Source organism: Henriciella sp., from assembly GCF_029937755.1.
Taxonomy (GTDB): Bacteria; Pseudomonadota; Alphaproteobacteria; order Caulobacterales; family Hyphomonadaceae; genus Henriciella.
On record NZ_JAPYPG010000001.1, the window covers coordinates 1 to 223610 of the forward strand.

The window sequence follows — 223610 nt, forward strand, 5'->3', positions numbered from 1 at the left end:
TCTTCGTGTCGAGGACTCTGCAAATTCATGGCCGGAAATCACGGGGCTGGGTCACAAGCGATGATTACGCAACCTTCCAACACAAGAAAAAATTTATAGCTGCCCGCCTTCTTTCTTTGTTCAATGAACACCCATTACTTATCTGCGGTTATAGCGCACAAGACCCGAATGTTGCATCCATTCTTGCTGATATTGACGAAGCCCTTGGCTTGCCCGGATCACTAATTGAAAATATTTACTTTGTTCAGTATAATCCAGACGCAGCAAATCAGAAGAATTTGCCAACAGAAACACTGATCCAGATCGAAGAGCACCGAAGTGTTCGTGTAAAGACGATCGTTACTTCCGACTTCGGTTGGGTGTTTAGAGCATTTCGATCGCCCGAGAATCTCAATGCTGTTCCCGCCAAAACGCTAAGAGCCATTTTGAGTCGATCTTACGATTTGGTCCGAAGTGACATTCCGAGGAAAACCCTTCAGGTCGATTTTGATCTATTAGAACGAAAATTGGAAAACGCAGACGAGTTTGCCGATCTCTTCGGGATAACCACGATTGACTCTGCTGCATTTGAAACAGCCACCTACAAATATTCGCTGACGGAAGTCGGCAAGAAGCTTGGCGGAAATGGTTGGCACGAAGCCCACAAATATATCCAGCAAATTGCTGAAGACACGGGGAGGGATATTAAGTCAACGGACAACAAGTATCATAAACAAACGCGAATAAACAAAACACTTTTTAGAAAGTACTCGGAAGCTGCAATTGAATTGTTATCGAAGGTAAAGACTGCTGGAGAATGTGATCCAGATTGGCTCGATTTGCCTGACGACGAGGAGGCGAAAGAACCAACGCTTTTTCCCGCTGAATAGCCAACGTCGTTATCTGATCGATTGAATTCCCTCCCCCTCCCCCTGAGCGCGCCCTCTCCGTCCCGCAAGGCTCGATGTGCGGATGATCTTCAGATGCCATCGGGTGATGCCGGTCTGGTCCTGGGCGGGGCTGTGGATTTATCTCCGCCCATCTTGAGGCGACCGCCGCGCCCTGCAAGGCGGAAGGCCGCAAGGGCTTCCTGTGGCAGCTCGAGAAGACCGGCGCCATCCGGGTCTCCCACATGGAGGCGAGCGCGGCCGACCACGCTGCGGGCGAGGAACTGTCGCGCGGCCCCATTTGCACACCTGGCCCTGACACCCGGCCGGCGCGCCTGCGCGCGAAACCGCCTGGCAGCCGGACTGTTTCCGGACTAAAACCGGACTGTTTTCGGTACGGGTCCGGAGGGCCTTCAGGCCCTGTCTGTCCCCGCCCTGTCCCCGGCCCGTGTCCCCCTGAAGCCGGCCTCAAACCGCCCCCTGCCGGGCCGGTCGGTCCGCCATGCGGGAACGCGGATCGGGGCGGGGCATTCAGTATGAAAGACCTTTCATCTCAGGAGCCCGCCCGCCCATGGACCCGATCTTTCTCGACCAGCCCAGCGATCTGCTCAGGGTCATCCTGACCGCGCCGGTCATCTATGTCAGCATCGTCGTGATGATCCGCCTGTCGGGCAAACGCTCCACCTCCCAGATGAACAATTTCGACTGGATCGTGACTGTGGCCATTGGTTCACTGGCGGCGTCGGGCATCGTGTCGAAAAGCGTGACGGCGCTGGAATCGGTGGGCGGCATCGCCGCGCTGCTGCTGCTGCAATGGCTGCTGACCAAGAGCATGCTTTACAGTCGGCTGGTCTCACGGCTGGTCAAGGCGCGGCCCGTCGTGCTGGTCGAGGATGGCGTGTTCCAGGAGGATGCGATGAAGCAGGAGCGGCTGACGAAGCGCGAAGTCATGGCGGCGCTGCGCGAAAACGGGCTGGTCGATCCCGATCAGGCGAAATGGGTGATCCTGGAAACCGACGCGACGCTGAGCGTGATCCCGAAACAGGCCGGTGAGGGCCCGGCCCGCGCGATGGAGGATGTCCACGGGATCAGCCAGATGCCCCAGGCCAGGCGGTCCACCGTGTCATGAGGCCGGCTTCGTCCGGATCAGCCAGCGATATATCCCGACAACATTCACGACCGTGAGCACCGCATTCTGAATAACCAGCGGTGGCTCCTCATCCAGAAGGCCGACCGCCACCCATGTGATGGAGGATACGGTAAAGATGACAAAGGCCCAGCCGGTTATCCGGCGGCCGAAATCCCCTGAAATCGTGATCGCTGCGATGATGCCGGACACCATCGCCACATAACCGAGAATCTCGGAACTCATGACGCCCCCTGACGATGCGTGTTGTTAAGAGAGGCCGAGACTACTCAGCCGTGCGAACAGTGTCGACGGCATCAAGGAGTTCGGCGGCGAAGTCATCCACGCTGGCGCTTTCGAGGTCAGAGAGGAAGCTACTGCTCCACCAGCTGGAATCGCGCTCGGCCAGCACTTTCCGGTTTTCCCGGTAGCGCTCCACCCGCTCATCGCGCGACATGACCAGCGCCTTCGAGATGGCGCGGGCCTGCTCTTCCGGATTGTGTGGATTGATGACGAGCGCACCGGTCAGTTGCTCGGCCGCACCTGCGAATTCCGAGAGGATCAGCACGCCTGGATCGTCCGGGTCCTGCGCGGCGACATACTCCTTGGCCACGAGGTTCATGCCGTCGCGTAGTGGCGTCACCAGGGCGAGGCTCGCGACCCGCATCATGGCTGCCACTTCTTCGCGCGGCACGGCGTTGGCAACGAAGCGGATCGGCGTCCAGTCGATGGTGGAGAACTCGCCGTTCACATGGCCGACGGCCGTTTCCAGCCGCTCGCGGAGATTGGCATAGGCTTCGACGCCACCCCGGCTGACCGGTGCGACCTGGATCAGCTGGCACTGGCCGACGAGTTCGGGATACCGGCGGAACAGGGTCTCGATCGCATCGACCCGCTCAGGAAGACCCTTGGAATAATCCATTCGGTCGACACCCAGCATGATCTTTCGCCCGGCTGCAGCGCGAACAAGCGCGTCAGCTTTCTCGGCAACCTCGGGCGCCAGCGCTTTCTGACGGAAGTCCTCCGCGTCGATACCAATGGGATAGGCTTTCGACCGCACGAGGCGGCCATCCACGCTGATCCGCCCGTCCGCCCGCCAGAAGCCATGCGCGTGTGCGCAGACATAGCGCTCGAAGTTGGAGCGGTCGCGCGCCGACTGGAAGCCGACAAGGTTACAGCAGGCCAGCCCCTCGATCAGCCGGTCCTTGTGCGGGATGGCGTGGAAGATCTCCGGAGAGGGAAACGGTATGTGGCTGAAGAACCCAATCCGGTTGGAAACGCCGCGCGCACGCAGTTCGGCGGCGAGCGGGATCAAGTGATAATCATGAATCCAGATCAGGTCGTCAGGTTCGATGAAGGGCGCGACGCGTTCGGCGAATTGTTCATTTACGCGCGCATAGGCTTCAAAGTCTGATTCCGTGTAGCGGCTGAGATCGAGCCGGTAGTGGAAGGCCGGCCACAACATGCGGTTGGCGAACCCCTCATAATAGCCAGCATAATCATCGGCAGAGATATCGGTAACCGCGAAAGTCGTCTGTCCGCGCTGTTCTGTGAGGACATCATCGGAGGCCTCAGGCGGGCTCTCTCCGCTCCAGCCGAACCAGAGGCTGTCGCGGTTCTTGAGGGCATCCTTCATCGCCACGGCGAGTCCGCCGGGCGGACCATCGCCGCGCGGCACACGGTTTGAAATCACGACGAGCCGCCGGCTGCCCCCACTGAAGATCGCCGCTTCGGGCCGCTCGGTCTGGCTCCGTGTTTCAGGTGTTGTCTGTGCGTCGCTGCCCATCATGGGTTGCTCTGTCCTGCATTGGCTCGCGTTACAAAGCGAACTTGCTTTTACGCCTGAGGGTTCCCACCCCCAGGCCGTTCAGACATTAAATTGCTGCATAGCGTTAAACAGGGTTATGGCGCCCGCCCCTCATGGCGCGGTGACCAGCCCTTCCAGGGCAGAGGCATCACCGGCAAGGTCGCTCACCATGATGCGCGACTGGTCCTGCGGCCCCGGAAAACTGAGGCGTCCGCGGGGGGGCACGACAAAACCGATCTCGGTAAAATAGACGGGCGCCCCGATCAGGATTGCGGCCGGCCAGCCTGCCTCGCGGCCAGCCTCCATCGCCGCTTGCGTGACCCTAAGACCCAACCGGTCGCCGCGATGCGACGGTGCGACGGCCACCGGGCCATAAAACAGGGCGCGGTCTCGGCGTTCTCCTACCACTAGCGGCCAGACACGGCAGACACCCACGACCTCGCCGTCAAGGATCGCAACGCGGTTTACGTCCGGCACGGATGCGGAATATTCGCGCAGCCGTTCGGCGGTCTTGGCGAAGTGGCCAGGGCCGAAGGTACGGTCAAAAAGGTCTTCGATCGCTGCGGCATGGATAGCCGGCGTCTCGGGGAGGATCTCGATCATGGGGCGGGTGTGTAGGGCGCGCGGCGCCTGCATGCAAACGCGATTTCACTAACGCTCCGGCCAGGCGGCCAGCAGTCCTCGCACCGCAGCAATAAAAGCAAGCGGCTGGTCGAGCATGACATGGTGGTACGCGTCGGGAATAGTGATCATCGGCACAGGCGGATCCTGCAGCGATTGCATGTAGGCGGAAACGTCGGGGCCGACGAGTTCGGACTTTTCTCCCCGCATGAAGACGATCGGGCACTTCGTATCGAGACGCGTCAGGTCGAGCTCATCCCATTCCGCGCGCAGTTTGGAAAAGAGGAAAGGGTCGAACTTCCAGCTGATCCCCTGCTCTCCGTTCTCGCCGGTCATCTCGCGAATGCTGTGGCGAGCGATATGATCGACAGCGAAGTGGTTCTCGCAAGGTTGCAGAGGCGCCAGACGGAAACGGGCGAGCGCGGCGGTCAGATCTTCATAGATGCGGTTCGGACGCTGACGCTTCGGCGGCCGCGGCCGGTCCTTGCCGGGCGGCTCAATGTGGCTGTCGACGATCACCGCACCGGAGAAATGGTCGCCATGCTGGAGGGCCGTCACGAGCGAGATGATCCCGCCAAAGCTGTGCGCAACAATGATTGGCTTCTGCTGGTGCGCAAACAGGCCGGCGGCTTCGCAGACAGCCACCTGCTCCTTTGCGAAAGCCGAAAATCCGTAGCTGTCGCGCCAGTCACTATCCCCCATGCCGGAGAAATCCGGCGCCACCACATTCCAGTCCTCAGCGAAGAACGGGGCGATGAAGTCCCACCAATGCGAATGCGCGCCATTGCCATGCGCGAGCAGCATGCCGGGCTTGGCCGGGTCACCCCACTGGCGCCAGTTGATGGAAGCGCCGTCTACCTCGACGCGGCCTGTGCGGGCCTGCTTGCCGATGGCCAGGTCAAACCACTCCGGTGCCGGAGGGCGCTTGCCCTTATAGGGCTTCAGAAGAAAGTCTGCCTCGGCCGGCTCAGCGCGGCTATCAACGCGATCCTTTTCCTTGTCTGCCGCACTCATCAGGCGGCTCCCTGACGGCGCTCGATCACCTTGAAGACGCCAGTGCCGGTCAGCAGCGTGCGCTCGCCTGCCCAGATGCGTCCCTCGACCGTGAATATGCCGTCGACATGACTCACCACCTTGCCGTTGCCCTCAACCCAATCACCGAGCTTGGCGCCAGAGAGAAAGTCGCACAACAGTCGTACGGTAACCCACCACGTGTCCTCGCCCTTCTCGACAGCCGAGCCCCAGGCCATGTCGGCAAAGGTCATCAACATGCCGCCATGGGCGTTCTGCATACCATTTGTGTGGTGCTCCTCGACACGGAAGCCGCGGGTCAGGCCGGTTTCGTCCCGCTTTTCGAACAGCGGACCAACCTGACGGCCGAAGCCGCGATGCCAGGGGAGGAGTTCGAAGCCTTCCGGCACATCAAAACTCTGGGATTGGGTGAAATCATCAGTCATGAGGCGAACGCATTTGCCGGAGGATGAGGTGAGCGGCAAGCCCTCACCCGGCGGGAGGCGGAGCGAGGCTGGCAATGAAAGTGATGAGACCGTTTGCAGACATGTGCGCGAGGATCGGGACAAGGATCGTCCCGCTTTTCAGGCGCAGCCAGGCAAAGCCCATGGCCGCGAGGAAGACCACGATCAGCGCAGGAATGGAGTATTGCAGGTGGACGAAGGTAAAGGCCGCACTTGAGACAACCATCGCCATCACTGGCGGGACCCCACGTACCAGCAGCGCGCCCATGGCGACCCCGCGATAGGTCACTTCCTCAACCAGCGGCGCTAGGACCAGCGCGTAAATAAGGTAAGACGCGCCCCAGTTCTGTGGCGAGAAGAGCGCAGTATTCACGTCGCCGGAATATTGCCAGCCTTCCTCACCGCCGAAGAGGCTGCTCATGATGAGGTTTGGCGCAAGCAGGATCACTGGGCCCAGCAGGATTGCGGCGATAATCCAGTTCTGCGAAGCGCGCATGTCGCCGGCGAAGGCACCTGCGCCGACGCGCTCTGCCCAGAGGGTCAACAGGCCGAAATAGACGAGCTGCACCATGGCGAGCAGCATCCAGACCTGACCAATCGCCTCGCGACTGGCGCCAGGATCCTGAATGATGTCGTAATAGCCAGGCCACAGGACAGTTATGATGGCCGATCCGACAACGGGAATGAGAAACGGCGCCAGGATCACCCAGAAGATGGCGCTGAACGGTTCGCGGTGGAGCGCCATGGGCGTATTGTAGGGGCCGGACTGCATGGTTTCCGGCTTACTCGTTCAATCCAGCCTTGGAAAGCGCATTGGTCTGGCGTTCTGCAACAGCGGCTTCAGAAAAGCCCTCAAGGCTTTCCTCGAAGAGCTGGTGGTAATTGAGTTCAGCACCCAAGCGCAGATAAGCCGCACCAAGGCCGACAGCTGCGCGGTCCATGAAAACGAACTCACGCGGGATGGTGACCGGGCCTTTTTCCTTGAGTTTCTTGCGCACCTCGAAGGCCTGCTTGCGGCCATACTCGCCCGGCGCGACGCCATCGGCCACAGTGCGCACGCGGTCTTCCAGAAGCGGGCCATAGATGAAGCGCGCCCAGATATTGAGGATCTCGACCAGTTCCTTGTTGAGGTTCCTGAAGCCCCATTTCTCATAGGCCGCATAGGCGGCGTCGAAATCATCGGCCCGCATGGCACGGTAGAGGTCGACAACGCCGCCGACAAAGTTCGGCGGAAAGATGCGGATGCAACCGAAATCGAGCAGGTTCAGGCCTTCGCCACCGTCGCGCACCTGATAATTGCCGAGATGCGGGTCGCCATGGATGACGGCATAGCGTGTCACCGGCAGCCACCACGTCCAGAAAAGCCGCATGGCGATGCCGTTGCGGGTCTCCTGCGGGGCGTCCTGCCAGGCCGTCAGTGGATCGCCGGTGACCCATTCCATGGTCAGCAGCCGGTCTGTGGAGAGTGCATCGACAGGTTCGGGCACGTGGACGAAATCCTTCGGCTCCAGCATTTCCCGGTAGAGATACATGGCCTTACGCTCGCGCTCATAGTCAAGCTCCTCACGCAGCCTGTCGGCGACTTCCTCGACGATCTCGTCGGGGTCGATCGAGCCGTCCATGCGCTTGAACAGGCCGAGCAGGCTTTTGAGCTGGCCGACATCGCTTTCCACCGCGCTCGACATGTCAGGATATTGCAGCTTGCAGGCCACCTCGCGGCCATCCGGCATCATGGCGCGGTGCACCTGACCGAGGGATGCGGCGTGGGCGGCTTCCTTGCCGAAGGTCTGGAACCTGTCCTGCCAGTCAGGGCCGAGTTCGGCCCGCATCCGGCGCTTGACGAAGGGCCAGCCCATGGCGGGCGCCTGCGCCTGAAGCTGGCCCAGCTCCTCGGCATATTCGGCCGGCAGGAAATCCGGAATGGTCGACAGGATCTGCGCGACCTTCATCAGCGGGCCCTTGGTCTTGCCTAGCGCCGAGGCAAGCGCCCTGGCTGTGCGTTCCTCGCTTTCATCGCCGCCAAAGAAGCGGTTCGCGGCAAAGGCAATACCCGCGCCGGAGAGGTTGCCGCCAACCTGCGCGGTCCGTCTCAGCCGGGCGGAAAAGCGATTGCGTTCGGGGTCTCGTTGGTCAGCCATGCCACCTAATTAAGCGCGCAGGACCGGGCGGCAACTGCGGTGATTACCACGTCCCAATATTTTCCGCGCTGGCCCAGGGCTCTTTCGGGGGCAGCGGGTCGCCTTTCTGGAGGAGCTCGACGGAGATGCCGTCGGGCGAGCGGACGAAACACATGCGCCCGTCGCGCGGGGGGCGGTTGATGGTCACACCAAGCCTCTGGAAACGCTCGGTCGCTTCGTAGATATCGTCCACCTTGTAGGCGAGGTGACCGAAATTGCGGCCACCTTCGAGCTCTTCCGGGTCCCAATTGTGGGTCAGTTCGATCATCGGCAGGCCGGGCGGCAGGCCTTGCTCTTCCTTGCGAGCGTCCGGATAGCGGGCGATGTCTTCAGGCGAGGCGAGAAAGACAAGGGTGAAGCGCCCCTGCTCATTATCGACCCGGCGCAGCTCCTGAAGGCCGAGCCCGTTGCAGAAGAAATTCAGCGCCGCATCAACGTCGCTAATGCGGATCATGGTGTGGAGATATTCGACGCTCATTCGGATTTTCCTTCCAGACGGCGGATTTCGGATTTCAGGGTCGGTGGCGGATTACGGTAATAGTACGAGGTGACAAGGTAGAGCACACCGACGATCACGCCCATGACGAAAAGAAACGTCATGAAGATGTTGAACATGTAGCCCCGCTCCAGCGGACCCGGCACCGATCCGCCCAGCCGCCACATCCAGTCCCAGAGCCAGTTGAAGCCGGAGACGAGAAGCGGCAGCGCGACAAGGCAGAACAGAGCCGCGCCCCAGCGGTATGTCGCCGCCAGCGGGGCCTCGGCGCGAATGAAGCTTTCGCGGAAATCGTCGCGCTCAATCTTGTCGGACAGCAGCCCCTTCTCGCGCATGGAATTGTAGACGGCGTTCGAGAAGTCCGGCAGTTCGCGCCACTTCATGAACAGCCAGAGCCCCCATATCCCCAGCGCTACGAACATCAGCGCATAGAAGCCAAGTATCATCGTGCGGGTCCTTCGGATGTGTCAGGCGCGGAGTGCACCCGACAGCCTGTCAGACCTCAGGCAGCATGCGCGCGCTCATATGTCAGCATGGCACGCTTGCGCGCCACACCCCAATGGTAATTATGTAACCTTCCGTCCGAAGCAAGGGCGCGATGGCAGGGGATGAGCCACGAGATATTGTTCGCGCCGATCGCCGTGCCGGCGGCCCGTGCGGCCTTTGGTTGGCCGGCTGCGGCAGCAACTTCGCCGTAAGTACGGGTCTCGCCAGCGGGGATGTCCAGCAAGGCCCGCCAGATCTGGCGGCGGAAAGGCGTGCCGTATAGCGCGACCGGAATCGGGTCGGTGCCCTGGAAGATGCGCTGCGACCAGCGCCGAGCTTCAGCATCGTCACGTCGCGGCTCAGCGTTCGGATAGCGGCTGGCAAGGTCGGCGAACACCGCGCCTTTCGCATAGCCTGGATGCTCAAACCCGGTTTTCGCGCTGACGCCGTCATCTGCGAAACCGAGACCGCAAAGCCCGCGTGAGGAAATCAGGAAGATGCCGGTGCCAAAAGGTGTCGGCGCTTCACCGATAACAAGGCTCGCGCCATCACCGCCGGATTTCGCTTCGCCGGGCGTGAGGCCTTCATGCGCAATGAAAAGATCGTGCAAGCGGGACGGGCCTGAGAGCCCGGCCTCAAACGAGGCGTCCAGCACACTCGCGCCCTGCCTCAGCAGGTCGCCGGCTTCTGCGTGCGCGAGCGCGGCCTGGAACTGTTTCGGGCTCACGCCTGCCCAGCGGGTAAACTCGCGCTGGAAATGATGCGGCGAAAGCCCCATCGCATGAGCGCATTGCGAAAGATCGGGCCAGTCTCGCCACGTCTCACCAAGATGCGACAGCGCATCGGCCATGCGCTCATAAGCAACCGAGCGTTCGGATAGGGATGAAAGCGTCGTCGTCATGGGGCAAATGTGGCCCTAACAGGCCGACGCTTCCACCCGTTTCTTGCGGCTTCCCTCAGCCCACTTTTTTCTCTTCCGGATCAAGCTCGTACTCGCGAAGCTTGCGGTAGAGGGTCGAGCGGCCGATGCCGAGGCGTCGGCTGACTTCGGACATGTGGCCCTGATAGAAGTCGATCGCATATTCGATGATTTCCCGCTCGATATCGGAAAGCGGGCGCATCTCACCATCTTCATCCATGATCGAGACCGGACTGTCGCCCCCCTCGCTATGCTCGGAAGCGTCATTAGCCGGCTGGGAAGATTGCGGCACAGGTGGCAGGTCCGCCATTTCCGGCATGATACCCGAGATTTGCGGGAAATCATGCGGCTGGAGTTCGCCACCTTCGCTGAGGATCATGGCGCGGAAAACCGCGTTTTCGAGCTGGCGGACATTGCCCGGCCAGTCATAGGCGCAGAGCATCTGCAGCGTTTCCTCGCTTGCGCCCGGGATATCGAGACCTTCCGAAGCGTTGAAGCGGGAGACGAAGTGATCGACGAGCGCCGGGACATCGTCCTTGCGTTCGCGCAGGGACGGCATGTCGACCGGGAAAACATTGAGACGGTAGTAGAGATCCTCGCGGAAGACCCCGGCCTTTACCTGCTCGGCGAGGTCCTTGTTGGTCGCGGAGATGATGCGGACATCGACTTTGGTCGGCCGGCGCGAGCCGACAGCATCGACCTCACTTTCCTGAAGGACGCGAAGCAATTTCACCTGCATGTCGAGGGGAAGTTCGCCCACCTCATCCAGGAACAGCGTACCACCATCGGCCTCGACAAACTTGCCGAGCGATTTGGAGACCGCGCCCGTAAACGCGCCCTTCTCGTGGCCGAACAGGATGCTCTCGACCAGGTTTTCCGGAATGGCCCCGCAGTTGACAGTGACGAACGGCTTGCCGGCGCGATCAGAGGCGCCCTGGATACAACGGGCGACGACTTCCTTGCCGACGCCGCTTTCGCCGAGAATGAGGACCGGGATGTCAGAACTTGCGGCGCGCTGGCCGAGCCGGATGACCTGGCGCATGGTTGGGGCTGAACCGATCATGTCGTCGAAGCTCATGCCGCCTTCCGTCTTGCGGGTCAGGCGCTTCACCTCGCCGGTCAGCGAAGACATCTTGAGGGCATTACGGATGGAAACGACGACGCGTTCGGGATTGGCCGGCTTGACGATGAAGTCGACGGCACCGGCGCGCATGGTGGTGACGATGGTGTCGATGCCGGACGTTGCCGTCAGCATGATGACCGGGACATCCGGGATGCGTTCGGAGAGACGCTCCAGCGTTTCCATCCCGGACATTCCGGGCATTGTCAGGTCCAGCAGGATGACATCGGCGCCAGCCTCGGTCGCGGTCGTGAAACCGCTTTCGCCATCAGGCGCCGTTCGACAGGCAAAGCCCGCCTTTTCGACCGCCGCCTGGATCAGCCTGCGTTGTGTCGGATCGTCATCAATTACCAGAACCGTCTTGGCCATCATCATCACCCGTTTGCCACCCCGTTTGGGTCATTTCGTTACGACCCGATATGGCACACAGGTGTGGAGTTATGGTTCAGCCGGACGTTTGAATTTTCATGGAATTTCCCGTACCCATTCGGGCACATCCGTAATGATTACCGGGTTGCGTTGAGCTCCCGGCCGCTCATCGGATCAAAAAAGCGGTCATTGGTGACAACAAAACTTCCATCATCCATCTGGAAAGCACGGTCATAGCCAAGCGGCAATTCGACCTGCCCGGTCGGGGTGTCGGCATTGTAGGTTTCCACGCCGCGGATCCACTCGCTGGTTTCGCGCTGGCTCGTATCGGTCATGCCGTTACGTTTGCGCCAGCTTTCCATCGACATGTCTGAAATCTCGTCATACGTATCAGAGACGATCGAGCTTGTGTCAGGCTGGCGTGGCCTGTTCGGCGGACGAATGCTTTCCAGGTACGCGTTGATCCTCTTCTGCCATTGTGGATCAGTCTGGTAGTTCTTCATGAAAAGCAGAAAGGCGGGCACGTGCTCGGCAAACGTGTCTTTCGGAGCCGCCATGAGAATCTGGCTCGCCGCGACGCCGTAGCCCATTTCCAATGGCTGGCCCATGCCGAAACTATGACCGCTCAGCGTGTAGTTATGCATCGTGAAAAGGATCATCGACGCTGTATAGGCCTTACCCTCATGCTCGTAATCGAACGTAACACTCGCCGCGTCCCACCAGTTCTTTGAATATGGATCTCCCTGAAATTCGTAGCTGAAAGGCGGCTGGGACAGCAGCCTGGAAGTTGCGGGATCGCGCTCTACGCTGATGATCTGCGGATTGTCGAGCTGCGTCACGAACCCGCGCACATAGTCCTCGGCTGAATTGAAGGCGCCTGGGATACACCCCTGTCCGTTGGGCATGCCCTGATTGTTGTATCGCCAGCTTGCAGTCGGCAGCATGCGGATCATCGCCTCGCCATCGGGCGAAGTGGCCGTCCAGTCCATGGTGTAGCCCATATTGCAGTCCATACCCGTTCGCCAGATAACCCCGCCCTTGGTGGTCCAGTCGCCCGGAATAACGCTGGTTGCAGACGTCATGGGCTTTTCGAATCCGGTCGGATCCATGATCCTGGTCAGCTGCAGACGCATATTCTCTGGCGACTGCGCGCGGGCGGTGAAGGCCAGGCCGAAAAGGCCCACAAGCATGAATATGAGTGAGGTGGAACGGGCCATGAGCGATCTCCTTCAGGAAAAACTGTTCATCTGAAGTAAGAGGCGTGGCGCGCCAGGAATTCGGGTCAGGAATACCTTTCGGGCAAAGAGAAAGCCCGGCGGCCTGATCAGGTCGCCGGGCTCGGATTTCCCTAAGTGTGACTTATCAGGCGTCCATACGCTCAATGATAATGGCCGGGGCCATGCCACCCGCAGCACACATCGTGATCAGGCCATACTTGCCACCCGAGCGCTCAAGCTCGTCCAGGGCCGTACCGATCAGGATCGAACCTGTCGCGCCGATCGGATGGCCAAGCGCCATGGCGCCGCCATTGATGTTCACTTTCTCACGGTCGAGCTTCAGGTCGCGAATGAACTTTTCCGCCACGACCGAGAACGCCTCGTTGATCTCGTAAACGTCGATGTCGTCAGTCGTCATGCCGGCCTTTTCGAGGACCTTCTTCGCCGCCGGAACTGGCGCATTCAGCATCAGCGTGGGATCGTCGCCCATGTTCGCCGTCGCGACGATACGGGCACGCGGCTTCAGACCATGCTTGTCGGCATATTCCTTCGAGGTCACGAGGATCGCGGCCGCACCGTCGACAACGCCTGACGAGTTACCAGCGTGGTGAACGTGCTGAACACTGCCTTTCAGCTGCGGGTATTTCTGCTCGATCATGTTGCCATAGGTCATGCCCTTTTCATCGACCGGCACGTCCCAGAACATGTTGAAGACGGTCTTCAGGCCCGACAGACTTTCCATCGTCGTGCCCGGACGCGGAAACTCATCCTTGTCGAGGGCGAGCGAGCCGTCACGGTTGTGGACCGGAATGACTGATTTGTCGAAACGGCCCTCGTCCATGGCCCGCTTGGCGCGTACCTGCGATGTTACGGCAAGCTGGTCGACCGCTTCACGGTCAATGCCTTCTAGCGTCGCAATGGCGTCGGCGCAGCAGCCCTGCTGGGACTGGGGATGCATTTCGCGAAGGTGCAGGTTGCCCGCATCCATCATGGGTGGGTTCTTGGGGTCGGCTGTCGACGAGGTGTAGCTCATCATTTCGCAGCCACCGGCGACGACGCAGTCTTCCATGCCGGACATGATTTGCGCTGCCGCGAGCGAAACCGAAGTAATGCCAGAGCCGCAGAAACGGTCGAGCGTCACACCCGACGCTTTCACGTCATAGCCGGCATCAAGCGCGGCCATACGGCCCATGTCGGCGCCCTGTGCGCCGCGCTGGGAACTCGTGCCCCAGATGATGTCGTCGACAGTTGCCGTGTCGAGATTGTTGCGGTCGCGGATCGCGCCGAGCACCGTTGCCCCCAGATGCTGCGGATGCAGGTGGGCGAGCGAGCCCTTGCCGACCTTGCCGATGCCACGCGGCGTACGAACCGCGTCGATGATATAAGCCTCTGCCATGATGTCCTCCCGAAGATACTCAGATGTTTGGCTGATAATGGAGACCTAGCCCCCTTCCCTTCGGGAATTGCAATCTCTGCCGTTGCGTCAAAGCCTGTTACAGGCCGAGCACATCATCCATGTCGTAGAGGCCAGGCGCCTGCCGGACCGCCCAGCGTGCGGCCGCCAGCGCCCCGTTGGCGAACACGGCACGGTCGAGCGCCGTATGGGCGAGCGAAAGGATTTCCATGTCGGAGCCGAAGGTCACTTCATGCTCGCCTATGACACCGCCGGAGCGGCGCACCGCAAAGCCAATCCTGCCCGTTTCCCGCTTCGCATCCGGACCGTCATAAGGCGCGCTGCGCAACGCTTTCAGGTCAGAGCCCCGCCCCTGAGCCGCCGCATCGCCCAACATCAGCGCGGTCCCGGAGGGCGCGTCCACCTTTCGGCGGTGATGGGTTTCCAGCACCTCGATATCCCAGTCTTCGCCGAGGCTTTCGGCGGCGCGCCTGGTGAGCGCGCAGAGCAGGTTCACGCCGAGCGAAAAATTGCCCGCCTTCACAATGGCGATCTCGTCGGCGACTTCAGCAATGTCAGCTTCATCTGCGCCGTCGAAGCCTGTCGTTCCGATGATCGCCGCCTTCACGCCCTGGGCCTTCAGGCCATGCAGTGCGGCCAGCGTGGCCTTCGGAGCAGTGAAGTCGATCCAGACGTCGGCGCCTTTCGCGGCCTCGGCCGGGTCTTCGACCGGAACGACCCCAATATCGGACCGGTCCAGTATGGCCCCGATGTCCTGGCCGAGCTTCGGTGATCCCGATGCCTCTGTTGCACCGGTGATCGTATGTCCGGCGTCCAGGGCTGCTTGAGCGATCTGCTGGCCCATCCGGCCGGCAACCCCGGCAATCGCGATTTTCAGATTAGTCTTCATGGACTGTCTCATAGCCGCTTTTCCTGACCGTCGCATAGGCCCTGGCCGTGCGAATTTTTCCGGCTCGTGATTGGAACATCTGCCCGTCCAGCGGCTTTCGTGTTAACGATTGGTTAGCCCTGTAGAGTAGCACAAGGAGGGATACCCCATGCGGAAAGCCATCATGTTGAGCGCAGGCCTGATCGTGATGTCAGCGCTGCCGGCATTCGCGGATGGCTACAAGGATGCGCCCCCGCCGAACCGGGGTCCGTCAGCCCTCGCTCCCCATGCGCAGGAGGCCCGCACTGCTCATGAAAATGTCCGGGTGGTCTATGTCGAGCGCGATACAGCCCCCGTCCGTTACACGAGTTCTGCTTGCGGCTGCTGCTGCGCGCCGGTGAGCTATACCCGCACTTACACGACAGAACCGGTGGTCGTGCGTCATTATAGACGCAGCTACACGCGGATGGCCGCACCCGATTGCAACCCAGCCGCAACCCATCACGGCGATGTCCATCACAGTCATTATCGCAAGCATCACGAAGAGCGCTATTATCGCGAGGGCCGTTACAATGAAGGCCGGCGCGAGCATGATGAGTGGCGCCGCGAAACCCGTTATGACGGGTATGATGGGCCCTATTCCGACGGCCCAGTCTATCGAGAGAACACGGTCATCTGGTCAAGCGACGGCCGCTATCGCGATCGCACGGACTATACTGCTCGCCGTGACGAGTACTCCTACTATCAGGCACGCCACGACTAAGCCTGGCTATTCTCCACCGGCCTTTCGCACAGGAGCGGTGAAGCTGCATATGTCGAGCACTTTTGGCGGCTTGCGATAGAAGAAATCCTCATTGCGCACACGCTTCGACGTCTTGACGTCCTCGAAGGCCTCGCTGCCGGTCTCCATTTTTTCCCAGACCGGCTGCTCGTCTTCAGGCAGCTCGGCAGCTATGCGGAAGCGAGTGATCAGGTCTCCCTGCTCGGGCGCCTGGATGACACCGCTCTCGATTTCCCGCTTGCCACGTTTCAGTGCCTGAACGTGCTCCATGCCGTCTATCACGCGTCCGAAGACGGTGAGGTTCCGGTCCAGATAGCGCTGCGCATCGAGAACAATGTAGAATTCCGTCGAACCAGAATCCGGGTCCACATCGCGCGCCATCGCCATGGCCCCGGGACAATGTAGCAGCCACTCCTGATCAAGGGCCTCGTCCCGGCCGACCGCGAAGCCGTCTATGTGGCCCACCTCGGACGCGAAGAGATCCTCATTGCCGAGCGACACAAAGCCCTCGCCGCCATAGGGCCTGTCATTCTCGTTCTCCAATGTCGGCCAATCGGCAATCGCTTCTTCGTCCTGCAGCCCTCCTTGCGCGACGAATCCCTCAATCACGCGGTAGAAGCGCTCTCCATCCAGAGCACCCTTGGCTGAAAGCGCCCGCATGCGCGCCACGTGCTGAGGCGCGAACTCAGGATTGAGCTCAACCGTTACGGGCCCCTTTTCAGTTTCGATGAGCAGGAGATTGTCGACTGGTATCGACTGCCAGTCTGCGGCCTCCGCGTTCTGCGCGCTCATGACAGGTGCCGTCATGCAGGACGCGATCACCAGCGCAACCATTCCGCTTGCCCAACCCATTCGGAGTCCCATCACGCCATCCCTTCCTGACTGTTCGATGCTTGAGACCCTATCCGGCTTTTGGCGGCTCTGCTATGGGCCTTCCCCCATGTACCAGATCTCTGCCAAAGGCCCGCGCGAGGCCATCGAACCTGCCTGGGACGCACTTGCCTGGGCCGATCCGTCCCCGGCCGGGGCCGTCGATGCGAAGGAGGACGGTCGCCATGCCTGGCGCCTCGATGCCTATGCTGAAACCCAGGAAGATGCCGATGCCTGCAAGGCGATGATCCTGGAGACCTCGCCGACACTCAATCCAGTCGTCGAGGCGCTGGAGGACCGCGACTGGGTGACCCTGTCGCTCGAAGGCCTGCCGCCCGTAGAAGCCGGCCGCTTTATCGTCGCGGGTAGCCATGCATTGGCCAAGTCAGCGCCGGGCAAGACCCCGATCCTGATCGAGGCCGGCCCTGCTTTCGGGACCGGACACCACGGCACGACGCTCGGATGTCTGATGGGCTTCGAGGAAGTGCTTAAGCGGACCCGCCCCCAAAAAGTGCTCGATGTCGGGACCGGCTCCGGCGTGCTTGCGATTGCCGCCATCAAGGCGGGCGCGATCAGGGCGTGGGGCACGGAGATCGATAAAGACAGCGTGCGCGTCGCAAATGAAAACGCGGCCAAGAACCATGTGGCCAATGCCTTCCAGACCTTCGAAACCGGCGGCGGCATGAACACCACCATCCGCCGTGACGGACCGTATGATCTCGTCTTTGCGAACATCCTGTTCCGTCCACTGGTGGGACTTGCGCCGGATATCGCTCCGCTGACGGCGCCCGGCGGTCATGTCATCCTGTCCGGCCTGCTCGAAGCGCAGGAGCCGCTGGTGCGCAAGGCCTATGGCTCGCGCGGCCTGTCGCTCGTCCACCGCGTCCGCAAGGATGGATGGGTGAGCCTTGTGTTCCGCAAATCTTCCTGAAGCCTGCGCCTTCCGCTTCTGGTGCTTTCGCACTACGTTTGGAGCATGAGACAGAATTTCGATGTGAAGGGCGGCCCGCAGCTCGGGCGCCAGAACCTTCCCCGCCTTCGCGACGCCATGAAGGCCCAGGGTCTTGATGGTTTCTATGTCCCCCATGAGGACGAGTACCAGAACGAATACCTGCCGGCCTGCAATGATCGTCTCGCCTGGGCGACCGGCTTTACCGGCTCTGCCGGGGCCGCCATGGTCTTCCAGGACAAGGCCGTCATCTTCGCGGATGGCCGCTATACCCTGCAGGTACGTGACCAGACCGATCCCGACCTCATCGAGGTGCAGGGCCTGCCGGATCCGGGCCCATTCGGCTGGCTCGCCAGGCAATCACTGAAGGACAAGACGGTCGGCTATGACCCAAAGCTGATGACGCCGAATGATCTCGCCACGCTCGAAGAGAGCGCGAAGAAGGCCGGCGTGGCGTTGAAGGCGGTCGAGACCAATCCGATCGATGCCGCCTGGGACGACCGCCCGGCCGAGCCGATGGCGAAGGTTGTGCCGCAGGCTGTTCAATATGCCGGCGAGGATGCGGGCAAAAAACGCGCGAAGATCGCCGATGCCCTGAAGGAAGACGGCGCTGAAGCCGCGGTCATTACCTCGCCCGCTTCGGTGGCTTGGGCGTTCAACATTCGCGGTGGCGATGTCGCCTGCTCGCCGCTTCCTCTCTCGCGCGCTATCCTGAAAGATGACGGCTCGGCCGACCTCTTCCTCGATCCGCAGAAATCTTCCGACGCCCTGCGTGAGCATCTTGGCAACCAGGTTCGCCTGCGCCCAATGGAAGACCTCGAACCCGCCCTGGGCGAGCTGAAGGGCAAAACGGTGAGCCTCGATCCTGCCCTTGCCTCGGCCTGGTTCTTCCGGGAGCTGGAAGCGGCCGGGGCCGAGATTACGCGCAAGCGCGATCCGGTCCTTCTGCCCAAGGCCTGCAAGAACGACACGGAGATTGCGGGCACTGAAGCCGCCCATGTCCGGGATGGCGCCGCGCTTACCCGCTTCCTGCACTGGCTCGCCACCGAAGCCCAGTCCGGCACGGTGACCGAGATTGATGCCGCCCTGAAGCTCGAAAGCTTCCGCGAGGATCTGGGCGACCTGAACGATCTCTCCTTCGAGACGATTTCCGGCGCCGGCCCACATGGCGCCCTGCCACACTATCGTGTCTCGTCCGCCTCGAACCTCAAGCTTGAGCGCGGTACGCTCTATCTTGTCGACAGTGGCGGGCAGTATCTCGACGGTACGACGGACGTGACCCGGACTGTGCCCATCGGTGAACCGTCTGCCGACATGAAGCGTCACTATACGCTTGTCCTGAAAGGCCACATCGCACTCGCGGATGTGCGCTTCCCGGAAGGCACGACCGGCACGCATCTCGACACACTGGCGCGCCACCCGCTGTGGCAGGCCGGTCTCGATTACGACCATGGCACCGGCCATGGCGTCGGCGTCTATCTCGGTGTTCATGAGGGCCCGCAGCGGATTGCCAAACCATGGAACAGCGTGCCGCTCTCGCCCGGCATGATCGTCTCGAACGAGCCGGGCTTCTATCGCGAAGGCCAGTACGGGATCCGAATCGAAAACCTGCAGTACGTCACACCGCCGGAATCGATCCCGGGCGGAGAGCGCAAGATGCTGGGCTTCCGGAACCTCACCTGGGCGCCGCTGTCTCGCGACCTGATCGACCTCGATCTGCTCTCGCCTGCCGAGCATGAGTGGGTGAACTGCTATCATGCCGAAGTGCTGGAAAAGATCGGCCCGCTGGTTGATGGTGAGGCGGGAGACTGGCTGAAAGAACAGTGCCAGCCGCTCTAAACGGACGGGCGGGACTGTTCTCTAAAGTCCCGCCAGCTCCAGCCAGTCATCCTCGCTCATGACCTGAACGCCGAGTTCCTCAGCCTTTTTGAGCTTGGAGCCCGCACCCGGACCGGCAACGACAATATCGGTCTTCTTCGACACCGAACCCGACACCTTTGCGCCGAGCGCGGTCGCCCGCGACTTGGCCTCGTCCCGGGTCATCTTTTCGAGCGTGCCGGTGAACACGATGGTCTTGCCGGCGACCGGGCTGTCGCTGGCGGCCGCTTCAGCGTCCTCAACATCGACCTCATCCAGCAGCGCGGTCAGCATGTCCTGATTGTGGGGCTCTGCGGCAAAGTCCTTGAGACTTGTTACTGCTGTCTGACCCACACCGTCGATGGACAGCAGGTCGGCCTCGGCGCCTTCCTCGCCTTGCGACGCCTTCTTCACTGTGTCCCAGAAGTTTTCCCATTTCAGGTAACTGCGCGCGAACAGGCCTGATGTCGTCTCGCCGACATGGCGGATGCCGAGGCCATTAAGAAATCGCTGGAACGGCGGCGAGCGGCGCGCATCGATGGCGGCAAACAGGTTGCGCGCCGAGGTCTCGCCGAAGCCTTCCCACTCGCTGAGCGGCGGCAGGCCGGCCGCCTCGATCCGGTCGGCAAGGCGGAAGATATCCTGCGGGCCTTTCACCACCCCGTGGCCGTAGAATAGCTCGATCTGTTTCGCGCCAAGTCCATCGATGTCGAGCGCCTTGCGGGAGACGAAATGTTTCAGGCGTTCAACAGCCTGGGCCGGACAGGTCAGCCCGCCGGTGCAGCGACGGCGGACATCTTCTTCGCCCTTGTCGTCGACTTCCCGGACAGCCGCAGAGCCGCACTCGGGGCATTCACCGGGCATCTCGAAGGGCGGTGCGCGATTGTCGTCCGGATCGACTACGCCGAGCACCTGCGGGATGACATCGCCGGCGCGCTGTATCTCGACCATGTCGCCGGGGCGCACATCGAGACGGGCGATCTCATCTTCATTGTGCAACGTCGCATTCGAAACGACGACGCCGCCGACGGTCACCGGCGTCAGGCGCGCCACGGGTGTCAGCGTGCCTGTACGCCCAACCTGGATCTCGATGGACTCCAGCTTCGTGACAGCGCGTTCGGCGGGGAATTTGTGGGCGATGGCCCAGCGCGGAAAGCGGCTGACAAAACCAAGCCGTTCCTGCCAGTCCAGCCGGTCGACCTTGTAGACGACGCCGTCGATATCGTAGCCGAGCATGGCGCGGCGTTCGGCAAGGTCGCGATAGGCCTCCAGCAGACCGTCGACTGTTTCATGCGGCTTGAAGAGATCGTTGGTGACAAAGCCCCACTTTTCGATTGTCTCGACGGCCTCGGTCTGGGTGGCGGCGAAAGGTTCGGAGACCTCGCCCCAAGCATAGGCAAAAAAGCGCAGCGGGCGTGACCGCGTGATCGCAACATCGAGCTGGCGAAGGCTGCCGGCAGCGGCGTTGCGCGGATTGGCGAACACCTTCTTGCCAGCCTCTTCCTGGCTGGCATTCAACGCCTTGAAGGCTGCGCCCGTCATATAGACTTCGCCGCGGACCTCGATTTTGTCGGGCCAGGTCTTGCCGCCAAGTTTTTCCGGAATGTCCTCTATAGTACGGGCATTTACGGTGACGTCCTCACCCACCTGCCCGTTGCCCCGCGTCGCGGCGCGAACAAGGACGCCGGCCTCGTAAGTGAGGTTCAGCGACAGGCCATCAATCTTCGGTTCGGACGTGATGGTAAGTGATTCACTATCGTCGAGCCCGAGAAACCGGCGGATGCGGGCCACGAACTCCGCGACGTCCTCATCTGCAAACGCATTGTCGAGCGACAGCATCGGCACGCCATGGGCAACCTTGCTGAACGCTTCGGAAACCTCATGGCCGACGCGTTCGCTCGGGCTGTCTTTACGTTTGAGGTGAGGAAAGCGCGCCTCGATGGCGCTGTTGCGATCACGCAGCGCATCATATTCGGCATCGCTCAGATGAGGGTCATCTTCCCTGTAATAAGCGGCATCTGCCAGCCTGATCTCGGCCGAGAGCCTTGCCAGTTCCCGCCGGGCCTCTTCTTCGGTGAGGGACTCGACGGGGCCGGGCTTGCTCATACATCTTCCAAGAGCCTCGTTGCTGCGGCTCTTGCCTCTTCCGTCACGGTTGCACCAGACAGCATGCGGGCGATTTCCTCATGCCTCTCGCGCTGATCTAGCCCTTTCAGCAAGGTCTCGCCAAGCCCGTTCGAAGCCGCCCCGGACTTGGAAACGAGCCATTGGTCGCTGGCGGCTGCGGCAACCTGTGGACTATGGGTGATGGCAAAGACCTGCCGGCTGCCCGCCAGACGCGACAAGCGCTCGCCGATCGCCGCGGCGACTGCCCCGCCAACCCCCTGGTCAGCCTCGTCGAAGACCATGACGGGCACATTGGTCGTCTCGGCCAGCGCGCACTGGAGGGCCAGCGAAAACCGCGCAAGCTCACCACCGGACGCGATCTGTCGCAGCGGACCGAAACCTGCGCCGGGATTGGTCTCGACCTCGAATTCCACCTTCTCATGCCCGTTTGCACCGGAGGCCTCCTCAGCCACTGGGTCAAAGCGAACCTGAACGCGCGTCCGCTCGAGTTTGAGAGGCTTCAATTCTTCCTCAATGGCAGATTCCAGCCGCTTGGCGGCCGTCTGGCGGGCCTCAGTCAGCCGGTCTGCCTCAGTACGCCAGCGTGCCGCCGCGGCCTTCTCTTCGGAACGGGCCTTGTCGATTGCGCCTTGTGGCGCTTCGCTCAGCGCAAGTTTTTCCGCCGTCTCTTCCAGAAGGGTCGGCAGACCATCGGGCTCTACATCATACTTTCGGGCGGCGGACTTCAGTGCGTGGAGCCGCTGGTCAGCTTTCTCCAGGCGATCGGGGTCATGCTCGGCTTCGGCACTCAGCGCATCAAGCGCCGCACGCGCCTCGCCTGCCTCGATCAAGGCGCGCTCCAATGCTTCCGCCGCGCTTCGCGCAGCCTTTGCCAAAGCGCCATCGCTTTCCGCGACACCGTCCACAGTCAAAATCCGTTCGCTCGCCCGGCTGGCACGTGCAAGGCCTGATTCGATCCCCCCATCGTCGAACGCCTCTGCGGCTTCCCCTGCAGCTGCGGCAATCTTCTCCGACTGCATCAGGATTGACCGCTCAGAGACGAGCGCCTCTACCTCCCCTGGCTGCGGATCCAGCGCTACAAGCGCTTCCTTTGTCTCAACCAGCCAGGCGTGGCGAGCCTCGGCTTCCTTGAGATCGGTCTCGATTTGCTCACGCGCGGATCGCGCAGCCTGATAGGTTTTCCAGCTTTCGCGGCAAGCCTGCTGCAGAGCCTCATTGCCCGCATAGGTGTCGAGCAGGTCACGGTGTCTTGAGACTTTCATCAAGCCAGACGCCGAATGCTGTCCGTGAATCTCGACAATCATCTCGCCAAGCGAATCAAGCAGGCCGGCATTGACCGGCTGGTCGTTTACAAACGCGCGAGCCGGACCGTTGGCAGGAATGACCCGCTTCAGCGTCAGCGTCTCGAAGGGGGAGGCCTCTATCCCGCGCTCATCCAGCAAGGCCCAGGCCTCATGGTCGGGCGGTAGCGACAGTTCAGCAAGCACGCTTGCCTGATCAGCCCCCTTGCGGACGAATTTCCGGTTCGCCGGGGCGCCGAGCACCAAGCCCAACGCATCAAGAATGATGGATTTACCCGCACCGGTTTCGCCGGTGAGGGCGGTGAAGCCGCTGGCGGCCTCGATATCGAGCCGCTCGATCAGCAGAAAGGATCGTATGGAGAGCGCAATGATCATGCGCCCTGATTACCATCAGAACAAAATGAGAACAAGCCTGTTCTTGAGGTGGCCTAACCTGCCCTAGTCGAGCGAGGCCTGTTCATTGGTACGCGCAGCCGCCTGTTCGGCAATTCCATACCGGTCGAGCAGCTTGTAGCCATCCGAATACCATCGGGTGTTGGGATAGTTGTAGCCGAGCACAGACGCCGCGGCAACGGCCTGGTCGTTCAGCCCCAGCGACACATAACTCTCGATCAGCCGGTAGAGCGCCTCAGGCACGTGGCTGGTCGTCTCATACTCGTCGACCACCGTCTTGAAGCGATTCACAGCCGCGAGGTGCTGATTGCGACGCAGATACCAGCGGCCGATTTCCATATCCTTGCCTGCAAGCTGGTCTCTGACCATGTCGATCTTGATCTCTGCATCGCGAGCATAGTCGGTGCCGGGATACCGGCGAACAACATCATTCAAAGCGTCGCGCGCAAGCTCGGTGGTTTTCTGGTCGCGGCCGACGTCAACGATCTGCTGGAAATAGCTGAGCGCGATCAGATAGTGCGCGTAAGGGGCGCCCTGACCGGCCGGGTTGAGCGACAGATAACGCTGCGACGTGGAGATCGCGTCGTCATAGCGCCGCGCGCGGAAAGAGGCATAAGCCGACATCATTGTCGAGCGGCGCGCCCACTCCGAATAGGGATGCTGGCGCTCGACCTCGTTAAACAACTCGATCGCGCTGATATAGTCGCGCTGATCAAGTTCGTCTGCGGCAGCGTTATAGAGCGCCTCGACCGGACGTTCGACATAGGCGAGGTCGCGAGCCTGCCGATTCCCCCCACAGGCCGTCACGATCAGGGCCGCACAGGCAAGGGCAAGACTGGTTCTCGTTGAAAGCATCGTCACTCTACCGGCTCCCGGTTTGCATTGCTCGCGCACTTTGACTTTCGGGGGCGCGATGTAAAGGGCACGATACAGGAAGTTCAGCCAGTCTTGCTTGTTTTTAAGCAGTGACTCCCCTAGGTTCATCGACCAGAAACACGCCGAAACCGGGGATTTTGAGGCGCCCCGCCCAGAAGGCTAATAGCCATGGACGAGAAGGGAAGCGCCGGTTTTTCGGCATCTGATGTCGATGCCATCGTCGGCGAACGTATTCGCCGCCGCCGAATTCTGACCGGGCAAACGCAGGACCAGCTGGGCGACGCGCTCGGCGTGTCCTATCAGCAGATCCAGAAGTATGAGACGGGTGCGAACCGCGTCAGTGCTGGCCGCCTCTATCTGCTGGCCGAGCAACTCGATGTTTCCCCATCCTGGTTCTTTGATGGCCTGAGCAGTACCGAAAGCAGTGTTGACGAAGACATGCTGTCATCATCGCGCATGGCGATCGAGTGCGTACGCAATCTTTCCCGCATCAAGGATGAGAAGGTCCGCAGCTCGATCCTGACGATGATCCGCACGCTTGCCGAATCTGAAGAAGAAACGGACGCAGATGGTGCAATCCTGACGACAAGCCATCTTCATAAAGAAATGCGCTCGCAGCCGGATAGCTAAGCGCATTCAGGTCGCCCTGTTCCAAATTTTGACAAGCACTTAAGCTTTAGCGGCGTGCGGCCATACTTGCGACCTGTTCGGCTTCGGCCTCGTCAGTTTCCCAGCACCAGGCTGTCGGCGTATCCAGCAACGCACGGACAAGCTTGTTATTGAGAGCATGGCCTGGCTGGCGAGCCTCATAAACACCGGCAATGGGGGCGCCGGCGAGCATCAGATCCCCTACGGCGTCCAGAATCTTGTGGCGCACAAACTCGTCATTGATCCGCAAGCCTTCGGGATTCATGATCGTATCACCGTCAAGGACAACCGCATTATCGAGCGACCCACCACGGGCGAGCCCCATGGATTTCAGCATCTCGACCTCGTGCGCAAAGCCGAAGGTGCGCGCAAAGGCGATGTCACGAGCAAACATGCCCGGCAGGAGGCGCAAAGACATCTGCTGTGTGCCGATGGCACGGCTTTCAAACTCGATCTTCGCATGAATGGAGAGGTAATCGTCAGCCGAGGGGCTGAGCCGGGCAACCTTCACACCGTCGCGGACTTCCACATCCTCTAGAATGCGGATGCGGCGGCGCATGGCGCCCTGACGGCGCAGGCCAGCGGAAAGAAGCAGTTCGCAATAGACCGCCGACGAGCCGTCCATGATCGGCACTTCCGGGCCGTCGATCTCGATGATGAGATTATCGACGCCGACACCGGCGCATGCAGCAAGCAGATGCTCGACCGTGGCAATGGTCACACCGTCCTCATTGCGCAGCGTGGTGCCGAGCTGGACTTCGCTCACCTGGTCACCGATCGCATCGATCATGTTGTCGCGATCGGTAATGTCTGTGCGGCAGAAGCGAATGCCTGTTCCAGCAGGTGCAGGCTTCATGACCATACGCGCGCGCGCACCAGTGTGAACACCAACACCGGCGCACACGACTGGACAATTGACGGTCTGCTGAAACTGAACGCTACTCATGGCGAAGTGACCCTTTTGCCTGACCTGCACATGAAGGAACTCCCCCGTGGGTTCAAAACAAGGAATGTTTCGCAATATGACAAACAGGGCCCCAACGCGCGTTAGAACCCTGTTTTCATTTTACATTCTTTGCAAAGAACGTCGCTACGATCAGTGGTTCGCCGAGCGTCTCAGGAAGGCTGGAATCTCGAGATCGGCATCGTCAAACGGCGCGGCATTCGGATGATCGTCCGGTGAGGAGACGATCTTCTCGTCGAGATCGACGTCATCCTGGTCATTATCGCCCTGCGCGGGGCCCTTGCGCCATCCAAACAGGTTGGCAAAGCCGGCACCGGCATCATCCTCTTCGCGCTTCGCCTTGCGGGCCTGCGGCTGGGGACGGTTGAACACTTCGTCCGCGGACACCTGGTCGGCCCCCTCTGCCCGTTTCATATGCGCGGGCGGCAGCTGACGGCCCTGGAAATCCGGACGCGGATCAGTCTCGAACATGTCGTCCTGTGGGCCACTCACGACAACTTTGGGACGCTCTTCAGCACCCTCACTGAGGACGGGAGCCTCTTCTTCAGCGACAGCTTCAGCCGGCGCTTCGGCCTGGTCGACGGCAGCAATACCAGTTGCACCTTCGATACCGGCAGCAACAACGGAGACCCGCAGCCGGCCTTCGAGTTCGGGATCGAAGGTGGAGCCGAGAATGATATTGGCGTCCGGATCGACTTCGCGACGGATTTCGTTGGCCGCTTCGTCGAGTTCGAACAGCGTCATGTCATAGCCACCGGTGATGTTGATCAGCACGCCCTTGGCGCCCTGCATCGAGACATCGTCCAGAAGCGGGTTATCGATCGCAGCGCGGGCGGCTTCGAGCGCGCGGCCCTCGCCTTCGCCTTCGCCCATACCCATCATCGCAGAGCCCATGCCCTTCATGATCGTCCGCACGTCGGCAAAGTCGAGATTGATCAGACCCGGCATGACCATGAGGTCGGTGATGCCGCGAACGCCGGAATAGAGCACATCGTCGGCCATGCGGAAGGCTTCGGCGAAGGTCGTGCGTTCATTGGCGACGCGAAAAAGATTCTGGTTCGGCACGACGATCATTGTATCGACAGCCGACTTCATCTTTTCGAGGCCGCCTTCCGCGATATTCATCCGGCGAGCGCCTTCAAAGCTGAACGGCTTGGTGACGACACCGACGGTCAGGATCCCCTTGTCATGGGCTGCCCGAGCAATAACCGGCGCAGCACCCGTCCCGGTCCCGCCGCCAAGGCCTGCGGCGATGAAGACCATATGGGCGCCTTCAAGGTATTCGTTGATATCGTGTACGGATTCTTCGGCAGCCGCAGCGCCAACTTCAGGGCGCGCACCAGCACCAAGGCCGGAGGTCGTTTCCAGGCCGAGTTGAATGCGGTTTTCCGTCTTGGATCGGTCAAGCGCCTGGGCATCAGTATTCGCGACAACAAACTCGACACCCTGCAGGTTGGCATCGATCATGTTGTCTACGGCGTTACCACCAGCACCACCGACACCGAATACGACTATCCTGGGCTTGAGTTCCTGAGTCATTCTATGCGCCTTTACCAATCTACCGAGGGGGTCTCTGAAACTAAAACTGCCCGTCTCAAGCTAAAAGACAGTTAAGTGCCGGCTTCACGAGTCAAAAATTTTCACTCAGCCACCGAAACACTTTGTTGAGCAGTCCGCTTCTTCCCGACCCTCCTGATGCCTCGGACGCGTTGCCAGCCCTCGCAACGTCCGTGAATCCCCTGAACTCGTAGGATAACAGACCTGCGGCTGTGGAAAAGACCGGATTGGCATGGGTTTCACCTAAAATGTCGGCCTCCACGGGTTTTCCGAGCCGAACAGGCTGTTGCAGGACACGTCCGGCAATCTCTCGTACGCCCGGAAGCAGGCTTCCTCCCCCTGTCAGTACGGTCCGTCTCGGCATGATTTTCTTGAGCTCACTGCCCGCAAGCTTCTCGGCGACGTATTCAAACGTCTCCTCGATGCGCGGCGAGATGATCGCGGCGAGGTCACCGCGGGCCATCTTGCTGCCGTTGAGACGGCCATCATCGCCGAGACGGGCAACCTCGATGCGTTCAGCGAGACCAGGGCTTTTTGTATCTGCCGTGCCGTAGACCGTCTTCATTCGTTCCGCCGCCGCGAAGGTAGTGCCAATGCCCTGGGCAATATCTCCGGTGACATTCGATCCACCCGCAGGCACAAGGCCAAGCCAGGCGGGCGAGCCGTTGATGAAAGCACACGCCGCCGTAACGCCGGACCCCATATCGATGCAGAGCGCGCCATTCTCGATCTCGTCATCAATGAGCGAGCCTGCTCCGCTCGCAATTGCAGACGGAATGATGCGGTCAACATGCAGGTGCGCGCGCCCAACACATTCAACGAGATTACGTACAAGCGACTTCGGCGCAGCAATCACAGACAGGAGAACGCTCAGTTTTTCGCCGATCATGCCGGCGGGGTCCTTGATGCCTTCCTGGTCGTCCAGCTTGTAGAGAACAGGATGCGCCGACAGGATTTCAGTCTGCTTCGGATTGACCTTGTTGAGTGCATTCGCATGCAACTTCTTCATGTCCTTGCGGGTGACCTCGCGCCCGCCAATGTCGATAACGGCAGCGACGAAATCGCAAGTAACCTTCGGACCGGTAATGCCAAGTACGACCTGTTCTATACGCTCGCCAGCCTGGCGTTCGGCATCTTCGACCGCCAGCCTTATCGAGCGTTCAAGCGCTTCCATGTCCTTGATCGAGCCGCCACTGAAGCCACGGCTCTGCTGGCGCCCACCACCCAGGAAGGCGAATCCGGCCTTGGACGCCGGATCATAACGCCCAATCAGGCAGGTGATCTTCGACGAACCGATATCGAGCGACGCGATCGCCTGGCCGATGCGGGCGGCTTTCGCCGGTTTCAGTTTAGCGTCTGCTCTAGCCATGGTGCCTTCAGCTTTCTGCGGGCGCGCTTCCCGGCCCGGCACTACGAGTGGGTTTGAGATAAGCCCGCCCGGCGACACGGAGATCGATGCGGGAAATGTCCCGGGCGGTAAGCTCTGCGGTCTGCTCAAGCGTGGCCAGGCGTGCGGCGGCACGGTCGATTTTTGCATCGGCCGGAAGCTGGATGGTGATGCCTGACTTGAGCTTGATATCCCAGCGGCGTTTGGAGACGCGCTCAGCATAGGACATTTCCGAAATGATCGACTTGTTGCGCGAAAGGGCCTTGATAAGCGCAGGCATCCCCTCAGGCGCTTCTGCGCCGGAGAGGCGAAGCAGAGATGTGTGCTCTTTCGGATCCAATCCTTCCATGATGTGCCCGAAGGTATCGACGACCTTCCAGCTCTCGCCATTATGCCAGAGCGCAACGGCCTCTGCCGGCGAGGCATGGATCAGGATCTGGTTTGGCCACAGGCGATAGACACGGGCATTGGTCACCTGGCCGGTCGAGACGACACGGCGGCGAATGGCATGGGGGTCGGCCCGAAACATGTTTTCGCCAGGGTCGACTTCTGACATGCGCGCCACCAGGCTCTCAAGCGTTGGATCAGTTTCAAGACCGACCACTTGCACATCGTCGACAGCAAAGCCTGCCGCGCCAGCAACACCATCCATAGCCGTCGCGAACCGGTCACCAACCTTGGCAAGCGACCCCCCCATCAAGGCCGCACCGGCAACGATGACAGCGAGGACCATGACCAGGCCAAAAACCACCGACGAGGCATCAACGCGATCATAATCGGTCTCAGGCGGTGGCGGCGGGGCCTTCTTGCGGCTGCGTCCAGTCCCCTTCTGGGTCTGTCTGCCTTTTACCTGTGGCATGAAGCATCCTCGATCATCCAGCTGACGAGATCCTCGAAGGTCGTGCCTGCATAGGCTGCCTGCTCCGGGACGAGGGAGGTCGGTGTCATGCCTGGCTGAGTATTGGTTTCCAGAATCACGAGCCGGTCCTTGTCTTCGTCAAATCGAAAATCGGACCGCGTCACGCCTCGGCACCCGAGCGCCTGATGTGCCTTCAGAGCGGCTTCCAGAGCTTTGTTCGTTATGGGCTCCGGAACGTCTGCCGGCACGACATGACGCGATCCACCAGCTGCATATTTTGCATCAAAATCGTAAAACTCCCTTAACGTTGTGATTTCGGTGACAGCCAGGGGTTTATCGCCAAGAACAGCGACCGTCAGTTCACGTCCGGGGATGTATTCCTCGGCCATGAGATTGTCGCCATACTTCCACTCTTCAGAAAGAACGAGTTGCGAGGGGCCGTTATTAGTTTCGCGAACGAAAACAACGCCAAAGCTGGACCCTTCATTGACCGGCTTGATGACATAGGGCGGATCGATCGGATGGGCGCGGGCGGCTTCCTCGCGGGTCACGGCGACGTCTTTCGCAACGTCGAGACCAGCCTGCATGTAGACAGCCTTCGACTTGCGCTTGTCCATGGCGATGGCAGACGCAGTCACGCCAGAGTGGGTGTAGGGAATGTCGAGAATCTCGAAGAGGCCCTGAACGCAGCCATCCTCTCCCCATGGGCCGTGCAGGCCGTTGAGAATGACATCCGGCTGGACGTCAGCAATCTGGCGGGCAAGGTCTCGCGTTGCGTCGATGCCGACCGCATCATAGCCGGCGGCCTTGGCTGCCCGCAGCATTTGCGTGCCTGACGAAACCGATACCTCCCGCTCCGATGACCAGCCCCCATAAACAACCGCAACACGCTTCATGCCTGCCTCCGAACAATCAAACCGGCCCGATTGGCCTGTTGCTGAGACAATCATGGTGACGGCGAGAAATTAAGGCAGTCCTTCCAGCCGCAGCAACGGCGCAGTAGGTTTGAACATTGCGTAACACCAGACGTTTAGCCTCCATGTCAGACACCGCGCCGCAGAAATCGCCTGATCACGTTGAAGAAGATCAGATTACCGAGGAGGAGCGGGTCGAAGCCGCGACACTCACAAAACTCAAACCCCGGATGGTTTACGAGATCATCCGTCAGGAAGGCCGGGCAGAAATTTCACGGCCGCAAGCCTCGATCTGGTGGTCAGGGATTGCGGCCGGCATCTGTATCTCAATGTCGCTAGCGATGGAGGCGATGCTGAGAACCGGCTTGCCGGACACGGATTGGCGGCCCCTGATCGAGAATTTCGGCTATTCCGCCGGCTTTCTCATTGTCATGCTCGGCCGCATGCAGCTTTTCACCGAGAATACGGTGACAGCCGTCCTTCCAACGCTTGCCGACCCTTGCCGGAAGACCATTCTTGGCACGGCGCGACTCTGGTCTACCGTCTTTATTGCCAACATGGTGGGCACCCTGTTCGCCGCGGCCTTCATTGCCTATGGCGGAACGCTTGAGCCGGACGTCAAGAAAGCTGCCGTTGAGATCGGGGCCCATGTTGCTGAGTGGGGGGCCCTTGAGACATTTCTGAAGGCCATTCCTGCGGGCTTTCTCGTGGCTGCGCTGGTGTGGATGCGCCCGGGCTCGGAGGGCAATGAGTTCTGGGTCATCCTCTTCTTCACCTATCTGATCGCGCTTGGCGACTTCGCCCACGTCGTGGTGGGGTCGGCGGAGCTGTTTCTTGTCGGGCTCGAAGGGGAAGCGGGCTTTGCGAAACTGATCTTTGTGAACCTCCTGCCAGCCCTCTTTGGTAACATCCTCGGCGGCGCGGGCCTGTTTGCCATGCTCGCCTGGGGACAGGTCCACGAAGAGATTGAAGATGCGGACTAGTCAGGCAGGCGTCTGTATCCGTCCGATGCGGCGGATTTCCCAGCGCAGCTGGACACCTGTCACATCGAGAACGCGGGCGCGCACGAGTTCTCCCAGGGCTTCGAGATCGGCGGCTGTGGCTTCATCCGCGTTGATGAGGAAATTGCAGTGCTTCGCACTGACTTGCGCCCCGCCGACACGCAGCCCCCGGCAGCCTGCCTCGTCGATCAGCTTCCAGCTTGAGCGCTGGTTCGGCGTGCCGGGTGGATCGGGGTTGGCAAAGGTGGAGCCGCCCGTCTTTTCACGGATCGGTTGGGTCTCGGCGCGCCGGGCCTGATGGTCCTTGATCTCCCGCTCAAGCGCAGCCGGGTCGTCCTCGCCCGAGCCCGTCAGCAGGATGCCCGTGACGATGATATCGTCGGGGAGGTTGGAGTGGCGGTAGGAAAAGTCGATTTTGGGGTCGCCATATTGCGCGATCTCAGCCTCGAAACGGACTTTCTCGCCCGAACGAGTCACCGCTTCGATCTGGTTGGCGACATCCTTGAGTTCGCGGCCATAACAACCGGCATTGGTGCGCACCGCTCCGCCGACCGAACCCGGTATGCCAGAAAAGAAGGACAGACCCGCAATGCCTTCACGCGCCGCCGTCCTGGCCACCGCCAGATCGAGTGCGCCTGCGCGGGCGAAGAGCGAATGCGGTCCACCCGGGCGCACCTCGCCCCAATACTTGCCCATCAACCGTACTGTGACACCCTCGACCCCACCGTCGCGAATAATCGAATTGGACCCCACGCCCATAAAGTGAACGGGCACTTCTTCAGGCAGGGCTTTCAGGACATCTGCCAGATCGTCTTCATCGGCCGGCAGGAACAGGACATCGGCCGGACCCCCCACACGGAACCAGGTATAAGGCGCCAGTGGCTGGTCATGCAGCAGCTTGCCGCGAACCTCGGGGAGACTGGCTCGCCAATCCGCCAAATCAGGCCCCTAGCTTTCCTGCCAGCGCGTTGGCGTGCGTAGTGATATCGCCAGCGCCGAGACAGACGACCAGGTCGCCCGGCTTCGCTATGCTGCTAATAACCTCAGGCAGCTGATCGAGCGAATCCAGCGCGCGGACATCCTTGTGTCCATGGGCGCGGATGCTGGAGACAAGCTCCTCACTCGTCGCCCCCTCGATCGGATCTTCGCCCGCGGCATAGACCGGCGCGATCAAGGCCGTGTCGGCCTCCCGGAAGCAGGTGGAGAAGTCGTTGAACAGGTCGTGCAGGCGCGAATAGCGGTGCGGCTGTGCAACCGCGATGACGCGGTTCTGCCCCTGCATGGCGCGGGCAGCTTTGAGGACAGCCGCAATCTCTACCGGGTGGTGGCCGTAATCATCGATAACCCGGATGCCGTTCCACTCACCGGCAGGCGTAAAGCGTCGCTTGACCCCGCCAAAGGTCTCGAAGCTGTGCTTGATCTGCTCAACGCTGGCGCCGAGTTCCAGCGCGACCGTGATCGAGGCCAGCGCATTCGCGACATTGTGTTCGCCAGCCATCGGCAAGCGAACGCTTTCCAGCGTCGTCTCGCCCGGCCCAAGCCGGTCACGCACGATGACATCGAAAGTCACCCCATCGGGGTCCGAGTTCATGTTGACGGCGCGGATGTCCGCCTGACGGTTGAAGCCGTAGGTGATGATGCGCCGGTCGGAAACGCGCGAGACCATCGCCGCGACTTCCGGATGGTCGGTGCAGAGGACACCAAAGCCGTAGAATGGGATGTTGCCGACATAGGTGTCGAACGCCTTCCGCAGCGCCTCCATCGAGCCGTAATGCTCCATGTGCTCCGGATCCATATTGGTGACGATAGCGATCGTCGGGCGCAACTTGGTGAAGGTGCCGTCACTCTCATCGGCTTCCAGCACGATCCAGTCGCCCGTGCCCGCCTTCGCATTGGACCCATAGGCGTTGATTATTCCGCCATTGATGACGGTCGGGTCGATCCCGGCCCCGTCAAGCAGTGCCGCGACCATGGTGGTGGTCGTCGTCTTGCCGTGCGTGCCCGCACAGGCGACCGTCCATTTCATGCGGATGATCTCGGCCAGCATATCGGCGCGGCGGACGACCGGGATACCCTGGGCGCGGGCGGCCTGGACCTCGACATTGTCACCCTTGATGGCGGAGGAAATGATGACGGCCCCGGCCCCGTCCACATTCTCCGGCGCGTGGCCGATATGGACGGTCGCGCCCTTCTCGCGAAGGCGCTCGACATTGGCGCTCTCCTTTACGTCCGAGCCCTGCACCTTGTAGCCGAGATTGATCATGATCTCGGCGATGCCGGACATGCCTATGCCGCCAATCCCGACAAGGTGAGCGGGGCCGATATCGAAGGGGGAAGGTTTGAGTGTCATTTGCGCCGTGTCTTCAAAGGGCATGAGTGCAGCTCCGCGATAACGTGTGCTGGCCTGACTAGGCAAGGATCAGGATGCTTAGCATGGCAGCCACAAGGCATTTTCCGGGCAATCGGCCTTGCCGCAACAGCCTAGGTCTTCGCTGCCTGCTCAGCCAGATCCGCCAGGTCGCTGGCGGCGGTGATGCTGCCCTTGGCTTTCGCCAGGTCGGCGCGCTTCTTCAGGTCCGCGCCGTCTTCCATTCGCACCTTGATCAGTTCGCCAAGCAGGTTGGGAAAGAGGTTTTCCTCTACCACCATGTCGGCTGCGCCCGCCTCGACAAGCGCCTCGGCATTGGCTGACTGGTGGTCATCCATGGCGATCTTGAGTGGGATGAGGATGGAAGGCCGCCCCACCGCCGCGATCTCGCTGACCGTACCGGCACCAGAGCGGGCAATGATAAGATGAGCGGCAGCGAGGCGATCCGGCATGTCGGAGAAGAAGGGCTTCAACTCGTGGTGCAGCTCGACATTGTCATAGACAGCCTTCACCGCCTCCATCTGTTCCTCGCGCACCTGCTGGACAACTTTCAGTCTCGCGCGCAGTGTCGGCGGGGTGTGATTGGCAATGGCGAGCGGAATGATGTCGCCGAGGATCTTCGCACCCTGGCTGCCACCGGTGATGAAGATCGTCAGCTCGCCATCCGTCTGCGGATACGGCACATCTCGCTTGGCAGCGATGGCTGCACGGACCGGGTTTCCGACCGGATGATGCGCTGCTCCACCGGGTAGCTTGTCCAGTCGTTCGAAGCCTGAGGCTACGACAGATGCCTTGCTGGCAAAGCGCCGGTTCACCCGGCCAAGGACAGCATTCTGTTCATGGATCAGGATCGGCACTTTCGCACGCCGGGCTGCCATCAATGCCGGAAAGGCCGGATAGCCGCCAAAACCTGCGACAAGCGCCGGTTTGACCCGTTTCATATACTTCGACGCAGAACTGATGCCGCCCCAGATCTTCAACGCAGCAGCCGGCAGCGTCCACGGCTTCTTCAGCTGCGGGCTGGCGGCGCGCACTTCCTCTTTCCAATCAGCGGGAAAATTCTCCGCATAGCGAAGGCCGCGCGCATCGCTCATAAGACCAACCGCCCAGCCGCGTGCGCGCATCTCGTCTGCAAAAGCGGCAGCCGGGAACATATGCCCACCGGTTCCGCCAGCGCCGATGATCACAAGAGGTTTACCGGTTCCGATCTCAGCCATGTTCTCTCCAGGCCGCTGCACTCTGACGCCGGATTAGCGCCAGTGCGAGGCCCAGAGTCAACGCGATTCCCAGCATTGATGAACCTCCATAGGAAACGAAGGGCAGTGTCATGCCCTTCGGCGGGATGAGGCTCACATTCACCGCGATATTGATGGCGGCCTGAAGGCCGAAAAGTGCAAATAGTCCGGCAGCTGCAGCCCGCGGATAGGGGTCACGCACGCGAGAAGCAGCCCGAAGGCCGCGCCAGCAGATGAAGACATACAGCCCAATCAGCGCAATCGCAGCCACATAGCCAAACTCCTCTCCGAGAACGGCATAGATAAAATCGGTATGCGCATCCGGAAGGTAGGACTTCACCGTCCCCTCCCCCGGCCCCGCGCCAAGAAGTCCGCCACGAGCAATGGCTTCAGACGCCTTGTCGATCTGGTAGGTGTCATAGTCGGACGGGTTGATGAAACTGTTCACCCGGTGGCGAACATGCGGCAGCAACGCATAGAGCACGACCGAAAGGCTGACCCCGCCGCCAAAGAACATCGCCGCCCATTTCCATGGCAGTCCGGAAACGAAAAAGGTGACGATGAAGGCCGCCGTCAGCAAAGCTGACTGGCCCACGTCCGGTTGCAACAGGAGCAAGCCGAGCGTCACGACATAAAAAACCAGCGCCACGACAGCCCACGGCCCACCGGGAAAGAGCTGGCGCTGTGCCAGAAGCCAGCCGGAAAGCACAATCAGCGCGGGCTTGGCGAACTCGGAAGGCTGCAGCGTATAGCCGCCAAACTCGATCCAGCGCTGCGCTCCCTTTGCCTCATGACCAATAATCAGGATGGCCGCGAGCAGGACGAAGGACCCGCAGAAGACAAAGGCAGAGATGCGCCGCGCCCATGTCTGGTCGAGCATGCTGAACCCGACAAGGCCGCACGCCGAGATCACGACGAAGACAACATGGCGCTTCACAAAGTAGAAGGCATCGTCGAGCCCGAGCCGCTCGGCAGCGGGTGGACCGGCGGCCAGCGATAGCATGAGACCAAGACCAAGCAGTGTCAGCGCGGCGATCAGAATCTGCCAGTCGAGACTGCGGCGCCATTCCGTGATCGGGGACTCGTCGGATCGCGGCAGGATCAGCGGGTCACCGAACTGCACGCTCATGCCGACTCTCTCACACTGACAAGCGCATTGCCCCCAAGGTCCTGTACGATATGGCGGAAGGCTTCTCCACGCGCCTCGAAGTCCTTGTACTGGTCAAAGCTGGCGCAGGCGGGCGAGAGGAGCACGATCGGGTTGTCCTCTCCGGAAGTCCTTGCGTCTTCATAGGCATCGGAGACGGCTTGCTCGAGCGTGCCAGACAGTTCGTAAGGCGCCTTGCCTTCCAGGGTTCGCGAGAAGGCTTCAGCGGCATCACCAATGAGATAGGCCTTGGCAATCCGGTTAAAGTGCGGGCTGAGCGGGCCGATGCCTTCGGCCTTCGGCACGCCGCCGGCAATCCAGTAGACCTTGGAATAGGCTTTCAGCGCCTGCTCGGCAGCCTGCGCATTGGTCGCCTTGGAATCGTTCACGAAACGCACGCCGTCGATCTCGCCGAGCTGTTCCATACGATGGGCAAGTCCCGGGAAGGTCTGGATCGCGGCGAAGATGCGTCCGGGCTCCAAACCAAGCGCCCGGCAGGCGGCATAGGCAGCTGCCGCGTTCTGGAAATTGTGGCGGCCCGGCAGCGTTGGCGCATCGGTAAGGTCACCGACACGCACGGCATTACCGGCCAGGCTGTCATAGAGCTTGCCATCGACAGCACTGATACCGCGGCCCAGCGCGAATTCGGACGAGACCTGACTCACTCTCACGCCTCCGCGCGTGGCGAGGTCCATGGCAAGCGTCTGCGTGATCGTGTCATCAACGGCAATGACAGCTGTATCGCCAGGCTGCTGGTTCAGGAAGATACGGCGCTTTGCGTCGATGTAGCCTTTCATCCCGCCATGCCGATCGAGATGGTCGGGCGAGATATTCAGCATCACAGAGACATCGCAGTGCAGGCTCTTTACCAGATCCAGCTGGTAGGAAGAGAGCTCCAGAACATAGACAGCATTGGCATGCAGCGACGCCATGTCGAGCACGCCCGTCCCGATATTTCCGCCGACGCGGGCGTCCATGCCGCATTCTTTAAGGATATGGCCGACAAGTGCGGTCGTCGTGGACTTCCCATTCGTGCCGGTTATGCCGACAATTTTCGGGCGCGCCCGCTCCGGCAGGGACTGCACGGCGCGTGCAAAGAGCTCCATGTCGCCGACGACCGGGACATTGGTCATTTGCGCGAGGCGGACCAGCCTGTGCGGTTGAGGAAAGCGATACGGAATCCCCGGTGAGAGGACCAGCGCGGCGAAGCTCTGCCAGTCGCGCTTGTTCAGATCAGACAGCGGGATCCCGGCCGCTTCCGCCCTGGCGCGGGTGTCTTCATTATCATCCCAGGCATGCACGCGTGCCTTGCCGGCCCTGAGCGCCTTTGCGGCGGCCAGACCGGTGCGGCCCAGTCCGAAGACCGCCACATCACGTCCTGCATACTCGGTAATCGGAATCATGCGGCCTGCCTCACCTCAGCTTCAGTGTTGCAAGGCCCGCAAGGGCGAAGAGGACAGACAGAATCCAGAAGCGCACGACGACCCGGGTTTCCGGCCAGTTCTTTTTCTGGAAGTGGTGATGCAGCGGCGCCATCAGGAAGATGCGCTTGCCTTCGCCAGTGAGTTTCCGGGTGATCTTGAACCACGACACCTGCATCATCACGGACAGGGCTTCCAAAACGAACAGGCCGCCAATGATAGCCAGCGCGAACTCGTGCTTTACCGCAACGGCGACAACGCCGATCAGGCCGCCGAGGCCAAGCGAACCGGTATCGCCCATGAAGACGCGTGCCGGATAGGCGTTGAACCAGAGGAAGCCCATGCCCGCACCGATCATGGCACCCAGCAGCACGCCCATCTCTCCGGCACCCGGCGTAAACTGGATGCCGAGATAGTCGGCGAAAATGAAGTTGCCCGTCAGATAGGCGATCAGCGCATAGGACGCGCCGGCAAACATCATGGGCACGATGGCGAGACCATCGAGACCGTCGGTGAAATTCACCGCATTCGCGGCTCCGACAATGACGATCATCGCAAACAGGATGAAGAAGCCGCCAAGCGGAACGAAGAACTCGTTGACGAACGGCACAGCGATACCGCCCGAAAAGGACTGGTCGTTGGGCTCGACTGTGGTCTCGGGGGCGAGCGAAGCGATGTATTGCGCCACATCGTTGAGCGGTCCCCACTCGGCATGGCCAAGCGGCGTGTGCGCGCCATGAATCCCCATGATGAAAGCGCCAGCGAGCGCCGCGACAAAGAACTCGATCAGCAGCCGCACCCTGGCTGAAACGCCGGCATCCGTCTGCTTGGTGACCTTGGCGTAGTCATCGAGAAAGCCGAGCACGGCATAGGAAACCGTCACAAAGAGAACGGTCCAGATATACGGGTTGCCAAGATCGCCCCACAGGACTGTCGCGATGAGCAGGCCGATCCAGATGAGGAAGCCGCCCATGGTCGGCGTGCCGCGCTTTGCAAGTTGTGCTTCGAGTGACAGGTCCCGTATAGGCTGGCCCTTGCCCTGACGGGCGCGCAGCTGGTCGATCACCCAATCGCCGGTGAGCACCGAAAACAGGAATGCGGTGACGATCGCACCTCCGGTGCGGAACGTTGTGTAGTTGAACAGGCGGAAGAGTCCGTCATCAGCCGCCAGCAGCTCATACAGCATCAGCACCCCCTGCAGCCCCTTCTGGGCCGCGATCCATCACTTGCTCATCAGCGGCCTTGCTCCATTGGCGCAACCTGTCTGCGAGCTGTCCCATCCCGGATGCATTCGACCCTTTGATCAAGAGGAGATCACCGTTCGTTAAGGAGTTTTTAACAACCGTTTCCAGCTCTTTTGCCTTGACGGCCCAGTGAGTCTCAATTCTCCCCTTGAGCGAATCCGCAAGCGGCTTCATCCCCTCTCCGGCGAGAAACGCAAGCGTTGCACCAGACTCCAGAACCGGATCGGCGAGTGAACAGTGCTCTGTCTCGGAGGCTGAACCAACCTCCAGCATTTCACCAAGCGCGACGATATGGCGATTGCCGGGCCGCGCCGCAAAACTGGAAAGAGCCGCCCGCATCGATTCAGGATTGGCGTTGTAGGCGTCATCAACAAGAATCATGCTTCCGCCGCGGGGAAGCGGGAGCTCCTCCGAAGTACCCCTGCCGGGGGGCGGGGCGTACCCCCAGAGGGCTTCTTCAGCGATGTGAAAACTGATGCCAGATCCAACGCAGGCGGCGAGGATGGCGGCCGCAACATTCTCCGCCCAATGCTCGCCGACCGTATTGATGCGCGCCTCCCAGAACGTCGCGAGCGCCTTCACACCAATGACGCTGCGATCACCGTCCGTCCTGTAGAGTTCGACGCGCGCGGAGGCATCCTCGCTGCGCCCGAATGTGTAGACTTCCGCGCCCGGCTGGTGGCGAAGCGCGATCTCTTTCATCAGCGCGCAGAACGCATCTTCATGCGGAAGGATGATTGCGCCGCCAGGTTGTAGACCGGCGAAGATATCTGCCTTTTCGCGCGCAACGCCTTCGATACTGCCCATGCCTTCGAGATGGGCGGGTGCGATCTTCGTGACGAGCGCGGTGTGCGGCTGGACCATCTGCGAGCGGGGGGCAATCTCACCCGGCGTCGACATGCCGATCTCGAAGACGGCGTATTCAGTCTCGGCTGGCATACGCGCAAGGGTCAGCGGCACGCCCCAGTGATTGTTGAAACTCTTGACCGACCAGTGCGCATGGCCGCCCGCACGGAACATGCGGGCGATCATTTCCTTGACGCTGGTCTTGCCGACTGAGCCGGTGACAGCAACACGATGGCAGCCCGTCGCGCGGTCGCGGGCAAACACGCCCATCGCCTCGATGGCATCCATGACATCGTCGACAATAATGAGCGGTCCCTCGACGCCTTCTATCTCGCGGCTGACGAGCGCTGCGCCGGCGCCTGCTTCGAAGGCATTGGCAACGAAATCATGCCCGTCGCGCTGGTCTTTCAGCGCCACGAAGAGATCGCCCGGCTCCATCGTGCGCGTGTCGATGGACACACCGGTCACCTCGAAGGGTGCGGTCACCTTGCCGCCGGTCGCCTCCCGGATCTCGTCGGATGTCCAGAGCGGCCGCGTCATGCGTTGATGCCCTCCAGCGCCTCTTTTGCCGCCTCCTGATCAGAGAAGGGAATGACGGTCGATCCGACGATCTGCCCAGTCTCGTGGCCTTTCCCGGCGATGAGAAGCGTGTCGCCCTTTTTCAGATCAGCCACTGCTTTCCGGATCGCTTCGCCGCGATCGGCGATTTCGATGCCGTTCGGTACGGCTTCGAGGATGGCCTTGCGGATCGTGGCAGCATCCTCGGAGCGGGGATTGTCATCGGTCACGATCACCACGTCGGCATGTTTCGCTGCGATCTCCCCCATGAGCGGGCGCTTCTTGCGATCACGGTCCCCACCGCATCCGAAGATGACGACCAGCTTGCCGGCTGTATGCGGGCGCGCTGCGCGGATCAGCACGTCGAGACCGTCCGGCGTGTGAGCGTAATCCACAAAAACGCCTGCGCCGTCCCTGGTTTCGCCGACGAATTCCAGGCGCCCCTTTACCGGTTCAAGTTGCTCCATGCCCTTGCAGACATCAGCCAGCGGAGCGCCGAGGGACAGCGCGAGGCCCGCGGCCGTGAGCGCGTTCAACGCCTGGAATTCGCCGATCAGGGGCAACTCGACCTCAAAGGCCTCACCGCGCCACTTCAGGAACAACTTCTGGCCCGTGGCGCGCGGCATCAGCTCCTCGATCTTGAGATCATCGCCGCGCCAGCCAACCGATACCGGCTGAAGCCCCTTGGCCCTGGCAGTGCTCTCAAAGGCGTCGCGCTCATTGCTGTCAGCATTGACAACCGCCGGTGCGCCTGACGGCATGAGATCGGAGAAGAGCCGCATCTTGGCGGCGCGGTACTCGTCCATGTCGGCATGGTAGTCGAGATGGTCCTGCGTCAGATTGGTGAAGGCGCAGGCGGCCAACTTTACCGCATCGAGGCGGTATTGCGCGAGGCCGTGCGAGGAGGCCTCCATCGCACAGTGGGTCACGCCCTGCCCGGCGAGCGTGGCAAGGGTTTCGTGGATGGCGACTGGATCTGGCGTCGTATGGCCGAGATCGATATGGCCGGACGGACCGATTGCGCCGAGTGTCCCCATCGAGGCCGAAGACAATCCGGCAGCAGTCCAGATCTGGCGCAGGAAATCGACGGTCGAACTCTTGCCGTTGGTGCCCGTTACCGCGACCACGGTTTCCGGCTGGCGTGCATAAAAGGCGGCCGAGGCGACAGCGAGGGCGAGGCGCGGTTCATCAACTTCGATGCCGGCCGCACTCCCTGTGTCCGGCAGGTCCTTCCCGATGATCGCGACTGCGCCATTCTCGATGGCTTGCGGGATAAAAGCCCGCCCGTCAGCAGCAACGCCTTGCAATGCAGCGAAGACGAAGCCCGGTTTCACCTTCCGGCTATCGGCGGTCAGGCCGGTGACTTCGACTGTGGCATCGGCCTCATGGCCAGGGAACAGGGCGGCAAGATTCATAGCGAACTCCTTCTCTCGGAGACGGAGCGAACCATTGGACCTTCGACCGGATCCACCTGTTCGAATTTCGGCTCGACACCCAGCATTGGCGCGATACGTTCGATCACCCGGCCGACTGTCGGCGCTGCATTCCAGGCAGCCGTGCGTCCGCGGGCCGCTCCATCTTTTGGGTCATCGAGCACGATCAATACGACATAATCAGGGCTGTCAGCCGGAAAGATCGCAGCAAAGGAAGCCATGTTGGCATCGTCGGAATAGCCGCCCGGGACAGGCTTCTCGGCCGTACCAGTCTTGCCCGCGACACGGTAGCCGGCGACGGCGGCATGCTCGCCCGTTCCGTTCAGCACAGCGTCACGCAGCATGGCCGTTACCAAGGCCGCGGTCGGCGCCGAAATTACCCGGCGCGACCGGCGGCGCTTGCCGTCGGCAATGATGGTCGGATCGACCAGCTCACCGCCATTCGCGAAGATGGAGAAAGCGCTCGCAAAAGCGATTGGCGAGACGGCAATGCCGTGGCCATAGGCGATCGTTGCGGCATGGATGTCGTCAAACTGCGCCGGCAGGATCGGTGAGGCACTTCCCGCAAGCTCGATCGGCGAGCGCTCAAACAGCCCGAGATTGGCGAGGATCTCCTGCTGGCGGCGCGCACCTAGCATGACGGCGATCTTCACGGTGCCGATATTCGAACTTTCCGAGACAATCTCCATCGGCGTCGCGTGCCGACCAATCGGGTGTGTGTCGTGAATCGTCCGGCCTGAAATGACGACCGGCTCCCGGACATCAAAGGTATCGCTCGGATGGATCGCGCCGGTATCGAGCCCAGCGGCAACTGTAATCGGCTTGAAGACAGACCCCAGTTCGAACACGGCACCAGAGGCGCGGTTCAGGCGGGCCGGATCATCCAAGGAGAGCTCATGCGCGCGGTTCGGGTCGATGGGCGGCCAGCTCGCCAGCGCCATCACCTCACCGTTGCGGGCATTCAGCACGATCCCGGCGCCGCCTTCGACATCATACTCCCCGGCAGCGGCAGACAATTCAGCCTCAAGCGCGAACTGGACATTGGAATCGATGGTTAGCTTGAGCGGAGCGCCGCCGTCGGCAAGCTCGGCATCGCGAGCATATTCCACGCCCGCAAGCCCCTGCCCGTCCGTCCCGGCATAGCCCAGTACGTGGCCGGCCAGTGTCCCGCGCGGATAGGCGCGGCGGCTTTCTTCACGGAAGCCAAGCCCCTCCAGGCCCAGGTCGTAAACAGCCTGGCGCTGTCGCGGGGTGAGGCCCCGGCGCACCCAGATGAAGGCCCGGTCGCGATTGCCGAGATCGGCTGTCAGCTCGTCGACATCGAGATCAGGAAACACGCTCGCGAGACTTGTCGCCACATCGGCGGGATCCCAGATGGCGCGCGGATCGGCAAAGAGCGAGTAGACCGCGATCGAGGTGGCCAGAAGCTCGCCATTGCGGTCGACAATATCGGCGCGCTGAACGGGCTCTGCGAAGGCGCGCGCAACGCCTGCTTCACCTTTTGGGCCGTTCACCGCGACCATGCCCGCCTTCGTCGCGATGACGCCAAAGCCGAGACACATGGCGAGGGAAACGAGCTTGGTGCGCAGGGAGCTGCCGTCAGCGGGGCCGGAAAAGAGGTTACTCATTGCTGGCCACCTCCCTGTCGCGGCCGGCAACGCCGGTTTCCTCGGAGATTGTCGGCGGTCCAATCACGCGATCGAGATCGTCCGTACGGATGAACTGTTCGGCGCGCGCGGGCACCATGCCCAGCTCGTTGCGGGCAAACTCCTCGATCCACTCCTGGCGGGAGAGATGACTGAGCTCGCCCAGCAAAACCTTGCGTTCCTCGATCGCGTCAGCGATCTGCACCTCGACTTCGGCAATCTCCTCGGCGCTCTCGCGAGCCCCATATTTTGCCCGGTAAAGGCTAAAGATGAGAAGGCCGATGACAGCCAGACCAATCAGGAAGGCGCGCCGGCTCATGAGCTTGCCTCCACCAGATCAAGAGAGGGAAGGTCGACACCCGTCGAAACAGGCCTGTTCATTGGAGGCGCATCTGTGCGCACCGCAACGCGCAGCTTTGACGAGCGTGACCGCGGATTTTCCTCAAGTTCGGCTTCGGATGGCTCAATAGCCTTCTTCGATGGCATGTCGAAGCTTGGCCGCGCCACGTCATCCTTTTTCGGCAGATGACGAGAGCCGCCCCCTTGCAGGCCCGCGCGCTCACGCATGAAGAGTTTCACCATCCTGTCCTCCAGTGAATGGAAGGTCACGATGACGAGCCGCCCACCTTCATTCAGAAGCCTTTCGGATGCTTCAAGCGCCCGTGCGAGCTCGCCAAGTTCGTCATTCACGAACATCCTGATTGCCTGGAAGGACCGGGTGGCCGGGTGGGTGCGGGACCCGCGGCGGCCTCCAAGGACTTCCTCGATCAGGTCTGCAAGATCGAGCGTTGTGGTGAAGGGAGCCTTAAGCCTGCGCTGGATGATGGCACGCGCGATGCGGCGCGACTGCTTTTCCTCGCCAAGCCGGAAGAAGATGGTGGCGAGATCACGCTCTTCCATCTGGTTCACGACATCGGCCGCACTCGGCCCTGACCGGCCCATCCTCATGTCGAGCGGCCCGTCGCGCATGAAAGAAAATCCGCGTTCAGCCTGGTCGAGCTGAAAGGAAGACACGCCGAGATCGAGCGTTATGGCATCGACCTGGCTGAAACCGGCCTCCTCGACAAGTGCAAGCATCTCTCCGAAGCGGCCGAGAACCGGAACCAGGCGCGGCTCCTTTTCGGCAGCGACCGTTGCCCGTTCGATGGCGTCGAGATCGCGATCTATGCCAATCACGCGGCACTTCGCAGCGGCGAGCAGCGCACGGGCATACCCGCCACCGCCATAGGTGCCGTCAACCAGCGTCTCGCCATCCTTCGGCGCCATGGCCGAGACGACTTCATCGAGGAGGACAGGCTTGTGACCCATCACTCACCTCCTACCTTGCCCAGACCGGGCAGGCCGCCAGCCGCCATGGCCTGCTGGAAGGGCTCAGCCAGCGCATCCTGGTTGTCGCGTGCGGTTTCGGACATCTGCGCATCGAACTCGTCGAAGCGCGACGGCTCCCAGACATGGAAGCGGTCAAAGGCACCCGCAAAGACGAGTTTCTTCTCGATACCCGCGGCATCCAGCAAGGGCTGCGGGATCGAGATGCGGCCGGTATCGTCCATCTTTAGATCCGCTGAACGCGTAAAGATCGTATGCATGAAGGCACGCCGATTGGGGTCGTTCGGCGCCATGCGGGCGAGTGTCTGTCGGTAGAGAGCCATCAGTTCGTCACCGCCCCCTTCCAGACAGCCGGATCCATCAATCGCAGGCCAAAGGAAAATGCGGTTGCCGCCAGCAAGCGCCGCGCGGAAGGGCGCAGGTACGGAGACCCGGCCCTTTGCATCGAGCGACGTTTCATAGGTGGAAACAAACACCAACCGCTTCCCTTGTGCCCCATTGCCCCACTTCTTGGGACAATCTCATCAAGTTTTGGGATAGCATGGGCAGACTTGGGAACCAATGGGGAGCCGCTGCGATTCGCTTCGTCCACAAGGGATCATTTTGTGAACAAACATAGAAAAAACCGGAACGGCCCCTATGCCTATTGGCAATCGGCGCCGTTAACTTATTGAAAACTCTTTATTTACAGAGCGTTAAGGAAGAGAAAGAAAAGCACAGATTTTTTTGCATCCGGAACGAGTTCTCGCGTTACGAATCTGCGCCTGCCTCCGTGTCTCGCACAAATGAAGAAATTGACGGCTTCTCAGGACTTTCGGTGTTAAGGGGCTCGCCGACATGCAAATTCGCGCCGTCATATTTGCCATCGGTCTCATGGTCGCCCTGCTGGGCGTAGCCATGCTGCCATCGGCCCTGCTCGACATTGCAGACGGCTCGGACCAGTGGCCGATCTTCCTGGTCTCCTCGGCCATCAGCATTCTGATCGGCGCCGGCCTGGCTGTTCTGTCCGGTGGCGCACCGCCGTCGACGACGACGCGTGAGGCCTTCCTGCTGACCGTCCTCATCTGGATCGTCCTGCCGGTGATCGCGACCATCCCGTTCATCAGCTATGGCCAGTCCTTCACCGACGCCCTGTTCGAGGCCGTCTCCGGCCTGACGACAACGGGCGCAACCGTGATGACCGGCCTGGACTCCACACCAAGAGGCATCCTTCTCTGGCGGGCCATCCTGCAATGGATCGGCGGAATTGGCATCATCGTGACCGCGATTGCCATCCTGCCCATGCTGCGGGTGGGCGGTATGCAGCTCTTCCAGATCGAAAGCTCGGACATGTCGGGCAAGGTATTGCCGCGCATCACCGAAATCACGGCGCAGACCGGCATTGTGTATGTGATCATTTCGGCCGCCTGCGCGCTGACCTATGCAGCCAGCGGGATGACACCTTTCGATGCCATCGCCCACTCAATGACGACCATGTCGGCCGGCGGTTACTCCACCCACGACACCTCTTTCGGCTATTTCGCAGACACGCCTGCCGCCTATGCAGCCACTTTCTTCATGTTCGTCGCCGGCCTGCCCTTCAGCCTGCTGACCCTGATGATCCTGCACGGGCGCTGGCGCCCGATGTTCACCGACCCGCAACCACGCCTCTATGTCTCTCTCGCCGTGGGCTTTGCCGTGGTGATCGTGATCTGGCACGAGGCCGTCGTGGATCCACCGATCTTCAACCACATCTTCCACGGCTTCCGGGAGGCACTGTTCAACATCATCTCGATCATGACGGGGACGGGCTATGCGTCGGCGCCCTATGACACCTGGGGCGAACCCGCCGTCGTGGTCTTCCTGATCGCCACCTTCCTTGGCGGCTGCGCCGGTTCGGCGGCGTGCGGCATCAAGATGTTCCGGCTGGAAATCAGCTTCAAGGCGGTCCTCGCCTATGCCGCACAGATCGTACGTCCCAACCGGGTGGTGCGCATCCGCTATGCCGGGCGCACCGTTCCGTCCGATACGCTTCAGTCTGTCATGGTCTTTGTCTTTCTCTACATGGCGACCTTCATTGTCGCAGCCATCCTGCTCTCCATGACGGGCGAGGACCTGCTCACCTCGATCTCCGGCGCGGCGACCTCGGTCTCGAATGTCGGACCGGGGCTTGGTCCGGTCATCGGCCCATCCGGCACGTTCCAGCCCCTGAGCGATGCTGGCAAATGGATCTGCCTGACGGCAATGCTGCTCGGCCGCCTGGAATTCGTCGCTGTTTTCACGCTGCTGACCGCGCGCTTCTGGCGCGGCTGAAGGGGTCGCTGGAGAAAAGCTGCCCCTTGGGTATAGTTGCGGCGACCGGCACTTTATTACAGAAGACTGCGTATGAGCCAGATATCGAAATCCCATGAGATGACACTTGAAGAGTCCATGCTAGACATGGGCCGTCACGCCCGCGCGGCTTCAGTCCGGCTGGCGGCGATGACACCGGCTCAGCGCACCAGCGGCCTCAAGGCGATGGCCGATGCGCTCGAAAGCGCCGAAAGCCTGATTCTGGACGCCAACAAGCGTGACATGGAGCGCGCCCGCAAAAAAGGACTCGACGATGCGATGCTGGACCGGCTGGCGCTGAATCCGGGGCGTATTCACGCGATTGCCAAGGCCGTGCGCGACATTGCCGCCCTGCCGGATCCGGTCGGTCAGGAGATTGCGCGCTGGCAAGTCCCCTCAGGCCTCGACATTGCGCGCGTGCGCACGCCACTCGGTGTAATCGGCATCATCTATGAATCCCGTCCCAATGTGACAGCGGATGCCGCGGCGCTCTGCCTGCGGTCTGGCAATGCCGCGATCCTGCGTGCCGGCAGCGAAAGCCTGCAATCGGCGCTGGCGATCGCGACGACGCTGCGCTCAGGCCTGAAGGGCGCGGGCCTTCCCCAGGATGCAATCCAGCTGGTCAACACGACGGACCGCGACGCTGTCGGTCACATGCTGTCGGGCCTGCAGGGGCAGATCGACGTGATTGTGCCGCGTGGCGGCAAGGGGCTTGTGGCGCGTGTCCAGAAAGATGCGCGTGTGCCGGTCATCGGGCATCTGGAAGGCCTCTGCCACGCCTATGTCGACGTCGATGCCGAGGCGGACAAGGCCGTCAGTATCGTGCTCAATGCGAAGATGCGCAGGACCGGCATCTGCGGCGCGCTGGAAACCCTGCTGATCAACCGCTCGGTCGCAGAAAGCCTCCTGCCGGCGCTCGCAGCCCCGCTTCGCGAAGCAGGTTGCGAATTGCGCGGCGATGAGGCGGCAAGGGCGATCCTGCCGGACATCAAGGCCGCGACCGAGGAAGACTGGCACACCGAATACCTTGCGCCCATCCTGGCCATCCGCATCGTTGATGACCTCGATGCCGCGCTTGACCATATCGCTCATTTCGGGACGGGTCACACCGAGCTTATCATAACCGAAAATGCTTCAACGGCCGAACGCTTCCTCGCACAGGTCGATGCCGGGATCGTACTGCATAATGCCTCGACCCAGTTCGCTGATGGCGGCGAGTTCGGCATGGGCGCAGAGATCGGGATCGCCACGGGCCGGATCCATGCCCGGGGGCCTGTTGGCGCCGAGCAGCTCACCATCTTCAAATATGTCGTTCGCGGCACCGGCCAGATCCGTCCGTGACAAGGCCCACCTTCTTTTGAGTTCAGCCCTTCTGCCACCTGTCCGCACGCTGCCACCTCCCGGCACGCACCAGCGCATCGGCCTTTTCGGCGGCAGCTTCAATCCGGCCCATTCCGGCCACCTCCATGTGGCAGAAACAGCCTTGAAGCGGCTGGAGCTTGACTGGATCTACTGGCTGCCCGCACGCGGCAATCCGTTGAAACAGGCGCCCGCCAAATTCTACGACCGCGTTCATCAGGTACGCGAGCTGATCGGCCACCATCCGAAAATGTTCGTCAGCGACTTCGAACACTGGGCAGGCCTTCGCTATACAGTCGATGTGCTGTCACACTTCACACGCCATTGCCCGCATGCCCGCTTTGTCTGGCTCATGGGCGCTGACAGCCTGCAGAATTTTGACGACTGGAAGAACTGGCATCAGGTAGCGGAAACGCTGCCAATCTGCGTGGTGTCGCGGCCGAATGCGGGGCCACGCGCCCTTCGCTCCACCTTCGCCCACCGCTATGCCACCACCCGCCTGCGGGAGCGCGATGCGGCGCGCCTGCCAGACATGCCGGCGCCATCCTGGGTCTATCTGAAGGCGCCCTTCGACTGGACCTCTTCCACACAACTGCGCTCAGGCGCCCAAAAACGCTAGAGACGAGAGGCCGTGCGTGATATGGTTTCCGGAATCGAGATGAAAGGAACTGAAGCCCTGCCTGCTACCCGTTCGCAGCCTCTGAAGGCCGCCACTGCCAGCGTTGACGATATCCGCGCGCTTGCCGATACCGTCACCAATGCGCTCGAGGATGACAAGGCCGAAGACATCATTGTCATCGATCTCGAAGGTAAATCTTCCCTCGCAGACATCATGGTTATCGCATCGGGCCGCTCGGCGCGTCACGTCGCCTCGATTGCCGATCATCTTGCGCAGACCGTCAAGGATGCAACCGGCCGGTCTGTAAGGCTGGAAGGCATGCCGAATGCAGACTGGGTCCTGCTCGACATGGGTGACATCATTGTCCACCTCTTCCGTCCGGAAGTGCGCGCCTTCTACAATCTCGAGAAGATCTGGTCAGACGACAGCGCCCACGGCCACGCCTGAGCGGCGGCTGAAAACGTCCCGTGCGCATCACCATTCTCGCCGTCGGCCGGCTGAAATCCGGCCCCGAGCTTGACCTCTTCGATGACTATCTCGACCGTTTCCGCAAGGCGGGCCGCGCGCTCGGCTTCCGCTCGCTCGACCTTGTCGAGGTCGAAAGCGGCGGCGGCATGGAGGCTGAAGCCGAGCGCCTGATGGCGAAACTTCCCCAGGGGGGCCACGCCATCCGGCTCGATGAGCATGGCAGGGAGCATCGCTCCACGGCCTTCTCCCGGTACATCGCCCAGCTGCGGGATCGCGGCGTGCCGGATCTCTGCTTCCTTATCGGGGGTGCGGAAGGCTATGGTAGCGCCGTCCAGGCCGCCGTGCCGGAGACGATGGCCTTCGGTAAGCAGACCTGGCCGCACCGGCTGGTTCGCGCCATGCTGGCCGAACAGCTTTACCGGGCCGTCAGCATCGAAGCCGGCCTGCCCTATCACAAGGCCTGATCCCGATGCCAAGTCTCGCCAAAAGCAATCTCTCCGCCATCAAGGCCCAAGCCGAACTGCACCACCAATACCTCCTCGGCCTCGAACTCATGGTCGCAACCCGCGAAGGCGCAGACATGGTCGGCGACTGGATGTTCCGGCTGTTTCGGGCCCAGCACGAGGAGAAGTTTCTCTCCAGCTTTCAGAAGCTCGGCCTCGATGGCCTGCCCGATGCCGTCGCTTGTGCCCGCTATCACGTGCTCTCGAACAATTTGGGCGGAGTGGGCGTCGAATATATGGAAGAAAGCGATACCAAGGCCTGGGTACGCTTTCGCTATCCGCGATGGATGTATGCCGGCCCGGCGATCTGCGGGGTGCCCGTCGAGGCGAGCCGGGGCTTCCTCAAGGGCTGGTATGCACAGAACGGCGTCAGCCTTGGCAACCCGCGGCTTGGCTTTGTCTGCGTCTCGGAAGACATGACAGGCCAGTACGGCCTTTGCGGTTACTTCCGCGAGTTCGATCATGATCTCTCGGACGATGAGCGCCTGCAATTCCAGCCTGACGAAACCCCGCCGCCTTACGACCCATCCGCGCAGCCGGCCCCGCCGCCGGGAGAGTGGAACGAAGAACGTCTCGCCAAGGCAAACCGCAACTATGCGATGGAATATATCCGCAATGGCGTGCACGAACTTAGCGTCGTACTTGGCCGGGAGCGCACGCTGGAGCTCGGATGCCTTGCTGCGCGGCTGACCGGACTACAACAATACCGGGCCATGGCGGAGGCTGTTGGCGCGGTGGATGGCGGACCAGCCGAAGCGGCGAACTTCCTCTCGGCCATGTTTTCCGGCATGGGCGATAGCTGCGATCTCGATCGAACCGATGCCGGCGTGCACCTCACACAATCCGGCCTGCGGATCGCACGCGGGTTATCCGGTGCCGAACGCGAAACACTGTTGACCTGCTGGATCGAACTCTGGCGTGGAGCCATCCACTCGCACCGCGCCTTCATGGAGGCCGAAGCCGACATTCAGAACGATGCCATCCAGTGGTCTATCCGGCCGCAGTAAGTGAGGTTCTGTTTGACGCCGCGTGCTGTGGCCGCCAAAGCAGAGTAAAAGTAATGCTAGCTGGAGGAAAACAGAGATGGCAGAGAAGCATCTTGCAGGGCGCAAGGCTCTGGTTACGGGCTCGGCGACGGGGCTTGGCCGCTCAATCGCACTGAAGCTGGCAGAGCGCGGCGCCGATCTCATCATCAACTGCACGCGCAGCCTGTCGGAGGCGGAAGAGGCCGTTGCCGAGTGCAACAAACTCGGCGCGCAGACCCAGCTGGTCGCCGCCGATGTGTCAACCGAAGAGGGGTGCCGCAAGCTCGCTGACGCCGCCTCCGGCTGGGGCCGGCTCGACATATTAGTCAACAATGCCGGCATCACGCGCCACGCGCAGGACCATTCCGACCTCGACGCGCTCACACGGCAGGACTTTCTCGATACCTATGCCGTCAATGTCGCCGGACCGTTTCTTCTGATGCAGGCATGCAAGCCGCTGCTGGAGAAAGCCTATGAAGAGAGCGGACGCGCTTCAGCTGTCCTGAATGTTTCCTCGATTGCTGGTGTGACAGGCATTGGCTCATCTGTCGCCTACGCCGCGACGAAGGGTGCACTCAACACCATGACCCTGTCCCTGGCCCGCGCCCTGGCGCCAGCGATTCGAATCAACGCGGTCTGCCCGGGTTTCATCGGCACGCGCTGGTTCAAGGACCGCCTGAATTCTGACCAGTATGAACGCATGGAAGCCGGGGTTGCGAAGGCCACACCGCTCGGCGTCGCAAGCGGCCCAGACGACATCGCTGATTCTGCAGTGTTTTTTCTGACTGATGCTTCACGCCACGTCACCGGAGAGACTTTGCTCGTGGATGCGGGGATGCACCTGGGATATGCGCCGCTCAGCGCACGCTAAGCGCGCCACCAGCACTTTTTGCAGGCTGATTTTGCGCACATTGCCCGAAATCCGTGCTGCAACGCAAAAATTATCGCTTACCGCCGCTCCACAATGGATATTGAGCGGGGCTCGCCTCCAATCTTGCACCGTGATGAGGATGCAAAGGAGGTAATTTATGAGCAAATCATTCACACGCCTTGCCGTTCTGGCTGCTGCAGCGAGTATCGCGGCGGCGCCTGCACTCGCCGAAGGCGAATGGAGCGGCAACGTTACCCTGACGAGCGATTATGTCTTCCGCGGTATTACGCAGACAGACGGCGCCCCGATGGTGCAAGGCGGCTTCGATTACGCGTCCGACTCCTTCTATGTCGGCACCTGGGCATCAGGCGTGGACTTCGGAGACGGCACGTCGACCGAGATTGACTTCTACGGCGGCTGGACCCCCACCGTCGGCGTCTTCGATCTCGATATCGGCGCGATCTACTACTATTATCCGGATGCTCCGGACGATCCGTCCCAGAACTTCGTTGAAGTCTATGCCGGTGGCAGCACGACGCTCGGCGATTTCGTCGAAGTCGGTGCGTCTGTCGCGTATTCGCCGGACTTCTATCTCGAAACGGGCGACGCTTTCTATTACTCGGCCAGCGCGGGTATTCCGCTTGGCGAGCAATTCGGGCTCGACGCGAGCATCGGCTACTCGGCCGGTGACGAGGATGAAGGCTTCGTCGATTACTCCGACTGGTCGATCGGCCTGACCACCTCGGTCGAGGGCTTTGACCTCGACTTCCGTTACATCGATACCGACCTTGAAGGCGTCGACGAGTCCTTCGTCGTCTCCGTCAGCCGCGCGATGTAAGCCGGGATTTCCATTCGGCCCGTCCGGCATTGCCCTCCTGTAATTGCCGGACAGGTCAAACGGCCGCTGCCCTTGCTTCAGGGGGCAGCGGTCTTTCTTTTGCCTAGAAACCCCTCCATATGCCAGAAGAGGAGGCTGGAATGGCGGACGCTGTAAGTACCCCTGTTGATGCGCTGATACCGGCGATGACGCTTCTGGCGGCCGGTGGTGCAGCTGCGCTTGTCTCCAAGGCGCTGAAACTGTCTCCCATCGTGGGTTATCTGGCTGTGGGCATACTGATTGGTCCGCACGCTTTCGGGCTTATCGATGAAAGTCCGACCACTCATCTTCTGGCAGAACTCGGTGTCGTTTTCCTGTTGTTCGACATCGGCTTGCACGTTTCCCTTCGTGAGCTACGGGAAAGCGGACGCGACCTGGTCGGACTGGCACCGGCGCATCTGGTACTAACGAGCTTTCCCTTCACGATTGCCCTCATGATGTTCGGGCTGGACTGGCCAATCGCCCTCGCGCTCGGCCTGTCCTTCGGCCTGTCTTCGACAGCCGTCGTATCCCGCGTGATGGCTGAGCGCGGGCTTGGTTCATGTCCGCTCGGCCGGTCATCGACCCATGTCCTGATCTTCCAGGACATTGTCGCCATCTTCCTGCTGATCTTCGCGAACTCGCTCACCAATGGTGGGGCCGGCATGGCGCTGGCGCTCGATCTCGCTATCGCGGCTGGCTACGCCATCGTTGCTTTCGTGATCGCCTTTGCCGCCGGGCACTTCCTGATGGGGCCGATCTTTCGCGGCCTCGCCCAGACGCGCAATCACGAAGCCTTCACCGCTGTGACCTTGCTGCTTGTGCTCGGTGCGGCCTCAGCCACGGCCCAGATCGGGCTATCGCTCACACTGGGGGCATTCCTGGCGGGGCTTGCCGTTTCGGGCACGGCGTTCCGCCACCAGATCCAGATGGAAACGGGCCCGTTTCGTGGCCTGCTGCTCTCCTTCTTCTTCATGTCGGTCGGCCTGTCGGTCGACCTGGGCGTGCTGGCTACCCGCTGGCCGCTTGTCATTGCCATTGCCGCGGCCATCCTCCTGATCAAGACGGTGTTCGGGTTTGTAGCCGCCCGGCTCAACAAGTGGAGCAATCCCGGCAGCGTACAGCTGACCTTCCTGCTCGCCCAGGGCTCTGAATTCACGCTGGTTGTGCTCTCCATCCTCACCGCCTCCACCGGCGCAGTGCCAGACGAAATTGCGACGATCGCTGTTGCCGCAATCGCCCTGTCGCTTGCGGTCGCGCCTTTCTGGGCAGCGGCCGGCATGCGGCTTTCAAGGAAGGTCGCCTCGGTCTTCAAGGGTCAGACCCGGCCGGTGAACGAGATTACGCCCACTGCGCCAGACCGTCCCGTCATCATCTTCGGCATGACACCCGCCGGACGCCTGGCCGCCGATGCGCTGGCCGACTTCTCCATCCCTCATGTCTGCCTCGATGCCGAGCCGGACCGCTTCGTGTCCGCCATTGCCGACGGCTACAAGGTCTCTTTCGGGAACGCGGCGAACCTTCGTCTCGTCGAAGCCGTGGCCGGCCCCAATCCACGCGCTGTCGTCATCGGCGCACCGCGCTATGAGACCTCACGTGACCTGACCCCGGCGGCCCAGCGGGAGTTTCCTGAAACACCCCGCTTTGTTGCTGTCGATAATGAAGCCGACCGCCAGCGCTTTTCCGCGCTCGGCATGCGTGCCTGGCTCTCGATGGGCCAGCCAACGGGGATCGAGATGGCGACCGACGTGCTGCGCAAGATGGGGGTCGATGAGCAGAAGGTCGCCGAATGGATGTCGCGCGAAGCTGACCGGTTTGACGTGGACAGCCCACCTGAGCCCGCCGCCGAAACGGTCGAGACCGAGGCCGCCTGATCAGTTACACGCCCAGAAAAGAAGAAAGCCGGCCCAACGGGACCGGCTCTCTCACTGTCACAAGTGTCTAACTTCTTGGCCTAGCCGGCGATACGGCGGGCATAGGCTTCATCATCGTTGCGCTTACGCTCACGCTTGCGCTGCGGCTGGAACGCGACCTTGGCATGTTCAGAGCAGTACGGGCCGCAATCGGACTTGCGTCCGCAGAAGGCAAATTTCGGATCGGCCGGATCGCCGATCGGCCATTTGCACATGGAGTCGCGCAGCGTGAGGATCGTCGCGGCTTCACCATCGGCTACGGGTGCCGGCTGCAGGGCGGAGACGATGGCATCCTGATCGGACCGTCGGATGCGGGTCTCTTCCGACGAGGTCCCGGTGGTCGAAACGTTGCCATCGGTTCTCAGACGTGGTTTCGGACGGGCCAGACGCGGCGGACGCTTGACCGGACGCGATGGTGTTGCCCGGCCCGACAGACCAAGCCTGTGTACCTTGCCGATCACAGCATTGCGGGTTACGCCGCCGAGCTGTTTGGCGATCTGACTGGCTGAATGACCCTCGGCCCAGAGTTTCTTCAGAACCTCGACGCGTTCTTCCGTCCAAGACATGACTTGCCTCCTGGCGCTTAGCACCCCTAGATATTGTAGCAGCTGATTTCAGCCGCCCCCGTTAACACCTAGATATCGTATCAACGACGAAATGAAACACAATATCCTGATGAATGTTCTCCACAACCTTTCAATATCTAGTATCCGCCTGTGGACAGATATGAAAAATCCTTGCTGAAGCGCGACTTACCTATCGTCATCGGGGGCAATCGCTCCTAAATAGCGGCGATGACCGATGAAATTTCTGCAGCTACCCGCCCGCTTCCCGAACCGCCTAGAACCTATGGAGCGATCAACTGGATTGGCCTCTGGACGCTATACCAGCGTGAGGTCGGCCGCTTCCTGAAGGTGTGGATGCAGACGCTGTTTGCTCCGGTCATCACCACGCTTCTCTTCATGACGGTCTTCAAGCTCGCCTTCGGCAGCCGCGGCCAGCTGACCGGTGACTTCGAGGGGCTGGACTACAATAACTTCCTGGCGCCGGGTCTCGTCATCATGTCGATGCTGCAGAACGCCTTCCAGAACACGTCCTCATCGCTGACAATTTCAAAGGTCCAGGGCAGTCAGGTCGACTTCCTCATGCCGCCGCTGTCACCGCTCGAACTGACGCTGGGCTTTATCTTCGGTGCAGTCACGCGCGGTCTGATGGTCGGCATTATCGGAGGGCTCGCCATCCATCTGAGCGGACTGGCAAACCTGAACATCGTCAACATCTGGCCAGCCATCTGGTTTGCATTGATGGCGACGATCTTCCTTGGCGCGCTTGGTGCCGTCGGCGGCATTTGGGCGGAGAAGTTCGATCACCTTGCCGCCGTCACCAACTTCGTGATCGTACCACTGACCTTCCTGTCGGGGACCTTCTACGACATCAAGGTACTGGTGGAGCCGTTCCAGTCAGCCGCTCATTTCGACCCGATCTTCTATCTGATCGATGGCTTCCGGGCCGGCTTTATCGGTGTGTCGAACTCCGACCTCATGATCGGAATGATCGCCTCCGGCATCTTCACCTTCCTCGCCTGTCTCTGGGTCTGGTGGCTGTTCCGCATTGGGTACAAGCTGAAGGCCTGAGCGGGATACCTTGACGGGGCGCGCCTGACGCGCACACGACGACAACCATGGCAGAGCTTCCCATCCTGCGCCTCGCCGATGTCGAGCTGACATTCGGCGGGACGCCAATCTTTACCGGTGTGACATTCACCCTCGCCAAGGGCGAGCGCGCTGCGCTTGTCGGGCGCAACGGAGCCGGCAAGTCGACGCTCATGCGGCTCGTTACGGGTAGGCATGAGCCGGATGCCGGTGACCTCTGGCGCCAGCCGGGTACCGAAGTCGCCGTTGTCGAACAGGAACCGGACCTGTCTTCCTTCGAGTCCGTACTCCAGTATGCGAGTGAGGGCGCAGAAGAGACATGGATGGCGGAAGCCGAGCTCGGCCTCTTCGGGATCGATCCCACAGCCGATCCGAAAACACTCTCGGGCGGTCAGGTCCGTCGCGCCGCTCTCGCACGAGCCTTCGCACAGGATCCCGACGTGCTCCTTCTGGACGAGCCGACCAACCATCTTGATGTGCCGATGATCGAGACACTGGAAGAGCGCCTCAAATCCTTTCCCGGTGCCGTCCTGCTGGTCAGCCACGACCGGCGCTTCCTCGAAAATGTTACCACGACCACACTCTGGCTTCGTCAGGGCAAGGTGTGGAAGTCGCCGCGCGGCTATGCCGATTTCGATGACTGGGCTGCCAGCATCGAGGCAGAAGAGGAAAAGCAACTTCAGCGGATGAAGACGCAGCTCAAGGAAGAACACCACTGGCTCGCACGCGGCGTTACAGCCCGGCGCAAGCGGAATATGGGCCGGCTCGCCAAGCTGCATGATCTGCGCGCCCAGCATGCAAAGCAGAAGGCGCTCATCAACGACGCCAAGTCCACCGCCGGCCTGTCGGCCGAAAGCGGCGGCAGCCAGAGCCGGAAAGTGCTGGAAGCGTTCGGCCTCTCAAAGGCATTCGGCGAGACGATCATCGCAAACGACTTGTCGCTGCGCATCCTCAAGGGCGACCGTATCGGCATCGTTGGTCCAAACGGCGTCGGCAAGACCACGCTCCTGAAGATGCTGCTTGGCGAGTTGGAGCCTGACAGCGGCTCGGTGAAGGTCTCCCAGGCATTGACCGTGACCTATCTCGACCAGACGCGCGAAACACTCAAACCCAGCGACACGCTCTGGGAAGCGCTGGCGCCGGCCGGCGGTGACGCCATCATGGTGCAGGGCAGGTCGAAACATGTTGCCGCCTATGCCAAGGACTTCCTCTTCTCCCCGGAACAGCTACGCCAACCCGTCTCGGCGCTCTCCGGGGGCGAACGTAACCGGCTGACGCTTGCCATTGCACTGGCAAAGCCAGCCGACGTTCTCGTGCTCGACGAGCCGACCAATGATCTCGACATGCAGACGCTCGACCTGCTGGAGGAGATGTTGAGCGAGTTCGACGGCACGCTGATCCTGGTCAGTCACGACCGGGCATTTCTCGACGCCATCGTGACCTCATGCCTCGTGCCCATGGGGAATGGAAAATGGGTTGAAACGGCTGGTGGCTGGACAGATGCAGCGCGGCAGGTGCCGTCGCTGACCTCCCGCAGAGCGGCCGCGCCGCCAACGCAGGAAAAGGACAAGCCGAAAGCCTCAACACCCTCGCATTCACCGAAGCGCGAAGCCAAACTCTCCTTCAAGGACCAGCACCGTCTGAAAGAGGTCGAAGCCGCCCTGCCCCGTCTGGAAAAGGAAATCGCGGACCTCGAAGCCCAGCTCGGCAACCCGGACCTTTTCGGCAGCGACCCCGCCAAGTTCGACCGACTTACCAAACGCCTTGGTGACGCGCGCACAGAGCTGGAAAAAGCCGAGGAAGATTGGCTGGAGATCGAAGCGCTGAAGGAAGAGATCGCGAAACCTTGAGCCCTAACGGCTCCTTAAAATGTTCCGTGATAGGCGGCAGGATCAAAAGTCGCTCAGGCGCAAGGACCCGCTTCCCATGCTCCGCACCGGTGCATCACTGCTCGCTCTGATCCTGTTTGTCCCGTCCGTCATGGCAGACCGGGCGAGCGATGCCAGTGGTACCTGGCAAGCCGACACCTACCGCCCCGCCGGGACCTACCGCACCCTGCGCGGCTCCACGCCCGACGCCTGCGCGGCCACTTGTCTTGAGGATGACCGCTGCCGCGCATGGTCCCTCAAACCCCCAACCTTCCGGACCGGCCCCAAATGCGAACTGAAATCGGTTGAGGGTACCGCCGTCTCACAAACAGCCTCTTTGTCCGGCGTCGTGCGGCTGGAAGAGGCTGAAGCGCCCGATGCCCCAGCAGATGTACCCAAGGCTGAGATCACGCCTTCACTGCCAGAACCGGTGATAGCCCCCAAACCAACTCCAAAGCCGGAGCGAGAGCCGGAACCAGTACCGGCACCACCCATTCCAGCGCCATCCGCGCCACCCCCTGCTGCCGTGGAATCTCCGGCTCCTGCACGTTCGCCAGAGTCCACCATTTCAGAACCGGCACCCGCGGCCACCGTCAAACCGGATATGACTGCTCCGACCGTCACCCCCGTCCGGGCCTTTCCGCCTGAGAGCACCTATGAGGTGTTGCCAGAGCCGCAACCAGCCCCCCAGCCGCGCCCTGCGCCTGCCCACCAACAGCAGCCGCCTGCTCCGGCCACCGTCCCAGCCGATCCCGACCGTCCCTGGCCGGGCCTTCGAGGCAGTGACGATACACGTATGCCGCTGTCGGCCCAGACGGGCGGCAAGCCTCTACCTGGACTGAGACGCAGCGAGCGTGACTATTCCATTCAGGAGTTCGGGAACCTGCCCGGTGACTTCGAGGACAGCGCTGGCATTCATGGCCGCCTGCCAATCGGTCATATCGATGAAGTGCCGGAAGACGACAAAGAAGAGAGCGACGAAGACTAGGCGGGCGCGCTGGTCTTCAGCGCGAGCGCATGAAGCTCACCGCCCATCTTTCCCTTGAGCGCAGCATAGACCATCTGATGCTGTTTCACGCGCGAGACGCCCTTAAATTGCGGTGAGACGATTTCTGCCTGCCAGTGATCATTGTCGCCAGCGAGATCGGTCAGCGTAATCGTGGCATCCGGGAATGCCTCTTTGAGATGGGTCTCAAGCGTATCGCGGTCCATTGCCATAGGGTGTCTCCTTCGGCTGGCACATGGCGTTCAATCTCACTAGGGTCAAGCCGAACCCTGCGGAGACCCTTGAATGATCAGATTTTTACTGAGCTCATTGATGCTGGTTGCAGCCTGTTCGAACCAGCCCGTCGCGCCGGGAGACGAAGCAGCAGCCCCCGTCAGCGTACCTTACGAGGCCCAGTATCATGATGCCGCAAGAGCCCTCACCGCTCTGGAGACGCTGTCATCGGATGACTATGAAGGTCGGCGCACGGGAGAGCCAGGCAATCTCAAGGCGCAGGCCTGGATCGTAGACCGGCTGCAGCAGCTGCTTGTCTTTCCCTACTATTCCAGCGGGTTTCAGGCGCCGTTCGCCGCCGGCAAGTTCGACAAGCCGGACATGGAAGTCCGCGGCACCAACATCATCGCAGAGATTGAAGGTGCCAATGGCCGACGCTCACCGGTGATCGTGATGTCGGCCCATTATGACCATCTCGGAGTGTTCGAGGGGGAGGTTTACAACGGGGCCGATGACAATGCCTCAGGCGTAGCCGCCATGCTGGAAGCGATCGCCTGGTTTCAGGAAAACCCTCCCGAGAACACCATCATCTTTGCCTTCTTCGATGCTGAAGAGCAGGGCTTTGCCGGGTCTGCCTTCTTTGTGCGGGCCATGCCCGAGTCGCTGCGAGAGCGAATGGCCCTCAATCTCAACCTCGACATGGTCGCCCGCGCCGACAAGGGCGAACTCTACGCTGTCGGCGGTTATCATAATCCTGAACTGATCCCGTTGATCGATAGCGTCGCAGAAGATGCGCCAATTACGCTGAATCGCGGTCATGACAGTCCTGAATGGGGCAATCAGGACTGGACGCTCCAATCCGATCATGCCCCTTTCCTTCGGGCTGGCTTCCCGATCATCTATCTCGGGGTCGAGGACCATCCGGACTATCATCGCTCAAGCGACACCTTCGAAGAGGTGGATCCGGACACTTTTGCGCGCATCACCGACACGATCATCATGATGGCTGAAGCGGCGGATGATTGGGTGGCTGAGCAGCCAAAGGAATAAACTGGAAAGGTTTTCGTAACCTTTTGGAAAGATTTTCGCAGGGTCTCGTCAGGGAGCCTGCATCATGGTCCGCCTCATCCGGTCCTTCTTCTTCGGTCGCTGGCTGCGTGTGCAGGGCGGTGAAGTTTCCTTACTGCCACTCCTCATCCTTCTGGCCGCGGCGCTTGCCATCTCCTGGTTCAACCAGCCGGAGAAGGACATTACACGCCTGCCCGGCCCGATCAGCTTCAACGCCTGCACCGGGGATGAACGAACCAATTGCGTGGTCGACGGGGATACGATCTGGGCGGCCGGCGAGAAAATCCGTCTGGCCGACATCGACGCACCGGAAGTGTTTTCTCCGGAATGTGACTGGGAGCGACTGTTGGGCGAACGGGCGTCCGCCCGCCTTGCCGTGCTTCTGAATGAAGGCGATGTGGCGCTCGAAAAGCCGTCTTCTCGCGATCGCGACAAGTATGGCCGCCTCTTGCGGGTCGCGACCGTAGATGGCCGCTCTGTTGGAGACCAGCTGATCGCCGAGGGCCTTGCCTATCAATGGGGCCGGCATCAGCGCGGCTGGTGTTCCTGACAAAAAAGAGCCCCGGGCACTGGTGCGGGCCCGGGCAGTTGGAAACGTTCAGACGCCGTAGCGTCTTAACGTTGAGGGCGGCCTGCGCGGTGCTCGCTCATGTCATATGAGCTGTCCGCACTTACCAGGCGTTCACCCAGCGTCGGGTAACGGTCCGAAAGCTGGCGAACCGTGTCGTTGATAACCGCCTGTCGGCAGCGGCGCTCCTGGCGCAGAGCAAAGTTAGTGCGCATGGTACGGCGGCAGAAATTGCGGGCCTCGAGGTGGAGGTCACGACGGATATCAGCGCGGCCATCCATGCTGGCGAGCAGCGAGGGATTGTAGTTGAAGCTGAAATCCTCAGCCGGAAGGGCCGCGTCAGCGGTAATAGCCACAGCGAATGCGCTCGTGCAAAGGACGGCAGCAAGGGCAAGCGATTTGATGATTTTCATGTCTCTCTCCAAATGTGTTTGACGCCAGCCGGGGTTCAGGGTCAGGGCTTGGCCGGCGCCGAAGCGGACATTCTCCGGAGATCGTGTACAGCAGCGTTTTAGAGAGCGTTGGTTTGGGCGAAGAGCATCGTTGTAAAACTGTTATAAATGCAACAAAGCCCCGAACCGTCAGGCCGGGGCTTTGCACTTCACAGTCTGAAGAAGACTATTCCCAGCCGCAGGAACGGCCCTGGTTTTCCTCTTCGAGCCAGGTCATCAGCGGATCGAAATATTCGATGATCGCCGAGCCATCCATCTCGCGTGTGCCTGTGAATGTTTCCAGAACATCCGGCCATGGCTCTGATGCGCCCATTTCAAGCATCGCCTTGAACCGCGAACCGACTTCCTCATTCCCGTAGATCGAACACCGGTGCAGCGGGCCTTCCCATCCGGCCTGTTCGCAGGCCGCCTTATGGAACTGGAACTGCATAATGTAGCTCAGGAAGTAGCGCAGGTACGGCGTGTTGCCCGGAATGTGATACTTCGCGCCCGGATCAAACGCATTGGCAGGGCGCGGTCCCGGCGGGACAATGCCCTGATACTTCGTGCGCTTCTCCCACCAGGATGCGTTGTAATCTTCCGGTGGGGTGGTTCCCTCCAGCACGTCCCAGCGCCAGCTGTCGACCGTCAGCGCAAATGGCAGGAAGGCGATCTTGTCCAGTGAGGTGTTGAACAGCAGCGCAATATCCGCCTCCTCGCCCGGGATCTGGTCTTCCGTGATCAGGCCGATCTCTTCGAGATAGACCGGCGTGATCGACAGCGAGACAAAGTCCCCGATAGCCTCATGGAAACCATCATGGGCGCCGTCCTTGTAGAGGTAATCAACATCCCTGTAGGCACGCTGATAGAAGTTGTGACCGAGTTCGTGATGGACGGTGTAGAAGTCCTCGGCATTCACCTCGGTGCACATCTTGATGCGCACATCTTCCTCGTCATCGACATCCCAAGCCGAGGCGTGGCAGACGACTTCACGGTCATCCGGGCGCACGATCATGGACCGCTCCCAGAAGGTCTCCGGTAGCGGCTCAAATCCGAGAGAGGTGAAGAAGGCTTCGCCGGTTTCCACCATCTTGATGGCGTCGTAGTTGGCGTCCTGAAGCTCTTCGGTCAGATCATAGCCTTGTCCCGACAGGTCTTCCGGCGCGACAACCGGATAGATGTTCGCCCAGCTCTGCGACCACATGTTTCCCAGCAAGTCCGCCCGGATCGGCCCGGTCGCCGGTTGGACCTCATCGCCATACGCCTCATTGAGTTCGGCGCGGACATAGCAGTGCAGCTCTTCATAGAGCGGCGAGACCTGCTCCCAGAGGCGGTCGACTTCAGAGGCCATCTCTTCCGGCGGCATGTCGTATTTCGACAACCACATGGTCTTGAGGTTGTCATAGCCAAGCTCGTTGGCCCCCTCATTGGCGATTTCCACCATCCGAACGTAATCGTCCTTCATCGGCGGCGAGATGGTGCGCCAGCCTTCCCATACGGTTTTCAGCTCTTCCGGGTCACGGCTCGTCTCGATAATCGTGGAAAGCTGGTCGAGATTCAGCTCTTCACCCTCATAGGCGAAGGTGCCGGTGCCATAGGTGGCTTCTAGACCGGTTGTGATTTCAGACAGTTCCTCGGCCGCGCCTTCCGTCGAGGGGGCCGGGATCGTCACGCCCGACTGCAGGCGCTGCATCTTGCGTGCAAGATCGGGTGGCAGGTCGACATCCTTGAACTGTTTCGACTCATTGGCGAGCGAAACAGCGAGTTTGGTCGCGCGCGCACCCGCGTCGGCGGCAGCCTTATTGGTTTCGTCGGTGATATTGGTGGCCTGCTCCCAGAAAACCGGGGCGACCTCCTTGGACATCTGGCCAAGCTCTTCATCGGCGCGCTTCAGGAAAGCGCGGGCCTCGGCGACGGTCGGGCCGGCTTCGACGACGTCGCTCATATCTGCATCGGCAGCGGGCGGCGGCGGAGCCTCGGCGGGCGGCAGGTTCTCGTTCTTGTTGGCACAACCGGCCAGCAGTGCCAGGCCAAGAGCAGTTGCACTTGCGGTGATCAGTCTTTTTTTCATCTGGGGACCTCCATGGTGGCCGCAGCCAAGCGCCAAGACGCCTGAAGGTCAATGCCGGAACGGCCAAATCCGTGCGCAGTGCCGCGATTGTACGCAATCCTGTTTCAACTGAAGCCAAAGAAGAAGGATGAAATCGCGCTGGCGGCGGCCAGATGAACTGAGAGTTACGGCCGCCAGACCAGCGCGATACCACGAGAGATCGGAGGGCGCACATCGACGTTGTGCGCTGGGGATAATCTCTCTATTCACACCTATACCGTGTGGTTGAAGAATTTCACACCCCAGAAACGAGCGGAATACTTGCTTGAGATTAAGTTAAGGCCGTTTAGCTGCGCCGGCCTTGCTGTCCGGGAGGGAGGGTGCGGGCCAGCAAGTCCGGCGAGCCGGTGAGAGAAGACGGGGCGCGGGGGACGTTGCGCGCGTGAGGGCCGTCCGCTCTCATGGCTCAATACGCCACGCACCGTGAACTGGATCGCCTTGCTACAAAATTTTTGGGATGAGCTTCTACTCGCCCGTCATATAACGTGGCAGCCAGCCTTCGTGCGCGTCGCGGAGAGTAGCGAGACTGATCGATTGCGGCGCTGAGCCGACAAGAACGAAATCGATCGTATCTGACTTGAGTGTACCTACCTGCGTGTATTGCAGACCCGTAGACGAGAGCGTCTTGTGGATGCCGTCTGCGTTGGATGGCGGCACCGCGACCACATAGCGATTTTGGTCCTCACCGAAAAGGTATCCTGCCCGTCCATCTTCCGGACCAAAGACTTCAGCGCCGAGACCCGCAGCCATAGCGATCTCGGCCACGGTACACGCCACACCGCCATCGCTGACATCATGTACAGCCTGTAGAAGGCCGCTTTCGACTAGCTTACGTATACCCTCGCCAGTGTGCTTGGCCTCATCAAGATCGACACCTGGGGGCGGGCCGAGCGCTTCTTCCTTCAGACCCAGCCATTCGCGAGCATAGAGCGAAGCGCCCAGATGCCCGCCATCAGCGCCAATCAAGAATAGAAGGTCGCCCTCCTGCGCCCCCTTCAGCGTGGCGACCTTCGAGACATCCTCGATCAGGCCCACACCGCCGACCACAGGCGTCGGCGGGATCGCCTTGCCGTCGGTCTCATTGTAGAGGCTGACATTGCCGGAAACGACCGGGAAGTCGAGCGCGCGGCAGGCCTCGGCCATGCCCTCGATGGCCTTGACGATATAGCCCATTGTGGCGGGCTTTTCGGGATTGCCGAAATTGAGGTTGTCCGTGATCGCGATGGGCGTGGCACCGACGGCTGACAGGTTGCGATAGGCTTCCGCCACCACGGCCTTGCCGCCCTCATAGGGGTCGGCGGCGACATAGTGCGGGTTGCAGTCGGAACAGATGGCCAGCGCCTTGTTGGTGCCGTGAATGCGGACAATGGCCGCGTCACCCATGGACTGCGAGCTGTCGATCGTGTCACCCATCACATGGCGGTCATACTGCTCCCAGATCCAGCGCTTTGATGCCATATCAGGTGAGGACATGAGCTTCAGCAGCACTTCGCCATAGTCTTCCGGCTCTGGATATTTCGAAACATCGAAAGGCTGGCGTACCTTCGGCTCGATCCATGGCCGGTCATAATTCGGGGCATCTTCAGCCAGCGGTGCGACCGGGATGTCGCATACGACCTCGCCAAACTGTTTGAGCACCATATGGCCGCTATCAGTCGTCATGCCGATCACTTCGGCATCAAGGTCGTATTTCTCGAATATCGCCTTCGCCGTTTCGATCTTGTCGGGATAGAGCACCATGAGCATCCGCTCCTGGCTTTCCGACAGCATGATCTCGTAGGCGGTCATGCCGGTTTCACGCTGGGGCACCTTGTCGAGGTCCATCTCCACGCCGATGCCTTCGCCATTCTCGCCGCCGCTATCGGCCATCTCGACGGAGGAAGAGGTCAGGCCCGCTGCACCCATGTCCTGGATCGCCTGGATCGCATCGGTCGCCATCAGTTCGAGGCAGGCTTCAATCAGCAGCTTCTCGGTGAACGGATCGCCCACCTGGACTGTCGGGCGCTTTTCCTCGTCGCCTTCGGAGAATTCCGCAGACGCCATGGTCGCGCCATGAATGCCGTCGCGCCCGGTCTTTGAGCCGACATAGAAGATCGGGTTGCCCGGCGTTGCGCCGCGCGCATAGAAAATCTTGTCCTGATCGGCGAGGCCGACGGCCATCGCATTGACGAGGATATTGCCATTATAGCCCTCATCGAACTGCGTTTCTCCCGCCACCGTCGGTACGCCGACGCAGTTGCCATAGCCGCCAATACCGGAGACCACACCCGCCACGAGGCTGCGGGTCTTCGGATGGTCCGGGCTACCAAAACGCAGCGCATTCACCAGCGCGATCGGACGCGCGCCCATGGTGAAAACATCGCGCAGGATGCCGCCGACGCCTGTCGCCGCGCCCTGATATGGCTCAATGTATGATGGGTGGTTGTGACTCTCCATCTTGAAGATGGCCGCCTGTCCGTCACCAATATCGATAACACCTGCATTCTCACCCGGCCCCTGAATGACCCGGTCATTCTTGGTCGGGAACTTCGAGAGATGCCGGCGCGAGGACTTGTAGGAACAGTGCTCCGACCACATCACGGAATAGATACCAAGTTCCACGAGATTGGGCTGACGCTCGAGCCTTGTAACGAGGCGATTCCATTCTTCGGCATTGATGCCGTGGCCGGCAGCATCGGTTTCGGTCTGCTCGGCCTTCAGATGGGTGAGGATGGCGGATGTGTCTGTCATGCCCGCTCCATAACCGCATGCGCTGCGAGTCGCCAGATTAGATGGTGGAAATTCCTGCTCGGACTGCTTAAACCGAAACTTGTGAGAGTTTTCGAGTCACACTCCCGGAACGGATTTGGAGGAATTTCCATGCGCCATATTTCATTGAGCCTCGCCGCGCTGGCGCTGGCGGCCTGCGGCAGCGGCAGCGTCGACCCTGACGCGCGGATGCCCACGCCATACCCCGAAGACAGCGACGGGCCGACCACCTCGATTGAATCATCGCAGTGGTCAAACCCGGTCACATCGACCGAAGTGTCTGAAGACGCCATGGACGGCGAATGGACCTCGACCACGATCAGCGGCGACTCCGCTGTCCAGTTCGCAGACGCTGAAGGCAACAACCAGGTCGCCGTGATCTGTCGTGAAGGCGACGAGGACCAGGCCAACTCCCTTACCCTGCGCCGCTATGTGGCAGAGGATATGGATTTCGGTGAAGACTCCTCGATCACGGTCTACACGTCAGCAGGCTCGAAGCAGTATGTGGCATCGTCCGCGCCGGTCGATGTGACGACGTCGCTTGGTGACTATTTCGCTTCGATGATCGGTTCGGCGCGCGGTGACATCCGCATTATTGTCGACGACGAAATGGTGATCATTCCGTCCGACGAAGCCGTCCGCGAGCTGGTCGCCAGCTGCCGTCCTGAAATGGAATATCAGGGCCCGCAAACTGACGATGAGAGCGAAGAAGAGTCTGAATAAGGACCGCTTCGACCACGCATTCGGAAGGGCCGGCCTTGATGAGGACCGGCCCTTTTTCATGCCTCCGCTTGCCTTGCCAGTGCACCTTGAGCACACAGGAAAAGGGCGCAGCCTACGGAGGCTCATCTGATGCGACGACGCGATGTCCTTACCGGTCTCGGCCTCACGACCTTGAGTGCCTGCACGACGGCAGCGCCCTCTGCACCAGTGCTGCAAGGCTATCAGCCACGCCGGACCTATGCGCCGGTTCAATCCTCGATCAGTCGTGTGACCCGAACCGTGGTGGGTCTTCGCCCCTACCGGCCGCAAGGATACCGGCTGGAAGCAGAAACGCTGGGCGACAAGACCGTCATCCACAATTACGGGCATGGCGGCTGCGGCGTGACCATGAGCTGGGGTACGAGCCAGGTCGCCGCAGACCTCGCCACCTCATCCGGCGCCTCCTCCGTCGCGGTACTTGGGGCCGGCGTCATGGGGCTGACGACTGCGCTTATCCTTGCCCGACGGGGACATGACGTCACGGTCTATGCCGAGCACCTTCCCCCGCACACAACGTCGAACATTGCTGGTGTCCTGTGGCTTCCCACAGGCTATTTCGACCGGGACGTCGCCACACCAGAATTCCTGCGGCGCAACCGCATCCTCATCCGGGCCGCACATCGCGGCTTCCTACCTTACGTCAACCGGCCTGGCTATGGCGTTTACTGGTCGGATCATCACGCCCTCTCACGCTGGTCACCGAAGACCTACAACACCCTGCCGGGTGGCGATGACCTTTACCCGGAACTGCAGCGCGCGCATGAGAACACTCTCTTCGGATATGCCTTCATGGAGCGGTTCCGGGCGTTGATCATCGACCCTGACTATTATCTCGATCAGATCATGAAGGATGCGCAGCTCGCCGGTGCGCAATTCATCGGCGCGACGCTCGGCCCCGAAGATGTCGCCGCCCTTCCCCAGTCCGTCATCGTGAATTGCACAGGGCTGGGCGCACGTGATCTTTTCGGAGACGAGGACCTGGTGCCCATTCGCGGGCAACTCTCCCACCTTCTGCCACAGCCGGAGATCGACTATTCCTACGTCGCGCCGACCTCGCAGGGCGTGCTCTACATGTTTCCCCGCCGCACCGGCATCGTGCTCGGCGGCACACATGAAATGGGCGAGGCCAGCCTGGAAGCCGACCCCGCCCAGATCAAACGCATTGTGGAAGGCCATGCCGACCTGGCCGGCCGGCTCGACACGACGGCCTGAAGCCGTCGACCTATTCGGCCTCGTTGGCAGCCTGGGCTGCGGTCCATGTCTCGGCCTGCTCGCTAACAATGGTCACGAGATTGCCCATGGCAACGTTCATGTCGATCAGGTGAAGCCCCCAGTCGCCAAGCACCTCTCCCTCGACGACCACATCCCCGACAATATCATCGGCGCGAGGGTCGGCGGTATCGCCATCCACCTGCACAGCAAGATAGGTGTGGGCATCGGTCTCGACGCACTCTGCCGAAAGCATGCCGGGCAAGGCGGCATAATCCGTCTCGATGGTTTCCCCTTCGATGAAGGATGTATTGTCGAGCCCGAAGAAGCCCGCTCGCGACAGGCGGGCGTCGAGTTCACCGTCATCGCCTGAAAGCTCGGCCGGGTTGATACAAAGCGCGCGGCGGCCATCTGGATCGTTAACGCCAAAACGGCTCTCGGCCGGCGGCGGGCTGTCTGCTCTGAAGGAGACATAGGAAATCACGCAGCCGGTCTGTCCCGCCGTCGTGCACGGCTCCAGCGAACCGAGATTGCCCGTCTCTGCATCGCCATAAACCGTGTAGCCAATAGGCATGGCTGAAACGACAAGGTCTTCTTCCGTGCTGCCGAGGACATCCTGGCGCAACAGCTGTTCGATCATCCTGGCGCCCTGCGAGTGGCCGATCAGGACGACGCCACGACCATTGTTTTCTTTATCCAGATAGGTGTCCCAGGCCGCTTTCACATCGCCATAGGCCAGTTCGGCATCGGCGGTGTACTCGCCGCCCCGCATGAGCGACTGCAGATGGGTGAGCGTCACCTGCCGGTACACCGGCGCAAACAGGCGACAGGTCTCGGCAAAAGCACCGAACTGTGTTGCAGCCACACGGTTTTCTTCGCCACCAGCCTCAAGATCGCTATTCGGCGTCGTGTCGAACGAAATGGTGGGATAGACGTAGAAACAGTCAATGGGCGGGTTCTCCGCAGGCTCGAAGCTTTTCACTTCCGTCGATCCGTCAGCCTGCACAACCGTGTAAGAAAGATCCTTCTCACAGGCATCGCCCTCCTTGCCGGGATGGCAGAGCCAGTTGGCCATATCGTTATAATCGGCTGGCTGTGTGGCAGTCTGGTCGGCTGCAGCTTCGCCATCGGCGCCGGACGTCTCATCAGCCTCAGCCGGTGGCGGTGATGCTGCCTCGACATCACCTGTCTCGTCAGCCGGTTCACCGCAGGCCCCTATGAGCAGGGCGCTCACAAGCGCAGTGACAGAAAGCAATCTCATTTCTTTTCCTCCCCCGTTTTCTGATCGTTGCGTCAGTTAATATCGTTCGCTGCCCGCGTCCAAGTCCTTTTGAAAACCGTGAAATTCAACAGACCGCTTTCAGCAGACTTGAGCCAAATCCTGATACGAACAGGGCTTGGGAGGAGCTGGTGTCATGATCTCGATACGGACCATAAGGCGCGAAGACGTGAAGGCCGTTAGCCGCCTGGCCGCAGAGGTCGGGTTCCCGGATCGCAGCGCTGAAGGCTGGCACTGGGCGTTGTTCGGAAATCCGGATCAGTTCGACATTCCGCCCGGCCTGGTCGCCGAGCGCAAGGGGCACATTGTTTCCATGATCGGCCTGCAGGCGCGCCACTTCCTTGTCCATGGCAAGCCTGCAAATGCCGTATGCGGCCATACTTTCATTTCCGGGCCTGACGGACGGGGGGCTGGATTCGCCCTGTCACGCCGGGCCCTGCAGTCCTTTGGCGGCGGCATTGCCATCTACACGCTAAACAACAATGAGCTCGCCGGCGACTTTCATAAGCGGATCGGACTGACAGCCTGGCTCGGCCGGGCCGGTCGCAAGAGGATCGAATGGCCAGTCCACTCAGTTACCATGGCCGCAGGCCATGCGCTCACCCGTCTGACCCGAAACGAAGATGTCCATGACTGGCTATCAAAGCGGGAACTGTTCGCCAGGGCCCCGCGCAACCTGACGCCCTTCTTGCCGAAAGGCGGCTCTGTCATGACGCTCGACCCGAATGACACGGACGATGCCTGGCTGATCGAGGATTTCAGTACAGCCGCGAGCCTCGGCCGCCGCGCCGTGCCCGCCCGTTCGGCACGAACCTATGCATATCAGATGGCCGACCCGGACGCGCCCGGTCGCATTGCCCTGCTCGGACTGAAAGACGGGGACAGCCTCAACGGCCTGATCCAGCTTGCCATCACCAAACCCAACGCCTTTGAGCCAGCCCACCTTGAAGTCATCGATATGGAGGTTCGTCCGGACACCGATTCCGCGCTGATCGTGCCGGTGCTTGTGCGTGCAGCCAAGAACGTGGCCCGCCGGGCACGACTGTCGCGGTTACGGCTACCCTTTTCGGCCCGTTTTGACGAGGCCTGCTATGTCGGTACTGGCCTGCGCTTCACCCGGACCGCCAACTATGACCCGGCCCATGCCGCCTTCGGCGAAGGCGCCGAAGCGCTGGAAGAATACTGGCAACCCTCCGGCTATGAGGGCGACATGTTCTTCGCCCTGCGCAACCCACCCGCCTCAACGCGCGCCAAGATACGTCCAACGGCGAAGGAGAAACTCCATGGGTCCGCGTGGAAACACCAGGCGCCATAGGCTTGAAAGGGCGATCGAGCCGAAGCCGACAATCAGCGCAAGGATGATGGTGCCCACAGCGCTCATCTCGTCGAAGTATCCCAGGCCGTAATTGTTGAAGGCCAGCGAGAAGATAAGGCTCTGCAACAGATAGGCTGTCAGTGAAGCGGTGCCGCCACGCGCCAGGAATATCTTGAGCGCGCCGTCCGGCGTTTCTGCCCACTTCGCGATCAGCCCGAGATAGCCAGCCGTCGAGAATGGGCTGAAAGCGGTGATGAAGATCATGCCCAGCATGGCACCGCTGGACATCATTCCGCCGTCGGCATCGACAATGAACCACGCACCGATCGCGCTTCCAAAGATGCCAATCGGCAGGAAGACATGTCGGCATCGCTTCCAGAATGGCCGCGAGGGATCGGAAATGGACCCCATGCGCACCGCCGCGAGGCCGAACACAAAGAAAGCCATCGCGCCAATGCCCTGCATCAGCATTCCGAAGGTGATGACGGAACTCCACTCAGTGAAGCGCTGGGCAATGGACTGAACGAAGGTTCCGGCTCCGAATACCTCGCGCGAGGTAACGATCAGCTCGTCATTCGCTGCGATCTGCTTGCCCATCACCTCAGGCGCCATCGTCATGCCCAGGATGAAGGAACCGGATGCTAAGAGCACAACCAGGATTTGGATCACGTAGAGCCAGACGGCCCATCGGATCAGCGCCGAGGGCTCCTTGTTACGGAAGACGTAAAGCAGGCAGCCGAGAATGGCGTAGATCACCAGGATGTCGCCCTGAAACAGAAGCGCGACGTGGAGCAGGCCCAGCACGAGCAAGCCGGTGATACGCCGCCAGTAGCGCCCGGCAAAGCCGACGCCACGCCGCTCGGCGGCCTTCATCTGATAGGCAAAGCCGACCCCGAACATGAAAGAAAACAGCGTGTACGACTTCATCAGGAAGAAGGCGTTCACGAGGAAGTACGACCATTTGTCCGCACCGCTCAGCGCCCCTTCGGCCGAGTAGCCGCCCATCATGGGGTGCGAGAACACCGCGACGTTCACGAGCGCTATACCGATCAGCGCAAAAGCCCGAGCGAGATCGGGAAAGACTTCCCGGCCCGCTTCGCGGGTTTCCGACAGATATGACATGTGCTCCCTCCCCGAGTCAGGGATGGAAACGTAACCGAGCTTCGGGAATTGGCCTAGTGAAACGCGTTCAGATCGCGGCGAGCAGGCTTTCGAACATGCCGCGGCCATCATCGCCGCCTTCATGGCCGCCAATGGCGCGTTCCGGGTGCGGCATCAGGCCGAGCACGCGGCCGTTCTCCGACAGGATACCGGCAATGTCGCGGGCCGATCCATTCGGATTGCCCGCATAGCGGAAGGCCACACGGCCCTCACCTTCCAGCCTGTCGAGCGTATCCTCATCGGCGACGTAATTCCCGTCATGATGTGCGATTGGAACGGTGATCTCACCTTTGCCGGCATAGGCGCTGGTGAATGCGGAGTTGGAATGCTCGACCTTGAGCGGCTGCGGCTTGCAGACGAAATCCAGGCCTGCATTGCGCAAAAGCGCCCCCGGTAGCAGGCGCGTCTCGGTCAGGACCTGGAAACCGTTGCATACCCCAAGCACATAGCCGCCCCGCTCGGCATGCTGCTTGAGTGCGCCAATGACCGGAGAGTTCGCCGCCATGGCACCACAGCGCAAATAATCGCCATAGGAAAAACCGCCCGGCACCATGACGAGATCGGTCCCCTCGGGGATCTCCCCATCCTTGTGCCATACCATGGCTGGCGCCTGACCCGTTATGGCTGCGAGGGCCGTCTGGGCGTCGCGATCACAATTCGAACCGGGAAAGACGATGACTGCGCTTTTCATGGCGCTCCATTAGCAGGGAGTCGGGGCGTTTGGGAACACGCGATGTTCGCGCAAGCTGACCAATTTTTTTGATTGCCAAATCGTACAGTGAGCAGAATATGCGAGCTATCCGAGGAGGAGTTTGGATATGAAGAGACTGGTTCTTGTACTGGCGGCCCTGGTCGCCCTTCCGGCGCTCAGCGCCTGCAACACGATTTCCGGCATGGGCAAGGATGTGTCCGCCGCTGGCGATGTCGTCAGCGACACCGCCGATGAAACGAAGGACGAAATGTCCGACTAGAAAACGGCCCGGGCAGTGGCAGACGCCCTGCCCGGCCAATCTGGCCTCATGCGTCCCGCTCTGGCATAAGGAGCGGCCATGAGCTTTCGCGTATCTGCCTTCTATAAATTCACGCCATTCGAACACCCGGCGGGCATTCGGCACCGGGTGGAGTCAGCCCTGCGAGCAGCAGGCGCCAAAGGAACAGTCCTCGTCGCTAGCGAGGGCCTCAATGGCACAATCGCCGCCGAAGGCACCGCCCTCGACGAGGCGATGGCGGCGTTAACCGCCCTGCCCGGCTGCGCTGACCTCGAGTGGAAGGAAAGTCATGCCGACACCATGCCATTCTGGCGTCTCAAGGTTCGCCTCAAGCGCGAAATCGTCACCATGGGCATACCGGATACCGATCCGAACCAGCTCGTCGGCACCTATGTCGCCCCGGAAGAGTGGAACACGCTGATCAGCGATCCCGATACGGTTCTGATCGATACGCGCAACGATTATGAGTACGCGATTGGCACGTTCGAAGGCGCCATCGATCCGGAGACCGAATCCTTCCGCGAATTTCCGGACTGGTTCCGTGACTTTCGTGACCGCCTCGAAGAGCAGGGGCGCAAGCCGAAGATCGCCATGTTCTGCACCGGCGGCATCCGCTGCGAAAAAGCGACCAGCTTCGTGAAGTCCGAAGGCGTGAACGATGTCTATCACCTCAAGGGCGGCATCCTGAAATACCTCGAAAACGTGCCTGAACCCGAAAGCAAGTGGCGTGGCGAATGCTTCGTCTTCGACCAGCGTGTCTCTGTGGGCCATGGCCTCGAAATCGGCGAATACGAGCTCTGCCATGGCTGCAAGCGCCCCGTAAGCGAAGCCGATCGTGCGGATCCGCGTTATGAGGAAGGCATTTCCTGCCCGGCCTGCCATGGTACGCTCACCGAAGAACAGCGGGCCCGCTTTGCCGAACGCCAGAAACAGGTCGAGCTCGCCCGGCAACGGGGCGTCGCGCATATCGGACGGACCCCGGCCAAGACGGGCAAATGAGCCGGCCTGTCCTCTACTCCTTCAGGCGCTGTCCCTATGCCATGCGCGCCCGGCTCGCCATCGCTTCAGCGGGGCTGGAGTGCCATCTGCGCGAGGTTGTCCTGCGCGACAAACCGGTCGCCATGCTGGAAGCATCACCGAAGGGGACGGTACCGGTGCTGGTACTTGAGGATGGTCCAGTCATTGACGAAAGCCTCGACGTCATGCTGCACGCCTTGCGCAATCACGATCCGGAAAACTGGCTTTCACCAGAAGAAGGGTCTCAAGAAGAAATGCTGGCGCTGATCGCGGACTGCGATGGCGGGTTCAAGCACCATCTCGACCGCTACAAGTATGCGACACGCTATGAGGACGCCGATTTCGAGCATCACCGGCGCGAAGGCGCTGCCTTTCTCAAAAAGCTGGACGAGCGGCTGGCGACGCGCGATCAGCTCTTCGGCACACGCATATCCTTGGCAGATATGGCGATCATGCCCTTCGTGAGGCAATTCGCGAATACCGATCGGGACTGGTTCGATGCCCAGCCCTTGCCGAACCTGCACCGCTGGCTGCGCGGGCATCTCGAAAGCGTCCGCTTCAAGAGCGTTATGCCGAAATTCCCTCAATGGAAGCCGGGCGATGAGGAGCCGGTCTTTCCGGCTGCCGCTTAACCCGCAAGCGCCTTGCGAACGGCTTCGAGCGCGGCTTCGGCCTTGCTGCCATCCGGACCGCCCGCCTGCGCCATGTCCGGCCGGCCACCGCCGCCCTTACCACCGACTTCAGCAGCCGCAACGCGAACGAGGTCGACCGCCGATACCTTGTCGATGAGGTCCTCGGTGACACCAACGGCAACCGCAGCCTTTCCTTCATTGACGCCAATGAACACGGCAATGCCTGAGCCCAGCTTCGCTTTCGCTTCATCCACCAGGCCGCGAAGATCCTTGCCGCCGACACCGTCAGCGACGCGCGCGATGAGCTTGTAGCCGCCAATCTCTTCTGGTCCGCTTGGGGCAGACGTTCCGCCGCCGCCCATGGCCAGCTTTCGCTTGGCATCAGTAAGGTCACGTTCCAGCGTGCGGCGCTCATCATTGAGCTGGGCAACCTTCCGGCCGACATCCTTGAGCGGCACCTTGAGCTGGTCTGCCAGGTCGAGCGCAACCTGCGCACGCGCCTTCAGGAAGTCGAGTGCTTCAGCGCCTGTTGCTGCCTCGATCCGGCGAACGCCCGCCGAGACACCGCCTTCCGAGGTGATCACGAAAGCTGCAATGTCGCCTGTGCGGGCCACGTGCGTTCCGCCGCAGAGCTCGACTGAATAAGGCCGGGCCTCGTCTTCGAGCGGCTGGCCCATGGAAAGAACGCGGACCTCGTCGCCATACTTCTCGCCAAAGAGCGCGAGGGCTCCGGCTTCGATGGCCTTGTCGGGCGCCATCACTTCGATGCGCGCCTCGTCATTCTGGCGGATGACCTCGTTGACCTGGTCCTCAATCGCCTCAAGTTCCGCCGCCGTAACAGGGGCGCCGTGAGAGAAATCGAAGCGCAGCCGGTCTTCCTCGACGAGCGAGCCTTTCTGTGTGACGTGCGGCCCCAGAACACTCCGGAGGGCAGCGTGCAGGAGATGCGTGGCCGAATGGTTGGCGCGGATGCGCTGGCGGCGCTGATAGGAGGCCTGCAGTGTGGCCTTGTCACCGAGCGACACCGCACCATCAGTCAGTTCACCAATATGGACATGCAGGTCCCCGGCACGTTTCTGGACGTCACGAACGATGAAGCGCGCGCCGTTCTCAAAGTGGATTTCACCATGATCCCCGGCCTGGCCGCCGCTTTCGGCGTAAAACGGCGTGCGATCAAAGACGAGTTCGCACTCGCCGCCTTCGCAGCGCTCTGTCATTTCACCGTCAGCGATGATCGCCTTCAGGATGCCCCGGTCTTCGGTGCCTGCATAGCCAAGGAACTCGGTCGCCCCGGACATGTCTCGCACGCGGAACCAGACGGCTTCGGATGCCTTGTCGCCGGAACCGGACCAGGCCTGACGCGCGGTTTTCTTCTGTTCGGCCATGGCATCATCAAAGCCCTTCTGGTCGACGCCCATGCCACGGCCGCGCAGGATGTCCTGCGTGAGGTCCAGCGGGAACCCATAGGTGTCGTAGAGCTTGAAGGCTGTTTCGCCCGGCAATTCGGCGCCTTTGCCCATGCCATCAGTGGCATCCTCCAGCAGGGCGAGGCCGCGTCCAAGTGTCCGCTGGAAGCGGGCCTCTTCCTGCTCAAGCGAGGCCTCAATGGCCGGCCGCGCGCGATTAAGCTCCGGGTAGGCTTCGCCCATTTCATCCGCCAGCGTCCCGACCAACTTGTACATGGCCGGTTCACGCGCGCCGAGAAGATGGCCATGGCGCATTGCCCGGCGCATGATCCGGCGAAGCACATAACCGCGGCCTTCGTTTGAAGGCGTCACGCCATCGGCGATCAGGAAGGCAGAGGTACGAAGATGGTCTGCGATCACGCGGAAGGAGGCGAGATGATCGCCCTTCGCTTTCACCTTGTAGACGTCCTCCTCTGCCGCAATCAGATTGAGGAAGAGATCGGTCTCGTAATTGTTATGCTTACCCTGGAGGACGGCAGCCATACGCTCGAGGCCCATACCCGTATCGATGGATGGTTTGGGCAGGTTGCTACGCGTTCCGTCGGCATGCTGCTCATACTGCATGAAGACGAGGTTCCAGATCTCGATGAAGCGGTCACCATCCTCGTCCGGAGATCCGGGTGGGCCGCCCGGCACATCCGGGCCATGATCAAAGAAGATTTCAGAACACGGGCCGCACGGGCCGGTGTCACCCATGGACCAGAAATTATCCGACGTCGAAATGCGGATGATGCGGTCATCGGGAAGACCGGCCACCTTTTTCCAGATTGAAGCGGCTTCTTCATCCTCGGAATAGACGGTCACCAGGAGACGATCCTTCGCCAGGCCGAAATCCTTCGTGATCAACTGCCAGGCAAAATCGATGGCGTCGTTCTTGAAATAGTCGCCGAACGAAAAATTGCCGAGCATCTCGAAGAAGGTGTGGTGGCGTGCCGTATAGCCGACATTGTCGAGGTCATTGTGCTTGCCGCCGGCCCGCACGCATTTCTGCGAGCTGGTCGCACGGGGCGCGAACGGTGTCTCGGCCCCGGTGAAGATATTCTTGAACGGCACCATGCCGGCGTTGACGAAGAGCAGGGTCGGATCATTGTCCGGCACCAGCGGCGCGGAGGCCTTGCGCGCATGGCCCTTGCCTTCAAAGAAGGAGAGGAAGGTTTCGCGAAGGTCGTTGACGCTTGTCATCTTTATACCGTCTCTGGCAGTTGCCTGATCATAACGGGCGCTGCCGGAAAGCCAGCAAACGCCCGATCCTGCATGCGATATAAAGAGTCACCTGCGGCACGCCAAGCGTCTGGCCCGCCGCAGGCCGTGTTCAACTGCAATTGGGCGACGAACTCAGCCGGTTTCGGCTTCACCGGCTTCGCCGGCCTCCCCGTCACCATCGTCGCCTTCTTCATTCAGCAGGACATCGGAAAGAAGGCCCGACTGCTTGCGGATGGCGGCTTCGATCTCGTTGGCGATATCGGGATTGTCCTTCAGGAACTGGCGGGTCTTCTCGCGGCCCTGCCCAATCCGGTCTTCCTTGTAGGAGTACCAGGACCCGGACTTCTCGACGACTTCACATTTCACGCCGAGGTCAATGAGCTCACCGGTCTTGGAGATACCTTCGCCATAGATGATGTCGAACTCAACCTGCCGGAAAGGCGGGGCCACCTTGTTCTTGACAACCTTCACCCGGGTCTGGTTGCCGATCACCTCGTCGCGGTCCTTGATCGCGCCGATACGGCGAATGTCGAGACGGACCGAAGAATAGAATTTCAGGGCATTGCCGCCGGTGGTCGTTTCCGGGCTGCCAAACATCACGCCGATCTTCATGCGGATCTGGTTGATGAAGATCACCATGCATTTCGACTTGGAGATCGAGCCTGTCAGCTTGCGCAGGGCCTGGCTCATCAGGCGGGCCTGGAGGCCTGGCAGCTGGTCGCCCATCTCGCCTTCGATCTCGGCACGCGGCGTCAGGGCGGCGACAGAATCGATAACCAGGAGATCAACAGCGCCCGACCGAACAAGCGTATCGGCGATCTCCAGCGCCTGTTCGCCGGTATCGGGCTGCGAGACCAGAAGGTCATCCAGATCCACACCGAGCTTGTGCGCATAGCTTGGATCGAGAGCATGTTCGGCATCCACGAAAGCGCAGACACCGCCATTCTTCTGGGCTTCGGCCACCGCATGAAGCGACAGCGTCGTCTTGCCCGAGCTTTCCGGACCGAAGATTTCGATGATCCGCCCCTTGGGCAGGCCGCCAATGCCAAGCGCGATGTCGAGCCCGAGCGAGCCGGTCGAGACCGCCTCAATGTCGGAGACCTTCTTGTCGCCGAGCCGCATCACGGACCCCTTGCCGAAGGACCGTTCGATATTCGAGAGCGCCGTTTCGAGTGCTTTCTGCTTGTCCACGCCGGATTCCTTGTCCACGAGTTGCAATGCGGGTTTGGCCATGAGTCGTCTCCTTAGGTCCATATCTGACCCTGCAATGCAAGGCCGGCGTTTCGTCTGAAGGAGGCGGTGTACCACAAATGTTCTGCAGAACAAAACAAAAACTTCGGGTCTCAGACCACAGCTTGCGGCGGAGCCTGCAACCGGCCTAGACTCGCTGCTGGGCCGAAGGCAAGGATCAGGCATGAAAGCGCTCGCCATCATACCGATTGTCACCCTTGCAGCTGGCATGATTACCATTTTGCCGGTCCAGGCCCAGGATGCCTCACAGACCGAAACCCCACCGACCACGCTTCCCTTCGAACCGACCGTGGAGTCGGCGCCGCCGGCGCGGCCGAGTTATCCGGACCGGACGCCGCAGCCTGAGCCTGAACCGCCCGACACGCTCTGCACGGCGATCGGCCCGATCGTTCGCGCAGGTGTCGTTGCGAGCCGCTTCGCCATGCTATCGCCCTCGACCGCGCAAGGCGGTGTTATAGGCATGTTCGAAGCCGGTGAGGGGCTGGGTGAAGTCGGTGCCGAAACCTGTACTGTCGTGATCCCTGCCGCCAACGAAGCGACCGCCGATTCGCCCTACAATCAGGTCACCTGCCCGCTCGAAATGGTGCATGGCGACGTCCCCTTCCTCAATGATCTCCGTCAGAGACGCGAGGAAGTGGCCACACGGATCGGAGAATGTCCGCCCATCTCGCGATGGACGGGCGAAGCGCCACCGGAATCGCCGTTCACAGAAGCCGAGATTGTCGAGGATCATGTGTTCAGCCACCCTGATGTAGCCGTCGAGATCGTACTGCGTGCGAAACACCGGAAACGTGTGGGCGACTGGCCCCTCGACTATGTCCGCTCGCTTGCGCTGATCTTCCGCACGCCCAATCCCGACAGACCCGAACCGGAAGCGGAGCCGGACCCGGGACCGGATGCCTCAGGCGGAACACTTCCCTGATCAGGCCCTCTTCCATTAGCGGGAAATTGCCCCCAGTATAAGCGGATGCTGACACGTACCGGAAAGCCCTCAGGCGAGGCAAAGCTTCGCTATCTTGATGCCGATCTCGATGTGATCGAGCCCGGAGACTATGTGACCTGCGCGGTCACCGGCCGGAAGATACCGGTTCAGGCCCTGCGCTACTGGAGCGTTGACCTGCAGGAACCCTATTTCGATGCAGCCGCGGCTGCCAGCCGGATGGTGCCCGGGAAACAGGGATGATCCTCATGCGCGCGCTGCTCCTGGCGGTCGCTTTCCTTCCGCCTGCCGCACTGCAGACGGCCGCCGACAATCACACGCCACAAAGCCTCTCCTGCGCCGGCATCGCCAAGCAGAGCGGCCTGCTGCGCTGCCATGCTGCGCCCGACATGGAGATCGAAGTCTCGGGCCCGGACGGCGAAACACGTCGCACCGTGAAGACAAACCAGTTCGGTCGCGTGCTGATCGGGCTGCAGCAGAAAGAGCCCTCAAAGTTGCAGCTCACGCCTGTCGACAGCGTGATCCGACCGATCACCATGACGATTGCGCCGCGACATGACGATTTCCGGCTGATCAAGGGCTTCAATTGCGACAAGGTCGATGCGCGCACCGAGTCCCAGAAACAGCATGCCGCCGAAAGCTGGGTGAAGAAACAGGAGGCCTTTGCGAGCTTTCATGCCGGCCCCGGCGTGACGCAAGGCTTCATCCGTCCGGTCGAAGGCCCCGCTTCTTCGCCGTTCGGGCCGACGCGGAAATATGTTGGCACGGGTGCCAATGGCGAGCCCTGCGAGAAGATCTCGGTCCATGAGGGCTACGACTTTGCCGTCCCCACCGGGACACCGGTCACCGCACCGGCAGGCGGCATGGTGATCCTGGCCGACGAGGATCTCTACTATGAAGGCGGGACCGTCTTCCTCGACCATGGCGACGGGCTGGTTTCAGTCTTCCTGCATCTCTCCGACGTCAGCGTGAAAGAGGGCCATGTCATCCCGCAGGGCGAGAAGCTGGGCGAGACCGGCAATACTGGCCGAACGACAGGCCCGCACCTGCACTGGGCGGTGAAGTGGCGCAATCCGGCCGATGAGGAACGCGAGGGCGACTTCTATATCGACCCTGCCTTGTTGCTCGATCTCGAACCGCGCTAGGGACGCTGACCGTTTCGCGGCTTGCGCTATCTGCAGGCTGCGGCAAACTCCCCGCAGGCCGGAATGACCGGTCGAGGGAGGATACCAACAATGAAAACCACTTTTCTGGGGCTGGCTGCCCTGGGCCTTTGTGCATGTGTTGCAGCGCCGGAGGCAGCGACTCCACCGCCTGGCTCAAACGAAATGCTGCGCTCACCGATCGCGAGCATGCAGGGCCACGAAGTCATCATATCCGACGTCGTCATTCCACCGGGTGCGACAGTGCCCCGCCATTACCATCCCGGAGAAGAGTTCCTCTATGTCATCTCCGGCTCAGCCATTCACGTCGAACAGGGCAAGCCGGATCTGGAGCTGGTGGCTGGCGACTCCTATGTCATCGCGCCGGAAGCCATTCATTCGCCCCGCGGTGGCCCCGATGGCGCGCGCGCCATCGTCTTCCGGGTCCATGTCGAGGGCCAGCCGGAGCGGATTCTGGTCGATGGGGCCGAAGCACACCATCATGGGGATGACGGCCCCCATCACCATCACTAGACGGCTCTAGAGCGAGGGAAACGGCTTTGCCGGATCCCGACAAAGCCCCGCCTTGTCCGCAAGTTCGGCAAAGCGCAATCCTGTCAGGTCTCCAAATTGCGGCGCGAGCGCCTGCACGCCCGTCGGCAGGCCATCGCCGGTCATGCCAAGCGGAATAGCGGTCGCCGGCAGACCCGGAAATGTCGCAAGTCCGGCCCAGACGAGCTGGCTGGCATAGCTCACAGACTGGCCATCCAGAATAGCATCCGGGGCGCTCCAGATCGCACTTTCGGCATGCGGGAAGGCACTCATGCTGGCCACGGGGGCGAGCACGATGTCGAAATCCTCGAACAAGGAAGCCCATTGGCGCTGCAGGTGCATCTGAATGTCCTGAAGCTCGAACCATTTGTGGACATCGATGGGACGGGCTTCCGGCGTTCCCCGCGTAATCACCGTATTGAGCATACGCACATAATGTTCATGCATGGCCATGATGTCGGGAAGGCTGTCGCATTCCCTGCCAACATGCGCGCCTGCCTCGTCCAGCGCTTCCGCGAACTTGCGGATCGGTCCGGAGACATTTTCCGCCACATGCGGCAAGCCCTCAAGCGGAAGGGCCAGCACACGGTAATCTTCCAGCCGCTCATGAAGCGGCGCAGCCAAATCCAGCCGCCAGCCGGGATTAATCCCGCCGGCGGTAATCTTCAGCGCTGCCGTCAGGTCTCTGGCATTCCGGGCCAGCGGGCCGGAGACTGCCAGCGGTTCCTCGACACCATCGGTGCCCGGAAAGTTGTGTCCCTTGAGCGGCACGATGCCATAGGTCGGCTTGTGGCCGTAGACGCCGCAGAAATTGGCTGGCGCGCGGATCGACCCGCCGATGTCGGAACCATATTCCAGCGGAACCATACCGGCCGCCAGCGCCGCAGCCGACCCACCAGATGAGCCGCCAGGCGTGCGCGTCAGATCATGCGGGTTCGAAGTGCGCCCATAGATGGGGTTAAAGCTCTGCCAGTCTGCGAGGGCGACCGGGGCATTGGTCTTACCGAGAATAACGGCGCCAGCGGCTTTCAACCGCGAAACAATGACAGCGTCTTCGGCGGGACAGTAATCGGCAAACCCCTCGAAGCCCCAGGTGGTCGGCAGGCCGTCAACATTATTGGACTCCTTCACCGTCATGGCGACCCCCAGCAAAGGCCTGGAGTCCTCGGATGTCCTGTTTTTGTCGATGGCTTTTGCCGCCGACCTGGCGCGCTCGAAATCACGCACAACGACAGCGTTGATCTGGTTGTCCAGCCGCTCGATCCGCTCGATGGCCGCATCGCAGACCTCGAGTGCGCTCACCTCACCCGTTCTGACCAGCCTGGCTGTTTCAAGTGCGCCGGCACTGCGCAAATCGCTAACTGTTTCGGCCATTCCCGCTCCTCCCCGTTTATGCCTCCACTTTAGCATACAGCCTGTCGTCGTGGCGAAACCAATCGCGTGGCCGGACGTATCTTGTCACAGAACTGTCATGCGAGAGGACCATGTCCGACTTCACGCTACAGACAGACACATCGCTTCTGGCCATCGCGGTCCGGCTCGGCCTCGCCTGCGTGCTTGGCTTTCTCATCGGCTTCGAGCGGGAAATAAAAGACCGCCCGGCCGGTCTGCGTACGCACATGCTGACAGCGCTGGCTGCCGCAGCGTTTGCGATCATCGCCATCGAATTCATTGCGATCTATGGCAATGAAGGCAACGGTACCCAGCTCGACCCGATCCGCGTGGTGGAGGCCGTCACCGCCGGCGTGGCTTTCCTGGCGGCCGGTACGATCATCCAGGCCCGCGGGAAGGTGCAGGGGCTCACAACGGGCGCAGGGATGTGGCTCGCCGGCGCGATCGGTCTGGCCTGCGGCGCAGGCTTTCTCACCGTCGCGCTGGTCGCCGCCGGCTTTGCCCTTCTTATCCTTGTTCCCATGAAACTCATGGAAAAGAATGTCTTCCGCGAGGACGAACCGGGCCTGAAAGTGGGCGACGGCAAGGATGAGCACAAGAAGGACTGAGCCGTCTAGGGTTTCAGCAACGTCGCCCCGACCGTCTTGCCACTTTCAATCGCACGGTGGGCGTCCGCCGCATCCGCCAGGTCGAACGTCTGGCCGACATGCGCCTTGATCGTTCCCGCCCGAAGGGCCCCGAACAGTGCAGCAGCGCCCTTTTGAAGGCCTTCCTCGGTATTGATAAAATGGAACAGGCCCGGCCGGGTCATGTTGAGCGACCCGCGCTTCGAGAGTTCGGTCGGCGCAATCGGATCGACCGCGCCAGATGCATTGCCGAAGGTCACATACCAGCCGCGCGGCTTCAGACTGTCGAGCGACGCCTTGGCCGACGACTTGCCGACACTGTCATAGGAGACATCCACTCCCTTGCCGCCTGTGAGCGCCCTGGCCCGTCCGGCCACATCCTCATGAGAGAAGATGACATCCGTGGCCCCCGCCGTCTTCGCCAGCTCGGCCTTCTCTTCACTTGAGGTGACGGCGATCACACGCACGCCAAGCGATGTCGCCCATGGCACGAGCAATGAGCCGACCCCCCCGACCGGGGCCCAGATCAACGCTGTTTCACCGGGCTCGGGACGATAGACCTCGAAGAGCAGCATCCAGGCGGTCAGGCCTTTCAGGACCACCGCGGCGCCTTCTTCTTCAGTGATGCCGTCTGGCAGTTTCAGAAGCCGGGAGGCCGGGCCCGTGAAATGGGTCGCATAGGTTCCACCCCCGAGATAGGCGACACGATCCCCCGGCGCGATGTTTTCAACGCCCTCGCCAACCGCCTCAACCGTGCCTGCCGCCTCAGATCCGAGTGTGAAAGGCATCTTGACGGGATAGAGGCCGGAGCGGTGATAAGTGTCGATGAAATTGAGTCCGACAGCGCTCTGCCGGACAAGCGCTTCGCCCGGTCCGGGCTGGCGCGGCTCCATCGAAACCTTGGTTAAAACGTCCGGTCCGCCGGTCTCGTTAATCTGAATGCAATATGCGTCGCTCATGGTTAAGGCTCCCGGAATCATGATCTTATGGCAGTGATGAGGAACATAGGGATGATCTGCGGCATAGACGAGGCCGGACGAGGCCCCTGGGCTGGTCCTGTAACGGCAAGCGCGGTCATTCTTGATCCTGCGCAACCCATTGATGGGCTTACGGATTCGAAAAAGCTGACCGAAGATCGGCGCGAGGCGCTCTACCCGGAAATCAAGGCCAAGGCGGTCTGCTACGGCATTGGCTGGGCGAGCCCGGAAGAGATCGACCGGATGAATATCCGCGAGGCAACCTTCCTCGCCATGACGCGCGCCATCGCCATTATGGGGCTCGTGCCCGAGCAAATTCTTGTGGATGGAAACTGCCTGCCCAAGGCCCTTCCCTGCCCTGCCAGTGCAATTGTGAAGGGGGACCTGACCGAACCCTCCATCTCGGCAGCCTCGGTCCTCGCAAAAGTGGCTCGCGACCGTGCCATGGTCGACCTTGCCAACCGCTTCCCCGGCTATGGCCTGCGCCGCCACAAGGGCTATGGCACGCCTGAACATGCTCAGGCGCTGGAAGCTCTCGGGCCGTGCCGCTGCCACCGCATGAGCTTCGCGCCCGTGGCCCGCGCCGCAAAGGCCGCCTGACCTACTCCAGACAGACGTTGACAGGCTCCTGTGCCTGCGCCATCGGAATCACGGCCGTCGCAATCCCTGTCATGCCAAGCGAGGCGATCAGTCTCTTGATCGTCATCCGGTCTCTCCTGAATTCGGGCCACCCCGTGCGTCCCTGCCAGACCAGGCGCAGGACTCGTCCCGATCGGGTCAGGGCTCATCGTCTCCTCGGCCGAATTTCGCCCTCCATGGCTTCGGCCAGCTGCAAGCCTGAGCCGGTGAAGGCCCGGAAAACGCCGCGAATTCAACCGATCATATTAACCTTTCATTAACCATATCAGCCGGACTCTCCGCCGATTGAGGGAGGAGAGCGTCCACCATGATCGTCTTCGGAGCCCATCCCTGGTTCGGGGAGTCAGGCAACAAGTACAAGTTCAATGTCACGCTGACGGACAATGGCATCCCGTCCGGCGGCGGCGTTTATGTATTTGTTCGCCGCCGCTTCGTCTTCTTCCTGGAGCCGCTTTACATCGGGAAGGCGACCAATTTCCGGAATCGTGTGCTTGGCCATGAGCGCTGGGCGGAAGCCTGGTGGGACCGCGGCGCAACCGAGCGTCATATCCTCAAAGTGCCAAACGCACGGGCCCGGGCACGCATCGAGGAAGACCTGATACGGCACTATCAGCCCGTCATGAATGACATCCTGATCCCGCGCGGCGTCCACGACGCACCGAATAACAGGCGCCTGGCCAAGGCCTGGCGGCGCAAGCGTTTCTGGAACAAATTCTGGTGGGGCAAGCCGCACGTCGGCTGATCTGACCCCCCAACGCCACGTTACCCCTCCCCTGATCGTTTGTTTCTGCATACACTGCGCGAAACAGAACATCGGGAGGTAGGCCATCATGGGCGACAGTATCTTCAATCTTGGAGACATGCTCGACGCGGTCGGAGCAAAACTCGGCCCGGAAGATCCGGCGCTGATCCATGGCGACCGCGTCATTTCCTGGCCGGAGATGACAGCGCGGTCCAACAATGTCGCCCGGGCACTGATGAAACGCGGCATTGAAGCCGGCGACAAGGCAGGCTTCTACCTGCGCAATCAGCCTGAATACATGGAAGCCCTGGCCGCCTGCTTCAAAGGCCGGTTCACCCATGTGAATGTCAATTACCGCTATCTCGACGATGAGCTGAGCTACATCTTCGACAATTCCGACTCGGCCGTCGTCTTCTTCGACCGCGAATTCCGCGACCATGTGGAGCGTGTGCGCAAGCGCCTGCCCAAGGTGAAGGTCTGGGTGGAGATCGGCGGAGACGGTACCGATACGCCCGATTTCGCTGTGGCCTATGAGGATCTCGCCAGCGAGGGCGATGGCGCCCCGCTTAACATCGAGCGCTCCGATGATGACCTCATCTTCCTCTATACCGGCGGCACGACGGGCATGCCGAAGGGGGTGATGTGGAGCCACCGAATCTGGCGAGAATCATCATTGGAATCAATGAAGAAGATCTACGGCTTCGCACCTGAATCCATGGACCAGCACCTGATGCTGGTGGATCAGATGGGCAAGCTGTCGCGTCAGGTCCCGGCCTGTCCGCTGATGCACGGCACCGGCCTGTTTACCGCCATGGGCGCGATGATTGGTGGCGGCGCAATCGTGACGCTTGAAAACACGAAGAAATTCGATCCCGTAGAACTCTGGGACACGGTCGACCGGCGCGGCGTCACGGCCATGGCCATCGTCGGGGATGCCTTTGCCAAGCCGATGCTTCGCACGCTGGAAGAGAGCCCTGACAAATATGACCTGTCTTCCGTCCAGACCATCACCAGCTCCGGCGTGATGTGGTCGATGGAGGTCAAGCGCGGCCTGATCGAGCACATGCCCCAGGTCGCGCTGATGGACAGTTTCGGCGCATCCGAAGCGGTCGGTTTCGGCATGTCGGTCACCACAGCCGAAGGCGTGCAGCAGACGGCGAAATTCGAGCTCGGCGAGAACTGCAAGGTGTTCACCGAAGACCGCAAGGAAGTGAAACCCGGCTCTGGCGAGCCCGGATTCATTGCACGTGGCGGCGCGGTGCCGCTTGGCTACTACAAGGACCCGGAGAAGACGAAGAGCACGTTCTGGGAAGTCGATGGTGTTCGCTACGCCGTGCCGGGCGACTGGTGCACGGTCGAGGAAGACGGCACGATCACGCTACTCGGGCGCGGCTCGAACTGCATCAATTCGGCCGGCGAGAAGATCTACCCCGAAGAGGTCGAGGAGGCGCTGAAGGGCCATCAGGCGGTGCGCGACGCGCTTGTGGTCGGCCTGCCAGACGAGAAGTGGGGCCAGGCGGTAACCGCCGTGGTCGAGCTGAATGACGGCAAGAGCGTCGATGAAGACACGCTTCGCGCCTTCGTCCAGACGCGTCTGGCGCGCTACAAGGCGCCCAAACGGATCCTGTTCAAGGACAGCCTCGGCCGCGCGCCAAACGGCAAGGCAGACTACAAATCGATCAAGGCCTACGCCGAAGAGCAGCTGGGTGTGACCGCCTGAACGCGGCAAGGATTTCGTCTGTCCGTGGGAAACCCGGTGATTCCGGGAGTCCGAAAACAGTCCGGTTTCAGTCCGGATTTAGTCCGGTTGCCGGGCAAACGACCTGACTGGCCCGGCACTCTCCCACGATCTGTCTTGAAATCGCCACGGCGCTCGGCCAATAAACATCCTGTGTCTGAGGGGATGCCGAATGCGCCGTTTCCTGTTCTGGTTTTTGCTGCTGTCGCTTGTCGGCGGCGCTGTCGCGGGCGTGCTGCTGCTTCTCCAGCCCAGAACGACGCTTCACCACCCGCAATTCGGCAATGACTGCCTCGACCTGCTGACCCCGGAAACCGAAAACGCCGTCGACTGTGTCCGCGTCTTCTACGGTACCAACCGCGCCGTCCGCTTCGACGGGTCCGGCCCCGGCCCAGCCGAGGAGGTCGACACCACAGACGTGGTCTCCGAAGACGCCCAGCAGCTGCATGTCGGGCGCGCCGATGTCTGGCTGCCGAAGCTGATCGAGGAAGGCGGCACGCGTGAGCGTGGCGAAACCCCATACCTGCAGGGCGACGTACCCGAAGCCCAGGACGAGCTCGTCAAATATGTCTTCCTGACCCGCATCACGAAAGCCGGTCAGGAGCGCTTCCTGATGGAGCTCGACGATGCGCTGATCGACCAGGGCTCCTACGCTGCCCTGCTCTTCGTGCACGGCTTCAACACGCCGTTCGAGGACGCGCTCATCCGCTCGGCGCAGCTCTCGGTCGACCTGTCCCGGCGCGAGCTTTTCGATGTCGGTGTGCCGATCCTGTTTTCCTGGCCCTCGGCCGGCAAGGTCTCGCTCGGCGACTATCGCGGCGACCAAGACCGCTCCATCGGCGCGGCCCCCTATCTCGAACAGTTCCTCGACCTGATCATCGAGAATGCCGATATCGACCGGATCAACATCGTCGCCCACTCCATGGGCAACCGCATCCTGACCAAGGCGCTTGAGGATTATGCTGCCGACTATCTCGAGCGCCATGGCGAGCAGGATATCGAGTTCCGGATCATCCTCGTGGCTGCCGATGTCGATCGCGAGATTTTCGACAGCGTCACCGGCGTGCTCGACAATCTCAAGGCCAATGTGACGATCTACACCTCGGACGCAGACCGCGCGCTGCAGGTTTCCGAGATCGTCAATGACGGCAAGCTGCGCCTCGGCGACACCGACACCAACCGGCCCTATATCCGGCTCAACGAATACTATGAGACGGTGGATGCGACCGGCGTCGCCACCGAGCTGTTCGGGCTCGGCCACAACTACTATTCCGACAATCCCTTCATCCTGGGCGACATGCTCTGCGCCATGGCAGAAGCCAATCCCGAAGACCGCGCCCTGGAGCGGCTGCGCTATGCCGACCTAGACGATGGCGACGAATATTACCGCGTCAGCACTGCCGTGGAACCGGGCTATGACGAGTGTTCCCTCTTCCGCGATGCCTACCCGATCAGCGATGCGAGCCAGGCGCCCGACGAGAGACGGTTCGAGCCGAGCTATGCGCCGCCCCCACCACCGCAGGCCCCGGTCGAATCCATGCCCGCCCCGCGCGAGATGGCCCCTGCCGAAGAGCCGAGTTTCAACGTCATCCTTTATGTCGAGACCCGGGACAGCTTCGATCCGGCCGCGCTCGCCCCGCAATTCATGCCGGCGCTGAATCGGGCACCGGTCGCCACGGTGACCATCCAGGCCCACACCGATACGGTCGGCACTGAAGAAGCCAACCAGGCGCGCACTGAAAGCTGGGGTGAGCAGCTAAAGGCCTATATCGTCAATGCCACCGGGCTTGATCCCGAGCAGGTGACGGTCGAAGCCTATGGCGAAACACGCCCGCTGGTCGCCACCGAGGATGAGGTGGACGAGCCCCGCAACCGCCGCCTCGAACTTGAGATCGAGTATCAGTAGGCCTCATCGGGCGGCTTAATGATAAACCAGCTCACCCTCGCCTTTGCCGACCTGGAACGTCTTCGTGACGGTACGATCACCTGAGACGATCTGCAGGGTATATTCGCCGTCGTCAAAGCCCTCCGGCCAGTGCCAGTAGGTATAGCCGGGCCATGCCTCGTCATGGAAACTGGTCTTGGTGTGGATGTTCCGGCCATTGCGGTACCAGTTGCGTGTGAAAGTCTCCCCTTTGGCAACATTATTGAGATCGAAAGTAATCATCAGCGTCTTCAGACCGTCTGGGAATTCGGTCATGGACTGTGTGCACCGCTTGGTGTCGGTGGAAAAATGCACCTCGTCGCAAAAGCGGATATTCTCGGCGACCGGAGCCGGGCCGAGCAGCTGGAGAATGACGTAGGTCACACCGGCGAGACTTATAACGGCAGCAAGCACGGCAAGGGCCGGGCGCCATCGCAGGCGGGCGGGCTGGTTTGTTGTCGCAGCGGGGCTGGCCTGCTGCTCCCGCCGCCGCTCATCCAGGGCCTTGCGCCGAAGCCGGATGAAGGCGGCGGTCCATCTTTCGCGCTCGAACCTGTCGGATGAGGCCAGGCTGGCAAGCCCCTTCAGCTTTTCGACCTTCGGGACCGAGGCGCCGCTAAGCCAGCTTTGAATGGAGCGTTTGTCGACATTGATGCCAATCTCGGCCAGGGCCGCCTCGAGGCCGACATCTGTCCACTGACCAGGCACGCCCTTTTCAGAAACCGGCAGGCCAACGCCCGACTGGACGTAATAATGCAGAAGCTCGCGCAGGGAGTCCGCGTCGATCGGCTCCGCATAGAACATGTTACCGCGCTTTGAAGGCAAAAAATTTTCCTTTTTTAATCAGCATGTTGCGCTTTCACACTTCGGCTGTACTTCGTCCACTCCCCTTGAAACGCAGCCTCCTGTCGCGAAAAAGTGCGACACGATGTTAACCACTCTAGGTTGGAGCAGGCCCAGATGCCAAGCATTCGCATTTCACCCGTCCAGGACTCGTCATTCGAGACCATGATGGACGTCCAGCCCATCAATGACAGTGATGCCGACTGCCTGATCGCCATCCGGGCGGTTCTGGAAATGCACGGCAAGCTCGACCGCTTCGGGGTCGCCCTCCTGCCGTCTGATGTGCCCATGGACGAGCGCGACATTGTTCTGGGCCGGTCAGAAGGGAACACGCCCGAGCTCGAACTGAAGCAGGACATCAGGCTCTTGGTGCCCGACAAGACAGCAAGAACAGTCTGGAAACTCAATGAGGCGGGCACAGAAATGCTGAGCTGGTGGCAGACATTTCAGCGCCGCCTTCGCCTCAGGCATCCGGATTGGCATCCCGGCGACGATTGACCCCTCGACCGCGCCGGTGGTGCGGTCCTCCTGATCACAACAAGCCTCCCGGGGGACGCCCGCGGGGGTAGGGGCGGCCCCGTTAGCGGGGGCAGAAGACGGGGCCGCCCGCCCTGCATCTTGCCTCCTGCCTGGCCCAGCCTGTGCCGTCGCCTCTGGCCCAGCGAGCCCAGTCTGTGGCAGAAGGCGACCATGGCTGACGACATGATGACAGGGCTAGTCCCGCCGCTCTTTGCCGATGTGCCGAAGAGCGTGACCTTCAAGAAGCTGCGCAAGCGGATCGTGCGCAACGCGCTGCAGGCAATCGACCAGTTCGGCATGGTCGACCGGTCACGTACCGGCGAACCGCCGAAATGGCTCGTCTGCCTGTCAGGCGGCAAGGACAGCTATGGCTTGCTCGCGGCGCTGATCGACCTGAAGTGGCAGGGGGCCCTGCCGGTCGACCTGATCGCCTGCAATCTCGACCAGGGCCAGCCGGGTTTCCCGAAACATGTCCTGCCGGAATGGCTCGACAAGGTCGGCGTAAAATACCGGATCGAGACGGAAGACACCTATTCCATCGTGACGGAAAAAGTGCCGGAGGGGCGGACCTTCTGCTCGATGTGCTCGCGCCTGCGCCGGGGCATTCTCTACCGCATCGCGCGCGAGGAGGGTTGCGAGGCGATCGTGCTCGGCCACCACCGTGACGATGCGCTCGAGACCTTCATGATGAACCTCGTCCATGGCGGCCGGCTCGCCGCGATGCCGCCCAAGCTGCTCAATGATGCGGGCGACATGTTCGTGCTGCGGCCGCTGATTACCTGCGCCGAAGACGATCTCGCAAAATTCGCCGAGGCGATGGAATTCCCGATCATCCCCTGCAATCTCTGCGGCTCGCAGGACGGGCTGCAGCGCCAGGCGATGAAGTCGATGCTGGACGAATGGGAAGCGAAGAAGCCGGGCGTACGGCAGGTGATGGCGCATGCGCTGGCCACTGTGCGGCCAAGCCACCTGCACGACCCGCGCGTCTTCGACTTTCTCGGTCTCGCACTCGGCGGCGACGGCGAGGACGATCCGAACGTACCGTTCTAGACGCTACCCCGCCCCGTTCAGGCGTCTCATGCATTCCTCGACGCCAGCCTCGACATGCGCGACTTCATACAGGTCGCGGGCCTCGCGCCAGTAGTCGACGGCTTCGGCATGCTCATCCAGCGCATCGAGGAGGCGCGCCAGCGGGCGGATGCCATTGGCGAGCGTGCCGGGCGGGACGTCGCCAATGTCCCGGTAGAGCTCAAGCGCTTCTTCGTAGTGCGTCTTCGCAAGGCCGAAGCGGCCAAGCTCGACCGTCACATCGCCGAGATGGCGGATGACATGCGCGGTCACGAGCGGCGGGACGGCCTCTTCACGGCGGCAAAGATTGGCCGCCTCGACATAAAGCCTCTCGGCTTTTTCGTACTGGCCTTCATCGCGGTAGCACTGGCCCTTGGCCATCAGTGCGCGCACGAGAAGCTCGGGATCATCCATACCGCGGGCAAGCTCGACGGCATCGGTGGCCATGAGATGGGCATCGTCGGGACTGGCATCCCGGCGCGCCGTATAGACCCGGTCCACAAGCGCTCTGACATCCTGTTGCATGATGGCTCCTGCATAGCAGATTTCCATGACGCTGGCGACTGAAACCGGGGTAAGGCGCAACCGGAACAAGATACCCCCCCGCCGCATTGCCTTGATACGCTGAAAAACGGGGGAAAGGATCTTGGATCAATTCCTGAAGACATGGCACGAGGCCGCGATAACGAGCGCCGGCCTGTTCTGGATGGCCCTGTGGGCCTTCGGTCTGGGCTATCTCATTTCCTCGATGATCCAGGTCTTCGTCACGCGGCAGCGGATGAAGCAAACGATGGGACAGGAAGGCCCGAAAGCGGTCGGCCTCGGCACGTTTTTCGGTTTTATTTCAAGCTCGTGCTCCTTTGCCGCGCTGGCGACCACACGGTCGCTGTTTGCCAAGGGGGCAGGCTTTGTCGCCTCGCTCGCTTTCCTCCTCGCCTCGACCAATCTCGTCATCGAGCTCGGTATCATCATCGCCGTCTTTCTCGGCTGGCAATTCGTGGTCGGCGAGTATCTCGGCGGCATACTGCTGATCCTCATCACATGGGTACTCGTGCGCCTGACCGGAGCTTTCGGCCTTATCAGGAAAGCGCGTGAGCGGGCCCGTGAGGCCGAAGGCACCGACGAGGAGAGCAGCGACCCGCCCGACTGGAAAGAGCTGATCCAGAGCCGCGAGGGCTGGCGCAAGGTCTCCCATCGCTATGTCATGGAATGGGGAATGGTCTGGAAGGATGTGACCGTCGGCTTCACCGTCGCGGGCATTATCGCCGCCTTTGTGCCGCGCGCATTCTTCGAGACGCTGTTCATTGGCGCCGGCAAGGAAGACCCGGCCTTCTGGCAGGTGCTCGCGCAATCGGTGGTCGGTCCGGTGGCGGCCTTCTTCACCTTCATCGGCTCGATGGGCAACATCCCGCTCGCCGCCGTGCTCTACTCCAACGGGGTGGCGTTTGCGGGCATCATGGCCTTCATCTTCTCGGATCTTGTCGTGCTGCCGGTGCTGCGTATCCAGGCGAAGTATTATGGCTGGCCGATGGCGCTTTATATCCTCGGCGTCTTCCTCATCGCGCTGGTCGGCGCGGCGCTGATCCTGCACTATGCCTTTGCCGGGTTCGGCCTGCTGCCGGACGGCTCAAGCGTGAAGAGCGTGACCGACCGGGACTTCTTCAAGGTCGACTACACCCTGTTCCTGAACCTCGCCTTCCTCGCACTGTCGGCTGTTTTCCTCTGGTGGAAAGGCGTGACCGCCGGGTTCGGAAACCCGGTCGGCCAGGGCGCCACGGAGAAGATTCTCTTCGTCCTCACCGCGATCGCCTATCTGTGGCTGGCGGGTGGCCTTGTGGTCGCACCCCTGCTCGCGAGCTAGACCTCGTCTTCTGCCCAGCCGAAGACATCCTCGATGCCGACGCCGAAGAGGCGCGAGATGCGGAAGGCGCTTTCGAGCGAGGGCGAGTAACGCCCCTGCTCGATAGCGATGACGGTCTGGCGGGTCACCCCGATCGCCTTGCCGAGGGCGGCCTGCGACATGCCGCCATGAGCCTCCCTCAGCTCTTTCACGCGATTGGTAATGGGCGGGCGTTTGGCCATGGCTCAGACGCCCCGCCGGTACATCACGATGCGGGCGGCATATTCGCCGAACTGGGCCAGCATCAGCGCGCCGAGCGCCATGTGGAAGAGCAGGTTGCCGTCATAATAAAAGAGGTAGTGGCCGAGCCCTGTGATCACGCCGACGCCCAGAAGCACACCGCTGAACGATCCCGCCCGGCTGGCAATGATCCGGTCGCGCTCATCCATCGTGTCGTCCGCTTCCGAAGGCTTGGACACCGCCACCGCGATATGGCCGACGATGGACAGGACGATGATCGCGACGATGTAGATCACGACCACCGGCAGGACCGGCGGTGCGACGATGCCAAGCTCGGTCGACATGTCCGCCACCGTGCCGAAATAGAAGCCGGCCCCGGCCAGCAGGACGAGCGCCATCACCCAGGCGGATTTCTCATGGAATGACATGATCTGTTTTCCCTATGTCAAAAATTTCTGACACAGCAGATAGTCAAATATTTTTGACTGTCAAGAATTTTTGACTTCTTGTCGACCGTTCGCACCAGCGCCTTGCCACGGCTTGACCGTGGCACCCCTCTCCTGCCCGGCGTCCCGGAACCGACGGCTGGAGTTGGACCCTGCGGTCTCCTTCGTCAGGCTCAGGATGCGGGCCGCAGGGAAGCGTGTCCCGAAAAAGCCCAGCCTTCGCTCTGCCTAACTATCCGCCCCCTGCGCGCCGACGGTTTCCCGGATCCAGTCGGCATAGGCGCTGGTGCGGCTGTAGACGCCGGGGCTTTCGGCGCGTCCGCAGCCGAGCCCCCAGCTGACGACGCCGACCTGGACATTCTGGCTGAGCGCCGGGCTCCACGCCACCAGCGGCCCGCCACTGTCGCCGTAACAGGAGTCCGCGCCGCCTGTGCCTGCGCAGAGGGTCGCCTCACCGAGTTCGAAGCCGCCATAGTCGGCTTCGACATCATAATCCTCGATAAGGGTCTCGAGCTGGGCCCGGCAGGCCTGGGTCTCGACCAGCGGCACATCGGCCTGCTGCAGGCGCAGGCTGGGCGCATAGACAGCCCGGCCACGCGCATTGAGCGCGCCCTGCGTATTGTCGACCTCCTCGGTGTTGCCATAGCCGGCGACCCGCAGATAGTCGCCCTCAGCGAGCGCCATCTCGTCAACGCCCAGTCCGGCCACAGCCATGGTGGGCCCGTCATAGCCGTCCTGGATCCTGACCAGCGCAATATCGGCGCCCCGCTCGAAATGGCCGGCGTCATAGTCCGGGTGGACCTTGATCTCGGTGACGGCCCAGGTCCGGATGTCCTCATCCTCGGAGAGGTGGGTGCGGTTGGCGGCCACCTTGAGGGGCCCGAGCCGGCGCATCACGCCATCCTCGCCGCGCTGGTACTGGGCTGCCTTGCCGCTCGGCTCGATGCGCGCGGTATCGACGCAATGGGCGGCGGTGACGAGCCATTCCTTCGTGATCATGGTGCCGCCGCACTCATGCCAGGTGTTGCGGCCCTGGCTGATCTGCAGCGAGACAATGCCCGGCCAGTCTTCCGCGAAGGCGTCCTCGCCCGCGACGACGCAGCCGCCGAGTGACAGGCTCAGGCCAAGGCCGGCAACAAGCCCCGTGCGTAGCGTCATTCGTGCCATCCCGCGTCTCCCTCTCCATGCTTCACGCCTATCAGGATACCGCTGATGCTGAAAATCACCAGTCGTGAAGTTTTCGCGGCGGAACACTCGCCAATGGCGTGAGCCGGTGCTTAGGTAACGGCGGAAAGCCCCGGTGACGACCGTGGGCACGACACAACACAAATGGGGAGGCTTCGGCTTATGAGAACATTCCTGATCGCAGGTCTGGGCGCTGTCATGCTCAGCGGATACGCAAATGCCCAGGAGACCGAGGGCGCCTCAGAGAGCGCCGGCATCGAAGGTGTGGTCACACGCGACTACACCGTCCTGGTCAGCGGCACGAAGATCGGCGAGATGGATGTGACGCAGGCCGAGGACACGGTCACCGTCGACTATGAATACCGCAACAATGGCCGCGGGCCGACGATGATGGAAACGGTGATCCTCGACGAGGGCGTTCCGGTTCACTGGTCCGTCACCGGGAACACCACCTTCGGCAATGCCGTGGACGAGAGTTACTCGCTGGAAGACGGTGGGACGGCCACATGGACAGACTCCACGGGCGAGGGGTCGGCCGAGGTCAATGAGCCGACGCTCTATGTCGCCCAGTCCGGCACGCCCTACCAGCTTGCCATCTATGCCAAGGCGCTGCTGGCCGATGAGGACATGACAATGCCGGGCCTGCCGGCAGGCTCCATGCGGCTGGAAAAGCTCGAGGACTTCACGCTTGGCGAGGGCGAGGACAGCGTGGCGGCGACCTCCTATGCCCTGATCGGCACCGAGCTCGACCCGACCTATTTCGTGATGGACGGCGAGGAGGAATTCGTCGGCCTGATCTCACCGGAATTCCTGATCGTGCGTGAAGGGCTCGAGGCGCATGACAAGAGCCTGCGCGAGCGGGCGGTGCGTTACTCAACAGAGCGCTTCGAGGCCCTGCAGGCCGACACCGCCCACAGTTTCGATGCGCCGGTGCGCATCACCAATGTCCGCATTTTCGATCCCGAAACCATGGCGCTGGGCGAGCCCGCTTCGGTACTGGTCGAGGGCGATAGCATCGTCTCCATCGACGCAGCCGATGCGGCCGGCGACGGGGAATATGTCATCGACGGACAGGGCGGCACGCTGGTGCCGGGCCTCTCCGACATGCACGGCCATATGGGCCAGGACGATGCAATGCTGAACATCGCCGCCGGGGTGACCTTTGTCCGCGACATGGGCAATGACAATGAGGTGCTGTCGGAACTGATCTCCAAGATCGACAGTGGCACGCTGGCCGGCCCGCGCATCGTCAAGTCGGGCTTCATCGAGGGCAAGAGCCCGTTCAATTCCAATAACGGCATCATCGTCACCAGTCAGGAAGAGGCGAATGACGCGGTGCGCACCTATTGCGAGATGGGCGACTTCTTCCAGGTCAAGGTCTACAATTCGATGAAGGGTGAGTGGGTGCCGCAAATGGTCGATCTCGCCCATGAGTGCGGCATGCGGGTGGCTGGTCACGTCCCGGCTTTCTCGCGGGCCGATACGATGATCAAGGCCGGCTATGATGAGCTGACCCACATCAACCAGGTGATGCTCGGCTGGGTGCTGGCTTCCGATGAGGACACGCGCACGCTGCTCCGCCTCACCGCGCTTGCCCGCCTGCCGAAGCTCGATCTCGACTCCGAGCCGGTACAGAACACGATCGACCTGATGGTCGAGAACGGTGTCGCCATCGACCCGACCTATGCCATTCACGAGGCGCTCCTGCTCTCGCGCAATGGCGAGCTGCGTCCGGGCGTCGAGGACTATATCGACCATATGCCGGTCGGCGTGCAGCGCTCGGCCAAGCAGGCCTGGTCGAAGATCGAGACAGAGGAAGACGACCTCGCCTATGCAGGCGCCTTCGACCAGATCACCGAAACCCTCTCCATGATGCGGGAGAACGGCATCCTGATCCTGTTCGGCACCGATATGGGCGGATCCTTCAACCTTCACCGCGAGCTGGAACTCTACCAGAATATCGGCTTCACGCCGGGCGAGATCCTGAAGCGCTCGACGCTGGACTCGGCAGAATATATCGGCATGGGCGACGAGATCGGCTCCATCGAGGAAGGCAAGCTCGCCGACTTCTTCCTCGTGCCGGGCAATCCGGTGGAGGATTTGAAGGCGATCAAGACGATCCGCATGGTGATGAAAGACGGCGTCGCCTACTTCCCGAGCGAGATCTACCCCGCCTTCGGCATCGAACCGTTCACGGACACGCCTGAAATCCAGACGCCGGGAGAATAGGTATGGCGGCGCGCTTCAGCCTGACCGCCCTCGTTGCGGCCCTGGCCGGATTGTCGGCGGGTGCCGAGACGCTGAGTTTCTCGACCCACCCCTTCCTCCTGTTCGACATGGAGGAACGCTTAAGCGCAGGTGTCGATCTCGCGGATGCGGATGGTGACGGAGACCTCGATGTCTTTCTCGCCAATGGCCGCCACTGGGCGCAGCCGGACTTCATCTACCTGAACCTCGGCAATGCCCGGCTCGTCACCTCCCGCCAGCTCGGCATGGAGAACGGGCCGAGCTATGTCGTGCGGGCCGGTGATCTTGATGGCGACGGCGATGTCGATGCCGTGACCGTGCGTGACAGTGTGCCTGCACAGGTCTTCCTCAATGATGGCGACGGCCAGTTCACCCTGGCCGGCGAGATTGCCAGCAGTGACGGCCCGGCGCGCAATGCCCTGCTCGGGGACTTCAACGGTGATGGCATCCTCGACCTCGTTACCGTGCAGCGCCGCGATGGCGCGCGGCTGTTTGCAGGCCTCGGCGATGGCAGCTTTGTCGAGCCGGTCACCCTGCCCGGCGGTCTCACCGGGTCGACCGGCGTCTCGAAGGCTGATTTCAATCGCGACGGACGTCTCGACCTGGTCATCGCCTGCCGCGATGGGGGCCCGAGCTATATCCTGTTCAATCTGGGCTCCGAAGGCTGGGCGGCAGAGGTGCTGCTGAATAGTGAAGGCGACCACCGTCAGACCGTGGCGGCCGACTTCAACCGCGACGGCTCACCGGACATCCTGCTCGGCTCAACCGAAGGCGAAATGCACCTCCTGCTTGGCGACGGCGGCGGCAACTTCACGCCGGGCCTCCCTCTCGGAGACGCTGGCCGCGCCACACAGTCGCTCGCCGCTGCCGATCTCGATGGCGATGGCGACCTCGACATCATCGAAGGCGCGAGCGAACAGGCCAACCGCGTTTACCTCAATGATGGCCGCGCCCGCTTCACACCGGTCACGCTGGATGACGAGGAAGAAGACACTTATGGCGTCGCGACCGGGGACATGGACGGCAATGGCCTGCCCGACATCGTCTTTGCCAATTCCGGTGCGCCGAACGTCGTGATGCTGACCCGGCTCGAAGAGGAGTAAGGCTGCGTGTCCGGCACGCTCTGCATCCATGTCGACGCCGATGCCTGCCCGGTGAAGGACGAGATCTACAAGGTCGCGCTGCGCCATGAGGTGCCGGTCAATGTCGTCGCCAACAGCTTCATGCGCGTGCCGCAGCATAAGCTCCTGACACGCATCACCGTGCCCGAAGGCCCGGATGTCGCCGATGACTGGATCGCCGAACGCGCCGATGCCGCCTCCATCGTGATCACCTCCGACATCCTGCTCGCCCAGCGCTGTCTTGATGCCGGTGCACGTGTGCTCTCGCCCAAGGGCCAGGCCTTCACCGAGAACTCGATTGGCCAGCAGGTCGCCACCCGCGCGATCATGGAAGGCCTGCGCTCAACCGGTGAGCAGACAAGCGGCCCGGCCCCGTTCAAGGCGGCCGACCGGTCGAAATTTCTCTCTGCACTGGAGGTGGAGCTTCAGAAGCTGAAGCGGGCGCGCTGACGGCCTAGCGCTTGCGGGCGACGATGAACTCGGCGCTCAGTTTCTTCTCCGGCCTGAACCGCTCCTCCACCTCGAAGCCGGCTTCCTCGATCATCGCGTCGAGGTCCGCGCGCTTCATGAACTTCACGTGCGGCGCCTTCCCGATCAGCTGGAGGAAGGGAATAATGAAGGGCGCGATAGGCATCGCATCCTTGAGGCAGACCGTACTCTGGATGAAGTGGCCACCCGGCTTCAGCAGGCTATGGACCTTCTGCATCACTGCCAGCGGATCGCGGCAGAGATGGATGATGTTGAGGCCAAGCACGGTATCGAACCGGCGGCCCTGCGGATCGAAACTCTCGATGTCCGTGTGCTCGAAGGTCACATTGGTCACACCTGCCTCTGCAGCGCGCTCGCGTCCGACGGCCAGCATGTTGTCGGCCACGTCGGTGGCGAGGATATGCTTCACATGCGGCGCATGCAGGATGGCGGTCGAGCCCGTGCCGCAGCCGAATTCGAAGACCTCCGACTCCGGCGTGAAATATTTCCGCGTGAGCGCCAGCTTCTTCTCATAGGTCTCCTGGTCGGAGATCGGCTGCTTGGAATACTTCTCGGCTATCTTGTCCCAGAAGCGCTGGTCTTTTGCGGTCGCAGTCATCATCCCCTCCATCTCATCGGAAGAAGGGCTATTATCGATTTTCGATAATAAAGTAAAGCCGCTAGAGGTGCGGCGCGCGCATCAGCTCAGGGTCGAGTTCCGATATCTTCGTCGCGCCGAGCAGTGCCATGGTGCGGCGAAGCTCTTCTTCCATGATGCTGAGCGCACGGCGCACGCCATCCTCACCACCGGCGCCGAGGCCATAGAGGAAGGGCCGTCCAAGCGCCACGCCGGTCGCGCCGGCCATGAGCAGCTTGGCAACATGACTGCCCCGGCGCACCCCGCCATCGGCGATGATATCGGCCCGCCCCCGCACTGCTTCTGAGATTTCCGGCAGCAGGTCGATGGTCGGTACGGATGTGTCGAGCTGGCGCCCGCCATGGTTGGACACCCAGACCGCGTCGGCGCCGATATCGATCGCGCGCTTGGCATCCTCACCGCGCGAAATGCCCTTGATGGCGAAACCCGGCCCCCAGGCTTCGCGCATCCATTCAACATCATTCCATGTGACCGAGCGCGAGAATTGCTGGTTCACGAAGCCGATAATCCCGGCATCGCTGCCTTCACTGCGCATATGGGTGAAATTGGCAGGCTTGATCTTCGGACTGCGCATGAGGTCCCACAGCCAGCCGGGACGCCCGAGCACTTGCGAGGCGATTTTCAGGTTCGGCTTCGGCGGCACGGCGAAATGGTTGCGCGGGTCACGCTCGCGATTGCCCGCCACCGGCAGGTCAACCGTCAGGATGCAGCCGGTAAAGCCTGCTTCCTTGGCACGCTCGAGGAAGTTGCGGACAATCTCCTTGTCCTTCCAGACATAGACCTGCACCCATTTCGGGCCGGGATTGGCCTTGGCGATGTCCTCCACCGTCTGCGAAGCAAGCGTCGAGCAGGCATAGATGACCCCCTGCTTGTAGGCCGCCCTTGCCACGGCGAGTTCACCTTCGGCCGGATGGAAGAGACGGACCGACGCTGTCGGCGAAATGAAGAAGGGCAGACGGGTATCCTGCCCCATGATGGTGGCGGAAGTATCAATCTCCGAAACATCCCGCAGGGCACGCCAGGTCAGCTCGTAATCGTCATAGCGCGAGACGGCGCGCTTCAGCGTCACCTCATCATCAGCGCCGCCATCAATATAGTCGAAAACCATGCGCGGCAGCTTTGCCTTCGCCATGGTCCGCAGATCATCGATATTGAGCGCGCGGTCCAGTTTCATGGCGCGGGCAGCCTCCCCTTATTTTTCTTGTCTGAACGGCATATCGGCTTGACTGACGGAGCGTCAATTTTTCTTCTCTCTGACGCAAGGTCAGGAGCAAGACATATGGATATCAGCGGCATGGCGCATGTCATCCTGACGGCGGGCAATTTCAGGGCATCGACGAACTTCTATCGCAAGCTGCTGCCGGCCATGGGTCTGACCGTGGTCTCCGATACGGACGAGATCTTCTACTGCGTCGGCGCCCGCACCGCGCTCGGTATCCGCAGGCCGGATGCCGCCTATGTCGATGAGCGCGCCAATCAGTGGCGCGTCGGCCTGCACCACTATTGCTTCCGCGCGAAAGACCGCGAGACCGTGGACGAGGTCCATGCGCTGCTGCAATCCATCGGCGCGAAGATCATCCACCCGCCGGAGGACGGCCCCTGGGCGCCCGGCTATTACTCCGTCCTGTTCGAGGACCCCGACGGCATACGCGGCGAGGTGAACCATGTGCCCGGCAAGGGTGTGCTGGCCGAAGGGGCTGAGTTCCGCCCGCAGTAACGGCTCCCCACATTGCCGGAACAGGCCGCAGGATCCGGCGTTCTTCCTGCTCCAGAGGCGATACCGCCCACCTCTCAGCAGGAGGCACGAGATGACCGACAAGAAGATTAAAGAAAAAACCCCGCAAGACGTCGAGAAAGACATCCGCCCCGCCGGGCCGAAGGAGATGGAAAACCCGCCTGAGACCTGGGATGAGGTGGATGAAGAATCCGACGAATCCTTCCCGGCGAGCGATCCGCCCGCGAACTACTGATCGCGATTATCCTTGCGCGACGCACCGGGGCGTGCCCCACTGCGCCGGTACACCGCCACATGAAGGGCTATGCCATGAGATACGCTGCCTATGCCTGCGCCTTCGCGCTGATACTCACCGCCTGTGGCGACGATCCGGGCGAACCGGTCACCGATACCTCCGGCGGCGCTGGCGAGATGTCGGCCAGTGAGACGGCGGATGAGATCAACCAGGTCGATGAGACCGAAACCGAGATGGTGGTGGGTGGCCCCTGCACCTATGAGGTCGCCATGCTGGAGGCCCATGTCGTGGCCATTGACGGCAACACCGTCGAGATGAACGACAGCGACGCGACGCCCTTCTACATGTCTGTCGAGGATTTCGAGACGGTGCCGGAGGCCGGCGAGGACTTCACGATCAAACGCGAAGTGATCACCGAAGGCACCTGCACGCCGGAAATCTACACCGTGATCGATGGCGATGTCGGTGGCGTGGAATAGGCGCTAGCGCCGCCCGAACAGTTTCTCGATATCGGCGAGTTTCAGCTCGACATAGGTCGGGCGGCCATGGTTGCACTGGCCCGAATAGGGCGTGTCTTCCATCTGGCGTAAGAGCGCATTCATCTCGTCGGCATTGAGACGGCGCCCGGCGCGCACAGCCCCGCCGCTGCAGGCCATATTGCCCATGACATCCTCGAACCGCTCTTTCAGGGCGAGACCTTCTTCATACTCGGCGAAATCATCGGCGAGGTCCTTTATCAGGCTTGCTGCATCCATGGTGCCGAACAGGGCCGGTGTCGCGCGGACGCAGACCGCCCCGGCCCCGAACGCCTCGATCTCCAGCCCCATCTCGGCGAGTTCATCGGCGCGATCCAGCACACGAGAGGCTTCGTCTTCGGCCAGTTCGACCACTTCCGGGATCAGCAGCGCCTGGCGCTTCACGCCATCGGCGGCCATCTGGGCCTTCATCTGCTCATAGACGAGCCGCTCATGCGCGGCATGCTGGTCCACGATGACGATGCCGTCCTTCGTCTGGGCGACGACATAGGTGGCGTGCAGCTGCGCGCGGGCGACGCCGAGAGGAAAATCATGGCTGTCCGGGCCGGGCTCTGCCTCGACGCGGGCGGATGGCGCGTCATAGCGCTGGCTGTCTTCCGCCATGCCCGGCACGGGTGGCGCAGGCTGCCAGTCGGTGTGCTGCGGCTGTGGCCGCGGCGGCGCGCTGCCATAGGAATCGCGGAACAGGCTTGAGCGGTCCCAGACCGACGGCTGCGGCAGCGGGACCTCTTTCTGGGCCGCCCCCTCTTCCGTATGCATCTTGCCGAGCGCATAGCCTGCAACCGTCGTACTGGCGCGGTGACCGGCGGCAGCCAGCGTGTGGCGCAGCGAACCAATAATCAGGCCACGGACATTCCCGGCGTCGCGGAAACGCACCTCGGTCTTGGCCGGGTGGACGTTCACATCCACCAGCTCCGGATCGCAGTCGACAAACAGCGCCGCCATGGGGTGGCGGTCACGGGCAAGGAAATCCTGATAGGCCGCGCGGATGACACCCGTCAGCATACGGTCTTTTACGGGACGGCCATTCACGAACAGGAACTGGTATTGCGCATTACCGCGATTGAGCGTCGGCAGGCCGGCAAAGCCTGACAGGGTGACGCCGTCGCGCTCGGCCTCGATGGCGAGCGCATTCTCGCGGAATTCGCGCCCCATGATCGAACCAAGGCGCTCAAGATGGCCTTCCGGGGTCGGACTATGGGCGGCATAGCGGAAGGTCGTGCGGCCATTGCTCTCGAGCGAGAAGCTGACACCCGCATTGGCCATGGCAAGACGTTTGACGGCATCGGTAACCGCCATGCTCTCGGCGCGCTCGGACTTCATGAATTTCAGCCGCGCCGGTGTCGCGTGGAAGAGATCACGCACCTCGATACGGGTGCCCGTCTCGCTGCGGCCCGTCCAAGCCGCCGGCTTCGGTCCTTCGATACGGCCCGCCTCCACGAACACTTCTGAGGCATCCTCCCCCTCGGCCTTCGAGGTCAGGCTCATGCGCGAGACGCTGGCGATGGAAGGCAATGCTTCGCCGCGAAAGCCCATGGTGTGGATGTTCAGGAGGTCGATGCGGCCATCCTCGCCCGGTGCGAGCTTGGAGGTCGCATGGCGTTCGAGCGCCATCAGCATGTCAGGCGCACTCATGCCGCAGCCATCATCCTCGACGCAGATGCGTTTCAGGCCGCCCTCCTCGATGGAGACCGAGACCGAGCGCGCGCCGGCATCGAGTGCATTTTCCACCAGTTCCTTCACCGCCGCGGCCGGACGTTCGACCACCTCACCCGCCGCAATACGGTTGACCGCATCGGGGGGAAGCTGGCGGATGACAGGCCGCGCGGAGAGGGGTGCAGAATCAGGCATGAGCGGGCATTGTATCAGGCCCCGCTTCGTTCTCCCAAAGAGAAAGGGCGGCCCGGCAGGCCGCCCTCCCATCAATTCACAATGTGCAGCAGCCTAGCCGTGATCCGGGTTCGGCATGGCCTTCGTTTCTTCTTCGTCGTGCTCTTCTTCATCGCCTGCATCATCAAGCGAGATGTTAAGCCCGCCGGGCAGGGTCGCTGTCTCCTCGATGCCCTCAGGCTCGCCGACCACGACAAAGGTGAACTTCTCCGGCTGGAGGTATTCCGCCGCGATGCGGTTCACATCCTCAAGCGTTACGGCTTCGACCAGCGCATTGCGGCGGTCGAAATAATCCACGCCCAGCTCTTCCAGACGCACGCTCATCAGATTGCCCGCAATCTTCGAGTTGCTGTCGAAGGAAAGCGGATAGGAGCCGGTGAGATAGGCCTTGGCATCCGACAGCTCGGCTTCGGTGATGCCGTTCCCGGCAATGTCGGCCATGTTCGCCTTCACGCCATCGATAAACTCGGCCGCGCTCTCATTCTTGGTCTGGCCGCCACCGCCCCAGGTGTTGAGGTGGTCGCCGGTCGAAAGGCCGGTATAGACACCATAGGTCAGGCCCTTCTCGACGCGCAGATCCTTCATCAGCCGGCTTTCAAAGCCGCCACCGCCGAAGGTGTAGTTCAGCACATAGGCCGGGAAGAAATCGTCATCGTCGCGCGCAATGCCTGGCGCGGTGAAGGTGACGAGGCTTTGGGGCTGCGGCAGGTCAACGACCAGCGGCGCATCCAGCGGATCATTGAGCGCGACATCCTCGATCGGCTCGAGATCGGCGCTCTCCGGCAGGCCGGAAAAAGCCTCATCAAGCAGCGGTGCCAGCTCTTCCGGCGACATCGCACCAACCGCTGTCACCAGCAGGCCGTCCTTGACCATCAGCTGGTTCTTGCGCTCGCGCACAAGCTCCGGCGTGATCGAGGTGATGCTGTCCTCGCTCGTGATGCGCGAGAAGGGGTGGTCCGGCATCAGGGCAGCGTTCCGCGCCTGGCCGGCCAGCCAGCCCGCACTGGTCTCGCGGGTCTTGATGGAGATGAGTTGCTCGCGCTTGAAACGCTCAAGCGGATCGCTGTCGAAGCGCGGCTCGTTCAGGGCGAGCGCCACCAGGTCCATTGCCTCTTCGGCATTGTCGCTGAGCATGCTGGTCGAGCAGTAGACCATCTCGTCGCCAGCCCCGCAGCCGAAGCTCATATTGAGCTCTTCCATACGGGTCGCGAAAGCCAGCGAGTCGAGGTCGCCAGCGCCTTCATTCATGAGATAGCCGACCGCGTCGGTCAGCCCCTCAAGGCCTTCCGGGTCCGTCGCCTCGCCCTGCTCCCAGGCCGCACGGACCGAAAGGATCGGGATGGAGGGTTCCTCGACCAGCCAGACCGAAATGCCGCCCGGCGTGGTGAATTGCTGGATCGTCGCGAAGTCGCCCTCATGGACCTGCACATCCAGGCCTTCCGGCTCAGCAGGCTCTGTCACCTGGCTGGTTTCAGCCTCTCCGGCGTCGAACGAAGCGTCCGTCGCAGCGGTTGTTTCGCAGGCGGCGAGCAGCAGTGCCGAAGCAGCAGCAGCGCCGAGAAGCGGTTTCAGGGTGAGTTTCATTGGTCACTCTCCTCATCGGCCGGCAGGAGATGGGCCTCGATATAGTTCTTGTCGTCTGCAAGCACGCGGCGAAGGGCGTCGATCGCGTCTTCCTTCGTGATCGCGCGAATATCGTCGGGATAGGACATGACGTCCTCGATCGTGCCGCCGACTGCGAGGGTGCGGCCATAGAGATTGGCCATGCCAGCCTGGCTGTCACGCTGGTAGATAGCGCTGGCGGCCAGCGAATTGCGGGACCGTTCGACTTCCGCGTCGGTGAAGCCGTTCTCCAGAACGTCATTGACCACGGCCATGTAAGCGGTCTCCAGCTCGTCGAGGCTCACACCTTCAGACGGGGACGCAGAGAGAACCGCGGGCGCGGTATCATGCAGCGACAGCCACGCGCCGGCAGAGGCTTCCACGGCGATCTTCTGATCCTCGACCAGCGCCTGGTAGAGGCGGCTGGTGCGGCCGCCGCCCAGCACATCGACCGCGACGTCGAGGGCGTAGGCGAAGTCCTTGTCCTCGCTGTAGGAGGTGGCGAGATACCAGCGCTGCCATTCAGGCTGGCGGACCTTCGGATCGCTATGGGTGATCAGCTGCGTCTCTTCGAGCGGCTGGACCTCTTCCCATCCGCGCTCGGCAGGCGTGGTGTCTGCGACCTCGATCTGGCCGTAGGTCTGCTGTGCGAGGTCCAGCACGTCTTCGGGCTCGACATCGCCGGCCACCACGAGGATGGCTTCCGACGGCGTGTACCACTTATTGTAGAAGTCGAGGCCGTCCTGCGGCGTCAGCGCGGCGACCTCATCCATCTCGCCGATGACGGTGATGTTGTAGGGATGGTCCTGGTAGAGCGCGCTCATCACCTGCTCCTGCAGGATGACGCCGGGATTGTTGTCGATGCGCTGGCGGCGCTCTTCCTTGACGACGTCGCGCTCGGAAATGAACGGGCCTTCGGGATCATCATTGATGATGAGATCCGTCATCCGCTCGGCTTCCAGCTCCATCATCCGCTTCAGCTGGTTCTTCTCGACCCGCTCGTAATAGGCGGTGTAGTCCCAGGAGGTGAACGCGTTGAGCTGTCCGCCATTGCGCTGGACAATGGTGGTGAATTCTTCGGGACCGATATCGTCGGTCTCCTTGAACATGACATGTTCGAAGAGGTGCGCGATGCCGGACTTGCCGGGATCCTCGTCAACCGCCCCGACCTTGTACCACACCATGTGCGTCACGACCGGTGCGCGGTGATCCTCAATGACAACGACGTCCATGCCATTGTCGAGCTCATAGGTGGTCGGATGCCATTCGGCTTCCGCCGTATCGGCCATGGCGGGGCCGGCCGACATGGCTAGCGTCGCCAGACCTCCCGCAAGAAATGCTCTCATCTTCACTCTCCGGTCTTGAGTCTGGAACCCTGTCTGAATGGCCCGGCCTTTTATGTGCCCGGCAGTTTGACCTTGTCGCTACTGCCGCGTGCGATCGTCACCTGTTCGTCGCCCGTGGCGCTGTCCTCAACGGTCCCGTCACCACGATAAGACAGGATCTGGTTGGCATCGTCGGAGGACTTCCGCACCGTGCCGGCTTCCTCATAATCGACAACGGAGCGGATGGTCGGGCTGACAGCGTTCGCGCCGGCGGCAGCGACCAGCGCCTTCTCGGCAGCGCTTGCGTCGGCGCCAATGCTCGTCCCGAAGGCAGCTGTTGTCGGCGCACGGCTCGTATCGGCTTCGGCTGGCACAGAGGTTCCGGCCGGCGGCGGGCGCAGGCTGTACTCCGGCGGCACCGACAGCGGCGCCTTGGTGACAACACGGAACTCGTCAGGGCCGGATGCAGTGTTGCCACCGCAACTGGCCACAGCAAGGATCGCCCCCATCGCCGACATCGTCAAAATAGCTCGTCTCATTGGCGTCCTCATCTAATACAGGCTCTCAGGCCCCCTGTTTACCTTCGGGGCTCGATCGCGACATTAAAAACTGATCGAGAAACAGCAAGACCGCGCCGACAGTTATTGCCGCGTCCGCGATGTTGAAAACCCATGGAAAGCCCACGGGCCAGCTGCCGATATGGGCGCCGAACCAGGGTCCCGAGAAATCCAGAAAATCGACCACGGCCCCGAAGCGGATCCGGTCGATCAGGTTGCCGATGGCGCCCCCCACGACCAGTGAGAGCGACAGCGCGGTTAACCAGCGCTCCGCCCGCAACAGCCAGTAGACAAAAGCCACCGCGATCCCGCTCGTCGCCAGAACCAGCACCCAGCGCATCCAGCCGTCCGACTGCAGCGTGCCGAAGCTGATGCCGCGATTCCAGAGCATGGAGAGATCGAAGACCGAAGACAGTTCGATCCGCCCGCAGGTCACCGTGACATCAAGGCAGTCGATCGCGTTGAAGGCCGGTGTCGACAGGACCGCCCATTTCGTGAGCTGGTCGGCGATGACCACAAACGCGATCAGCGCCAGCCAGACGGACCGGTTCCCGGGCCCCACCATCAGGCAGCGCCCCGCAGTTCCCGCACCGCCGCCGCATCGCGCGGCGTGATGTCAGGGAAACCAGCGTCAGCGGTCGCCGGGTCGAAATACTTCCAGCTGCGCGCACACTTGATACCGCTTGCCTTGGCCGGAACCACCGAGACCCCCGGTGTATCTTCCAGCCGGTAGGCATCGCCCGGTCCTTCGCCATGGATAAGTTTGGCGCCCGAGGTGATGAAGATATCGGCCGCGCTCTCGCCCTCGAAGGCATCGATCAGCGCCTTGTCCTCGATATAGACTTCCGGGCTGGCTTCGAGTGAGGCGCCGATCCGCTTCTCGCGGCGTTCGACTTCCAGCGCGCCTGTGACCACACGGCGAACCTTGAAGATCTTCTCCCAGCGCTCGGCATGCGCGGCATCGAGCCAGCTTTCCGGGGTGTCCGGGAAAGTCAGCAGGTGCACGCTGTCGGCGCGATCTGCAAAGTGGCTCATCAGGAAAGCTTCTTCGGTCGTGAACGGCATGATCGGGGCAAGCCAGGTCACCAGCCGCTCAAGGACGAGGCTCATCACCGTGCGGGCCGACTTGCGGCGAAGCTCCGAGGGCGCGTCACAATAGAGGCTGTCCTTGCGGATATCGAAATAGATCGCCGACAGGTCCACACCGCAGAAGTTCAGCATGGCCGACATGACGCGCTTGAAGTCGAAAGTCTCATACGACTTGCGCACCAGTGCATCGCTTTCGGCGAGGCGATGCAGCACCCAGCGTTCGAGCCCCGGCATGTCCTTCGCCTCGACGGCTTCGTCTTCGCTATAGCCCTCCAGCGCGCCGAGCAGATAGCGCAGCGTGTTGCGCAGGCGGCGATAGCTTTCGGCATTCGTCTTCAGGATATCGTCTGAGATGCGAAGGTCTTCGGTGAAGTCGGAACTCGCCGTCCAGAGGCGCAGGATCTCGATGCCGAACTGGTTGGCGACCTGTTCGGGCTCGACGGTATTGCCGAGCGACTTCGACATCTTCTTGCCCTCGGAATCGACGATGAAGCCGTGGGTGACGACATTCTTGTAAGGCGCCATGCCACGCGTCGCGCAGCATTCCAAGAGCGAGGACTGGAACCAGCCACGGTGCTGGTCGGAGCCTTCGAGATAGACATCCGCCTGGCCGGTGTCTTCTTCTATGACGCCGCGGTCGCGCAGCGTGAAAGCGTGGGTCGTGCCGCTGTCGAACCAGACGTCGAGCACATCGGTGACTTTCTCCCAGCCTTCGGGATCGGCGATGCCCTCAAGGAATTTGGCCGCATCTGCCGAGAACCAGGCTTCGACGCCTTCGGCGGCAATCGCATCGAGGATGCGTTTGTTGACTTCGTTCGCCTTGTCCTCATCCAGCGCATAGGTGTGCGGCTGGCCATCCGGGCTGACGAGCAGCGTGATCGCCACGCCCCAATTACGCTGGCGCGAGATCAGCCAGTCGGGGCGGTCAGCAACCATACTCGTGATGCGGTTACGCCCCGAGGCCGGGACGAAGCCCGTGCCTTCCAGCGCCTCAAGCGCCAGGTCGCGCAGCGGCGCAGTGCCGTCAGAGCCCGGCTTGTCCATGGCGATGAACCATTGCGGCGTCGCCCGGCGGATGACCGGCGCCTTGGAGCGCCAGGAGTGGGCATCGCGGATCATGGTCACGCCGCGCGAGAGGAGATTTCCGGCCTCGGTCAGCAGGCGCATGACCTCCTGATTGGCCTTGCCTTCCTGCCCGCGCTTCTTGCCGGAGGTGCGGATGATGTCGAGCCCCTGCAGGGCGTCCGGAAGCTCGTCATGTTCGTAGACGCCGTCTTCATTGACGATGTCACGGATGTCGGACGCCTTGTGACCGCTCGCGATCCAGACGAGGAAGTCATCCTCGCCATGCGCGGGGGCTGTGTGCACGAAGCCCGTACCGGCGTCATCGGTGACGTGGTCGCCTGCGAGCATGGGGATGTCGTGCTTGTAGAAGTCTGAGAGTTCGTGGAGCGGATGAGAGAGCGTCCAACCGGTTGGGTCGACGTCTGAAACCCGCTTGAAGGACGACACTTTCGCGCTGTCCATGACGGACTGTGCCAAGGCGTCCCCCAAGACATACTTGTCGCCAGCCGCAGCGAAGGGCGCGAAACCTAATTCTTCTTCGCTCATCACGGTCTCGACCTCGTATAGGCCATAGGAGATCGATTTGTTGAAGCTGACGGCCTGGTTGGCCGGGATGGTCCACGGCGTGGTCGTCCAGATGACGACCGAGAAGTCTTCGCCCTGGACCGGGAACTTCACCCAGATCACCGGCACCTTGCGGTCGTGGTATTCGACTTCCGCCTCCGCCAGCGCGGTGCGCTCCACCGGCGACCACATGATCGGCTTGGAGCCGCGCACGAGCCGGCCCGACATCGCCACGCGCAGGAACTCCCGCACGGTCGCGGCTTCAGACTCGTAATTCATGGTCAGATACGGGTGGTCCCAGTCGCCCTCGACGCCGCAGCGGCGGAAGCCCTGTTTCTGGACCTCGATCCATTTCTCGGCATAGGCACGGCAGGCGCGGCGGAATTCGTCGCCCGGCACATCGTCCTTGGTGCGGCCCTTGGCGCGGAACTCCTCTTCCACCTTCCACTCGATCGGCAGGCCATGGCAGTCCCAGCCCGGGATGTAGGAGGCGTCATAGCCGAGCATCTGGTGGCCGCGCACGACAAGGTCCTTGAGGATCTTGTTCATCGCGGTGCCGAGATGGATCGGCCCGTTCGCATAGGGCGGGCCGTCATGCAGGATGAAGGGCTTGGCGCCGCGCGCCTTCGCGTCTTCGCGCATACGGTCGTAAAGCCGCATCTCGTCCCAGCGCTCGATCCATTTCGGCTCGGCCTTCGGCAGGCCGCCGCGCATGGGAAATTCGGTTTTCGGCAGGAACAGCGTATCGCGATAGTCGCTCGCCGTGTCCGTCTTCGTGTCGTCGCTCATGGTGTAATCAGTCTCGAACCAGCAGTGTCTTCTTCAGGCGAAAAGGAAATATCCCGGCTCTGCGTGACGCCCCCTGTCCGGGGCCGATCATCGCCGAGCCGGGCGGCTAATTCGAATGATGTATTGGGCGGCGCGCATCATCATGGCCGCAGGCTCTAGCAGAGGGTTCGCCCCCTGTCATCTGCCTGACGGCAAGCCAGCGCAGACCCGCCTACTCGCCTGCCTCGGTAAACTCGCCGAACATCTCGATGACGCGTGGTGTGATGACGTGGAAGGTGCTCATCTCGAACGTGATGTTCTCTTCCGCCATGCCCTTGTCGAGAATGAGATAACGCTCGACGGCAAGCACGTCTTCCTCATCATCGTACCAGAGCTTCACCGCAGGGACCTGGGTGTTGAGCTTGTTGACATTGGCTGGCGTGACGGTTGCGTCTGCATTGTAGCGGGAGACAAGTTTGATGCCCTTGCAGATGCCCGCCTCGCAGGCATTGCCATAGACGAAATAGGTCATGTCCGGCGCCTTGACGCGCAGCAACGGGACGCCTTCCCCGGCATCAAACGTTTCCTCCACCGTATGGTCCAGCGACTCGGCATACCGGACCAGGTCCGCTTCGGTCACGCTGGTCACAACAGTCGGTTCCTGCGCGGTCGCTGGCGCGCTCATCAAAGCGACCCCCATCGCCGCAACAGCCGGAATTACTACACGTTTCATTTGAATCCCCTCTTCGGTTCGCGGGGCAAATTGCTCCGGTCTGCGCCCAAAGTCACCCCCGCCGCACAAAAAAATCAGGACTTTCCGTCGAGTAGGGCGCGTGCTTCACCCGAGTCCTTCTTCATCTGCTCGACCATCTCGTCGAGCGAGGGGAAATGAAGCTCGGGACGCAGGAAGTGGTGCAGTTCAACTTCCAGGAAGCGGCCATAGATGTCGCGATCGAAGTCGAAAATGAAGGTTTCCAGCAGCGGGTCGCGCACACCCGTCGTCGGTGTCCGGCCAAAATTCGCGACACCCGGAAGCCAGTCGCCCTGCCGGTCAATCCGGACCCTGACGGCATACACGCCATGACGCGGATGGATCAGTTCGCCGAGATGCAGGTTGGCCGTCGGGAAATCGATGGTACGCCCGCGCTGTTCGCCGCGCTCGACGATACCATCGGCAATCCAGGGATGGCCAAGCATCTGGGCGGCCTTTTGCGGCTCGCCGGCAATCAGCGCTTCGCGGATGGCGGTGGATGAGGCCTTCGCCGTGCCGTCACCCTCGACCTTGTCGACCACCGTCACCTCGAAGCCGAGCGACCGGCCGAGCGAGGACAACCGGGCCGCGTCGCCCATACGTCCGCGCCCGAAACGGAAGTCGAACCCTACTGCGACATGCGCCACGCCCAGCCCGTCAGCCAGGACCTTGCGGCAGAAGTCCTCGTCCGTCATCGAGGCCATATCGCTGTTGAACGGCAGCTCGAAGACGCCCTTGGCGCCAAGCTCAATCAGGCGGGCATTGCGCCGCGCCGGCCGGTAGATGCGGAAGGGCGGGTCGTTGGGACGGAAATAGGCGCGCGGCGGCGGCTCGAAGGTCGCAACGCCAAGCGGCATGCCCTCGATCCGGGCAGCATCGATGACCGCGCGGTGGCCGGGGTGAACACCATCGAAATTGCCAAGCGCAACGGAATACCCGCGTGAGCTCTGTGGCAGATCGCTATAACCGGCATGGACGGCCATTTATGGGCCTCCTAGTCTTCCCGGCTCGGCACCATCACCTTGGCTTCACCGCCAACGACGACCTTGTCGCCGACCGAGCAGGTGATCTTCAATGTAATGCGGTTGCCGCGCTCGAACATCTCGGTGATCTCGGCGCGCGCGACGACCGTGCTGCCGATGAAGACCGGACGGCGGAAGCGCATTTCGAGATGCGTGAAGATGGAGCCAGGCCCGGGAAGGTCATTGCCGAGAATGCCGGAAATGTATGAGGCGGTCAGCGCGCCATGGGCGATGCGCTGGCCGAACGGCGTCTTCTTGGCATATTCCTCATCCATATGGATCGGATTGTAGTCGCCCGAGACCTTCGCGAAGAGCTGGACATCCTCTTCGGTGATCGTATGGGACGTCTCGTGCGCCATGCCGACGCTCAATTCCTCGAATTTGTATCCATCCTTGGCACTCATCAGCCAATCTCCGAATCTAAAAGCCGCAGTCTGTTACAATGACAGCGCAGCGGCGTCACCACCTCAAGGCCGGCATCGCGTATTGCGCAGCCGTATCATACTGGTCAAGCAGGGCCCCAACCTCAGCTTTAAAATTGTCACCATGTTCGGCAAGCCCCGTGCCGACATAAAGCGCGTCGAATCCCTGCTGGGCCGCACCGCGCATGTCGGTGGCCGGGCTGTCACCGATGCAGAGCACGCGTGACGGCTTCTCGCCGCGGATCTCCGCAGCCCGGCGGATGGCGAGTTCGTAAATCGCCGAATGCGGCTTGCCCGGATAGATGACGCTGCCGCCCTCTTCCTCATAGATCGCGGCCAGCGCGCCAGCACACCAGACCAGCTCGTCACCGATACGAACCTTGATGTCCGGATTGGCGCAGATCATCGGGATGCCACGCTCGACGCCGGTCTTCAGCCGCTCGCGATAATCTTCGGGATGGTCGTTTTCCTGATCACGCACACCAATGCAGAGCATCGTGTCGGCCTCTTCCGGCTCGACGAAATTCAGGCCGAGCCCCTTGTAGAGGAACTGGTCGCGCTCCCAGCCGGCATCGACACCGAGGCGCCAGATCTTCTCATCGCGGCGTTTTGACAGCTCTTCACGGGTCGCATCGCCGGAGGAAACGCAGTCGTCATAACACTCCCGCGGCACGCCGAGCGGTTCGAAATAGGAGATGACCTGCGCCTTGGGCACCGGCGCATTGGTGATCAGCACGACAGTGCCGCCGCCCTCCCGAAATCTGGTGAGGGCATTGCAGGCGTCATCGAAGGCATGCCGTCCATTATGGATGACGCCCCAGACGTCACACAGGATGGTGTCGTAATTCTTCGCGATCCCGGCGAGGCCGGAAGGATGCTCGGGTCTGGTCATGGCCGCTCAGTACTCAGGCGCACGCAGGCGGTCAAACCTGCTTGCGCATCAGCCGAAGGCACCGAGCTTGGCGATGAACTCAGCCGGCGGGGCCGTCGCTTCCATCAGCGAGGACTTGATCGGCTTCGGCGCGCCGAAGACATGGCCCTGGCCATAGGGGATGTCGTATTCGAGAATCTCGACGACGCTGACCTCTTCTTCGAGCTTTTCGGCAATCAGCGTCACGCCGAAGCGGGAGCAGACAGCCGACACTTCATCGCCATCGAGCTGGCGGTGCACATTGGAGACCGGGCGCGGACCGTTGGGGTCGCGCAGCTGCTCGATCAGCTCGCCGCCATTCATCTTCACGAAGCGCACACCGGCATCCTGCAGGCGCGGCAGGTCGACCGACAGGTCGCTGGCATGATCGATGGAGAAGCGGAAACCGAGCGCGGTCAGCTTTTCCATGCCTTCGCGCATTTCGCGGGAGCGATTCTCGAACCGGTCAGCCGGGATTTCGAAGATCAGCGCGCCCGCAAGGTCGCGATTCTCGCGCATGAATTCGAGGAATTGCGGGAAGAAATACGGGTCGGTCAGCGAGTTTGCGGAGATGTTGCAGAAGACACCGACGCGGCGGTCACGCTCCGACAGGCGGCGCACGATCTGCACGCAGCGGAAGAGCATCATATTGTCGATCACGCCCATGAGGCGGGCGCGGCGGGCAGCATCCAGGAACTCGGCCGGAAGGATCAGCGACCCGTCCGGGCGGCGCAGGCGGGTGAAGCCTTCATAGAAGGCCACACGGCGCTGCGGCAGGGAGACGATGGGCTGCAGGTGCAGGTCCACCCGGCCATCGTGCAGCGCGTCCTTAACAGTGCGCAGGACCGCATCTTCCTGCGGGCGCACCTCGTTGACGGCAGTCTCTTCCAGTTTCGTTTCGAAGCTCTTGGAGAGGCGATCGATCAAGCCTTCAAGCTGGCGCATCTCGCTGACCAGCGCGTCGCGGCGTTCGGTGAGCTCGTGCTTCAGGGTGGATTCGACGCTCTCGGCGCGGGCCTCGACCATATCCATACGCTCACGCGTGTTGACCTGGGCGCGCTCAAGGCGCTCCATCTTCTCGTCGGTTTCAGCAGATTTGGAGACGTGCGCGATCAGCAGGTGAAGCTGGCCCAGTATGACGGTCAGGACCGCCCCGAGGCCAACGGAAAGCGGAATTCCAACACCGGCATAAGTATAAAGGCCAAGGCCCAGCGCTGCACCAAGCGCTACATAGAAGATGAACAGTATACCAATCATATTGTTATCAGCCCCGTCATTCGCCGAACCTTAACAAATAGCTGCCAAGAGTTAACGAATTCGTAGCTTTAGGCCTGATTTGGGGTGGATGCCAATGGTGCGGGCAGTTGCGTCCACAGCGTGTCCTCGATGACACACATTTAACTGTGGAGACGTTGCGTACGCAGAACACATTTGACTCCACCCCAAACGCCGATAGTGATGACCCAAGACCCGCGCCTGGAAGTCCGCGGCCTAATTGGCCGGACGGGGGCGTCTCGGGGGAGACCGGGGTTCCGCCACCAGGCGGGACCCCGTTGCTTTTTCTAGCGTTCGGTTTTCTCAGCAAAGACAGGCGCTTCCAGCGGCCAGGCATAGTCCGGCCCCGCCGTCTCCGCCTCTGTCACTTCTGTCTCGCCGGCGTCTGATGCAGCCTCTTCCACGGGCTGCGGAACGGGGCAGCCGACACTCAGGCGATTGGCGGCTTCGACCTCGTATTCGCCATCCCCCACCGCCGTCTCGGCGCCGCAGGGCGTCATGACGATCTCGTGCCAGGTCTCATCGAGATCACGATAGCCCACACGGTAGGAGAGCCATGTATTGCGGCCGGGTGCGGCGCGCACTTTCACATCGCCGCTGTCATAGACCAGCGTTTCTTCCGTGATGTCATTGGCATGCGACAGCAGCGCCGCGACGAAGCCGCCCGCAGGCGCGCCATCCTCGACAAAACTGATCGCATCGGGCTGTTCATAAGCCATGTTGAGGCCCTGAACGAGGACCCCGGTCCCCACCGGGCCGGTGAGCGGGAGCGGGTCCAGCCGCCCGGCACGCCAGCCGCGATTGCGCACTTCATCGACGCCTGCGATGTCTTCGGGATGCACCGAAAACAGGAAAAGCGCTTCGAGGTCTGCCAGGTCCGCCTCATCGGCCTGCTGGCCCGCCCCGGCCGGCGCCCCGAACATCAGCCGCTTGCCACCGGCAATCAGGACAGCGCAGGGCCGGTCCGTTCCGGCACTACAGGGCAGCAGGACGAGATCACCGGGCGCGATATCAGGCCGTGTCTCATGCTCTTCCGCGGCAGGTTCAGGCGTGTCCTGCGGTGGCAGGCAGGCGGCCAGCCCCGCGGCACCGAGGAGAAGACCGGCCAGCGCCTTAGCCAAGACGGGTCGTCTCCGGTTCCTCGATGACGGGATTTTCAAGCGTGCCCACTTTCTCGATCTCGACGCGCACGCGGTCGCCGGCCTTCAGCCACTTCGGCGGTGTATGCCCCGCCCCCACACCCGCCGGCGTCCCGGTGAAGACCACATCTCCCGGCTCCAGCGTGAAGGCAGCCGTAAGATGGGCGATCTGCTCGGCAACGGAAAAGATCATATCCCCGAGCACCGCCTCCTGGCGCAACTCATCGTTGACATAGCCACGGATGGAGAGGCTCGCGAGGTCGCCCACCTCATCCGGGGTCACGAGATAAGGCCCGAAGGGCGCATGCGTGTCGAAGCCCTTGCCCATGATCATGGTCGGGCTCGCCTTCTGCCAGTCACGCACAGAGCAGTCGCACCCGCAGGTGAAGCCGGCCACGATCTCCATCGCCCGGTCTGCCGGGACATGCCTGCCATGCTTTCCGATCACGACGACAAGTTCCGCCTCATAATCCAGCTGATCCGAAACCTTCGGAACGTGGATCGCGCCGCCCGGCCCGTTCGCGGCGGTCACCTGCTTGTTGAACCACTTCTGCACCTGCGGAGCATCGTTCTTGATGAAGCTCACGCTTTCCGCCACATGCGCGGCGTAGTTGAGCCCGATGCCGAGGATCTTGCCCGGACGGATGACGGGCTGCCGAATGACTACATCTGAGATTGCAATGTGGTCGCCGCTGCCGACTGCTGTTTTTTTCTCCATGCTTTGGGGGAAAGTCCTGCTCAGGCAGCCCGCCGCAACCGGGACGATCTGTTCATTTTCCAGCAGTCCGCAGTGCAATTGCCCGTCAATCTCGAAATTCAGCCACTTCATCTGTTCGTTGCGCTCCTGTCACACCCCCTGAGATTCATCCGAACAAAGAGTGTATTCGGAGGATCAGGGCGGCTAGTGAATGCCTCACACGTCTAGTCAGTCTATTGGGGAATTCAATGGAGTCAGAAACGCCGCGGTTGGACTCAGGGATCCGGGCGCGTGAATGCAGCCTGGCTGACATCCTTGGCCCGGGCTGCCAGCTCAAGATGCCGCCTTACCAGCGCAGCTACTCCTGGGAGGAAAACGAAGTCCGCGAGCTTCTGGACGACCTGCAGAACGCAATGGAGACGGGCCGTTTTCATTTCATCGGCGCGATCGTGCTGGTCGGCATGGAGGATAACAGCTTCCAGGTCGTCGACGGCCAGCAGCGGCTGACGACCCTCACCATGGTTCTCGCGACCCTGCGGGACCTTGAGAAAGACCCGGCTGAAAAGGCGGGCATCCAGAGCATGATTGGCGACCCCGACCGGGCCATGCTTGGCGAGGGCGCCATCTGGCGGCTGACCCTGAACGATGTCGACAATCCCTTCTTCCGTGAGGCCGTCCAGGGCGAGGGATCGACGCTGCGCCGGGACATCGTCGCAACTGACGACACCAATCACGAAGTCATGCAGAAGAACCTCGCCTTCCTGCATGAGCTTCTGGCTGACATGAGCGAGAAGGCGCGCCGCAACCTCTTCGCCACTATCCGCGACCGCGTGGTGCTTGTGCGGGTCATCGTGCCTGACTGGGATGGCGGCTACGAAGTCTTCCGCGTGCTCAACACACGCGGCAAAGCGCCCAACAGCCATGACATCGTGAAAACCGAGATTCTCCAGCACGCCAATTTTTCACAGGCCGAGGCGAGCCGCTATGCCCGTGAATGGCTGGAGCATGAGGCCAAGCTTGGCGGCGGCGGGCTGGACGACCTGCTCAACATCATCCGTCAGCTTTATGGCCGCAACACGAAGGGCAAGACGGCCAATGTCTTCGCCAAGGTCGTGCTGTCGAAGGTGGATCCCCGCGACTTCGTCGATACGGAGCTGCCGCGCTATGTGGAAGCCTACAGGGTGGTCATCAAAGGCGATCCGGATTTCGGCCCGCTGACCGAAGCGATAAAGGCCCCGCTGAACCATTTGCGGCTGCTTGACCACCAGCTCTGGCGCGTGCCGGCGGTTGCCTATCTCTACAAGCATCCCGACGATGGCGAACAGGCGCTGAAATTCTTCCAGATGCTGGAACGGCTGGCCTACGCCATGATGCTGCACTTCACCACCGCGAGCGCACGCCAGAAGCGTTATCAGAAGCTCACCCAGCTGATCCAGAATGACAAGCCGCTGTTCGAAAAGGGCAGTCCGCTTCTGTTCTCGAAGGATGAGGTCAGGAAGGTCCGCGAGCGCATGACGGGACGCTTTGCGACCTTCGGCCAGCGCCGCGCCATGGCGCTACGGACCAATGCCGCGCTTGAGAATGGCGAGACGATCACGCTGGAGGATGACGCCACGGTGGAGCATGTCCTGCCCCGCTCGGTGCCGGAGGACTCATACTGGCACGCCACCTGGCCACGCACACAGGTCCAGCGCGAACTCTGCGAGACGCTGGGCAATTTCGTCATCGTGCCGCAGCAGATCAATCATCAGGCCGACCGGCTGGACTTCCGCGAGAAGAAGCGGATCTTCTTCGAAAGCGGCGCCCGCATCTTCGCGCTCACCGAGGACCTGCGCCATCGCAACACCTGGACACCGGAAGATGTGCGCGCGCGCACTGAGCAGCTCGTCGATATCCTGATGGATGTCTGGTTCTCGACGCCGGAGGACTAATACCGTCCCTGCGCCCTGTCATGGACGGGACGCGCCTTCCCGGCCGCGGAGGGCCGGATCAGGCAGTAGTCATTGCTGAAAACAGGGCCTGCCTAGCTGGCGGCAGCGGCGTCTTCCGCCTCGTCTTCGAGGGCGTAGGCATCGGCAAGCCTGTCGGCTGTCTTGCGGGCCGTATCAACCGCCGCAGCAAGCTCCTTGAGCGCCGCTTCGGTCTCGTCGAGACCTTCATCGCCACGGCTTGCCGCAATGCCGGTCGCTTCGGCAAAGCCGCGATAGCTCTTCTGCGCGGTAACGAGCGCCGTTTCGAAATTGATCAGGTCGGTCCGGACGACATCATTCTCATCCAGAAGCGTGTCGGCGACCGTCTGGACTTCGGAAAAAGCCTGAAGCGTCGAGCGGGCATCATCGGTGATCGTCTCGAAGACGGTCGCAACATCTTCGTCAGACGCGGCAATGCGTTCGGCATAAGTGCCCGCCTTGCGGCCGGTCTGCTCGGAATTGCCGCTGAAGAGGACGCTGGCGAAATCCATAAGGCTGCGCGGTTCGCCAACCCAGCCCTGGGCTTCAGCCCGGGTATTGAAAGCTCTCGCCGATTCGGCAAGCGCGGAGCTTTCATCCGATCTTTCGGTCTCTACGATTGCGTCCGTCGACACCATGGACACAGTCGCACACCCGGTGAGCATGAGTAACGCTGTGCAGGTTAGTGCTTTCATCATTCGCCGTTGGTTCGCCCCGTTTTACTCACCCCACACCTATGAACATTACAGAAATAGGCTAGTAGGTCCAGTGAGTTGATTCATATAGGATCAGCTGAGAATGAAGAGGATGTGAACAAGGTTATCGAATGTTGAAGCTATATCCACCAATCGAAGCCCGCCGGTCCGGGCGCCTGCGCGTGTCCGACATCCACGAGATCTACTGGGAGGAATCCGGCAACCCGGACGGGGTTCCCGTCATCGGACTGCATGGCGGTCCTGGTGGCGGATCCAGCCCGGAAATGCGCCGCTTCTTCGATCCGGAACTCTACCGCATCGTCCTGCTCGACCAGCGCGGCTGCGGACGCTCCACGCCGCACTCCGAGCTGGAGGGCAATGACACCTGGGCGCTGGTCAGCGATATCGAGGCGGTGCGGGAGCATCTGGGCATCGACAAGTGGGTGGTCTTCGGCGGCTCTTGGGGCTCGACCCTGTCGCTCTCCTATGCCGTCCAGCATACGGACCGTGTCCATGGCCTGATCCTGCGCGGCATCTTCCTGATCACCGAGGCCGAGATCCAGTGGTTCTACCAGGATGGCGCCAGCCGCCTCTTCCCGGACGCCTATGACCGCTATGTCGCCCCGATCCCGGAAGACGAGCGCGGTGACCTGCTCACCGCCTTCCACAAGCGCCTGACCGGAGATGACCGGAAAGCCCGTATCGAGGCCGCCAAGGCCTGGGCCTGCTGGGAAGGCGAGACCATCTCCATCCAGGGCCCGTCCTCACGCCCGGCCCGGTTCGAGGAAGACAGCTTCGCCGATGCCTTTGCCCGCATCGAGTGCCACTACTTCGTCAACAAGGGCTTCTTCCCGGAAGATGGCTGGCTGCTCAAGCAGGCGAAGGAAAAGCTGCAGGGCATTCCCGGCATCATCGTGCATGGGCGCTATGACGTGGTGACACCGCTCGCGACCGCTTGGGCGCTGACCAAGGCCTGGCCTGCCGCAGAGCTGCACATCGTGCCCGATGCCGGTCATTCCAGCCTCGACTCCAGCATTGTCGACCAGCTGATCCGCGCCACGCGTACCTTCGGCAAGCTTTTCAGCTAAACCGCCCAACCCGTGATTGTCCAAACGATCAAGGGTTGAGCTTTCACCCTGAGCAAGATATGTAATATCATATCATAGAATCAGGGAGTGTCGCATGAAGCCGTTGATCGTTCTGGGTGTGGCCGCTGTCACCGGACTGGGGGCGCAGGCCTCGCCCTGCACCGCAAGCCATTTCACGGATGAGCATGGAAAGACATATTTGAGCGCGGAGACAGCCCTTCTTGAAGACGAGGCCCCTGGCCGTGCCGTCGGCATTCTTGACACTCTTCAGGCCTCCAACCTCAATTGCTATGAAGCCTTGGCCGCCCATCGCATGAAAGCCGCCGCCCTGGTCGAACTGAAGGACTTCGAGGCGGCCATTGGGGAACTCAAAATCGTGCTGGAGCATCCGCTCCTGTCCACTGAAGAGAAAGCCCGCGAAGCCTACAATATCGGGCAGCTCTATGGAGTCCTTGGCGATCAGGAGGCTGCGGCGCCTTATCTGGAAATGAGCGAGACGCTGAAGGCCGGCGCCGAAGAGGACTGACCGCCTTGAGCGGGATGCGTCAACAGGCATCAAAACGGAGCTCAAGATGCGCTTGCTAGCCGTCTCTGTGCTGATTTTCCTCGAAGTCGGCGCTGCCGCTGCACAGTCCGGTAGTCCCGCTCCCGCGTCCGATCGTGATGCCCAGCCGGAAAACTACCCACACCCCGTTTACCCGGCCGAAGCCGTGAGAAACGGCCTCAGTGGCAAATGTAACGTCATCTTGGACGTGACAGCGGATGGCGAGCCTTTCAATGTGAAGGCTGATTGCACCGATCCGGTCTTTGCAGAAAGCGCCACTGAGGCGATGAAACAGGTAACTTTCCCACCCAAACTGGTTGAGGGGCAGTCAGTCTCACGAACGGGCGTCGTCTACCCGATCGAGTACCGGTACGAGTAGGCAAGGCAAGGGGCCGGACGCGCTGGCACCCCTTCCACCTACTCCGCCGGCAGGGCGTTGTTCGGGCCGAGGATGGCGGTCATGAAGCCCGGCAGCTGGACGTTGTACTGCTGCTGGATCTTGTCGAAGAAGCCGAAGAACAGGACGAAGCCGAGGAAGGCCGGAACGAACCAGCGCATCAGGAAGCGCCAGACATTCATGATCGTGCCCTCACCGATCTCGGTGGTCATCATCTCACGTGACAGGATCCAGCCGGCAAAGATCACCGCCAGCAGACCGCCGAGCGGCAGCAGGAGATTGCCTGTCACGAAATCCATGAAGTCGAGATATTCCGGCCCGAAGACGTAGGCCGCGCCGACGAGGAACAGGATGGTCCCCATGCCCGTTGCCGCCCCGAGACGGGTTACGCCCTGACGTTCCTCGAGCCAGGACACCGACACCTCAAGCAGCGAGATGGACGAGGTGAAGGCCGCAAAGAGGGCCAGGCCGAAGAACACGATCGCCATGAACGCGCCGCCCGGAATTGAGCCAAAGGCTACCGGCATGGAAACAAAGAACAGGCTCGGCCCGCCGGCCGGGTCGAGGCCGGCTGCGAAGACAACCGGGAAGATCGCGAAGCCTGCGATGAGGGCCACCAGCGTGTCCGAGCCGGCGATCAGGCCGGAGGATCTGGGAATATCGGTCTGGCGCGAGAGGTAAGCGCCATAGGTGATCATCAGGCCCACCCCGATGCCGATGGAAAAGAAGGCCTGTCCGATCGCTTCCAGGAAGGTGTTGAAGCCGACATCCTCCCATTTCGGCGTCAGCAGGAACTCCGCTGCGGCTGCGCTGTCACCGGTCGTGAGGGCAAAGCCGACCACAACGACAAGCATGATGAAGAAGGCTGGCATCAGAATGGTGGCGGCCCGCTCGATACCGCCCTTCACGCCGCGGCCGACAACGAAAATGTTCGCGATGATGAAGATGCCGAGCAGCAACAGCATGTACCATTTGGACACCAGCGGGTGCTCGCCCTGACCGATCGTATTGTTGAAATTGGCCCCGGAGGACGCTGCGTCCATGCCGGTAAAAGCCCCGCCGAACGCCTGGAAGGTGAAAGCCATCAGCCAGGCAGAGATCACCATGTAGAAACTCAGGATGAAGGTCGCCGTCAACGTACCGACCCAGCCCACAATGCCCCAGTTGAGGGACTTGCCTTCAGCGCGGGCCAGCGACTGGACGCCCTCGATCGCCGACATGCCCGACTTCCGGCCCATCGAATATTCCGCCATCAGGAGCGGAAGACCGACGAAAGCGACCGAGAGCAGGTAGATAATGATGAACGCCCCACCGCCATTCTCACCCGCGGTGTAGGGAAAGCGCCAGAAATTGCCGAGGCCCACCGAAGAGCCCACGGCGGCCATGATGAAGCCGAACTTAGAGCCCCAGGTCTCAGTCTTGCGGCCAATTTCCATATTTCGCTCCCCAGATGGAATGATTTTCGCGGGACAGTAGCTTTCGCGGGATAAAGGTCAACGTGCGCGCCGACATCGAGGTCAAATCACCCCCTGCCCGCCCAGCCGCTCGTCGCGGCCGAGGTGCACAGACATGATGATGCCGAAACACGCCATCGTCGTAAACATCACGGTTCCGCCATAGGAGACAAGCGGCAGCGGCACGCCGACCACCGGCACAAGGCCGAGCACCATCGCGACATTGAACAGGATGAAGAAACCGACCGTCGCCACGCACCCGGCTGCGGCAAACCGGCCGAACAGGCTGGCGGAAGTGCGGGCGATGACCAGCCCCCAGACGAGAATGATCCCCCACAGGACAAGAAGCCCCGTCGCACCAAGGAAGCCGAACTCCTCGGCGATCACCGTCAGGATGAAGTCGGTATGCTGTTCGGGGATGTAGTCGAGCTGCGCCTGGATGCCTTCCATGAAGCCCCGGCCCTGCCAGCCGCCAGACCCGATGGCGATCTTCGCCTGCTCGATCTGGTAGCCATCATCGAGCGCATTGACCGCCTGTCCCGTCAGCTGGGCGAGGAAGGTGTCGACACGCTCACGCTGATAATCCTCAAGCACGAACTGGTAGATCGGCCAGACACTGATCAGCCCGGTCACGAATACCGCCGCGATGACGCGGTAATAGAGTCCGGCCAGATAGATGAGCACGCCGCCAGACGCGAACAGGGCAAGCGTAGTGCCGAAGTCCGGCTGCTTGAAGATCAGCGCGGCCGGGACGACGATCAACAGGAGCGGCGGCAGGTGGATGAAGAACCGCCCGCCCGCATTCGGCAGGTTGTTATGGTAGTAGCGGGCCAGCGCCAGCGTCAGGGCGAGTTTCATGAACTCCGACGGCTGGACATTGATCGGCCCGAGCGGCAGCCAGCGCTGCGCCCCGCCGCCGGATACCCCGAACATCTCCACCCCGACCAGCATCGCCAGCGTGATGAAATAGGCCGGCCATGCGGCTTGCAGCCAGATCTTTATCGGCACCAGCGCGATGACGAACATCAGGGCCAGCGAGATCATGAACCGGACAGCATGGCGGGCCGGAAGGCCGGCTTCAGCCGGGTTTGTATAGGTCGAACTGTAAAGCGCTGCGGTCCCGATCAGGGCCATGCTGATCAGCATCAGGATCAGCCCCCAGGGTAGAGCGCCAAGCGTCCCGGCGAGCGTTCGGTCCTCGAACCGCATGCTTGACGCCCGCGCAGCCCTTGCCATCAGGGCGCACCCTTGGTGGTGATGATGGATGGAACGCTGGCCGTCTGCCAGCGTGCTGCCCGGCGCGAGTCGCGGCGGATGGCGGTGGCCATGATATCGCGTGCAACAGGCGCCGCCGCACTCGACCCGCCCTCGCCGTGCTCAACAACCACAGCAGCCGCATATTTCGGATCATCGGCAGGCGCATAGCAGACGAAGAGCGCATGGTCGCGCAGCCGGCGGTCCAGCTGATCACCCTTGAGCACGCCCGTGCGCCGCTCTTCCTCACTGATGCGGCGCACCTGCGCGGTGCCCGTCTTGCCTGCCAGCCGCGGGCCGCCAAGGCCGAGGTCGCCGGCCCGCCAGGCGGTGCCGCCCGCTTCCGACGTGACGCCGTACATGCCGGCCTTCATCCGGTCCATCATCTCCGGATCGAGCGGTTCGGCGCCCTTGATCGGTTTGTCAGGGCGAGGCCCTTCGCCGATGATATAGGGCTCGATCAGCTTCCCACGCGCAGCAATCCGCGCAGACATCAGGGCGAGTTGTAGCGGGCTCGTCGAGAGATAGCCCTGTCCGATGCCGTAATTGAGCGTTTCGCCTTCATACCATGGCTCGCCGAGCGTCCGGCGCTTCCACGCATCGTCCGGCACCGTGCCTGAGCGCCCGCCTGTCATCCCGAGATCCCAGGTCTGGCCGAAGCCGAACTTGCGGGACACCTCGGCAATCTTCTCGACGCCCACACGGCGCGCGATTTCGTAGAAGTAGACGTCGCAACTGCCCTTGATCGCCCAGTGCATGTTCACCGAGCCATGGCCGCCGCGTTTCCAGCAGTGCCATGTGCGGTTGCCGAACCGGTAATACCGGTTGCAGTGGACACGCATATTGGGGTCGATACCGGCTTCCAGCGCTGCCGTCGCCACCACCATCTTGTAGGTCGAGCCGGGCGGATAGGTGCCGTCATAAGCCTTGTGATAAAGCGGCGAACGGTCATTCTCCCGCAGCGCATTATAGTCTTCGTACGAAATGCCGTTCACGAAATCATTCGGATCGAAGGCAGGCGTCGAGACGAAAGCGAGGATCGCGCCGGTCTCGATGTCGAGAACGACAGCCGCCCCGCTCTCTTCCCCGAACCGGTCGATGGCCGCACGTTGCAGCTCGGCATCGATGGTGAGGCCGATATCCTTGCCCGGTGTCGGGGCGAGGTCGTCACTGTCCAGTTCGCGGATGACACGCCCGGCGGCATTGGTTTCCAGCCGGCGGAAACCCGGTTCGCCGCGCAACCACTCCTCGGCATAGCGCTCCACGCCGGAGCGGCCGGTCCGCATGTCGGGATGGCGGAAAAGCTTGCGCAGAAGGTTCGTCTCTTCCGGGCTCGCATCCTCCGTCAGGCGGGAGAGATCATCCCCACTCGCCTTGGCGACATAGCCGAGCACGTGAGCCAGATCACGCCCGCGCGGATAGGAGCGTGTCGATGCCATGTCGACCTGCACACCGGGGATTTCGGCGGCGAGCAGCGACATGCGCGCAAAGTCCTCATAGGACAGTTCGCTCTTGATAATCGTGGACTGGAAGGAGGCCTGCTGGCGGGCCTGCTGGATGATGCGGGCCTGGCTTTGCGGCGACAGGTCGACATGGCGCGCCACCTCGCGCAGGGACGCTTCCAGGTCCGGCGTCTGTTCGCGGATGATCGAGACCCGGCCCGCCTGACGGTGGGAGGCCAGCGGCAGGCCGAAGCGGTCGAGAATGTTGCCACGCAGCGGCGGGGCAAGCTCCAGCTTCACGCCGTTCTCGTCGGCGATCTTCTGGTATTTCTGGCCCTCAAGAAGCTGCAGCTGCGCAAGCCGCGCGACGAGGCCGGAAAACAGGACACCACCGGCGACACCGGTCGTGAGCAACCGGCGGCTGATGCGGGTATCGTGATCGGTTGGTGCGCTCATGTCAGACTTCCCGTGAGAACGGCGGCCCGGCGGCCAAGATCGAAGACGGGGGCCACGATCATGTGCAGGACATAGGTAACCACATAAGCCTGAATCAACGGCGTCAGCTGTACAATATGGTTGCTGTTGAAACTCGCAAAAAGCCAGACCAGCGCAAAAGCGAACGCATAGATGACGATGGGTGCCAGCGTCGTGATCACTGGTGCGCGCTCGCGGTCAAAGCTGCGATGGACAAGCGCGCTCAGGCCGAAGGCGGTAAGATTGATGAAGCCGAAACAGCCGAGCGGCGCATAGGCGCTGACATCCTGGGCGACACCGAACAGCATCAGGATGACCATCGGACGCAAGGCAAGCCCGCTGCGGCCCCATCCGACCGCAGCGATCAGCGCAGCATACGGCCATGTCAGCTCGGTCCCGAAGATGCTTTTTGGGGTGAGCCCCACCAGGCCGATGGCAAGCACCAGCGCGGTTCCGGCAATCAGCCGGCTGGTCGGGCCTGTTTCACCCCAGATCCGGCCGAGAGCCGCAAAGCGCTCATTTCCCTTGCGCCTGGCCATGGCTTACGGAGCCCCCGGATTGGCCGCGCCGGTCTCCCCGTCCTCGGAAGCGGCGGTCTCGGTTTCGTCAGGGTCAGCCTCAACAGGAAACTCTTCCGGCTTGGGAATCTTCATCGAGGGCATCAGGCGGACAAAACCGCCGCGTGCATTCGTCATGGAGAAATCGACGCGCTGCTCTCCGCCGCGCTTGAGAACTTCACCGACCACGATACCCCGCGGGAAGATGCCCCCTTCGCCAGAGGTCAGCACCCGTTCGCCAAGGATGAACTCCCCCTTTTCCGGCAGGTCGGTCAGCGTTCCGAGATCATCGCGGTCACCGAACAGGATGGCGCGCATGCCGCTCGCCTCGCCCATGACCGGGACACGTGAGTTGAAGTCTGTCACCAGCAGGACACGCGAGGAGCGCTCACCCAGCTGCACGACGCGGCCAACCAGCCCGCCCTCATTCTCGGCATAGGCGCCTTCTTCCACGCCATGCATGGCGCCGGCATTGACGAGGATCGCCTCGCGGAACGGGCCGTTTGTTTCAGACGTGATCCGGGCGGTCACACCGCGCACGGGCGGCTCGCCCATGATGTTGAGCATGTCCTCATAGGCTTCCAGCCGGGCCGCCATGGAGATGGCGACCTGGCGGTAACGGGTCAGCTCGCGCACTTCGGCCTCAAGCTCGCGGATGCGTTCATCGCGTGCGGTGCGGCCGGTAATCTTGTCCCACAGGCCCGGGCGCGCAGAGCTTGCCAGCTGGTCGGCAGCAACCGTCCTGGCAGGGTCGATCATGGCGCGAAGGCGGGGAGAGGTCTGCAGCAGGAGGACGCCGAACAGCGCGGCCAAGGCAATAAAAAGGGCATACCGCCGAAGCGGGCGACCTTTCAGGCGCTTTCCTCGCATACGGGCCATGGACGTCCCTTCTGGCCTCCGACCACACTGCCAACTTTGAGGTGAACCGCGTCTTTTCGCAACAGCCTAATCCGTCTGGCTGCGACAGAATCAGACTTCCGGCGACAGCACATTCTTCATGCGCACCAGGTTCTCCAGAACATAGCCGCAGCCATTGGCAACGCATTTAAGCGGATCATCGGCGATCATCACCGGCAGCTGGGCCTGTTCGCGGATGACGACGTCGAGATTGCGCAAGAGCGCCCCGCCACCCGTCAGCACGATACCGCGATCGACAATGTCAGCCGCCAGTTCAGGCGCCATGGCTTCCAGCGCCAGCTTGATCGCCTCGACGATCTCGCCGACCGGATCGGCCAGCGCTTCGGCCATCATCGCTTCGGTCACTTCAACTTCGTTCGGCACGCCGTCTGTCGAGCCGCGGCCGCGCACGGTCACGGTGAGGCCGTCGCCGCTGTCGGGCGCCTTGGCCGAGCCAATTTCCTTCTTGATACGTTCTGCCGACATCTCGCCGATCATGATCTGCTTGGACTTGCGCAGATAGTTCATGATGGCGTGGTCCATCTTGTCGCCGCCGACGCGGACCGAGCGCGAATAGACGATACCGCCAAGCGACAGCACAGCGACCTCGGTCGTACCGCCGCCGATATCGACGACCATGGAGCCGGCCGGCTCCTCGATCGGAAGGCCGGCGCCGATTGCAGCGGCCATCGGCTCCTCGATCAGCTGGACGTCACGCGCACCGGCCGCAAGCGCGGACTGGTGAATGGCGCGGCGTTCGACATTGGTCGCGGAGCTAGGCACGCAGATAATGATGAGCGGGGAAACGAAGGCGCGGCGATTATGCACTTTCCGGATGAAGTGCTTGATCATCTCCTCGGCGACTTCGAAGTCGGCGATGACGCCATCACGCATCGGGCGGATGGCTTCCATGTTGAGCGGCGTCTTGCCCAGCATCTGCTTGGCCTGGTCGCCAACCGCATAGACGACCTTGCGGCCGCCCTGGTTCATATAGGCAACGACGGACGGCTCATCGAGCTTGATGCCCTGACCCTTGACGTAGACGAGCGTATTCGCCGTCCCAAGGTCGATGGCCATGTCCGTGGAAAGCATGCCGAGAAGGCTACCGATCATATGTAATGCCGCTTTTTATCTGGCACGGCGAGCCGACCTCGCCGCACGCAAGTGTCCGATTATGAACAGCCCCTATACACCAATGCCGTTTCCACGCGGTTAACGCAAGAGCAACACTGTTGACAGAAGGAACGGATCGTTCTCTTTCGCAAAATCATAATAGTGGCGGGCGATCCCGCGCAAACTGCACATGGCAGCCAGATCGTTTCGGAAACGAAACGTTCTGTACGCGGGCCACAAACCTTTCTGGCCTGTTAAGGTCCGAATCAGGCCGCCAGGCTTTTTAACCGGCGCGCCTCGAGCTTGTTGAGCGCATGGATGTAGGCCTTGGCGCTGGCGACCAGCGTATCCGGGTCGGATGCCCGGCCCACCGCCATGATGCCCTCGCCCTTCAGCCGCACGCTGACCTCGGCCTGCGCATCGGTGCCGCCGGTGACAGCATGCACCTGGAACAGGTCGAGCTTGGCCTCATGGCTGACGATCTTGCGGATTGTATTGAACACCGCATCGACCGGGCCATTGCCTTCGGAACTACCTGTGCGCTCCTCGCCATCGACCATGACCGTCAGATCCGCCGTCTGCGGCCCCTGCGAGCCGGCAATGACGCGCAGGCTGCGGAAGGCCACACGCTCTCCCATGGCCGAGAGCTGGTCATCGACCAGGGCCAGGATATCATCGTCGAAGACATGCTTCTTGCGGTCGGCCAGATCCTTGAAGCGGCGGAAGGCCTCGTTCAGGGACTCCGCATCGAGTTCGTAGCCCAGCATCTTCAGCTTGTCGCGGAAGGCGTTGCGGCCCGACAGCTTGCCCATGACCAGTGAGGATTTCGAGACGCCGACATCTTCCGGCTTCATGATCTCATAGGTCTCGGTGTTCTTCAGCATGCCATCCTGGTGGATGCCGCTTTCATGCGCGAAGGCATTCTTGCCGACGATGGCCTTGTTATACTGCACCGGAAAGCCGGTGATGCGGCTGACCATCTGGCTGGCACGCGCAAGACGGGTGGAATCGACGCCCGTCTCGAAAGGCAGGGTGTCCCCACGAACCTTGAAGGCCATGACAATCTCTTCCAGCGCGGCATTGCCGGCCCGCTCACCGAGGCCGTTGATCGTACACTCGATCTGGCGTGCGCCGTTCTGCACCCCGGCAATCGAGTTGGCGACCGCGAGGCCGAGATCATTGTGGCAGTGGGTCGACCAGACGACCTTGTCTGAATTCGGGATGGTTTCGCGCAGGGCCCGGATCAGCGCGCCATACTCGTCAGGATGGGTATAGCCGACCGTGTCCGGCACGTTGATCGTCGTGGCGCCGGAGGTGATGGCGGCGTCGATACATTTGCAGAGAAAGTCGAACTCGGTGCGCGTCGCATCTTCCGCCGACCATTCAACATCCTCGACCAGGTTCCGCGCATAGGAGACCGAGCGGCCGACGGCTTCCAGCACGGCGTTCGGGCCCATCTGCAGCTTGTGCTTCATATGGACGGGGCTGGTGGAGATGAAGGTATGGATGCGCGGACGCGCGGCATGGCGCACGGCATCGCCACAGCGCTCGATGTCCTTCTCCGTGGCCCGTGAAAGGCCGGTGATGACAGAGGATTTGGAGCGGCGCGCGATCTCGCTGACGGCATCGAAATCACCTTGCGAAGAGGCCGGGAAGCCGGCCTCGATGATATCGACGCCCATTGTCTCGAGGATGTCGGCGAGGTCGAGCTTTTCAGCATGCGTCATGGAGGCGCCGGGCGATTGTTCGCCGTCGCGCATGGTTGTGTCGAATATCAGGATACGGTCTTTGTCACTCATCGAAGTCTGGCCTGTTGGAAACGCTTTGGACTGGTACGGAAGTACGAGGCTGATAGGGTTCCCCTGGCCAGGCGCCGGACGTTCAGACTCCGGCGGCAACCGGCCAGGGGCCGGTAAGCAGCAGGCTCGATAGCCTCATATGGGGCACATTCTTGCGCATAAGGGGACTAGTCGGCCTTCTCTTCGTCGCTGTCAACCGGTTCGACCTGCAATGGTGCAATAATTTTCCCGGTGCGGCGACGGTGCCGCGCATAGAGTCCTACCAGGAGGAAAATCAGCCCGGCCGCAAGAGCGAGCGCCACCGCGATCAGCGGGGACCCGCGCATGGCCGCCATCAGGCTCTGGCCCGCAAAGGTGACGAGCAGGATCTTCGGAAGACTGCCGACCGCCATCCCGCCAAGAAAGCCGGGAAAGTTCGCCCTGACAGCCCCGAAGGCCATGTTCACGATCAGGAACGGTCCGGTCGGCACATTGCGAACGATGAGGCTCGCCATGAAGGCATTCCGGTTCACGAATCGGGTGAACCGCGCTGCCCGCTCGCCGGAAAATCGTGCCACGGCCGCCTGACCGCTGAACCGGCCAAGCCAGAAGGTGACAGAGCCCGAGACAATCGTCGCGATCCAGGCATAGGAAGCACCATAGATCGGACCGAACGCCACGACAGCCGCGCCGATCAGGCCGAATTGCGGGATTCCGATAAAGGCGGCGACCGTGAACAGCGCGATGGTTGCCGGCAGTGCCCACGGCGTATCCGCCAGCGTCTGCATCTGCGAGATGAAAGCTTCCAGCGAGCCGATGACGCCAGTCTTGCCAAGCAGGAACAGGACGATCACGGCCCCGCCAAAGGCAAGGCCGAGCCAGAGCGCCCTGCGCGAGCGCGCGGCGGGAATCGGCTCATTGGTCATCGTCATCGCCGTTCGATGTCCTCCAGCCGGAGCGACCCGTCAAGCCGGAGGCTCATGGCAGGCTGCGCCACCGGCACGAGCGTGTCACTCAGGCCGCGCCGCCGGCTTTTCGAACTTCATCAGGAACTGGTCGGTCATGCCACGCACCTTCTCGTCGAAGACGCTGGCATCGAGATCGTCATCCGGATTGTCGTAGAGGTCGCTCTCTGCAATCAGGACAAACCCCGCATCGCTCGCCGTGTCGCGAATGATCTGCGGATCGATGCGGTGCGTGTCGCCGCCGCTGCTTTCAGGTGTCCCTGCCGGAGCGGTGTGATCGATGATGACGAGCTGGCCGCCCGGCTTCAGTACCCGCATGAGTTCAGGGAATGACGCCTCGGCATTGCCAACGAGCTTTCCGCCGCCCTCCGGGGTGTACCAGAGCTCGTGCGGGCCCTGGAACCAGGTGACGACATCGACGGACGCATCCTCCAGCGGGATCTCGTCAAAGTCGGACTTGATATATTCGACATTGTCGAGCCGGGCCGCACGGTCGACCGCTGTCTCGCCCAGAAAGGCATCGAAGGCGGCCGGGTTCTGCATGTAGAGCGTGCCCTTGTCGCCCAGATACTGGGAGAAGATTTCTGTGAAATAGCCGCTGCCGGCTTCCATTTCGAGCACGGTCTCACCGGGCTGCAGCTGCATGAATTCGATGACAGCGCCCGGTTTGCGCAGCTCGTCACGCTCGACATCGGTTTCCGGGCGCGCCGGACTGACAATGGCAGCGTTGATCGCCGCCTCGTCAGCCGCGCTCTCCGCAAAGGCCGGGGGTGGCGGTGCTTCGGCTGGCGGCAGGTCGCTATCGGTATGGCTGGCACAGGCCGCCAGAATGAGGAGCGATGCCGCCCCTGTAAGAATAGATCGTGTCATGGTGAAGTCCTCCCTCGCTCAGGCTTCAGAGAGCATCTTCTCGCTCATTTCCCAGAGCCTGTCAGCTTTTTCCTCGTCACAAATCCATTCGCGGGCATGCTCCCAGCGCTGGCTGTTCTCGTCGGCGAGCTGCGCAATGTCGCAATTCTCGCAATACTCGCCGCCGCGCTCCTCCAGCTGCGGGGACGTCGCCGCCCAGACTGCGGTCGAGGCGCCCTGCTCGGGCGTCTTGAACATCTTCTGCACCTGCTCGGGGATGGTGCCGTCCGGATTCTTCCAGCCCAGCTGCACCATTTCCTCATCCGGCAGGTGGCGCTGCAGGTCAGTGAAGATCCCGCCCGGATGGGCCGAGAACGCCTTCACGCCATGCTCGCCCCATTTACGGTTCAGCCCGTTGGCAAACAGCGCATCGGCGGACTTGGACTGCCCATAGGCCTGCCACTTGTCATAGTCATGCTCGCGGAAATGCGGGTCATCCCAGTGCACATCGGTGAGGATATGCGCGGTCGAGGAGAGCGCCACGACGCGTGCGCCTTCAGCCCGCTTCAGCGCTGGTTCGAGGCCCAGCACCAGGGTCATGTGGCCAAGGTGGTTCACCGCAAACTGCGACTCCCAGCCCGGCCCCACACGAGTCAGCGGATTGGCCATGATGCCGGCATTGTTGATCAGGATATGCAGCGGTGCCTCGGAGCCGACATAGTCGCCGGCGAAGCGTTTGACGCTGTCGAGATCGGCAAGGTCCATCTCCGCAACGGTGATGTCCTTCGGCATGTCGGCAAGCGCATCCTTCGCCGCATCAAGCCGGCGCGCAGGCACGGTGACATCGGCGCCTGCCCCAGCCAGCGCGCGCACCATTTCCAGTCCGATGCCGCTATAGCCGCCGGTAACGACCGCGTTCACGCCGGTGAGGTCACGGCCTTTCAGGACCTCGCTTGCAGGGGTCTTTGCCCCAAATCCCGAGCCGATGGGCTGCTGGTCTGCTGCGGCCATGAAACACTCCCTTGTGATTATGCGTCTTCTTTGTCGCGCGAAGGTGGACGCCCCGCGCCGGGCTGGCAAGACTGCATGAGCGATCTCGTCAGAAAACAGCCTCAATTCTATGTGTTACTGTGTTGCATGAAGCGGAGCACCAACATGACCCCCAGAATTCTCCTGATCCTGACAGCCGTCATCGCCGCCATCGCCCTGGCGCCTTCTGCCTCGGCGCAGTTCGGCCGCGAGCAGGTCGCGAAGCCCGATGCCGATGAGCTTTATGCAGACCGGGCGGTAAAGCGAGGCTGGTATGATGATGCCCGCGAACGCTATTCCGCCGCCTGCGAAGACCAGTCCCGCCAGACCGCCGTCTGGGCCCGCAACTGCCGCAAGCTCGCCGACATGGAACGCAAGGGCCAGGGCGCCAAGCAGGATTATGACGCGGCCCGCAAGCTCTATGACCGCGCCTGTTTCGACGGCCGCAATGACGAAGCCTGCATGCAGCAGGCCTATACCAGCTTCAAGGGCGTCGATGGCAATGAGGACTGGCCGTACGCCCGCAAGCTCTACAAGCAGGCCTGCGATCTGGACAATCAGAAGGGCTGTGCCGGTTACGGCTCAATGCTCTATCGCGGCCAGGGCGGCGCCATGAAGCGTGATGAGGGCAAGAGCCTCATCCAGAAGGCCTGCGAAGCCGGCGATGAATGGGCCTGTGATCGTGCCCGCGGCTTCGGCTTTCCTGATCGCCGCAGCCTGTAAGCCGGCATGGCGCCGCAAACGCCTCATCGCGGCATCAGCGCCCTGACGCTGTCGACGCGGGACATGGCTCGCGCTGTAGCCTTCTACGAGACGCTCGGTTTCCAGCTCGACTATGGCGGACCGGACGCGGAATTCTCGACGCTATGGGCCGGGCCGTCGGCGCTCAACCTGACGACAGAAATCGGCGACGCCCCACTCAGCTTCTGGGGCCGCGCGATTTTCGAGGTCGAGGATGTCGACGCCTTTCATGCCGCCATCACGGCTGCCGGTATCGAGACCGACTTCACGCCCCGCGACGCGCCCTGGCTGGAACGATACTTCCATCTCAAGGATCCAGACGGGCATGAGTTGAGTTTCATGACTCCCATGCCCAACAAGAAGGAACGCCATTCATGACGATCCGCCTTGCAACCATCGCTGCCGCCACCGCGCTCACCGCCTGCTCTGGCGAACAAGCCGGCCCGCCGGCCTCCCAGCAAGACACCGACTTCGCTGCCCGCAGCGCTGACCTCCCGCAGGAGATGTCGGTGGAAACCCCTGAGCCCAATGCCCGGATCACGACACCTCTCCAGCTGTCCGGTTCAGTGCCGGGCACATGGTATTTCGAGGGCAGCTTCCCGATCCGCCTGCAATCGGCCGATGGGGAAACCCTGGCGCAATCGGTTGCCAATTCGACGGAAGACTGGATGACGGAAGAGCCGGTTGCCTTTGAAGCCAGCCTCGATTTTTCGGTCTCCGCGCCAACCGAGGCGACGCTTGTCCTCAGTGAGGATGACCCCAGCGGCCGCGGGAATGTTCAGGAAGCTCGCCTGCCCGTTGTGCTTTTTCCCAGAAACTGAAATTGCATAAAATTTCAATCATGCGGTTACGCTGTTTTTCGCAAATAGCTGCTATCCAGCTTTCATGGGACGAGATTATCAGCTCCTTGATGCAGGCTCCGGGGCCGTAACCCGCGCGTTTACCTTCTTCGGGTTCGTTCTGGCCGCCGCCCTCTCACTGGCCACGATTTTCGCGGTCCTGGTTGCCCGTTTCGGCCAAATTCCCGCTGACAGCCACGAATTTATTTCGGTTACCGTACTGATCGCGACCTGCGTTGCGGCCCCGATGGGTGCCATGGCCGCGCAGAACCAGTACCGGGTCGACCAGTACAACTCGACCCTGCACGCCATGGCGTCGACCGATCCACTCACCGGCCTGCTCAACCGCCGTTCCTTCGAGAAACTGGCGCATGAAGAGATCGCGCGCATGCAGCGCACGCAGACCAACGCCAGCATTGCCCTGTTTGATCTCGACCATTTCAAGCAGTTCAACGACATGCACGGCCACGCCTTTGGCGACCGTGTGCTGACGGAAATTGCGAGTATCAGCCATTCGGAACTGCGCGGGCCGTTCGACCGGCTTGGCCGCTGGGGCGGCGAGGAATTCGTCATCCTGATGAGCAATCTCACGCCGGAACAGGCCGAAGCCGTCTGCGAACGGCTGCGCCGGCGCATCGAACGCGCAACAATGACCTACAAGGACCGCACGGCCCTTGTCACCGCGAGCTTTGGCGTCGCGCCGCTGCGTGCGGACCGGGGCCTCGCCCAGGCGCTCGAGGAAGCAGACGAGATGCTCTACCAGGCGAAGAATACAGGCCGGAACAAGGTCGTCTGCGCCCGCAAGTTGCGCAGCGTCGCATAAGCCCGCGCATCACTTCTTTCCAATCAGGCAATTGAGACCGGGGCTGCGCGTTCATAGATAGACGCGCATGATACCTTTCTCCGTGCTCGATCTCGCCCCGATCGTCGAAGGCAGCAATCCGCGTGAGGCACTCGCCCGCGCCCGCCGCCTCGCCACCCATGCCGACCGGCTCGGCTACAACCGCTACTGGCTGGCCGAACACCACAACCTGCCCGGCATTGCGAGCGCGGCCACCGCCGTCATGATCGCGCATGCCGGACAGGACACCGAACACATCCGGCTTGGGGCCGGGGGCATCATGCTGCCCAATCACGCCCCGATCATGGTGGCCGAACAATTCGGCACGCTGGAAGCGATCTATCCCGGCCGCATCGATCTCGGTCTCGGCCGCGCCCCGGGCGGGGATCAGGCTGTTGCCCATGCGCTGCGCCGCACGCTGGTCGGCGGCGAGGACCGCTTTCCGAAAGAGGTGGTGGAGCTGCAGGCCTGGCTTGGCGATGTCCAGCCCGGCCAGCGGGTACAGGCCGTACCGGGCGCAGGGACAAATGTGCCGCTCTGGATTCTCGGTTCCTCGACCTTCGGTGCCCAGCTCGCCGCCCATCTCGGCCTGCCCTATGCCTTCGCCTCGCACTTTGCGCCCTCGATGCTGAAGCAGGCCATCTCCATCTATCGCCAGACCTTCCAGCCATCGGAACAGCTGAAAGAGCCTTATGTCATGCTCGGCTTCAACATGATTGCGGCTGACACGGACGCCGAGGCCGACCGGCTCGCCTCCTCGCTGAGACGGACCTTCGTCAATATGCGGCGCGGCATGCCAACCCGGCTGGCACCGCCTGATCCGTCCTTCGATGCAGAAATCCAGCCGCACGAACATGCCGTGCTGGAGCAGATCCTCAGCTGCTCGGCCATTGGCTCGCCCGAGACGGTGAAGCAGCAGGTGCAAGCCTTTATCGACGACACGGGCGCCGACGAGTTGATCCTGTCATCGCATATCTTCGACGAGGCAGTCCGCGACCATTCTCTCGAGATCGCTGCGGAGGTGCGCGAGCAGCTCACGTCTGCGAAAGCGGCGGAGTAGCATCGCGTCTCAAAACGTGACTGGCCGCATCGCCGATCACCCGCTAAACGGGCCGGCTGATGATGACCCGTCTGCTTGCCATGCCTGTGCTGATTGCCGCCGTCGCGATTGCGATGGGGAGCGGTATTGATGCGCTGGTGAAAGGCGTCGCCCCCGGGGCCGGCCTGCATCACCTGCTTGCCTGGCGCTTCCTGTTCGGCGGCGTGATTGCCTTTGCCGTGTTCCGGGCGAAGAAGCGCCCGCGCCCGTCGAGCGCCGCGATCCGCTTTCACACAATGCGCGGCCTGCTGCAGCTTTTCTGCGCCTTCACCTTCTTCTATGCGCTCACCCAGCTGCGGCTGGCGGAGGCGACCGCGCTCGGCTTTACCGCCGCCCTTCTGGTCGCCCCGGTCGCGCGCATCGTGATCGGCGAGAAGATCAGCCTCGTCGCCGTGGGCGCGGCCCTGCTTGGCTTTGGCGGTGTTGCGCTTGCCGTCTGGGGCTCCGGCGGGACGGGCGGGAGTGTCGAGGGCACCAACCGGACCCTCGGCCTCGTCTCGCTCTTCGCGTCGACCATCGGCTATGCCTTCGTGCTGGTCCTGCTGCGCCTTCGTGCGACCCGGGAAGACGCCACCACGATTGCCATGTTCACCAATGTCGTGCCCGCCATTGCGATGCTTCCGGTGACCGTCGGCCTGTTCGGCTTCCCGGCCCTCGCCGCCCTCCCGCTCTTTGCTGTGCTCGGGATGCTTGGTTATTCAGTGTGGTTCCTGATGACACTCGCCTATGCGCGCGCGCCGGCCCAGCAGCTGGCGCCGCTGGAATACACCGCGCTGATCTGGAGTGCGATCTTCGGCCTGGTCTTCTTCGATGAGCTGCCGGGCTGGCCGCTCTGGGCGGGCGCAGTGATCATCATTGCGAGTTGCATGATCGTGGCGTTCGAAAGCCATTTCCGCACGCGCCGCGCAACCCGGATGCCTGCGAGCGATCTGCCCGAATAAGCCTAGGCGCCGCGGCCGATCCTGACCGCATCCCTAGCCTTGTCGGTGATCGTTGCCCAATCGCCGTTCGCCATCTCGTCCTTCGTGGCAAGCCATGACCCGCCAACGGCAATGACGTTGGGCAGGGCGAGATAGTCGGCCGCATTCTTCGGGGTGATGCCCCCGGTGGGCATGAAGTCCATGTGCGGCAGTGGGCCGGCCAGCGACTTCAGGAAGTTTGCGCCGCCGGCTGCCTCGGCGGGGAAGAACTTCATCACGCCATAGCCTTCATCGAAGCGCGCCATGGCTTCACTCGTTGTGGCGACCCCCGGCAGGATGACGCCATCATGGTTGCCAAGCGCATCAAGCAGCAGCGGCGACGCCCCCGGTGTGACCAGGAAGTCCGCGCCAGCCTTCAGCGCGGCGTCGACATCCCCTTCGGAGATGATGGTCCCCGCCCCCACCAGCAGGTCTTTCTGGGCCTCGCCCATAATCCGTATGACATCAAGGGCAGCCGGCGTGCGCAGCGTGACCTCGACGGTGGTCATGCCACCTTTGACCAAGGCTTCGGCCAGCGGCTCGGCATAGCGTGCATCATTCACGGTCAGAACCGGCACAATCGGCGCGGCTTCGATTGCAGCCCGGAAGGCAGTCATCGTCTTCATCCTGCAGTCCCTTCATCGAAATGCAGCGCTGCTGCCCCCACTAAAGCCGCCTCGCCAGAGAGCAAGAGGCGGATCGGTATGGGATGCATGTAGTCGCTCATCGGTCCACGATTGTTGAAGCGTTCGAGCGCTTCCGGCGCCGCCAGCCAGTCGGCGAGGCGTTCGGCCACGCCACCGGTCACGACGACGCCGCCCTTGGTGCCGTTCATCAGCGCGGCATCACCCAGCGCATAGAGCGTTCCGCGGGCGCGAATTTCGCAAATGTCGCGGCATATCCGGTCGCCTTGCCCGGCGCGCTTCATGATCTCTGCGGGCGGCAGCTCTTCCCACTCCACGCCATCAATGTCGCACAGCGCCTTGTGCACGGCGTTCAGACCCGAACCGGACAGGACAAGCTCGCGCGAAACATAGCCATGGCTTTCCTCCAGCTTCACGGCCAGCGCGCGTTCCCGGTCGTTGAAAGGAGCAAAGGCGGCATGCCCGCCCTCGCCGGTCAGGACACGCCAATTGGTCGTTCCGACCGGGATCAGCGTCGCCATGCCAACCCCTGTGCCCGGCCCGGAGACGAGGATAGGCTCCCGCTCGCTCTCATCGGGATCGCCCGCCTGCAACAGACGGAAATCGCTTTCCGGCAATTCGGGAATGGCCCGCGCCATGGCGGCATAGTCATTGACGAGACGAACGCGTTTCAGGCCAGTGTTTGCCTCCAGCCGCTTCTCATCAACGATCCAGTCGCGATTGGTCAGCTTGACGTGGCCTTCATCGACCGGACCGGCAAGCGCGATCAGCGCCCGTTCCGGACACGTCTTGCCGATATGGTCGCAATAGGTGTTGAGAGCGTCGTCGAACTTGTCGAAACCGTCGCCCGGCATGACCGACACGTCGGAGACGGTACAGTGGCCGGCAAAGCCACGCCGCGCGATGGCAAAGCGGACATTCGTGCCGCCGATATCGCCTACGAGTACAGGGTCTGCCAAGCCTAGCCCCCCACAGGCAGGAAGAAATCAAACAGGCTGCCGCCGGATTCCGGCCGGCCGGCATTGTCGCGGAAAGCGCCAAACAGCTCACGGCCAAGCCCCTGACCGCGAATGTTGGGGCGGAATTGCACCGGCTCACGCGCGTTGAACTCGTCTTCCGGCACCTGGATGTCGAGGCGGCCGGTTTCAGCATCGAGCCGGATCACGTCGCCATCGCGCACGCGGGCAAGCGCCCCACCGCGCGCAGCTTCTGGACCGACATGTATGGCCGCCGGGATCTTGCCACTGGCACCCGACATGCGTCCGTCGGTGACCAGCGCGACCTTGTAGCCCTTGTCCTGCAGCGCGCCGAGCGCAGGCGAAAGCGCATGAAGCTCCGGCATGCCATTGGCCGCCGGGCCCTGGAAGCGCACAACGGCGATGACGTCCTTGTCGAGTTCGCCGTTCTTGAACGCGTCCTTCAGCCCTTCCTGATTGTCGAAGACGCGGGCGGGCGCTTCGATCACCATGCGGTCCGGCTTGACCGACGAGACCTTGATCACGCCCCGGCCTAGAGGCCCATCGAGCATGCGCAGACCGCCTTCCGGCTGGAACGGGTCTTCGACAGGCCGCACGATATCGAGATCGCCGCTTGTCTCCGGCGCGTCGCGGAAAGCCAGTTCGCCATTGTCGAGCCAAGGCTCCCTGGCATGTTCCGACAGCTTACCCATCAGGCCATTGGCCTCGCCGTTCAGCAGGCCGGCCTTGAGCAGTTCCTTAATCACGAAGCTCATCCCGCCCGCAGCCTGGAAGTGGTTCACATCCGCCGGACCGTTCGGATAGATGCGGCACAGCAGCGGCGTCACCGCGCTCACATCCTCGAAATCCTCGAGCGTGATCTGATAGCCGGAAGCCGCCGCCATGGCCGGAATGTGCAGCGCATGATTGGTCGAGCCGCCGGTGGCCATCAGGCCGACCATGGCGTTCACCCAGCTCTTGGCGTCGATCATTTCGCCCATCGGCGTATAGTCGCGCTTCACAGTCAGCTCGACGACACGGCGCACAGCCGCGCGGGTCAGCGCTTCGCGTAGCGGGGTGCCCGGGTTCTCGAAGGCGGCGCCGGGAATGTGCAGGCCCATCACCTCCATCAGCATCTGGTTGGAGTTGGCCGTGCCATAGAAGGTGCAGGTGCCGGGGCTGTGATAGCTCTCGGACTCGGCCTTCAGGAGTGCGTCGCGGCCGACCTTGCCGAGCGCGTATTCCTGCCGGATGCGCTGCTTTTCCGGGTTTGGCAGGCCGGATGGCATGGGTCCGCCCGGCACGAAGATGTGCGGCAGCCAGCCAAAGCGCAGCGCGGCGATCATCAGGCCCGGCACGATCTTGTCGCAGATGCCGAGATGCAGCGCGCCATCGAACATGTCGTGGCTGAGCGAGACGCCGGAGGCCAGCGCGATCACGTCGCGGGAAAAGAGCGAAAGCTCCATGCCCTGCTGGCCCTGGGTGACCCCGTCGCACATGGCCGGCACGCCGCCAGCAACCTGGGCCGTCGCATTTACCTTGCGGGCCTCGTCGCGAAGGATTTTCGGATAATGCTCATAGGGCGCATGCGCCGAGAGCATGTCGTTGTAAGCGGTGATGACGCCGATATTCGGCCAGTTGGCCCCCAACAGATGGGTCTTGTCCATGACCGCGCAGCCGGCAGAGGCATGGGCAAGGTTACCATCGGCGAGCTTCTGGCGCGCAAAGCCCTCCGGCTTTCGCCCGCGGATCAGGTCGAGATAGGCCTCACGGGTGTCCTTCGAACGGGCTTCGATCCGCTCTGTGACGTCTTTCAGTTTCGGATGCAGGCTTGTCATTTGCCGTTGCTCCACCAGTCACGATCATCTTCGCGCAACAGCATGCGCGACTCGACCGGACCATCCTCGAGCCCTGCCGAATAGGTGTGCATGGGCACTTTCGCGTCGCTCCATGCTTCGAGCAGCCCGTCCACCCATTCCCAGGCTTCCTCGACTTCCTCGCGGCGCATGAAGAGCGAGAGATTGCCGCGCACCACGTCCATCAGCAGACGCTCATAGGCGTCCGGATATCTCAGTTGAAACGATTCCGCGTAGGAGAGGTTCAGCGGCAAGGACTGGACACGCAGGCCGCCAGGCCCCGGCTCCTTGATCTGCACGTAAAGCTGGACGCCTTCATCAGGCTGCAGCCGGATGATCAGCCGGTTGGAATGGGCCTGTTCCTCGCCGAACATGGCGTGTGGCGCTTCGCGGAACTGCACGACGATCTCGGAGTGACGTGAGCGCATCCGCTTGCCGGTGCGCAGATAGAAAGGCACGCGCGCCCAGCGCCAGTTATCGACCCACGCCTTGATGGCGACAAAGGTCTCGGTGTCGCTCGCGCCATCCTCCAGCTCTTCGAGATAGCCCTTCACCTGCTTGCTGTCGACAGTACCCGGCCCGTACTGGGCCCGCACTGTATCGCGGCCCACGCATTTGGATTCGACCGGCCGCAGCGCATTGAGAACCTTGATCTTTTCGGTACGAATCTCGTCGGCCTCGATCGAGTTGGGCGGCTCCATCGCGATCAGGCAGAGCAGCTGCAGCAGGTGGTTCTGCACCATGTCTCGGACAGCACCCGCCGTATCGTAATAGCCGGCCCGGTCGCCCACGCCGACGCTTTCGGACACGGTGATCTGGATATGGTCGATCGCGGTGCGGTTCCAGAGCGGCTCGAACAGGGTGTTGCCGAAGCGCAGGACGAGCAGGTTCTGGACCGTCTCTTTCCCGAGATAGTGATCGATCCGGTAGATGCGGTCCTCATCGAAGACGGCACCGACCCCCGAATTGATCGCCCTGGCAGAGTCCAGGTCAGTGCCGATCGGCTTCTCGAGCACGACGCGGGCGTCGCCCTTGGCCAGGCCAGCCTTGCCGATCGCCTCGCAGATCGGGACGTAGATCTTCGGCGTGACCGCCAGATAGAAGATCGCCGGGCGGTCATCGTCGCCCAGCTTCTCCTTCAGGTCTGTCCAGTCGGCGTCCGGCTTGGTCGCGTCCATGGCGACATAGTGGAGAAGCGGCTCAAAGCGCTTCCAGCCCTCGTCATCGAACGCCGCGCCGGTGGAGGCCTTGCACGCCTTCTTCGCGAAGGCGCGAAACTCCTTGTCGCTCATCTCCGAGCGGGAAACACCGACGAGTCTGGACTCCTCGGGGATCTGGCCATCGAGGAAACGATGATAGAGGGCCGGCAGCAGCTTGCGCTGGGACAGGTCACCCGTCCCTCCGAAGATGACGATGTCGAATGTGTCGACGGGAATGAATTTTGCCATGTTCCCCAAGTCTGTATGGATGCGCCAATTCCCTGTCAAAGCCTTCCGGGGCCATCAAGGGGACGCATCTCGCCTTTGCCTGCCTCTCGCGCACAGGCACAACGCTACCGTATCACGGCACGCTTTATGTTAGCGTTCACATAGCGTGTTGTAGTAATTCCGGCGAGTCCGGGTCAAGCCCTTCTCAGGAACAGCTGGGCGAAAGTTTTTTCGCCGAGGCCGACAGGATTACCGGAACATTGTTCTCACCGGCTCCCGTCCAGCCCGTGGCGCTCAGGCTGGCCGAGTTGCCGCCGACGATCAGCCGGCCGCTCAGCATGCCGTCCGGACCGCCTGCGCACTGCAGGGTGAAATGATAGCCATCGCTTGCTTCGCGGCCATCGGTGATCTGGCAATTAGGGTTGATGTCATTGAACAGGCTCTCATAGGAGGCCTCGGCCATCTCCGGGTCGACACAGCGTGTGCCCTGGTCGCGCATCGGGATCGGCCCCAGTGCCGCAGACGCCTCATAGGACCAGAGGCCCGGCGTGACATCGGTCTCGGCGCCTGCCGGAAGGCCGCTCAGGACAAGGAGGACCGGAAGGACAAGACTATGCAGGGGTTTCATATGTGAGCCACTCCTTATGAGAACCTGATCGCGTGGACCGTGCCCAGACCGGCACGTCTTCCAGTCTTCTTTCTCGCCTGCAATTGCGGCGGGAATGCAGCCGGCACTGAAGTCCGCCAAAGGGCGCGGCCGCCTGCAGCAGCCACATCAGGATGCGTCGCAGCCGACCGGCCATCCGCAGCGTTTTCGTGGCTTTCTCGCCATTGAAGGTTAACGCGGAGTAACGCCCTGTTTACCAATTGCCCGCAGCCTTTCCTCAGGGACATGTTGTTTTTTGGAGAAACAGCCATGGCCATCAGGCTGGGAAAACTGATCATACTTGCGGGGCTGGCGGCAGCCACCCTGATGCAGACGGCCGCGGCGCAGCTCAGCGGCATCGCAACGCGGTCATTCGCCCCTGAAGTGATCGAAAGCCAGATCGAGCTCAGCGACCATGTCGGCCTGCGTGCCCGCGCCGAGGTCATCCGGCTGGAATCCCCACAACCGGCCGGGATCACCGACCGTCAGAGAAGCGATCTCGAATTCAAGAACCTCGGCACCTTTGTCGATGTGCGCCCCTTCCAGAACAGCTTCGTCATCTCCGGCGGGCTTTATACCGGTGACAAGACGCGTAATGAAAAAACGCCTGCCGTTGGCAGCACGGTCACCGGCGAGACTTCGAGCGATCAGTCGGGAAGCCTGCAGATGGCTGTGAAGGGTGACGATTATGCGCCTTTCCTCGGGATCGGCTTCGACTCGACCTACCGGCGTGAGCGCCGCTGGGGCGTGAAACTGATGGCGGGCGCGGTCTTCTCCGGCACGCCGGACATCGCCCTGACGTCACCCGGCGGCCCGCTTTCCGGGGATGCCGTCATGCTCGACCAGCTTGAGCGCGAGCGGGCACTGTATGAAGACACACTGGAAGAAAAGGCCGTGCACCCGGTCGTCCAGGTCGGCCTGACCTATCGCTTCTGAGCCTCCGGCCGGAAGCCAAGCACGAAATCGATCACCTTCTCCGCCGGCATTTCGCACGGCTTCAGGCGCGGTTCGCCCGCAACCCTGTAGAGGTTGAAACTGACATGGTCGCTGCTGCCCAGCGCTTCGCCGAACAGCTTGATGCGGCGGCCATCGGCGGAGCGCTCGAGCGTGACACCCCAGCGCTCCCCGAAATAGTCACCCTGGCTGTAGCCGGACGGCAGCACAGCCAGGGCAGAAAGAAACGCGTCGAACCTAGTTCCGCGACTTGTCGACAAGGCGGTCATTCTGCGCCCAGTGCATCATGCCGCGCAGCTTCTCGCCGACTTCCTCGATCAGGTGATCGTTCATGCGGGCGCGCTTGGCGTGGAAACCCGGCGCGCCGGCCTGGTTCTCAAGCACCCAGTTGCGCGCGAAGGTACCGTCCTGGATATCGGTCAAGATCTTCTTCATCTCCGACTTGGTCTTGCCGGTGATGACGCGTGGGCCGGAGACATACTCACCGAACTCGGCGGTGTTGGAGATCGAGTAGTTCATGTTCGCGATGCCGCCCTCATAGATGAGGTCGACGATGAGCTTGGTCTCGTGAAGGCACTCGAAATAGGCCATTTCCGGCGCGTAGCCGGCCTCGACCAGCGTCTCGAAACCGGCCTTGATCAGCTCGACAATACCGCCGCAAAGCACGGCCTGTTCGCCGAACAGGTCGGTCTCGGTCTCTTCGCGGAAGCTTGTCTCGATGACGCCGGCGCGGGTGTTGCCGATGGCCTTGGAATAGGAGAGCGCCACATCCTTGGCGGTGCCGGTCGCGTCCTGGTGGATGGCGACGAGGCCCGGCAGACCGAAGCCGCGCTGATACTGGTCGCGCAGCGTGTGGCCGGGGCCCTTCGGCGCCGACAGCGACACATCGACATTCGCGGACGGGCGGATGAGGTTGTAGTGGATGTTGAAGCCGTGGCCGAACATGATGTGCTGGCCGTCACGGACATGCGGCTCGATTTCATTGGCCCACAGAACGGCCTGCTTCTCGTCCGGGATGAGGATCATCACGACATCGGCCCACTTGGTGGCCTCTGCCGGCGTCATCACCTTCAGCCCCTCGGCCTCGGCCTTCTTGCGTGAGCCTGAGCCCTCCTGCAGGCCGACGACGATGTCCTTCACGCCACTGTCTCTGGCGTTCAGCGCATGCGCATGGCCCTGGCTGCCATAGCCAATGACGGCGACCTTCTTCGACTGGATGAGGCTGATGTCAGCATCCTGTTCGTAATAGACTTTCACTTCTTGCTACTCCGTTAGTTGTATTGATGTCTGAGAGAATTCTTGATCGTGGCGACAAGCTTGGTGATGAAATCATCTGGCTTCGTTTCGTCCCACATTATCGTATTGCGATGGTTCACATCGAAGTGCGGGCGGGTGCTGGGGTCTGCCCAAACTGCTTCTTCGCAAAGGTAGATCACAGGCTTGCCTAATCCCTCGGCAAGTCCGGCTTCCCAGTATGCGCCCTTGTTGCCGTGACTTAATTCGACAAGCACGAAAGCCGCCTCTTCGATCGCTTCACGCATAACATTGTCGATGAGGCCCGCCTTGGTAGTGTCAGGACTATCAACACGATTGATAGCCACACCCAAATGCTTCTTGATCCCCGGTCTTAATACGTCCGCGATAAAGGCATCCAAACGGGAATCGCCAAACTGCATAGCGATGAAGCCATCCTGAGAATGAAGCTGGCCAGCTTTTATCTCTTCCCATTCATCCCAACCCGCGAGTGTTAGCCGAATCCATATTGGAGTGGCACGTGGTGAGGCCGGAGAGATTTGACGCCCGTTTTCGAACGTCAACTTTCCGAGGCTCCTAACGTCTTGCGCCAAGTCTATCAACGCGATGCTGTTTGCTACCCCAACAATTGGTATTGCTTCGTCGGGGAACGCCTCCAATGTGATCCCTGTCTCGCGTTGAAAGTTTCCAATGTAGCGGATGAGGTTTCTCGCTTGCTGAGAAGGTAGTGGCAGCTCAAGCTCCGACTCTAGGAGATCACTTAGGAGTCCGGTGGTGAGAAAAGGCCAATTAGATTCTCGATAAAGAGGGATGCCTTTACGGTTCCGCAAGTGGTAAGACAGCGCCGCGCGGCGCGTGGGCGTCCACACAGCGGATCGTCCTGTATTGTCGAGTTCATCTTCGCAAGCTTCTAGAGACGCGACGTAGTCTCCGCACCGCGGACAGTCGAAGCGAGTGCCATTAGTATCTACAAGGGCTCTAGTCGTGGGTCGTTCGCACACCACGCACTTCCGATAACTCCATCCATCCAACATTAGCCCGCATCCTTCCCCCGGCGGATCGATAGCACGCCCGTGCGGCTCACTTCCTTCAGGCCGAGCGGCTCCATCAGCTCCGTGAACTGGTCGATCTTGTCGGAGGCGCCGGTGATCTCGAAGATGAAGCTCTCATTCGTCGTATCGATGACGCGCGCGCGGAAAATCTCCGCGATGCGCAGCGCCTCGACGCGCTTTTCGTTCTTGCCGGCGACCTTGACCAGCGCCAGCTCGCGCTCGATCCCGCGCTTCGACTTGGTGATGTCGACAACCGCCGCGACCGGCACGAGCCGCAACAGCTGCGCCTCGATCTGCTCCAGCATGTGCGCGGTGCCGGTGGTGACGATGGTGATGCGTGAGCGGCGCTTGGACCGGTCCACCTCGGCGACGGTCAGGCTCTCGATGTTATAGCCACGCGCGGAAAACAGGCCGACCACGCGGCCCAGGACACCCGGCTCATTGTCGACGAGGACGGCGAGCGTGCGGCGCTCCTCGACCTCTTCTTCATGGTCCATGTCATAGGCGCTTGCGGGGATCGGCTCCTGGCTCATGCGGCTTCCTGTTCCGGGTCATCTTCTGTGCGTTCAAACTCAAGGTGCGGGCGGCGCGCCTTGAGACGGTTCTTCAGCGAGGAGGCACTGGTCAGCGCCTCTTCGCGGTGACTGCGGCGCTGCTTGTCATAGCGCCCGAGGATCATGTCGCGCCGGCGCGGATCGGTATGGGCCTGCAGCTCGGAAACGAGCAGGCGGCGGCACTCCTGGAAAAAGGAGGCCGAGTTCTCTCCCGTCGGCCCCTCCTGGCGGTTCATCGCCTCGAGCTCGTAATAGGCGAATACCATCGCATCGAGGATCGGCGGGCGATGGCCACGATAGGCGCCTTCCTTCTGCGCCCCCTTCTTCTGCGGGTCGATGTTCGGGAAGAACATCCGGCCCCGCTCTATGAGCGAAGAGAGCTGCATCAGCAGGTTGATCTTGTTGGTCTCGAAGGACTGGTCATTGGCCTGCTGCCGGCGTGTCTTGGCGAACATTTCCATACGCCCCATCAGGTCGATGGCCGCTGATCCCCAGTCGAGGCTCGCGCCATCGACATGCATGCGCAGCGTTTCCACCCGGATCTTCTCCTGACGGCGTGTCTCAAGGTGCGAGGCGATCGCCCCGATCACCGCAAACACGGCGGAGACAACAGTGACGATCAGCGTCCAGTTGCTCTGCGCACTCTCCATAAGGCTATTCCCATCCATGGCCTTGAATTCCCGATAAGCTTGAGGTCAGACCAGCTTACGGCCTTCCTCGCTTATTTCATCCCCGGAAATGCTGCCCAGTAACATCTCGTTATGGGCGGCCCCGGACGGGATCATCGGGAAACAGTTCTCAGCCTTGGTGACCAAGCAGTCGAAGACGACCGGGCCGGGATGGTCGATCATCTCGCGGATCCGGTCATCGAGCTCGGCCGGGTCGGAACACTGGATGCCGTGGGCGCCATAGGCCTCGGCCAGTTTCACGAAGTCCGGCAGGCTTTCGGAATAGGAATGCGAGTAGCGCTCGCCATGCAGCAGCTCCTGCCACTGGCGCACCATGCCCATCCATTCATTGTTGAGAATGAAGACCTTGATCGGCAGCTTGTGCTGAACCGCGGTCGAGACCTCCTGCATCACCATCTGCACCGAGGCCTCGCCGGCAATATCGATGACGAGGCTGTCGGGATGCGCGGCCTGGATACCGACGGCGGCCGGCAGGCCATAGCCCATCGTGCCGAGGCCGCCGCTTGTCATCCAGCGGTTCGGCTCCTCGAAATGATAGTGCTGGGCCGCCCACATCTGGTGCTGGCCGACCTCGGTCGAGATATAGGTGTCGCGATCCTTGGTCAGCTCATACAGCCGCTCCACGGCGTATTGTGGGCGGATCGAGCCATCATTGGCCGGATAGGCAAAGCAGTCGCGCTCGCGCCAGGTATCGATCTGGGCCTTCCAGTCTGCGAGGTCCGGCGTCTTCGTCTTCGACTTCTTCCAGCCATCGAGCAGCGCCTTCAGCGCTTCCTTGCAGTCGGCCACGATCGGCACGTCGACGCGGATGATCTTGTTGATCGAGGACGGGTCGATATCGATGTGGATTTTCTTCGACCCGGGTGAGAAGCCGGAAATACGGCCCGTGACACGGTCATCGAAGCGCGCCCCGACGCAGATCATCAGGTCACAGTCATGCATCGCATGGTTGGCTTCATAGGCGCCGTGCATGCCGACCATGCCGAGCCAGTCGTCATGGCTTGCCGGGAAGGCGCCAAGGCCCATCAGCGTGGATGTCACAGGGAAGCCGGTCGCCGCCTGCAGCTCACGCAGCAGCTTCGAGGCCTCCGGACCGGAATTGACCACGCCACCGCCAGTATAGAAAACCGGCCGGCGCGCCACTTTCATCAGCTCGAGCGCATCCTTGATGGCGTGTTTCGACGGCGCGGTCTTCGGCTGGTAGGTCGGCTTGTAGACGCCTTCCTTGCCGATATAGGTCCCGGTCGAGAACTGCACGTCCTTCGGAATATCGATCACCACCGGACCGGGGCGCCCGGACGTCGCGATCAGGAAAGCCTCGTGGATGGTGCGGGCGAGATCCTCGACATCGGTGACGAGATAATTGTGCTTGGCGCAGCAGCGCGTGATGCCAACCGTGTCGCACTCCTGGAAGGCGTCGGTGCCGATGAGATGGGTCGGCACCTGGCCGGTAATCACCACCATCGGGATGGAATCCATCATCGCATCAGTGATCGGCGTGACCATGTTGGTCGCGCCAGGCCCGGAGGTCACCAGCGCCACACCGCACTTGCCGGTCGAGCGGGCATAGCCTTCGGCGGCATGGCCGGCGCCCTGCTCATGGCGCACCAGGACGTGACGGATCGCGTCTTGGGCATAGAGCGCATCATAGATCGGAAGAACCGCCCCGCCGGGATAGCCGAACATCGTGTCTACCCCCTGCTCTCTCAGCGCAGCGATGACGATCTCGGCACCCGTCATCTTGCGGGTATTCGTCTCTGTCTCCGTGAGGGTCTGGGTATCCATGGCTCTTCTCGTTTAAAAACTTCAGTTTTCTGCGACCTGAAAATAAAAAAGGGCCTCAAATTGAGACCCTTCCATACGCACCCGCGCTGACATCTTATTCGATGTCAGTCACGGGTGACCAATAAGTACGACGACCTTCTGCTTACGCAAGGCTGTTTCCTCCAAATCGCAAAAGCGGCATAACGTGCCTCAGCTCAGCGGTCAACCTCCTTGTATAGGGCAGAAACAACCCTCATCCGCGTTGAAAGCTCTGCGGACGGAATTCGCGGCCAGAACGGGAATTGCCGCCCGATCCAGGTAAATTGCCGCTTGGCATAGCGGCGCGTATCGCGCTTGGCGTTCTCGGCGGCGAGCGAGGAGTCGATCTCGCCGCGGATGAAGGCCGACAGCCACGGCATGCCATGCGCCTTCATGGCAGGCAGCTCCGGATCGATGCCAAGCCGCACCAGCTCACGCGCCTCTTCCATCGCGCCTTCCATCAGCATGCCTTCGAAGCGCCGGTCGATGCGAGCATAGAGCTTGGCGCGTGGCGGGGTGAGCGCAATGCCGAGCCATTCATCCGCGTTGAGCACAGGTTTGGACCGCCGGTTCTGGAAAGCGGTAAGTGGTGTGCCGGTGGCGAGCCACACTTCATAGGCGCGCGTCAGGCGCTGGCGGTCATTGTCATCGATGCGGGCGGCCGCTTTCGGGTCGACCGTCTGCAGCCGCGTCTTCAGGCCGCGCACACCGTCGGCCTTGGCGATCTCGAGGACTTCATGGCGGGTTTCTTCCGGCACGGGCGGGATTTCCGACAGCCCTTCCGTCAGCGCCAGCAGGTAGAGCCCCGTGCCGCCGACCACGACGGCTGTCTTGCCGCGCTTCTGGATGTCCTCGATGACCGGCCGGGCCTGCTCGAGCCACTGGCCCGTGGAGTAGCGTTCGCTGGCCGGCATATGGCCGAAAAGGTGATGTGGAACGCCGTCCATCTCCGCTGCGTCCGGCCGCGCCGAGATGACTTTCAACTCGCGGTAGACCTGCATCGAGTCGGCGTTGACGATCTCGCCGTCATATTTGCGCGCGACCTCGATGGAAAGCTGGGTCTTTCCGCTGGCAGTTGGTCCGTGGATCAGGATTGCAGGTCGCATCCATTAGCAAGTAAGAGGTTTAGGCCCGAAGGTTAAGTAAGGACGCACCTGAATGGATGAAAAAACGTCAGAATACAGCCATGTCGTGACTGTTGTCGCGCCGGGCGGGGAAAGCCTGCAACTGGTGGCCGACCATCTGGAATCCACACTCTCGGCCGCGGGCGTTACGGAATTCGGGCCTGTCCGCATGCTGAGCGGGGACGGGGCCTTCACGGCCATCGAACAGGCCGTCTCGCCGCAAGACGCACAATCACTGCGCAAGGCGCTGGAAACCGAGTTCAGCGGCAAGGCCGACATCTGCGTTTCCCCGAGCACGAACCGCCGCAAGAAGCTGCTCATCTCCGACATGGATTCCACCATCATCGAGCAGGAGTGCCTGGACGAACTCGCAGATTTTGCCGGCCTCAAGGCCGAAATCTCCGCCATCACCGAACGCGCCATGGCGGGCGAGCTCAATTTCGAGGAAGCGCTGATCGAGCGCGTGGGCATGCTGAACGGGCTCGCCCTCGATACGCTGGAGACCTGCTACCGCGAGCGCATCACGCTGATGCCGGGCGCCGAGACGCTGGTCGCGACCATGAAGGCCGAGGGGGCACGCTGCGTGCTGGTGTCAGGCGGGTTCACCTATTTCACCTCCCGCATCGCCGAGGCCGCCGGATTCGACACCCATCAGGGCAACACACTGCTTGATGACGGCAAGACGCTGACCGGAAAGGTCGGCATGCCGATCCTCGGGCGCGAAGCCAAGCTTGCTGCGCTGGAAAGCGAGATGATGACCCTCGGCCTGAAAGCGGTCGATACACTCGCCATGGGCGACGGCGCCAACGATCTTGCCATGATCGAGGCGGCGGGCATGGGCGTCGCGTATCGCGCCAAGCCCGTCGTGGCGGCAGCGGCCGATTGCGGGGTGACAGTGACAGACCTGACAGCCGTGCTCTACTTTCAGGGCTATACGGACAGTGAGATCGTCTGGAAGGAGTAGGACGCCCCTAACGCGCCGAGCGATACCGTTCCGGATGCGCCGGAAAGACGCCGATAATCTTCAGCGAGGTCGAGAAGAAGCCGAGCTCCTCAAGCGCGAGCTGGACGGAGCGCTCATCCGGGTGGCCCTCGATCTCGGCATAGAATTGCGTCGCGGTGAAAGAACCGTCGATCTGGTAGCTCTCCAGCTTCGTCATGTTGACGCCATTCGTGGCAAAGCCGCCCATCGCCTTGTAGAGCGCAGCCGGGATGTTGCGCACCTGGAACAGGAAGGCCGTCACGGTCCGCCCGTCCTCGGCGTCGTGTTCGACCGGATCGCGCGACATGATGACGAAACGCGTCGTATTATGGTCGGCGTCCTCGATATTGCGCGCCAGGATGTCGAGGCCATAGACCTCGGCGGCGAGCTCCGGCGCGATGGCGGCCACTGACGGATCGTCCTGCTCTGCGACAATGCGCGCAGCTCCGGCCGTATCAGCCGCGATCACCGGGTCGATGCCATGCTCGCGCAGGAAGCGGCGGCACTGGCCGAGCGCCATGATGTGGGAATGGGCGACCTTCACCTCACCGAGGCCCGTCCCCTTCAGCGCCATGAGCTGAAAGCGGATCGGCATGAAATGTTCGGCGATCATGTGCAGGCTGGTGCCCGGCAGCAGGTGGTGGATATCACCGACGCGGCCGGCAATCGTGTTCTCCACCGGGATCATGGCAAGGTCGGCATCGCCGCGCTCGACCATGGCGAGGACATCCTCGAAGGTCTTGCAGGCGACAGGCTCCATATCGGGATAGGTGTCCCGGCAGGCGATATGCGAATTCGCGCCTGCTTCGCCCTGATAGGCGATCCTGCCTGCCTTCATCTCGCTCATTCTCTACAGTCCCGTTTGTATTCTGGCCCCTTCGGGGCGCGCCAGCGCCATGCCATGCGCGACCGGGCCTGTCTTTTCAAGAGGCGATTCGGTCAGACCGGGCGTCGGGAGGTCCGCAGGGAGTGCGCCGTTTCGCCGCTATATCGCCCCGCGCATCGCTTGACGCATGCGGTTATATTGCCTCCGACTCGATAGCGTGCCAGAAGGCCCGCGTTAAAAGACAACCAAACAAGGATGATCCCGATGGGCGATCTCTTCTGGAACAAGGTGTTCGGCGCAATCCTGGCCGTCTTCCTTATCATCATGGGCCTTCAGACCCTGTCAGGCGCGCTTTTCTCCTCCGGCGGCGAAGGCGGCCATCATGGCGAGGAAGAACAGTCCCTGAATGACTGGGCCCACAGCCGGTTCGCCTATTACACCGAAATCGCCGAGACCGGTGGTGGCGCGGCAGAGGAAGAAGAGGTCTATGACCTCGGCGCCCTGCTGGCGAACGCAGACGCCAGCAATGGTGAGCGGTCCTTCAAGGCGAAGTGCTCCACCTGCCACACCATCGAACAGGGTGGCCCGAACGGTACCGGCCCGAACCTCTACGGCATCATCGGGGCCGAGCACGCTCACAAGTCAGATTTCGGATACTCGTCCGCCATGATGGCCACGGCTGGCGAGCCCTGGAATTACGAGAACATCGATCACTGGCTCGAAAACCCGTCCTCCTATATCCGCGGCACCTCGATGGCCTTTGCAGGCCTGCGCCGTGATGACGAGCGCGCTGACGTGATCGCCTATCTCGCTTCCATGACGCCAAACGCTCCGGCCTTCCCGGAGCCGCTGCCGGAAGAAGCGCCGGAAGCCGAAGGTGAAGACGGTGAGGCAACCGAAGCCTCTGCCGAGGGCGAAGAAGGCGGCGAAGCCGTCGAAGCGACCATCGAGCCGGGCGAAGCCTCCGATGCCCCGACCGAGGCCACGGGCGTGGTCGAGACCGTCGACGCGGTGGACGATGATGACTCTGTTGCTGAAGGCAATGTCAGCGAAGTCGAAATTGCACCCGATGCAGCGGTGCCGTCCGAAGACGCGTCTGACGAAGGCAACGCTGAAGCGACTGAAGACGAGTAGCTCAGCCGGCCTTGAGCCAGTCAGGCTCCACGCCTTTCATTGAAGACACATCAATGCGGCGGGCCCCTATGGGCTCGCCGTAAATTTTTGCAATCCGCTCAATTGCGCCGGCCAGAGGCTCCTTTGCCACGGCCATGTGATGGGCATTGGAATGCAGGAACATCTCCGCATCCAGCATGATGCCGACATGCCCCTTCCAGAAAACCAGGTCTCCGCGCTGCAGGGCGCCGGGCGTCTTCCAGTCCTCAATGGCCTGGCCGGACCAGGCAAACTGCATGTCGCTGTCACGCGGCAGGATCACGCCGCAGGCCAGGAAGGCGGCGCGCGTGAGGCCTGTACAATCCAGACCGAGGCTCTCGCAGCCGCCCCAGAGATAGGGTGCATGGAGGAAACGTTCGGCAACCGCTGCCGGGTCGGTCTCGAGACGGTCCACCGGCGCGACATGCTGCACCGGCACCCAGCCTGCGCGGTCGACGCGCACAAACTTTCCGTCCTCGCCTGTCACGGGCAACAGGCTGCCCATGGAAAGCATGAAGCGCGGCGCCGATTTCAGATGCGGCTCGGAATAGGCATAGGTCCGGAGGGCGGTGATCTTGTGTGTCGCGCGCAGCACCGGCGCCGAGAGCGCGTCCACAGGCGCCCAGCCAACATAGCGGTCGCGGTCCAGCTGCACGCGGGCGAAGCCGCCTTGTTCTTCAAACACTTTCAGCGTTTCGCCGTGCAGGGCCTGCGTGGCCAGCTCCGCATCAGCCTCCGGCGCATCGCGCACGGCCGCAACACCAGCGCTGACCTGCATGGGCACACCAGACAGATTGGCGGGCGCGGTCAGGCGGGGATCGTTGAACTCAGGCATGGCAGGTCTGACCTAATCATGCGGCTGCGGACTTGGCCACCGGGTCTACGCGGCCAATATCCTGCCCGCCATCGGCTGCGATGATGAAGGTGGAGAACTCCCGCAGCCAGGCCATGCCATCCGGTGTACGTTCGACGAACACGCTGCGCAGATCGTTCTCGTCGCGGCGGCGGCGCACAAAGCCCGCCTTTTCCAGCGTATCGAGCGCGCGCGTAACCGCCGGCTTGGCAAGGTTGAGATTGGCCGCAAGGCCGCGCACCGTATGGGGCCCGGCTTCCAGCGCAACGGTCATGAAGATCGCCTGCTGGCGCGCCGAGAGATCCAGTTCACAGGTGCGCACATAGGACGAAACTGCCCGGCGCCACAGCTCAAGGGACTGTCTCTCACTCATCGCCATGGCAGATTCTCCTTGTCTCGCGCAGATTCCGTTTGACTCAAGCGAATCAGAATCTGATTTGCGCAAAGGGTAAAGAGTCCCTTAATGCCCGCGATGTGGATAAGTATCTAGCGCTCTGTTTCCAGAGTGAAAAACATCGTCTGTCCGCCGCGCCAAACGCGCACGAGCAGGCTTTCGCCATCCGATATGGATTCCGGAGCGAGCGCCTCATAAGCGTCTTCCAGGCCGGAAATCTTCCCGAACGCCATCTCCGTGATGACGTCGCCCTTGCGCAGCTTGCCGAAGCTCGGCCCGTTCGCGGCGACCGAGTTCACGAGCACGCCATCCACGTCACGCGCGATGCCATAGCGCCGGCGGGCATCATCATCGATTTCCTTGAGCTCCGCACCAATCGGATTCTGCGCCAGCGCGTTTTCCGGCAGTGGCTCGCGCTCATCTTCCTGAGTGTTGGACTCAAGCTCACCGACCGTGAAGCTCACCGTGCGGCGCTTGCGGTCGCGCACAATGTCGACATCGACCGTCTTGCCGATATCTGTCTCCGCCACGACGCGCGACAGGCCGCGGACATTCTCGACCGCCTTGCCATCAAAGCTCAGCACAAGGTCGCCGACTTCGAAATCGGCCTTGGCCGCCGGGCCGTCACGGTCGATCGAGGTAATGATCACGCCCTTTGCCTCGTTCACGCCGTAGGCGTCGGCAATGCCCTGGTCGATGCCCTGCACGTTCACACCGAACCAGCCACGGCGCGGATGGCCATATTCGATGATCTGGGCTGACACCGAACTCACCAGGTTGGAAGGGATCGAGAAACCGAGACCGACCGAGCCGCCCGTTGGTGAGATGATGGCTGTGTTCACGCCGATCACTTCGCCATTCAGATTGAAGAGCGGGCCGCCGGAATTGCCCCGGTTGATAGCCGCATCGGTCTGGATGAAATCGTCATAGCGCCCGGACTGGATATCGCGGTTGCGCGCAGAAATAATGCCTGCAGAGACCGACCCGCCAAAGCCGAACGGATTGCCGATCGCCATCACCCAGTCACCCACTTCGGCGCCATCACTGTCGGCAAAATCGACATGCGGCAGCGGATCGTCGCTGGTCACTTTCAGCACGGCGACATCGGTTTCAGGATCGGTGCCGACCAGTTCGGCCTGCAGTGTACGGCCTGAATTGAAGACGACATTGATCTCGTCGGCATTCTCGATGACGTGATTGTTGGTGATGACCGTTCCGTCGGCGGAAATCAGGAAGCCGGAGCCGAGCGACCCCTCACGGCGGAAGCCATCAGGGTCACGGCCGAAGAACTCGTTGAACCGCTCCAGCGGCGAGCCGTCCGGGAACTCCGGCAGGCCCTCAGGCGCCACGGTCTGGCTCGTGGTGATGTTGACCACGGCCGGCATCAGCCGCTTGGCGAGCCTCGAGAAGGATTCCGGCGCCTGCTTCTGATCGATGACTGAGGTCGTGTCCGATAGCGAACTGTCGGACTGGGACTGGCGCTGGGCATAAGCGGGCGCGCTCATCAGAAGCAGCCCCGCACAGCCTGCAAGAATGCTCGTCCCGTAGCGTTTCATCATCGCACTCCGATTACCGATCACTGAGGATCTTTCGCACACAACTATGGCGGTTCGCAGGCAAAGCGCAACGCGTCAGAAAAAGCGGACTGCAGCATAGAAAAGGACAAGGCCGAGTATGGCCGACCAGATGCCGCCTGATCGGACACTTTCGATCGGGAGCCGCGACAGCCACTCGCCCATACGGCGCATGGTGTCCGGCGCAGCGGCATAAAAAATGCCCTCAATCGCGAACCAGAGTCCGATGGCGGCAAGGATGGTCTGCCATGACATGGCTTACACTCCCTTGCCGCCGATCCGTTTCCTAGCCCGGCGTCCCGTTGCGGCGCGCCTGCACGATGAAGTCATTGCAGAGCCCCATCTTGTCAGGCCCGACCACGATGCGCGTGCCTTCGGTGAAGGCCTGCTCGCAGGCGATAAGCGCCCGCTGGAAGCGGAAGAACTCTTCGTCGCGCTCATAGGCCTCGGCGTAGATTTCGTTCCGCTTGGCGTCACCTTCACCCCGGATTTGCTCCGACTTCTGGCGGGCTTCGGCGAGAAGGACGGTCCGCTGACGTTCCGCCGTGGCACGGACAAGCCGTGCACGTTCGTCGCCTTCGGCGCGGATCTGCTCGGCTTCCTGGTTCCGGGTCGCTTCCATACGGCGGAAAACGCGTTCGGACACATCATCCGGCAGGTCAGCCCGGCGGATCCGCACATCGATGATCTCGATGCCGCGGCCAGCGATATTGTTCGCCAGATTATCGCGGATCTCGTCCATCAGCTCGGACCGCTGGCCGGAAATGATGTCCTCCGGCAGGCGCGATGCAAGTGCGTTACGGATCGCCGCATTCGTGAAGTTGTCGAGCTGGCTGCGCGCCTCGCGTTCAGTGCCGAGACGCTGGTAGAAGGCCAGCGGGTCATCGATCTGCCAGCGCACGAAGGCGTCGACAATCAGCTGCTCCTGGTTGGACGCATAGGCTTCGATGTCCGTCACGTTCAGCCCGAGGTTCCGCCGGTCATAGGTCACGACGTTCTGGATCAGCGGGATCTTGAACTTCAAGCCCGCCTCATCCGAGCCCGGCTCGTTATAGGCTTCGACCGCACGGCCCACCTGCAGCAGGAGCGCCTGACGACGCTGGTCGACGATGAAGAATGAATTGAATGCGATGATGACGATGATCACGATCGCAACGAGGCCGAGAATACCAATAGATCTCATGACTAGTTCCCCTGCCCGGTTGTTCTGCGGTTCATTTCTTCCAGCGGCAGATAAGGCACTGCGCCGGAATCACTGTCGAGAATCAGCTTGTCGCTGCGGTTCAGGATTCGCTCCATTGTTTCGAGATACATCCGCTCGCGGGTCACCCGCGGAGCTTGCTGATACTCATCGAGGATCTGCGTGAAGCGGCTTGCCTGACCCGTCGCGTCGGCGATCACCTGTTCGCGATAGGCTTCGGCGTCCTGCAGGATCTGCTGGGCTGCACCACGAGCACGCGGGATGATGTCATTGGCGTACTTGTTGGCTTCCTGAACGGCCCGTTCGGCATCCTGGCCGGCGTTCACCACGTCAATAAAGGCCGGGCGCACCGGGGCGGGCGCCTGGGCTTCCTGGATCTCGACGTTGAGGATCTGCACACCGGCACGATAGTCGTTCAGCAGGGCTTCGAGTTGCGACCGCACCTCGTTCTGCAGCTCGCCACGGCCTGTGGTGATGATGTCGTCGAGATTGGATTTGCCGACCACTTCCCGCATCACCGATTCGGCGGCCGCTTTCACAAGCTCTCCGCCTTCCTCGACGTTGAGGATGAAGTTTTCCGGGTCTTCCTCGTCATAATACCAGAAGACGCGGAACTGGACGTCGACGATATTCTCGTCGCCGGTCAGCATCAGCCGCTCGTCATTGTCATTGCCGATCTGCGTCACCTGCTGGCGCTCGGACGGCATGATTTCATGCGTCTCGATGGGCGTCGGCAGGTGGACGTGCAGGCCCGGCGGGAAGTTTTTCTGCCATTCGCCGAAGCGGAACACGGCTGCGCGCTCGCCTTCGTCGACGACCACAACGCCGGTAGCCAGCCACGCGATCACAGCAGCAAGGCCGAGCACGGCGAAACCGAACGGGCCAAAGCCCGAACCGCCGCCACCGCGTCCTCCGCCGCCGCCTGAGCCGCGACCTTTACGGAAGCGCTCCTGCATGCGGCGCATCTGTTCTTCAAGGTCAGGGCGGTTGCCACCGCCACCACCGCTGCCACCAGAGCCTCCGGGTCCGCCGGAACCACCCGGGCGGGACCAGGGCGATTCACCGCCCTTCTTGCCGGAACCCCACGGGCTGCCATTCCCCTTGGACGAACCCTCGCCGTCCTTGTTTTCATTCCAGGGCATTGCCCCTCCTTCATGACTGTCCGTCTATGGCCATATAGGCATTGCGGAGATATGTGCACCCCAAGCCGCTCGCATCAAGGAGTAACCCGCATGTTTCGTGGCAAGCCGCGACAATCCGACAAGCTTGAGACCGCCATCCGGCGCGCGCTCGGTGACCCGGCCTGGCTGCAGGCTGTCCGTATAAAGGACGGTGGAGCCGTGACCCTGATCATCGAAGCCGATCCCTCCAACATGGAAGAATCGGAGACCCGCCGGGTCGAGGCAGAGGCCCGCGTAATGAATGTGAAGGGCGTCAGCGATGTGCGCGCCATGCTGACGGCGGAACGCCCGCCGGGTCAGCATGAGCACCAGCACGCCGAAGCCCCGCCGCGCCCTGGCAGCCAGCGCGTGCGCAAGGGCGCGCGACTGTCTGAAGAAGCGATCTCGCAGGGCCAGCCCGGCCAGCCCACCGCCGACAAGGTGCCCGGCATTTCGCGTATCCTCGTCGTCGCGAGCGCCAAGGGCGGCGTCGGCAAATCCACCGTGGCGGTGAACCTCGCAGCCGCTTTCGCAAAGCTTGGCCTCAAGACCGGCCTGCTCGATGCCGATATCTACGGCCCCAGCGCGCCGACAATGCTCGGCACCAGCGATGCGCAACCGGAAACCGATGCCAATGGCAAGCTGATCCCGGTCGAGGCGCATGGCATCCACTCGCTCTCCATCGGCTACCTGTCGGATCCGGACGCCCCGATGATCTGGCGCGGGCCCATCGTCATGTCGGCAATCACGCAGATGCTGAACGATGCCGCCTGGGGCACACCGGAAGACCCGCTCGACCTGCTCATAATCGACACCCCGCCGGGCACGGGCGATGCGCAGCTGACGATTGCCCAGCGCGTCCCGGTGACGGCCGCTGTGCTTGTCACCACGCCGCAGGAAGTCGCCCTTGCCGATGTGCGTCGGGGCGCGGCCATGTTCGCCAAGACCGCCGTTCCCGTCCTTGGCGTGATCGAGACGATGAGCTGGTTCGAGGATCCGGCCGGCAACCGGCACTATCTGATGGGCGAAGGCGGCGGGCAGAAAACCGCTGACACACTCGGCCTGCCCCTGCTCGGCCAGCTGCCGATCCTGAACGAGATCCGTGAGGGCGGCGACACCGGCAAGCCCGCAGCGTCGACTGGCGGGAAATCCGCAGACCTCTTCCACGAGATCGCCCGCTCCGTCGCGCTCAATCTCGACAGCCTGCAGACCAAGGCCCCGCCGAAGATTGTGTTTGAGGACTAGTCTTCACCGCCGAAATACTGCGCGGCCAGCGTCGCGGCGAGGCCGATCATATTCTCGTAGCCGACCGTATTGTTGTTAAGGATGACAATGGCGCCGTCCTCTTCCGGCAACAGCATGATCAGGCTGAGATAGCCGATCAGGCGGCCATTATAATAGGTGACACCGACGGTCCGGTCGTCCGTCACGGGAAGCTCCGCCACGCTCCAGGCGATGGGCGTGTCGGCATTGAAGGCTTCTGCCGCGGCAGCGTCGGAATAGATTTCGCTGTCGTTGATGGCCTCTCCCCAGGCTTTCAGATCGTCAGCGGTCGAGACCATGGAGGCCGTGCCGCGGAACAAGGCCGGGTTCACGACGGGGATGACCTCATAGGTGCCCTCATCATTTTTCAGGTAATTTACAGCGATGCCGTCTGCGTCCCGGTAAAGTTGGCCGGTCGCGGTCATGCCAAGCGGATCGAGGATTTGCGCCTGCAAATAAGTCTCGTAGTCCATGCCGGAATATCCGTCGATCACGAGCGCCAGAAGATAGTAATTTACGTTGGAGTACAGATAATCCTCACCGGGCGGGAATTTCAGTTCCAGCTGTTCCAGCGTGTCCATGAAGGACTGATCTGTGAAGGCGCGCTTCACGTCATTGTCGAACCAGCCGGGGATGTCGATATAGTGTGGAATGCCGGACCGGTTCTGCAGCAGGTGGCGCAGTGTGACATTACCCGCATAGGGCACGTCGAAGTCCGGCAGCAGGTCTTCCAGTGTCTGATCGAGATCGAGCTTTCCATCATCCACCAGTTTCACTCAATCTCAAGAGTCCGCGGACCAAGGCCCCGCCGGACATCGTGTTTGAGGATTAGGCGCTAGGGCACTTTCGGCGCGTCGCCATCCATTTCGACAAGGCCCATGCGATTGCCGGCCGGGTCCTTGAAGAGGCCGAGGATAACCATGCCCGGCACTTCGAAACGCGGCACGTCGATAGTCCCGCCTGCAGCGACAATATCCTCCAGCGCTTTCGTCAGATCCGGTACACCGACATAGAGCATCTTCTCTGCCGGATCGGGACGGATCGTTCCCTCGATCGGCGCAGTGACCGGGACGGTGAAGTTCTCGCCCTCCGTCGGCCAGTCAAAGACGGATTTGTAAAAGCCGCGCAATGCGTCCGAATCGGGCGCCGCGATGTCGAAGAAGACGATTGGTGCTGCCATGTGCCGCTCCCCCTGCTTGCATGCAGAGAGTTAAGCGCATGGCGCGCACTATCGGAAGGCTTCAGGCATTGAAATTGAGCGTCAGGCCCGGCTCCGGCCAGCGGCATTTGATCAGCTTGCCGGTGCCCGACAGGGTGACATAGGCGTCCATCATGTCCTCGCCGCCAAAGGCAATATTGGTCACGAACGGGTCGGGGAAGGCGATGTGGGAATGCTTGCCGTACGGCTGCACCGTCGTGATCCCGCCTTGCAGGATGGTCGCCACGCAAACATTGCCGGCCGCCGAGATGGCGAGGCTGTCGAAATAGCGAAGGTCCGGCATGCCCGCGACGACCCGGCCCGTGCTGAACGGCCCTGCCTGTTTCGGCTTGCCGGGGCTTTCGAGATCATAGGCCCAGACTCGCGCTGTCATCGTGTCGGCGAAATAGACCGTCTCCTCGTCCGGCGAGAGGCCAATGCCGTTCGGCGAGATATGGTTGTAGTCGAATTCCTGCACCTTGTCGGAGCCTGCCGGCAGAAAATACAGCCCGCCGGTGTCGCGGTGGGTGGCGTACGACTTGCCGAGATCGGTGAAATAGAGATTTCCCGCCTTGTCGAAGACGAGATCGTTCGGCCCCATCAAGGGGCGCTCGCCGCAATGGGTGGCGATGACCTCGACCTTGCCGGATGAGAGATCGACCCGCTCGATGCGCCCGCCGGAATAGTCCTCAGGGGCATGGCCGGGGATGAGCAGGCCGTCGCGTTCATGATAGACGAAGCCGCCATTGTTGCAGACCCAGAGCGCGCCGTCCGGCCCGATGGCGAGCCCGTTCGGCCCGCCGCCCGGCTCTGCGATGACTTCCTTTTTGCCGTCACCCCAGCAGCGCGTGATCTTCTTGCTCTCGATCTCCACGACGATGACCGAGCCGTCCGCCATAACGACCGGCCCCTCAGGAAACCGCAATCCTTCCGCGAAGACCTCGAAATCCATCTATCCACTCCCTGTGTGCCTGTTCTGGTTATGGGAGGAACAGTGTCGCGGCGCCTGCCGGCTTTCAAGGCGCGCCGTCGGGGAAGGCAGACGCCAGCGTCTACCCCGCCACCCGCTCCAGCACGCGCAGCTTGAAGGCGTGGTCGTTGCGCTCATTCTTCTCGAAGGGCTTGGTCGCCACTTCGCGGAAGGCGGATTCATCAAATGACGGAAAGACGGTGTCGCCCTCGACGTCTGCATCGATCTCGCTGATGTAGAGGACGTCCGTCATCGGAAGGGCGCGCCGGTAGAGCGACTCGCCGCCAATGATGAAAACCTCATTCTCACCATCGCGCGCGGCAATCGCTTTTGCGGAATTGATCGCGGCATTGAGATTGGAATAGACCCGCGCGCCCTCGGCAGCGTAGGCCCAGTCCCGCGTAATGACGATATTCTGGCGGCCGGGCAGCGGCTTCTTCGGAAGGCTCTCCCAGGTGTGACGGCCCATGATGATCGGCTTGCCGCTTGTCGTCTGCTTGAAAAGCGCCAGATCATCAGCAAGTTTCCATGGAAGACCGCCATCCCTGCCGATAACCCCATTGCGCGATCGTGCCACAATGATCGACAGCTTGACCGGTTCTTCCATCTGCTTGCCTTTCGCCTTTGTGCGTTTTTTATTGCACTTGATCTAGGTTATGCGCACGTTTGTAGAGGCCCAAACATGGCTGGATCAATAGAAACAGTTACAGTCGAGAAAAGATTCAACCCATGATGGATCTCTGGAACAGCCTGCTCGGCGCAATATTCAACAATAAACAAGACAATTCGCTTCTGGTTGCTTTTGTGACCATTGGCCTGGTTGTGACATTTTCTCTCATATACTATTTCAAGGGTCGTTTCTGGGCATTTTTATACTTTCTCACCATCCCTTTTCTGAACTGGTCATTTGGCGTCGTCAGCAGCATCAGGCTTGTTGAGCCCGGTGGTTTCTTTGCCCAAGGGGTCGAACTTCATCCACTGACCATCGTAACAGGTCTCGTCTTTGTTTTCCGTGACTTCGTGCAGCGGCGTATGGGGCATCGTGTCCTGATCGTCATGGCGCTCGCCATCGCCTGGTCGTTTTTCTACGCTTGGCCAGTTATTGCCCTGGCCTCCGGCATTGCTTTCGCGATTTCCGAGATCATCGACTGGTTGATCTTCACCTTCACGAAATACCGCCTGTCCACGCGAATCATTCTCTCCAGCGCCGTCGCCGCGCCCGTAGATACGACAATTTTCCTCTACGGCGCCGATCTTGCCCGGCAGATAAAGCTCGGCGACGAGCCGGGCAACATGCTGCATTTTGCCAACTGGATCGTCTTCATTATCGGCAAGATGGTTGGCGCGGTGATCATCTCATACATGATCCGCCAGCGGGAGAAGGCCGGCGAGATCGATCCGTATGACGATGACGGCTTCACACCCGCCACCGTCAAAAGCTGACCCGACGACAGTGCTTCCGCCCATCGCGCCTGCCGCCTAATTATTCAGGCAGACAAGATTTAAGGGAGGACACTTATGAAACTCGGTTCCGATACACCTGCCGTCGTCACAGGCGGTGCATCCGGCCTCGGCCGCGCCACCGCAGAAGCGCTCGCGGAGCAAGGCGTGAAAGTCGCCATCTTCGACATCCAGGAAGAGAAAGGCGAAGAGGTTGCCAAATCCATCGGCGGCATCTTCTGCAAGGTCGACATCCTCGACGAGGCATCCTGCGAGGCCGGTTTCGAGAAGGCGCGCGAAGCCCACGGCCAGGAGCGGGTTACCGTCCACTGCGCCATGACCTCCGGACGCGGCAAGACGCTGTCCTTCGACAAGGAGACGATGAAGTACAAGCGCACGCCGACCGAGATGTATGATCGCGGGGCGCAGGGCATTCTTGTGTCGTCTTACCGGATCGCGTCGATGTCGGCCCTCGGCATGGCGAACTCCGAGCCGGTCAATGATGATGGCGAGCGCGGCTCGATCACGCTGACCGCGTCTGTCGCTGCACAGGACGCGCAGATCGGTCAGGTGATCTATGGCTCCTGCAAGGCTGGCGTGAACGGTCTCGTCCTGCCCATGGCGCGTGACCTGATGGACATCGGCATCCGCGTGAACTCGATCATGCCGGGCATCTTCGCGACGCCGCTGATGCTCGGGGCTCCGGACAAGGTGCTCGACAGCCTTGCCGCGTCGGTGCCCTTCCCCAAACGTCTCGGCAAGCCGGAGGAGTTCGGGTCGCTCGCCGTCGAGATTGCCCGCAATACCTATCTCAACGGCCATAATTTCCGCCTCGACGGGTCCATCCGCATGGCGCCGCGCTGAGATTTTCGGGCCGGCGTTTCCGTATTTCCCCTTATGGCTTCCCGTGCGCTCAGCCTTGAGATGAGCGGGAAGCCAAGACAGGAAAAAGGAACCGGCCCATGGCAACGGCAAAGAAAGACTATGCAGCGATCACCGACGGGGTGAATGAAGGCCTCGCGGGCCTGCGCGAAAAGGCCGGCGACACGCTGGCGGCCTTCGGTGGCCTGTCAAAGGCGGCCAATGGCGATGGCGCGATTGATCACAAGACCAAGGAACTGATCGCGCTGGCCATTGGTGTCGCCAAACAGTGCGACGCCTGCATCGGCTTTCATACGAAGACCCTGAAGAAGCTCGGCGCAACCGACGAGGAAGTCGCCGATACGCTGGGGGTCTGTGTTTATATGGGTGGCGGCCCTTCGCTGATGTATGCCGCCGATGCCTGGACGGCGTGGACGCAGCTCAAAGGCTGATCCTCAGACTGCGACGGGGGCCTTGATGTGCTTGTGGGCCTCGTAGCCCACAAGTTCAAAGTCCTCATACGCCCAGGAGAAGAGATCGGTCTTGTCGGGGTTGAGGATCATTTTCGGGGGGGCCAGCGGCTCACGCGTGAGCTGCAGCTTCGCCTGCTCGATATGGTTCGAGTAGAGATGCGCGTCGCCCAGCGTATGAACGAACTCGCCCGGCTTGAGGCCCGTCGCGCGCGCCATCATCAGCGTCAGCAGCGCATAGGACGCGATGTTGAACGGCACGCCAAGGAAGATATCGGCGGAACGCTGGTAGAGCTGGCAGCTGAGCTTTCCGTCGGCCACGAAGAACTGGAACAGGCAGTGGCATGGCGGCAGCGCCATCTCGTTCACATCCGCCGGGTTCCAGGCCGAAACGACAAGGCGGCGCGAATTCGGATTGGTCCTGATCTCGTTCAGCACCCATTCGATCTGGTCGATGACCCGCCCGTCAGGGGCCGCCCATGAGCGCCACTGCTTGCCATAAACCGGCCCAAGGTCGCCATTCTCGTCGGCCCACTCATCCCAGATGGAGACCCCGTTTTCCTCGAGATAGGCAATATTGGTATCGCCTTTCAGGAACCACAGAAGCTCGATGATGATCGAGCGCAGATGCAGCTTCTTCGTCGTGAGCAGCGGGAAACTGTCGGACAGGTCGAACCGCATCTGCCGGCCAAACACGCCGAGCGTGCCGGTGCCGGTGCGGTCATCCCGCTCGATACCGTTGTCGAGGACATCCTGGAGAAGGTCGAGATACTGGCGCATGACGGCGATTATTCTGCCGAGTCTCTGCAGCCTGTCCAGCGTCTGAGGCCAGTGATTACACAGCTTGTGAGCTGTTAACCGAAGGTAACCGGCAAGCCGGAAGTTGCCGCGATCACCCAAATCGGAAAGCAACTATGTTGCGCTACGGTCATGATCGAATTCTCATGGTCCGGAGCCCTGAATACTATGACACGCCTGAAAAGAGCCACAAGTTTCAAATCCGAAGAACGCGGCAATGTCGCGATGATCTTCGCAATTACCCTTGTACCGCTGCTGGTCGTCGCAGGCTTTGCCATTGATGCGCAGCTTGCCTTCTCGAAGAAGGACAAGATCCAGTATGCGATCGACTCGGCCGTCCTGGCCGGCGCGCGCATGATGCAAAGCACGAATGACGAAGACGTGGTTCGCAAGCACGCCCGCGACTATTTCGAAGCGATCATGGCGAACGAGGACCAGAACCTCGATTGCGACACCCTGAACATCATCTTTTCAGGGCCTGAAGAGCTGACAGGGAATGTGACCTGTCACCAGCCGACGACGCTGATGCGTATTGTCGGCCATGATAATGTCGATATCGGCTCATCCAGCACCGCCACCTACGGCACCGGCCGGGTCGATGTCGCTTTCGTCTTCGATGTTTCCGGTTCCATGAACAATTACGGACGCATCTATGACCTGAAGGACGCGGCCAAGGAGGCAGCTGAAACGCTGCTGCCACAGCCCGGTTCGGCCAGTGACGGCGACGTACGCATCGCCATGGTCGCCTATAACAGCATGATCAATGCCGACAAATATTTCGAAGAGGTCACGGGCCTGGAAAAACGCCGCACCTATCAGGGCGAGGACCATTACGAACAGGACGCCTCCAAGAATAAAAAAGGGGCCGAGGAAAAGTGTGACTGGGTTTGCACATCACGCTGGGGCTGCTGGGGCCGCTGGGGCATGGAATACAAATGCAGATGGGTCGTCGGAGAAACCGACACGCAGGAAAAGACGATTAACGACACATGCGTCTATGAACGCGATGGCGATCACGCGTTCGACAATACCCAACCGACGCAGCTGGCACAGTGGGACCTGATCCGCGAACCGGAGTCCGGAGCCTTCAATGCGAGCGAAGACGAAGACAATGAAGACGGCTTTCTCGCGGCCAGCCATACCGAGTGGAGAGACAGCAACGATCAAGGGAAGGGCGGCAGCTGGGACGATACTGGCGTCGGCGAATGCCCGGATGCAGGCCCCTTCGGCCTCAGCCATAACCGGACACAGATCAACCACTATATCGACAGTCTCCGCGCTGGCGGCGGTACCGCTGGCCACCAGGGCATCGCCTGGGGCTGGTATCTGATCTCGCATGAGTGGAGAGATGTCTTCACCGGCAATTCCGAACCGCTCGATCCAAGCGAACCGGATGTCGTGAAGGCGATGATCATGATGACGGATGGTGAGTTCAACCGGCAGTTCTTCAACAGCCAGGGTTCCTCCGACGATCAGGCCGAAGCGCTTTGTGATGCGATCAAGGATGATGACGTGATCATCTACACTGTCGCCTTCCAGGCGCCGCCCGCCGGCAAGGAGATCCTGCGCAACTGCGCCTCCGGCCCGGAATTCTACTTCAATGCCGAAAACGGCCAGGAGCTTGTCGAAAGCTATAATGCGATCGCGACATCCATCTCGGATCTGCGCATCTCCCACTAGCAATCCGAGGAAGACAACCGAAGGGCCGGACAGGGTTAATCAGCCCCTGTCCGGCCCTTCTCAATTTGACCGCCTGTCTGAACACAGTGGAAATCCGATTCCTGCCACACTCACGCTGACCTCGAATGAGGGAGAGGGTGAGTCATGTCTCTGACAAATATGTCGGGCGCTTTTCGGGCGCACCGGGGAAATTTTGCGGACCGACTTTGGCGCCGAAGCCTTGACCTGCTGGCGCTCGACCGCGGCCACGTCGCCGTCATCCTCGCGCTTGCCGTTCTTCCAATCGCCCTGGTTTCCGGCTTCGCGATCGACTTCCAGCTTCTGACGACGAAGAAGAACAAGGCCCAGTACAACCTCGATTCAGCTGTCATTGCAGGCACGCGCGCTTTGCGCGAAGGCCACTCGCACGCCGAGGTGAAGCAGCAGGTGGGTGATTACTTCATGACGGCCCTGTCCTCTTCGGAGAACTTCCTGAACTGCGAGAGCCCGACTGTGGTAATCGACGCTACCGATGTCGAAGCCTCGACACGCTGCTCGCTGGCGACGACGCTGTCCGCCATTGCCGGGGTCGAGGAGATGAGTTTCCAGATCACGACGGCCACCACCTACGGCATCGGCAAGGTCGATGTTGCCTTTGTCTTCGACGTCTCCGGCTCAATGGGCGGCTCACGCATCGCCGATCTCAAGCTCGCCGCGCATGATGCCGTGAACACGCTCATTCCAGATGATCCCGCCGTCGGCCAGGAAGACGATATCCGCATTTCCATGGTCGCCTATAATGGCGCCTTCAATGCCGGCAGCTACTTCCAGGCCGTGACCGGGGAAACCCCTGAACAGACCTACTGGTATCGCCATGATGGGGAGTGGCGTTCCTATCACTATTCGACCACCTGCGTGTTCGAACGGGCCGGCGGTGAAGCCTTCACGGACGCGGCCCCCGGCGACGGCCAGTATCTGATGGCGGCAGGGGTCTATGAGCGCAACGACTGCAGCAACGCCAAACCGCTTGAGCTGACCAGCGATGAAACGCCCCTGCATGACTATATCGAGACCCTTTCAGCCGGCGGGAATACAGCCGGCCACCTCGGGGTCGCCTGGGGCTGGTACACGATTTCCCCCAACTGGGCCGGAATCCTGCCTGAAACCTCAGCCCCGCTCGCCTATGACGAACCGGATTCGGCCAAGGCCATCGTTCTGATGACGGACGGCGCCTTCAACACGGTCGGCGACTATAACAATGGTTCGTCCAGCTGGCAGGCGCGGCAACTCTGCGACGCAATCAAGCAGCAGGACATTGTCATCTACTCGGTCGCCTTCCAGGCCCCGTCTTCCGGTGAGGATGTGCTGCGCGACTGCGCCAGTGGTGAGGAAAACTTCTTCACGCCGCAGGACGGCGAAGAGCTGACGGATGCCTACCAGTCCATTGCGACCGCGATTTCAGACCTGCGGATCACACACTAACCCCCCTTTATAGGACGGCGCGGACGGCCTATATAGATAGTGTTCCTTCGGGAGCTATGGCGATAAACGCACGTGTAATAAGCGGTTCGGACCCGGGGGCGGTACCCGGCGGCTCCACCATAATTCTTCTGCTCATTAGGCAGATTGGTATGGGGCCGAAACAGGATCGACGGACGTGTAAAGACGATGCTTTCGCCCGCCCGAGCTGCGTTAGAAGCTCAACTCAGAATAGTTGCTAATGACAACTTTGCTGAAGGTGAACTGATGGCCGCGTAAGCGGTCGGTAAGTGAACCGAACTTAACTCCTGGGGCTTCAGCGCCTCAGGCGGGGCCCGGAGGCGCCTGGCAACAGAAGCCTCCACCTTCTCCTTTTTCTCTGTGCAAACGACAAGGCTCTGGCCCATGGGGCGGAACGGCGTGCCCAAGGCAGCGTTCATCCTGCCAGAACAGGAGTTAGAGACCATGTCATCTTTCGCAATTTACACGATCGGCTACATTATCCTCATCGCTGGCCTTGCCTGGGGTGCCTATGCTTTAGGCGTTCCTGCCCAGTGGATTGCCATCGGCGGAGTCATTCTGGCCGGCATCGGCATCATCACCGGTGTATCCTCGACACGGCGCAAGGATAAAACCGAAGCCTCCGTTGAAGAGGGGTAGCGGCAACCCCCTTCTGCCTGTAGTATCTATCGCAATGCCGAGGGGACGAACTGTAGACGGTACAGCGATAAACGCAGTGGCGCGAAGGTGTTAGCGTGTCCTCGCTTCATGAATGAAGCGTGTTGTATACGTCCGATGAAGCAGTAGAACGGTTGTCAGGAAATGGATGGGCTGAATGACTGACTACATTGGCTACGAAGCTTTGACTCAGGCGGCCATGCGCGGTGTCGTGCGTGAGGCCTTGCGGGAGACTGCCCGCAACAAGGCCGCGCCGGGTGAGCATCACTTTTACATCACCTTCCGCACCAAGGCGCCGGGCGTGAAAATGGCCGAGCATCTTGTGGAGCGCTTTCCGGACGAGATGACCATCGTCGTCCAGCACCAGTTCTGGGACCTGGAAATCTTCGATGGCCATTTCGAAGTGATCCTGAAGTTCAATGGCGTGCCCCAGCACCTCTCCATCCCGTTTGCCGCGATGACCCGTTTCGTGGACCCGTCCGTCAATTTTGGCCTGTCCTTCGAGCGCAGCGACCAGGCCACAGGCCAGGATGTCGTCGCGCCGACGACAGACTCCGACGCGCCCGAGCCGGAAGAGCCGAAGCGTGCTTCCGGGGATGATGGCGCAAGCACCGTCGTCAGCATTGACGCCTTCCGCCGGAAATAGCCTTGGCCGATAGCGATACTGAAAAGCCGCGCATGAGCGATGCCGACATGCTGGCGCGCTTCCAGACTTCGAAGAAACGCCCGGCCTGTTCCGACACGCTCGGCATGCACCTCGCCGAAGTCCATCAGGACGAGATGCGCATCGTCGTCGATTTCGTCGCCAATGAAAGCTTCGCCAATCCGACCGGCGCGATCCAGGGCGGCTTTATCGCAGCCATGCTGGATGAGGCCATCTCGACCAACATCATCATCGCCTCGAACGTCACCATGACGGCCCCGACACTGGAGATGAAGGTGTCGTACCTCCGCCCGCTTTTCGTCGGGCCTGCAAAGGTCGAGGCGACAATCCTGAAATTCGGCAAGACGGTGTGCTTCTCGGAAGCGAAGTGCCTCGACCCGGACGGAAAGATCGTCGCCACCGCCACCGCCACAGCAGCACCAAAGCCCTTCAAGCGGTTCTGAACCATGTCCGGTGTGGACGTGATCCCCGCTGACGCATTGCAATGCATCCGCAAACGACTGGAGCGGGTGAAGGCCGAGCACGATGCACGCATCCTGCTGGCCGTCGAATCGGGGAGCCGGGCCTGGGGCTTTCCCTCGCCAGACAGCGACTTCGATGTCCGCTTTATCTATGTCCTGCCCAAGCGCGCCTATCTCGGCCTCGAACAGCCTCGGGACGTCATCGAGCAGCCCATTGAGGGCCTCTACGACATCAATGGCTGGGATCTCCGCAAGGCGCTCAACCTGCTCCTCAAGGCCAATCCGGCCATAGCGGAATGGCTTCGTTCTCCAATCGTCTACGAAGAAGCCCCGGGATTTCGCGAAGAGATCGAAGCATTGCTCGCGCTGATCGATGAACGGCCGGCCGCGCAGCATCACCATCTCAGCACCTTGCGCTCGGCTTATACCCGCCAGATCCAGGGCCAGGAAACGGTGAGACTGAAGAAGTACTTTTATTGCCTGCGTCCGGCCTATGCCCTGCACTGGATGTGGGAGAACGCCGACGGGCAGTTGCCTATGGTCTTTTCAGAGCTCCGGCGCGGCGTGCGCGAACCCGCCGACAGGGCAGAGGAAATCGACCGGCTTCTGTCACTGAAGGCTTCGACCCGCGACCTCGGTGCTGGCGACCCGCTTCCAATGCTGGACAGCTTTCTTGAGGCGACGATCGCCAAGGCCGAGAGCCTTGACCTCGGCCACCAGAAAAAACCTGTGCCATCTGTGCGGGCTGCATGCGAAAGCCTCTTGTTGCGCACGCTGGAGGAAGCCTGACGCCGCAGCGGCCTTCAGCCCCTCCCATTATTTAACTTGAATATTCCCCAATTGCGGGCATTTACCGAAATTGCGCGACGCCAGCGCGGGCAAAACCCTGATCCCTTTCCGGGCGGCGACCCGGTCTTTCAGGAGTGTCCCGGCGATGATGCTGGTGCCCTGTTATCTTGCTGCGTCCGACATCGAAGGTCTCGGCGTTTTCTCCCGCAACCCCATCAAGCAAGGCGCGCTGATCTGGCGGTTCGACCCGCGCGTCGACCGGATGATCTCGCTCGACAGCTTCTGCGATGCCGATGAACGGCTTTCGGATTTTCTCAAGCGCTACACTTACATCCCGCCCTACGACACATCCGTCTGCATCCTGGACGGCGATGAGGGCCGCTACATGAACCATAGCGAGCGACCAAATACCGACTTCTCCAGCATTGATGCCGGCTATGCCCTCGCCGACATCCCGGCCGGCGTCGAGCTGACCTGCGACTATCGCGAGTTCGACACGACGGCTGATCACATGATGGCTTCCATCAGCCCGCTCGGACGCCAGCTTTCCCACCAGATGATCGCCCCTGCCCTTAGCAATAGCAGGGACGGCGAGAGCTGGATCACCCCGCGCTTGTCGTAACAGGCCTGTACGCTGCGGCCGGACCTAAAACCCGGTCGCGGCAATCACGTAAAGCTCGATCAGGATCCCGACGAGGCTGACAGCCCAGACCAGTGTCCGCAGCACCGGGATGCCGATGAGGTAAACCGGCGCATAGGCCAGCCGCGCCCAGAAATAGAGCGCCCCACCAATCGCGGTAAGGCCGGAATTGAGGCCGGCCGTCTCGATGAGGAGAATGGCGAAGCCAAAAAGGAGAAGGCCTTCAATATGGTTCTGGACGGTCCGTTTGGCGCGGCCCGCAAAGACATCCTCCCGGCCCGGCTCGTCGCGGGGACCAAGGCCCCAGCTCAGGCCATTGGCCAGAATCGCGCTCGACGCCTGAACGGCAATCAGCACGAGCAGGATCACGACGGACCCGGAGAGATACAGCATTTCCTGAGACATCATGGCGTTAGCCCTCCCGATGTTACGCAGTCAGTACTCTATTCTTCTGCACGCGCCTTTCCAGTTGCTTCAGGTTACAGGGTAAATTCAATCCATCGCCTCGACGCGCATATAGATGCCCTCGCGGTCCCCCACACGGCGTTCGACCAGAAGACGGGCCACCTGATGGTCGTCGACGAAAACATTGCCTGAGACGCTGTCGAGCAGCGCCTTGGCGAGATTGTCGAGGTCCATCCAGGGCGGGTCGCCGGTATACTCCATGACGATGTGGACGGCATAATCGCCATGGCCGGGCCGGAGCGGGGTGAAATCCTTGCGGAAGAACTCCCTCAGCAGCGGTTTGTAATATTTCGCCTGCGTCGTCAGCCCGAAGCAGCGCACCTCCAGCGCCCCCTCATCGGTGATGCGGGCACGAACCTTTCCGCTCTTGGTCCAGTCGTTCAATCCTGCTCCACCCATCCCGCCAGGTCACGCTTCACCAGCGTTTCCAGCAGGTCGATCGCGCGGTCGCTGTCATTCAGGCATGGCACGACGGAATAGTGCGTGCCGCCAGCCTCGGTGAACTGCTCATGCCCGAGGATCGAAATTTCCTCCAGCGTCTCAAGGCAATCGGATATGAAGGCCGGCGAGACCACGACGAGCTTCTTCACGCCTTCGCCCGGCAGGGCTTCCAGCGTCTTGTCGGTATAGGGCTGCAGCCATTCCGTCGGCCCGAACCGGCTCTGGAAGGTCGTTATCGCGAAGCCTTTGTCCCAGCCAAGCTTTTCTGCCACCAGCCGCGTGGTCTTGTGGCAATGGCAATGATACGGATCGCCGTTCTCGAAATAGGATTTCGGGATGCCGTGATAGCTCATCAGCACACGGTCGGGTGTGAAGTCCAGGCCCTGAATGTGCTCGCGGATAGAGGTGGCCAGCGCCTCGATATAGTCGGGATGATCGTGAAAGGGCTGGGCGGTGCGCACGGCCGGCTGCCAGCGCAGTTTCTCGATGGCCCGGAAAGTGCGGTCATAGACACTCGCCGTCGTCGTCGCGGAATACTGCGGATAAAGCGCCAGCACGGCGATGCGCGTGCAGCCCTCCCGCGTCAGACGCTCGATCTTCGAGGCGATGGAGGGATTACCGTAATTCATCGCGAAATCGACCAGCACCTTGTCGCTGCCGATCCGGGCGGCGAGCTTTTCGGCCTGGCGGCGTGTATAGACGAGCAGGGGCGAGCCTTCCTCCATCCAGACCTTCTTGTAGGCTTCGCCGGATTTCGACGGACGGAAGGTCAGGATCGGCCCCTGCAGGATGGGCTGCCAGAGCAGCGGATTGAGCTCGATGACGCGCCGGTCGGAGAGGAATTCGGAGAGGTAGCGGCGCATCGACCAGTAGTCGGTCCCGTCAGGTGTCCCGAGATTGACGAGGAGCACACCGGTCTTGCCCTCGGCGATGGCGGGGTGTCCGTCCGGAGCCTTGTCCGGCACACGGGCGGTGCTGGCGAAACGCGTATCGGGCATGTCTGCCTTTGTCCTCTCCTGCTTGCTGACCAATAGATAGAGCGCAGCGCGCCGAAACAAGCGTTCAGCACTGTTACTCTTGCGCCCGGCGGCGGAAACCTGCGAAAGTCACCTCTGGTTAACCAGGGAAACGTCCATGATGGCTTCACGCATTGCGCCGCTAGCGCTGTTGCTGGCGTGCCTGACAGCTGCATGCGGCAATGATCGTGAACCGATCCGGTTCGAATACGCTGAAACAGTAATGGACATCTGCGCCGAGGCCGTCATTGGCTTCCCGACCGACAGTGCCACCCTGTCCGAGACGGCCCAGGCAAAACTGTACGACGCTGTCGACCAGCTCGGCACGGACTGCGAAGGCGCAAGCATCGAGATCATCTCCTTTGCCGATCAGGCCGGCGACCAGATGGCCTATGCGCGCACGGCCACCGTCGAGGACGCGATCGTCACGAGTTACGGCATCTCCGACAGCCGCATCGCCAAGTCGACCGAGGAAGCGCCGTCGCTGGAGATGGCCGACCATGTCCGCATTGCCCTCATGGTCGAGGTCCCGGTCGAGGACGAATAGGTCCGCTCGCGCACCATCTGGCGCATTTGCGCCTGTCTGCCTGCGTGCTAAAGCGCGCGGGACACTACACATTTTGCCGAACATGAAGGAGCCACCCGATGGGACTTTTTGGCGACAAGGAGCCGAAGCCGCGCACCGAAACCGATACGATGGGCGGAATCGAGGTTGCCGGTGACAAGTATTGGGGCGCACAGGCGCAACGCTCGCTCGGCAACTTCAAGATCGGCTGGGAAAAGCAACCAGAGCCGGTCGTTCGCGCGCTCGGCATCGTCAAGAAGGCCGCCGCCCAGACCAATATGGAGCTCGGCAAACTCGACGCGAAGCTCGGTGAGGCGATCATCCAGGCCGCTGACGAAGTCATCGACGGCAAGCTCGACGAGCATTTCCCGCTCGTCGTCTGGCAGACAGGATCGGGCACGCAGTCCAACATGAACGCCAATGAGGTGATCTCGAACCGCGCCATCGAGATCCTCGGCGGCGAGCTCGGCACAAAGACGCCGGTTCACCCGAATGACCATTGCAACATGTCGCAGTCGTCGAACGACACCTTCCCGACAGCGATGCACATCGCCTGCGCGGAAGAAGTCACCCACCGGCTCCTTCCCGCGCTGAAAAAGCTGCATGGCGCAATCGATGCGAAAGCCAGGGAATGGGCCGACATCATCAAGATCGGCCGCACGCACACCCAGGACGCGACCCCGGTCACGCTCGGCCAGGAATTCTCCGGCTATGCCCAGCAGCTCGCCAATGGCATCGAGCGCATCGAGATGACGCTGCCGAAGCTGATGGAGCTGGCCCAGGGCGGCACGGCGGTCGGCACCGGTCTCGCCTCGCCGGTCGGCTTCGATGACATGGTCGCCAAGAAGATCGCCGAGATCACCGGCCTCGACTTCAAGACCGCACCGAACAAGTTCGAGGCACTGGCCGCGCATGATGCGATGGTCTTCACCCATGGCGCGATCGCAACGGTCGCCATGTCCTGCTTCAAGATCGCCAACGATATCCGCTTCCTCGGCTCCGGCCCGCGCTCGGGCCTTGGCGAGCTGGCGCTTCCGGAAAACGAGCCGGGCAGCTCGATCATGCCGGGCAAGGTGAACCCGACCCAGTGCGAAGCCCTGACGCAGGTCTGCGCCCATATCCATGGCAACAATGCCGCCATCGGCTTTGCCGGCAGCCAGGGCCATTTCGAGCTCAACGTCTTCAACCCGATGATGGCCTACAACTTCCTGCAGTCGACGCGCCTTCTGGCCGACGCCGCAGTTTCCTTCACCGACAATTGCGTGGTGGGCATCGAGCCGCGTCTCGACAATATCGAGCGGGGGCTGAAGAACTCGCTGATGCTGGTGACACCGCTGAAGGAAAAATACGGCTATGACCGCGCCGCCACCATCGCCAAGACCGCCCACAAGAACGGCACCACGCTGCGCGAGGAAGCCATAAAGGACGGCATCCCGGCGGAAGACTTCGATGCCATCGTCGACCCGGCCAAGATGATCTCGCCGGGGTGATTGCGCCGGGCCGATGGAAAAGCTCACCGCCTTCGCGAAGCAGTGGCAGAACGCCCGCGAGGACGGATTTGGCTGCTGGGTCGGTGACATCAGCGATGTACGGGAATCAGAACGCGTAACCACTATTGCGCGCCGCGCGGGCTACGCCCCGGAATCCAGGGACGATTTCTTCGAGATCAGCCGCCGGACAGCTGCGCGCGTGCTGGCCTACGTCCAGAAGGAATCGCTCGCCTATGGGCAGCGCCGGTACCGCGAGGGCCTCGCCCGGGACATGTCCGCCATGCTTGGCGAGCTGGGCCCGGCGGCGCGGTTCTGGTCCAACTCGCGCCATAGCGATTTCGAACCGGCCTCGCCCGTCTTCACCCCTGATAATGCCTGGATGTGGATCGGCCTGACCGAGGCGACCTTCGATACAGGCGTGATTGCCTGCAATGAGGAGACCGGCTTTATTTTCTGGATCGAGGAAGAGGACTGAGTGGGGCCGAATTCCGCCCGTAATAATCCTGATGTTTTTCTTCGCGCCCTCATGGACGAAGAGATCTGATTTATGGCGATAGCCCGCTCCACATACTTGCCAGCCCGCGTCCCCTACGCCAAAAGCTTCACCAGTGAAGAAAAATGGAGGACCGCGACATGGATACCGATTTCAGCAACCTGTTTTCTGTGAAGGGCAAGACCGTCGTCATCACCGGCGGCTCGCGCGGGATTGGCGAAATGCTGGCGGCCGGCTACCTCGCCAATGGCGCGAAGGTCATCATCTCATCGCGCAAGGCCGATGCCTGCGAAGAGACAGTCAAGCGTCTGAAAGACCAGTATGGCGGCGAGACCTATGCCATCCCGTCAGACGTTGGCCAGATGGTCGGCATCCAGCACCTCGCCGATGAAATCGCCAAACGCGAGGACAAGGTCGACGTTCTCATCAATAATGCAGGCGTCGCCTGGGGCGCCACGCTTGAAGAGTTTCCGGAAAGCGGCTGGGACAAGGTTATGGACGTGAACGTCAAAGGCATCTTCTTCCTGTTCCAGAAGCTGATTCCGCTGCTGCGGAAGTCCGCAAACGCCGAGGATCCGGCCCGCGTCATCAATATTGCCTCGATCGACGGCCTGCACACCTCGCCCTTCAGCGGCTATGCCTATGGCACCTCCAAGGCGGCCGTCATTCACCTGACCCGTTTCATGGCGTCCCAGCATGTCGGCGAACATATCCTCGTCAACGGGATCGCGCCCGGCCCCTTCCCGACCTGGATGCTGTCGACCGGCGTTGGCTTCGGCGGCAAGACCGAAGGCGTCGATTGGCAGGCCATTGGCGATAGCAACCCATCCGGCCGGGTGGGGACGCCGCAGGATATTGCCGGTCTGGCCATGTTCCTTTCATCACGGGCGGGCGCCTATATCTCGGGCCATACCATCCCCTGCGATGGCGGTATCGTCGCGTCCAGCTAGTCTGGCGCCGGGGAAAATTCAGCTTTTTTGACGGTCTTCGTGTTGCGCCGCAGCATGATCGCGGCCATACGGGCGGCAACCTTCCAGACACGCAAACAAGACTGATGGCTCCCGTGACCAGCAAATCCACATTCGCTGCCTTCGCAGATCGCCTCGGCGCGCAGAATTTTTCGCAGGCGAACCTTTCCAAGTTCACGCCCTCGCGCATCAAGACCGAGCTGCTCGCCGGGCTGACCGTCGCGCTAGCCCTGGTGCCTGAGGCCGTGGCCTTTGCCTTCGTGGCCGGTGTCCACCCGCTGGTCGGGCTTTATGCCGCTTTCATCGTCGGCCTGATCACCGCCTGCATTGGCGGGCGTCCGGGCATGATCTCCGGCGCGACCGGCGCGCTCGCCGTCGTCATGGTCGCGCTTGTCGCCCAGCATGGCGTCGAATACCTGTTCGCCGCCGTTGTCCTGATGGGCATCATGCAGTTGCTGGCGGGCATATTCCGGCTCGGCAAGTTTATCCGGCTGGTGCCACACCCGGTCATGCTGGGCTTCGTCAACGGCCTGGCCATCGTCATCTTCCTCGCCCAGCTCAGCCAGTTCCAGGTGCCCGGTACGGCTGAAGCCTCCGGCCACGGCATGGCGGGCGGCGAATGGATGACGGGCCTGCCGCTGATCCTCATGCTCGGCCTCGTCGCGCTGACCATGGCGATCATCTGGGGCATGCCAAAGCTCACCAAAATCGTCCCCGCGCCGCTGGCCGGGATCGGCATTGTCGCGGCAATCGTGATCGGCTTCGGCCTCGATGTGCCGCGTGTGGGGGACCTTGCCTCCATCGAGGGCGGCCTGCCGGCCTTCCATATTCCCATGGTCCCGCTCAATCTCGAGACGCTGGAAATCATCTTCCCCTATGCGCTCATCCTCGCCGCCATCGGCCTGATCGAAAGCCTGCTGACGCTGAACCTCGTCGGCGAGATGACCAACAGGCGCGGCGGGGCGAGCCAGGAATGCATCGCGCAGGGCACCGCCAACCTCGTCACCGGCTTCTTCGGCGGCATGGGCGGTTGCGCCATGATCGGCCAGTCGATGATCAACGTGAAATCCGGCGGTCGCACCCGTCTCTCCGGCCTGTCGGCCGCCCTCTTCCTGCTCGCCTTCATCATGGTCGGCTCCAGCCTGATCGAGCAGATCCCGCTCGCCGCGCTGGTCGGCGTGATGTTCATGGTCGTTATCGGCACCTTCGCCTGGAACAGCCTGCGCATCATGACGCGGATTCCGCTGACCGATGCGCTCGTGATCGTGCTGGTGACCGGCGTGACCGTGGCCTATGACCTCGCCACTGCCGTGGTCGTCGGCGTCATCGTGTCCGCGCTTGCCTATGCCTGGAACAATGCCCGGCGCATCCACATCGTCGAGCGCGACAGCGTGTCGGTCCCCGGCGCACATGTCTACGAGATCGAAGGCCCGCTCTTCTTCGGCTCGACCGAGGGCTTCGCCGAACTCTTCCACCCGGAGACAGACCCGGATGTTGTGATCGTCGACTTCATGCGCTCGCGTGTGGTCGACCAGTCCGCCCTGCAGGCGATTGAGGATCTGGCCGCAAAGTATGAAGCGCTCGGCAAGACACTGCGCCTCCGCCACCTGTCCCGCGACTGCCACAAGCTGCTCAATCGCGCCGGCCAGCTCATGGTCGATAGCGATGATGACCCGGATTATGCCCTCGCCGCAGACTACTCGATCCGCACCGGTGTGTTCGGCAGCGGGCATTAGGTGGTTCCCCTCAGGTGACGGGCCTGCGCGCTTTGCCTAGGCTCTTGGTCAGCAAGTTCACTGATTCGAAAGGCCATATCCCATGTCCAAGGCGCCCATCGGCTCGAAAGCCAATCCGTCCGAATTCGATGTCATCGAGAAACTCGGCGATGACGAGCCCTATTTCGTGATCCGCGCGCATGACCCGCTCTCTTCGGCGCTGGTCGAGCTACATGCCTATATCGGTGCAGGACAAGCTGGGGCGGCCCACAACAAGCTCGCAGAGATCATGGCGCTGACATCGGCCCGCGCCCCGCGCCCGGCCTCCAGCCCGAAATACCGCGAGACCTTCGCCATCTCGCTTGCCATGGAGCAATGGCGCGACACCCACAGCGACTAGGCCGCCCAAGCGTGGCCGAGCCAATAAATTTCAACAAGGCCCGCAAGGCCAAGGCGCGCGCTCAGAAAGAGCAGCAAGCGGTTGAAAACCGGGCGAAATTCGGCCGCACCAAAGCTGAGAAGCAGGCCGAGGCCGCGCGCCGCGAAAAGCTCCGCAAGGAAATAGATTCGTCCAAGCGCGAAACCTGAGGGTTCATCCTGCGTTCATCCCAGACTTGCCCGGCACGCGCAGAACGCGCCGGGATCGTCAGACAGGATGTTCGACATGAGCAAGATCGCCCTCAAGACCAGCATCGTAACCGCCTGCTTTTTCGTGGCCGCATGCGCCGGCTACGCCATGCATGTCACCGGCATCGGCGGCTGAGGCAGCCTTCAAGCCTCAGCTTCCCGCTTCGCCCGCTTCGGGCGCCTCTGGCTGCGGCACGGGCTGCCAGCCTTCATTGGGCGCGGTGAGCCGGTCGATGAGCTGAAGCCCCGAACGATACCAGGACATGCGCGACAGGGCTTCGCTGTACTTTTCACCCGGCTGGCCGGTCCCGTTCATCGCCGCTGAGAGTTGGGCAGCCTCGGCATAGGCGCCATGGGCCCCCACATAATTCCCCTGCGCCTCAAGACAGGCGCCGAGATTATGCGTCACCGCGGGCGCTTCTGGATATTCTGCCTTCAGGTCTTCCCACACATAGCAGGAGAAATCCGGCGATTTCGGCCCGGCATCTACGGCCTGTTCAAAGCGCGGATCAGCACGAACAACCGGATCAACCGCCTCCTCGATGAAAACTGCACGGCGCGTCGTGTTCATCGGCGCGATATCGGCGCGGACCTCGTAGATAGTGTCAGAGAGCGCATCGAGCACCATGTCCCGCGGCGGCTGAACGCCCCCCAGCAGCCCGTAGACATAACTGCCGCCGGAATGCCGGCCCCGGCGGCTGTGCCAGTAGCTTTCCTCGCAGCTCTCATTCGACGACTCACCGAAATAGGTCTGCTGGAAGAGAACCTGACCGGACCCGTATTCGATCAGGCGCGGGGTAACCGCGACCTCGACGTTCTCACGCAGACAGATTTCCTCGACATCGTCGCGATGCTCGCAATCGAACAGACCGTCCCATTCGACGCATTTCCGCACCGTCTGGGTGTATTCCTCGGCAGTATATTCAGTGACCTCGATCAGGCCCTCATAAATCCCCGCGCGCTCCCCCTCCGGCACGGTGCCATCTGTGTACCGCGCCATGCGGAACCAGGGCCGGCCGTCAAAGGTCGCGCTCGCCAGCATGTCGGCGAAGCGGCCTTCATACCAGCGTCCGCCCGGCCCGGAGAAGCGGCCGACATCCACTGTGCGGGTTTCCACCGCCGCCCTGTTCTCAGGAACGACGCGCGCAGCATAGTCGATACCCGGCGTGGAACAGGCGGCCAGTCCAGCCAGCGCCAGAAATCCTGCAAATCGTTTCATTCCATATCCTCCCCGCTTAGTGCCTTGATGACAGGGAGTTTAGGAAGTCTCAAGTGAATGCGTACTGAATGCTTCATGCGGGGAAAAGTCATTGATCCATAAGGGCGCGTGCCCCAGATACTTGCCTGGTGAAATAACGTCCGGTGAATTTGGGAGAGGTCTGATGTCATCTGTTGCCCCGCTTTTTGAACCCTTCAAGCTGAAAGGCCTGGAGCTGCCTAATCGTATCGTCATGGCCCCCATGACGCGCGGCTTCAGCCCGAACGGTGTGCCGACGGATGATGTCGCCGCCTATTATGCCCGCCGGGCGGCTGCCGATGTCGGCCTGATCCTCTCGGAAGGCACAATCATCCGGCGCAAGGGCGGCGGTGACAATCCGAACTATCCCCTCTTCCATACCGATGCCGCCCTTGCCGGCTGGAAGAAGGTAATCGAGGCGGTCCATGCCGAAGGCGGCAAGATGGGCCCGCAGATCTGGCACCAGGGCATGATGCGCAAGGCTGGCACCGGCCACTGGCCCGACGCGCCGACCGACAGCCCGTCCGGCCTGACCCACAAGGGCAAGCAGATCTTCGAGGCGCCGAGCGAAGAAGACGTTGCCGACATGGTCGCCGCCTATGCCGAGGCGGCAGCCAGCGCGAAGGATCTCGGCTTCGACACCGTCGAAATCCATGGCGCCCACGGTTATCTCATCGACCAGTTCTTCTGGGATGTGATGAACAAGCGCGAGGACAAATATGGCGGCGGGCTGATCGAGCGCGCCCGCTTCGCCGGAGAGATCATTTCCGAAGTGAAGAAGGCCGCCGGGCCGGACATCCCGGTCATCCTCCGCTTCTCGCAGTGGAAGCAGCAGGATTACGGCGTGAAGCTCGCCCAGACCCCGCAGGAGTTCGAGGCTTTCCTCAAGGTCTTCGTCGATGCCGGGGTCGACATTCTGCACGCCTCGCAGCGCCGTTTCTGGGAGGCTGAGTTCCCCGATGTGGATGGCGAGAATGGCCTCAACTGCGCCGGCTGGGCGAAGAAGCTCACCGGCCTGCCGACCATCACGGTCGGGTCTGTCGGCCTGTCGTCAGAATTCACCGGCGCGATGCGCGGCGAGGGCTCCAAGACGCGCCCGCTGACCGATGTGGTCGAGCGTCTCGACAAGGGCGAGTTCGATCTCGTCGCCGTCGGCCGGGCCCTGCTTCAGGACCCGGAATGGGCCCGGAAGGTCAAGGATGGCCGCATCGACGAACTGGCCGACTATGATGGCAAGGCCATGGCGACCCTCTACTAGGGCGCCGGTCTGGATACCGCATTTCCCCGGAGCCTCCCGAGGCTTCGGGCTTATACGGCAGGCTCACCTTTGCTGCTGACCCAGAATGCGTGGATCACGGCCGGAAGCCAGAAGATGAAGCAAAGAACAATATTGATAACGAGCTGCAGGCCGATGCCTGCGCGAAGGGCAACCGCGACTGGCGGAAGGAAAATGCAGAGAAGTATGGTGATAATGGACATAGGGTCTTTCCTGTAAAGCTACAGTGTGAACGTCACGATGCCCTCCACGTTCCCCGAAAGGCGATTACGATCCCCGTTCGGCGCTCTGCTTGACCGTCGCCGGCAATCGTGAGCCCATATGTGCTTCAGCTTTTCGGGGGACATCATGAAACGCATCCTTGCCATCGCCGCCATTGCGCTCCTTGCCGCCTGTAATGAAACGGCTGCTCCGGCACCCGAAGCCGAGGCGCAGGCGCCGCCAGTCGATCCCGAGATGGAAGTAACCGACGAAACGGCTGAGGCCGATGCTTCACCGGTCAATCTCGTCATGGGCGTCTACGACGCGTTCGAATATGGCGACATGGATGGGGTAACGGCCAATTTTTCGCCGGACATCGTCTGGAACGAGGCCGAGAACAGCCCCTATGCCGACCGCAACCCCTATGAAGGCTCAGAAGAGATTGTCAGCGAACTTTTCGCACGCCTCGGGGGAGAGTGGGATTATTTCAATGCGACGCCGTCGGAGTTCATCTCCGAAGGTGACAAGGTCGTCGCCCTTGGGCGCTATACCGCCAAGCATGGCGAAACCGGCAAGGAAATGGACATTCCCTTCGTCCATGTCTGGACCGTCGAAGACGGTTCGATCACCGGCTTCCAGCAATACACCGACACGCTCACCCATACGGAAGTGATGCAGGCGGACTAAGGCTCATTTTCTCCGTGACTGCCGCAGCGGTATGAGCCCCATCCTCCCTTCAAAACATCAGGGAGGCCCGCAATGTCCTACGAACAGATCCGCGTGGAGAAGCAGAATTCCATCTGCCTCATCACGCTCAACCGGCCCGACAAGCTGAACGCCTGGACCCCGGATATGAGCCGGGAACTCGGCCAGGCCATCACGGCAGCCAATGAGGATGACGAGATCGGCGCCATCGTCATGACCGGCGAAGGCCGTGGCTTCTGCGCGGGCGCCGACATGTCCTACTTCCAGACCAATATCGACGCGTCCGAAACCAGGGCGCATCAGCGCGATGGCGGCATTGACTGGATCAGCCTGATCCGCTCCTCCAAACCGTGCATCGCTGCCGTGAATGGCCCGGCCTTCGGCATCGGCGTCACCCAGATCCTGCCCTTCGACATGATCGTCGCCTCCACGCAAGCGAAGTTCGGGCTGGTCTTCGTGAAGGTCGGCATCGTGCCGGAACTGGCAAGCTCGCACTTCCTCGTCCAGCGCGTGGGCTGGGGCAAGGCGCATGACCTCCTGCTAACGGCACGGGCGGTCTCGGGCGAGGAGGCGGTCCAGCTTGGCCTCGCCGACCGGCTGTCACAGCCGGAAACGCTCCTGACCGTTGCCATCGAACTCGCGACCCAGATGGCCGACAACCCCTCCCCGATGCTGCGCATGACCAAGGAACTGCTCAGCGCGAATGCCTGCGACACCGATACTGACCGCATCCAGAAGCGCGAGCATGAGAAGCTGGAACTCTGCTACACCCTGCCCGAGCACAAGGAGGCCGTGGCGGCCTTCAGCGAAAAACGGAAACCTGATTTCCGAAAAGGGCTCAAAGGGTAGAGTTCACGCTTTTTCGTACGCCGCCTTCAGCCACGCCTTCACCTCGTCATCGACTTCCTCGACGGCCTGCAGCTTGATCTTGTGCGTGCACATGGATCCCGGCTTTTCGTCGATGAGCCGCAAGGTCCCTGGCTCGCCCTTGAGGTTCAGACCAAGGTCGACACGGGTTTTCGTCGCGGGCGTGACAACCGCGAAGTTCTTCGAGCGGCGGAAGGCGACAGAGGTCTTCTTCGGGGCGATCCCGACATCGTCGCCGAGGCTCTTCGCATAGGCCTCCAGCGCCTCATAGATGGGCCGCAAGCCTTCCTTGCCCTGATACTGGCCGGCCAGCATGTCGCCTTCGTCTGCTTCGAACCGGCCCTTCGCGGCCTGGCAGACCAGGTTTGCATGGCCGTGACCGAAGCCGTGCTGCTCCTTCAGCATCTTCACCTGCTCGCCATGCTTCTCGATCCCGCTCGACTGGAGGAGCTTCACCCAGTGATCGAGCGGCTTACCCGTCTTCGCTTCCAGCCCGGCAATGTGGCTGGCGAGCATCTCCTGTTGCGATTTAGCCATTCGAGGTCTCCCTTCCTGACCCGGCTCATGCGGTTACTGAAGACGCGCTTTGACGTTTGGGCAAGCATTTTCCGCCCGCTCCCCGGCAGCACAGATCGCGAGACACCGATGATCCGATTACGCCGCCCTCCCGTAACGAGTGAAAATACGAGGAGACACACGAGATGCGATTGTCCGCCCTGTTCGCCCCCGCCATCGCCGCCGTTTCTTTGGGAGTGAGCGGGTGTATCTCGAACTCCCTGTCGGATTTCCAGGAGGCGGACCGGACCCTCAGGCTGGAAGAATACTTCCTTGGCGAAACCACCGCCTACGGCATTTTCGAAGACCGCTTCGGCAAGATTCGCCGTCAGTTTACCGTCGATATCACCGGCACGCTGAAAGGCGACACGCTGACCCTGGTGGAGGACTTCGACTATTCCGACGGCGTCACCGATACGCGCACCTGGACCATCGATGTGCTTGGCGATGGCAAGTATCGCGGCACGGCCAACGACGTGCCCGGCATCGCGGAAGGCCAGGCGGTCGGCAACGCCTTCAACTGGCAATACAAGGCCGAGCTGAAGGTTGATGGCGACACCTGGACGGTCGGCTTTGATGACTGGATGTATCTTCTGGAAGACGGCGTGCTGATCAATCGCGCCTATGTCACGCGGTTCGGCATCCGCATCGGCGAGGTCACCATTTCCTTCCAGAAAGGCAGCCGCGGCGGTCGCTCCTGAGCAGGGCGGCCTGGCGCAGCAGGGTTATCCGGGCAGCGTGAGCGAGTGCTTGCCCATGATAACTTCATTGCGGAACTGTGTGCATTCGGCGGTGGCGGGGGCCGGGCCGAGATAGCCGGTGGCCTGCCTCTCGGCATCGGCCATCATCGCGGTGAACTGTGACTGGCGCTGCATCGCATTCCTCGCAAGCTGGCCTGTCATGCCGGCCACCATGACGCCAGCCGTATCCGTGGGAATGTCCTTCTCGAAGGCCGACATGTCATGCTCGGGCGGTTCGCTGAGCGCAAACTGGCGCAGCGGCTCGAGCTTGCCGGAATTCTGGTCGCGATAGGTGGCGCTCGCCTTCAGATAATGTTTGGCCGGGCCAGCGCTCTTCGCACAGGCGCTGAGCGTGGTCTGGACCATGCCATAACGGCGAAGTTGCGCCGTGGCAGAAAAGCCGGGCTCAGGGCGGCTGGCCTCAGCCTTTTGCGGCGCGGGCGCAGCAGGCATCACGGGCCGGATGCGGGCCTCGACCTCAGGCTGCGAAGCGGCGACCTGCATCGCCGGGGCCGGGTCGTTCGGCTGCATCAGGAAAAAGCCGGCGGCAATGCCAAGCACGGGAAGCGCGGCGACCGCGCCCCAGAAAACGAGCGCGCCCTTGCCCTTGTCCGGCTGCGTGCTCTTAACCAGCGCGTCGCGGTCAAAACCTTCCATCGTGTCTGCTCCGTTTGCCTGTCAGACAGGCGCAACCTGGCAGAAAAGCCCTGTGGCGGCGTTAATCCGAAGCGGAAGATTCGTCAGGAGCGGCCTCGGCCCGCGCAAGCAGGGCGCCGCAGGGCGCATCTTTGGCCATGCCCGGCTCGATGAAGGGCAAGGCGGCCAGCCCCCCGCTCAGCGAGCCGAGAATGGCGGCGATGCCGAACTGCGCGACCGTCTCGGCACTGAACGGCTCGATCTGCGGATCGCGCAGAGTGCCGCCAATGCCGACATTGCCGATCAGCGTGCCAAGCGACGCATCCTTGGCATCCGAGCGCACGCTGAGCTTCAATTGCTCCGTGGTGAGATTGATGTCGCCGCGCACCACGACCACGCTGTCTTCGGTATCGACTACCGCCGGATCGAGCCCGGCCACGCCCTGCTCGACATTTGCCACCACGGCCATGCAGCGGGCATCGACATAGGTCCGGTCCTCGGGGTCTTCGCCCATCACGCTCAACGTCTCGACCAGATCGAGGGCGGCCCCCTCGACCGCCAGGGCGAGCACGTCAGCATCGGTCGACCAGATCGAGAATTTGCCATTCATATTGGCCGCCGCCTGCCGGAACCCGTCGCCCGCCGCCTCGACCTTGAAGCGGCCTTCGGTGTGCCCGCGCGCATACGGGTCGAGGGCAAGGCTCTGAAAGGGCACGGCTTCGAGATTGCCCTCGGCAGTCGTCACCGCCGGCGAGCGCGTGCCGTCGATCGTGGCATAGGCGTCCATCGCGCCCTCATCGAAATTGAGCAGGATCAGCGGCGCGCGCACGAGCCGGCCCTCAATCTCGAAATCAAGCTCCAGTCCAGTCACGTCGAAGATGGAATCGACCACGCTTCTGGCCTTGTAGGATATCGAGCCGTCGACGGCATCGAGACGGGAAAAGTCGATCTCGACATTCGGGATGAGCCGGTCACTGCGGTTATAGACCTCGCGCGCCCGCGTCTGGACCTCCCCCACCGTCTCGCCCTCACCGACCCCGAGCGGAATACCGAACACAATGGCGAGGTCATCGGCATCCAGCGTATCGGAAACAAGGTCGGCTGCCACGACTGGCGTCTCCCCGCCCAGCGTGACGGAGATCGATCCGGCCATGTCGCTGTCGCCAATCCGGGTCGCGGGGCTGATATCGAAGTGCCAGGTCCGGTCGGCGATATCGACATCCATCAGCACCTCATAAGGCGGCGTGTCCGGGGCGGCGAGATTGGCAAGGTCTGCAAGGTCAGCGAAGTTGTCGCCGCTGACACGCAGGCTGCCGCGAATGCGCGACAGGCTGCTCGATGCCTCGCCATCGAAGACCAGCCTTGAGCCGGCGCCCGAAGCCTTCACGATCAGCGTGCCGGAACGAAGCGAACCGTGCGCATCCTCGATCAGCACCACATCGCGCCCCTCCGCCCAGTCGATCCGCAGTTCGATCGCCGACAGCGCCACTGTATCGACGACAGAGCGATAATCGCTGAGCTCGGTCTCATCCTCTTCATGGACACCCTCGCGCCCGTCGAGCGTGATATAGCCGTCCGTCGCCTCCAGACGGGAGATCCAGCTGACAAAGGGCAGGAAGCCAAAGATGTTGAAGCGCGCCTCCACCGCCTCGGCCTCCAGCTGCTCCGGCATGGCAACGTCATCGGCAACCGCCGTGGTGATGGCCGGAAATTTCAGGTGCGCCTGGCTGACGCTTGAGCCCTCCGGCCCAAAGCTGCCCAGCGCCCAGTTGGCGAACGGCGTGCCGAAGCGCGGCTGGGTCAGCGCCAGCAGAAAAAGCACGGTGACGAGCAAGATACCCGTGAGGACCATCAGCGTGATCCGGACCGTCTTTTCCGTCTGTGCCTGCATGATTGTATGAACGCGCCGGGCGCACGCCGGTTCTATTAAGCCTTGGAGAGCGCAGTCTGCCCCTGCCAATGCAGGCGATCCCTGCTATATGTTCGCCATGAGTTCCAACCCGAATCGCCGCCCGTCCATCTCCGAAATGGCTGCCGCCCGTGCGCCGGTGCCGGAGACGACGCCCGACTTCCTCGAAGGCCTGAACCCGGAGCAGCGCGAAGCTGTCGAAACGACCGAAGGCCCGCTGCTGGTTCTGGCCGGTGCGGGGACCGGCAAGACGCGCGTCCTGACCACGCGGCTCGCCCAGATCATCGCCTCGAAACTCGCCTGGCCCAGCCAGACGCTGACGGTGACCTTCACCAACAAGGCCGCGCGCGAAATGCGTGAGCGGGCGATGAGCCTGATCGGCGAAGCCGGCGAGGGCCTGCGCTGGCTCGGCACCTTCCACTCCATCAGCGCGCAGATCCTGCGCCGCCATGCCGAGCTCGCGGGCCTCAAATCCAGCTTCACCATCCTCGACAGCGATGACGCCATCCGCCTTTGCAAGCAGGTGATCGAAGCCGAAGGCATCGACTCCAAACGCTGGACCCCGCGCCACCTCGCCTCCGTCATCGATGGCTGGAAGAACCGCGCGCTGACACCCGGCAAGGTGCCGAAGGAGGAAGCGTGGAACTTCGCCGACGGCAAGGCAGTCAAGCTCTATGAAATCTACCAGTCGCGCCTGAAGGTCCTGAACGCCTGCGACTTTGGTGACCTGCTCATCCACAACATCACCATCTTCCAGGACAATCCGGACCTGCTGGCCGACTATCACCAGAAATTCAAATACATCCTCGTCGACGAGTATCAGGACACCAACGTCGCCCAGTATCTCTGGCTGCGCCTGCTCGCGCGCGGCACAGGCAATATCTGCTGCGTCGGCGATGACGACCAGTCGATCTATGGCTGGCGCGGGGCGGAGGTCGACAACATCCTGCGCTTCGAGAAGGATTTTCCGGGCGCGAAAGTCATCCGGCTGGAACGCAATTACCGCTCCACCGCCCACATCCTCGGCGCGGCCTCCTCCGTCATCGCGCAGAACAAGGGCCGCCTGGGCAAGACGCTCTATGTCGGCGCGGAGACCGGCGCGGACCCGGATGCCGAACGCGTGAAGGTACGCGGCCTGTGGGATGGCGAAGCCGAAGCGCGCCTCATCTGCGACGACATCGAGTCCTATGTGAACAAGGGCGGCCAGTACGAAGACTGCGCCATTCTTGTGCGTGCCTCCTGGCAGATGCGGCTGTTCGAGGAACGCCTCATCATGCTGGGCATCCCCTACCGCGTGATCGGCGGCCCGCGCTTCTTCGAGCGCGCCGAGATCCGCGATGCGCTGGCATACTTGCGCCTCATCCGCTCGCCCGATGATGACCTCGCCTTCGAGCGCGTCGTCAACCAGCCGAAGCGCGGCGTCGGCGCGACAACGGTGCAGAAGCTGCAGATGTTCGCCCGCGAGGATGGCCGCTCGCTGTTTACCCTCGTGCCGATGGTGCTGCAGACCGACGAGGTCAAAGGCCCGGCCAAGCGCGGCTTGACCACCTTTATCGACCAGATCAACCTCTGGCGCGACCGGCTGAATAACGGCATGCCGCATCATGAGCTGGCGCAGGTGATCCTCGATGAGAGCGGCTATACCGACATGCTGCAGAAGGACCGCTCACCGCAGTCCCAGACGCGCCTGGACAACCTGAAAGAGCTGATCCACGCCCTCGGGCAGTTCGACAGCCTCCCCGGCTTCCTCGAACATGTCGAGCTGGTCATGGATGTCGGCGGCCAGTCGACCGGTAACGAGGTCCAGATCCTCACCCTTCACGCCGCCAAGGGGCTGGAATGGCCGATGGTCTTCCTGCCCGGCTGGGAGGAAGAGGTCTTCCCGTCCAAGCGCTCCATGGATGAGAGCGGCATGAAGGGCCTCGAGGAGGAACGCCGCCTCGCCTATGTCGGCATCACGCGGGCGCGTGAGAAATGTTCGATCAGTTTCGTCGCCAACCGAATGATCTTCGGACGCTGGCAGTCGGTGCTCCCGTCGCGCTTTGTCGACGAGTTGCCGCATGACCATGTCGAGGCCGTCAGCGAGACCGGCTATTCCACCATGCCGGGCGCCGGTCAGGGTTTTCAAGGCACGATCGAGGACCTTGGCGAGCGCAGCTCCTACAACTCGCCCGGCTGGCGCCGCCTGAAGGAAAACGCCCGCTCGGCCGGAAAGTCAGGCCCCGTCATCGAAGGCAAGGCCGAACTGCTCGCCACCAGCGGTGGCCAGTCGGGCTTCCGCATCGGCCAGCGCGTCCACCACGAAAAATTCGGCTACGGCCAGGTGCTGGCCGCGGATGGCACGAAGCTGCAGGTGAATTTCGAGAAGGCGGGGCTGAAGAAGGTCATCTCGACCTTTGTGACGGGAGTGTAGATCTGAAACGAGAGATAAAAATCACCGCCGATGTAGATGCCGAGGGATCGAACAAACTCATTGACGCGGTGGCGGACACTTTTTCTCCCGCCACCGAATTTCTCGGAGCTCTAGGCGACGTCGTAAGGCTGGCGAGAGTCGAAATGGCTACCATCATCACGCGGCGTGCAAAACAAATCGCTGATCAAAATGGCCTAGAACTCAAAGCACCACCGCTAAAGTTCCTGGTGCCGTATTATGAAAAAGCGTCGTTGGAACACGAAGACTCATTAATTGAGTGGTGGGCTCGAATATTGGTCTCGGAATCGAGCGGAAATAGCCCGAACCTTATCTACACAGACATTCTGTCAAAACTGTCAAAGGAAACGGCTTCTGCGTTCACCGCGATAATGTCTAAAGACGACGACAAAGGGGTGCATGAGGACGTTCCGTTTTTATTTGACGCTGCAACTATCCAATCGACATCAGAGTTCTCAAGCCTGCTAAATCACGAACTTCGGGAACACATGATTGCTGATCTTGTGAATTATTTCGATCAACCGGGAGTGTTGCCTGCTTACATATCTTGTTGGTCTCTGCAAGCTCCAAGAGATGACGACGAACATCATGAATACGAAAGCTCCAGAAGCTTCAGAGGCTTGTCGTTTCAAGCTTCTATTCTAAACGCGCTCGGACTTGTTCGAGAGCATAACATTGAACTAAACTTGGCAGTATCAGAGACGCACGTTGTTATTGCATATTACTACTGCACGGAGCTCGGATTGCGATTTTGGTATGAGCTAAACAACATGCTACTGCCGAGTCTCGATCCTGACCTAGGTAAGCATTAAGCTCCCCGCCCCCTGCCCCGCCACAGCCACGCCACGACCGTCAAACTCACCAGCGTCGCGGACATTACCATCGCCAGCACAGAGTTCCCGGCCCAGCCGAAGGCGTCATAGACGGCCGTGCCGGCTGAGGAGCTGATCCCGCCGCCGATGAACATCATCACGATATAGACGGTCATCAGCCGCGTGCGGATTTGCGGGTCGAGGGAGAGGAAGGTCATCCGGTTGGTGATGTCGACCGCCGGGCCGACCAGCGTCATCAGCATGATCGGCACGATCAGCAGCCAGACATTATACCCCATCGGCCAGAGCAGGCACACGCCGGCGAAATTGATCGCGGCAAAGATCATGCGGGACTTGTAGGGCCCGACATTGTCCGCCACACGCCCCATCCACGGCGTGGTAAACAGGTTGAGGATGGAGAAGGCGGCAAGGTAGCCGACAATGTCGACGCCATAGCCCATGTCCGGCAGGTGCAGGCCGATGCCCATCCAGACCGACAGGAACACCCCGAAGCCGAGGCCCTGGATCGTGCCTGACAGCAGGATCTCCGGATGGCGTTTGACCAGCCCCAAGAGCGAGAAAAGCAGCGCCGGATAGGAGGGTTTCGGCTGGTCGTCGCTCCCGGCCTCGCGCTCATCCATGATGAAGGGCAGAAGGATCGACACGATCAGCATGAAGGCGGCGGCGAAATAGTAGACCGTGCGCCAGCCAAAGGTCTCCGCGATCACGCCTGCGCCGGCCCGCGCCACCAGGATGCCGCCGATGACGCCGGTGGTCAGCGTTGCGGTCACCTGTCCCAGACGGGCCGGGTCGACCCGCTTGGAGGCATAGGTCGGCAGCAGGTAGGGCGCGATCGTGAAGAAGCCGAGCACGGTCGAGGCCAGCGTGAAGAGCCGGAAGTCCTGCGCAAAGGCCATGCCCGTGATTGATAGGAACTGGCCAGCGACCGTGAAGGTCACGAGCTTGCGATTGGATACCCGGTCGCCCAGCGGCAGCAACAGGAAGACGCCGAGCGCCAGCGCGATCTGGTTGGCGCCCGGCACCACACCGATCAGCCCCTTGTCCACGCCAAAGCCGTTGGCGACCTCGGAGATGATCGGGTGAATGTAATAGGCGTTCGCCGTCACCACGGCGCAGGCGAGCGTCAGCAGCAGCACTTCCGTGCCAGATAACCTGCGCTCTTTTTTCGGAGATTCGGGAACGGACTCAGCCATGCAGGATGAGTGATAGTCCGAGCCGTTCACGAGGCAAAGCTTGCCGGTGCGTCATGCGCGGCCAGAGGTGGCCCGGAAGTGGTCTGAAACTGGACTGAAACTGGAACGTTTCTGGAACGCGGTTTTCCTGATCTGTCCTCGGGACGGATCAGGCCGCCGCCGGAACCAGGCTGCCGGTGTCGATGGCATCGAACACCGCCTGCATGGCTGGCCCGCGCATGGTCTCGCGCAGGGTCGACAGCACGGTCTCAATATCCATGCGGTACTCGACCACCGTCGCGTCCGAGCCGCTGCTGAGGGCGCCAATACTCTTCATCAGAGCGCGCCCCTTGCGGTTTTCCCAGAGCACGTCGGCACTCATCTCGGTCATGTCATGACCGCGCACATCTGCTGCAAGGATTGCGATAAGCAGCCGGGCGAGGCCCTGGCCGTGCCAGTCATCCAGCAGGCCGATGGCGAATTCCGCACTCGGCGTATCCGCATCCCCCCGCATCGCATGCACCGCACCGATCACCGGGCGGCCCGGGGCGTCTTCATTGATGGCGACCCATGCGAGATGGCAGACGCCATCGACATCCGAGAGCCTGTGAATGATCGGCTCCGGCACCGGGTCGAGGTTCGAAAAGAAACGCAAATACCGCGAGCGGTTGGAAAACTTCCCGATCGCTTCCCGCAAGGCCGGCTCGTCACGCGGCTCAAGCGGGCGGATCATGACCGGGCTTCCATTGGGGGTACGGATGTGAATCTGATGGGTCATTGCTGCGCCTGCACACTAAATGCTGCACTTGCGAAATAAGGAGCGCCGCCCAGCCTCGCAAGCGGGCTTGGCAGGCGGCAGGCATGCATAAATGCATGATGCTGTTCGATGTGTCTCAAGAACAACGCGGAGCTGCTCGCTAGGTTCGGCAGTCTTTGCTAAGCACCGGACATGACAGACGAGCACACCTATCGCGGCGATGAGCCGATGCGGCTGAACAAATGGATGGCACAGCTGGGCCTATGCTCGCGCCGCGAAGCCGAAGCACTGATCGCCAGGGGCGAGGTGAAGGTCAATGGCGAAACGGTCAGCGAGCCCGGCCACAAGATCTCGGATGGCGAAACGCTCACGCTTGGAAAGGCCGGCGCGAAAACACTCGACGAACAGCTCACAGCGGTCCTGCACAAGCCTGTCGACTATGTCTCCGCCCAGCCCGAAGCGGGGCAGACCCCGGCGGCCCGGCTGGTCACCAAAGGCAATCTCGTCGGCAAGGCCCCCAGCCTGCCCGGGCGCGGCACCCAGCTCGCCCCGCTTGGCCGGCTCGACATGGACTCGCGCGGCCTGTTGCTGCTGTCGCAGGACGGGGTGCTCGCGAAAGCCGTCATCGGGCCGCGCTCAAACCTCGACAAGGAATACCTCGTCACGGTGAAAGGCCAGGTCACACCGCAGGCTCTCGACAAGCTACGTCACGGGCTCTCGCTCGATGGCCGCCGCCTCAAGCCTGCCGAGGTCGACCATCTCGGCGGCGGACGGTTGCGCTTCATCCTGCGGGAAGGCCGCAACCGCCAGATCCGGCGCATGTGCGAACTTGTCGGTCTGGTCGTGGTCGACCTCTACCGTACACGCATCGGCCCGCTGGAGCTTGGCGACCTGCCCGAAGGCAAGTGGCGCGCCCTTACCCAGGAAGAGCGCGCCAGCCTCATCAGCTCTGCTTCGGCTCAGGCTTCTGCTTCCGCCGACGGACCCGGGGCCAGATCAGCTTCAGCCAGATCCAGAGGAAAAGGCCGATCAAAAGCAGCCAGGGGAGGCCCACCGCGAAAGCGGTAATGACAGCCCCGATTGCCGCCGACAGATTGTAGAAGAAGTCGCCCAGCGCCTCTCCCAGCGGGTTTGACCGCGAGCCGGAGAAGGCCGGCATCTTGGTCTCATACGATATATCGAGCGACGACATCGAGACGCGAAGACGAAGCGCCTTGAGCTGCGCCTCGATCGACTCGATGTCACCGGTCACGCGGGCGAGCTCACGCTCGATCTGCAGCAGGTCACCGAGCGTGCCATCGCGGCGTTCGAGCAGCCCTTCGAGGCGACCCTGAAGCGTACGCTGGGCATCCAGCCGGCTATCGGTATCGATGATCTCGCGGGTGAGGTCTTCCGCCCGGGTCGAGCGGGATGTGATCTCGCCGCCAGCCTCTTCGGTGGCTTCGTCCACCGCGCCGAGAAATGCCTCGATCCAGTCAGGCTTGGCCCTGAGCGAGACATTGCCGGAGACATAGTCTTCGTTGGAATTGTAAATGTTGGAATTGATGACGATGCAGGTGTTGGTGCCGGCATCCTGACAGGCCTTCACATGCGCCTGCATCATTGTATCGACACCGCCCTTGGGCAGGCGCAGGCCGAGCGAATGGCTGTAGGCGATATATTGTTCGGCACCCGGTTCGGCATCTGGCCGGTCGGGCGCCGGGGCAGACTGCGGGTCGCCATAGGCCTGACCAGCAGCCCTCTTCGACACACCGCCATAGTCGGCCGCTTCTTCCATGACCGGCGGAGGTGGTGACGCCGTTGGGCGGTCATAGTTTCCGCCTCCGTCAGACCCGCCACAGGCGGCCAGCAGGCCGATGGCGGCAAGTGCCGGTGCCATATGTCTTAATCTCATTTGCGTCCCCTCCTGGACAGGTTGGAGATACCATGTGAGCAAGCGTTCACGGCAAAATTGGGGCGGCCTCAGGGTCGAGGCCCAAAAGCCGTCTTGCCGGGCTCGAGTCTCCGGCGCGCATGATGCACGAAATCGACAAGAAGGGGACGGGTTTCTCGCGGGTCGATGATCTCTTCGGCGAAGAAGGCTTCTGCCGTGCGGAACGGATCCTCCATCGCCTCGAACTTCTTGTAGAGCTCTTTCAACAGCGCTTCCTTGTCATCGGTCTCGGAAAGCTCCTTGCGGAAGGCCGCCTCGATACCACCCGACATGGGCAGCGAGCCCCAGTTGCCGGAGGGCCAGCAATAGCGCCACTTCGCCTTGGTCGGGTTCATCATCGCCGAACCAGCGAGCCCGAAGGCCTTGCGGATGACCACGGCACAGACCGGTACAGTGGCCTGATAGACGGCCGCCATGGCGCGCACGCCCTTGCGGGTGACGCCAGCCGTCTCGTGCTTCACGCCAACAGCGAAGCCCGCGCAGTCGACAAAGTGGATAACCGGCAGGTGGAAGGTCGAGCAGAGATCCATGTGCCGGATGACCTTGTCGCAGACATCGGCTGTCCAGGCCCCATCGAGGAAATAGGGATTGCCGGCCATGATCCCGACCGGGTGACCGTCAACGCGCGCCAGGCCTGTGACGATACCCCTGCCCCACTGCGAGCCGATCTCGAAAAAGCTGCCCTCGTCCACCGTGGCATTGATGATCTTCTCAGGCTTGTAAGGCGTCTTGAGATCATCCGGCACAATCGAAAGAAGGCTTTCTTCCTTGCGGTTGGGATCGTCGGCCGGGGCCGTGACGGGCGGCAGCTCGTGCACGGAAGACGGCAGGTAGGAGAGGAAGCGCTTGGCCGCCTTGAAGGCATCGGCTTCGGTGTCGACGACATCATCGACCGTGCCGTTCTTCGCCTGGATCTCCCAGCCGCCAAGTTCTTCCTTCGAGACATCCTCGCCAATGGCGATGGCGACAGGCGGGCCGGCCACGAAGACCTGGCTCAATTCCTTCACCATGACCGAATAATGGCTCGCGCCTACGCGCCCTGCCCCGAGACCCGCGCAGGGACCAAGCGCCAGTGAGACCATCGGGATCTCGCTCATGCCACCGACGATGAGCTCCCAGCTGGGTGTCTCCGGTATGTAGGTCCGCGGATCCTTGAGGAACATCTTGATGGAGCCGCCACCGCCCGTGCCATCGACCAGCTGGACGAGCGGCATCCGGTATTCGATCGCCTGCTTCAGCGCGATGGTTGTCTTGCCACGGATCGAGGCATCGGCGGCCCCGCCGCGCACGGTGAAATCGTCGCCGAGGATCATTGCCGGGCGGCCATCGAGCTTCGCGCGTCCGACAACCGAGTTCGAGGCCATGAAGCTTTCGAGCTGCTCGTCCTCGTCATAGGTCGCGACACCGGCGATCTTGCCAATCTCGTGGAAACTGCCCGGATCGACCAGGAAAGAGACCCGCTCCCGCACGGTCAGCTTGCCGCGCCCGCGCTGGCGCGACACCGGCTCTTCGCCACCCATCTTCTCCGCCATGCGCTCACGGCGGCGAAGCTCTTCAATCGACTTTTCCCAACTCATGGGCTGATCAATCGGGTTTCAATGACGGGTTCGTCAAGAACAATCGTTTGGGTAACGCGACGGAAGAGTCTCCTAGCACCGTCTGGGTAAAGCGTGCCTTCACACCTCCTCGATTCCCCCCGGACATCTTGTTTCCGGAAATGGATCTGCCGCACACGTGCCATTTGGGAGACAGCGGAAAAAAAGCATACTTTCCGCCTCTTGCCTTACGTAGTGTCTGCCTGCTTTATCGCTCGGCAGACCAAATCGAGGAGGCGTCCATGGATCTCGCAACCCTAACCCAACGGGCCAATGAAGCTGTCACGGCCGGAAGTGACTTCAACAAGAAGGTGAAGTTCGACTTCGGCGATATCGGCAAGCTGTTCATCGACGGTGAAAACGGCACGGCCGACAATTCCGATGCCGATGCCGACGCGACGATCAAGGTCGACTGGGAAGACTTCAAGAAGCTCGCTTCGGGCGACATGGACCCGACCATGGCCTTCATGCAAGGCAAGCTGAAAGTGCTCGGCGACATGTCGGTTGCCATGCAGCTGCAGAGCCTGATGAAGAAGCTCTCCTGAGCGATCCCCATCCGCACGGGGATGGATTGACTATGTCGGGAGGGGCGCCGCGGCGGAGGCTGCAGGCGCCTCTTCTTTTATAAGGCTCTGGAGGAGCGATGAGCGATAGCGACGGCCATCTCGATCACTTTGTCCGCATCCCGGGCAACCCTGAGCCGGAAGGGTCCGACCTCATCTGGTTCGAGGGAATAGCCGGGCGCCGTCTGCGGGCCTGCATGGCTCCGTCCTTGCGCGACACGCCGCGCGGCACGGTGATTGTCTGTCCGGGCCGCTCGGAATTCATCGAGAAGTATTTCGAGGTCGGCCGCGAGCTGCAGGCCCGTGGCTTCGCTGTGGTCATCCTCGACTGGCCGGGCCAGGGCCTGTCGGAGCGTCTGCTGGACGACCCGGCGAAGGGCCATATCGACCGGTTCGAGACCTTCATGGGCGCGCTTCGCAACGGGCTCGATGCGCTGGCAGACCGGTTACCACGGCCTTACATCTCGCTGGCGCATTCCATGGGCGGGGCGATTGCACTGGCGGCGATCACACAGAAACTTGTCCGCGTCGAAGCCGCCGCCTTCTCCGCGCCGATGTGGGGCCTCCCGCTCAACCTGGCTGCGCGCTATCTGATCTGGGCGATGCGTGCCATGGGCCGCTCGGGCGACTATGCCCAGCGCCCCGGCCCGGCGGAGACCTTCGAGACCAACATCGTCACGCACGACCGGGCTCGCTGGCAATTGCAGCGCGACCTCATCGATGCGGCGCCACAGCTGGAACTTGGCCCCGTGACATGGGGCTGGCTCGGCGCGTCGCTCGACATCTTCAACCAGACCACCAAGCCGGCCCTGCTGCGCGGCGTCGACATTCCCGTTTTCATTGCCAGCGCCGAGGAAGAAAAGCTCGTCGACAACAAGGCGCACACGCGGGTGGCGAAGCACCTGCCCAACTGCGAACACATCACGATCGACGGGGCGATGCACGAAATCCTGATGGAGACCGATGCGCGCCGGGCGCGGTTCTGGCAGGGCTTCGATACGCTTCTGGACAAGGCAGACCTGTAGACGGCGATCGCCTGCCCCGGGGACAGAGCTTTCTTTCCTATTGGCGCGCTCTATGTCTCACGACAGAAGAGCGGAGCTCATTTCATGATCAAGATCCACCACCTCGAGCATTCACGCTCGCAACGTATCCTCTGGCTGCTGGAGGAGCTGTCGGTGCCCTACGAGATCGTGCACTACAAGCGCGATCCGGAGACCATGCTGGCGCCAGACTCGCTGCGCGAGGTCCATCCGCTGGGCAAGTCACCCGTGCTGGAAGAAGACGGCATCATCGTCGCCGAAACGGGTGCGATCATCGAGTACATCATCGAGCAGCATGGCGGCGGGCATCTGAAGCCCCCGCCCGGTACGCCCGAGGCGCGCGCATGGACCTACTGGATGCACTATGCCGAGGGCTCCGCCATGCCGCCGCTGCTGATGAAGCTCGTCTTCCAGCGGCTACCGGAAAATGCCAATACACTGATGCGGCCGCTGGTAAAGGGTGTCGCGTCGCGGGCCGAGCAGGGCTTTGTGGACCCGCGCCTGCAGGAACATATCCAGTTCTGGGAAAACTCGCTTGCAAAAACGGGCTGGTTTGCCGGCAAGGAGTTCTCCGCCGCCGACATCATCATGAGCTTTCCGCTGGAGGCTGCGACCAGCCGCGCCGGCGCTGACAAATATGCCAACATCACCGACTTTCTCGGGCGCATCCACGCCCGACCGGCCTATCTCACGGCGCTCGAAAAGGGCGGGCCCTATGCTTATGCCTGAGGGCTAGGCCCTACTCGGCCTCATCGACCGGCTTCGACTGCAGCTGGATGTAATTCTGGATGCCGACGCGCTCGATCAGGTCGAACTGGGTTTCCAGGAAGTCGACATGCTCTTCTTCACTGTGGAGGATCTTGCCGAACAGGTCGCGGCTTCCATAGTCGCGCACAGTTTCGCAATACTCCATGGCATCGCGCAGCAGGGCCACGGCCTCGATCTCCATGTTGAGATCCGACTTGAGCATCTCCTCAACGGATTCCCCGATCATCAGCTTGCCGAGATCCTGCAGGTTCGGCATGCCGCCCAGGAAGAGCACGCGCTCAATCAGCCAGTCGGCATGCTCCATCTCCTCGATGGATTCCTTGTATTCGAAATGACCCAGCCGGGTGACGCCCCAGTCATTCAGCATACGGCTGTGAAGGAAGTACTGATTGATCGCGGTCAGCTCATTCTTGAGAGCCGCGTTGAGAAATTCGATGACTTTCGGATCGCCCTTCATGGCGGCCTCCTTCAATCTGGAATCAGGAATGCTGCGGTGGAGATAACACGGTCAGGCCGATTCTCAAGCTCAAAAAATCTAATAAAAACAGATGCTTATGATAGTGAGAAGCAATTGCAGTGCGCATGGGCCACCGTCTGCACGATTGCTTGTGACTGAAATGTCCTGCGATTTCAGAGGATTGGAAAGCTGTGCCTACTCGGCGGCGACAAGCGGAATATTGGCCGGCATCGCGTCGACGCTTTCGGAGATCATCTCACCCATGGTGTTTCTGCACTTGCCGCAATTGAACTCACAGCCATGATGGGCCTGCACAGCTTCGGGGCTCCGCGCACCGGCTTCGATGGCCGCCTGCACACCTTGGTCATTAATGCGTCTGCAAATGCAAATGATCATGGTTCTCAATTAGGTCAGATGCGAATGATTGTCAATCACGCCACCGCGCAATTTTCATTCCAGTGATCCATGCCTCCGCCAATTCGAAACATTTTCATTGAATTTCACAGAGTATCGCTAGGAAAATTGCCAACACTTTTCACTATGATCACCCAATGTACTTCGACGCGCTCATCACCGAATCGCCTGTTCGAGTGTCCTACCGGCGCGCAGCGCTCATCACGATTCTCACGCTCGTCACAAGCCAGATCGGTACAGCCCTGGCGATCCTGGTCACGGACATCCGGCCGGAAGTGCTGAACGAAATCATCGTCATCTGGTTCGTCATCGCCGCGGTCGTCTCGACGACGCTTGCCTTCCCGCTGGCCATCGTCTTCCAGCGCGAGCGGCTCAAGCTCGCCCGCGCGATGAAGCAGCTGGAGGAAGTCCACGCAGAGCTCGCCCGCCGTGCCCGGATCGATCCGCTGACAGGCGTTCTCAATCGCGATGCCTTTCTCAGCGGCGTTGACGGTCTGAAAGCACAGAAAATCGATGGCGCGATGCTGATGATCGACATCGACCACTTCAAGGTCATCAACGACACCTATGGCCACTCTGCCGGCGATGAAGCGCTGATCATGGTGGCGCGGACCATTCGCAGTGTAACCCGCAAGGCCGACCTCGTGGGCCGCTTGGGCGGCGAGGAATTCGGTGTCTTTATCCCAGGTGAGAATATTGAACTGGCGAAAACGATGGCTGAGCGCATCCGCGACACAATCAACCGGCTGCAGTTCTGCCCCGAACCCCGCATACACCACAGGATCACCGTCAGTATTGGTGTCTCGCAGGGATCGTGGGAGGCGAAGCTGACGGATCAGTTCCGCCTGGCCGACCAGGGCATGTACACCGCCAAGCATGCAGGCCGTAACCGCGTTGAACTCTGCGCCGCCGCCTGAGCCCACTCTCCCTTTTGCAGCGTCAGCTTGACCGCATCCCCCTGCCCTTCTACCTCCGGCACGGTTCATTCACCGACGGAGACATCATGAGCGCGCTACCCAACCTCGCCGAGAGTGCAAAGGCATGGCCCTTCGAACAGGCCCGTGCCCTGCTCAAACGGCTGGAGAATATGGAGCGCGCCGGCACGCCGAAACAAGGTCCGGTCACCTTCGAGACAGGCTACGGCCCCTCCGGCCTGCCGCATATCGGCACCTTCGGCGAAGTCGTCCGCACGACCATGGTGCGTCACGCCTTCGAGACGCTCACGGACGGCAAGTACGAAACGCGCATGATCTGCGTCTCCGACGATATGGACGGCATGCGCAAGGTCCCGCCCACCGTGCCGAACCCGAAGGATCTTGAAGCCTACATGCAGATGCCGCTGACCGCGGTGCCGGACCCCTTCGGCACGCATGACAGCTATGGCGCGCATATGGGTGCCCGCCTCTGCGCCTTCCTCGACAGCTTCGGCTTTGAGTACGAGTTCAAGTCGGCCACCGAACTCTACAAGTCGGGTGCCTTCGATGAGGCGCTGCTGCGTGCGCTGGAAAAGTTCGACGAGATCATGGGCGTGATGCTGCCGACGCTCGGGGCCGAACGCCAGGCGACCTACTCGCCCTTCCTGCCCATCTCACCGAGCACGGGCCGCGTGCTCTATGTGCCGATGAAGGCGACCAATCCGAAGGACGGGACCATCACCTTCGAGGATGAGGATGGCACAGACGTCACCATCCCCGTGACCGGCGGCAACACCAAGCTGCAATGGAAGCCCGATTTCGGCATGCGCTGGGCTGCGCTCGGCGTCGATTTCGAGATGTTCGGCAAGGACCACCAGGACAATGCCCCGATCTATTCGAAGATCTGCCAGATCCTCGGCTCGCGCCCGCCGCAGCAATATGTCTATGAGCTTTTCCTCGATGAGAATGGCGAGAAGATATCCAAGACCAAGGGTAATGGCATCTCGGTCGAGGACTGGCTGGCCTATGCGCCGCAGGAGAGCCTGTCGCTGTTCCAGTTCCAGAAGCCACGCGCCGCCAAGAAACTCTATTTCGACGTCATCCCGAAAGCGGTCGACGAGTATCTGACCTTCCTGTCGAAGTACCCGCAAGAGGAGCCGGCCCGCCAGATCGAGAACCCCGTCTGGCACATCCACTCCGGCAACCCGCCTGCAGGCGATACGCCGGTCTCGTTTGCGCTGCTGCTCAACCTGGTCAGCGCGGCGAATACCGAGACGAAGGAGCAGCTCTGGGACTTCATTTCGCGCTATGCGCCCGAAGCGAGCCCGGAGAGCCACCCCTTCCTCGACACGCTCGCCGGCTATGCGATCCGCTATTATGAGGACTTCGTCCAGCCGACGAAGACCTATCGCGCGCCCGACGAGAAAGAACGCGCTGCCATGGAAGACCTGGCCGAGCGGTTTTCATCGCTGGAGACAGGTGCAAGCGCCGAAGAGCTGCAGAACCTGACCTTCGAGATCGGCAAGACGCACGAGTTCGAAAACCTGCGCGACTGGTTCAAGGCGCTCTATGAGGTGCTGCTCGGCCAATCCCAAGGCCCGCGCTTCGGTGGTTTCGCCGCGCTCTATGGCGTGCATGAGACGGCACGCCTGATCAAGAACGCCCTGGCACGGTAGGCGCTCAGGATATCGGGCAAAAAAAAGCCCCCGCCGGGATTCGGCGGGGGCTTTAAGTTTGAGAGCGGGAGGAGATCCTACTCTGCGGCGATCAAGGTCTTCTTCTTGGCCGGCATGCCGCCTTGCGGCCAGTTCTTCCAAAGCTCGTCCTCATGACCTTTTGCGGCCTCGACGGAGGCTTCCTTCACGTGGCCATAACCACGGATCTCGTCCGGAATGCACGCGATCGCGATGGCAAGCTCATGGTTCTTCTTGTTGAGCCCTTCGGAAAGGGTAACGACCTTTTCGAGATAGTCGTCGCGCAGCTGGCGCTCCATCTTGCGCTCTTCGGTCCAGCCGAACGGGTCGAAACGCGTCCCGCGCAGCCCCTTGAAACGCTTCATGATCTTGAAGGCGGTCTTCATCCACGGGCCGAACGGCTTCTTCTTGAGATGGCCATTGGCATCCTTCTTCGCCAGGATCGGCGGGGCCATGTGGTACTGGATCTTGCCACCATGGAAGGTCTCGCGAAGCTTCTTCTCGAACGTTCCATCAGTGTGGAGACGGGCAACCTCGTACTCGTCCTTGTAGGCCATGACCTTGAACGCGTACTTTGCGACCGCCGTCGTGAAGCCTTCGCCCAGTCCGGCCTTCTCTTCGTCGGCACGGACCTTCGCGACCAGGTCACGATACTGCTTCGCATAGTCCTCGTTCTGGTAAGCCACGAGACGGCTTGCGCGGTCATCGATGATCTCATCCAGCGTCATCGGCTTGGCATCGCCACGCGGGTCGTGGGTCTGCTCGAGACGGTCCGGATCGGCAGCGGCAAGGCGGCCGACATCGAACGCCTTCATGTTCTCCTCGATCTTCACACCGTTGAGCTTGATGGCGCGGTAAAGCCCGCGAAGCGACACCGGAATGTGCCCTTTCTGCCAAGCGTAACCGACCATGATCATGTTCGTGTAGATCGCGTCGTTGAGATACATCAGCGCCAACGATTCCGCATCGAGCGTGCCGAAATCGCGAGCCTGGCGCTTAACGCGGGCTGCCAGCATCTGGCTCTCGAATGTCTTCGACCGGTCACGGATGAATTCGCTGGTCGGCGTCACATCGGCGTTCGCGGAGGCGACCGTGCGGCCGACATCCATCAGACCGATCGCATCACCGCTGGCAGCGACCACAAGGTCACAGGCGATGACGGCGTCGGCAGACGCCGGCGGGACGCGGCCCGTCGAAATCATTTCCGGCTCTCTCGCAAAACGAAGGTGCGAGAGTACCGGACCACCCTTCTGAGCGAGCCCCGTCATGTCGAGCGACGAGGAGGCATTGCCATCGACGTGTGCGGCCATGGCGAGCACGGCAGCGACCGTGGTCACACCCGTACCACCAACACCGGTGAACAGGATGTTCCACGGCTTGGCGACCGATGGCAGGTCCGGCAGCGGCAGGCCTGAGGCGTCGACATCAAGGCCCGGCTGATCTTCGGTGGCGAAGTGGGCATCCTTGATGGTCACGAAGCTCGGGCAGAAGCCGCGCAGGCAGGACAGGTCGGTGTTGCAGGTCGACTGGTTGATGCGGCGCTTGCGGCCAAGATCGGTTTCCACCGGCTCAACCGAGAGACAGTTCGACTTCACCGAACAATCCCCGCAGCCCTCACAGACTTCCTGGTTGATCATCACGCGCACCCGGTCGGGCTTGCGAAGACCGCGCTTGGAGCGGCGGCGCTTCTCGGTGGCGCAGATCTGGTCATAGATTAGCACGGAGACGCCCTTGGTGTCGCGCAGCATGCGCTGGACCTCGTCCATCTCCTCACGGTCATAGATGCGGATCGAGCGCGGCAGCCCCTTCACGTTGGCATAACGGGTCGGGTCTTCGGTCACGATGACGATCTTGGAGACGCCTTCGGCCTCGACCTGCTGGGCAATGTTTACAGGCGTCTGGCCGGACTCCACATGCTGGCCGCCGGTCATGGCAACCGCATCATTGTAGAGAATCTTGTAGGTCATGTTCGCGCCCGAGGTCACCGCCGCACGGATCGCGAGCGAGCCGGAGTGCGAATATGTGCCGTCACCGAGATTGACGAACATGTGGTCTTCATCGGTCGCGAAATACTGGCCGATCCAGGCGACACCTTCGCCGCCCATCTGGCTGGTCATGTCGGTATTCCGGTCCGGCATGAAGTTCGCCATGTAGTGGCAGCCAATCCCTGCGAGTGCGCGTGATCCTTCCGGCACGACAGTCGAGGTGTTGTGCGGGCAGCCCGAACAATAGTGCGGGGAGCGCACTGTCGGCGACGCATTCGTGCGCGCCGCTTCGCCGGCAACGCCGACACGTTTGAAATACTGCTCGGCCACGGAACGGTCCCAGTCACCGGGCACACGATGCATGAGCGCATCGGCCATTTCCGGAACCGGGATGGAGCCGACCTGGCTCAACAGCGGCTTGCCTTCCTTGTCCAGCTTGCCCTCGATATAGGGACGCTGATTATCCGGCAGGCTATAGAGGGCGGCGCGAAGCTGCTGCTCGATGAGCGGGCGCTTGTGCTCGATGACAAGGACGCTTTCGAGGCCCTTGCAGAACTCGCGGATCGCGGTCGGCTCGAGCGGCCACGGCATGGCGACCTTGAAGACGCTGATACCGAGACGGCCAGCCTCTTCCGGGGTCAGGCCGATGGCAGCCAGCGCCTCGAAAATGTCGCGGGCCGCCTGCCCGGTTGTGATGATGCCGATTCGCGGCTTGGGCGACGGGACCAGTACATGGTCCAGACCGTTCGCCTTCACCCAAGCCTGCGCGGCCGGAATCTTGTAGGTGCGCAGACGGCGTTCCTTGTCCAGCGGATTGTCGCCACGGCGCATATGGACGCCGTCTTCGGGGAATTCGAAGTCCGGCCTGATCAGCTTCAGCCGGTCGAGCGTGACATCAACGACGGCACCGGAGTCCATCGTGTCGGCCAGCGCGATCAGCGAGGACCAGCAGCCGGAAAAACGGCTCATCGCCCAGCCATGAATGCCGTAATCGAGAACGTCCTGGATCGAGGCCGGGTTGAGTACCGGAATCTCGGCGTCGCGCATCGCAAATTCCGATTGCGAGGGCAGCGTCGAGGATTTGCACATATGGTCGTCGCCGCAGATGGCGAGGACGCCGCCGAGACGTGAAGAGCCGGCGGCGTTCGCATGCTTGAAGGCGTCGCCTGAGCGATCAACGCCCGGCGCCTTGCCGTACCAGATGCCGAACAGGCCGTCCCGCTTCGCGCCCGGGAACAGGCCGAGCTGCTGCGAGCCCCAGACGGCGGTCGCGCCGAGGTCCTCGTTCAGGCCCTCCCAGAACTCGATGTCATGGGCATCCAGCCATTTCTGCGCGGCGCGCAATTGCTGGTCATAGCCGCCGAGGGGTGAGCCACGATAGCCGGAGATGAAGCCGGCCGTGTCATGTCCGGCAGCAGAGTCGAGGCGCCTCTGATCAAGAGGTAGGCGCACCAGCGCCTGGATGCCCGTCATGTAGGCGTGCCCCTCGACAAGATCGTATTTATCGTTCAGCGTGACTTCGCGGTGTTCCAAGGAACAAGCTCCCTATAGTCGTTAGGCTATAATTTTTGCATTTTTCCATGAAAATGCTTGCCCATATTGCTGAATATAGCGTAGTAAAGGGCAAAGTGTTCCAATTTTGGACCGAAGGGAGCGAAATATTGCCTCAAACGCTGGACGCCATCGACGCCAAGATTCTTGACCTCATCCAGAAGGACGCGGCCTTGTCCGTTGCCGAAATTGCCGATCGCGTGGGACTTTCTTCCTCTCCCTGCTGGCGCCGGATCAAGCGCATGGAAGAAGCCGGCATCATCGAAGGCCGTGTGACCCTGCTCGATCGCGACACGCTGGGCCTCGGCTTCGAGGTTGTCGCCAGCGTCAAGCTCGCCCTTCCGAGCAAGGAAAACCTCAACAAGTTCGAACAGCTGGTGCGCAAGTGGCCGGAAGTGCTGGAGTGCATGACCGTTACAGGTGCAGTCGATTACGTCATCCGTATCACCACCACTGACATGCATGCCTACGACTCCTTCCTCAGAGAAAAACTCCTTGGATCCGGTCTTGTTTCAGACGTGCAGTCGCGCATTGTGATCAACGTCGCCAAACGCACCACGGCGCTTCCGCTTGGCCTGATCAGCGACTACGTTCCTGCAGGCTAGACCGGAACCACATTCGGGAGGCCCAGATGGCCCGCCTGTTCATAGCCTTTTGCCTCTTCTGCACGTCGGCCATTGCTGCGACTGCCCAGCCGGTCGAGCCAGACTGGCTGCAAGCGGAAGTCGATGCCACCCGCCAGGAAAGCGGTCTCTTCGCCCTCGGCGCTGCGGTGGCTGTCGTCGGCGAGGACCCGGTGATTGCCGTCAGCGGTCAGACGGCCAAGGGATCGGAGACAGCCGCAGCACCGGATGATGCCTGGCACATCGGATCAAACACGAAGGCGCTCACTGCGCTGCTCTATGCCCGGCTGGTCGAGGACGGCCTTGCCGAATGGGGCGCGACCCTGCCCGAGCTGTTCCCGGCGATGGCAGACGAGATGGATCCAGCCTGGCAGGACACCAGGATTGAAGACCTTTTCGCTCACCGTTCCGGCGTGGGCGACATCGGCGCCCTGTGGCTGATGGGCCGGCGCGGCAATGATGCGCCCCTCACCGAGCAGCGCCGGGAGACAACACGCAACCGTCTCACCAAGGCACCCAAGGGCGAGCCGGGCACCTTCGAATACAGCAATCTCAATTATATCGTTGCGGGCGCCGCGATCGAACGTCTGCTGGAGCTGAGCTGGGAGAAGGCGATCACGGGATACGTCCTCGAAGCCAATGGGGCCGACTGGTCTGAAGGCTGGGGGTTTGGCCCGCCTCAGGAGGGCATTCAGGGGCACCGTCGCGGCCTGTTCGGGAACAATTCGGCCGCCGGGCGCGGCGGTCGGGCCGATAATCCCCAGGCGCTCGGCCCGGCCGGGACACTGCATGTGCCGCTGGAAAGCCATGCCCGGCTGCTGCTCGAATTCGTCGATGAGGACAGCGACTTCATCACCCCCTCCATGCGCGACCACCTGCTTTCGCCGTGGCCGGACGAGGCGGCTGACTATGCGATGGGCTGGGCCGTCCAGGACGACGAGACGCTGGGCCGGGTCTACCTCCACAATGGCTCCAACACGATGTGGCTGTCGCGCGTGGTCTTCGTCCCGTCGCGCGACGCCGTGATCATCGTCAATACCAGCGAATTCTCCGACACGGCGAAAGAGACGACGCAGGCCCTTCTCGATGCCCTCAAGGAGCAACTGGCCGAAACCGGCGAGTAACGCTCAACAAAAAAGGCCGGCACCATGGCGCCGGCCTTTTCGTTATTCTGTCAGGTATAATCGAGCGACTAGACGCGCTCGACACACATGGCGATGCCTTCGCCGCCGCCGATGCATAGCGAGGCGACGCCCTTCTTCACATCGCGGTCTTCCATGGCGCCAAGAAGCGTCACGAGGATCCGGGCGCCGGAAGCACCGATCGGGTGGCCCATGGCACATGCGCCACCGTGCACGTTGACCACGTCATGCGACAGGCCGAACTCTTTCATCGCGATCATCGGGACTACAGCGAAGGCCTCGTTGATCTCCCAGAGGTCGACATCGTCCTTGCTCCAGCCGGCCTTTTCGAGCGCCTTCTTCATCGCCGGCACGGGCGCGGTGGTGAAGTATTGCGGCTCATGCGCATGGCTGGAGGAAGACACGATCTTCGCGATCGGCTTCAGGCCACGCTTCTCGGCTTCCGACTGCTTCATCAGGACGAGCGCGGCGGCGCCATCCGAAATCGCCGAGGCGTTGGCCGCGGTGACCGTCCCGTCCTTGCTGAAGGCAGGCTTCAGGCTGGGGATCTTGTCTGGCCGGGCCGTGCGCGGCAGCTCGTCGGTATCGACCGTTACATCGCCCTTGCGGGTCTTCATGGTCACGGGAACGATCTCGCGCTTGAACTTGCCGCCTTCCGTCGCCTTCTGGGCACGGCTCAGCGTCTCCAGCGCGTAGGCGTCCTGCTGCTCGCGCGTGAACTGGTATTCCTGCGCGATCATGTCGGCAAAGACGCCCATCGCCTTGTTCTCATAGGCATCCTCGAGACCGTCGGTGGCCATATGGTCACGCATGGCCGCAGCGCCGTATTTGTGGCCCTTGCGAAGGTCGACCAGGTGCGGCGCATTGCTCATCGACTCCATGCCGCCTGCGACCACGACATTGGCGTTGCCCGACTTGATCGCGTTCCAGCCCATGACGGCTGCCTGGAGGCCGGAGCCGCACATCTTGTTGATCGTCGTGGCTTCGGTGCCCTTGTCGAGACCCGCCTTGATCGCGGCCTGACGGGCCGGGGCCTGGCCCTGACCGGCCGGCAGGCAGTTGCCCATGATGATTTCATTGACTTCATCGGCGCCAAGCTTGGCTTCATCCGATGCCGCCTTGACGACAATGGCACCAAGTTCATTGGCAGACATGCTCGTGAGATCACCCAGCAGGCCTCCCATCGGGGTGCGTGACATACCTACAATTACGACGGGATCCTCAGCCATATTTTCCTCCTGGGCTTTCTTGAATGTTGCGTGTGCGAAGATGTGCGCCCCCGATCACGGAGCGTCAAGGCCTTTGGGGCCAGGAGAAAAGGTCGTCAGGAAAACTAAAGTCGATGTTCGAAGGCTTGTCGCCAGCCGCCACAAGCCTGTAAGTGGCAGCAGACAAGATACCAAGGAGGAACTGACATGGCAGGAAACGTCCCCGAAAAGGGCCTGCAGCTGCGTACGCTGGTCAAGGAAAGTGGAGAGCTCGAACTCTCCCTTATCGATGTTCCCGTACCGGAGCCCGGCGACGACGAGATCCTGATCCGCGTCGAAGCAACCCCCATCAACCCCTCAGACCTTGGTCTGCTCGTGGGCGCTGCCGACCTCTCAACGGCGAAGGCATCCGGCTCCGACAGCCACCCCGTTGTCACCGCAGAGGTCCCGAAGCCAGCGATGCGTGCCATGGCCGCGCGTCTTGGACAGTCGCTGGCGGTTGGCAATGAAGGCGCAGGCACCGTCGTTGCCGCCGGCAAGTCAGACGCCGCCCAGGCGCTTCTCGGCAAGACGGTGACCGGGCTCGGCGGGGAGTTCTATGCGGAATACCGCCTGCTTAACGTCGCCCAGGTGATGGCCCTTCCGGAGGATGCGACCGCCCGCGACGGCGCATCCTGCTTCGTCAATCCGCTGACCGCCCTCTCCTTCCCGGAGACGATGCGGATGGAAGGCCACAAGGCGCTCGTGCACACCGCTGCCGCCTCGAACCTCGGCCAGATGCTGAACAAGATCTGCATCGCCGACGGCGTCGATCTGGTGAATATCGTTCGCAAGCCGGAGCAGGAGAAAATCCTGCGCGACATCGGCGCGAAATATATCGTGAACTCGTCCTCCGACAGTTTCATGGACGATCTCATCAAGGCACTGGCCGAGACAAAGGCAACGCTGGGCTTTGACGCGATCGGCGGTGGCCCGCTGACCGGACAGATCCTGACGGCCATGGAAGCCGCCGCGAATATGGGGGCTGAATACAGCCGCTATGGCTCTGCTGAACCCAAGCAGGTCTATATCTACGGACGCCTCGATCTCAGCCCGACCGTGATCCCGCCGGGTGTCGGCATGGCGTGGGGCACAGGCGGCTACCTGCTCACCTACTTCCTCCAGAAGATCGGTTCGGAAGGCCGTGAGCGGCTGCGCAAGCGCGTCATGGCAGAGCTGAAAACCACCTTTGCCAGCCACTACACCGCCGAGATCTCGCTCCGCGAGGCACTCGAGCCGGATACGCTGCGGACCTATAATGAGAAGAAGACAGGCGAGAAATATCTGATCAACCCGACGCTGTAAGCGCGCGCGTATATTCGTTTAATTCGAGAAGACCCTTGATCGCGGCGCGCGTTCAGGGTCTTCTTTTTTTGTCCGGTTCCAGAGCTGGACAGAAACACGGCTGGGACACCCGGGGACTCATCATGACCATCAAATTTGCTGCTGCAGCGGCAGCTGCTCTTCTCGCATGCACCGCGCAGGCACCGGCCGCACACGCCGAGAAAACACTCGATATCTCGAACTACGAACTCACCTTTGAAGACAATTTCGACAGCCTCGACGTTTCACCCTGGGGCCCGGACACGCAATGGATCGCGCATACGCCCTGGAATGGTGACTTCGGCATTGCGCGCTTTGCCAATCCTGAGGATGGATTTCCCTTTACCACTGACGACGGCGTTCTGCGCATTGAAGCGCGCAAGGACAATCTCGGCCGCTGGCGGACCGGCCTTCTGGCCTCCGTCAATCCCGAGTTCGAAGGTTTCAAGCAGCAATACGGCTATTTCGAAATCTCGACCAAACTGCCGGAAGGCAAGGGCTTCTGGCCGGCCTTCTGGCTGATTGCCCGCAATGAACGCTACTCGCTCGAAATCGATGTCATCGAACACTATGGGTCGAAGCCGGATCGCTATTCCATCACGGTTCACGAGCGCTATCCATTCGCCGCCGAAAAGAACCAGATGACCCATCACTACGTCGATATCGAGCCGGGCGAACTGTATGAGGATTTCCATACGTTCGGCGTCGATGTCACCAAGGAAACCCTGGACTTCTACTTCGACCGGGAGCGTGTCTGGTCAGTCGACACGCCCGAGAACCACACCAAGCCCCTGGCCGTCCTGCTCAATCTCGCCCTTGGCGGCGCCTCGCAACCGGACGCCAGCACACCGTCGCCATCCTATATGCATGTCGATTATGTCCGCGTCTGGAAGCGTCGCGAGGAAAGCTGATCGCGAAAATCAGCCCTGTTTCCTGATGCGGACGGTCACCTTGCCAAGTGAGGGGTTGGTCACTTCGAACTCATCCCCCGGGCCCATCCCGTCGGGGTAGGTGGTGCAGGTCTCCGACGGCGACATGTCGGAGATGGTGCAGAGTTTTGCACCGTCGATCCGCCACTTTCCGGCAAAGCTGGCGCCTGAGGCAGCACCGGAATAGGTGCCGTCTTCCTTGTAACTGATCGGAATCGCATGCTTGCCGACAGTGATGACAACACCATTCGTCACCACGGCCCGAAGCGTGTCGTTGCCCTGTGCCAGGGCGGTGGGCGCAATGATAGCAGCAGCGGCGATTGCGACGGTCAGGGAAAGACGCATGTCCATTTCCTTCGGCGGTTTCGACTGGCTTCCAGCTTACACCGAACTGGCCGCAGGAAAGAAGGGACGGAATGCGTTCAAGGTTCAGGCCGGCGACTCGAGTATGTCAGCCATCTCCGAATAAACGCGCATGACCTCCTCGCTTCCATCGTCGCCCTGGCAGCGGCGACGGATAGAGACATCCGCGAAATGGTGCGGGTCTAACCCTGGCCACGACTCCTTCTGCTGTCGGTAGATTTCGACGGCAGCGTCCTGCTGGCCCAGCCGTATCATGACCGCTACAAGAAGGTATGCGGTTTCTGGGCTCCGGAACATTTCATGCGCCGCAAAGGCCTGCTCGACGGCCTGCTCATAGTCGCCCCTGCTGAGCTGGACCTGGCCCAGGAAATACAGCGTCACCCCTCGCAAGGGATGATCGGCCGAAAGGCTATTATGAAAATTCTCCAGCCGTTCAAGCACGGCGGGGGGCGCGCTCGCACAATAATAGGGCAAGGCGGAGGAGAGAAACTGTGGCGCAGGTCGCGTTGGATCAAGTTCGACCACACGGACCATGAGGCGCTGCGCACGATCCGTGTTCCCAGCCCTCACATAATGGATTGCAAGATTGTACAGGACATCGGGATCCTCCGGGGACAGGTCGAGGGCCCGGGTCGCATGATAGGTGGCTTTCTCGCGCAGTTCCGGTGTGTCGTATTCAGGAACGAAACTCGCAAGATGGGTCAGCTTCGTTGCCATGACGGAATGGGCGGGCGCAAAGTCCGGTTCAAGTTCCAGCGCGCGTTCGGCAAGCGCAATGCGTTCCAGTTGCCAGGCCTGCGTATTGATCGTGGTCCCTGGCGTCCATGTCGCCTGCAGATAAAGCTCCCAGGCCGTCTGCTCAGAGGTGGGCGTACGGGCGATGGCTTCTTTAGCTGCGCTTCGCAGCCTCGGGCGTAGCTCCTGGACAAGGGCGATGATGATGTCATCCTGAACATCGAAGATGTTTTCGTCCCGGGTGTCGTATGTTTCTCCCCAGATCGTGGCCCCTGTCCCGGTGTCCGAGAGCTGGACGGCGATCCGGAAGCGGCCGCCGTCCTGCTGCAAGTTCCCTTCCAGGATAAAGTCGACCCCAAGAGCATCACCCAGTTCGATGGTGTCACGCGTACCGGCCTCAAGCGCGCTTGCCACAGCCGATGGCGAACTGACGGTCAGGGATGGAACGCTTGCCAGCGTACTCACAAGCTCTTCGCTGATCCCATCGGCGACGAACTTTGATCTGGAGTTGGCTTCGCTTCCTCGAAGGGGGAGGACGGCCAGCGAGATTGTGTCCCTGGAACCGATTTTCAGCGAGGTCTCGCTTTGAGGTGAGGTGAGCCGTGTATCCTTGAACAGGGCCACATAGCCAAGTGCCACGATCAAGAGGGCCAAGACCGCGACGGCAGCCATCCAGAAACGCTCCGGGAAAGGCTTGCGCCCCGAGGTCGGGCCCACGGCTGAAGACGCCGGCTGTGAGGCGACATCCCGCAGCGTGAATTCCGGCTGATACGCACCTTTGGGTACGCGGATCCGGACCGGGTCATAGGCACCGTCGCCGAGATAATAAGCGTCGAGCAGGCGGCGCAGCCGTCCCATCTGCACGCGGACGATTGCATCTGTCGATGGATCAAAGTCGGTCTGCCTTTCAAAGACATCAACGCCAATCGAATAGCCTTTCAAGCGTTCGCCCTCTCCTTTCAGCGTCGCGTCGACAATGTAACTGAGCAATACGCTCATGCGCGGTGCGGCCGAAAACCTCGGATTAGCGAGAATTCGCGAGAGTTGAGATTCTACCTGTCCATGATCAGGCTGCATGTACTCGTCCAACTCAACCAAGCGTCACGAAATTCCGTGTCACCTACAATTCACCCTTGTAACGGTTTTGCGTGACAGTGAATATCGTTGGATGTCGACACAAACACACAGTGCATTGATTAATAATAGATTTTTTATTACGCCCCCCCGTCGTTAAGTCTCGCAGAGACGACAGGATATGCCGTGTAACGGTGTCTAACTCACAAGAGCAGGGCGAACAGGATACCTATCGAGCAACCTAACAGATTGTAGGACGTGCCTTTGGCCGTCTGCCACCCGATGGACCTGTCATGATAAAACAAAACGATGCGGGCGTGCTCGCCTGCGAAAACCGGTCCCGGCTGGGCCGGTTCCAGTTCCTCCCCAGCAGGACACTATCGGCAGGAGACTTCGGTCTTTCAGCACGGGAAGCCGAGACGCTGACCTTCATCCTCCAGGAAATCCCGCTTCGCGACATCGCGGCCAGGATGGGCGTCTCCATGCACACTGTGGACACGTTCAAGCGCCGTTTGTTCGAGAAGCTCGGCGTATCGACGCTTGCCGGGGCGGCTGCCGTGGCCGCTGCGCATCTCTGCGGCGTCACCCTCCAGCCTGCCGAAGAGGCCGAGGCCGCCTAGGTCCTAGCCCTCCAGGGCCGCTTCGATATCGCCAACAAGCTGGCTGTCAGAGGGCCTGGTGGCCGACGGGTAGGCACTGAGAACCGTGCCGTCCCGGCCAACAAGCACCTTGTGGAAGTTCCATTTCGGTTCGGCCGCATCGCCGAGGCCGGTCTTGGCGACGGTCCAGAATTCATGCTGCTCCGGACCGACCGCATGGACCTTTGAGGTGAGCGGGAAATCGACACCGAAGTTCAGCTCGCAGAACGTCTTGATCTCGGCCTCCGTGCCAGGCTCCTGACCGCCGAAATCATTGGACGGAACACCGAGAACGGAAAATCCCTCACTCTCGAATTGCTCATGCAGAGCCTGCAGGCCCTCATATTGTGGCGTGAAGCCACACTTGGAAGCTGTGTTCACGACCAGAACAACCTCGCCATCGAACCGGGACATGGGGAGTGGCTCGCCGGTAATGGTTTCGAAACTGACCGAGCGCGCATTCGCCATGGCTGAAGTCTCCTGAGTATCGCCCGCAACTTGTTCCGGTACATCCGCCGCGCTGCCACAAGCCAGCAGACCACCCGCAAGCATCCCTGCAGCAACCATTGAAACCATGCGCATCGTCTGTCTCCCGGCTTGAGAATGGAATGATAGACCAGAGACCGGATCTGCCAAGAGAGAGGGGCGCTTATCGCACCCGCACCGGCGCATCCTGGTCGATCTGGATGGCCCGGTCGATGATGTCGATCAGCTCGTCATCAATCTCGGCGGCCGAGCGGACCTTCACATGGCGCAGCGCCTTTCCGGTCCCCTCGATACGCCCGAAATACTGGTCGGCCAGACGCGCACCCGACCAGAGTTGCAGGTTGCAGTGATGCTGATGCGCCGTCACAGACACAACGCGCTCATGGCCGGACCAGCATGGCACCCCCCAGGCAAGCATCACCTTCAGATGTGGCCCCTGCCGGTGAACACACTCGCTGAGCGCCAGCGTAACAGCCTTCATCGGGCCATCCAGTTTGTCGAAATAGGCCGCAACGGCATTCGGAAACGGCATGAGCAAAGCCCTCCCCAGAGCAAGGCAAGCTGTATGAAACACCGAAAATGACAGTCTTGTGAAGACTGATCATCGAAAATTTCCGCTCCGCACACGGTGTTTCCGCATAAAGAAAGGGGCAGGTCGCAACCTGCCCCTTCCCCTATACTGTTGGCCCGAAAGCTTACCAGATGCGGATACGCTCTTCCGGCGGAAGGTAGAGCTCGTCATCCTCATTGATGTCGAAAGCCTGGTACCATTCATCGAAATTGCGCACGATGCCGTTGACGCGATACTCCGGCGGGGAGTGCGGGTCAGTCAGCAGCTGGCGGCGCTTGGCTTCGTCACGATACTTCGCGCGCCAGACCTGCGCCCAGGCGAGGAAGAAGCGCTGGTCGCCGGTCAGGCCGTCAATGACAGGCGCCTGCTCGTCCTCGCTGACCATGCCGTCGCCATTCGCGTCGAGGCTGATCTGGTAGGCACGGTAGGCAAGCGAGAGGCCACCAAGGTCGCCGATATTCTCGCCCAGCGTCAGACGGCCGTTCACGCACGGATCGCCCTCGTCCAGCGGGCAGTACTGGTTGTACTGCTCGACGAGCGCCGTCGTCAGTTCGTTGAAGGCCTCGCGGTCTTCATCCGTCCACCAGTTGGCGAGAACACCATCGCCATCATACTTCGATCCCTGGTCGTCAAAGCCATGACCCATTTCGTGACCGATCACGCCACCGATGGCGCCATAGTTCACAGCCGGATCGGCCGGGGCATTGAAGAAAGGCGGCTGCAGGATGGCGGCCGGAAAGACGATCTCGTTATAAGCCGGGTTGTAATAGGCGTTGACCGTCTGCGGGGTCATGAACCATTCATCGCGGTCCGGCTCCTCGTTGAGGCGGTCGAGATTGTCCTGAAGGTTCCAGGCGGCTGTGTTGACCGCGTTCTGGAAGGCATTGTCGGTGACCGTCAGCGTCTCGTAATCCTCGAATTTCGGCGGATACCCGATCTTCGGATTGAACGTGTCGAGCTTGTACTTGGCCTTCTCGCGGGTCGCCTTACCCATCCACTCCAGGTCTTCGAGATTGGCGTGCATGGCCGTGCGCAAGTTGGAGACGAGGGCATCCATCTTCTGCTTGTTTTCCGGCGGGAAGTGGCGCTCCACATAGACTTCGCCGATGGCCTCACCAAGCGCACCCTGGACGGCAGACACGGCCCGCTTCCAGCGCGGGCGCTGTTCCGGCTGGCCGCTCAGCGTCGTGCCGTAGAAGGCGAAGTCCGCATCGTCGATCTCCTTCGGCAGGACAGAGGAATAGCCCGACAGGAGGTGAGCGGCGAGATAGGCTTTCCAGGTCTCGAGGTCGGCCGTGTTCGCGAGCTCAAAGGCGGCCGGCATGCCGGCGCCCAGCTTGTCGACATCTTCCTGGCTCAAACCCGCGCTTGCGATCTCGTCTTCCGTCGGCGGGATTTCGGTGACCAGGAATTCCTGCTCGTCATTCACGCCAAGCTGGTTGAGTGCCGTGGCGAGCGGGAAGTCGCCAGCGATATCATCAAGCTCCGCGCGCGTGATCTTGTTGTAGGTGATCTCCGGGTTGCGGCTGACGGCACGATCCCAGTCAGCTGCGGCAAGCTCGGTCTCAAGCGCGAGGACGTCACCCGCCTTGGCCTCTGCATCATCATAGCCGGCCTCGGTCAGGAGGAAGGTCAGGAGCTCCACATATTTCTCGCGGATGCCGACGGATTTCTCGTCGTCCTTGAGATAGTATTCGCGGTCCGGCAGGCCGAGACCGCCCATGGACATCTGGAAAATGTAGTCATCCGGGTTCTTGTCATCGACCCAGACAAAGCCGTTGACCGGCGAGGAAAAGCCCGGAGACATGAAGATCGTGGCGAGATCTTCGCGCGTCTCGATGGCATTGATCTTTTCGAGATAGGGCTGGACCGGTGCAAGGCCAGCGGCCTCGATCGCATCGGTGTCCATATAGGCATTGTAGAAGGCGGCAACCTTGCCTTCCGGCGTATCGGCCGGCGGCGCCTCGGCGGCGAGATCCTCGATGATGAACTTGGTCTGCTGTTCTGACTTCTCGCGAAGAAGGTCGAAGGCGCCGTAACGGGTCTTGTCACCTGGCAGTTCGAACTCGTCGAACCAGTCGCCATTCACATACATGAAGAAGTTGTCGCCGGGGTCGACATCCTTGTCCATCACGCTGGTATCGATGCCCCACTCGCCCCAGTAATCCGGCGATGTGGTTTCGACGACGTGTTTCTTCTCGGTGGGGGCTTGGGCGGTGGTGTCCGTAGCAGGCGTTGTCTCGGCTGGCTGTGTGCCAGTGTCCTCAGCTGTGGTTGTACAGGCCCCGAGCAGGGCCACCGTCGCAACGCCGGCAAGAAGTCGTTTCATCTAATACTGTCTCCTGGATTAAAATGCGTTTATTGCACGCCACGGGGGATTATCCACCCCGTGACGTGCGATATTCGGGAAAATTATTCTGCCGGTTGCGGGCGGGCGCCACGGCTCGTGCCGATGAGCTCTTCCTCATCGATGTGGACATGGCCCTCATAGGATTCGCCGATCTTGCGGTAAGGCCGGCCACCCCAGCTCCAGCGGAAAATCCGGCCAACTTCACAGCCGACCGCATAAAGCGCTGGCACCATCAGCAGCGACACGAACAGCGCGAAGGCCACGGCAGAGCCGAGCGATACCACCATCGGCTTCAGGAACTGCGCCTGCACCGATTTCTGCGCGATCATTGGCAGGATACCGACAAAGGTCGTCACCGAAGTCAGCAGGACCGGGCGGAAACGGGACACACCCGAGTCCACAATCGCCTGCAGCGCCCCGGCTCCTTCAGCACGTCGCCGGTTTATGTAATCGACGAGGACGAGGTTGTCATTGATCACGACCCCTGCGGCTGCCCCGATGCCGAACATGGAGAACAGCGCCATCGGCGTATCGAACAAGACGTGCCCGAAGGCGGCCCCGGCAAAGCCGAAGGGAATGGCCATCATCAGCAAGAGCGGCTGGGAGTAGGACTGGAAGGCAATCGCCAGCAGGATGTACATCAAGACAAAGGCGATCATGTAGAGCTGCACGATGTCCTGGAAGAACTCCGCTTCAGACTCGGCCGAGCCAACCGCGCCGCGCGTAATCTCCGGATACTTCTTCTCGAATTCAGGCCAGAAATTCTGGTCCATGTCAGACGAGATGATGCCCCGCGTGCCATCGCCGACCAGTTCGGAGAATACCGTCACCGAGCGCATCCGTTCACGCCGCTGGATCCGGTTGATACCTGGCGCGAACTCGATCTCGGCGACCTGCATCAGCGGAATCTCGCGACCGTCACTGGTCCGGATTCGCAGGTCACGCAGGCTGTCGAGCGACCGGCGCGTCTTTTCGGGATAGCGCACCATCACCCGGACATCCTCGCCATCACGCGGCAGGCGCTGGGCCTCGATACCGTAATAGGCGGCGCGGACCTGCTGGGTCACATCGCTCAGCGTGACACCGAGCGTGGTTGCCCCGGGCTTGAGTTCGATGCGGATTTCTTCGGCCGCGGAGGACAGGTTGTCCCCGATGTCGAAGGTCTGCTCATAGGTGGCAAGCCTTGCCTTCACCTCATCGGCTGCCTGGCGCAGCAGGTCCAGGTCGTCATGATTGAGCGCGAACCGGATCGAATTGTCGGAATCGTTGATCGTGAAGGAGAAGTTCACCTCCTCCGCATCCGGCACATCGCCGAAGGCATCGCGGATCTCCTGCGTGATCGACTTGGTGCTCACGCCGGTCGGGCGGTCTTCGGCCGGCATCAGACCGATCCAGGCCTGCACCTCGCCCTCCGACGCCACGATCGAGGTGTCCGCAATCAGATGATCGTCAAGTTGCGGATATTGCTGGTCGAGAGACTTCTGGGCGTTCTCAACGGCCATGCGAAGCTGATCGCGGACCTGCAGTGACCGCGACTGTGGCGAGCCATCCGGAAGGTCGATACGAACCTGAACGAGATCGTTCTCGATTTCCGGCATGAAGCGCATCGGCAGAATGCCGGTCTGCAGAAGCATGACGGCCCACACGAAGGTCGAGGCGAAGACCGCAATCGTTACATAGCGGTACCTGACGGCCATCTCGAGCAGGGGCTTGTAGATCCGGTTGGCAAAGGTCAGCAGGCTGTCGGCGATGGTCTGCTGGAATTTCAGCAGCTTGCCGCCAGGCCCGTCGAACTTCTGCGGCTCCATATGCGACAGGTGCGCGGGCAGGATCAGCAGCGATTCAATGAGCGAGAAGGTCAGCGCCGCGATCACCACGAAGGAAATCTGCTCGGTGAACTGGCGCTCCGGCCCCGGCAGGAACATCCAGGGCGCGAACATGATCATGGTCGTGATCACGCCGAAGATGACCGGCTTCAGGACAAGCTGGGTCCCCATCGTGGCGGCGTCGAGCCCCTCACGCCGTCCGCTCTCGACTTCCTTGTGTATGTTCTCCCCAACAATGATGGCATCGTCCACGACAACACCGATCACCAGCAGGACTGCGAACAGCGACAGGAAGTTCAGCGTCACGCCGAACAGGGGCAGGATCAGCATGCCGCCGGCGAAGGCGGTGCCGATACCGATCGTCACCCAGAAGGCCACGACCGGGCGCAGGAACAGGATCAGGATGATGAGAACAAGGATCATGCCCTGGAAGGCCGCCGAACTGATCGTGTCCATCCGGCCCTTGTAGATTTCGGAATCGTCGAACAGCAGGTCGAGCCGGATGCCTTCCGGCAGCGCATCGGGCCCGCGGCCGCTATTGGCGCGCTCCATATACTCCTGGATCGCCTCGGAATAGGCGACGATGTCCATCCTCTCCGGCTGGCGCACCATGATGAAGGCCGTGGGTTCGCCGTTGAAGGTCGCGTCCAGGTCGGCATCGACGAAACCGTCGACCACTGTCGCCACATCGCGAATGCGGATCGTGCCGCCGTCCAGCGTTTCGCGCAGGACAATATTCTCGAACTCTTCCTTCGTATCGGCCAGCTGGCGCGCCTGAATGGCAACCGTGCCAGTCTCGGTACGAACCGTACCGCCGGAGGAATTCAGGGATGTGCTGCGAACGGCATTCGCCACTTCCGCAAAAGTGAGATTGTACCGGCGAAGCGCCTCTTCGGAGACCTCGATCGAGACTTCCTCATCGAGCGTGCCCTGCACCTGGGCCAGTTCGCCCCCTTCGATCAGCGCAATCTCGTCTCGGACTTCCTTGGAATAGTATTTCAGCGTCTTGGCATCGACATTCCCGTGAAGCGCCAGCCCCATATACTGGTTATTTGCCCGCCAGCGCGTGACCTGCGGTGGGAAAGAGGACTGGGGCAGGTTGGAAATCGTATCGACCCGGCGCTTCACCTCATCGACGAACTCGTCGACATCGACATCGAGATCGGTTTCCATGTTGACGTAGCCGACGCCTTCGCGCGCCGTGCCCGTCATCCGCTTCAGACCATCAATGTCCGCGACGACCTCTTCGAGGCGGACCACGATCTGGTCCTCGACATCCTGCGGGGACGCCCCCGGCCAGGCAATCGAGACGCTGGCGCCGTTGAAGTCGGCCGCGGGGAAGGCTTCCTTCTCGAGGCTCAGAAAACCGAATGTGCCGCCAATAAAGGCGATGACCATCAGCAGGTTGGCGGCAATCCCGTTGCGGGCCCACCAGGCGACCAGACCGTTCATTGGTTGGCTCCCTCGATGTTGCCGGCCGCCAGTGCCGATGTTTCTTCCGTTTCCTCATCGCTGCCGGACCGCGGCGTGCGCGGGACCAGCGATCCGTCAGGCATACGCTCGACGACCTGGATGTTCATGCCGTCAAAGGCCGCCTGGATTGGTGAAACGATCGCCAGTTCCCCCGCCTCGACACCGGAATTGAGATAGGCGCCATCATCATCGCTGAAGGCGACTTCGACGCTGCGGATCTCGAGCTTCCCGGCCGGACCATCACCAACATAGACTTGATTGACGCCGCGCAGGGCCGAGCGCGGGATACGCACGACATTCTCGATCGAGCGGCCCTCGATCGCAGCATTGACGAACAGGCCTGGCGCCATCGGCACGCCGTCGTCGGTCCCGGCCCCATAGGGGTCTTCGAGTTCGGCGATGGCATTGATCAGGCGGGTCTGCGGGTTGATCGCCGCAGAGGTACGCTTGATGCGGCCCTGCCATTCACGCGGCTGGCCGGCGACGTTCGCACGGAAGGTCACCTGCGGGCCCGGATTGTCCCTGGTCTCGGCAAAGGCCAGCGGCAGGCCAACCCGTCCAAGATCCTCGTCTGACAGCGGCAGGGAGACTTCCACCACATCGGTCGCGAATATCGTGCCCAGCGCCTGGCCGGGGCTTACGAACTGACCGAGGTCTGCGCTGCGCTCACGCACACGTCCTGTGAACGGCGCGGTAACGGCGGTCCGGTCGAGGCCGAGCTGCGCATCGGCCAGCGCGGCTTCAGCCGAGTTCAGATTGGCTCTGGCTTCAGCCAGTTGCGGCTCGCGGCGTGCCAGCGGGCTAGCATCCTCGATTTCAAGATCCCTGATATCCTGCAGGGCAATCTCGGCTTCGGCCTTTTCGCGTGCCAGGACCTGTTGGGCGGAGGCCACAGCCGAGCGTGCGCGCGTCACAGCGAGCTCATAATCAGCCGACTCGAGCCGCACCAGGACCTGGCCCTGACGGATAAAGCCGCCATCCAGGAAATCCGGCGAAACATAGGAAATACGCCCGGCGATCTGCGGTGCAACCACGATCTGGCGCTTCGGACGGACTTCGCCCTGCGCGTTCACAGTCATGTTGAGGTCGGTCTGCTCAGCGGCTTCGGCGAAGACCGACAGGCCGCGGGGCTGCTCTTCGGCCTTTTCCACTGGCGGCTTCAGGGCCGTCATGAGAGCAATGCCTCCACCGACAAGCACGGCGAGAACGATAACGGGGAGTAAGAGAGCAAGGATGCGTTTCATGGGAGGTCTCTTTATCAGGGCGCGAGATTATCTTGTGTTTCGGAGACCGGCTCTCCCGGTATCCCGCCCCCAACAGCCAGGTGGAAGGCGATGCGGTTTGAAACACGCGCGGAGCGTGCGGCGATCAATGTGCTTTCAGCGTTCAGTCTACGGGTCTGCGCATCGATCAGATTGAAGATCGCGATCAGGCCGTTCGAATACTGCCGTGTCGCCAGCTCTTCGGCCTTGATAGCCTCATCGAGCGCGCGCTGCTGGGCGTCGACCTGCTCAGCAAGGTAGCGGTCTGCGGCGATGGCATCTTCGACTTCGCGCCAGGCCAGCAGGACATTGGCGACATAGGTCGACAGGACGGCTTCGGCATTGGCGAGCGCAGCCTGCTTGTCGGCTTTCAGTGCGCCGCCATTGAACACCGGCTGGGCCAGCGAGGCAATGGCGTTGGCAGCGATACGCGTGGGATCGAACAGGTCCGACAGGTCCGTCTCGTTTGTACCGACCGACGCCGTCAGGCTGAGCGTGGGCAGCACGGCCAGCCGCGCCTGTTCGGCCCGCAGGCCGGCCGCAACGACCCGAGCTTCCGAAGCAGCCACATCAGGCCGGCGCGACAGCAGCATCACCGGCGTACCGGCGGCCTGTATGGGCGAGAGCGCCGGCAGCACGCCCGGCGCCTCGATGGCATTACCCGGATACCGTCCGAGCAGGATTTCC

The 223610-nt window shown here is 61.7% G+C and carries 218 protein-coding genes, 1 other RNA gene and 1 pseudogene (1 of these 220 running past the window's edge); 94 read left to right on the forward strand and 126 right to left on the reverse strand.

The genetic code is table 11. The features are described from left to right. The coding region (locus tag Q1K29_RS00005) for an SIR2 family protein (RefSeq protein ID WP_300389809.1) at positions 1–869 on the forward strand (869 nt) is incomplete at its 5' end. 568 nt (positions 870–1437) lie between these two features. Beyond that, positions 1438–1995 (forward strand): YetF domain-containing protein, encoded by a 558-nt coding sequence (locus Q1K29_RS00010; RefSeq protein WP_300389811.1) that lies wholly within the window; start codon positions 1438–1440, stop codon positions 1993–1995. Here the strand turns inward: Q1K29_RS00010 and Q1K29_RS00015 are convergent. The 14 genes from Q1K29_RS00015 to dapB form a co-directional block, all read right to left on the reverse strand. Next, positions 1990–2238, reverse strand: coding sequence for a hypothetical protein (locus Q1K29_RS00015; RefSeq protein ID WP_300389813.1), 249 nt, complete (start codon positions 2236–2238; stop codon positions 1990–1992). The genes Q1K29_RS00010 and Q1K29_RS00015 overlap by 6 nt on opposite strands. Positions 2239–2278: 40 nt before the next feature. Beyond that, positions 2279–3781 (reverse strand): trehalose-6-phosphate synthase, encoded by a 1503-nt coding sequence (locus Q1K29_RS00020; protein WP_300389815.1) that lies wholly within the window; start codon positions 3779–3781, stop codon positions 2279–2281. Between the two features lie 129 nt (positions 3782–3910). Then, a complete protein-coding gene (locus Q1K29_RS00025) occupies positions 3911–4402 on the reverse strand; it encodes an N-acetyltransferase (RefSeq protein WP_300389817.1) in 492 nt (163 codons plus the stop codon). 48 nt (positions 4403–4450) lie between these two features. Beyond that, complete coding sequence (locus tag Q1K29_RS00030) at positions 4451–5434, reverse strand: alpha/beta hydrolase (protein WP_300389820.1); 984 nt, start codon at positions 5432–5434, stop codon at positions 4451–4453. Further along, positions 5434–5877 (reverse strand): PaaI family thioesterase, encoded by a 444-nt coding sequence (locus Q1K29_RS00035; RefSeq protein ID WP_300389823.1) that lies wholly within the window; start codon positions 5875–5877, stop codon positions 5434–5436. The genes Q1K29_RS00030 and Q1K29_RS00035 overlap by 1 nt, the downstream gene beginning before the upstream one ends. A gap of 43 nt (positions 5878–5920) precedes the next feature. Further along, positions 5921–6667, reverse strand: a complete 747-nt coding sequence (locus Q1K29_RS00040) for a CPBP family intramembrane glutamic endopeptidase (protein ID WP_300389826.1) — start codon at positions 6665–6667, stop codon at positions 5921–5923. A 10-nt stretch (positions 6668–6677) separates the two neighbouring features. After that, positions 6678–8033 carry an AarF/UbiB family protein gene (locus Q1K29_RS00045; protein WP_300389829.1) on the reverse strand — a complete coding sequence of 452 codons (1356 nt, stop codon included), beginning with the start codon at positions 8031–8033 and terminating at the stop codon, positions 6678–6680. A 43-nt stretch (positions 8034–8076) separates the two neighbouring features. Further along, positions 8077–8550 (reverse strand): VOC family protein, encoded by a 474-nt coding sequence (locus tag Q1K29_RS00050; RefSeq protein ID WP_300389832.1) that lies wholly within the window; start codon positions 8548–8550, stop codon positions 8077–8079. After that, a complete protein-coding gene (locus tag Q1K29_RS00055) occupies positions 8547–9014 on the reverse strand; it encodes a hypothetical protein (protein WP_300389835.1) in 468 nt (155 codons plus the stop codon). Before Q1K29_RS00055 ends, Q1K29_RS00050 begins: the two co-directional genes overlap by 4 nt. Before the next feature lie 56 nt (positions 9015–9070). Then, positions 9071–9955 (reverse strand): methylated-DNA--[protein]-cysteine S-methyltransferase, encoded by an 885-nt coding sequence (locus Q1K29_RS00060; RefSeq protein ID WP_300389838.1) that lies wholly within the window; start codon positions 9953–9955, stop codon positions 9071–9073. 55 nt (positions 9956–10010) lie between these two features. After that, positions 10011–11462 (reverse strand): sigma-54 dependent transcriptional regulator, encoded by a 1452-nt coding sequence (locus Q1K29_RS00065; protein WP_300389841.1) that lies wholly within the window; start codon positions 11460–11462, stop codon positions 10011–10013. Between the two features lie 137 nt (positions 11463–11599). Further along, positions 11600–12679, reverse strand: a complete 1080-nt coding sequence (locus Q1K29_RS00070; protein ID WP_300389844.1) for a hypothetical protein — start codon at positions 12677–12679, stop codon at positions 11600–11602. A 145-nt stretch (positions 12680–12824) separates the two neighbouring features. Beyond that, the gene (locus Q1K29_RS00075; RefSeq protein ID WP_300389847.1) at positions 12825–14075 is read right to left on the reverse strand and encodes an acetyl-CoA C-acetyltransferase; all 1251 of its coding nucleotides are present in this window, start codon (positions 14073–14075) and stop codon (positions 12825–12827) included. A gap of 97 nt (positions 14076–14172) precedes the next feature. Then, positions 14173–14982: a 4-hydroxy-tetrahydrodipicolinate reductase gene (dapB, locus tag Q1K29_RS00080; RefSeq protein WP_300389849.1), complete on the reverse strand. Its 810-nt coding sequence runs from the start codon at positions 14980–14982 to the stop codon at positions 14173–14175. A gap of 148 nt (positions 14983–15130) precedes the next feature. Here dapB and Q1K29_RS00085 point away from each other — a divergent pair, with 148 nt between their 5' ends. After that, positions 15131–15724, forward strand: a complete 594-nt coding sequence (locus Q1K29_RS00085; protein ID WP_300389853.1) for a hypothetical protein — start codon at positions 15131–15133, stop codon at positions 15722–15724. A 6-nt stretch (positions 15725–15730) separates the two neighbouring features. On the opposite strand, the gene Q1K29_RS00090 is transcribed toward Q1K29_RS00085, so the two are convergent. After that, complete coding sequence (locus Q1K29_RS00090; protein ID WP_300391918.1) at positions 15731–16606, reverse strand: peptidylprolyl isomerase; 876 nt, start codon at positions 16604–16606, stop codon at positions 15731–15733. Positions 16607–16682: 76 nt separating this feature from the next. Here Q1K29_RS00090 and Q1K29_RS00095 point away from each other — a divergent pair, with 76 nt between their 5' ends. Both Q1K29_RS00095 and Q1K29_RS00100 read left to right on the forward strand, forming a co-directional pair. Then, entirely contained in the window at positions 16683–17543 is an 861-nt protein-coding gene (locus Q1K29_RS00095; RefSeq protein ID WP_300389856.1) for a 50S ribosomal protein L11 methyltransferase, read from the forward strand. Positions 17544–17588: 45 nt separating this feature from the next. Continuing rightward, the gene (locus tag Q1K29_RS00100) at positions 17589–19400 is read left to right on the forward strand and encodes an aminopeptidase P family protein (RefSeq protein WP_300389859.1); all 1812 of its coding nucleotides are present in this window, start codon (positions 17589–17591) and stop codon (positions 19398–19400) included. 21 nt (positions 19401–19421) lie between these two features. On the opposite strand, the gene ligA is transcribed toward Q1K29_RS00100, so the two are convergent. The 3 genes from ligA to Q1K29_RS00115 all read right to left on the reverse strand — a co-directional run bounded on the left by ligA (position 19422) and on the right by Q1K29_RS00115 (position 24094). Beyond that, on the reverse strand, positions 19422–21524 hold the full coding sequence (gene ligA, locus Q1K29_RS00105) for an NAD-dependent DNA ligase LigA (RefSeq protein ID WP_300389862.1): 2103 nt from the start codon (positions 21522–21524) through the stop codon (positions 19422–19424). Next, positions 21521–23221 (reverse strand): DNA repair protein RecN, encoded by a 1701-nt coding sequence (locus tag Q1K29_RS00110; protein ID WP_300389865.1) that lies wholly within the window; start codon positions 23219–23221, stop codon positions 21521–21523. The genes ligA and Q1K29_RS00110 overlap by 4 nt, the downstream gene beginning before the upstream one ends. A 63-nt stretch (positions 23222–23284) precedes the next feature. After that, positions 23285–24094 carry an outer membrane protein assembly factor BamD gene (locus Q1K29_RS00115; protein ID WP_300389868.1) on the reverse strand — a complete coding sequence of 270 codons (810 nt, stop codon included), beginning with the start codon at positions 24092–24094 and terminating at the stop codon, positions 23285–23287. Between the two features lie 189 nt (positions 24095–24283). Between Q1K29_RS00115 and Q1K29_RS00120 the strand changes: the two genes are divergently transcribed. Then, positions 24284–24745: a helix-turn-helix transcriptional regulator gene (locus Q1K29_RS00120; RefSeq protein WP_300389871.1), complete on the forward strand. Its 462-nt coding sequence runs from the start codon at positions 24284–24286 to the stop codon at positions 24743–24745. 46 nt (positions 24746–24791) lie between these two features. Here the strand turns inward: Q1K29_RS00120 and lpxC are convergent, their stop codons facing one another. The 5 genes from lpxC to Q1K29_RS00145 all read right to left on the reverse strand — a co-directional run bounded on the left by lpxC (position 24792) and on the right by Q1K29_RS00145 (position 30426). Beyond that, a complete protein-coding gene (lpxC, locus tag Q1K29_RS00125) occupies positions 24792–25709 on the reverse strand; it encodes a UDP-3-O-acyl-N-acetylglucosamine deacetylase (RefSeq protein ID WP_300389874.1) in 918 nt (305 codons plus the stop codon). A gap of 150 nt (positions 25710–25859) precedes the next feature. After that, complete coding sequence (gene ftsZ, locus Q1K29_RS00130; protein WP_300389877.1) at positions 25860–27266, reverse strand: cell division protein FtsZ; 1407 nt, start codon at positions 27264–27266, stop codon at positions 25860–25862. Between the two features lie 91 nt (positions 27267–27357). Next, complete coding sequence (gene ftsA / locus Q1K29_RS00135) at positions 27358–28653, reverse strand: cell division protein FtsA (protein WP_300389880.1); 1296 nt, start codon at positions 28651–28653, stop codon at positions 27358–27360. Between the two features lie 7 nt (positions 28654–28660). Further along, positions 28661–29530: a cell division protein FtsQ/DivIB gene (locus tag Q1K29_RS00140; protein ID WP_300389883.1), complete on the reverse strand. Its 870-nt coding sequence runs from the start codon at positions 29528–29530 to the stop codon at positions 28661–28663. Continuing rightward, positions 29518–30426, reverse strand: a complete 909-nt coding sequence (locus Q1K29_RS00145) for a D-alanine--D-alanine ligase (protein WP_300389886.1) — start codon at positions 30424–30426, stop codon at positions 29518–29520. Before Q1K29_RS00145 ends, Q1K29_RS00140 begins: the two co-directional genes overlap by 13 nt. 143 nt (positions 30427–30569) lie before the next feature. On the opposite strand from Q1K29_RS00145, the gene Q1K29_RS00150 reads away from it, so the two are divergent. Further along, positions 30570–31427, forward strand: coding sequence for a formate/nitrite transporter family protein (locus Q1K29_RS00150; RefSeq protein WP_300389888.1), 858 nt, complete (start codon positions 30570–30572; stop codon positions 31425–31427). Here Q1K29_RS00150 and murB read toward each other — a convergent pair whose 3' ends face one another. The 12 genes from murB to Q1K29_RS00210 all read right to left on the reverse strand — a co-directional run bounded on the left by murB (position 31428) and on the right by Q1K29_RS00210 (position 45145). Next, positions 31428–32384: a UDP-N-acetylmuramate dehydrogenase gene (gene murB / locus Q1K29_RS00155; RefSeq protein ID WP_300389891.1), complete on the reverse strand. Its 957-nt coding sequence runs from the start codon at positions 32382–32384 to the stop codon at positions 31428–31430. A gap of 1 nt (position 32385) precedes the next feature. Beyond that, entirely contained in the window at positions 32386–33795 is a 1410-nt protein-coding gene (murC, locus tag Q1K29_RS00160) for a UDP-N-acetylmuramate--L-alanine ligase (RefSeq protein WP_300389894.1), read from the reverse strand. A 131-nt stretch (positions 33796–33926) separates the two neighbouring features. Further along, on the reverse strand, positions 33927–35030 hold the full coding sequence (locus Q1K29_RS00165; protein ID WP_300389897.1) for a UDP-N-acetylglucosamine--N-acetylmuramyl-(pentapeptide) pyrophosphoryl-undecaprenol N-acetylglucosamine transferase: 1104 nt from the start codon (positions 35028–35030) through the stop codon (positions 33927–33929). Next, positions 35023–36177, reverse strand: coding sequence for a putative lipid II flippase FtsW (ftsW, locus tag Q1K29_RS00170; RefSeq protein ID WP_300389898.1), 1155 nt, complete (start codon positions 36175–36177; stop codon positions 35023–35025). The genes Q1K29_RS00165 and ftsW overlap by 8 nt, the downstream gene beginning before the upstream one ends. After that, positions 36174–37598, reverse strand: coding sequence for a UDP-N-acetylmuramoyl-L-alanine--D-glutamate ligase (gene murD / locus Q1K29_RS00175; RefSeq protein ID WP_300389901.1), 1425 nt, complete (start codon positions 37596–37598; stop codon positions 36174–36176). The genes ftsW and murD overlap by 4 nt, the downstream gene beginning before the upstream one ends. Positions 37599–37608: 10 nt before the next feature. Next, complete coding sequence (mraY, locus tag Q1K29_RS00180; protein WP_300389904.1) at positions 37609–38802, reverse strand: phospho-N-acetylmuramoyl-pentapeptide-transferase; 1194 nt, start codon at positions 38800–38802, stop codon at positions 37609–37611. After that, a complete protein-coding gene (gene murF / locus Q1K29_RS00185) occupies positions 38792–40246 on the reverse strand; it encodes a UDP-N-acetylmuramoyl-tripeptide--D-alanyl-D-alanine ligase (protein WP_300389907.1) in 1455 nt (484 codons plus the stop codon). The genes mraY and murF overlap by 11 nt, the downstream gene beginning before the upstream one ends. Further along, the gene (locus Q1K29_RS00190) at positions 40243–41679 is read right to left on the reverse strand and encodes a UDP-N-acetylmuramoyl-L-alanyl-D-glutamate--2,6-diaminopimelate ligase (protein WP_300389910.1); all 1437 of its coding nucleotides are present in this window, start codon (positions 41677–41679) and stop codon (positions 40243–40245) included. Before Q1K29_RS00190 ends, murF begins: the two co-directional genes overlap by 4 nt. Next, positions 41676–43325, reverse strand: coding sequence for a penicillin-binding protein 2 (locus tag Q1K29_RS00195; protein ID WP_300389913.1), 1650 nt, complete (start codon positions 43323–43325; stop codon positions 41676–41678). The genes Q1K29_RS00190 and Q1K29_RS00195 overlap by 4 nt, the downstream gene beginning before the upstream one ends. Next, the gene (locus Q1K29_RS00200) at positions 43318–43662 is read right to left on the reverse strand and encodes a septum formation initiator family protein (RefSeq protein WP_300389916.1); all 345 of its coding nucleotides are present in this window, start codon (positions 43660–43662) and stop codon (positions 43318–43320) included. The genes Q1K29_RS00195 and Q1K29_RS00200 overlap by 8 nt, the downstream gene beginning before the upstream one ends. Further along, positions 43659–44651: a 16S rRNA (cytosine(1402)-N(4))-methyltransferase RsmH gene (gene rsmH, locus Q1K29_RS00205; RefSeq protein ID WP_300389919.1), complete on the reverse strand. Its 993-nt coding sequence runs from the start codon at positions 44649–44651 to the stop codon at positions 43659–43661. The genes Q1K29_RS00200 and rsmH overlap by 4 nt, the downstream gene beginning before the upstream one ends. Next, complete coding sequence (locus Q1K29_RS00210) at positions 44651–45145, reverse strand: hypothetical protein (protein ID WP_300389922.1); 495 nt, start codon at positions 45143–45145, stop codon at positions 44651–44653. The genes rsmH and Q1K29_RS00210 overlap by 1 nt, the downstream gene beginning before the upstream one ends. Positions 45146–45506: 361 nt before the next feature. Between Q1K29_RS00210 and Q1K29_RS00215 the strand changes: the two genes are divergently transcribed. From Q1K29_RS00215 to Q1K29_RS00255, 9 genes are all read left to right on the forward strand, one after another. Beyond that, positions 45507–46961 carry a TrkH family potassium uptake protein gene (locus tag Q1K29_RS00215; protein ID WP_300389925.1) on the forward strand — a complete coding sequence of 485 codons (1455 nt, stop codon included), beginning with the start codon at positions 45507–45509 and terminating at the stop codon, positions 46959–46961. Between the two features lie 72 nt (positions 46962–47033). Further along, on the forward strand, positions 47034–48320 hold the full coding sequence (locus Q1K29_RS00220; RefSeq protein ID WP_300389928.1) for a glutamate-5-semialdehyde dehydrogenase: 1287 nt from the start codon (positions 47034–47036) through the stop codon (positions 48318–48320). A gap of 16 nt (positions 48321–48336) precedes the next feature. Further along, complete coding sequence (gene nadD / locus Q1K29_RS00225; RefSeq protein WP_300389931.1) at positions 48337–48957, forward strand: nicotinate (nicotinamide) nucleotide adenylyltransferase; 621 nt, start codon at positions 48337–48339, stop codon at positions 48955–48957. 21 nt (positions 48958–48978) lie between these two features. Beyond that, positions 48979–49404 carry a ribosome silencing factor gene (gene rsfS, locus Q1K29_RS00230; protein ID WP_300391919.1) on the forward strand — a complete coding sequence of 142 codons (426 nt, stop codon included), beginning with the start codon at positions 48979–48981 and terminating at the stop codon, positions 49402–49404. A 20-nt stretch (positions 49405–49424) separates the two neighbouring features. Further along, a complete protein-coding gene (gene rlmH / locus Q1K29_RS00235; RefSeq protein ID WP_300389934.1) occupies positions 49425–49889 on the forward strand; it encodes a 23S rRNA (pseudouridine(1915)-N(3))-methyltransferase RlmH in 465 nt (154 codons plus the stop codon). 5 nt (positions 49890–49894) lie between these two features. Then, positions 49895–50935, forward strand: a complete 1041-nt coding sequence (locus Q1K29_RS00240; protein WP_300389937.1) for a hypothetical protein — start codon at positions 49895–49897, stop codon at positions 50933–50935. Positions 50936–51011: 76 nt separating this feature from the next. Further along, positions 51012–51824: an SDR family oxidoreductase gene (locus Q1K29_RS00245; RefSeq protein WP_300389939.1), complete on the forward strand. Its 813-nt coding sequence runs from the start codon at positions 51012–51014 to the stop codon at positions 51822–51824. Between the two features lie 157 nt (positions 51825–51981). Next, complete coding sequence (locus Q1K29_RS00250) at positions 51982–52662, forward strand: TorF family putative porin (RefSeq protein WP_300389942.1); 681 nt, start codon at positions 51982–51984, stop codon at positions 52660–52662. 140 nt (positions 52663–52802) lie between these two features. Next, a complete protein-coding gene (locus Q1K29_RS00255; RefSeq protein ID WP_300389944.1) occupies positions 52803–54554 on the forward strand; it encodes a cation:proton antiporter in 1752 nt (583 codons plus the stop codon). An 80-nt stretch (positions 54555–54634) separates the two neighbouring features. Here the strand turns inward: Q1K29_RS00255 and Q1K29_RS00260 are convergent, their stop codons facing one another. Then, entirely contained in the window at positions 54635–55159 is a 525-nt protein-coding gene (locus Q1K29_RS00260; RefSeq protein ID WP_300389946.1) for a GcrA family cell cycle regulator, read from the reverse strand. Between the two features lie 228 nt (positions 55160–55387). Here Q1K29_RS00260 and Q1K29_RS00265 point away from each other — a divergent pair, with 228 nt between their 5' ends. From Q1K29_RS00265 to Q1K29_RS00275, 3 genes are all read left to right on the forward strand, one after another. Beyond that, a complete protein-coding gene (locus Q1K29_RS00265) occupies positions 55388–56227 on the forward strand; it encodes an ABC transporter permease (RefSeq protein WP_300389949.1) in 840 nt (279 codons plus the stop codon). Between the two features lie 47 nt (positions 56228–56274). After that, positions 56275–58095 carry an ABC-F family ATP-binding cassette domain-containing protein gene (locus Q1K29_RS00270; protein ID WP_300389952.1) on the forward strand — a complete coding sequence of 607 codons (1821 nt, stop codon included), beginning with the start codon at positions 56275–56277 and terminating at the stop codon, positions 58093–58095. Positions 58096–58171: 76 nt separating this feature from the next. Beyond that, positions 58172–59101 carry a PAN/Apple domain-containing protein gene (locus tag Q1K29_RS00275; protein WP_300389954.1) on the forward strand — a complete coding sequence of 310 codons (930 nt, stop codon included), beginning with the start codon at positions 58172–58174 and terminating at the stop codon, positions 59099–59101. Here Q1K29_RS00275 and Q1K29_RS00280 read toward each other — a convergent pair. Continuing rightward, positions 59098–59331, reverse strand: coding sequence for a BolA family protein (locus Q1K29_RS00280; protein ID WP_300389957.1), 234 nt, complete (start codon positions 59329–59331; stop codon positions 59098–59100). The genes Q1K29_RS00275 and Q1K29_RS00280 overlap by 4 nt on opposite strands. A gap of 73 nt (positions 59332–59404) precedes the next feature. Here Q1K29_RS00280 and Q1K29_RS00285 point away from each other — a divergent pair, with 73 nt between their 5' ends. Then, on the forward strand, positions 59405–60382 hold the full coding sequence (locus Q1K29_RS00285) for a M20/M25/M40 family metallo-hydrolase (protein ID WP_300389960.1): 978 nt from the start codon (positions 59405–59407) through the stop codon (positions 60380–60382). Positions 60383–60446: 64 nt separating this feature from the next. Beyond that, the gene (locus tag Q1K29_RS00290) at positions 60447–60950 is read left to right on the forward strand and encodes a thermonuclease family protein (RefSeq protein ID WP_300389963.1); all 504 of its coding nucleotides are present in this window, start codon (positions 60447–60449) and stop codon (positions 60948–60950) included. 65 nt (positions 60951–61015) lie between these two features. Here the strand turns inward: Q1K29_RS00290 and Q1K29_RS00295 are convergent, their stop codons facing one another. The 3 genes from Q1K29_RS00295 to purL all read right to left on the reverse strand — a co-directional run bounded on the left by Q1K29_RS00295 (position 61016) and on the right by purL (position 66239). Beyond that, on the reverse strand, positions 61016–61381 hold the full coding sequence (locus Q1K29_RS00295; RefSeq protein ID WP_300389965.1) for a UrcA family protein: 366 nt from the start codon (positions 61379–61381) through the stop codon (positions 61016–61018). Positions 61382–61586: 205 nt separating this feature from the next. Next, a complete protein-coding gene (locus tag Q1K29_RS00300) occupies positions 61587–63470 on the reverse strand; it encodes a M2 family metallopeptidase (RefSeq protein ID WP_300389968.1) in 1884 nt (627 codons plus the stop codon). Positions 63471–63974: 504 nt separating this feature from the next. After that, complete coding sequence (gene purL / locus Q1K29_RS00305) at positions 63975–66239, reverse strand: phosphoribosylformylglycinamidine synthase subunit PurL (RefSeq protein ID WP_300389971.1); 2265 nt, start codon at positions 66237–66239, stop codon at positions 63975–63977. A gap of 129 nt (positions 66240–66368) precedes the next feature. Between purL and Q1K29_RS00310 the strand changes: the two genes are divergently transcribed. Together Q1K29_RS00310 and Q1K29_RS00315 are read left to right on the forward strand one after the other, a co-directional pair. Further along, the gene (locus Q1K29_RS00310) at positions 66369–66980 is read left to right on the forward strand and encodes a hypothetical protein (RefSeq protein ID WP_300389974.1); all 612 of its coding nucleotides are present in this window, start codon (positions 66369–66371) and stop codon (positions 66978–66980) included. A gap of 129 nt (positions 66981–67109) precedes the next feature. After that, positions 67110–68231 carry an FAD-dependent oxidoreductase gene (locus tag Q1K29_RS00315; RefSeq protein ID WP_300389977.1) on the forward strand — a complete coding sequence of 374 codons (1122 nt, stop codon included), beginning with the start codon at positions 67110–67112 and terminating at the stop codon, positions 68229–68231. Between the two features lie 10 nt (positions 68232–68241). Here the strand turns inward: Q1K29_RS00315 and Q1K29_RS00320 are convergent, their stop codons facing one another. Next, positions 68242–69489: a DUF3089 domain-containing protein gene (locus tag Q1K29_RS00320; RefSeq protein ID WP_300389980.1), complete on the reverse strand. Its 1248-nt coding sequence runs from the start codon at positions 69487–69489 to the stop codon at positions 68242–68244. Positions 69490–69643: 154 nt separating this feature from the next. Here Q1K29_RS00320 and Q1K29_RS00325 point away from each other — a divergent pair, with 154 nt between their 5' ends. Then, the gene (locus Q1K29_RS00325) at positions 69644–70822 is read left to right on the forward strand and encodes a hypothetical protein (protein ID WP_300389982.1); all 1179 of its coding nucleotides are present in this window, start codon (positions 69644–69646) and stop codon (positions 70820–70822) included. On the opposite strand, the gene Q1K29_RS00330 is transcribed toward Q1K29_RS00325, so the two are convergent. Then, positions 70748–71944, reverse strand: coding sequence for a DUF418 domain-containing protein (locus Q1K29_RS00330; RefSeq protein WP_300389985.1), 1197 nt, complete (start codon positions 71942–71944; stop codon positions 70748–70750). The two genes, Q1K29_RS00325 and Q1K29_RS00330, sit on opposite strands and share 75 nt — an antisense overlap. 67 nt (positions 71945–72011) lie before the next feature. After that, entirely contained in the window at positions 72012–72674 is a 663-nt protein-coding gene (gene purQ / locus Q1K29_RS00335; protein WP_300389988.1) for a phosphoribosylformylglycinamidine synthase subunit PurQ, read from the reverse strand. Between the two features lie 127 nt (positions 72675–72801). Here purQ and Q1K29_RS00340 point away from each other — a divergent pair, with 127 nt between their 5' ends. From Q1K29_RS00340 to Q1K29_RS00350, 3 genes are all read left to right on the forward strand, one after another. Next, the gene (locus tag Q1K29_RS00340; RefSeq protein ID WP_300389990.1) at positions 72802–72954 is read left to right on the forward strand and encodes an entericidin A/B family lipoprotein; all 153 of its coding nucleotides are present in this window, start codon (positions 72802–72804) and stop codon (positions 72952–72954) included. A gap of 78 nt (positions 72955–73032) precedes the next feature. Further along, complete coding sequence (locus tag Q1K29_RS00345) at positions 73033–73971, forward strand: rhodanese-related sulfurtransferase (RefSeq protein ID WP_300389991.1); 939 nt, start codon at positions 73033–73035, stop codon at positions 73969–73971. Further along, the gene (locus tag Q1K29_RS00350; protein ID WP_300389994.1) at positions 73968–74621 is read left to right on the forward strand and encodes a glutathione S-transferase; all 654 of its coding nucleotides are present in this window, start codon (positions 73968–73970) and stop codon (positions 74619–74621) included. The genes Q1K29_RS00345 and Q1K29_RS00350 overlap by 4 nt, the downstream gene beginning before the upstream one ends. Here the strand turns inward: Q1K29_RS00350 and alaS are convergent. Together alaS and recA are read right to left on the reverse strand one after the other, a co-directional pair. Further along, a complete protein-coding gene (gene alaS / locus Q1K29_RS00355; RefSeq protein WP_300389997.1) occupies positions 74618–77269 on the reverse strand; it encodes an alanine--tRNA ligase in 2652 nt (883 codons plus the stop codon). The genes Q1K29_RS00350 and alaS overlap by 4 nt on opposite strands. A 153-nt stretch (positions 77270–77422) precedes the next feature. Continuing rightward, entirely contained in the window at positions 77423–78523 is a 1101-nt protein-coding gene (recA, locus tag Q1K29_RS00360; protein ID WP_300390000.1) for a recombinase RecA, read from the reverse strand. Positions 78524–78704: 181 nt separating this feature from the next. Here recA and Q1K29_RS00365 point away from each other — a divergent pair, with 181 nt between their 5' ends. From Q1K29_RS00365 to Q1K29_RS00380, 4 genes are all read left to right on the forward strand, one after another. Beyond that, positions 78705–79463 carry a hypothetical protein gene (locus tag Q1K29_RS00365; RefSeq protein WP_300390003.1) on the forward strand — a complete coding sequence of 253 codons (759 nt, stop codon included), beginning with the start codon at positions 78705–78707 and terminating at the stop codon, positions 79461–79463. Positions 79464–79508: 45 nt separating this feature from the next. Beyond that, positions 79509–79724 carry a DUF2093 domain-containing protein gene (locus Q1K29_RS00370; protein ID WP_300390006.1) on the forward strand — a complete coding sequence of 72 codons (216 nt, stop codon included), beginning with the start codon at positions 79509–79511 and terminating at the stop codon, positions 79722–79724. Continuing rightward, complete coding sequence (locus tag Q1K29_RS00375; RefSeq protein WP_300390009.1) at positions 79721–80626, forward strand: M23 family metallopeptidase; 906 nt, start codon at positions 79721–79723, stop codon at positions 80624–80626. The genes Q1K29_RS00370 and Q1K29_RS00375 overlap by 4 nt, the downstream gene beginning before the upstream one ends. A 90-nt stretch (positions 80627–80716) precedes the next feature. Then, positions 80717–81157, forward strand: coding sequence for a cupin domain-containing protein (locus tag Q1K29_RS00380; protein ID WP_300390012.1), 441 nt, complete (start codon positions 80717–80719; stop codon positions 81155–81157). Positions 81158–81163: 6 nt separating this feature from the next. On the opposite strand, the gene Q1K29_RS00385 is transcribed toward Q1K29_RS00380, so the two are convergent. Further along, positions 81164–82549: an amidase family protein gene (locus Q1K29_RS00385; RefSeq protein ID WP_300390015.1), complete on the reverse strand. Its 1386-nt coding sequence runs from the start codon at positions 82547–82549 to the stop codon at positions 81164–81166. A gap of 110 nt (positions 82550–82659) precedes the next feature. Between Q1K29_RS00385 and Q1K29_RS00390 the strand changes: the two genes are divergently transcribed. After that, positions 82660–83175: an MgtC/SapB family protein gene (locus Q1K29_RS00390; RefSeq protein WP_300390017.1), complete on the forward strand. Its 516-nt coding sequence runs from the start codon at positions 82660–82662 to the stop codon at positions 83173–83175. 5 nt (positions 83176–83180) lie between these two features. Here Q1K29_RS00390 and Q1K29_RS00395 read toward each other — a convergent pair whose 3' ends face one another. Then, the gene (locus tag Q1K29_RS00395) at positions 83181–84152 is read right to left on the reverse strand and encodes a quinone oxidoreductase (RefSeq protein ID WP_300390020.1); all 972 of its coding nucleotides are present in this window, start codon (positions 84150–84152) and stop codon (positions 83181–83183) included. A gap of 51 nt (positions 84153–84203) precedes the next feature. On the opposite strand from Q1K29_RS00395, the gene rnhB reads away from it, so the two are divergent. The 4 genes from rnhB to Q1K29_RS00415 all read left to right on the forward strand — a co-directional run bounded on the left by rnhB (position 84204) and on the right by Q1K29_RS00415 (position 89195). Continuing rightward, the gene (gene rnhB / locus Q1K29_RS00400; protein WP_300390022.1) at positions 84204–84770 is read left to right on the forward strand and encodes a ribonuclease HII; all 567 of its coding nucleotides are present in this window, start codon (positions 84204–84206) and stop codon (positions 84768–84770) included. 346 nt (positions 84771–85116) lie between these two features. Continuing rightward, on the forward strand, positions 85117–85551 hold the full coding sequence (locus Q1K29_RS00405; protein ID WP_300390025.1) for a GIY-YIG nuclease family protein: 435 nt from the start codon (positions 85117–85119) through the stop codon (positions 85549–85551). An 88-nt stretch (positions 85552–85639) separates the two neighbouring features. Continuing rightward, positions 85640–87271, forward strand: coding sequence for an acyl-CoA synthetase (locus Q1K29_RS00410; RefSeq protein WP_300390027.1), 1632 nt, complete (start codon positions 85640–85642; stop codon positions 87269–87271). Between the two features lie 190 nt (positions 87272–87461). Next, positions 87462–89195: an alpha/beta hydrolase gene (locus Q1K29_RS00415; RefSeq protein ID WP_300390029.1), complete on the forward strand. Its 1734-nt coding sequence runs from the start codon at positions 87462–87464 to the stop codon at positions 89193–89195. Positions 89196–89210: 15 nt separating this feature from the next. On the opposite strand, the gene Q1K29_RS00420 is transcribed toward Q1K29_RS00415, so the two are convergent. Then, positions 89211–90038 (reverse strand): hypothetical protein, encoded by an 828-nt coding sequence (locus tag Q1K29_RS00420; protein ID WP_300390032.1) that lies wholly within the window; start codon positions 90036–90038, stop codon positions 89211–89213. A gap of 135 nt (positions 90039–90173) precedes the next feature. Here Q1K29_RS00420 and Q1K29_RS00425 point away from each other — a divergent pair, with 135 nt between their 5' ends. Further along, positions 90174–90554 (forward strand): hypothetical protein, encoded by a 381-nt coding sequence (locus Q1K29_RS00425; protein WP_300390034.1) that lies wholly within the window; start codon positions 90174–90176, stop codon positions 90552–90554. A 192-nt stretch (positions 90555–90746) separates the two neighbouring features. After that, positions 90747–91625 (forward strand): tRNA 2-thiocytidine(32) synthetase TtcA, encoded by an 879-nt coding sequence (gene ttcA / locus Q1K29_RS00430; protein WP_300390037.1) that lies wholly within the window; start codon positions 90747–90749, stop codon positions 91623–91625. Between the two features lie 3 nt (positions 91626–91628). Here the strand turns inward: ttcA and Q1K29_RS00435 are convergent, their stop codons facing one another. Then, positions 91629–92168, reverse strand: a complete 540-nt coding sequence (locus Q1K29_RS00435) for a tetratricopeptide repeat protein (RefSeq protein ID WP_300390040.1) — start codon at positions 92166–92168, stop codon at positions 91629–91631. Between the two features lie 121 nt (positions 92169–92289). On the opposite strand from Q1K29_RS00435, the gene Q1K29_RS00440 reads away from it, so the two are divergent. Further along, the gene (locus tag Q1K29_RS00440; RefSeq protein WP_300390043.1) at positions 92290–93504 is read left to right on the forward strand and encodes a permease; all 1215 of its coding nucleotides are present in this window, start codon (positions 92290–92292) and stop codon (positions 93502–93504) included. Here Q1K29_RS00440 and Q1K29_RS00445 read toward each other — a convergent pair. From Q1K29_RS00445 to Q1K29_RS00455, 3 genes are all read right to left on the reverse strand, one after another. Next, entirely contained in the window at positions 93501–93725 is a 225-nt protein-coding gene (locus Q1K29_RS00445) for a helix-turn-helix transcriptional regulator (RefSeq protein ID WP_300390046.1), read from the reverse strand. The genes Q1K29_RS00440 and Q1K29_RS00445 overlap by 4 nt on opposite strands. Before the next feature lie 3 nt (positions 93726–93728). Beyond that, complete coding sequence (locus Q1K29_RS00450; protein ID WP_300390049.1) at positions 93729–94151, reverse strand: hypothetical protein; 423 nt, start codon at positions 94149–94151, stop codon at positions 93729–93731. Positions 94152–94397: 246 nt separating this feature from the next. Further along, complete coding sequence (locus Q1K29_RS00455; RefSeq protein ID WP_300390052.1) at positions 94398–95336, reverse strand: serine protease; 939 nt, start codon at positions 95334–95336, stop codon at positions 94398–94400. A gap of 180 nt (positions 95337–95516) precedes the next feature. Here Q1K29_RS00455 and Q1K29_RS00460 point away from each other — a divergent pair, with 180 nt between their 5' ends. Genes Q1K29_RS00460 through Q1K29_RS00470 form a run of 3 tightly spaced genes read left to right on the forward strand, consistent with a single transcriptional unit; the run spans position 95517 to position 99172 of the window. After that, entirely contained in the window at positions 95517–97583 is a 2067-nt protein-coding gene (locus tag Q1K29_RS00460) for an amidohydrolase family protein (RefSeq protein ID WP_300390055.1), read from the forward strand. Between the two features lie 2 nt (positions 97584–97585). Further along, positions 97586–98704: a VCBS repeat-containing protein gene (locus Q1K29_RS00465; protein ID WP_300390058.1), complete on the forward strand. Its 1119-nt coding sequence runs from the start codon at positions 97586–97588 to the stop codon at positions 98702–98704. 6 nt (positions 98705–98710) lie between these two features. Then, entirely contained in the window at positions 98711–99172 is a 462-nt protein-coding gene (locus tag Q1K29_RS00470; protein WP_300390061.1) for a YaiI/YqxD family protein, read from the forward strand. Positions 99173–99176: 4 nt separating this feature from the next. Here Q1K29_RS00470 and Q1K29_RS00475 read toward each other — a convergent pair whose 3' ends face one another. Together Q1K29_RS00475 and Q1K29_RS00480 are read right to left on the reverse strand one after the other, a co-directional pair. Continuing rightward, on the reverse strand, positions 99177–99809 hold the full coding sequence (locus Q1K29_RS00475; protein ID WP_300390064.1) for a class I SAM-dependent methyltransferase: 633 nt from the start codon (positions 99807–99809) through the stop codon (positions 99177–99179). A 61-nt stretch (positions 99810–99870) separates the two neighbouring features. Next, positions 99871–101022 carry an alpha-hydroxy acid oxidase gene (locus Q1K29_RS00480; protein WP_300390066.1) on the reverse strand — a complete coding sequence of 384 codons (1152 nt, stop codon included), beginning with the start codon at positions 101020–101022 and terminating at the stop codon, positions 99871–99873. 105 nt (positions 101023–101127) lie between these two features. Between Q1K29_RS00480 and Q1K29_RS00485 the strand changes: the two genes are divergently transcribed. The 3 genes from Q1K29_RS00485 to Q1K29_RS00495 all read left to right on the forward strand — a co-directional run bounded on the left by Q1K29_RS00485 (position 101128) and on the right by Q1K29_RS00495 (position 102297). After that, positions 101128–101565 carry a VOC family protein gene (locus Q1K29_RS00485; protein ID WP_300390069.1) on the forward strand — a complete coding sequence of 146 codons (438 nt, stop codon included), beginning with the start codon at positions 101128–101130 and terminating at the stop codon, positions 101563–101565. Positions 101566–101656: 91 nt separating this feature from the next. Further along, the gene (locus Q1K29_RS00490) at positions 101657–101818 is read left to right on the forward strand and encodes a hypothetical protein (protein WP_300390072.1); all 162 of its coding nucleotides are present in this window, start codon (positions 101657–101659) and stop codon (positions 101816–101818) included. A gap of 74 nt (positions 101819–101892) precedes the next feature. Further along, on the forward strand, positions 101893–102297 hold the full coding sequence (locus Q1K29_RS00495; protein WP_300390075.1) for a hypothetical protein: 405 nt from the start codon (positions 101893–101895) through the stop codon (positions 102295–102297). 3 nt (positions 102298–102300) lie between these two features. On the opposite strand, the gene mutL is transcribed toward Q1K29_RS00495, so the two are convergent. From mutL to Q1K29_RS00560, 13 genes are all read right to left on the reverse strand, one after another. Beyond that, the gene (gene mutL / locus Q1K29_RS00500) at positions 102301–104205 is read right to left on the reverse strand and encodes a DNA mismatch repair endonuclease MutL (protein ID WP_300390078.1); all 1905 of its coding nucleotides are present in this window, start codon (positions 104203–104205) and stop codon (positions 102301–102303) included. Positions 104206–104298: 93 nt separating this feature from the next. Next, positions 104299–105828: a pitrilysin family protein gene (locus Q1K29_RS00505; protein ID WP_300390080.1), complete on the reverse strand. Its 1530-nt coding sequence runs from the start codon at positions 105826–105828 to the stop codon at positions 104299–104301. After that, the gene (locus tag Q1K29_RS00510; RefSeq protein ID WP_300390083.1) at positions 105825–107192 is read right to left on the reverse strand and encodes a pitrilysin family protein; all 1368 of its coding nucleotides are present in this window, start codon (positions 107190–107192) and stop codon (positions 105825–105827) included. Before Q1K29_RS00510 ends, Q1K29_RS00505 begins: the two co-directional genes overlap by 4 nt. A 50-nt stretch (positions 107193–107242) precedes the next feature. After that, entirely contained in the window at positions 107243–107710 is a 468-nt protein-coding gene (locus Q1K29_RS00515) for a DUF3035 domain-containing protein (protein WP_300390085.1), read from the reverse strand. A gap of 25 nt (positions 107711–107735) precedes the next feature. Next, on the reverse strand, positions 107736–108293 hold the full coding sequence (gene lspA / locus Q1K29_RS00520; protein WP_300390088.1) for a signal peptidase II: 558 nt from the start codon (positions 108291–108293) through the stop codon (positions 107736–107738). Beyond that, positions 108293–111235 carry an isoleucine--tRNA ligase gene (gene ileS / locus Q1K29_RS00525; protein ID WP_300390091.1) on the reverse strand — a complete coding sequence of 981 codons (2943 nt, stop codon included), beginning with the start codon at positions 111233–111235 and terminating at the stop codon, positions 108293–108295. Before ileS ends, lspA begins: the two co-directional genes overlap by 1 nt. Before the next feature lie 211 nt (positions 111236–111446). Continuing rightward, complete coding sequence (locus Q1K29_RS00530; RefSeq protein ID WP_300390095.1) at positions 111447–111947, reverse strand: hypothetical protein; 501 nt, start codon at positions 111945–111947, stop codon at positions 111447–111449. 74 nt (positions 111948–112021) lie between these two features. Next, complete coding sequence (gene ribF, locus Q1K29_RS00535; RefSeq protein WP_300390098.1) at positions 112022–112948, reverse strand: riboflavin biosynthesis protein RibF; 927 nt, start codon at positions 112946–112948, stop codon at positions 112022–112024. Between the two features lie 11 nt (positions 112949–112959). After that, a complete protein-coding gene (locus Q1K29_RS00540; RefSeq protein WP_300390101.1) occupies positions 112960–113391 on the reverse strand; it encodes a MaoC family dehydratase in 432 nt (143 codons plus the stop codon). A 55-nt stretch (positions 113392–113446) separates the two neighbouring features. Then, the gene (locus Q1K29_RS00545; protein ID WP_300390104.1) at positions 113447–114301 is read right to left on the reverse strand and encodes a TIGR01459 family HAD-type hydrolase; all 855 of its coding nucleotides are present in this window, start codon (positions 114299–114301) and stop codon (positions 113447–113449) included. A 48-nt stretch (positions 114302–114349) separates the two neighbouring features. Continuing rightward, complete coding sequence (locus Q1K29_RS00550; RefSeq protein ID WP_300390107.1) at positions 114350–115576, reverse strand: EAL domain-containing protein; 1227 nt, start codon at positions 115574–115576, stop codon at positions 114350–114352. A 305-nt stretch (positions 115577–115881) separates the two neighbouring features. Beyond that, entirely contained in the window at positions 115882–116715 is an 834-nt protein-coding gene (locus tag Q1K29_RS00555) for a hypothetical protein (RefSeq protein WP_300390109.1), read from the reverse strand. Next, complete coding sequence (locus Q1K29_RS00560) at positions 116708–117562, reverse strand: fumarylacetoacetate hydrolase family protein (RefSeq protein WP_300390112.1); 855 nt, start codon at positions 117560–117562, stop codon at positions 116708–116710. The genes Q1K29_RS00555 and Q1K29_RS00560 overlap by 8 nt, the downstream gene beginning before the upstream one ends. A gap of 116 nt (positions 117563–117678) precedes the next feature. On the opposite strand from Q1K29_RS00560, the gene Q1K29_RS00565 reads away from it, so the two are divergent. Next, complete coding sequence (locus tag Q1K29_RS00565) at positions 117679–119361, forward strand: DUF262 domain-containing HNH endonuclease family protein (protein WP_300390114.1); 1683 nt, start codon at positions 117679–117681, stop codon at positions 119359–119361. Positions 119362–119453: 92 nt separating this feature from the next. On the opposite strand, the gene Q1K29_RS00570 is transcribed toward Q1K29_RS00565, so the two are convergent. Beyond that, positions 119454–120077 carry a hypothetical protein gene (locus Q1K29_RS00570; protein WP_300390117.1) on the reverse strand — a complete coding sequence of 208 codons (624 nt, stop codon included), beginning with the start codon at positions 120075–120077 and terminating at the stop codon, positions 119454–119456. Positions 120078–120205: 128 nt separating this feature from the next. Between Q1K29_RS00570 and pip the strand changes: the two genes are divergently transcribed. From pip to Q1K29_RS00585, 3 genes are all read left to right on the forward strand, one after another. Then, complete coding sequence (gene pip, locus Q1K29_RS00575; protein ID WP_300390120.1) at positions 120206–121162, forward strand: prolyl aminopeptidase; 957 nt, start codon at positions 120206–120208, stop codon at positions 121160–121162. 94 nt (positions 121163–121256) lie between these two features. After that, on the forward strand, positions 121257–121688 hold the full coding sequence (locus tag Q1K29_RS00580) for a hypothetical protein (protein ID WP_300390123.1): 432 nt from the start codon (positions 121257–121259) through the stop codon (positions 121686–121688). A gap of 46 nt (positions 121689–121734) precedes the next feature. Continuing rightward, on the forward strand, positions 121735–122085 hold the full coding sequence (locus Q1K29_RS00585; RefSeq protein WP_300390126.1) for an energy transducer TonB: 351 nt from the start codon (positions 121735–121737) through the stop codon (positions 122083–122085). Between the two features lie 38 nt (positions 122086–122123). Here the strand turns inward: Q1K29_RS00585 and Q1K29_RS00590 are convergent, their stop codons facing one another. The 10 genes from Q1K29_RS00590 to Q1K29_RS00635 form a co-directional block, all read right to left on the reverse strand. Then, the gene (locus Q1K29_RS00590; RefSeq protein WP_300390129.1) at positions 122124–123539 is read right to left on the reverse strand and encodes a sodium-dependent transporter; all 1416 of its coding nucleotides are present in this window, start codon (positions 123537–123539) and stop codon (positions 122124–122126) included. 81 nt (positions 123540–123620) lie between these two features. Further along, entirely contained in the window at positions 123621–124766 is a 1146-nt protein-coding gene (rodA, locus tag Q1K29_RS00595; RefSeq protein WP_300390133.1) for a rod shape-determining protein RodA, read from the reverse strand. A gap of 26 nt (positions 124767–124792) precedes the next feature. Beyond that, positions 124793–126709, reverse strand: coding sequence for a penicillin-binding protein 2 (mrdA, locus tag Q1K29_RS00600; protein ID WP_300390136.1), 1917 nt, complete (start codon positions 126707–126709; stop codon positions 124793–124795). Continuing rightward, positions 126706–127266 carry a hypothetical protein gene (locus Q1K29_RS00605; protein ID WP_300390138.1) on the reverse strand — a complete coding sequence of 187 codons (561 nt, stop codon included), beginning with the start codon at positions 127264–127266 and terminating at the stop codon, positions 126706–126708. The genes mrdA and Q1K29_RS00605 overlap by 4 nt, the downstream gene beginning before the upstream one ends. Before the next feature lie 3 nt (positions 127267–127269). Then, entirely contained in the window at positions 127270–128163 is an 894-nt protein-coding gene (gene mreC, locus Q1K29_RS00610; protein ID WP_300390141.1) for a rod shape-determining protein MreC, read from the reverse strand. A gap of 90 nt (positions 128164–128253) precedes the next feature. Then, complete coding sequence (locus Q1K29_RS00615; RefSeq protein ID WP_300390144.1) at positions 128254–129294, reverse strand: rod shape-determining protein; 1041 nt, start codon at positions 129292–129294, stop codon at positions 128254–128256. A gap of 266 nt (positions 129295–129560) precedes the next feature. Beyond that, complete coding sequence (locus tag Q1K29_RS00620; protein ID WP_300390147.1) at positions 129561–131093, reverse strand: 2-isopropylmalate synthase; 1533 nt, start codon at positions 131091–131093, stop codon at positions 129561–129563. Positions 131094–131260: 167 nt separating this feature from the next. Next, positions 131261–132004 carry a VTT domain-containing protein gene (locus tag Q1K29_RS00625; protein ID WP_300390150.1) on the reverse strand — a complete coding sequence of 248 codons (744 nt, stop codon included), beginning with the start codon at positions 132002–132004 and terminating at the stop codon, positions 131261–131263. Positions 132005–132082: 78 nt separating this feature from the next. Next, entirely contained in the window at positions 132083–132907 is an 825-nt protein-coding gene (locus Q1K29_RS00630) for a methyltransferase domain-containing protein (RefSeq protein WP_300390153.1), read from the reverse strand. An 18-nt stretch (positions 132908–132925) separates the two neighbouring features. After that, on the reverse strand, positions 132926–133897 hold the full coding sequence (locus tag Q1K29_RS00635; RefSeq protein ID WP_300390156.1) for an oxidoreductase: 972 nt from the start codon (positions 133895–133897) through the stop codon (positions 132926–132928). 144 nt (positions 133898–134041) lie between these two features. Here Q1K29_RS00635 and Q1K29_RS00640 point away from each other — a divergent pair, with 144 nt between their 5' ends. From Q1K29_RS00640 to Q1K29_RS00665, 6 genes are all read left to right on the forward strand, one after another. After that, a complete protein-coding gene (locus tag Q1K29_RS00640; protein ID WP_300390158.1) occupies positions 134042–134638 on the forward strand; it encodes a hypothetical protein in 597 nt (198 codons plus the stop codon). Between the two features lie 6 nt (positions 134639–134644). After that, complete coding sequence (locus tag Q1K29_RS00645; RefSeq protein WP_300390161.1) at positions 134645–135034, forward strand: VOC family protein; 390 nt, start codon at positions 134645–134647, stop codon at positions 135032–135034. Beyond that, entirely contained in the window at positions 135031–135477 is a 447-nt protein-coding gene (locus Q1K29_RS00650; protein ID WP_300390164.1) for a Gmad2 immunoglobulin-like domain-containing protein, read from the forward strand. Before Q1K29_RS00645 ends, Q1K29_RS00650 begins: the two co-directional genes overlap by 4 nt. A gap of 64 nt (positions 135478–135541) precedes the next feature. Next, positions 135542–136318, forward strand: coding sequence for a GGDEF domain-containing protein (locus tag Q1K29_RS00655; protein ID WP_300390167.1), 777 nt, complete (start codon positions 135542–135544; stop codon positions 136316–136318). 67 nt (positions 136319–136385) lie between these two features. Further along, complete coding sequence (locus tag Q1K29_RS00660; protein ID WP_300390170.1) at positions 136386–137396, forward strand: LLM class flavin-dependent oxidoreductase; 1011 nt, start codon at positions 136386–136388, stop codon at positions 137394–137396. Positions 137397–137455: 59 nt separating this feature from the next. Further along, positions 137456–138376 (forward strand): DMT family transporter, encoded by a 921-nt coding sequence (locus tag Q1K29_RS00665; protein WP_300390173.1) that lies wholly within the window; start codon positions 137456–137458, stop codon positions 138374–138376. 2 nt (positions 138377–138378) lie between these two features. On the opposite strand, the gene eda is transcribed toward Q1K29_RS00665, so the two are convergent. The 5 genes from eda to Q1K29_RS00690 all read right to left on the reverse strand — a co-directional run bounded on the left by eda (position 138379) and on the right by Q1K29_RS00690 (position 143905). After that, positions 138379–139020 carry a bifunctional 4-hydroxy-2-oxoglutarate aldolase/2-dehydro-3-deoxy-phosphogluconate aldolase gene (gene eda, locus Q1K29_RS00670; protein ID WP_300390176.1) on the reverse strand — a complete coding sequence of 214 codons (642 nt, stop codon included), beginning with the start codon at positions 139018–139020 and terminating at the stop codon, positions 138379–138381. After that, the gene (locus Q1K29_RS00675) at positions 139017–139997 is read right to left on the reverse strand and encodes a glucokinase (protein ID WP_300390178.1); all 981 of its coding nucleotides are present in this window, start codon (positions 139995–139997) and stop codon (positions 139017–139019) included. The genes eda and Q1K29_RS00675 overlap by 4 nt, the downstream gene beginning before the upstream one ends. A 2-nt stretch (positions 139998–139999) precedes the next feature. After that, positions 140000–141832, reverse strand: a complete 1833-nt coding sequence (gene edd / locus Q1K29_RS00680) for a phosphogluconate dehydratase (protein WP_300390181.1) — start codon at positions 141830–141832, stop codon at positions 140000–140002. Continuing rightward, positions 141829–143298 (reverse strand): glucose-6-phosphate dehydrogenase, encoded by a 1470-nt coding sequence (gene zwf / locus Q1K29_RS00685; protein WP_300390184.1) that lies wholly within the window; start codon positions 143296–143298, stop codon positions 141829–141831. The genes edd and zwf overlap by 4 nt, the downstream gene beginning before the upstream one ends. Positions 143299–143482: 184 nt before the next feature. Continuing rightward, positions 143483–143905: a DUF3617 family protein gene (locus Q1K29_RS00690; protein ID WP_300390187.1), complete on the reverse strand. Its 423-nt coding sequence runs from the start codon at positions 143903–143905 to the stop codon at positions 143483–143485. A 288-nt stretch (positions 143906–144193) separates the two neighbouring features. On the opposite strand from Q1K29_RS00690, the gene Q1K29_RS00695 reads away from it, so the two are divergent. Continuing rightward, entirely contained in the window at positions 144194–144859 is a 666-nt protein-coding gene (locus tag Q1K29_RS00695) for a hypothetical protein (RefSeq protein ID WP_300390189.1), read from the forward strand. Here Q1K29_RS00695 and Q1K29_RS00700 read toward each other — a convergent pair. The 7 genes from Q1K29_RS00700 to miaA all read right to left on the reverse strand — a co-directional run bounded on the left by Q1K29_RS00700 (position 144847) and on the right by miaA (position 151335). Then, the gene (locus Q1K29_RS00700) at positions 144847–145137 is read right to left on the reverse strand and encodes a hypothetical protein (RefSeq protein WP_300390192.1); all 291 of its coding nucleotides are present in this window, start codon (positions 145135–145137) and stop codon (positions 144847–144849) included. The genes Q1K29_RS00695 and Q1K29_RS00700 overlap by 13 nt on opposite strands. Beyond that, positions 145115–146134 (reverse strand): ketol-acid reductoisomerase, encoded by a 1020-nt coding sequence (gene ilvC, locus Q1K29_RS00705; protein WP_300390195.1) that lies wholly within the window; start codon positions 146132–146134, stop codon positions 145115–145117. The genes Q1K29_RS00700 and ilvC overlap by 23 nt, the downstream gene beginning before the upstream one ends. 14 nt (positions 146135–146148) lie before the next feature. Continuing rightward, positions 146149–146694, reverse strand: a complete 546-nt coding sequence (locus Q1K29_RS00710; protein ID WP_300390198.1) for a hypothetical protein — start codon at positions 146692–146694, stop codon at positions 146149–146151. Positions 146695–147164: 470 nt separating this feature from the next. Continuing rightward, entirely contained in the window at positions 147165–147716 is a 552-nt protein-coding gene (gene ilvN / locus Q1K29_RS00715; RefSeq protein WP_300390200.1) for an acetolactate synthase small subunit, read from the reverse strand. Then, on the reverse strand, positions 147713–148405 hold the full coding sequence (locus tag Q1K29_RS00720) for a hypothetical protein (RefSeq protein WP_300390203.1): 693 nt from the start codon (positions 148403–148405) through the stop codon (positions 147713–147715). The genes ilvN and Q1K29_RS00720 overlap by 4 nt, the downstream gene beginning before the upstream one ends. Positions 148406–148432: 27 nt before the next feature. Continuing rightward, positions 148433–150211 (reverse strand): acetolactate synthase 3 large subunit, encoded by a 1779-nt coding sequence (locus Q1K29_RS00725; protein ID WP_300390206.1) that lies wholly within the window; start codon positions 150209–150211, stop codon positions 148433–148435. Between the two features lie 194 nt (positions 150212–150405). Continuing rightward, positions 150406–151335, reverse strand: coding sequence for a tRNA (adenosine(37)-N6)-dimethylallyltransferase MiaA (miaA, locus tag Q1K29_RS00730; RefSeq protein WP_300390210.1), 930 nt, complete (start codon positions 151333–151335; stop codon positions 150406–150408). A 52-nt stretch (positions 151336–151387) separates the two neighbouring features. Between miaA and serB the strand changes: the two genes are divergently transcribed. Next, positions 151388–152317, forward strand: coding sequence for a phosphoserine phosphatase SerB (serB, locus tag Q1K29_RS00735; protein WP_300390213.1), 930 nt, complete (start codon positions 151388–151390; stop codon positions 152315–152317). Between the two features lie 7 nt (positions 152318–152324). Here the strand turns inward: serB and Q1K29_RS00740 are convergent, their stop codons facing one another. Then, positions 152325–153173 carry a prephenate dehydratase gene (locus tag Q1K29_RS00740; RefSeq protein WP_350212245.1) on the reverse strand — a complete coding sequence of 283 codons (849 nt, stop codon included), beginning with the start codon at positions 153171–153173 and terminating at the stop codon, positions 152325–152327. A gap of 252 nt (positions 153174–153425) precedes the next feature. On the opposite strand from Q1K29_RS00740, the gene Q1K29_RS00745 reads away from it, so the two are divergent. Beyond that, positions 153426–154295 (forward strand): cytochrome c family protein, encoded by an 870-nt coding sequence (locus Q1K29_RS00745; RefSeq protein WP_300390220.1) that lies wholly within the window; start codon positions 153426–153428, stop codon positions 154293–154295. Between the two features lies 1 nt (position 154296). On the opposite strand, the gene Q1K29_RS00750 is transcribed toward Q1K29_RS00745, so the two are convergent. The 6 genes from Q1K29_RS00750 to hflK all read right to left on the reverse strand — a co-directional run bounded on the left by Q1K29_RS00750 (position 154297) and on the right by hflK (position 159477). After that, positions 154297–155148 carry an NlpC/P60 family protein gene (locus tag Q1K29_RS00750; protein ID WP_300390223.1) on the reverse strand — a complete coding sequence of 284 codons (852 nt, stop codon included), beginning with the start codon at positions 155146–155148 and terminating at the stop codon, positions 154297–154299. A gap of 16 nt (positions 155149–155164) precedes the next feature. Continuing rightward, positions 155165–155539 (reverse strand): MarR family transcriptional regulator, encoded by a 375-nt coding sequence (locus tag Q1K29_RS00755; RefSeq protein ID WP_300390225.1) that lies wholly within the window; start codon positions 155537–155539, stop codon positions 155165–155167. Between the two features lie 113 nt (positions 155540–155652). Further along, positions 155653–157116 (reverse strand): Do family serine endopeptidase, encoded by a 1464-nt coding sequence (locus Q1K29_RS00760; protein WP_300390227.1) that lies wholly within the window; start codon positions 157114–157116, stop codon positions 155653–155655. A 75-nt stretch (positions 157117–157191) separates the two neighbouring features. Next, complete coding sequence (locus Q1K29_RS00765; protein ID WP_300390230.1) at positions 157192–157389, reverse strand: DUF2065 domain-containing protein; 198 nt, start codon at positions 157387–157389, stop codon at positions 157192–157194. A gap of 31 nt (positions 157390–157420) precedes the next feature. Beyond that, on the reverse strand, positions 157421–158317 hold the full coding sequence (locus tag Q1K29_RS00770) for a protease modulator HflC (RefSeq protein ID WP_300390232.1): 897 nt from the start codon (positions 158315–158317) through the stop codon (positions 157421–157423). Positions 158318–158319: 2 nt separating this feature from the next. Continuing rightward, a complete protein-coding gene (gene hflK / locus Q1K29_RS00775) occupies positions 158320–159477 on the reverse strand; it encodes an FtsH protease activity modulator HflK (protein WP_300390235.1) in 1158 nt (385 codons plus the stop codon). Between the two features lie 90 nt (positions 159478–159567). Between hflK and Q1K29_RS00780 the strand changes: the two genes are divergently transcribed. Continuing rightward, a complete protein-coding gene (locus Q1K29_RS00780; RefSeq protein ID WP_300390238.1) occupies positions 159568–160740 on the forward strand; it encodes a P-loop NTPase in 1173 nt (390 codons plus the stop codon). Here the strand turns inward: Q1K29_RS00780 and Q1K29_RS00785 are convergent. The 4 genes from Q1K29_RS00785 to Q1K29_RS00800 all read right to left on the reverse strand — a co-directional run bounded on the left by Q1K29_RS00785 (position 160737) and on the right by Q1K29_RS00800 (position 163533). Then, entirely contained in the window at positions 160737–161534 is a 798-nt protein-coding gene (locus Q1K29_RS00785) for a serine hydrolase domain-containing protein (protein ID WP_300390241.1), read from the reverse strand. The two genes, Q1K29_RS00780 and Q1K29_RS00785, sit on opposite strands and share 4 nt — an antisense overlap. Positions 161535–161593: 59 nt before the next feature. Continuing rightward, the gene (locus Q1K29_RS00790; RefSeq protein ID WP_300390244.1) at positions 161594–161938 is read right to left on the reverse strand and encodes a VOC family protein; all 345 of its coding nucleotides are present in this window, start codon (positions 161936–161938) and stop codon (positions 161594–161596) included. 61 nt (positions 161939–161999) lie between these two features. Next, complete coding sequence (locus Q1K29_RS00795; protein WP_300390247.1) at positions 162000–162908, reverse strand: SMP-30/gluconolactonase/LRE family protein; 909 nt, start codon at positions 162906–162908, stop codon at positions 162000–162002. 100 nt (positions 162909–163008) lie between these two features. Beyond that, positions 163009–163533 carry a dihydrofolate reductase gene (locus tag Q1K29_RS00800; protein ID WP_300390250.1) on the reverse strand — a complete coding sequence of 175 codons (525 nt, stop codon included), beginning with the start codon at positions 163531–163533 and terminating at the stop codon, positions 163009–163011. A gap of 122 nt (positions 163534–163655) precedes the next feature. Between Q1K29_RS00800 and Q1K29_RS00805 the strand changes: the two genes are divergently transcribed. The 3 genes from Q1K29_RS00805 to Q1K29_RS00815 all read left to right on the forward strand — a co-directional run bounded on the left by Q1K29_RS00805 (position 163656) and on the right by Q1K29_RS00815 (position 165679). Next, positions 163656–164369 (forward strand): VUT family protein, encoded by a 714-nt coding sequence (locus tag Q1K29_RS00805; RefSeq protein WP_300390253.1) that lies wholly within the window; start codon positions 163656–163658, stop codon positions 164367–164369. Between the two features lie 75 nt (positions 164370–164444). Then, positions 164445–165230 carry an SDR family oxidoreductase gene (locus tag Q1K29_RS00810; RefSeq protein WP_300390256.1) on the forward strand — a complete coding sequence of 262 codons (786 nt, stop codon included), beginning with the start codon at positions 164445–164447 and terminating at the stop codon, positions 165228–165230. A 98-nt stretch (positions 165231–165328) separates the two neighbouring features. Continuing rightward, entirely contained in the window at positions 165329–165679 is a 351-nt protein-coding gene (locus tag Q1K29_RS00815; RefSeq protein WP_300390259.1) for a carboxymuconolactone decarboxylase family protein, read from the forward strand. A 3-nt stretch (positions 165680–165682) separates the two neighbouring features. Here Q1K29_RS00815 and Q1K29_RS00820 read toward each other — a convergent pair whose 3' ends face one another. Further along, the gene (locus Q1K29_RS00820) at positions 165683–166477 is read right to left on the reverse strand and encodes a thymidylate synthase (RefSeq protein ID WP_300390261.1); all 795 of its coding nucleotides are present in this window, start codon (positions 166475–166477) and stop codon (positions 165683–165685) included. A gap of 186 nt (positions 166478–166663) precedes the next feature. Here Q1K29_RS00820 and Q1K29_RS00825 point away from each other — a divergent pair, with 186 nt between their 5' ends. The 8 genes from Q1K29_RS00825 (at position 166664) to Q1K29_RS00860 (ending at position 172847) form a co-directional block, all read left to right on the forward strand. Further along, positions 166664–168175, forward strand: coding sequence for a pilus assembly protein TadG-related protein (locus Q1K29_RS00825; RefSeq protein WP_300390263.1), 1512 nt, complete (start codon positions 166664–166666; stop codon positions 168173–168175). Between the two features lie 144 nt (positions 168176–168319). Further along, on the forward strand, positions 168320–169636 hold the full coding sequence (locus Q1K29_RS00830; protein WP_300390266.1) for a pilus assembly protein: 1317 nt from the start codon (positions 168320–168322) through the stop codon (positions 169634–169636). 2 nt (positions 169637–169638) lie between these two features. Continuing rightward, positions 169639–169999, forward strand: a transfer-messenger RNA (tmRNA) gene (ssrA, locus tag Q1K29_RS00835). A gap of 99 nt (positions 170000–170098) precedes the next feature. Beyond that, positions 170099–170293 (forward strand): hypothetical protein, encoded by a 195-nt coding sequence (locus Q1K29_RS00840; protein WP_300390269.1) that lies wholly within the window; start codon positions 170099–170101, stop codon positions 170291–170293. Positions 170294–170468: 175 nt separating this feature from the next. Beyond that, entirely contained in the window at positions 170469–170957 is a 489-nt protein-coding gene (locus Q1K29_RS00845; RefSeq protein ID WP_300390272.1) for a ClpXP protease specificity-enhancing factor SspB, read from the forward strand. A gap of 2 nt (positions 170958–170959) precedes the next feature. Further along, a complete protein-coding gene (locus Q1K29_RS00850) occupies positions 170960–171418 on the forward strand; it encodes a PaaI family thioesterase (protein ID WP_300390275.1) in 459 nt (152 codons plus the stop codon). A 3-nt stretch (positions 171419–171421) separates the two neighbouring features. After that, complete coding sequence (locus Q1K29_RS00855) at positions 171422–172225, forward strand: nucleotidyltransferase domain-containing protein (protein WP_300390278.1); 804 nt, start codon at positions 171422–171424, stop codon at positions 172223–172225. Between the two features lie 145 nt (positions 172226–172370). Next, on the forward strand, positions 172371–172847 hold the full coding sequence (locus tag Q1K29_RS00860; RefSeq protein WP_300390281.1) for an SET domain-containing protein-lysine N-methyltransferase: 477 nt from the start codon (positions 172371–172373) through the stop codon (positions 172845–172847). Positions 172848–172871: 24 nt separating this feature from the next. Here the strand turns inward: Q1K29_RS00860 and Q1K29_RS00865 are convergent, their stop codons facing one another. From Q1K29_RS00865 to hemH, 3 genes are all read right to left on the reverse strand, one after another. Continuing rightward, entirely contained in the window at positions 172872–173273 is a 402-nt protein-coding gene (locus tag Q1K29_RS00865) for an MAPEG family protein (RefSeq protein WP_300390285.1), read from the reverse strand. A gap of 84 nt (positions 173274–173357) precedes the next feature. After that, positions 173358–173714, reverse strand: a complete 357-nt coding sequence (locus Q1K29_RS00870) for a RusA family crossover junction endodeoxyribonuclease (RefSeq protein WP_300390288.1) — start codon at positions 173712–173714, stop codon at positions 173358–173360. Then, a complete protein-coding gene (gene hemH / locus Q1K29_RS00875; RefSeq protein ID WP_300390292.1) occupies positions 173711–174769 on the reverse strand; it encodes a ferrochelatase in 1059 nt (352 codons plus the stop codon). The genes Q1K29_RS00870 and hemH overlap by 4 nt, the downstream gene beginning before the upstream one ends. 136 nt (positions 174770–174905) lie before the next feature. Here hemH and Q1K29_RS00880 point away from each other — a divergent pair, with 136 nt between their 5' ends. The 7 genes from Q1K29_RS00880 to Q1K29_RS00910 all read left to right on the forward strand — a co-directional run bounded on the left by Q1K29_RS00880 (position 174906) and on the right by Q1K29_RS00910 (position 180606). Beyond that, positions 174906–175334, forward strand: a complete 429-nt coding sequence (locus Q1K29_RS00880) for a hypothetical protein (RefSeq protein WP_300390295.1) — start codon at positions 174906–174908, stop codon at positions 175332–175334. 98 nt (positions 175335–175432) lie between these two features. Beyond that, complete coding sequence (gene fumC / locus Q1K29_RS00885) at positions 175433–176842, forward strand: class II fumarate hydratase (protein ID WP_300390297.1); 1410 nt, start codon at positions 175433–175435, stop codon at positions 176840–176842. A gap of 13 nt (positions 176843–176855) precedes the next feature. Next, positions 176856–177317 carry a hypothetical protein gene (locus tag Q1K29_RS00890; protein ID WP_300390300.1) on the forward strand — a complete coding sequence of 154 codons (462 nt, stop codon included), beginning with the start codon at positions 176856–176858 and terminating at the stop codon, positions 177315–177317. A gap of 158 nt (positions 177318–177475) precedes the next feature. Then, positions 177476–178285 (forward strand): SDR family oxidoreductase, encoded by an 810-nt coding sequence (locus tag Q1K29_RS00895; RefSeq protein ID WP_300390302.1) that lies wholly within the window; start codon positions 177476–177478, stop codon positions 178283–178285. 104 nt (positions 178286–178389) lie between these two features. After that, entirely contained in the window at positions 178390–180039 is a 1650-nt protein-coding gene (locus tag Q1K29_RS00900; protein ID WP_300390305.1) for a SulP family inorganic anion transporter, read from the forward strand. Between the two features lie 82 nt (positions 180040–180121). Then, complete coding sequence (locus Q1K29_RS00905; protein ID WP_300390308.1) at positions 180122–180418, forward strand: aspartate decarboxylase; 297 nt, start codon at positions 180122–180124, stop codon at positions 180416–180418. 11 nt (positions 180419–180429) lie between these two features. Next, positions 180430–180606 carry a DUF4169 family protein gene (locus Q1K29_RS00910; RefSeq protein WP_300390311.1) on the forward strand — a complete coding sequence of 59 codons (177 nt, stop codon included), beginning with the start codon at positions 180430–180432 and terminating at the stop codon, positions 180604–180606. 190 nt (positions 180607–180796) lie between these two features. Here Q1K29_RS00910 and Q1K29_RS00915 read toward each other — a convergent pair whose 3' ends face one another. After that, on the reverse strand, positions 180797–181864 hold the full coding sequence (locus Q1K29_RS00915) for a hypothetical protein (protein ID WP_300390314.1): 1068 nt from the start codon (positions 181862–181864) through the stop codon (positions 180797–180799). Between the two features lie 163 nt (positions 181865–182027). Between Q1K29_RS00915 and Q1K29_RS00920 the strand changes: the two genes are divergently transcribed. Continuing rightward, positions 182028–183140, forward strand: a complete 1113-nt coding sequence (locus Q1K29_RS00920; RefSeq protein ID WP_300390316.1) for an NADH:flavin oxidoreductase — start codon at positions 182028–182030, stop codon at positions 183138–183140. Between the two features lie 50 nt (positions 183141–183190). Here the strand turns inward: Q1K29_RS00920 and Q1K29_RS00925 are convergent, their stop codons facing one another. After that, positions 183191–183361 carry a YqaE/Pmp3 family membrane protein gene (locus Q1K29_RS00925; protein WP_300390318.1) on the reverse strand — a complete coding sequence of 57 codons (171 nt, stop codon included), beginning with the start codon at positions 183359–183361 and terminating at the stop codon, positions 183191–183193. A gap of 145 nt (positions 183362–183506) precedes the next feature. Between Q1K29_RS00925 and Q1K29_RS00930 the strand changes: the two genes are divergently transcribed. Then, positions 183507–184046: a nuclear transport factor 2 family protein gene (locus tag Q1K29_RS00930; protein WP_300390320.1), complete on the forward strand. Its 540-nt coding sequence runs from the start codon at positions 183507–183509 to the stop codon at positions 184044–184046. A gap of 72 nt (positions 184047–184118) precedes the next feature. After that, positions 184119–184913 (forward strand): enoyl-CoA hydratase/isomerase family protein, encoded by a 795-nt coding sequence (locus Q1K29_RS00935; protein ID WP_300390322.1) that lies wholly within the window; start codon positions 184119–184121, stop codon positions 184911–184913. Positions 184914–184916: 3 nt separating this feature from the next. Here the strand turns inward: Q1K29_RS00935 and Q1K29_RS00940 are convergent, their stop codons facing one another. Beyond that, complete coding sequence (locus Q1K29_RS00940; protein ID WP_300390324.1) at positions 184917–185468, reverse strand: DUF4287 domain-containing protein; 552 nt, start codon at positions 185466–185468, stop codon at positions 184917–184919. Between the two features lie 164 nt (positions 185469–185632). Here Q1K29_RS00940 and Q1K29_RS00945 point away from each other — a divergent pair, with 164 nt between their 5' ends. Further along, positions 185633–186187 carry a DUF3833 domain-containing protein gene (locus Q1K29_RS00945; RefSeq protein ID WP_300390326.1) on the forward strand — a complete coding sequence of 185 codons (555 nt, stop codon included), beginning with the start codon at positions 185633–185635 and terminating at the stop codon, positions 186185–186187. 24 nt (positions 186188–186211) lie between these two features. Here the strand turns inward: Q1K29_RS00945 and Q1K29_RS00950 are convergent, their stop codons facing one another. Together Q1K29_RS00950 and Q1K29_RS00955 are read right to left on the reverse strand one after the other, a co-directional pair. Beyond that, positions 186212–186883: a hypothetical protein gene (locus Q1K29_RS00950; RefSeq protein WP_300390327.1), complete on the reverse strand. Its 672-nt coding sequence runs from the start codon at positions 186881–186883 to the stop codon at positions 186212–186214. A gap of 61 nt (positions 186884–186944) precedes the next feature. Continuing rightward, positions 186945–188753, reverse strand: coding sequence for an AsmA family protein (locus Q1K29_RS00955; RefSeq protein WP_300390329.1), 1809 nt, complete (start codon positions 188751–188753; stop codon positions 186945–186947). A gap of 88 nt (positions 188754–188841) precedes the next feature. On the opposite strand from Q1K29_RS00955, the gene Q1K29_RS00960 reads away from it, so the two are divergent. Then, complete coding sequence (locus Q1K29_RS00960; RefSeq protein ID WP_366524145.1) at positions 188842–191184, forward strand: UvrD-helicase domain-containing protein; 2343 nt, start codon at positions 188842–188844, stop codon at positions 191182–191184. Between the two features lie 143 nt (positions 191185–191327). After that, a complete protein-coding gene (locus Q1K29_RS00965; RefSeq protein WP_300390333.1) occupies positions 191328–192014 on the forward strand; it encodes a hypothetical protein in 687 nt (228 codons plus the stop codon). Here Q1K29_RS00965 and Q1K29_RS00970 read toward each other — a convergent pair. Both Q1K29_RS00970 and Q1K29_RS00975 read right to left on the reverse strand, forming a co-directional pair. After that, positions 192011–193228 (reverse strand): MFS transporter, encoded by a 1218-nt coding sequence (locus Q1K29_RS00970; protein WP_300390335.1) that lies wholly within the window; start codon positions 193226–193228, stop codon positions 192011–192013. The genes Q1K29_RS00965 and Q1K29_RS00970 overlap by 4 nt on opposite strands. 148 nt (positions 193229–193376) lie before the next feature. Then, a complete protein-coding gene (locus Q1K29_RS00975; RefSeq protein WP_300390338.1) occupies positions 193377–193985 on the reverse strand; it encodes a GNAT family N-acetyltransferase in 609 nt (202 codons plus the stop codon). Between the two features lie 171 nt (positions 193986–194156). Here Q1K29_RS00975 and Q1K29_RS00980 point away from each other — a divergent pair, with 171 nt between their 5' ends. After that, entirely contained in the window at positions 194157–195032 is an 876-nt protein-coding gene (locus Q1K29_RS00980; protein WP_300390340.1) for a pseudouridine synthase, read from the forward strand. Here the strand turns inward: Q1K29_RS00980 and Q1K29_RS18455 are convergent. Together Q1K29_RS18455 and Q1K29_RS00990 are read right to left on the reverse strand one after the other, a co-directional pair. After that, positions 195031–195858, reverse strand: a pseudogene (locus Q1K29_RS18455) (DUF4349 domain-containing protein); the annotation flags it as partial. The gene Q1K29_RS00980 and the pseudogene Q1K29_RS18455 overlap by 2 nt on opposite strands. Positions 195859–195926: 68 nt before the next feature. After that, positions 195927–197474, reverse strand: coding sequence for a carboxyl transferase domain-containing protein (locus Q1K29_RS00990; protein WP_300390343.1), 1548 nt, complete (start codon positions 197472–197474; stop codon positions 195927–195929). A 260-nt stretch (positions 197475–197734) separates the two neighbouring features. Between Q1K29_RS00990 and Q1K29_RS00995 the strand changes: the two genes are divergently transcribed. The 3 genes from Q1K29_RS00995 to Q1K29_RS01005 all read left to right on the forward strand — a co-directional run bounded on the left by Q1K29_RS00995 (position 197735) and on the right by Q1K29_RS01005 (position 199827). Further along, positions 197735–198037, forward strand: coding sequence for an SCP2 sterol-binding domain-containing protein (locus tag Q1K29_RS00995; RefSeq protein WP_300390345.1), 303 nt, complete (start codon positions 197735–197737; stop codon positions 198035–198037). Between the two features lie 98 nt (positions 198038–198135). Beyond that, on the forward strand, positions 198136–199080 hold the full coding sequence (locus Q1K29_RS01000) for an alpha/beta hydrolase (protein ID WP_300390348.1): 945 nt from the start codon (positions 198136–198138) through the stop codon (positions 199078–199080). A gap of 84 nt (positions 199081–199164) precedes the next feature. After that, positions 199165–199827 (forward strand): glutathione S-transferase, encoded by a 663-nt coding sequence (locus Q1K29_RS01005; protein WP_300390351.1) that lies wholly within the window; start codon positions 199165–199167, stop codon positions 199825–199827. 10 nt (positions 199828–199837) lie between these two features. On the opposite strand, the gene bfr is transcribed toward Q1K29_RS01005, so the two are convergent. Together bfr and Q1K29_RS01015 are read right to left on the reverse strand one after the other, a co-directional pair. Then, complete coding sequence (gene bfr / locus Q1K29_RS01010; RefSeq protein WP_300390354.1) at positions 199838–200323, reverse strand: bacterioferritin; 486 nt, start codon at positions 200321–200323, stop codon at positions 199838–199840. A gap of 195 nt (positions 200324–200518) precedes the next feature. Beyond that, a complete protein-coding gene (locus Q1K29_RS01015) occupies positions 200519–200719 on the reverse strand; it encodes a (2Fe-2S)-binding protein (protein ID WP_300390357.1) in 201 nt (66 codons plus the stop codon). 155 nt (positions 200720–200874) lie between these two features. Between Q1K29_RS01015 and Q1K29_RS01020 the strand changes: the two genes are divergently transcribed. Both Q1K29_RS01020 and Q1K29_RS01025 read left to right on the forward strand, forming a co-directional pair. Further along, entirely contained in the window at positions 200875–201654 is a 780-nt protein-coding gene (locus Q1K29_RS01020) for a GGDEF domain-containing protein (protein WP_300390360.1), read from the forward strand. A gap of 86 nt (positions 201655–201740) precedes the next feature. Next, the gene (locus Q1K29_RS01025) at positions 201741–203327 is read left to right on the forward strand and encodes a lysine--tRNA ligase (RefSeq protein WP_300390363.1); all 1587 of its coding nucleotides are present in this window, start codon (positions 201741–201743) and stop codon (positions 203325–203327) included. A gap of 77 nt (positions 203328–203404) precedes the next feature. Here the strand turns inward: Q1K29_RS01025 and Q1K29_RS01030 are convergent, their stop codons facing one another. Next, positions 203405–206863 carry an indolepyruvate ferredoxin oxidoreductase family protein gene (locus Q1K29_RS01030; protein WP_300390365.1) on the reverse strand — a complete coding sequence of 1153 codons (3459 nt, stop codon included), beginning with the start codon at positions 206861–206863 and terminating at the stop codon, positions 203405–203407. A gap of 128 nt (positions 206864–206991) precedes the next feature. Here Q1K29_RS01030 and Q1K29_RS01035 point away from each other — a divergent pair, with 128 nt between their 5' ends. Then, a complete protein-coding gene (locus Q1K29_RS01035) occupies positions 206992–207486 on the forward strand; it encodes an Lrp/AsnC family transcriptional regulator (RefSeq protein WP_084397678.1) in 495 nt (164 codons plus the stop codon). A 26-nt stretch (positions 207487–207512) separates the two neighbouring features. Beyond that, positions 207513–208628: a serine hydrolase domain-containing protein gene (locus Q1K29_RS01040; protein ID WP_300390371.1), complete on the forward strand. Its 1116-nt coding sequence runs from the start codon at positions 207513–207515 to the stop codon at positions 208626–208628. Between the two features lie 68 nt (positions 208629–208696). Here the strand turns inward: Q1K29_RS01040 and Q1K29_RS01045 are convergent, their stop codons facing one another. Beyond that, positions 208697–209875, reverse strand: a complete 1179-nt coding sequence (locus Q1K29_RS01045; RefSeq protein WP_300390374.1) for a thiolase family protein — start codon at positions 209873–209875, stop codon at positions 208697–208699. Positions 209876–210061: 186 nt separating this feature from the next. On the opposite strand from Q1K29_RS01045, the gene Q1K29_RS01050 reads away from it, so the two are divergent. Next, a complete protein-coding gene (locus Q1K29_RS01050; RefSeq protein ID WP_300390377.1) occupies positions 210062–211198 on the forward strand; it encodes a zinc-binding dehydrogenase in 1137 nt (378 codons plus the stop codon). A 122-nt stretch (positions 211199–211320) separates the two neighbouring features. Continuing rightward, complete coding sequence (locus Q1K29_RS01055) at positions 211321–212127, forward strand: glycoside hydrolase family 16 protein (protein ID WP_300390380.1); 807 nt, start codon at positions 211321–211323, stop codon at positions 212125–212127. Between the two features lie 9 nt (positions 212128–212136). Here the strand turns inward: Q1K29_RS01055 and Q1K29_RS01060 are convergent, their stop codons facing one another. Both Q1K29_RS01060 and Q1K29_RS01065 read right to left on the reverse strand, forming a co-directional pair. Then, positions 212137–212490, reverse strand: a complete 354-nt coding sequence (locus Q1K29_RS01060) for a hypothetical protein (RefSeq protein ID WP_300390382.1) — start codon at positions 212488–212490, stop codon at positions 212137–212139. 84 nt (positions 212491–212574) lie between these two features. Continuing rightward, positions 212575–214242, reverse strand: a complete 1668-nt coding sequence (locus Q1K29_RS01065) for a tetratricopeptide repeat protein (protein WP_300390385.1) — start codon at positions 214240–214242, stop codon at positions 212575–212577. A 368-nt stretch (positions 214243–214610) separates the two neighbouring features. On the opposite strand from Q1K29_RS01065, the gene Q1K29_RS01070 reads away from it, so the two are divergent. Then, the gene (locus Q1K29_RS01070) at positions 214611–214937 is read left to right on the forward strand and encodes a LuxR C-terminal-related transcriptional regulator (protein WP_300390388.1); all 327 of its coding nucleotides are present in this window, start codon (positions 214611–214613) and stop codon (positions 214935–214937) included. 3 nt (positions 214938–214940) lie between these two features. On the opposite strand, the gene Q1K29_RS01075 is transcribed toward Q1K29_RS01070, so the two are convergent. From Q1K29_RS01075 to Q1K29_RS01100, 6 genes are all read right to left on the reverse strand, one after another. Next, the gene (locus tag Q1K29_RS01075) at positions 214941–215537 is read right to left on the reverse strand and encodes a glutathione peroxidase (protein ID WP_300390391.1); all 597 of its coding nucleotides are present in this window, start codon (positions 215535–215537) and stop codon (positions 214941–214943) included. Positions 215538–215604: 67 nt separating this feature from the next. Continuing rightward, entirely contained in the window at positions 215605–215973 is a 369-nt protein-coding gene (locus Q1K29_RS01080) for a DUF1801 domain-containing protein (RefSeq protein ID WP_300390393.1), read from the reverse strand. Between the two features lie 163 nt (positions 215974–216136). Continuing rightward, positions 216137–218341, reverse strand: a complete 2205-nt coding sequence (locus tag Q1K29_RS01085; protein WP_300390396.1) for a M13 family metallopeptidase — start codon at positions 218339–218341, stop codon at positions 216137–216139. A gap of 83 nt (positions 218342–218424) precedes the next feature. Then, the gene (locus Q1K29_RS01090; RefSeq protein ID WP_300390399.1) at positions 218425–221640 is read right to left on the reverse strand and encodes an efflux RND transporter permease subunit; all 3216 of its coding nucleotides are present in this window, start codon (positions 221638–221640) and stop codon (positions 218425–218427) included. Next, the gene (locus Q1K29_RS01095) at positions 221637–222905 is read right to left on the reverse strand and encodes an efflux RND transporter periplasmic adaptor subunit (protein ID WP_300390401.1); all 1269 of its coding nucleotides are present in this window, start codon (positions 222903–222905) and stop codon (positions 221637–221639) included. The genes Q1K29_RS01090 and Q1K29_RS01095 overlap by 4 nt, the downstream gene beginning before the upstream one ends. 14 nt (positions 222906–222919) lie before the next feature. Then, positions 222920–223610: the final stretch of an efflux transporter outer membrane subunit gene (locus Q1K29_RS01100; RefSeq protein WP_300390404.1), read on the reverse strand. 734 nt of this gene lie beyond the right edge of the window; 691 of the gene's 1425 nt are visible here — the last part of the coding sequence; its start codon lies off the right edge, out of view; its stop codon occupies positions 222920–222922.

What these genes read in the sequence shown, in the direction of transcription:
- Q1K29_RS00010 (WP_300389811.1), top strand. Translation starts at nt 1,438, where the DNA reads ATGGACCCGATCTTTCTCGACCAGCCCAGCGATCTGCTCAGGGTCATC.
- Q1K29_RS00015 (WP_300389813.1), bottom strand. Translation starts at nt 2,238, where the DNA reads ATGAGTTCCGAGATTCTCGGTTATGTGGCGATGGTGTCCGGCATCATC.
- Q1K29_RS00020 (WP_300389815.1), bottom strand. Translation starts at nt 3,781, where the DNA reads ATGATGGGCAGCGACGCACAGACAACACCTGAAACACGGAGCCAGACC.
- Q1K29_RS00025 (WP_300389817.1), bottom strand. Translation starts at nt 4,402, where the DNA reads ATGATCGAGATCCTCCCCGAGACGCCGGCTATCCATGCCGCAGCGATC.
- Q1K29_RS00030 (WP_300389820.1), bottom strand. Translation starts at nt 5,434, where the DNA reads ATGAGTGCGGCAGACAAGGAAAAGGATCGCGTTGATAGCCGCGCTGAG.
- Q1K29_RS00035 (WP_300389823.1), bottom strand. Translation starts at nt 5,877, where the DNA reads ATGACTGATGATTTCACCCAATCCCAGAGTTTTGATGTGCCGGAAGGC.
- Q1K29_RS00040 (WP_300389826.1), bottom strand. Translation starts at nt 6,667, where the DNA reads ATGCAGTCCGGCCCCTACAATACGCCCATGGCGCTCCACCGCGAACCG.
- Q1K29_RS00045 (WP_300389829.1), bottom strand. Translation starts at nt 8,033, where the DNA reads ATGGCTGACCAACGAGACCCCGAACGCAATCGCTTTTCCGCCCGGCTG.
- Q1K29_RS00050 (WP_300389832.1), bottom strand. Translation starts at nt 8,550, where the DNA reads ATGAGCGTCGAATATCTCCACACCATGATCCGCATTAGCGACGTTGAT.
- Q1K29_RS00055 (WP_300389835.1), bottom strand. Translation starts at nt 9,014, where the DNA reads ATGATACTTGGCTTCTATGCGCTGATGTTCGTAGCGCTGGGGATATGG.
- Q1K29_RS00060 (WP_300389838.1), bottom strand. Translation starts at nt 9,955, where the DNA reads ATGACGACGACGCTTTCATCCCTATCCGAACGCTCGGTTGCTTATGAG.
- Q1K29_RS00065 (WP_300389841.1), bottom strand. Translation starts at nt 11,462, where the DNA reads ATGGCCAAGACGGTTCTGGTAATTGATGACGATCCGACACAACGCAGG.
- Q1K29_RS00070 (WP_300389844.1), bottom strand. Translation starts at nt 12,679, where the DNA reads ATGGCCCGTTCCACCTCACTCATATTCATGCTTGTGGGCCTTTTCGGC.
- Q1K29_RS00075 (WP_300389847.1), bottom strand. Translation starts at nt 14,075, where the DNA reads ATGGCAGAGGCTTATATCATCGACGCGGTTCGTACGCCGCGTGGCATC.
- dapB (WP_300389849.1), bottom strand. Translation starts at nt 14,982, where the DNA reads ATGAAGACTAATCTGAAAATCGCGATTGCCGGGGTTGCCGGCCGGATG.
- Q1K29_RS00085 (WP_300389853.1), top strand. Translation starts at nt 15,131, where the DNA reads ATGCGGAAAGCCATCATGTTGAGCGCAGGCCTGATCGTGATGTCAGCG.
- Q1K29_RS00090 (WP_300391918.1), bottom strand. Translation starts at nt 16,606, where the DNA reads ATGGGACTCCGAATGGGTTGGGCAAGCGGAATGGTTGCGCTGGTGATC.
- Q1K29_RS00095 (WP_300389856.1), top strand. Translation starts at nt 16,683, where the DNA reads ATGTACCAGATCTCTGCCAAAGGCCCGCGCGAGGCCATCGAACCTGCC.
- Q1K29_RS00100 (WP_300389859.1), top strand. Translation starts at nt 17,589, where the DNA reads ATGAGACAGAATTTCGATGTGAAGGGCGGCCCGCAGCTCGGGCGCCAG.
- ligA (WP_300389862.1), bottom strand. Translation starts at nt 21,524, where the DNA reads ATGAGCAAGCCCGGCCCCGTCGAGTCCCTCACCGAAGAAGAGGCCCGG.
- Q1K29_RS00110 (WP_300389865.1), bottom strand. Translation starts at nt 23,221, where the DNA reads ATGATCATTGCGCTCTCCATACGATCCTTTCTGCTGATCGAGCGGCTC.
- Q1K29_RS00115 (WP_300389868.1), bottom strand. Translation starts at nt 24,094, where the DNA reads ATGCTTTCAACGAGAACCAGTCTTGCCCTTGCCTGTGCGGCCCTGATC.
- Q1K29_RS00120 (WP_300389871.1), top strand. Translation starts at nt 24,284, where the DNA reads ATGGACGAGAAGGGAAGCGCCGGTTTTTCGGCATCTGATGTCGATGCC.
- lpxC (WP_300389874.1), bottom strand. Translation starts at nt 25,709, where the DNA reads ATGAGTAGCGTTCAGTTTCAGCAGACCGTCAATTGTCCAGTCGTGTGC.
- ftsZ (WP_300389877.1), bottom strand. Translation starts at nt 27,266, where the DNA reads ATGACTCAGGAACTCAAGCCCAGGATAGTCGTATTCGGTGTCGGTGGT.
- ftsA (WP_300389880.1), bottom strand. Translation starts at nt 28,653, where the DNA reads ATGGCTAGAGCAGACGCTAAACTGAAACCGGCGAAAGCCGCCCGCATC.
- Q1K29_RS00140 (WP_300389883.1), bottom strand. Translation starts at nt 29,530, where the DNA reads ATGCCACAGGTAAAAGGCAGACAGACCCAGAAGGGGACTGGACGCAGC.
- Q1K29_RS00145 (WP_300389886.1), bottom strand. Translation starts at nt 30,426, where the DNA reads ATGAAGCGTGTTGCGGTTGTTTATGGGGGCTGGTCATCGGAGCGGGAG.
- Q1K29_RS00150 (WP_300389888.1), top strand. Translation starts at nt 30,570, where the DNA reads ATGTCAGACACCGCGCCGCAGAAATCGCCTGATCACGTTGAAGAAGAT.
- murC (WP_300389894.1), bottom strand. Translation starts at nt 33,795, where the DNA reads ATGACACTCAAACCTTCCCCCTTCGATATCGGCCCCGCTCACCTTGTC.
- Q1K29_RS00165 (WP_300389897.1), bottom strand. Translation starts at nt 35,030, where the DNA reads ATGGCTGAGATCGGAACCGGTAAACCTCTTGTGATCATCGGCGCTGGC.
- ftsW (WP_300389898.1), bottom strand. Translation starts at nt 36,177, where the DNA reads ATGAGCGTGCAGTTCGGTGACCCGCTGATCCTGCCGCGATCCGACGAG.
- murD (WP_300389901.1), bottom strand. Translation starts at nt 37,598, where the DNA reads ATGATTCCGATTACCGAGTATGCAGGACGTGATGTGGCGGTCTTCGGA.
- mraY (WP_300389904.1), bottom strand. Translation starts at nt 38,802, where the DNA reads ATGCTGTATGAGCTGCTGGCGGCTGATGACGGACTCTTCCGCCTGTTC.
- murF (WP_300389907.1), bottom strand. Translation starts at nt 40,246, where the DNA reads ATGACGCGGCCGCTCTGGACATCCGACGAGATCCGGGAGGCGACCGGC.
- Q1K29_RS00190 (WP_300389910.1), bottom strand. Translation starts at nt 41,679, where the DNA reads ATGAATCTTGCCGCCCTGTTCCCTGGCCATGAGGCCGATGCCACAGTC.
- Q1K29_RS00195 (WP_300389913.1), bottom strand. Translation starts at nt 43,325, where the DNA reads ATGAGTAACCTCTTTTCCGGCCCCGCTGACGGCAGCTCCCTGCGCACC.
- Q1K29_RS00200 (WP_300389916.1), bottom strand. Translation starts at nt 43,662, where the DNA reads ATGAGCCGGCGCGCCTTCCTGATTGGTCTGGCTGTCATCGGCCTTCTC.
- rsmH (WP_300389919.1), bottom strand. Translation starts at nt 44,651, where the DNA reads ATGGGTCACAAGCCTGTCCTCCTCGATGAAGTCGTCTCGGCCATGGCG.
- Q1K29_RS00215 (WP_300389925.1), top strand. Translation starts at nt 45,507, where the DNA reads ATGCAAATTCGCGCCGTCATATTTGCCATCGGTCTCATGGTCGCCCTG.
- Q1K29_RS00220 (WP_300389928.1), top strand. Translation starts at nt 47,034, where the DNA reads ATGAGCCAGATATCGAAATCCCATGAGATGACACTTGAAGAGTCCATG.
- rsfS (WP_300391919.1), top strand. Translation starts at nt 48,979, where the DNA reads ATGGTTTCCGGAATCGAGATGAAAGGAACTGAAGCCCTGCCTGCTACC.
- Q1K29_RS00240 (WP_300389937.1), top strand. Translation starts at nt 49,895, where the DNA reads ATGCCAAGTCTCGCCAAAAGCAATCTCTCCGCCATCAAGGCCCAAGCC.
- Q1K29_RS00245 (WP_300389939.1), top strand. Translation starts at nt 51,012, where the DNA reads ATGGCAGAGAAGCATCTTGCAGGGCGCAAGGCTCTGGTTACGGGCTCG.
- Q1K29_RS00250 (WP_300389942.1), top strand. Translation starts at nt 51,982, where the DNA reads ATGAGCAAATCATTCACACGCCTTGCCGTTCTGGCTGCTGCAGCGAGT.
- Q1K29_RS00255 (WP_300389944.1), top strand. Translation starts at nt 52,803, where the DNA reads ATGGCGGACGCTGTAAGTACCCCTGTTGATGCGCTGATACCGGCGATG.
- Q1K29_RS00260 (WP_300389946.1), bottom strand. Translation starts at nt 55,159, where the DNA reads ATGTCTTGGACGGAAGAACGCGTCGAGGTTCTGAAGAAACTCTGGGCC.
- Q1K29_RS00265 (WP_300389949.1), top strand. Translation starts at nt 55,388, where the DNA reads ATGACCGATGAAATTTCTGCAGCTACCCGCCCGCTTCCCGAACCGCCT.
- Q1K29_RS00270 (WP_300389952.1), top strand. Translation starts at nt 56,275, where the DNA reads ATGGCAGAGCTTCCCATCCTGCGCCTCGCCGATGTCGAGCTGACATTC.
- Q1K29_RS00275 (WP_300389954.1), top strand. Translation starts at nt 58,172, where the DNA reads ATGCTCCGCACCGGTGCATCACTGCTCGCTCTGATCCTGTTTGTCCCG.
- Q1K29_RS00280 (WP_300389957.1), bottom strand. Translation starts at nt 59,331, where the DNA reads ATGGCAATGGACCGCGATACGCTTGAGACCCATCTCAAAGAGGCATTC.
- Q1K29_RS00285 (WP_300389960.1), top strand. Translation starts at nt 59,405, where the DNA reads ATGATCAGATTTTTACTGAGCTCATTGATGCTGGTTGCAGCCTGTTCG.
- Q1K29_RS00290 (WP_300389963.1), top strand. Translation starts at nt 60,447, where the DNA reads ATGGTCCGCCTCATCCGGTCCTTCTTCTTCGGTCGCTGGCTGCGTGTG.
- Q1K29_RS00295 (WP_300389965.1), bottom strand. Translation starts at nt 61,381, where the DNA reads ATGAAAATCATCAAATCGCTTGCCCTTGCTGCCGTCCTTTGCACGAGC.
- Q1K29_RS00300 (WP_300389968.1), bottom strand. Translation starts at nt 63,470, where the DNA reads ATGAAAAAAAGACTGATCACCGCAAGTGCAACTGCTCTTGGCCTGGCA.
- purL (WP_300389971.1), bottom strand. Translation starts at nt 66,239, where the DNA reads ATGACAGACACATCCGCCATCCTCACCCATCTGAAGGCCGAGCAGACC.
- Q1K29_RS00310 (WP_300389974.1), top strand. Translation starts at nt 66,369, where the DNA reads ATGCGCCATATTTCATTGAGCCTCGCCGCGCTGGCGCTGGCGGCCTGC.
- Q1K29_RS00315 (WP_300389977.1), top strand. Translation starts at nt 67,110, where the DNA reads ATGCGACGACGCGATGTCCTTACCGGTCTCGGCCTCACGACCTTGAGT.
- Q1K29_RS00320 (WP_300389980.1), bottom strand. Translation starts at nt 69,489, where the DNA reads ATGAGATTGCTTTCTGTCACTGCGCTTGTGAGCGCCCTGCTCATAGGG.
- Q1K29_RS00325 (WP_300389982.1), top strand. Translation starts at nt 69,644, where the DNA reads ATGATCTCGATACGGACCATAAGGCGCGAAGACGTGAAGGCCGTTAGC.
- Q1K29_RS00330 (WP_300389985.1), bottom strand. Translation starts at nt 71,944, where the DNA reads ATGTCATATCTGTCGGAAACCCGCGAAGCGGGCCGGGAAGTCTTTCCC.
- purQ (WP_300389988.1), bottom strand. Translation starts at nt 72,674, where the DNA reads ATGAAAAGCGCAGTCATCGTCTTTCCCGGTTCGAATTGTGATCGCGAC.
- Q1K29_RS00340 (WP_300389990.1), top strand. Translation starts at nt 72,802, where the DNA reads ATGAAGAGACTGGTTCTTGTACTGGCGGCCCTGGTCGCCCTTCCGGCG.
- Q1K29_RS00345 (WP_300389991.1), top strand. Translation starts at nt 73,033, where the DNA reads ATGAGCTTTCGCGTATCTGCCTTCTATAAATTCACGCCATTCGAACAC.
- Q1K29_RS00350 (WP_300389994.1), top strand. Translation starts at nt 73,968, where the DNA reads ATGAGCCGGCCTGTCCTCTACTCCTTCAGGCGCTGTCCCTATGCCATG.
- alaS (WP_300389997.1), bottom strand. Translation starts at nt 77,269, where the DNA reads ATGACAAGCGTCAACGACCTTCGCGAAACCTTCCTCTCCTTCTTTGAA.
- recA (WP_300390000.1), bottom strand. Translation starts at nt 78,523, where the DNA reads ATGGCCAAACCCGCATTGCAACTCGTGGACAAGGAATCCGGCGTGGAC.
- Q1K29_RS00365 (WP_300390003.1), top strand. Translation starts at nt 78,705, where the DNA reads ATGAAAGCGCTCGCCATCATACCGATTGTCACCCTTGCAGCTGGCATG.
- Q1K29_RS00370 (WP_300390006.1), top strand. Translation starts at nt 79,509, where the DNA reads ATGCTGACACGTACCGGAAAGCCCTCAGGCGAGGCAAAGCTTCGCTAT.
- Q1K29_RS00375 (WP_300390009.1), top strand. Translation starts at nt 79,721, where the DNA reads ATGATCCTCATGCGCGCGCTGCTCCTGGCGGTCGCTTTCCTTCCGCCT.
- Q1K29_RS00380 (WP_300390012.1), top strand. Translation starts at nt 80,717, where the DNA reads ATGAAAACCACTTTTCTGGGGCTGGCTGCCCTGGGCCTTTGTGCATGT.
- Q1K29_RS00385 (WP_300390015.1), bottom strand. Translation starts at nt 82,549, where the DNA reads ATGGCCGAAACAGTTAGCGATTTGCGCAGTGCCGGCGCACTTGAAACA.
- Q1K29_RS00390 (WP_300390017.1), top strand. Translation starts at nt 82,660, where the DNA reads ATGTCCGACTTCACGCTACAGACAGACACATCGCTTCTGGCCATCGCG.
- Q1K29_RS00395 (WP_300390020.1), bottom strand. Translation starts at nt 84,152, where the DNA reads ATGAGCGACGCATATTGCATTCAGATTAACGAGACCGGCGGACCGGAC.
- rnhB (WP_300390022.1), top strand. Translation starts at nt 84,204, where the DNA reads ATGATCTGCGGCATAGACGAGGCCGGACGAGGCCCCTGGGCTGGTCCT.
- Q1K29_RS00405 (WP_300390025.1), top strand. Translation starts at nt 85,117, where the DNA reads ATGATCGTCTTCGGAGCCCATCCCTGGTTCGGGGAGTCAGGCAACAAG.
- Q1K29_RS00410 (WP_300390027.1), top strand. Translation starts at nt 85,640, where the DNA reads ATGGGCGACAGTATCTTCAATCTTGGAGACATGCTCGACGCGGTCGGA.
- Q1K29_RS00415 (WP_300390029.1), top strand. Translation starts at nt 87,462, where the DNA reads ATGCGCCGTTTCCTGTTCTGGTTTTTGCTGCTGTCGCTTGTCGGCGGC.
- Q1K29_RS00425 (WP_300390034.1), top strand. Translation starts at nt 90,174, where the DNA reads ATGCCAAGCATTCGCATTTCACCCGTCCAGGACTCGTCATTCGAGACC.
- ttcA (WP_300390037.1), top strand. Translation starts at nt 90,747, where the DNA reads ATGGCTGACGACATGATGACAGGGCTAGTCCCGCCGCTCTTTGCCGAT.
- Q1K29_RS00435 (WP_300390040.1), bottom strand. Translation starts at nt 92,168, where the DNA reads ATGCAACAGGATGTCAGAGCGCTTGTGGACCGGGTCTATACGGCGCGC.
- Q1K29_RS00445 (WP_300390046.1), bottom strand. Translation starts at nt 93,725, where the DNA reads ATGGCCAAACGCCCGCCCATTACCAATCGCGTGAAAGAGCTGAGGGAG.
- Q1K29_RS00450 (WP_300390049.1), bottom strand. Translation starts at nt 94,151, where the DNA reads ATGTCATTCCATGAGAAATCCGCCTGGGTGATGGCGCTCGTCCTGCTG.
- Q1K29_RS00455 (WP_300390052.1), bottom strand. Translation starts at nt 95,336, where the DNA reads ATGGCACGAATGACGCTACGCACGGGGCTTGTTGCCGGCCTTGGCCTG.
- Q1K29_RS00460 (WP_300390055.1), top strand. Translation starts at nt 95,517, where the DNA reads ATGAGAACATTCCTGATCGCAGGTCTGGGCGCTGTCATGCTCAGCGGA.
- Q1K29_RS00465 (WP_300390058.1), top strand. Translation starts at nt 97,586, where the DNA reads ATGGCGGCGCGCTTCAGCCTGACCGCCCTCGTTGCGGCCCTGGCCGGA.
- Q1K29_RS00475 (WP_300390064.1), bottom strand. Translation starts at nt 99,809, where the DNA reads ATGACTGCGACCGCAAAAGACCAGCGCTTCTGGGACAAGATAGCCGAG.
- Q1K29_RS00480 (WP_300390066.1), bottom strand. Translation starts at nt 101,022, where the DNA reads ATGAAACTGGACCGCGCGCTCAATATCGATGATCTGCGGACCATGGCG.
- Q1K29_RS00485 (WP_300390069.1), top strand. Translation starts at nt 101,128, where the DNA reads ATGGATATCAGCGGCATGGCGCATGTCATCCTGACGGCGGGCAATTTC.
- Q1K29_RS00490 (WP_300390072.1), top strand. Translation starts at nt 101,657, where the DNA reads ATGACCGACAAGAAGATTAAAGAAAAAACCCCGCAAGACGTCGAGAAA.
- Q1K29_RS00495 (WP_300390075.1), top strand. Translation starts at nt 101,893, where the DNA reads ATGAGATACGCTGCCTATGCCTGCGCCTTCGCGCTGATACTCACCGCC.
- mutL (WP_300390078.1), bottom strand. Translation starts at nt 104,205, where the DNA reads ATGCCTGATTCTGCACCCCTCTCCGCGCGGCCTGTCATCCGCCAGCTT.
- Q1K29_RS00505 (WP_300390080.1), bottom strand. Translation starts at nt 105,828, where the DNA reads ATGAAACTCACCCTGAAACCGCTTCTCGGCGCTGCTGCTGCTTCGGCA.
- Q1K29_RS00510 (WP_300390083.1), bottom strand. Translation starts at nt 107,192, where the DNA reads ATGAGAGCATTTCTTGCGGGAGGTCTGGCGACGCTAGCCATGTCGGCC.
- Q1K29_RS00515 (WP_300390085.1), bottom strand. Translation starts at nt 107,710, where the DNA reads ATGAGACGAGCTATTTTGACGATGTCGGCGATGGGGGCGATCCTTGCT.
- lspA (WP_300390088.1), bottom strand. Translation starts at nt 108,293, where the DNA reads ATGGTGGGGCCCGGGAACCGGTCCGTCTGGCTGGCGCTGATCGCGTTT.
- ileS (WP_300390091.1), bottom strand. Translation starts at nt 111,235, where the DNA reads ATGAGCGACGACACGAAGACGGACACGGCGAGCGACTATCGCGATACG.
- Q1K29_RS00530 (WP_300390095.1), bottom strand. Translation starts at nt 111,947, where the DNA reads ATGAAACGTGTAGTAATTCCGGCTGTTGCGGCGATGGGGGTCGCTTTG.
- ribF (WP_300390098.1), bottom strand. Translation starts at nt 112,948, where the DNA reads ATGGCCGTCCATGCCGGTTATAGCGATCTGCCACAGAGCTCACGCGGG.
- Q1K29_RS00540 (WP_300390101.1), bottom strand. Translation starts at nt 113,391, where the DNA reads ATGAGTGCCAAGGATGGATACAAATTCGAGGAATTGAGCGTCGGCATG.
- Q1K29_RS00545 (WP_300390104.1), bottom strand. Translation starts at nt 114,301, where the DNA reads ATGACCAGACCCGAGCATCCTTCCGGCCTCGCCGGGATCGCGAAGAAT.
- Q1K29_RS00550 (WP_300390107.1), bottom strand. Translation starts at nt 115,576, where the DNA reads ATGATTGGTATACTGTTCATCTTCTATGTAGCGCTTGGTGCAGCGCTG.
- Q1K29_RS00560 (WP_300390112.1), bottom strand. Translation starts at nt 117,562, where the DNA reads ATGAAGTGGCTGAATTTCGAGATTGACGGGCAATTGCACTGCGGACTG.
- Q1K29_RS00565 (WP_300390114.1), top strand. Translation starts at nt 117,679, where the DNA reads ATGGAGTCAGAAACGCCGCGGTTGGACTCAGGGATCCGGGCGCGTGAA.
- Q1K29_RS00570 (WP_300390117.1), bottom strand. Translation starts at nt 120,077, where the DNA reads ATGATGAAAGCACTAACCTGCACAGCGTTACTCATGCTCACCGGGTGT.
- pip (WP_300390120.1), top strand. Translation starts at nt 120,206, where the DNA reads ATGTTGAAGCTATATCCACCAATCGAAGCCCGCCGGTCCGGGCGCCTG.
- Q1K29_RS00580 (WP_300390123.1), top strand. Translation starts at nt 121,257, where the DNA reads ATGAAGCCGTTGATCGTTCTGGGTGTGGCCGCTGTCACCGGACTGGGG.
- Q1K29_RS00585 (WP_300390126.1), top strand. Translation starts at nt 121,735, where the DNA reads ATGCGCTTGCTAGCCGTCTCTGTGCTGATTTTCCTCGAAGTCGGCGCT.
- Q1K29_RS00590 (WP_300390129.1), bottom strand. Translation starts at nt 123,539, where the DNA reads ATGGAAATTGGCCGCAAGACTGAGACCTGGGGCTCTAAGTTCGGCTTC.
- rodA (WP_300390133.1), bottom strand. Translation starts at nt 124,766, where the DNA reads ATGCGGTTCGAGGACCGAACGCTCGCCGGGACGCTTGGCGCTCTACCC.
- mrdA (WP_300390136.1), bottom strand. Translation starts at nt 126,709, where the DNA reads ATGAGCGCACCAACCGATCACGATACCCGCATCAGCCGCCGGTTGCTC.
- Q1K29_RS00605 (WP_300390138.1), bottom strand. Translation starts at nt 127,266, where the DNA reads ATGGCCAGGCGCAAGGGAAATGAGCGCTTTGCGGCTCTCGGCCGGATC.
- mreC (WP_300390141.1), bottom strand. Translation starts at nt 128,163, where the DNA reads ATGGCCCGTATGCGAGGAAAGCGCCTGAAAGGTCGCCCGCTTCGGCGG.
- Q1K29_RS00615 (WP_300390144.1), bottom strand. Translation starts at nt 129,294, where the DNA reads ATGATCGGTAGCCTTCTCGGCATGCTTTCCACGGACATGGCCATCGAC.
- Q1K29_RS00620 (WP_300390147.1), bottom strand. Translation starts at nt 131,093, where the DNA reads ATGAGTGACAAAGACCGTATCCTGATATTCGACACAACCATGCGCGAC.
- Q1K29_RS00625 (WP_300390150.1), bottom strand. Translation starts at nt 132,004, where the DNA reads ATGACGATGACCAATGAGCCGATTCCCGCCGCGCGCTCGCGCAGGGCG.
- Q1K29_RS00630 (WP_300390153.1), bottom strand. Translation starts at nt 132,907, where the DNA reads ATGACACGATCTATTCTTACAGGGGCGGCATCGCTCCTCATTCTGGCG.
- Q1K29_RS00635 (WP_300390156.1), bottom strand. Translation starts at nt 133,897, where the DNA reads ATGGCCGCAGCAGACCAGCAGCCCATCGGCTCGGGATTTGGGGCAAAG.
- Q1K29_RS00640 (WP_300390158.1), top strand. Translation starts at nt 134,042, where the DNA reads ATGACCCCCAGAATTCTCCTGATCCTGACAGCCGTCATCGCCGCCATC.
- Q1K29_RS00645 (WP_300390161.1), top strand. Translation starts at nt 134,645, where the DNA reads ATGGCGCCGCAAACGCCTCATCGCGGCATCAGCGCCCTGACGCTGTCG.
- Q1K29_RS00650 (WP_300390164.1), top strand. Translation starts at nt 135,031, where the DNA reads ATGACGATCCGCCTTGCAACCATCGCTGCCGCCACCGCGCTCACCGCC.
- Q1K29_RS00655 (WP_300390167.1), top strand. Translation starts at nt 135,542, where the DNA reads ATGGGACGAGATTATCAGCTCCTTGATGCAGGCTCCGGGGCCGTAACC.
- Q1K29_RS00660 (WP_300390170.1), top strand. Translation starts at nt 136,386, where the DNA reads ATGATACCTTTCTCCGTGCTCGATCTCGCCCCGATCGTCGAAGGCAGC.
- Q1K29_RS00665 (WP_300390173.1), top strand. Translation starts at nt 137,456, where the DNA reads ATGATGACCCGTCTGCTTGCCATGCCTGTGCTGATTGCCGCCGTCGCG.
- eda (WP_300390176.1), bottom strand. Translation starts at nt 139,020, where the DNA reads ATGAAGACGATGACTGCCTTCCGGGCTGCAATCGAAGCCGCGCCGATT.
- edd (WP_300390181.1), bottom strand. Translation starts at nt 141,832, where the DNA reads ATGACAAGCCTGCATCCGAAACTGAAAGACGTCACAGAGCGGATCGAA.
- zwf (WP_300390184.1), bottom strand. Translation starts at nt 143,298, where the DNA reads ATGGCAAAATTCATTCCCGTCGACACATTCGACATCGTCATCTTCGGA.
- Q1K29_RS00690 (WP_300390187.1), bottom strand. Translation starts at nt 143,905, where the DNA reads ATGAAACCCCTGCATAGTCTTGTCCTTCCGGTCCTCCTTGTCCTGAGC.
- Q1K29_RS00695 (WP_300390189.1), top strand. Translation starts at nt 144,194, where the DNA reads ATGGCCATCAGGCTGGGAAAACTGATCATACTTGCGGGGCTGGCGGCA.
- ilvN (WP_300390200.1), bottom strand. Translation starts at nt 147,716, where the DNA reads ATGAGCCAGGAGCCGATCCCCGCAAGCGCCTATGACATGGACCATGAA.
- Q1K29_RS00720 (WP_300390203.1), bottom strand. Translation starts at nt 148,405, where the DNA reads ATGGATGGGAATAGCCTTATGGAGAGTGCGCAGAGCAACTGGACGCTG.
- Q1K29_RS00725 (WP_300390206.1), bottom strand. Translation starts at nt 150,211, where the DNA reads ATGGATACCCAGACCCTCACGGAGACAGAGACGAATACCCGCAAGATG.
- miaA (WP_300390210.1), bottom strand. Translation starts at nt 151,335, where the DNA reads ATGCGACCTGCAATCCTGATCCACGGACCAACTGCCAGCGGAAAGACC.
- serB (WP_300390213.1), top strand. Translation starts at nt 151,388, where the DNA reads ATGGATGAAAAAACGTCAGAATACAGCCATGTCGTGACTGTTGTCGCG.
- Q1K29_RS00740 (WP_350212245.1), bottom strand. Translation starts at nt 153,173, where the DNA reads ATGAAGGCAGGCAGGATCGCCTATCAGGGCGAAGCAGGCGCGAATTCG.
- Q1K29_RS00745 (WP_300390220.1), top strand. Translation starts at nt 153,426, where the DNA reads ATGGGCGATCTCTTCTGGAACAAGGTGTTCGGCGCAATCCTGGCCGTC.
- Q1K29_RS00750 (WP_300390223.1), bottom strand. Translation starts at nt 155,148, where the DNA reads ATGCCTGAGTTCAACGATCCCCGCCTGACCGCGCCCGCCAATCTGTCT.
- Q1K29_RS00755 (WP_300390225.1), bottom strand. Translation starts at nt 155,539, where the DNA reads ATGAGTGAGAGACAGTCCCTTGAGCTGTGGCGCCGGGCAGTTTCGTCC.
- Q1K29_RS00760 (WP_300390227.1), bottom strand. Translation starts at nt 157,116, where the DNA reads ATGAAACGCTACGGGACGAGCATTCTTGCAGGCTGTGCGGGGCTGCTT.
- Q1K29_RS00765 (WP_300390230.1), bottom strand. Translation starts at nt 157,389, where the DNA reads ATGTCATGGCAGACCATCCTTGCCGCCATCGGACTCTGGTTCGCGATT.
- Q1K29_RS00770 (WP_300390232.1), bottom strand. Translation starts at nt 158,317, where the DNA reads ATGAGATCTATTGGTATTCTCGGCCTCGTTGCGATCGTGATCATCGTC.
- hflK (WP_300390235.1), bottom strand. Translation starts at nt 159,477, where the DNA reads ATGCCCTGGAATGAAAACAAGGACGGCGAGGGTTCGTCCAAGGGGAAT.
- Q1K29_RS00780 (WP_300390238.1), top strand. Translation starts at nt 159,568, where the DNA reads ATGTTTCGTGGCAAGCCGCGACAATCCGACAAGCTTGAGACCGCCATC.
- Q1K29_RS00790 (WP_300390244.1), bottom strand. Translation starts at nt 161,938, where the DNA reads ATGGCAGCACCAATCGTCTTCTTCGACATCGCGGCGCCCGATTCGGAC.
- Q1K29_RS00795 (WP_300390247.1), bottom strand. Translation starts at nt 162,908, where the DNA reads ATGGATTTCGAGGTCTTCGCGGAAGGATTGCGGTTTCCTGAGGGGCCG.
- Q1K29_RS00800 (WP_300390250.1), bottom strand. Translation starts at nt 163,533, where the DNA reads ATGGAAGAACCGGTCAAGCTGTCGATCATTGTGGCACGATCGCGCAAT.
- Q1K29_RS00805 (WP_300390253.1), top strand. Translation starts at nt 163,656, where the DNA reads ATGATGGATCTCTGGAACAGCCTGCTCGGCGCAATATTCAACAATAAA.
- Q1K29_RS00810 (WP_300390256.1), top strand. Translation starts at nt 164,445, where the DNA reads ATGAAACTCGGTTCCGATACACCTGCCGTCGTCACAGGCGGTGCATCC.
- Q1K29_RS00815 (WP_300390259.1), top strand. Translation starts at nt 165,329, where the DNA reads ATGGCAACGGCAAAGAAAGACTATGCAGCGATCACCGACGGGGTGAAT.
- Q1K29_RS00820 (WP_300390261.1), bottom strand. Translation starts at nt 166,477, where the DNA reads ATGCGCCAGTATCTCGACCTTCTCCAGGATGTCCTCGACAACGGTATC.
- Q1K29_RS00825 (WP_300390263.1), top strand. Translation starts at nt 166,664, where the DNA reads ATGACACGCCTGAAAAGAGCCACAAGTTTCAAATCCGAAGAACGCGGC.
- Q1K29_RS00830 (WP_300390266.1), top strand. Translation starts at nt 168,320, where the DNA reads ATGTCTCTGACAAATATGTCGGGCGCTTTTCGGGCGCACCGGGGAAAT.
- Q1K29_RS00840 (WP_300390269.1), top strand. Translation starts at nt 170,099, where the DNA reads ATGTCATCTTTCGCAATTTACACGATCGGCTACATTATCCTCATCGCT.
- Q1K29_RS00845 (WP_300390272.1), top strand. Translation starts at nt 170,469, where the DNA reads ATGACTGACTACATTGGCTACGAAGCTTTGACTCAGGCGGCCATGCGC.
- Q1K29_RS00855 (WP_300390278.1), top strand. Translation starts at nt 171,422, where the DNA reads ATGTCCGGTGTGGACGTGATCCCCGCTGACGCATTGCAATGCATCCGC.
- Q1K29_RS00860 (WP_300390281.1), top strand. Translation starts at nt 172,371, where the DNA reads ATGATGCTGGTGCCCTGTTATCTTGCTGCGTCCGACATCGAAGGTCTC.
- Q1K29_RS00865 (WP_300390285.1), bottom strand. Translation starts at nt 173,273, where the DNA reads ATGATGTCTCAGGAAATGCTGTATCTCTCCGGGTCCGTCGTGATCCTG.
- hemH (WP_300390292.1), bottom strand. Translation starts at nt 174,769, where the DNA reads ATGCCCGATACGCGTTTCGCCAGCACCGCCCGTGTGCCGGACAAGGCT.
- Q1K29_RS00880 (WP_300390295.1), top strand. Translation starts at nt 174,906, where the DNA reads ATGATGGCTTCACGCATTGCGCCGCTAGCGCTGTTGCTGGCGTGCCTG.
- fumC (WP_300390297.1), top strand. Translation starts at nt 175,433, where the DNA reads ATGGGACTTTTTGGCGACAAGGAGCCGAAGCCGCGCACCGAAACCGAT.
- Q1K29_RS00890 (WP_300390300.1), top strand. Translation starts at nt 176,856, where the DNA reads ATGGAAAAGCTCACCGCCTTCGCGAAGCAGTGGCAGAACGCCCGCGAG.
- Q1K29_RS00895 (WP_300390302.1), top strand. Translation starts at nt 177,476, where the DNA reads ATGGATACCGATTTCAGCAACCTGTTTTCTGTGAAGGGCAAGACCGTC.
- Q1K29_RS00900 (WP_300390305.1), top strand. Translation starts at nt 178,390, where the DNA reads ATGGCTCCCGTGACCAGCAAATCCACATTCGCTGCCTTCGCAGATCGC.
- Q1K29_RS00905 (WP_300390308.1), top strand. Translation starts at nt 180,122, where the DNA reads ATGTCCAAGGCGCCCATCGGCTCGAAAGCCAATCCGTCCGAATTCGAT.
- Q1K29_RS00915 (WP_300390314.1), bottom strand. Translation starts at nt 181,864, where the DNA reads ATGAAACGATTTGCAGGATTTCTGGCGCTGGCTGGACTGGCCGCCTGT.
- Q1K29_RS00920 (WP_300390316.1), top strand. Translation starts at nt 182,028, where the DNA reads ATGTCATCTGTTGCCCCGCTTTTTGAACCCTTCAAGCTGAAAGGCCTG.
- Q1K29_RS00925 (WP_300390318.1), bottom strand. Translation starts at nt 183,361, where the DNA reads ATGTCCATTATCACCATACTTCTCTGCATTTTCCTTCCGCCAGTCGCG.
- Q1K29_RS00930 (WP_300390320.1), top strand. Translation starts at nt 183,507, where the DNA reads ATGAAACGCATCCTTGCCATCGCCGCCATTGCGCTCCTTGCCGCCTGT.
- Q1K29_RS00935 (WP_300390322.1), top strand. Translation starts at nt 184,119, where the DNA reads ATGTCCTACGAACAGATCCGCGTGGAGAAGCAGAATTCCATCTGCCTC.
- Q1K29_RS00940 (WP_300390324.1), bottom strand. Translation starts at nt 185,468, where the DNA reads ATGGCTAAATCGCAACAGGAGATGCTCGCCAGCCACATTGCCGGGCTG.
- Q1K29_RS00945 (WP_300390326.1), top strand. Translation starts at nt 185,633, where the DNA reads ATGCGATTGTCCGCCCTGTTCGCCCCCGCCATCGCCGCCGTTTCTTTG.
- Q1K29_RS00950 (WP_300390327.1), bottom strand. Translation starts at nt 186,883, where the DNA reads ATGGAAGGTTTTGACCGCGACGCGCTGGTTAAGAGCACGCAGCCGGAC.
- Q1K29_RS00955 (WP_300390329.1), bottom strand. Translation starts at nt 188,753, where the DNA reads ATGCAGGCACAGACGGAAAAGACGGTCCGGATCACGCTGATGGTCCTC.
- Q1K29_RS00960 (WP_366524145.1), top strand. Translation starts at nt 188,842, where the DNA reads ATGTTCGCCATGAGTTCCAACCCGAATCGCCGCCCGTCCATCTCCGAA.
- Q1K29_RS00965 (WP_300390333.1), top strand. Translation starts at nt 191,328, where the DNA reads ATGGCTACCATCATCACGCGGCGTGCAAAACAAATCGCTGATCAAAAT.
- Q1K29_RS00970 (WP_300390335.1), bottom strand. Translation starts at nt 193,228, where the DNA reads ATGGCTGAGTCCGTTCCCGAATCTCCGAAAAAAGAGCGCAGGTTATCT.
- Q1K29_RS00975 (WP_300390338.1), bottom strand. Translation starts at nt 193,985, where the DNA reads ATGACCCATCAGATTCACATCCGTACCCCCAATGGAAGCCCGGTCATG.
- Q1K29_RS00980 (WP_300390340.1), top strand. Translation starts at nt 194,157, where the DNA reads ATGACAGACGAGCACACCTATCGCGGCGATGAGCCGATGCGGCTGAAC.
- Q1K29_RS00990 (WP_300390343.1), bottom strand. Translation starts at nt 197,474, where the DNA reads ATGAGTTGGGAAAAGTCGATTGAAGAGCTTCGCCGCCGTGAGCGCATG.
- Q1K29_RS00995 (WP_300390345.1), top strand. Translation starts at nt 197,735, where the DNA reads ATGGATCTCGCAACCCTAACCCAACGGGCCAATGAAGCTGTCACGGCC.
- Q1K29_RS01000 (WP_300390348.1), top strand. Translation starts at nt 198,136, where the DNA reads ATGAGCGATAGCGACGGCCATCTCGATCACTTTGTCCGCATCCCGGGC.
- Q1K29_RS01005 (WP_300390351.1), top strand. Translation starts at nt 199,165, where the DNA reads ATGATCAAGATCCACCACCTCGAGCATTCACGCTCGCAACGTATCCTC.
- bfr (WP_300390354.1), bottom strand. Translation starts at nt 200,323, where the DNA reads ATGAAGGGCGATCCGAAAGTCATCGAATTTCTCAACGCGGCTCTCAAG.
- Q1K29_RS01015 (WP_300390357.1), bottom strand. Translation starts at nt 200,719, where the DNA reads ATGATCATTTGCATTTGCAGACGCATTAATGACCAAGGTGTGCAGGCG.
- Q1K29_RS01020 (WP_300390360.1), top strand. Translation starts at nt 200,875, where the DNA reads ATGTACTTCGACGCGCTCATCACCGAATCGCCTGTTCGAGTGTCCTAC.
- Q1K29_RS01025 (WP_300390363.1), top strand. Translation starts at nt 201,741, where the DNA reads ATGAGCGCGCTACCCAACCTCGCCGAGAGTGCAAAGGCATGGCCCTTC.
- Q1K29_RS01040 (WP_300390371.1), top strand. Translation starts at nt 207,513, where the DNA reads ATGGCCCGCCTGTTCATAGCCTTTTGCCTCTTCTGCACGTCGGCCATT.
- Q1K29_RS01045 (WP_300390374.1), bottom strand. Translation starts at nt 209,875, where the DNA reads ATGGCTGAGGATCCCGTCGTAATTGTAGGTATGTCACGCACCCCGATG.
- Q1K29_RS01050 (WP_300390377.1), top strand. Translation starts at nt 210,062, where the DNA reads ATGGCAGGAAACGTCCCCGAAAAGGGCCTGCAGCTGCGTACGCTGGTC.
- Q1K29_RS01055 (WP_300390380.1), top strand. Translation starts at nt 211,321, where the DNA reads ATGACCATCAAATTTGCTGCTGCAGCGGCAGCTGCTCTTCTCGCATGC.
- Q1K29_RS01060 (WP_300390382.1), bottom strand. Translation starts at nt 212,490, where the DNA reads ATGCGTCTTTCCCTGACCGTCGCAATCGCCGCTGCTGCTATCATTGCG.
- Q1K29_RS01065 (WP_300390385.1), bottom strand. Translation starts at nt 214,242, where the DNA reads ATGAGCGTATTGCTCAGTTACATTGTCGACGCGACGCTGAAAGGAGAG.
- Q1K29_RS01070 (WP_300390388.1), top strand. Translation starts at nt 214,611, where the DNA reads ATGATAAAACAAAACGATGCGGGCGTGCTCGCCTGCGAAAACCGGTCC.
- Q1K29_RS01075 (WP_300390391.1), bottom strand. Translation starts at nt 215,537, where the DNA reads ATGCGCATGGTTTCAATGGTTGCTGCAGGGATGCTTGCGGGTGGTCTG.
- Q1K29_RS01080 (WP_300390393.1), bottom strand. Translation starts at nt 215,973, where the DNA reads ATGCCGTTTCCGAATGCCGTTGCGGCCTATTTCGACAAACTGGATGGC.
- Q1K29_RS01085 (WP_300390396.1), bottom strand. Translation starts at nt 218,341, where the DNA reads ATGAAACGACTTCTTGCCGGCGTTGCGACGGTGGCCCTGCTCGGGGCC.
- Q1K29_RS01090 (WP_300390399.1), bottom strand. Translation starts at nt 221,640, where the DNA reads ATGAACGGTCTGGTCGCCTGGTGGGCCCGCAACGGGATTGCCGCCAAC.
- Q1K29_RS01095 (WP_300390401.1), bottom strand. Translation starts at nt 222,905, where the DNA reads ATGAAACGCATCCTTGCTCTCTTACTCCCCGTTATCGTTCTCGCCGTG.